We start from the raw sequence: 189,423 nt of genomic DNA, 5'->3' as shown, positions 1-189,423 counted from the left end.
TCCTCACCGGCGAATACCTCTGGCCGAAGGGTGCCGAGGCTTAGGGTGTCATTTCGCCCTCAGCCGGATTCGACCCCACAAAGGGGGCGCGGCGGTAATGCGCTGTGCCCTCGACAGCATGCAAAGATGGAACGAACAGTTGCGGAAAACGATTGTTGCTGCGGTGCAGCAGGTTGAGTTAGACCGGTGAGCATGAAGCTGAACACCGATGAAGATCGGGTCGCGCCGCCGCCCGCTCCTCCAGCGACCATGCCGGTCGTCTTCGAGGCGATCGTGAAGCAGCAGGCACTTGCCGCCACCTACAATCTTGGCTCCGTCACGCTGGCACCGCACATCGTGTACACCAAGCACGGCGAATATTATCTCGACGCCGTGACGCTCGAACGGGACGGCAAGCCGCCCAGGGAGCCCAAGGTCGGCGCGTTCAAGATCGCGGGCCTTGGCGGGATGCGCGTGACGCCGCGGCGCTTCACCCCCAGCGAATTGTTCAACCCGGCCGAGCCCCGCTACGAGGGCGTGACCCTGCTCGCCATAGACGGCTGAGACCTACGCGCCGGGCGGTGACCAGCCCGGCGGCGCAAGGTCGAAGCCGGCGAGGTCGAACCCGGGCGTGACGACGCAGCCGACGAGCGCCCAGCCCGCGTCGGCGTGCGCCGCCTGCCATGCGTGCGCGGGCACCAAGGCCTGCGGGCTGTCGCGATCGAGCCGGTGCGTGGTGACGATGCCGGCCTCCGCGATGCGGAGCGTCAGCGGATTGCCGCCGTGCCACAGCCATAGCTCCGCTGCGTCGACCCGGTGCCAGTGCGACCGCTCGTCACGATCGAGCAGGAACAGGATCGCGGTCATCGGCGATCGCCCGCCCGCCCCGGCGGGCAGCCTTACCGTCTCGCGGTAATGGCCACCTTCCGGATGCGGCGCGAGGCCGAGCTGCTCGATCAGCGCCCGCGCTTCGCTCATCGGCAGCGGATCTGCTGGCTGTTCTGATCGACCGCGCGGCCGGCGAGAGCGCCAAGCGCGCCGCCGAGCAGGGTGCCAACAGTGCGGCTGCGCCCGCCGTCGATCACATTGCCGAGAATGCCGCCAGCGGCGCCGCCGACGATGAGGCCGGTGGTGCCATCCGGTCGGCGGCAGTAATAGCGGCCGTCCGAGCCGGAATAGACGCGGTCCGTCGGCGCCAGCGCACGTTCCTGATATTGCGAGCCCGAGCGATAATAGCGGGCGGGATCATAGTCGCCCTCGTCGCGCCACTCGCCATCATCATTGTAGCGCACCGGCGGGGGCGCCGTGCGGCCATCGTCCCAGCGTGGATCGCGCGAGCCGGCGCCGGGAATCCGCTGCAGCGACTGATAGCGGTCGAACTCGCTGCGGAAGGTGTCCAGCTCGCGGGCGAAGCGTTCCTGCGCGGCACGGAAGCGGGCGGTGTCGGCCGCCGACTGCGCAGCGGCGGGCGTGCCGACGGCGAGGCAGGCGGCGGTTCCGGCGGTGGCAAGGGCGATGCCGAAGCGACGAATAGACATGGGACTATCCTCTCGATGCCCAACAGTGGGCGTGGCTGCGATACGGTTTCGCCGACGTATCGTTCCTGAACGGTAGCATCGGCCCGCCGCGGCCAGGCGAGGACTTGCGTTGTTGTTGTCCCTGCCGACCCCTAGATGCCGGAGATGACCATTACCTACCGCGATGCGGACGAGGCCGATCTTCCGGCGATCGTCGCGCTGCTTGCCGACGACGTGCTTGGCGCCGCGCGAGAGGATCCGTCGCTGCCGCTGAACGCGCGCTATCTCGATACCTTCCGCGCGATGCAGGCGACTCCCTATCAACGATTGGTCGTGGCCGACGAGGATGGCCGCATCATCGGCACGATGCAGTTGCTGGTGATCCCGGGCCTGTCGGCGAAGGGCAGCTGGCACGGGCAGATCGAGGCGGTGCGGATCGCGTCTGACCTGCGGGGGCGGGGCGCCGGCGAAGCTTTCGTCCGCTGGGCGGTGGAGCAGTGCCGCGCGGCCGGGTGTGCTACGGTGCAGTTGCTGTCGCATGGCTTGCGGACGGCGGCGCATCGCTTCTGGGCACGCGCCGGGTTCGAGCAGAGCCACCTGGGATTCAAGATGACGCTGTAACGGCGGCGATCATCGTGGCTTCACGGAAGCGAGACGAAGCTGTCCATCACGCGCTTGCGGCCGGCCTTCTCGAACTCGATCTCGAGCTTGTTGCCCTCGATCTCCTCGATCGTGCCGTAGCCGAACTTCTGGTGGAAGACGCGAAGGCCGACCGACAGATCGTCCCGCCCCTTGTTGCCGAGGCTGACGGAAGGCGAGCGGCTTTCGACCACGCGGGTCGGCTCGCGCGAGAAGGTGCGGGTCTGCCACTCGCCGCCCGGCTTTGCGCCGAGCGTGCCGGCGGCGCGCTGCCATCCGGGCCCGCGCCCGGTGCCGCGGCCGACATCCGCGAAGGGATCGGCGCGTTCTGACCAATTGGCGCGCCACAGGCTTTCGCCGCCGGACATGGTCGTCTCGGTCTCGACATGGTCGGCGGGAAGTTCGTTCACGAAGCGCGACGGGATCGACGAGGTCCACTGGCCGTAGATGCGGCGGTTCGCGGCGTGGAGGATCACGGCGCGGCGGCGGGCGCGAGTGATCGCGACGTAAGCGAGGCGGCGTTCCTCCTCCAGGCTGCGCGTGCCGCCTTCGTCGAGCGCGCGCTGCGACGGGAAGATGCCCTCCTCCCAACCGGCCAGGAACACGGTGTCGAATTCCAGCCCCTTGGCGGCGTGGATCGTCATGATGGTGACCTTGGGATCCTCGCGCGTCCCTTCATTGTCCATGACGAGGCTGACGTGTTCGAGGAACGCGCCGAGGCTTTCATATTCTTCCATCGCCCGGACGAGTTCGCTGAGGTTCTCCAACCGACCGGCTGCCTCGGTCGACTTCTCCGCCTGCCACATGGCGGTGTAGCCGCTTTCGTCGAGCAGCTGGCGGGCGAGCTCGGGATGCGGCAGTTCGCGTGACATCTGCCGCCAGCGCGCGATGTCGCCGACGAGGTTCCCGAGCGCGCGGCGCGCCTGGGGCGTCAGCTCGTCGGTATCGAGGATGCGTGCGGCGGCGGCTGTGAGCGGCAGGCCCTCGGCGCGCGCGAGCTGGTGGACCTTCGCCACCGCCTTGTCGCCGAGCCCGCGCTTGGGCGTGTTGACGATCCGTTCGAACGCAAGGTCGTCGGCGGGCTGGTTGACGACGCGCAGATAGGCCAGCGCGTCACGGATTTCCTGCCGCTCGTAGAAGCGGAAGCCGCCTACGATGCGATAAGGCAGGCCAATGGCGATGAAGCGGTCTTCGAACTCGCGCGTCTGATGCTGCGCGCGCACGAGGATCGCGATATCGTCGAGGCTCTTGCCGTTGCGCTGACAGGCCTCGATCTCCTCGCCGACGCGGCGTGCCTCTTCCGGCCCGTCCCACACGCCGATCACGCGGACCTTCTCGCCGACGTCGAGCTCGGTCCACAGCGACTTGCCGAGCCGGCCGGTGTTGTTGTCGATCACGCCGCCGGCCGCGCCGAGGATATGCGGCGTCGAGCGGTAATTCTGCTCCAGCCGGATGACCTTGGCTCCGGGGAAGTCCTTTTCGAACTTCAGGATGTTCTCCACCTGCGCGCCGCGCCAGGAATAGATCGACTGATCGTCGTCACCGACGCAGCAGATGTTGCGCCGCTCCTGTGCCAGCAGCCTGAGCCAGAGATACTGGACCGAGTTGGTGTCCTGATATTCGTCCACCATGATGTAGCGGAAGCGCTGCTGGTATTGCTCCAGCACCTCCCGGTTCGTCTTCAGGATGGTGAGGACGTGGAGCAGCAGGTCGCCGAAGTCGCACGCGTTCACCGCGCGCAGACGGGCCTGATATTGCTCGTAAAGCTCGCCGCCGCGGCCGTTCGCGTAGCGCTCGCTTTCGCCGGCGTCGATATCACGGGCGGTGAGCCCCTTGTTCTTCCATTCGTCGATCAGCCCGGCGAGGCTGCGCGCGGGGAAGCGCTTCTCGTCGATGTCGGCGGCGGCGATCAGCTGCTTCAGCAGGCGAAGCTGATCGTCGGTATCAAGGATGGTGAAGTTGCTTTGCAGCCCGACCAGTTCGGCATGGCGGCGCAGCATCTTGGCGCCGATCGCGTGGAAGGTGCCGAGCCACGGCATGCCTTCCACCGCGTCGCCGACGAGGCGGCCAACGCGCTCGCGCATCTCGCGCGCGGCCTTGTTGGTGAAGGTGACGGAGAGGATCTCGCTCGGATAGGCCTTTCGCGTCCATAGCAGGTGGGCGAGTCGCGCCGTTAGCGCCGCCGTCTTGCCGGTGCCGGCGCCGGCGAGGACCAGCACCGGGCCATCGGTGGTGAGCACCGCCTCGCGCTGCGGCGGATTGAGGCCGCGCAGGTATGGCGGATCGGCGAGCTGGGTATCGGCGGAGAGATCAGTCACCCGGGACAGGTAGTCAGGCTTGCGCGACGACGCAATCCGTGAGAACAAAGCGGCAACGAAAAGCTGGGAGGATAGCATGGCGATCACGGGCAAGTGTCACTGCGGCGCGATCAGCTGGTCCGCGGAAGGCGCGCCTGAGCATCATGCGCTGTGCCATTGCGATGATTGCCGGCGCTGGTCCGGCGCGCCGATGGTGGGCTGGATCGCGTTCAAGGCCGATCAGGTGACGATCGAGGGTTCGCCCGTCAGCTATCAGTCGTCGGAGCACGGCAGCCGCGAGTTTTGCGGCACGTGCGGCACCGGCCTGTTTTATCGCAATCCAGCCTTCCTGCCGGGGATCATCGACATCCATTCCGGCACGCTCGATGACCCTGAAAGCCAGCCGCCGGGCGCGCAGATCATGATCAAGGATCGCCTGTCGTGGACCAGGGGAATGACGGACCTGCCGGAATTCACGACCTATCCCGGCATGGACTAACGCCCGACGGACGTGTGGCGTCGCTCGCCGCCGGGTGCTGGCCGGAAGCGCCGGGGGCGGGTAAGGGGCAGGGATGATGTACGCGCTTCTTCTCGCCGCATTGCCGATCCAGGCGGAGCCGGCGCAGCCGCCGATCACCGTTACGGGCAAGGCGACGCTCGACAATGCATCGGTGCTGCGCGCGGCGCGGGCGCTGAAGCCGGGCGAATATCTCTGGGCGCCGCAGACGGCACCCGAGGGGCCGATGCTGATGGTGGTGAGCCTGGAGACGCAGCGCGCGGTGGTCTACCGCAACGGCGTGCCGATCGGGATCACGACGATCTCGAGCGGCAAGCGCGGGCATGAGACGCCCGTCGGCATCTTCACCGTGCTCCAGAAGAAGAAGGAGCATTATTCAAACCTCTACAATAGCGCGCCGATGCCTTTCATGCAGCGGCTGACCTGGGACGGGATCGCGCTTCACGCCGGCAAGCTGCCCGGCCATGCCGCGTCGCACGGTTGCATCCGCTTGCCCGACGCCTTCGCCAAGCTGCTCTACGACCAGACGCGGCTGGGCATGACGGTGGTAGTGACGAAGCAGGCGGCGCTGCCCTCGATCGCGGCGGCCGCGGACCTGATCGGCGCGGCCAAGAGCGGCCTGCCAGCGCCGCGCCTGGCGAGCGCCTTCTGGGAGCCGGAGCGTTCGCCGACGGGATCGGTATCGTTCGTGGTCAGCACCGCCGACCGCGCCTTGACGGTGATCCGCGGCGGACGGATCATCGGGCGGGTGCCCGTGTCGGTCGCTCGCCCGGTGACCCATGCGTATCTCTACAGCTACCGCGGCGGAACGGGGGATCCCGCGACCCAATGGTCCCGCATCGCGCTGCCCGGGCAATCGGTGGACGAGGATCTGGCGGCCGGCGACGTGACCTTGCCGGACGCCTATCGTGGCCGTGTCGAAGCGGTGCTGGCGCCGGGGGCGACGGTGGTCGTGACGCCGGACAGCCTGAGCACCACGGCGACCAACCTGCAGGACTTCGTCACCGGCAACTGACCGGCCCGCGATTGCCGTCGTAGCCTCGCCAGTTGACCTCCCCGCGTCGCAAGCGGAGAGGGGAAGAATGACCGCGACCGCCAGCAGCAATTCCTCCGCCCGCGTCCTCACCGCAAGTTTCGTCGGCACGACGGTCGAGTTCTACGATTTCTACATCTACGCGACGGCGGCGAGCCTGGTGTTCGGGGAGATCTTCTTCCCTTCCGCCGAGCCCGGCATGCAGCAGATGGCGAGTTTCGCGACGCTGGCGGTAGCGTTCTTTGCTCGGCCGGTCGGCGCGGCCTTCTTCGGCCATTTCGGCGACCGCATCGGGCGCAAGTCGACGTTGGTCGCAAGCCTCCTCACCATGGGGCTGTCCACCACGTTGATCGCGTTCCTGCCGACTTATGCTTCGGCCGGTTGGTGGGCGCCCTTCATCCTTTGCCTGCTGCGCTTCGGCCAGGGCTTTGGCCTCGGCGGTGAATGGGGCGGCGCGGCGCTGCTGGCGGTGGAAAATGCGCCGCCGGGTTGGCGCGCGCGCTTTGGCTGCGCCCCGCAGATGGGCGCGCCCGCCGGGTTCATCGCGGCGAACGGCCTGTTCCTGCTGCTCGGCGTATGGCTGACGCCGGAGCAGTTCCGCGATTGGGGCTGGCGCATCCCGTTCCTGGTCAGCGCGCTGCTCGTCGCGCTTGGCCTTTGGATCCGCCTGAAGCTGACCGAGACGCCGGAATTCGCCGCCGCGCTGGAGGAAGCGCCGCCGCCCGCGGTGCCCTTCGCCGAACTGATGCGGCACCATGGCGGTGCGACTCTCGCTGGAACGATCGGGGCGATCGCCTGCTTCGCGCTCTACTATATCGCGACGGCGTTCACGCTCGGCTATGGCACCAAGACGCTTGGCTATCCGATGCAGTCGATGTTGCTGGTCCAGCTTGGCGCGATCCTGTTCATGGCGGTCGGCATCTACGCCTCGGCATGGCTGGCGGATCGCCGCTTCGATGAGCGGCGCGTGCTGGCCGGCGGGTGCGTGGGCGTGGTGATCGCCGGCTTCCTGCTTGGGCCGATGCTGGGCTCCGGCTCGCTGCTGCAGGTGTTCCTCTACCTCTCGCTCGCGCTGCTGCTGATGGGGTTCGTCTACGGCCCGCTTGGCGCGTGGCTGCCGGGACTGTTCCCGCCGCGCGTGCGCTACACTGGCGCATCGATGGCGTTCAACGTCGCGGGCGTGCTGGGCGGCGGCCTGACCCCTTTGGTGGGCCAGGCGCTGGCGGGCAGCTACGGGCTTGGCGCCGTCGGCCTCTACGGCAGCGCGGCCGCAGCGCTCAGCTTCATCGCCCTGCTTGCGGTGCGCGGCACGCCGCGCGCCCATGCGGTGGTGCTGGAACCCTAAGCGACCGCGCGAAGGATCGTCAGCTTCGCCTTGCCATGGACGCGCACCGTGTCCGCTGCGAAGCCGGCGACGTTCACATCCTCGGTCCGCCCGGTTTCGATGCTGATCCAGGTGCCCGGCGACGTCCAGCCGAGCCGCGAGAGCTTGTCCAGCGCCACCGCGCCAGCGCCGCTGGCATAAGGCGGGTCCATCATGATGAGGTCGAGCGGCGCACGTGCGGGGCCGAGCGACATGACGCTGCCGGCGCGGATCTCCGCCCCGGTCGCGCCGAGCGCAGCGACGTTGGCGCGCAGCGCATCGAGCGCGGCGCGATCTTGCTCCACGAACAGGCATGTCCCCGCGCCGCGAGACAGCGCCTCCAGCCCGAGTGCGCCGGAGCCGGCGAACAGATCGGCGACGGCGAGCCCCTCCATGGTGCCGACGCGACTGGTGAGCATCGAGAACAGCGCCTCACGCGTACGGTCCGCGGTCGGCCGGGTCGCGTCTCCCTTCGGGGCGGCAAGCGGGCGGCCGCGCCATTGCCCGGCGATGATCCGCATCAGCGATCACCCCGCGGGCGCGGCGGCCGGGGCTTGCCTGGCCGGGGGGGACGGGGGCCGCCCGGCCGCGAGGCGCCGGTGCCGCCTTGGCGTGGGCCGCCGCTACGGGGCGAACGAGGCACGCCGCCGACGGACGGGCGCGACGAATCTGCGCGACCCGGGCGTGATTGGACGCCATCAGTCCGCCCTGACGAGGCGGAGCCGGGCTTTCCTTGCCTTGGCCTGGGCGCGCGGGGCGCGCTGGGGACCGGTTCATTGTCGCTGTGCGATTCGCGGAAGGACCGGGCGCGGTTGGTTCGTCCGCCAGCACCGCGCACGGCGACCGAGCCGTCGGCGCGCCGGCGCGGTTCGTTCTTGGGGCCGCCTTGCCGCGGAGGGCGGGCCGGGCGCGCGGGCTTCGCGCGCGCTGCGTTCTGGTCGGCGACAGGCGCCCGGATCATCTCGGCGGACGGCTCCACGACGGAGACCGCGCGGCGTCTCGCGGGCTGGGGCAACTCGCGGCGAGCCGGATCGGCGCGGAAGCTTTCCACGTCGTGGCGGCGCACTTCGCCGATCTGGCCGGGTGCCAGGTCGCCCAAAACGAATGGGCCGTAGCGCGTGCGGATCAGCCGGCTGACCTGCAGGCCGAGATGTTCCAGCACACGGCGGACTTCGCGGTTCTTGCCTTCCTTGAGGATCATCTCGATCCACACATTGGTGCCGGTGCGACGCTCGATATTGGCGTCGATCGGGCCGTAGCGGACGCCCTCGATCTCCACGCCTTCGATCAGCTCCTCGAGCTGCGGCTGGCTGATCCGGCCGTACGCGCGGGCACGGTAGGCGCGCTCGACGCCGGTAGCCGGGAGTTCGAGCTGACGCTTCAGGCCACCGTCGGTCGTCATCAGCAGCACCCCCTCGGTATTAAGGTCGAGCCGGCCGACCGGCATCAGCCGCGGGAGGCCCTTGGGCAGGCGATCATAGATGGTGGGGCGGCCGGCGGGGTCACGCTCGGTCGTCAGCACGCCAGTCGGCTTGTGGAACAGGAACAGGCGCGCGGGCTCCGGCGCGGCGACGGGGTTGCCGTCGACCGTCACGCCATCGAGCGAGGCGAGCAGCGTCGCGGGCGTCTCGACCGGTGCGCCGTTCAGCGCCACGCGGCCCTCGGCGATCATCCGCTCAATCTCCCGGCGCGAGGCGACGCCGGCGCGGGCGAGCAGCTTGGCGATACGATGGAGCGGGCGGGACGACGGCGAACCGTCGGCAGGAGATGTCGGCATGGCGCGCTGATACAACCGTTGTGTGCGCTGCGCGAAAATATTTGCGACCCGGCGCGCACTGCCGCGTTATCATCGTGTGGTCCGGTGCGAGTAGGTGCGGGAATAGTGATGATTTTCGGGCGGAAGAAACGGTCCATCGTCCGATTGCTCGTCGTCGAGGACGAGCCGCTGGTTGCGTTCGACACCGAGCACCTGCTGACCGATCGCGATTATGAGATCGTCGCAACCGTCGATCGGGTGGTGGATGCGCTGGCGGTGATCGAAACCGGCGTCGACATTCACCTCGTGCTGGTCGACGTGGCGCTCGCCGACGGGACGGGCATCGACGTGGCGCGGGCCGCGTCCGAACGCGACATCCCCGTCATGTTCGTGACGGGCAATTGCCCGGGCGATGCCGAAGCCTATGCGACGGGCTGCCTCGCCAAGCCTTATACGCAGCGCGCGTTGCTGTCGGCGATCAACGCGGTGGAGGCGGCAATCGAGGGACGTCGGCCGGGCCGACTGCCGAGCGGCTTCCGCCTCTTCGCCAACAAGGCCGTACCTGCGCCTGCACCCGTGAAGCGGGCGGGCGGAGCGGAGGAGCAGGGCGCAACCTTCGACGCGTGAGGCCGCGCGCCCGGGCGGGCTGGCGCGTCGCCGGACGCAGGGCCCGCGACGCGCAGAGACGAGGCGTCAGTCGGTTGGCTGAACCGGAGACGGATCGGTGCCGGGCGAGCTTGGCGCGGGCTGATCGATGTCCGGGCCGGGCGGGTTGATCTCGGGCGGCGGTGCGCTCGGTTCGGGCGCCTGGCTCGGCTGCGGGGGGACTTCGGCGGGGGGTACGGTAGCCATTTGTTGCTTTCCTCTCGCGCCACCAACGATTGGCGGCTGCGGCGGTTGCTCGCGCCGCTTGCCGTGCGCTCGCGCGCGGTATAGAGGCCCCGCGATCGGCGGTGCCTAGATGCGGGCGTGGCGGAACTGGTAGACGCGCTGGATTTAGGTTCCAGTATCGCAAGATGTGGGGGTTCGAGTCCCTTCGCCCGCACCAGTCATCCGCGGCGTTGCCGCGGGCAGGCACCATCCACGAAATTTCAGTTGAAGGCACGAAGATGCAGACTGTCGAGACGTTGAACGAGGGCCTGAAGCGCGCCTACACGCTGACCATTCCGGCGAAGGACATCGATGCGCGGGTTGATGCAGAGCTGAAGCGCGTTGCGCCGCAGGTTCGCATGCCCGGCTTCCGCCCCGGGAAGGTGCCGGCCAACCTCGTGCGCAAGATGCACGGCCCGGCGCTTCATCAGGACGCGCTCAACAGCTCGATCCAGGAAGGCATTCAGGCGCTGATCGCCGAGCAGCAGCTGCGCCCCGCGATCCAGCCGTCGGTCGAGCTCGTCGAAGGCTATGAGCCGGGCAAGGATGCCGAGCTGAAGGTCGAGCTGGAAGTGCTGCCGCAGGTGCCGGCGCCGGCGATTGACGGCCTGAAGCTCGAGAAGCTGACCGTTCCGGCCGACGACGCCGTGATCGACGAGCAGCTGCAGAAGTTCGCCGACCAGACGAAGCGCTGGGACGACACCGAGGAAGGCTATGTCGCCAAGATGGGCGACCTCGTCACAGTCGATTTCGTCGGCAAGACGATGGACGGCGTTGCCTTCGAGGGCGGCACCGGCAGCGACATGGCGGTCGAGCTGGGCGCTGGCCGCCTGATCCCGGGCTTCGAGGATCAGGTCGTCGGCGTGAAGGCCGGTGACGAGCGCCAGATCAAGGTGACCTTCCCCGAGGACTATCAGGCGAAGGAACTCGCCGGCCAGGACGCGACGTTCGACCTCGTCGTGAAATCGGTGAAGACCGCCGGCGAGGCAACTGTTGACGAAGAGCTGGCGAAGAACCTGGGCCTCGAGAGCCTGGAGCAGCTGCGCGGCCTGATCCGTGGGCAGATCGAGAGCGAGCTCGGCAACCTCACCCGCACGCACATGAAGCGCAAGCTGCTCGACCAGCTCGCTGCCGGCCACGATTTCGAAGTGCCGCCGTCGATGGTCGAGGCCGAGTTCCAGCAGATCTGGGCGCAGCTCGAGCATGAGGCGACCCATGAGCCCGATCCGAAGGCGGCGATGGAAGAGATGGAGAAGGAGCGCGACGATTATCGCAAGATCGCCGAGCGCCGCGTCCGTCTTGGCCTGCTGCTGAGCGAGATCGGCCAGGCAAATGGCGTCGAGGTGACGCAGCAGGAAATGAACCGCCTGATCGCCCAGGCTGCGCAGCAGTATCGCGGCGAGGACCAGCAGCGTTTCATCCAGTACATCCAGCAGGAGCCGATGGCGGCTGCCCAGCTGCGCGCGCCGCTCTACGAGGACAAGGTCGTCGACTTCCTGTTCGAGAAGGCCGAGGTCACCGAGCGCGAGACGACCCGCGAGGAGCTGGAAGCCGCGATCGAGAGCGAGGACGGTTTCGCGACCGGCACGCATCACCATGATCACGACAATCACAAGCCGAAGCAGAAGAAGGCTGCGTCCAAGAAGAAGGCTGCCGAACCGGTGACCGACGAGCCAGCTGCTGACGAGGCTGCTGCACCCGCCGAGGACGAAGCGGCTGCGAAGCCGGCGAAGAAGCCGGGCGCCAAGAAGAAGGCGGCTGACGCCGAGGCCGGCGAAGAGGCTGCTCCGGCCAAGAAGCCGGCGGCGAAGAAGGCTAAGGCCGCGGCAGGCGACGAGGCTGCGGCCGACGCACCGGCAGCCGAAGCCAAGCCCAAGAAGGCGACCAAGAAGGCTGCACCGAAGGCCGAAGGCTAATATCACGACGTACCGCTGCATCGTCCGGGCCCTTGCGGGCCACGGGCGATGCGGGCGGTTTCTTTGACGCCAGGCGTCACGCCGGCTTGCCCGGCATCCACCCTTTCGCAAGAACCTTGGGATTATGAGACCGCCGGCCGGTGAGCCCTGCCCGGGTGGCCATGGTGGCGATGGGATGTGAACGTGGCTGAACCAGTGATCGCCGTGCTGCTGCCGTGCTATAACGAGGAAGCGGCGATCGCGCAGACGATCGCGGGCTTTCGCGCCGCACTGCCCGACGCCACGATCTATGTTTACGACAACAATTCGCAGGACCGCACCGTCGAGGTGGCGCGAGCGGCCGGCGCCGTCGTGCGCACCGAGCGGACCCAGGGAAAGGGCGCCGTCGTGCGCCGGATGTTCGCCGACGTGGATGCTGACGTTTATGTCATGGCGGACGGCGACTCGACCTATGACGCCGCCTCCGCGCCGCTGCTCGTGCGCCGCATGCTGGACGAGCAGCTCGACATGGTCGTGGGCTGCCGGGTGGGGGAGGCAGCGGCCGCCTATCGCCGCGGGCATCGCTTGGGCAATGCATTGCTCACCGGCATGCTCGCTCAACTCTTCGGGCGCAGCTTCAGCGATATTCTAAGCGGATACCGGGTGTTCTCGCGACGCTTCGTCAAGAGCTTCCCGGTGCTGTCGGTCGGGTTCGAGATCGAGACCGAGATTTCGGTTCACGCGCTCGAGTTGAAAATGCCGGTGGCGGAGATCGAGACGCCGTATTTCGCTCGGCCGGAAGGATCGGTGTCGAAGCTCAGCACGTATCGCGACGGCTGGCGTATCCTGGGCACGATCGCGACGCTGTACCGGATCGAGCGGCCCTTGTGGTTCTTCGGTGCCTTTGGTGCCGTCCTTCTGGCGCTGGCCGTGCTGCTCGCGATCCCGCTTGCGATCACCTACGTGCATACCGGCCTCGTGCCGCGCTTCCCCACCGCGATCCTCGTTACCGGGCTCACGATCCTGGCGGCGCTGTGCGGCTTTGCCGGACTGATCCTTGATACGGTGGTCCGCGGGCGACGCGAAGTGCGCCGCCTGGCGTATCTCGCGCACCGCGCGCCTGGATCTGCCTGAAACCACTGGTCAGGTTGAATTATTCAGCCTAGCGTTCGTGGATGACGAACGCTTTATCGTGCCGCGTAGCGGCGCTTGTGCTCGCAGGCACCCTCTGGTCGACTGCGGGAGCAGCGCAGAGCGATAACTCGTCTCGCAGAATACGAGTCGGGATCGGCCCGCAATTGGTGCCGCGCTATCCCGGATCTGACGATTACAATGTTCGTCCGTTCTTCGACCTGGCCCGCGCGGACGCCAATGCTGACTTTGACTTCGAGGCGGCGGACGAAAGCTTCGGTTTCCCGGTCTTCCGTTCGAACGGTTTTGAAGCCGGTCCTGCAATCGGATTCGAAGGGAAGCGCCGCGGGCGTGATGTGCCGGGCGTGCCGCGCGTGGGGTTCACCTTCGAGCCCGGTGCCTTTGTTCAATACAGTTTCGCCGCACCGGTACGGGCGCGGCTGGAGGTGCGGCAGGGCGTTGGCGGCCACAAGGGGCTGATCAGCTTCGCGAGCGTTGATTACGTCGCCCGCGACGGAGACGATTGGCTGTTCGCGATCGGCCCGCGGCTCACCATCACGAACGGTCGCTACCAGCGCGCCTATTTCGGCGTTCCGCCGGAGGCGGTCGCCCCGTCGGGGCTGCCCGCCTTCCGCCCCTCGGGCGGGGTGCAGGCGGTCGGCGCCAATGCGGGCTTCCTCAAGCAGTTGACGCCGCGCTGGGGCATTTACACCTATGCCAAGTATGACCGCCTGATCGACGATGCGGCGCGTTCTCCGGTGGTGCGGCGCTACGGATCGCGCGACCAGTTCGCCGGTGGCCTGGCGCTGACCTACACCTTCTTCGGCCGGCGCAATTGACGCGCGACACTGGCAGGGCGGGGGCTTGAAGTCCCCGGTCGCGCGCGCGACATAGGTGTTCTTCAGGGCATAAGAGAGAGTTTTCATGCACAATCCGTTCGAGACCGGCGACTTCGCAGGCGCCCTGGCGCGCGCCGGCGTCGGCATGCAGCAGACGCAGGCCGGCCTCGTTCCCATCGTGATCGAGCAGTCGAACCGCGGCGAGCGTTCGTTCGACATCTTCAGCCGCCTGCTGCGCGAGCGCATCGTCTTCGTGACGGGCGGCGTGGAGGACGGCATGGCGAGCCTGATCACCGCCCAACTGCTGTTCCTGGAATCGGAGAATCCGAAGAAGGACATCTTCATGTACATCAACTCGCCGGGCGGCGTCGTCACGGCGGGCATGGCGATCCATGACACGATGCAGTACATTCGGCCGCGCGTCGGCACGGTGTGCATCGGTCAGGCCGCCTCGATGGGCAGCTTCCTCCTGGCTTCGGGTGAACCCGGCATGCGGGTGGCGCTGACCAACGCGCGGATCATGATCCACCAGCCCTCGGGCGGTGCGCAGGGCATGGCCAGCGACATCGAGATCCAGGCGCGTGAAATTCTGCGCATCCGTAGCCGGATGAACGAGTTGTACGCCAAGTACACCGGTCAGCCGCTCGAGGTGATCGAGAATGCAATGGATCGCGACAAGTTTATGAGCAGTGATGAGGCGAAGGAATTCGGCCTGATCGACGAGGTGTTCGACAAGCGGCCTGCTCCGGCCGACGACGTGGCTGCGGCGGCCTGACGCGCGTTAGCCCTTTTCCGGCATTGCCGGATTGTGACCGGCCGGGTTACCATGCTCGGCCGAAAAGGATGTGATTGAATGACCAAGCTCAGCGGCGGTGACTCGAAGAGCACGCTCTATTGCTCGTTCTGCGGCAAGTCGCAGCACGAGGTTCGCAAGCTCATCGCAGGACCGACCGTGTTCATCTGCGATGAATGCGTGGAGCTGTGCAACGATATCATCCGCGAAGAAACCAAGTCCGCGCTCGTCTCGAAGAAGGACGGCGGCGTGCCCACGCCGCAGGAGATCTGCGACGTTCTGGACGATTATGTCATCGGGCAGAAGCAGGCCAAGCGCGTGCTCTCCGTCGCGGTGCACAACCACTACAAGCGGCTGAACCACGGCGCCAAGGGCGCGGACGTGGAACTGGCGAAGTCGAACATCCTGCTCGTCGGCCCCACCGGCTGCGGCAAGACGCTGCTGGCGCAGACGCTGGCGCGCATCCTCGACGTGCCGTTCACCATGGCCGACGCGACGACGCTGACCGAGGCGGGCTATGTCGGCGAGGATGTCGAGAACATCATCCTGAAGCTGCTGCAGGCGTCGGATTATAACGTCGAGCGGGCGCAGCGCGGCATCGTCTACATCGACGAGATCGACAAGATCAGCCGCAAGGCCGAGAATCCCTCGATCACGCGCGACGTGTCGGGCGAGGGCGTGCAGCAGGCGCTGCTGAAGCTCATGGAAGGCACCACTGCCTCGGTGCCGCCGCAGGGCGGCCGCAAGCATCCGCAGCAGGAATTCCTGCAGGTCGATACGACGAACATCCTGTTCATCTGCGGCGGTGCCTTCTCGGGGCTCGAGAAGATCATCGGCGATCGCCTGCAGGGCAAGTCGATCGGCTTTGGCGCTTATGTCGCTTCGCCCGAGGAGAAGCGCACCGGCGAGGTGCTGCGCCAGACCGAGCCTGAGGATCTGCTGAAGTTCGGCCTGATCCCTGAGTTCGTCGGTCGTCTGCCGGTGATTGCGACGCTCGAGGATCTCGACGTCACGGCGCTGGTGAAGATCCTGAGCGAGCCGAAGAACGCGCTGGTCAAGCAGTACCAGAAGCTGTTCGAGATGGAGGAAGTGAAGCTTGGCTTCACTGACGACGCATTGGTCACGATCGCGAAGAAGGCGATCGAGCGGAAGACCGGCGCGCGCGGCCTCCGTTCGATCCTCGAGGCGATCCTGCTCGATACGATGTTCGAGCTGCCCGGGATGGATTCGGTCGACGAAGTGATGATCGACAAGGACGTCGTGGAGGGCCGCAAGGAGCCGATCCGCGTCTACACCGAAAAGAAAAAGGCCGGCAGCGACGCGGCGTGAGCGTCGTGATGCAGCGGTAACAGACGAAGGGCGCCGAGCGATCGGCGCCCTTTTCGTTTCCGGTCAGGCACGTCAGGCTGGCAACGAAGCGAGGAGGGGGTGATGATCGGTCGAGTGGGAAGGCCCGTCAGGCCACGCGGTTCTGGTCGATGACCGGGATGCGCATCGACGGAGGCGCGGACCGCGGCCGGGTTTCGACCATGCTCGCCCGCGCCTTCGCCGAAGATCCGGCGATGAGCTGGATCTTTCCCGACCCCGTCGAGCGCGCGCGGCGCCTGCCGCGCCTGTTCGCGCTGCTGTTCGACGAGGATGCTGCCGGCATGCGGATCGTCACAGGCGGCGCCGAGGCGGCGACCTTGTGGCGGGGGCCCGGAAGGGCGAATACCAGTACCGCAACGATGTTGCGGCAGGCGTGGCCATTGTGGCGCGCGCTCGGAGCGAACATTCAGCGCGCGCTGAAGGTGTCGAACGCCATCGCGGCGCACATGCCCGCCGGCGACTTCTGGTACCTCCACATCGCCGGCTGCGATCCGGCTGCGCAGGGGAAGGGCCTGGGCGGCGCAGTGGTGCGGGCCGGCCTGACGCGCGCGGCGGGGCGGCTTCCCGCCTATCTCGAGACCGCGACCGAGCGGAACCTCGGTTTCTACCGCTCGCTCGGCTTCGAGATCACCGACGAATGGGTGGTGCCTGGGGGCGGGCCGCGCTTCTGGTCGATGCTCCGCCCGCCCGACTGATCACGCAGGGCGCGGCGTCGCGAGCGCCCGCTTCATCCAGCGATCGAACAAGTCAGGCCAGCGGGAACCGGGCAGTTCCGGCGGCAGATAGGCGGGCCCGAACCCGTGGCCGCCCTCCTGGAAGAAATGGGCTTCCACGGGAACGCGGGCGGCCTGGCAGGCCTGCATCATCGACAGCGGCTGCGCCAGCGGCACCAGCGGATCATCGAGCGCGTGGGCGATGAACACGGGCGGGCTGTCGCGGCGGACGCGGCGCGCGGTGTCGAAGCGGCCGGCGGCTTCCTTGCCAATGCGCATCACGTCGCCGGCAATAACCGGATAGACCAGCCCGGCGAACGCCGGCCGGGCAGAGCCATCGTCCGCGGCGTCGACCTTGGCGTAAACGGGATCGTCGTGCGCGACGATCAGGCTGGCGGCGAGGAGGCCGCCGGCCGAAAAGCCGACGATGCCGAGCTTCGCCGGATCGAAGCCGTCGGTGGAGGCGCGTGCGCGCACCAGCCGCATCGCGCGCTGCGCATCCTGCAAGGGCACGTCCTGCGGATCGGCCCAGCCTTCGCCGGGGAGCCGATAGCCGAGGACATAGACGGTCACGCCAAGTGGATTGAAGGTCCGCGCGACGTTGATGCCTTCGTTCTCGACCGAGATGAAGCGATAACCGCCACCGGGGATGGCGAGCAGCGCGCGGCCGTCCGGCTGCGACGCGCGATAGATGCCGACGACCGGATCAGCCACCCCGCGCAGGTGTAGCTCGCGGCGTGGGGGAGCGCCGTTCATCGCGAAATCGGGGCGCGGGAGCACCCGCGGCGCACCGGGCGCGCGGCCCGGCCATAGTCTGAAGTGGTCGGCGGGCGGCCAGGAAGTGACGGCGCCTGCTTGTCCCGGCTGCTGGCTTGGGGCCTGGGCACGGGCCAGTCCCGACATCATCGCGGCGCCAAGCGCGCCCCCAAGAACCATCCGACGATCGATCTGCACCACACCTCTCTCTCTTGCGACGGAGGGTGTGGCGCAAACCTGTCGTCAGGCCAAGCCGATCAGGCGAACAGCTTCGCCCAGCCGCGCTTCGCGCGATCCTTCCAGTGACCGCGGTGATAGGCGTCGGACGCCAGCAGCGGCATTACCGACCCGGCCTCGGCGAACACCATCTGCTCGATGCCGGTGTTCACCTTGCCCCACGACGCGGCTTCCTGCAGCGTCGAGGACGAGCAGGCGCCGTCGCGCACGTCGGCGACGGTGATCTGAACGGCGTACTTGTGAACCTCGACGTCCTCGTGACCAAGGATTTCGGCGCAGACGACGGTGTCCTGGATGAAGTTCTTCGGCACGCCGCCACCGATCATGAGCAGGCCCGTGGTGCCCGCCTTGATCTTGATCTCGGTCAGTTCGCGGAAGTCCGCGACCGCGTCGATCATCATGTACGGCTTGCCTTCCTTGGCGCGGTCGACCTGATGCTTGACGAGGCCGAAGCCGGCCGACGAGTCGACGAACGCCGGGCAGAAGATCGGCACGTCATGCTCATAGGCGAGCTTGACGAGGCTGTTCTCCTTCTTGCCGTGCTCGACGAGATACTTGCCCATCTCGCGGATGAAGGCGCGCGAGGAATAGGCCTTGGGTTCCAGCTCGTTCGCGATCTTGTTGATCGTAAAGTCGCAGTCCTGCAGCTGCTCCTCGTCGATGTAGGTGTCGTAGATGCGGTCGATGTACAGCGAGCGCAGCGTATCATCGTCGGGGATCTCAAGCGCCTGATAGTGCTTGTGGCCAAGGCCCTCGAAGAAATCCATGTCGACGATGGTGGCGCCGGTGGCGACGATCACGTCGACCATGTTGTTGCGCACCAGATCGGCATAGAGATCCATGCAGCCGCCGGCGCTGGTCGATCCGGCGATCACCAGGCACACGGTGCAATCCTTGTCCGCCAGCATCTCGTTGTAGATCTTCGTCGCGCGGCCGAGGTCGCGGCTGGTGAAGCTCATGTCGCTCATCGCGTCGACGATCGGGCGCGCGTCGAACGACTTGATGTCGATGTGCTTGACCTGCTTCGACAGCAGTTCCGCCTTGCGGGTGTCGTTGATCGGCGCGTTTGCCGCCGCGGTCTTCGTGAGGGTGTCAGTCATGGGTTGCTTCTCGCATGATGGCACACGTCGTTCGGAGGGGACGCGTTAACCCGTAAGAACGACGGCGCCCCTGCGAGCGCCGCCGTCTATTTCAATGTAAGCAGTCGGTTACAGCTTTACGACGTTGGACGCGGCCTCGCGTTCCAATGCAACGTAGAGCGACACCATCGGCTCGTCTTCGACGATCACCGTCTCGTCCGATCCGAAGCCGTTGAACGCGGTGCGCATCGCCGAGCCATAAGCGCCGAGCATGCCGATCTCGATATAATCCCCGGCGGTGATGTCCGCCGGCAGCAGGAACGGGCCTGCCATGTGATCGAGATCGTCGCAGGTTGGTCCGTAGAACGAGAAGGGATGATCGCGCACGGTCGACTGCGGCTCGCGCAGCAGCGTGACCGGGAAGCGCCAGCCGATGTGCGCCGCGTCGAACAGCGCGCCGTACGCGCCGTCGTTGATGTACAGCTCGTTGCCGCGGCGCTTTTCGACGCGCACGACGACGCTGCTGTACTCAGCGCACAACGCACGGCCCGGCTCTGCCCACAGTTCAGCCGAATAGCTGATCGGCAGGCTCTCGAATGCGCGGTGGATCGTCTCGAAATAGAGCTCCAGCGGCGGCGGCGCCATGTCCGGGTAGGACGACGGGAAGCCGCCGCCGACGTCGATCACGTCAACCGTGACGGCGGCATCGACGATCGCGGCCCGTACGCGCTCCATTGCCTCTGCATAAGCTTCCGGCGTCATTGCCTGGCTGCCGACGTGGAAGCAGATGCCGAGCGCATCGGCTGCCTGGCGGGCGGCGAACAGCAGCGGCTTCGCATCCTGCGCCGGCACGCCGAACTTCGACGCGAGGCTGAGCTTCGAATGCTCCGACGACACGCGCAGGCGGACGCACAGCGTGAGGTCAGCCGCGTTGCGCGTGGCGCGCATGATCTTGTCGAGCTCTTCGAGCGAATCGAGGCTGAACACGCGGACGCCGTGCGTGAAATACGCCTCCGCGATCGCTTCCTCGGCCTTCACCGGGTGCATGAAGCACAAGGTGGCTTCCGGCAGCGTGCGCGCGACCAGCCGCACCTCGGCGATCGAGGCGACGTCGAAATGCGTGATCCCGTTGTCCCAGAGGATCTGGATGAGCTCGGGCGACGGATTCGCCTTCACGGCATACATCGACCGGCCCGGGAACTTCTCCACGAAGAACCGGGCGGCGCGTGCCGCGGCGTGCGGACGCACGAGCGTCACCGGCTGAACTGGCTTGGCCTGTGCGATGTCGAGGGCGCTCGAAACAGAGTTGCGAGCAACGGTCGAGAGGGGCGCTAGCCCCAGCGCGCAATGATCCTGATGCAATTCAAGGGACCTCCAATGCCAGGAGGCAAGCCCCCGGTCTTCAGTTGCGAAACACTGCCTTGCGGTGGAAGTCCCATGGGGCAGCGGAGGCGCGAATTAGGGTCGGTGACCCCGCATGTAAAGAGTTTTCGAGGGAGGTTAATTGCGGCAAGGACGAACCGTGACGATCGTGCGACAACCCACCCGCGCCGGCGTGCGCGACGCGGCGGCGAAGATCGCTGCCGTTCTCCCGCCCACTCCCTTGTTTGTCCATGAAATCAACGGGGTGACCGTTGCCTTCAAGGCGGAGTCGCTGCAGCCGATTGGCGCGTTCAAGATCCGCGGCGCGTGGCATCGGCTGACCGCGCTGGACGAGGCGGCGCGTCGTCGCGGCGTCGTTGCCTTCTCCAGCGGCAATCACGCGCAGGGAATCGCCTGGGCGGCCAAGAGACTCGGCATGCCGGCGACGATCGTCATGCCGGCCGACGCACCGCGCGCGAAGGTGGAAGGCACGCTGGCGCTGGGCGCCGAGATCGTGAGCTATGACCGGGCAAGCGAATCGCGCGAGCAGATTGCGGCGCGGCTGGCCGAAGCGCGGGGCGCCACTCTAGTGCCGAGCTTCGACGATCCCTGGATCATCGAAGGGCAGGGATCTGCGGGGATCGAGGCGGCGGTCCAGATGACGGCGATGGGCCTTGGCGCGCCAGCGCACGTCGTGATCCCGTGCGGTGGCGGGGGTCTTGCGGCGGGAACGGCGCTGGCCCTGCCGGATGCCGCGGTCACGGTTGCGGAGCCCGAGGGCTGGGATGACATGCGCCGCAGCCTGGAGGCTAGCTGGATCCTGCCGGTGGGCGATTCGCCGCCACCGACCGCCTGCGACGCACTGATGACAAAGATTGTCTCGCCGCTGACCTTCGATGTCCTCTCGCGGCGTGATGCGACGGGCGTGGCGGTGAGCGAAGCGGAGACCGCCGCGGCACAGCGCTGGGCGGCGTATCGGCTTCGCCTGGTGGTGGAGCCGGGCGGAGCGGTGGCGCTTGCGGCTGTGCTGTCAGGCAAGGTCACGCCGCGCGCAGGGACGCTGGTGATTTTGTCGGGCGGCAACGTCGATGTTGAAGCTTATGCGCGCGTTATTGGAGGGAATGCAGGATGAACGCGGCGGCAACTGGCCTCGCAAGCGCCGCCCCGGCGATCGGAATGGTGGCGGCATTCGCCTGCGCGATCGGCGGCGGCTGGATGATCGCGAGCCGGCGTGATCCGAAGAAGGGGTGGCTGTTGATCATCATGGCAACAGTGCTGGTCGGCAACGTTGCGATCTGGACGATCTGATCTAAGCCTTGCTCCAACCGAAGCATCCCGCCGGAACGCCCGAGCCGCTGACGAGCAGCGCACCGCGGCGATAGAAGGCGGCACGGTTCGCCGGTGGAACGTCTAGCACGGCCACGCCCATGCCGGGTTCCGCCCACACCACCCGCGCATCGCTCTCGATCACCGCGTTCAGTGAGGCAGCGGGGTGTTGCCAGGGGGCGAAAACGACCACGGCAAATGGCTGACCGGGCGGCGGGCGGAGCGACCATCCCGCCAAGCCGGTCGCCAGGCCGCCGACCATCAGCAGTGCCACCGATGTGCCGCGCGGCTTGCCGAGGGCGGGTGGCCGGCGCAGCAGCAGCCAGCCGAGGATCACCGGAAGCACGCCGAACCCGACTGCCCAGCCGAGGTCCCAGGCCAGCGGGTTGGGGCTGTCGAGCCTGATGCGATGGATGCCGAGCAGCCAGTGTGAAAGAACGGCATCGAGAAGATGCCAGAGGCCGAAGCCGATCAGCAAGCCGCCCGCCAGCGCGCCGCTCTGCGCCGCGGGCTCCCGTCGGTTCCGCCACAGGCCCCAAACTCCGACTGCGGCGATGACATACATCAAGGCATGGAAATAGCCGTCCCACAGCACCTGCGCGCGGAGCGAGGTGACGCCGGGCACGAGGCTCAGCAGATGGTGCCATTGCAGGATCTGGTGAAGGAGGATCCCGTCGAAGAAGCCGCCCAGCGCAACGCCGAGCACGATCGACCATCGGGTCCACACGTTTCGGATCATGGCCTGCTCCTCCTCCGCGCGATGAACGCGGGGGAGAAGCGAGGGGTCCGAACGGCGGGCGGCTTGATACCGCCGGCAGTAACGTCAGCGGATCGGCGAGTTCGGATCGAGCCGCATGTCGAGGTAATTGTCGACCGACTTCATCAGGTCGTCCATTTCGTGCTCGAAGAAATGGTTCGCCTTCGGGATCACGTCATGATGAATCGTGATGTGCTTCTGCGTGCGCAGCTTGTCGACCAGCTTCTGCGTCGCCGGCGGCGTCGCCACTTCATCCTCCGCACCCTGGATGATGATGCCCGACGAGGGGCAGGGCGCAAGGAAGGTGAAGTCGTAGAGGTTGGCGGGCGGCGCAATCGAGATGAAGCCGCGGATCTCGGGGCGGCGCATCAGCAACTGCATGCCGATCCACGCGCCGAAGCTGAAGCCGGCGACCCAGGTGGTCGACGCCTCGGGGTGGAAGCTCTGCACCCAGTCCAGCGCGCTCGCCGCGTCCGACAGCTCGCCGACGCCATTGTCGAAAGTGCCCTGGCTCTTGCCGACGCCGCGGAAGTTGAAGCGCAGCGTGGCGAAGCCGCGGCGCTGGAACGTCTTGTAGAGCGCCTGAACGATGTGGTTGTTCATCGTGCCCCCGGCGGCCGGGTGCGGATGAAGGATCATCGCCACCGGTGCGCGTGGCTTCGGTGCGGGGGCAAAACGCCCTTCGAGGCGGCCCTCGGGGCCAGGAAAGATGACTTCGGGCATCGATACTCTTGTTTGTCAAAGCGACGCCGGGTGTGGCGCCGTGGTTGCTGCGCTATATAGGAGCGCGCATCAATTATGGAACGAGTTTTGCCTGAGCGCCTGTATCTTGATCATGCCGCGACCACGCCGATGACCGAAGCCGCGCGTGCGGCGATGGTGCAGGGCCTTGCGATTTGGGCGAATCCTTCCTCTCCGCACGCCGAGGGGCGCGCTGCCAAGGCCGCGCTGGAGGAGGCGCGGGTCGCTGTCGCCCGCGCTTATGGCTGGGGTGGCGAGGTGCTGTTCACCAGCGGCGCAAGCGAATCGCTTGGTCTTGCGCTCGGAAGAGCGATCGCCGGGCGGCGCATCGTATCCGCCGTGGAGCATGATGCGGTGATGCGTGCGGCGGGCGAGGGCGCGCAGATGGTGCCGGTCGGCGCCGACGGAGTGATCTCGCTCGTTGCTCTAGAGGAAATGCTGGCCGCCGCCGCGGAAAGCCGCGCGATCGTTTGCGTGCAATGGTGCAACAGCGAGACCGGGGTTCGCCAGCCGATCGCGGAGATCGCTGCTTTGACGAAGGCGGCCGGCGCGCTGCTGCTGATCGACGCGGCGCAGATGCCGGCGTCGAGCGAACTTGCCGACCACGCTGACTTCATCGCCATTTCGGGGCACAAGCGCGGCGGGCCGCCGGGGATCGGCGCGCTATTGGTGCGCGACCTCGCGACGCTGGTGCCCAGTGGCGGGCAGGAACGAGGCTATCGCGCGGGAACGGAAAACCTTCCCGCCGTGCTGGCCTTTGCTGCCGCACTCGCCGAGGCGGAGCCGGATCACGCGCCGCTTCGCGCACGGCTGGACGATGCGATCGTGCGCTCCGGCGGGATCGTTATCGCCGGGGACGCGCCGCGCCATGCCGCGATCGGCAGCTATCGACTGCCCGGTCTTGCCGCGAACGCCCAGCTCATCCGGCTCGATCTTGCGGGCATCGCCGTTTCGGCCGGAAGCGCGTGTGCGAGCGGCAGCCTCAAGCCAAGCCATGTGCTGCGCGCCATGGGCTGGAGCGAGGAGGCGACACGCGAAGTGATCCGCGTCAGCTTCGGCCGGCCTACCACGGAGGCAGATGTCGACCGCTTCATTCACGCATGGCGCGGCATGACCCGCAACGCACGGAACCTCGCCGCATGACCTATCTTGATTATCAGGCGACGACGCCGCTCGCGCCGGAAGCCTTCGACGCGATGGTGCCGTGGCTGCGCGACCAGTTCGCCAATCCCCATTCGCCGAGCCGCATCGGGCGCGCCGCCAAGGCCGCCGTGGAAGTCGCGCGGAACCAGATCGCGGAATTGCTGCCGCCGGGCGGCCGCGTGGTGTTCACCAGCGGCGCGACCGAAGCGTTGAACTGGGCAATCAAGGGAAGCGGCGGCTCCATCGTCACCATCGCGAGCGAACACGCAGCGGTGCTCGATACGGCGCGGGGCGAGGTGGCGAGCGGCCGGGAAGTGACCGTGCTGCCGGTTCGTCCTGACGGACGGATCGATCTGTGGGTGGCGCGGCGCGTGTTGAAGCAAGGCGCGGGGCTGTTCGCCGCCATGCTGGTGAACAACGAGATCGGGGTGATGCAGCCGGTCAGCGATCTCACGCGCATGGCGCGGGAGCGCGGCATTCTGGTCTTGTGCGACGCGGTGCAGGGCTATGGCCGGGTCGCCATCCCGGAAGAATGCGACCTCATTGCCTTGTCCGCCCACAAGATCCACGGGCCGAAGGGGATCGGTGCCTTGTGGGTGCGCGACGGGGTGTCACTCGATCCGCTGCTTCACGGGGGTGATCAGGAAGGTGGACGTTCGGGGACGCTCAGCCCGGCGCTGTGCGTTGGCTTCGGCGTCGCCGCCCGGCTGATGGCGGAGCGGCACGAGGCGGACGCAGCGCATGTTGAGCGGCTGTGGCAGATCGCGACCGAGCGGCTCACCGGCTGGACACTGAATGGCGCGGCCGAGGAGCGCTATCGCGGCAATCTCAACGTCCGCCGGCGCGGGCTCGACGTCAACCGGCTGATGAGCGACTGCCGCGACATCGCCTTTTCCGCCGGGTCCGCCTGCGCCAGCGGGTCTGGACGGCCGAGCCACGTGCTGAGGGCGATTGGGCTTTCGGATGCCGAGGCGCGCAGCTCGATCCGGCTTGGCTTCGGCCGCTATACCACGGAACAGGAGTTGCAGGGCGCGCTCGATCAGTTGGTGGCGGCTGCCGATTCGCAGCGGGTTGCAGCGTGAAGGTTCGCTTCGTTGCCGCCGATGGCGAAACGGTGGAGGCGGAGGCAAGCGCCGGAGAGCGGCTGCTCGACGTCGGCCAGCGCGTCGGCATGCCGCTGGAGGGGACGTGCGAAGGCGATCTCGCCTGTGCCACATGCCACGTGATCGTTGCTCCGGAAGATTTCGAGCGCCTCACGCCCGCCGCCGAGGAGGAAGAGGACATGCTCGATCTCGCTTATGGCGCCACGCGGACCAGCCGATTGTCGTGCCAGATCGTGCTCGATGATGCGCTGGACGGGCTCACGGTGCGTATTCCCGGCTGAGCGCGCTTGATCAGTTGGCACGCCTTCGCCATATGGCGCGCGGGAGTCGGGCGGACGTGGTCGTCGCCAACCTGGTCAGATCCTGACGGAAGCAGCCACAACGATTTCGCCTCGGGTCGTTCCGGCTCCCACCTTCCCGCCATCATGGGTCGCGGGGCCTCCCAGCATCAACGCCATTCTGCAGCCCCATGTCCTACGGCGAGGACGTGCGATGAACCCGCGAATGTGCGGAAGCGTAAATCTACCACCTGACTCGTCGGGGCCGAGCGCCTATGGCGAACAAGTGCGCGACACCCTCAACTTCCTCAACATTCGCGGCTGCTGATGACCGACACGCTCCTTGGCCTTGACGAACCGGCGCAGCCCCGCCGCGGCGGCGAGGCATATCGCGTTCTCGCCCGCAAATATCGGCCGCAGACCTTCCAGGCCCTGATCGGGCAGGAGGCGATGGTCCGCACGCTCGAGAATGCGATTAAGCGCGACCGGATCGCCCATGCCTTCCTGCTCACCGGGGTGCGCGGGGTGGGCAAGACGTCGACGGCGCGGCTGATCGCCAAGGCACTGAACTGCATCGGGCCGGACGGGCAGGGTGGCCCGACGATCGATCCATGCGGTGTATGCGAACCCTGCCGCGCGATCGCAGAGGGCCGTCATATCGACGTGATCGAGATGGACGCGGCGAGCCACACTGGCATCGACGACATCCGCGAGATCATCGAGGCGTCGCGCTACGCGGCAGTCTCTGCGCGGTACAAGGTCTATATCATCGACGAAGTTCACATGCTGTCGAAGGCGGCCTTCAATGGGCTGCTGAAGACGCTGGAGGAGCCGCCAGGGCATGTGAAGTTCCTGTTCGCGACGACCGAGGTGAACAAGGTGCCGGTGACGGTGTTGTCACGGTGCCAGCGCTTCGATCTTCGCCGCATTCCGGCGGAAAAGCTTGCGGAGCATTTCGCCGCCGTCACCGCGCAGGAGGGCGTTTCGGCCGAGGCGGAAGCGCTGGCGCTGATTGCGCGCGCCGCCGAAGGCTCAGCGCGTGACGGCCTGTCGATCCTCGACCAGGCGATCGCCCATGCCGATCTGGAGGGTAGCGGGGTCACAGCGGCCGCCGTGCGTGAGATGCTCGGCCTGTCCGATCGCGGCGCCATCCGCGATCTGCTGGGGCTTCTCTTGTCCGGCGACGGCCCGGAATCGCTCGCCGCGCTGCGCCGGCAGTATGATTATGGTGTTGATCCGCTGGGCGTGTTCGGTGCGTTGCTGGAGGCGATCCATGGCGTGACGCTCGCCAAGGTCGGCACGGCAGAGGACCCCGCACAGCCCGCCGAGGAGCGCGAGGCGTATCGCACCTGGGCGCAGAGCCTGTCCTTTCCGTTGCTTCACCGACTGTGGCAGCTGCTGCTGAAGGGCCATGAGGAAGTGTCGCGCGCGGCGCTGCCGATCGAGACGGCCGAGATGGCGCTTCTGCGCATCATCCACGCGCGAAGCCTGCCCGATCCGGGCGAACTGGCGCGCCAGATCACCGGCGGCGAGCCCGCCGCGAGTGGGGCCGCCAACGCATCGGGCGCCGCCCCGCCTGCGATGACGCCGGCACCCGTTGCGACGGCGCGTGCGCACGCTGAACAGGCTCCTCCTGCATTGCCGGCGACTTTCGCTGATCTCGTCGCAGCGCTGGAGGAGAACGGCCACCATCTGCTGGCGGTGCGGTTAGGCCATGGTGCCCGTATCGTCAGCTATGAGCCGCCCGAGATCGTGTTCAGCGGCTCACGACCCATCGCTGCGGATACGCTCGCGGAGACGGCGACGGCGCTCCGCAGCATCACCGGCACGGCGTGGAAACTCTCGATGCTTGATGCGCCGGGGGAACCGACGCTGAAGGAAGCCGCTGATGCTGCTGCGGAAGAGGAACGCCAGAAGGTGCTCGCGTCGCCGCTGGTAAAGGCCGCGATGGAGGCCTTTCCCGATGCCGAATTGATCGACTGGCCCAAGAAGAGGAACCACGCGTGAAGGATATCAATGAACTGCTCGCTGCTGCGCAAAGCGCTGCGGAGAACGTGCAGAAGCAGATGGACGAGGCCCAGGCCACGCTCGACAAGATCGAGGTGGAGGGCGTCTCCGGCGGCGGCCTCGTGAAGATCAAGGCGACCGCCAAGGGCCGGATTCTGACGGTCGCGATCGATGATTCGCTGATCGTTCTGTCCGAAAAGCAGATGCTCGAGGATCTCGTCGCGGCGGCGTTCAACGATGCGCGGGCGAAGGCGGATGCCGCATCGTCTCAGGAAATGGCGAAGATGACGAGCGGCCTGCCGCTGCCGCCGGGTTTCAAGTTGCCGTTCTGATCTGTGCTCGGCGCGATCAGTTGAGGCACGCGTCCAGCTTTTCGCGCCGCACCACGGCCACTTGGCGAGCGATCCGGTCGCCATGGCGGCGGACGAAGCCGCGCGGCGCGATCGCCGCCCGCTTCTTCGGGAGAGGCAGCACGGCCGCAATCCGCCCCGCCTCGGTCGGCGTCAGCCGCTTGGCGGAGTGGTTGAAGTACCGAATCGCGCCGGCCTCGGCGCCATAGGTGCCGATGCCCGTCTCGGCGACGTTGAGGTACACCTCCATGATGCGGCGCTTGCCCCATAGCGTTTCGATCAGCAGCGTGAACCACGCTTCCACTGCCTTGCGCAGATAACCACCGCCCTGGAACAGGAAGACGTTCTTGGCGGTCTGCTGGCTGATCGTGGAACCGCCGCGGATCCGCCCGCCTTTCGCGTTACGATAGGCCGCGCCGGCGATCGCCTCCAAATCGAAGCCGTTATGACTGCAGAAGCGCGCGTCCTCGCCCGCGATCGCCGCACGCGCCATGTTCGGATCGATCTCGCTGAGCGGCCGCCATTCCTTGGTCACCGATCGGCCATTGAGCAGATCCCCGGCCATGGTGAGCGTGAACGGCGGCGGCACGAAGCGCAGGATGATCACCCAGAGAACCGACAGCGCGATGCACCAGACACCCGTCTTGACGACCAGGTGAATTATACGTGCCGTTATTGTCCGCTTCGGCCGGTTGGCGGACAGCCTATTGGTCGTGTTCGCCGCCACTCTTCGATCTCACAGGCTAACGGTTGAAGGCGGCTGTGCATGATTGCTTCGGACCACGCTCGGTCCTGACTGGGCCGGCACGAGCTCGCCTGCCTGCTTCTTGGTCAGACAAGCGAGGCGCCTTGCTTCCATCCGGATGCTGCCGCGAGCTGTATCCTCGGAAGCCAGCCACTCTTCGCGCTGGGATCTTGCCAACCGCTTGGTTTCCGCCCGCATTCCATGCTCCGCCGCGCGCAGGACAGCCATTGAGTTCTCGTTCTCTTCGGCCATGCTTCCCCTCGTCGGCAGCTGGCGAACCTATAGATGGCGCCGGCGGCGTTCAAGATTGCGCAACCTGCTTCAGGTGCGGCGCAAGGCGGGCCCACCCTCTCTAAGCCCTGTTGAAGTTCCCTTGATTTCGCCGTGCGGTGTCGGTTGGCGCCGATGTAGGTCGATCGCCCCAATCTTCCTGCGTCAGACAGATTCGCAGGCTGGTTGCGTGATGATATTGACGCCAAAGATTGCAGCGCCAAGCCGCGACGCAGATGCAGCAACGTGGCATTGTACGAGCGGACAGCGCCGCACTTGACCCGCGTGCCACAGCTCAGGAAGGCTGCGCTACCGATTGAGAGGAAGGGGCCGAACGGGGATTAAGCGCCTGGCGCTTCGTCTAGGACGAAGCTGCCAGTTCCGGAGCATTGCTGAGAGCTATCCCAGCTAACCCGCTGATATAATGGTGGACGCACTAGGGCTCGAACCTAGGACCCGCTGATTAAGAGTTACCGCCTAGGCGTTCCTCTGGTGTCGTCCGGTCTCATCTGTCGTCACGAAACTCGCGGAAGTCCTAGGCTCCAGTGTCACTAGCCATCATCCCGCGTCGCCGCTAGTCACTTCGCCGTGCTTACTCGGTGATTACACGGGACGGATGATGGCTACAGGCAAGATCACGAAGACGTCCGTCGATGCAGCGGGCACAGGGTTCCTTTGGGACAGCGAGGTTGCCGGCTTCGGGTTGCGAGTAACCGCCGCTGGCGCCCGCAGTTACGTCTTTCAGTACCGGATGGGAGGCCGGGAGGTTAGGGCTCAGCGAGTCACCATCGGTCCGCACGGCTCGTGGACTCCCGATAAGGCACGTACCGAGGCCAAGCGGCTCAGGGTGCTGGTGGATCAGGGGGTCAATCCCGCGGAGCAGGACCGCGAGCGGCGCCGGCAGGCGGTGGACCTAGCGTTCGACGTGTACGCGGCGCTGTTTGTCAAAAGCGCGCTAAAAAACGATTGGAAGGATTGGGCCGCAGGCGAGCGGCTTTTGATGAGCGAAGCCGTGCCGGTGCTTCGCGCGAAGCCGCTCCTGACCATCAAGCGGAGCGACATCGCGGCAGTGCTCGACCGGCTGGCCGATCGGCCAGCCAGCGCGCGGTTGGCACACGCTACCATGCGCAAGATGTTCAAGTGGGCAGAGGGCCGGGGTGACATCGAGCGCTCACCTATGGACGGGATGAAGGCGCCTGCCACGGTTGCCGCACGGGATCGCGTGTTGAGCGACCGCGAATTGGCGCTTGTCTGGAAGGCAGCGAACGACCTAGCCTATCCTTTCGGTCCCCTTTTCCGCCTGTTGATCCTCACGGGGCAGCGCCGCGAGGAGGTCGCGGGGCTGGAGTGGCAAGAACTGGATCGCGCCACTGCGACGTGGGACCTGCCGGCGCGGCGCGCGAAGAACGGGCAAGCCCATATTGTTCCCTTATCGAGGGCCGCACTGGGGCTCCTAGACGAGCTCGCCGCCGCTGTGATCGAGCCGAGAGACGGCGAGCCGATCCAGTGGCCGCGCCGGAGGCTAGTGTTTACCACCACGGGCAAGACCGCAGTGTCGGGCTACTCCAAGGCCAAGGCGCGGTTGGACGCAACCATTGCCGCGATGGAGGCGAGGGCCGCCGCCGACGAGTCGCGTGAGCCCGAGACCGTACCGGCGTGGCGTACCCACGATTTGCGTAGAACGGTCGCAACCGGCCTACAGCGGCTTGGGGTGCGCTTCGAAGTCACCGAGGCGGTGCTAAACCATGTAAGCGGTTCGAAGTCGGGGATCGCCGGCGTCTATCAGCGGCACGACTGGAAGGAAGAGAAACGAGAGGCGCTTGCCGCGTGGGCGGCTCATGTTGCTGACTTGCAACAGGGCAAGAGCTAAAATCACCGATTTCCTCGTTCCTCGACTAACCAGAGAGAATATCGTTTAATCCCAGGGTCTTGGATGTCACCTCGGCTCACTTGGGTTCAATTCAACCTACCCCAAATTTGCTACAAATAGGCTGCCGTCATCGAAGGAGACGGCATAATGAGTAACCTGCACACTGACGTGACAGCCGGCCCAATGCTCGGCCTGTCCCCCGCGACTCTTCGGAACATGAGGGTCAAGGGCGACGGCCCCCCTTTCGTTAAAATGGGCCGGGCAGTCCGCTATCGCGAGGAAGACTTGCGGGATTGGGTGGCTGCCCGCGTTGTCGGTAGCACTTCGCAGCGGGTGCCGGCGTAATGGCGCCGAACCCCGCGACGCATCCGATCCTTTCCCGCCACTATGATCGGATCGGGCCCCCAAACGAAAGACGCCGCCCCTGCGAGGGTGCGGCGTCCGAGAGCTTGCTGGCCGGCGAAGTCTCTTCGGTTTCCTACATCAACCCAGCCCTAACGACAACATCTCAAGACAACGTGGCGTCCCTTGATAGCCGCTGGTTCCGAGGGGTGTGCGAGGCGTTCCCGAGCGTCGCGGACAAGATCTTCAATCGAGGGCCTGCGAATGAAGTGGTCGTCTCGAATGCCTGGGGCCTCGGGGTCAACGTCGACACATGGCATGTGTCACTGCGGTGGAAAGAACCCGGCTTTATCATTGACGCGGCGGTAAGCCCGATTGTGCGTGCGATCGGTGTTTTTACCTACATCCTATCGTTCGACAGTCGCTCGCAAGCGATGCGTTTCGGTGAGGAGCTGGCAAAGGAGCTCGGGTTCGAGCTTCTCGACTGGACGGAAGATGCTTCCGTGTACGGTCCGGATGGCGGGAGGAGCGCATGAGCGCTCTCGCTACGGCACCCGACCGGATTCGGCGTTACGCCCCGACGGTCGATACCTTCCTCCCCTGTCTGGGTGAGGAGGAGAAGCGGCTCCGCTGCGGCATTCTTTACATGCGTGACAAGGCGACGGCGGCATCGCGTCACGCCCGTCGGGAGCCCGAGCTGATCCTGAGCACCATAACCACAATAGCGACTGAGCACGCTTTCGCCGCGATGCCGATCGAGCACATCAGGGAGCTTCACGCTGGTCTGGTACGACTGATGATGGTCGCGATAGCGCTTGAGACACGGGGACCCGGGAGTTCTCTTGATGAACCCGAATAGAGACCCGTGGGCGCATCTGGAGGTTGGGATCCCGGCTAGCCGGGACGACTTCTCGAGCTGGGATGGTGCTGCTGACGACCCCCAAAACGCAGAGGTGACGGGAGAGGCCGAACCTCCGCGTGGGACAGAGGCGCGAGAAATCTTTCCCGTCGCTGACCTGAAGGCGTGGGCGGGCTTCACCTCCACTCCCAAGGTGTTCGCGATGGCCGGTTTCGTGCCGTCACGCGAGGTAACGCTGCTGACCGGTGCGGGCGGCGCGAACAAGTCCACATTCGGACAACAGCTCGCCACCTGCGCGGCGGCGGGCCTCCCGATGCTGGGCATCGACGTGCAGGCTGGGCCGACGCTGTACATCACCGCGGAGGACGACGACGATCGCCTCCACTGGACGCAGGAGCATATCTGCCGCGCGTTGCGGGTGCCGATGGCCAGCCTCGCCGGTAAGCTGCATCTGACGAGCCTGCGCGGGCGTCTCGGCAATGAACTGGCGACCTTCGACAACGAAGGCAGGATCCGCCCCGCGCCATCATTCGCCGCGCTCAAGAACACGATCGCCGCGACGGGCGCCGGCTTGGTCGTTCTCGACAACGTGGCACACCTTTTCACCGGTAACGAGAACGATCGCGGGCAGGTCACGGCATTCGTGAATCTCCTGTATTCGCTCTGCGTGGAGCAGGGCGCGACCGTCATATTGATCGGCCACCCGAACAAGTCTGGTGACAGCTATTCGGGCTCCACGGCCTGGCTTAACGCCGTGCGGTCACAAATCGTGCTGGAGAAGCCGGAAGGCGCGGCCGATCCCGATGTGAGGGAGATCAAGCTCGGTAAGGCGAACTATGCCCGTATGGGCGACGTGCTGACCTTCCGCTGGCATGACTTTGCGCTGATCCGAGAAGACGAGTTGCCCGAGGATAAGCGGGCGGAACTGTCGGCTGTAATTGCTTCTAGCGGCGACAACGCGGCATTCCTCGCCTGCCTCGACGCGCGGACCAAAGACGGATTGGTCGTCTCCCCGAACGCTTCCCCGAACTTTGCCCCCACTCAGTTCGAGGCCATGCCGGCGGCCAAGGGGATCGGCAAAGTTCGGCTGAAGAAGGCGATGGAGCGCCTACTCGTCACCGGCGAAATTGAGGTTTTCGACTTCGAAAGGAAGGGCAAGGGCGTGTGCATCAAGGCCCTGCGCCGAACGTCCGCAGGCGCTCCCCGAACGCTCGTCCGAACGCTTCCCGAACGCGTTCCCGAACACTTCCCGAACGACCCCGAACCCCTCACCCCGAACACCCCCCCGAACATACTACCCTACTACGTAGGGGAAGGCGCCGGCCATCAGGCCACCGCGCCTTCCCCTGACCTAACCCGCGGCGGTTTCCACGAAGCCGGAGAATACTCGACCGGCTGGGGAGGTGATGATGTCGTGGATATGGACGATGGAGACGACGATGACCGGTGACAACGCAATCGCCACGACAGCCCCCGCGTCGACCGTGGCCGCGAAAACCCCTAAGCGGAAGTTGTTGAAGGTGCGGGGCCTCAGTGAGGGCGCCCAGACGGTGTACGAAGAGCACGTAGAGGTTTCGCTAAACCGCCAGCTCGGGACGATCCTACCTCGCTATCCCGGCGACACTGAGGAGAAAGTCATTGCGGAAGTGGACGCGGCGATCAGCACGCAGGCGCTCATGGCTCCACGTGACGCATTCGAACAGCAGATCATTCTCCAGATGCTCGCGCTGCATAACGCCTCGTTAGACCGGCTCGGAATCGCGCTTGCGCCCGGCCAAAGACCAGATGCCGTCGAACGTTGCTTGAACCTCGCCAACAAATGCTCCCGCACGTACGCTGCTCTGCTCGAGACGCTAAACCGCCATCGCGGCAAGGGGCAACAAAGAGTCACCGTAGAGCACGTGCAGGTGCATGCCGGTGGACAGGCGATCGTCGGTGCGGTGAACCGGGGGGAGGAGGGGGCGTGAACGGAAAAGGGCGTATCAACCCCATGAAACGCGCCTGTGGGGCCCGTAACCGCTCCGATGGACCGTGCGCCCTTAGCCCGATGGCGAATGGCCGGTGCCGCTTCCACGGTGGGAAGTCGACAGGCGCACCGAAGGGCAATCGGAATGCATGGAAGCACGGCATGCATTCGGCAGAGGCCATCCAGGAGCGGCGCAGGCTCCGCGCTCTTCTACGAGACGCGCGCCTGCTCCGCGACCTGCAACAGTTCTAACCGGTCCTGGCCTTGCGCCCGACCGTGATCACTTAGGCTTGTGGCAGTGGTAATCACCGGTGGAATGGTTCGTGTGGCAGCCGTTAGCGTCAGTCCCGCCGCTGTGCTGGGGCGCCTTGGGAGTCTTCGATGGCGCCTTGACCTTCGGCCCTGTGGCCGGCGTCATGTTCGGCTCCGTCGTGCCTGGCTTAGGTTCGTGCGCAACCGCAGGAACGGCGAAGATCAGCAGCGAGGCACAAGCGGCAGCGCGAAGAGTAATCATAGACAATCCCCCTAAGTATTCCGCGACACTGTCACGTCTGAAGTGACGAGTCGAATCCACAACTGCGACCACGCGCCTTCGATTCAAACAATGTCGTGCCCTGGTTACCGTCGATCGACGGCACAAGGGAGACGCGGCGATGAAACGCCTGACGGAAGCCAATTATCTATCTCGGCGGGTGAAGCTGACCGAGCAGCTAACCGAGGCGCAGAACGCGTTCACTGACCAGTCGGTGAGGCGCGAGCTCGGCGAAGGCACCGACGACGCGGTGCGTGAGGCAAAGGCCGAGGTCATCGGCTTCGAAGATCGCCTGGTGGCGCTGGACGCAGCATGGGAGCGGTCCCGTCAGATGATCGCCGCCGAAGCCCAGGCGGCGGAGACAGCGGGCGCGGCAGAGGCGCATGCAGCGATTCTAGGCCTTCTCGACCAGCGGACGGCAGCAGCCGTAGCGATGGAGGACGCGGCTCGAGAGCTCGCCCGGCTATACCGCGAGTACATGGCGGCCGGCAGCGGCATCATCGCTCACGCGCTCGAGAAGCGCAGCCGGTTCGACCAGCAGCAGCTTGCCAATCTCCGCGACCTAATCGCGGGGGACTTCAACGACGTTCGCAACCCGCTGGGACGCATCCTCAACGCGGGGGGATTGGACTTCACCGGCATCGCTGTTCGTGGTTTCCAAACCGACAGCATCCTCCAGCGCAGCGTTCGCGCCTTCGCGGAATGGCAGAACACCCGTGTCGCCGGCCACGTCGCCGTGCTCGTCGAGGAGGCCGCCTGATGCCCGCCCACACTGCAATGGTCCGCGTCTATCACAACGGCGCTCTCTTCAATCCTGGTCAGGAGGTCGATTACGTCGGTCCGCTCGACTGGAAATATCGACCGACGGATCCGGCCAAGCGCCAGCGGTGGGACGCGGAATACGCGGACCCCGATCGTGTTGCGGAGACCGTACACCAGCAGCGCGCCGCTGGCCTGACCGATGTCCCGCACGTGCCCCGCCGGGAGAACTGATGTGTGCGATCCCGGCACCCTTCTGATCGCTGCCACCGCGACAGCCGCGATAGGGGCAGGCGTCAGCGCCGCCCAGAACGCCGCCATGTCCAATTATCAGGCTAAGGTCGCCGACCGAAACGCTGGGCTGGCGAACGGGCAGGCCCGCGATGCGCAGGAGCGCACGCGGACGCAGGCGCTGAGGGTCGGCCGGCAGGTGGGCCAGATGAAGGGCCAGCAGCGCGCCGCTATGGCAGCGAACGGGATCGACCTCGGCATGGGCTCGGCACTCCAGGTGCAGCAAGACGCTGCCATGATCGGCGCCGAAGATATCGCGCAGGTTTATCGGCAGGGCGACGAGGAGGTTCGAGGCTTCACGCTCAACGCGGCGAATTACCGCGCTCAGGCGAAGGGAGCACGCCAAGCCGCAGCCGGTGCAATCGTCGGTGGCGCATTTGACGTGGGCACGACGATGCTCGGCGGCGCCACACAGTATTCCGACTACAAAGCCCGGTTGAAGTTGAAGGCAGGCAACTAGTGCCCCGCGTTCGCGTCACCACCGAAAACTCGATGCCCCTCGCGCGGGCCAGCGATGCAAAGGTTATTGCCGCGGATAATCGCGGCGGCGTCGCCGGCGGGATAGCGGCCGGCTTGGGTGCTCTGTCCGGCCAGTTGCAGCGCACTGCGCAGGTGCTGGCATCGGTCCAGGAGCAGCAAGCGGAGACCCGCGCGAAGGAGGCAGACATCGCCTTTTCCGCCAGCGGGGAGGAGATTCTCTACGCGCCCGGCACAGGCATTCGGTCGCTTTCAGGCAAGGCGGCAGTGGATGCCTACGAACCGGCGCTTGAGGCTTTGCGGTCCCGCCGGGCCGAGATCGCCCGCGGCCTAGGAACTGATGCGCTCGCTGCGAAGATGTTCGACCGCGTGGCAGAAGCGCGAATTGCGGCGTACCGGTCGGCGATTGATCAGCATGTCGCGGTTGAGGACAATCGCTGGCGCAATGACGTATCGGACGCACGCACCGCGTCCAGTGCCTCAGCCGCGATCAGGGCAGGCGATGACGTCGAGTTGTCCGACGCCGCGATCGCCACCGGCCAGCAGGAAATAGCCGAACGGGCGGTACGCACAGGCATGACCGAGAGTGTTCCGCAGCAACAGGCGGAATATGGATCGCGCACGCGTCTCGGGATCGTGCAGCGCCTAGCCGAAGACAGCGCCGCTCGGGCCGAGAGCTACCTCGAGAAGTACCGAAACACGTTGCAGGGCACCGACCTCGTAAACGCCGAGCGCATGGTCCGCATCAGCCGTGACCGCGAACAAGCCGAGGAACGTAGCGCAGCGGCAGCAGCACGCGCTCAGCAGGCGCATGACCGGACTGTGCAGCGCGAGCAGCTAGCAACCGTCAAAGTCCAGTTGGACAGCGGTGCCGGCACCTCGGCAGACTGGCAGCAACTAGCGGCCGGTTACGAGGCGCTTGGCGACACGTCCGCAGCGGCAGAGGCTCGGCAGAAGGGCCGCGAAATCCGCGCGGCGGAGACCCATCGTGGGGCCAATCTACCTACGCTGGACGCCCGCATCGGTCAGCTTCAGGCGAAAACAGCCCTTTCAGTGGATCAGGCATCAGAGCTGCGCGGGCTATCCGCCCTTCGCGAGCAGACCGCAGCGCGACTCAATCAGCCGGGCGGTGCACTGGCGCAGCTTCAGTACGCGACCGGCCAGACCGTCACTCCTCTTCGACCCGCTGACCCGAAAACTTACCAGGCACGCGCGGCTCAGGCGGTCGCGGCGGCGGCAAGCTATGGCAGGCGCGTCGTCGAGCCCCTGACGCAGGCGGAAGCGCAGCCGCTCAAAGATCAGGTGTCGGGTGACTCCGCGGAGCGGCTCGCAGCCTTGCAGACGATCGCCAAGTTCGGTGATCCGCGCGCGATCGACGGTGCCGCCCGGCAGATCGCGGGTAAGGATGACGGCGCCTTCCGCATTGCAGCCACGCTGTCGGTGCTTCCGGGCGATGTCGGATATCAGGCAGCGCGCGACATCCTCCGCGGACCAGAGGCGTTGAAGACCAACGGTGGCGTCTTCATGCCACAGCAAGCCAAGCTCCTGTTCTCTACTTACGCCGCGCCCGCCCTCCGCGGTCTGCCGCCTGACTACGCCAGTGACGTGATGGACGCGGCGAAGAACCTCTACGCCGCTCGCATGACCACGGCGGGCCGGACCCAATGGGATGATCAGGCTTGGCGCGATTCCGTCGACACGGCGCTCGGCGCGTATCGTAAGGATGGCGTGAAGCTCGGCGGCATCGCCGACTTCCGGGGAACGCCTGTGTCGCTTCCCCCCGGCTGGTCAGGCGATGGCCTGTTCCGGCGTCTGGCCCGAGCCACTGGCAAGGAAATGAGCGCGGCGACGATCGGCCGTGCGCCCGTTTGGCCCGACGGAAGCGCCGTCTATTCCGGCCAGCTGCGCGAGTTGGCGCCCGTGCGCCTCGGTGGCACGCGATACGGCTTCATAACCCGCAACGCCCGACTGCTCGGTTCCCAGGGCGGCGGCGTGTTCACGCTCGACGTTGCGAAGGTGCCTTGGCGATGACGGACGCGCGGTCGTACGATCCCACGGACTTCTACCATAACGACCTGTCGGCGCTGCCGACCGCAGATCGTGAGAGCCTGCCGCAGCCGACGCTATCGGAGCTATGGCGTGCGGGGGTGAGCCTGGCCACCGACGATCGTTCCAACGGCGAGCGCGACCGTGTGTCGGAGGCATATCGCCCAATTCTGGAGGTGCTGAACGAAGGGCGGCCGCGCCGCCTCTGGGCCTCGGATGCGGATGACCGCCACGCCTATGCCAACCCCGGTCAGTGGGCGCCAGCAGCGGAGATCGGCAGTCACGAGCGGGAGAAGGAAGAGGCGCTGATCTGGCGCGAGATCGCCCGACGCCGGCAGGCCGACCCGAAGTTTCTGCCTGACGTGCCAGGCACGCTCGACGAGTTCCACGCCAAGATCGTGCAGGGTGCGCAGGCCCGCCGCGCAGCGGCCCGCGACACCCTCGACCGCAACACCAGCACGGTCGGTTCTGTCGTGTCGTTCGCGGGCGGCGCACTCAAGAGCTTGGACGATCCTTTGACTGTGGCAACGCTGCCGATCGGCGGTGCTGGGAAGACGGTGGCGCAGCGCATCCTAATCGAAGGACTCGTCAATGCGGGCGCCGAAGCGGTCCAGCAGCCCATGCTGGCGCGTCGCCGCAGCGACCTAGGGGAGGAGCTGACAGCCGGGGAAGCCGTGACCAACGTCACCGCGGCCGGTGTCGTAGGAAGCGTGTTGCAGGGCGGCGTGATCGAGCCGGCCGGCGCGCTGCTCAATCGCTTCCGGCGCCGGGTCGGTTCGCGCGCCACGCCCGCCGAGATCAGCGCCGCGCATGTGATTGAACGGGAAGACGAAGTCGCGGCCACGTCCCCGTTTCAGCCCGGCGCCGATGGCGAAGAGCATGTGGCACGCCTCGAAAGGGCAAGGAGTGTCATCAACGGCGACCCGGTGGCCGGAGCCGCGCGCCCCATTGTGGCGGACCCGAATGCCCGCAGGAACTTCAAGGCGCATGTCCGCGGTGCGGAGAGTAGCGGTAACGACGCCGCCCGCCCGATCGATCCCAGCACGGGAAAGCTACTGTCGAGCGCGCTCGGCCGGTATCAGTTCACCGAGGGCACCTGGCTCAGCTATTACCGGCGACGGTTCGGGTCGACCGAAAGCCGAGACGCGATCCTGGCCAAGCGCACGGATGGCGCGGTTCAAGATCAGCTGATGGACGATCTTACGGCGGACAACGCTGCCGCCCTCGCGCGGATCGGCGCACCGGAGACGGCCGGCAACCTCTACCTAATGCACTTCCTAGGCGCAGACGGGGGGCGAAAGGTTCTTCGCGCCAGCCCAGACACGCCGATCGCGCAGGTGGTCGATGGAGCCGCGATCGCTGCGAACCGGCGCGTTCTTCACGGCAAGACTGTCGGCGACGTGATCGACTGGGCGCACCAGCGCATGAACGAGGCGCGGCCAACCACGCCGCAGCTTCGCCGCGAGCTGTTCCGAGACGAGGCCGAATGGTCGCTCGCGCAAGCGGAAGTGGTCGCCGAAGACGCCGCGCTCTCCCGTGTTCGCGCGGAGGACGAGGCACAGGACGCGAGACGGTTTGATACCCAGCGACCCAACACAAGCGTGGTTCAGCGTGCCGAGATCGACACGGTGCAGCAACCACGTTTCGAGAGTGTCGTGGGCGCGTTGCCGAGCCAAGGCGTGGCGCCGGCCTTCCTTGGCAAAGACGGCAAAGTCTACGTCGGCAGCGCGATGGGTAACCACTTCACCGCTGCCAGCGAGAAGCTGCGCGCGGTCGGCATCGAGGGCACCGGCTTCGCGGATAATCAAGGACGGTTCTACAATCGGCAGGACGCCTTGGCTTATGTCAACGCCAATGGCGAGAACATCCGCCCGAGCGACAACATGCCCGGCGAGCTGGACGCACTCGACTATCGCGAACAGTCGAAGTTCGCCGCCCTGCCGCCCCAGGAGGAATTTCGCGCCAGCAGAATACTGGAGCAGAATGAGCCAGTATTAGAGCGCGGCCGGAACCCGGCTCCCTCCAACGGGGGAAGTCCAAAGCCGTCAGCTCCCAAAGACCTATATCGCTTCCTCGCTGAGCATGGCGGGTTGCGAGATGACGAGGGCCACGATCTCGCAGGCGGGCGCGGTCTGCGCACCTTCGTTCCCGGCCGTGGCTCGCTAATCCGTCGCGGGGGTATGTCGCTCGACCGCGCGCGCGAACTGGCGGCGGAAGCGGGCTATTTTCACGACACAGCGCCCTCCAATGCGACCAGCCGCACGACCGTTGCCGACTTCCTTGACCTCCTCGATGAGGCACAGGCTCGCCCGCGTTACCCGCTCGGCAGCTTGGAGGAGGTCGCCCGGCGCGAGTTTGAACAGGCGTGGAAGGACGAGCAGGCGATGCGCGCCGCGTTCGATGATGCCCCGGCGCTCGCCGGCTATGACGATCCTTTCGCCGGCACGGGTCCGCGGTCGCTGGTGGAAAGCCTCGAACACGATCTGCGGATGGACGTTGCGGCCGACCCGAATCTGACAGTCCGACTATCGGAAGACACGGGCGAACAACTCGTCAGCGATGTGCTTGAGGATCTTGACGCGGATGCCGCGGCTCTATCAGCAGCCCGCCGCTGTATGACGCCCCAGGCGCGCGCTGCGTGACCCGGCGTCGCTCGATCGCGTGGATAGCAACGCGGCTGCCAACCCAGAGCATGACCGATGCGCCAAGGGCGGCGGCGCCCAACTGTGCGCCGAGCATCCAGAACACCAGCGGGATGCCGAAGATCAGCGCGACAGCAAAGTGCTCGGGCGTCCGCAGCGCGATCACGAGACAGGCCCACACGAAGGCAATGCCGAGCAGGAACGGCGCCGCTGCCATCATCACACCCCAGTTCGCCGCGGCTTTGCCGCCGACGAGCACGGCGATGATCAGGCAGGCCGGCACCCAGAGTAGGCCCATGACGCCCAGCAAGCCCGCATCCACTCGCTTGTTCTTCAGCATGTCGAACCCCTGTCCGTCCGCGGACACCATCGCACAAGGAACAAACGGTGTCCCTAGGTAACTGCATCCCGGACATGGTCGAGCGTGGCGAGATCGACCCGCAGCGTGCCAAGCGCATGAAGGACCTGTTCGACCGGCTGGAAGAGCACTTCGGTCGCACGATGGGGCCCGATGCGGCGGCGGCGGAGGCGAGCGAGGAAACCCTTCGGCAGATGGCCGCAGCGGCCGATTTGAAGAAGCGGCAAACGCTGTTGCAGGCAGCGGCGCAGAAGCGAGCACGGGCCGATCTCGAGAAGTACCGCGGCGGATCGCTCTATGCCGGCGTGCGCGCGATGATGGATAGCGACGTGCGTGCGCCATACGAGAACGTGGTGCGTCGCGCTGATCGGTTGGAATTCCAGTCTCAGGCGCGCATTTCTGATTTCATCCAGCGCCATCGCCGTAACTTTCTCGGCAAGCCACGCGATCGCGGCGGCATCGAGGATGTGGTGCGCGAGCTTCATGGGCAGGGCACGGGCAACCCACGCGCCAAGGTATTCGCCGATGCCATTACCGAGACATTCGAAACGTTGCGCCAGCGCTTCAACGCTGCGGGCGGTAACATCGGCAAGCTGCGGGGGTGGGGCCTCACCCACCGTCACGACGCTCTGAAGGTCCGCAGTGTGCCGTACGATCAGTGGCGGGGCGAGCTGCGGGAGTTGCTCGACATATCCGCCATGCGCGATCCGGATACAGGCGGGACAATGACGCCGCAGCGTCTGGAGGAGGTCATTCGCGGCGCCTATCAGTCGATCCGTTCCGGCGGATTGATTGGCGACACGCCCGATCCGTTCATCAAGGCCGGCAAGCTGGCGAACGCCCGCGCTTACCCTCGCGTCTTCGTGTTCAAGGACGGCGACGCATGGTTGCGCTACGACGCGAAGTACGGCGCCGGCAATGTGTTCACGGCAATGATGGCCCACATCCGCGGTATGTCCGAGGACATCGCAGCGATGGAGCGGTTCGGCCCCAACCCCGACGCGACGGTCAAATGGATGCTCGACTCTGTCGACCGGATCGAAGCTCAGTCCGAGAAGGCCACCCCTGGTGCTGTGACGGGCACGTCAGGCGGGCGCCTTCAGGCTGAACAGCTCTGGCGTTACATCAAAGGGGAGACCTATGCGCCCGTACTAGCGGAGGGCATTCTTGAGCGGGTGAGCTTCTATGGTCTGCGCGGCATCCGGGGCACGCGCGACCTTCTCACTGCTGCTCTACTTGGCTCGTCGCCGCTGTCGGCCATCTCCGACTTCAATACCCAGATCCTCGCCCGCAAGTTCAACGGGCTGCCTCAGATGAAGGTGCTCGGCAGCTATCTTCGGCAGCTCAACCCAGCGAGCGCGGCCGATCGGAAGCTCGCCATTCGCCTGGAGCTCGGCATGCGTGACGCCAGCCGCTCCCTCCTGGGGCTATCGCGATATGTCGGCGAGACCCATGGGCCGTCCTTCACCTCGGTGATCGCGGACGACGTGCTGCGCCTCTCGGGGCTCAATAAGTTCACCGAGGCAGGGCAGCGGGCCTTCGGGCTCGATTTTCTTGGCACACTGGCTGACCATCGGGCGCGGGTATTCTCCGACCTGCCCGCGGGTCTGCGCGAGGGGATGACGCGGTATGGACTGACCGAGGCGCATTGGAACGCTATCCGCGCCGCGGAGCCTGAGCGCATGCGCGGAGCAGAGTGGGTGAGCCCGAGAAACATTGCCGATCGCGAGGCCGCTGATCGTCTTATGGACCTTGTGCTCGGCGAAACCGCCGGCGCCGTGCAGGAGAACAGTGCGAGCGCGACTTCGGCTATCCTAGCCGGGACACGCCCCGGGACGCTCGCTGGCGAGTTTCTGCGCAACAGCTTCCAGTTCAAGGGCTTCGCGGTCGCGCTGATGATGCAGCAAGCCAAGCGGATGGCGGAGCTGGGGCCATATCGTGGGGGCGCGTACGCCGCGCAGTTCTTCGTTGGAATGACGGTGTTTGGTGCCGCGTCGATCCAGCTGCGCGAGATTGCGAAGGGGCGCGATCCGCGTCCTATGGACGACGAGGGTTTCTGGATCGATGCCATGCTCCAGGGCGGCGGTCTGGGTATCTTCGGCGACTTGATCGGCTCGGTGACGGGCGATCGCGTCGACAGCATCGCCGGGTTCATGCTCGGCCCGTTTTACGGCTTGGTGAAAGATACCAAGGGCGCGGTTCAGAAGTCGATGGACCACGAGAGCAAGGGCGGCGTCGAGATTCAAGGCGAGCCCGGAGGCGCCGCAATACCGATGATCAAGCGATACCTCCCAGGCGGCAACCTCTGGTACCTTCGCGCGGCGTTCGAACGCGAGGTGTTGGATCGCCTTTCTGAAGAATACGACCCCGATTACATTCGGCAGCGTCAGCGCGTCATGCAGTGGGCGCGCGATAATGGCCAGGGCATGTGGTGGGAGCCGGGGCAGCGCAAGCCGCAGAGGGCGCCTGACTTCGGCAACGTGGTGGAAAGCGCGCCGCCCCGGTAAACAAGCTAGTAGTTGGAATTATCGAAGGTTCTCACGGGCGCCCGCGCCTTCGGAGTGTTGGCTCCTCGTTGGTGAGCTTTGGACGAATACGGGCCGATCGCGAACTCACATTCCACCCAGGCTTCGCCCCTCCCGACGGGGGCCTTGCCCGCTTCGTGGGCGTTCGAGCCATCATCAGGATAAGTGCAGGCCCACCATACACGTCTGACGATAAAATCCTCCGACCCGACATAATCCGGCTTCTGTTGCCCACTGGCAGTGCGAACAACCGAAATGTAATCTCCCTCACGAGGCAGCGCAGGAAGATCCATAGGGAGAGTATAGTCAGTTTCGCCGCCGCCAGGCGGGACGAATGAGAGATTTACTCGAACCATGCGAAGTCGTTCCCCTTAAGACGAAAAGCCATGTTAACGAGCAGGCCTTGGTGCCTGTATTCGACCGGTGCCTTGCGCGCTACAGTTCAGCGCGATGAAAAGCTGGAGGCTGTCCTTCCGTAAAGGGTAAGCCGAAAGCATATCATTCTGCAGCGTTCGGCACCTAGCCAGGTCGTGCGGGGAAGCCGCGCTTCGTCGTTCCGCGCTATCATAGATGTGCCATCCTTGAGCCACCACAAACAGTCCAGCTCCACCAAGCAGCGCCCAAAGCTGCGTTCGGTACCAACATCGCGTGCGGTCACGTGCTGTCCGGTCCAGTGTTGTTGCGTTGGAACGCTTTGGATGATCGCTCGGCATACTGAGAAGGGCTGCATTCACGCTCATAGCGCTCTGCTGCCAGTGGGCCCAATTGATCCCCGCCATGAAAGATAGTCCCCACGCGACGCCCGCCAGAGCGGCGGGAATCAGCGCGTACGTTGGTTTCCAATCCGCAATTTCGTGGACACCGAATGCGATCGCTGCCGCTGCAAAACCGAGCAACAGGGTGCTCAAACGGCGCGTCTCTTGGTTCACTTGGGCAATAAGGTCATGAGCAGTCGACATTGCGTTCCCCCCGGGAGGAGGGTGGCACAATGGACAGTCGCGCGGAAGCTATCCCCTGGCGGAGGACGGCTTGCGCTCGATTCTGGAAAGGTGCATCTGGACCGTGGGTGTCAGAGCCCGGACCAGTGATAGGTGGCGTGACCCGTTGGCGCGGGTCTGACCATCGAACCGGAGCCCTTGGCGGGGCTTCGACTGAGCGTGGATTGGCGTCCACAGCTCACCGACCTTCTATGTCGGGAGCGGGGCGCCATACAAGACCCTTTCGAGGGGAAATCGCTCCACCTGTCTCACTGGCAGGCTCTGACTCTCCCGGCGCCAGGTCCGTGACCTGGAATGGCTGTCAGAGGCCAAACCAGTGAGAAGAAACTATGCATCGATTTACGAGCAATCCGCCGAGCAGGCAGGTAAAGCCGTACACCGCGTACGCTGCGAGTATTCGGGAGGACCACCGTAGGACGCGAATGCGACGCCGCACTGACGCAACCCCTGGGGACGAGCGGTATCAGCTTCCCACTTCCCTAATCATCGCTGGGTTAAATCGCTACTTCGATCGGCCTGGCGCCGCGCGGAGCCGGCTCGGCCGGATGTTGGCAAATGATCCGGCGCTGGTGAGTGACATTCTTGCGGGTCGGGAGTTGTCGCCACGACTCCGTGCGCGGGTCGGTCGCTTTCTCGTGGAGGAGGGCTGTAATGCTTGAGCCTCGCTCCACCAGATACCGAACCGGGCGGGCGCGCGCCCTCTCGCCTCTAGCAGTCACCTGCCTCACGCATAACGTCTCCCCCGAGATGCTGGAGCAGATAGCCCGGGTAATGCGCGACACGGCGACCGAATTGCGCCAGCGCGGTGCCACGGAGGTGGGGCATGCTTGATCTTCGCATCATCGCAGGGACGACGGCGCTGCCGATCTATGACCTGCCGGCCGCATTGGGTCGCGAACAGGCAGCCAAGGAGATCGGCGACCAGATTGACGCGCTGATGGCCTTCTACGACGACCTAGCGGGCGATCCCGATCTCGAAGACGGCGGTGATCTTGAGCCGGACGGATCCGAGCTTGGCGATCAGTCGTGGCCTGAGGGAACCGTCGGAGGCTTCCGCATCTCGATGCAGTATGGCCAGTTCTACGAAGACGCCGAGGATAGTGACCCCCGCGAAGAAGACGATCATTCGGGAGAGGGCTACCCCTGCGAAGACAGCTTCGAACCGATCTCGGTTGAAAGCGACAGAGGCCCTGGGTGCCCGTTGAGTGATCCCGGTGGCGGCGATCCAGAGGGCGCCTTCTAACCCCTTTCCCCGCTCGCTTCTCGCGGGCGGGGCCTTCACCAGACTGTCGCACCCATCTCCTCGAGCCATGTCGAAGACCGCTCATCTACGAGGAGGTCGATTGGCAGGAGGTCGTCTGTTCCCGGAAGCGCCAGATGAAGCGAGACGGTCCGGCGGTCGCTACCAAACGAACTCGTGACGCGGCCGCGGGCCTTTCTTGCCACAGAAACGAGATCGGCCAGTGATGCCCTGCCTTCTTGAATCGCCAAACACACTTCGCTTATCGCGTCATCCGCCATGTCTCTGGCGAGACCGCCGCCCACGGCTTTGGCCACGGCCGCGTACAATGGGTTGGACCACGGCGTGATTGCCGCCCCGACATCTTTTCTTCTTTCTTTTGGCCGCGCCTTCCGCCGCGTGGTGCCACGAGCTAGGTTCGGCGGCAGAAACAGGGCGGTTCGCCATTCCCATGCCTGCGCGCGGTTGATGCCCAACTCGAGAGCGATCTGATGATCGTCTTTTCCGAATAGATACAGTTCGAACGCTCGCTTTCTCCGATCCGGCTTAAGGCGGGAGTACGTTCGTCCGCTAGGCCATCTCGGCACACGTCGTCGGGCCGTGCCTGGGCGCCGCAGGTTGGGACACTCCCGCAGCATCTCGCTTCGCCAACGCTCAAGCGACTTTGTCGAGATCTCAAGTTCGCGCGCGATTGTGATTGCGCCTACCCCACGCCGCAACAAGGCTAAGCAAGCGCCTTTAAGTTCGGGCGACCAGTTAGCCCAAAGGCGCGAGCCGTCAGGGCGGTGTCCGCTCGTTGTGTTTGGAGGTAGATTGCGGCGGGCTCGCCAGCGTTGGATCGGCTTGGGGGTACAGCCCTCTAGCGCTGCGATCTCGCTGTCCATTAGCCCTTGATCGTAGAGGGCGAGCCGGCGCTCGTGCTCTTCCGCTGTGAGGTGGGCCATAATCGAGCCTCCTTGATCCGGATAAACCGGAACCGGAGGTTCTGTTGTCAGCGACCCACGCGAAAGGCGAATGGTGCGAAGCGACCGAACGTAGAGGCGAACCCCTTTTTCTCGTGCTTACCCGGTGCTTACACGGCCAACTTTCCGAGGCCCTTTTCAGGAACCTCGGAACGCCGAAATCTTCAATGATCTGAATATGGTGGACGCACTTGGGCTCGAACCAAGGACCCGCTGATTAAGAGTCAGCTGCTCTACCAACTGAGCTATGCGTCCGTGATCGTGGTGGGCGGCTGCCCCGATCGGGAGGCGGTCAATTAGCATCGATCGCGGGACGCGCAAGTGCTTTTTATCGTCACCACCCCTGTTCGCCGCGATTATTTCGATCGATCGACATCAGGATGCCCAGGCACAGGAAAACCGTCATCTGCGCGGACCCGCCAAAGCTGACGAGCGGGAGGGGGATGCCGACGACGGGCGCCAGGCCCATCACCATCATGAGGTTGATCGCGACGTAGAAGAAGATCGTGGTAGCCAGGCCAGCGGCCGTCAGCTTCGCAAAGCGGCTGCGCGCGCGCATGCCGACATCCACGCCCCAGCGGATCACCAGCAAATAGGCGCCGATAATGAAGAGGCCGCCGAGCAGGCCCCATTCCTCCGCCATGGTGGCGAAGACGAAGTCGGTATGGCCCTCGGGCAGGTAATCGAGATGGCTCTGCGTGCCGTTGAGGAAGCCTTTGCCGGTGATCCCGCCTGACCCGATCGCGATCTTCGACTGGCTGATGTGGTATCCGGTGCCGAGTGGATCGCTTTCCGGATCCATGAAGATCAGCACGCGGTTGCGCTGATAATCGTGGAGGAGAAAGTTCACCGCCAACGGCGCGGCGATCGCGAGTGCAAGTGCGCCGCCGACGAACAGCCGCAGCGGAACGCCGGCGAGGAACATCACGGTCAAGCCCCCGGCCGTGATCATGAGTGCGGTTCCGAGATCAGGCTGGAGCATCACCAGGCCCGCCGGAAGCCCGATCAGGAGCGCAGCGGGCCAGATCGCCCCGAAGCGCCGGGTCTCGTTGGGAGGCAGCATTTCATAGAAGCGCGCGCAGGCCAGAACGATCGCAGGCTTCATCAACTCGGATGGTTGAAGGCGTATAAAGCCAAGGTCGAGCCAGCGCTGGCTTCCGCCGCGCACCGCGCCAAGCAGTTCAACCAAGAACAGGAGGACGACGATGACGACATAGCCGGGGAGGGCTGCTTGGCGCCAGACATCCTCTCGAACCCGGGATATGATGATCGCGCCGAACAGGAAAATCGCGAAGCGGATGCCCTGAGACATCGCCCACGGGCGCATGCTCCCTCCCGCTGCGGAATAAAGCACGACCAGTCCAAAAGTGGCGATCGCGATTACCAGCAGCAGCATCCGCCACGGCAGGCGTGCGAGGGGGGCAGGGACGATCGAGGGGCCGTTCATTGCTGATCAGACGGTTCCGTGGTTCCGATGCTCGCGGGCCCCACGCCATTGGCGATATCGCCGACAGTCGCCTCCTGGCTCGCCGATGATGCGTCGGTCGCTTGCCGCACCGCGGGCGCGGCGGTCGGCGCGGGAGCATTGGTTTCGGTCGCCACTGCCTGAGCCGGGGCCGGGGCATTGGTAGCGGCGCGATAGGCGGCTTCCTGGGCTGCCATACGCGTCCGGATATCACCGCCCCAGGTGGGTTCGACTTCCTCGAGCGCCTTCATCGCCCGTGGCTTATCGAAAAGGTACGTCATGATATCCCGGCCGATCATCGGTGTGTCGAGGTTCCGGACCGTATGGCCGTTATGCTCAAGGACGACCGCCGCGGCATAGCGAGGCTTGTCGGCTGGGGCGAAGCAGATGAACAATGCGTGGTCGCGAAGCTTGAACGGCAATTGCGCGTTGCTCAGCACACCGCGCCGCCGCTCTGCCAACGTAATGCGGCGCACCTGCGCCGTACCGGTTTTTGCAGCGAGTTCGACGCCAGGCACGTGCATCCGAGATGCACCGCCCGTGCCGCCGCCGTTCACCACCTTCCACATCGATTCGCGGACAATCTCGAGGTTCTCCGGGCGGAACGGCAGCGGCGCAGCATCGGCATGGACACGGTCGGCAAGGAGGCTCGGCTGCAGCATTCGACCGGCACCGATCCGCATGGACATCACGGCAAGTTGGAGCGGATTGGCCAGAACATAGCCTTGACCGATCGACGCGTTGAGCGAATCGGCGACGGTCCATTTCGTCTTATATTTCCGCTGCTTCCACTCGCTATCTGGCACCGTCCCGTAGCGTTGCGTGGAGAACGGAAGATCGAATTTTTGCCCCAAACCCAACGCACGGGCCACGGGAGCAACGCGGTCGTATCCGAGACGACGGATCATCTCGTAAAAGTAGATGTCGCAACTTTGCGCCACCGCAGTGCGCAGATCCATTGGGCCGTGGCCCCGGCGCTTGTGGCAGTGGAACACCCCCGTGCCGACACGCATCGCCCCGCTGCAGAACACACGGTCGTTGGGATCGATGCCGGCTTCGAGCAACGCGAGGCCGTTCATCGGCTTAACGGTGGAGCCAGGGGGATAGAGACCCTGAGTTACCTTGTTCATCAGGGGCACGTGATCATCCGCGGACAGCATCTTCCATTCGAGATGACTGATCCCGTCGGAGAAGCTGTTCGGATCGTAGGCCGGCATGGAGGCCATGCAGAGCATCTCGCCGGTGAGGCAGTCGAACACGACCGCCGAACCGGAGTTGGTGCCGAGCCGCCGGGCGGCATATTCCTGAAGCCCGGAATCGATCGTCAGCCGCTGCGTCTTGCCGGGCACGTCAGGCCGGGTCGCGAGTTCGGCGACCAGCTTACCGCGTGCGGTGACCTCGATCCGCTTGGCACCTGGCTTGCCTCGCAAGACTGGTTCCAAGGTCTTCTCAAGACCATCCTTGCCGATCTTGAATCCAGGTGTGAGGAGTAGCGGGTCCCGCGTCTTCTTGAATTGCTCGGCATTCGCACTGCCCACATAGCCGGTGAGGTGCGCCACGGCGGCGCCGGCCGGATAGTTTCGCGCGAACCCACGGGTGGGAGCGACGCCGGGAAGCTCAGGCTGGCGCACTTGTACGGCAGCGAATTGCTCCCAGCTGACATTCTCGGCGACCTTTACCGGTTGGAAGCCAGCCGCCGTTTTGAGGTCGGCACGAATTCGCAAAAGATCCTCGTCGTTTAGCGACAGGAGCTGCTTTAGTGCTGTAAGTGTCCTCTCCACGTCGCGCACGCGATCGGGAATGAGATCGACTCGGAAATCCGTACGGTTGTCGGCGATCGGATGACCATTGCGATCAACCAGCCAGCCGCGACGCGGCGGGATCAGCGTCATGTTGACGCGGTTGCTTTCGCTCAGCAGCTGGTAGCGCTCGTTCTCCGCCACTGAAAGCCACGCCATGCGGCCGGCCAGCATGCCGCCAACGCCAAGCTGCGCCGCGCCCAGAAGCCAGGCGCGTCGCGAAAAGGTATAGCCTTGCTGCGCCTCGGTAGCGATGCGGGGAGGTCGGCTCATTGCGCGATGCGCCGGCGGTCTACCCAGGCAATGACACGGGCGGCGAAGGGAAAGAGGAGGATCGTCACGGCGATCTGGGGCAGTAGCACAAAATCAACGTGCGCTCCGAGGGGGGATGCCAGTAAGCGGCCGCCGACGAGGCAGAAGGTGATCGCCACCGCTGCGATCAGCCAGTCCTGCGCGAAGGCGCGGAAGATCGTCCGCTGGTCGAACAGATCAATCATGAAAAAGACGAGCGTCCACAACAGCATGGCGCTGCCGAGCGGCTGACCGCTGAGGCAATCGTCGAACAGGCCGAGCAGCGCCGGGCTCCAGCGGCGCAACGCCAGCGGCGCGAGGAGGCGCCAGGCAAGGAGCATGAGGAGGCCAAACGGGGGCATCACCGGGAAGGTGGCGGCGATGGGGAAGATCGTAACGAGGGAGCCCGCCATTACCGTCAGCCATGGCAAAGCACGCGCGCGCGCCGGTGGAAGCGGCGTCTGAAAGGGCTTGGGCGGCGGGATCATGGTTGCCCGGCGGTCACCGACGGTTCGCCGACGGCCTTGGGTGGTGTGGGAATGGGGCCGGGTGGCACGATGAAGGGCGCGCTGACGAGCGCAAAGTCAAAGGTGTCGGGGTGGCCAAAGGGACGCGCCGGCGCGTTGTCGCTTCCCCGGCCGGTAACCTGGGCAACAAGGACGCCCGGCATGAAGATGCCCCCGGTGCCCGACGTGACGAAGCGATCGCCCGGACGCAGATTCGCGTTCGCCGTTCCGACCGAGCGGATTTCGAGCATGCCGTCGCCGCGCCCCGCCGCAAGCGCAGGGAGGCCGTCACCAATGCGACGAACGGGGATGACGCTTTCGGGATCTGTAGCCAGCAGCACACGGGCGCTGTTTGGGCCCGTCTCCACGACACGCCCGATCAGGCCGTCCGGCCCGCGGACCGGCATACCTGGGCGAACGCCATGCCAGCGGCCAGCGTTGAGGAGGCCGAAACGGCGCGTACTCGATGCGCTGGAACTGACGATCCGTGCGGTAGCGACCAAGGCGGGAGTCGAGTCGCGCAGTTGGAGAACGGCGCGCAGCCGACGGTTGTCACGCACGATGATGCGCGCCTGAACCAAGGCATCGTGCGTGCGCGCGACCTCCGCACGAAGCGCCTCATTTTCGCCGTGGACGCGAAAATAGGTGGAGATCGTCTCCGGCACGGCAGCCACGCCGCGCAGCACTGCCGACAGCGACGAGGAGACGGGCACCGTCACCGTGCTGGCGGTGGAGCGGAGCGCCGCAAAGGCGGGCGGATTGAATTGCGACAGGATGAGCAATACCGCGCCCACCAGCGCTCCCGCGATGGCGAGGATATAGCTCAAGAAGAGCGAATATTGCGCCCGTCGCGAAAAACCCGGGCGCCGGTCCCGCGTCGGCGCCATTCGCTAATCCTCTCTCAGATCAGCTGCTTTGCAGCACGCCCCGGTACATCGGATCCTCGAGCGCCCGGCCGGTGCCAAGCGCCACGCAGGTGAGCGGATCTTCCGCCACGGTCACCGGCAGGCCGGTCTCGTCCCGAAGCACCTCGTCGAGCCCCTGAAGCAGCGCGCCGCCGCCGGTGAGGACGATGCCCTGGTCGACAATATCCGCGGCAAGTTCCGGCGCGGTGTTCTCGAGCGCGACCCGCACACCTTCGACGATGGTCGCGACAGGCTCGCTGAGCGCCTCGGCGATCTGACCCTGGTTGATTTGGATCTCCTTGGGCACGCCGTTGACCAGATCGCGACCCTTGATGTGGATCGTGGCGCCGACGCCATCGAGCGGCGGCTTGGCGATGCCAACTTCCTGCTTGATGCGTTCCGCGGTCGATTCACCGATCAGCAGATTATGGTTTCGGCGGACGTAGCTGACGATCGCCTCGTCCATCTTGTCGCCCCCGACGCGGACCGACGTGGTATAAGCGAGGCCGCGCAGCGAGAGGACCGCGACTTCCGTGGTGCCGCCGCCAATATCGACGACCATGCTGCCGATCGGCTCGGTCACCGGCATGTCCGCGCCGATCGCCGCCGCCATCGGCTCCTCGATGAGCCAGACCTGGCTGGCGCCCGCGTTTGACGCGGCATCGCGGATCGCGCGGCGTTCAACCTTGGTCGATCCCGACGGAACGCAAATCACGATCTCAGGCCAACGCATGAACTTCCGCTGCCCGTGGACCTTGTAGATGAAGCTTTTGATCATCTGTTCGGCGACGTCGATGTCGGCGATCACGCCGTCGCGCAGCGGGCGGATCGCTTCGATGTTGCCGGGCGTCTTGCCCATCATCAGCTTCGCATCTTCGCCGACGGCCTTAACCTTACGGATACCGTTGATCGTCTCTACGGCCACGACGGAGGGCTCGTTGAGCACGATTCCGCGACCGCGCAAGTAGACGACGGTGTTCGCGGTGCCGAGGTCAATCGCCATGTCATGCGACATGAACTTGAAGAAACGCGAGAAGGCCATGTTCAGCTAGATTCCGTCCCCGAGTCGCGCAGTGCGACTTGCGCCAAATCATCCCACGGCCATGGCCGCAAGTCGCTTCTTGGGCGCTGATTGCTGCTATCACGGGGTCGCGGGATGGCGTCGATTGGGCTAGGGGCTGGCTTGTGTCAATACGCCGCCTGCCAGAACATCTCGTCAATCGCATCGCTGCCGGTGAAGTGGTGGAAAGACCAGCCAGCGCGTTGAAGGAATTGGTGGAGAATTCCATCGACGCCGGCGCGACCCGGATCGCGGTGCGCCTTGGCAATGGCGGGACGACCCGGATCGAAGTGACGGATGACGGCTGCGGAATGGCGCCCGCTGACATGGCGCTGGCGCTGGAGCGGCACGCGACATCGAAGCTGCCGAGCGATGACATCGACCAGGTTGCGACCATGGGCTTTCGGGGTGAGGCACTGCCGTCAATCGCAAGCGTGGCACGGCTGACGCTGGAGAGTCGTGTCCGCGGCGCCGATGGATGGGCACGCGCGATCGACAATGGCGTGCTGGCAAGCGAGGGGCCGGCCGCGCTGCCGCCGGGCACGCGCGTGCTGGTGGAAGGGTTGTTCGAGCGCGTCCCGGCGCGGCGCAAGTTCCTGCGTTCGAGTCGCAGCGAGTATGCCGCCTGCCTGGATGTGGTGCGGCGGCTGGCGATGGCGCGCCCCGATATCGTCTTCACGGTCGAGCATGACGGGCGGCGGGTGCTGGCGGCGTTGCAGGCGGAAGACCGGCCGGGGCGAGTCGCGGCGCTGACCGACCGCGCACTGAAGGACAACTCCGTCGCGATAGACATGGAGCGGGATGGACTGGTGCTCGGCGGAGTCGCTGGGCTGCCGACATTCCATCGCGGCGTCGCCGACCACCAATATCTGTTCGTCAATTCAAGGCCGGTGAAGGATCGGCTGCTGATCGGCGCAATCCGCGGCGCCTATGCCGAGATGATGCCGCGCGATCGCCATGCCGTGGTGGCGCTGTTCCTGGATGTGCCACCGGATCAGGTCGATGTGAACGTCCACCCGGCGAAGACGGAGGTGCGGTTTCGCGACCCTGCGATGGTGCGGGGGTTGATCGTTTCGGGCCTCCGGCGCGCCTTGGACGCGGCAGGGCATCGGGTCGTACACCGGGCTCCCGAGGATGCGCTGGCGATGTTTCGTGCCGAACCAGGCTATCACCCCCCTGTATCGGAGGAGCGAGCGCCCTGGGGTTCCACAGGGGGCGAGGACGTACCGGGGCGCGCCTCGAACGATGCGGGACTGGCGGCTCCTTACTTGGGGCGGGTGGGTGAATCACGCACGGCGTTTCTCGCGCCGCCGCCGCAGGCGCGCGCAGAGGCGGCATGGGCGCCGCCGCCCGAGGCCATCGATCATCCGCTGGGCGTCGCGCGGGGCCAGGTGGCGAAGACCTATATCGTCGCGGAAGCCGGAGATGGACTGGTCATCGTGGACCAACATGCGGCGCACGAGCGACTGGTGCTGGAGCGGATGCGCGCCGCGCTCGCGGGCGGGCGAGTCGCATCGCAGGCGCTCCTGATCCCCGACGTGGTCGAGCTGGACGAGCCGGCCTGCGACCGGCTGGAGGCAAGAATAGAGGAATTGAGCGAACTCGGCCTCGAGATTGAGCGGTTCGGCCCGCGCGCGATCCTGGTACGCGCGATGCCCGCCCTGCTTGGCCGGGGTGACCCGACCGGTCTTGTCACCGATCTTGCCGACGAGCTCGCCGCCTTCGACGAGGCGTTGTCGCTCCGCGAGCGGCTGGACGCGGTGGCAGGAACGATGGCGTGCCATGGATCGGTTCGGGCCGGCCGTGTGTTGTCCGTGCAGGAGATGAATGCCCTGCTGCGCGAGATGGAGGCGACGCCGCATTCGGGGCAGTGCAATCATGGCCGCCCGACGTGGGTGAAGCTGGCGCTTTCCGATGTCGAGAAGCTGTTCGGCCGTCGATGACGCCCGATCAGGGGCGGATGGTTCGTCGATCATTCGACGCAGGGTGTTGGCACGACAGAGCGTGCGCGGCTAATGACGAACCGTTCAAAGTAGCAACGGTTCGTTCACAAACGGGAAACTTTTACCGGCTGCACGCATTGCTATATCGACAGCTTCCAAGGCGCATATTCCCATGAAACAGATTGTACCGATCGTTCTGGCCCTGATCCCGCTTGCCGCCGTGGTAGGCGCATACGTCACGGTGCCCTGAGGCACGCGCGACCACAGCCATTACGGAAGATTAGCGGCCCGCGGGGATATACTGCGGGCCGCTTTTTTTGGGTTCGGGGATGGCCCGCCATCTCTTAGGTAAAGAAAAAGCCCGCCCGGATGATCCGGGCGGGCTTTGTCCTTACCGATACGGTCGCGGGGATCAGCCCTGCGCCGGCTCGTCCTGAACCTCGGCAGTCGCGCCGGGCTCTGCGTTCGGGTCGTACGCCTCGGTGAAGCCGCCCTGATCGCGACCTTCCTCGAAGACCTGGGCCATGACGTCGACGCCCGATGCCTGCATCTCGGCCTCTTCCGGCGAGCGTGCGACATTGACCTTAACCGTCACGGACACTTCCGGGTGAAGCGAGACCTTCACCTCGTACACGCCGATCGCCTTGATCGGACGATCGAGCACGATCGCCGACTTCGCGACCTTGTGGCCAGCCTCGTTCAGCGCATCGACCAGATCGCGAACTGCGACCGAGCCGTAGAGCTGGCCAGTGTTGGAGGCCTGGCGGATGATCGTGACCGACGCGTCCTTGAAGGTCTTTGCCTCGACCTCGGCGTCCGCACGACGGGTCGCGTTCTCGGACTCGATGCGCGCGCGGTTGGCCTCGAACACCTTGCGGTTGGCTTCGTTGGCACGAAGCGCCTTCTTGTTCGGCAGGAGGTAGTTGCGGGCGAAGCCGTCCTTCACCTTCACCACGTCGCCGATGCCGCCGAGCTTCTCGACGCGCTCAAGCAGAATGACGTCCATCTGCTCTTCTCCTTACTTAACGACGTAGGGCAGCAGGCCCAGGTGACGGGCGCGCTTGATCGCCTGGGCGAGCTCGCGCTGCTTCTTGGCGCTCACCGAAGTGATGCGCGACGGGACGATCTTGCCACGCTCGGACACGAAGCCCTGCAGCAGACGCACGTCCTTATAGTCGATCCGGGGAGCGTCCTTCGCCGAGAAGGGGCAGCTCTTGCGACGACGGAAGAAGGGGCGAGCCATTATGCGTTCTCCTCTTCACGACGGCGGCCGCGCTCGCGGTCCCGCTCCTGCTTGCGCATCATCACCGACGGGCCCTGCTCATGCGCGTCAACCTTGACGGTCATGTAGCGGATCACGTCTTCGCTGATCGAATGCTGGCGCTCGATTTCCGCGACCGTATCGCCCGGTGCGTCGATCTCGAGCATCACGTAATGCGCCTTGCGGTTCTTCGCGATGCGATAGGCCATGGAGCGCAGGCCCCAGGTCTCGGTCTTCACGACCTTGCCGTCATGATCGGTAACAATCTTTGCGACGGCTTCTGCCATCGCGTCCACTTGCGCCTGTGCCAAGTCCTGGCGCGCAAGGAACACGTGCTCGTAGAGAGCCATGTGCTTTCCTTCGTTGGCCGATCGCTGACATGGCCCCATGCCATGCCCCTCCGGCTGTCGTCCCAAACAGCGAAGGGCGGGAAGCGTCGCTCCCCGCCCGTGCTGTCGGCTCCTGTAACGAGAGCCGCGTGAAAATCAAGTCTCGCTGCCGTTGCTTACCGGAACGCGTTCGGCACCACCGTCAGCACCCGGCCGTTCGATCCCAGCAGGACGGCATCCCATCCCGAACGGACCCACTGCTGACCGCGCGCCGGGGCGTAGAGCCGCTTGCCGCGATACTGGCGATAGTCAACGACGCGGTAGTTGCGGGCGTAGCGCCGCTCGAAACGATCACCCTTCCGCCACGAGCGATAATTGGGCTGATTGCGGACAACCGTGGTCTTCTGGACTACCGTGCCGTTCGGGCGATGCTTCACCGTCGTGATCTGCCGCTCCTGATGCCGCGTCTGCGCCTGCGCGTTCGCGGCGATCATCGGGGTGGCAACCAGCGAGGCTGCGACAGTCGCCTTGATCAGCTTCTTGAACATCTGACGTCTCCTTTTCACTCTGTACTAGCGGCGCCTTAACCGCGGCGTCGGAAACCTATCTGGGCGCTGGATGTATCCGCGGCGTGCCGCAGAAGCCGTCATTTCGTCGCGAATTGTCGCAAGGAGGCGGGAAGGCTGAACGTTGGTTCAGCAAAGGCAATAGTTTCTACACGCCTGACCTTTATTTGCGGGCACGATGACGACGATCGACCAGACCAGCCTGTCACCGACGAGGACCGGCAGCGTGCGCGCTGCGGGGACGAGGCTGCCCGAGGCCGGGTGGCTGGCGATCGTCGGGTCCGTGATGATCGCCGCGCTGTACCTGGGTTGGGTCGGCTTCATGGCATCTGATGATTCGCTTTATCACGCCGGCGCGGTGCGATGGTTGATCGACCCGCCGTTCGCGGGAAGCGACCATTGGTCGACTCGCTTTCCGCTGACGCTGACGTTTGCCGGGGTTCTGGCGGTCGTGGGACAGAATTACGTCGCCTTCGGCGTAACGGCAGTGCTGTTCTATGTCGTGCTCGTCGCAGTGATCGGCTGGTTTGCGGCCAGCATCGCCGGCGCGCGATCGGGGTGGATCGCTGCTCTGATCACGGCGACGCTTCCGGTGGTGGTGAGCCACGCGACGACGGTGAGCGTTGATTTGACCGAGGCGGCGGCACTGGTGGCGGGCGCTCTCGTCGTCGGCCGTGCGACCGACGATCGCGCGGGGTGGATCCGCGCCGGAGCAGGCGGAGCGCTGTTTGGCGTTGCGATCCTCTGCCGCGAGACGAGTGTACTGGCGTTGGCGGCGGTCGGACCGCTGTTCATGATTGGGCGGCCGGTGCCGAGGCGCGTGTTGATCGCGTGCGGAATTGGCGCGGCGGCGGTGCTGCTTGGCGAAGCCTTGTTCCAATATGTGCTGACCGGCGATCCACTTCGCCGCTACACTATCGCGTTCAATCACGACGAGCATATCGACCGGGCTGCCAATCGCGAAGGCAACTTCCTGTTGTGGGCGCCGATCGACCCACTGCTGGTGTTGCTGATCAACGATGACTTCGGCTTACTGTTCTGGCTTGCGGGCTTTGCGGTGGCTGCAGGGGCCTGGCGGATGGTCCCCGTCGAACGCCGAACGCCGATGATCCTGCTGGCCAGCATGGCTGCGGCGAGCTTCTTGCTCGTTTCGGTGCTGTACACGAAACTGGTGCTGAACCCGCGTTACTTCATGCTGGCCGCGCTTACCGCAGTGATTGTGCTGGCGGTGTGGCTGGGTCGGCTGGACTGGCGGGTGCGCACGGCGCTGCTGGCGGTGACGGTCGGCACCAATCTGTTGCTGATGAGCGTGGGCAATGCCCATCCGCATTGGTCGATGGAGGCGCTTGTGCTGGCTGCGGAGGCGCATCCCGCGGAGGTCATCCGAGCCGAAGCGAGCGACGTGAGGCGCGCCGAACTGCCGATGGCGCTTGCCGGACGGAGCAACATCGCGCCGCTGCCTGCACGTGGAAGTGCGCTCGTCCTTGCGCCGGCAGACGCAGCGCCAGCCGGCGAGATTATTGCGCGCTATCCTTCGCCGCCGACTCGGCTGGGCGGCATCCTTCGCGGCGCGGGGCTCGAGCCGCTCGTGCCGTCACCGATTGAACGGCGGATGTTCAGCCCGAGCCCGGCAATGGTGCTGGTCCGCACACCGCCGCGCTGAGCGGCAGCTTGACCGGTCGGCCCTTGGCCAATTACCGCGCGCCTCTTCGATTTGGGAGACACCGATGCGTGCGTTCATCTTTCCGGGGCAGGGGAGCCAGGCCGTCGGCATGGGGCAGGCGCTTGCTGCCGCAAGCCCCGTGGCGCGCGAGGTGTTTCAGGAGGTCGATGACGCCCTGGGCCAGAACCTGTTTCGTTTGATGGCGGAGGGGCCCTCCGAGGAACTGACGCTGACGGAGAACGCGCAGCCTGCGATCATGGCCAATGCGGTCGCGACCCTCCGTGTGCTGGAAAAGGAAGGCGGGGTCCGGCTGGCGGACAAGGCCGACTTCGTCGCTGGGCACAGCCTGGGCGAATATAGTGCCTTGTGTGCGGCGGGCGCGATCGACCTGTCGACGACGGCGCGGCTGTTGAAGCTGCGTGGCCAGGCGATGCAAGCGGCGGTGCCGGTAGGGGAAGGCGCGATGGCAGCGCTGCTTGGCGCCGATCTCGCCAAGGCCGAAGCGATCGCCGCCGCCGCTGCCGAGGGCGAGGTGTGCACCGTCGCCAACGACAATGATCCGACGCAAGTGGTGATCTCGGGTGCCGCGGCCGCGATCGACCGTGCGATCGCCATTGCCAAGGACCATGGTGCCAAGCGCGGCATCAAGCTGCCGGTGTCCGCGCCATTCCACTGCCCGCTGATGCAGCCTGCGGCCGACGCGATGGCAAAGGCTCTGGAAGACGCGCGGATCGATGCGCCGCTGGTGCCGGTCTACGCCAACGTGATAGCGGCGCCGGCGAGCGACCCGGCGACCATCCGCCGGCTGCTGGTGGAGCAGGTGACCGGGATGGTGCGCTGGCGCGAATCGGTACTGGCGATGACCGAGGCGGGCGTCACCCATTATGTCGAGTTCGGCGGCAAGGTTCTGGGGCCGATGGTGAAGCGGATCTCTCCTGACGCGGAAGCGATCAGCGTGATCTCGATGGAAGATATCGAGGCATTGTTGAAGGCGCTGTAATTCAGTGATGAGCGGGCGCCGTCGGCGGTCTCGCTTTCCATCTGAACGCGCGCCCAAGCATCGGTAACACGTGCGCGCTTGGCTTCTCGCCCGCTATAGGCGACCAACAAGCCACAGTCGCCTCAGACGCTTACGATCCACGGAGATTTAGAATGTTCGACCTCACAGGCATGACGGCGCTGGTGACCGGCGCTTCCGGCGGGATCGGCTCCGCCATCGCGAAGGGGCTTGCCGCGCAGGGCGCACGCATCGCCGTATCGGGATCGAACGAGGCGAAGCTGGCAGCTTTCCGCGATGAACTGGGCGGCGAACACGTGGCGGTGCCGGCAAATCTCTCGGATTCGGCATCGGTCGATGCGCTGGTGCCGGCCGCTGTCAACGCGTTGGGCGGGCGGCTGGATATCCTGGTCAACAATGCCGGCATCACGCGCGACAACCTGGCGATGCGGATGAAGGACGATGAATGGTCCGACGTGATCCGCGTCAACCTGGAAGCGGCGTTCCGGCTGATCCGTGCCGCTGCCAAGCCGATGATGAAGCAGCGGTTCGGCCGCGTCGTCTCGATCACGTCCGTCGTGGGGCAGACCGGCAACCCCGGCCAGGCGAATTACGCCGCGTCCAAGGCTGGCCTGGTCGGCATGTCCAAGGCGCTGGCCCAGGAACTGGCGAGCCGCAATATCACCGTCAATTGCGTGGCACCTGGCTTCATCCGGTCCGCCATGACGGACGTGTTGCCGGAGGCGCAGAAGGCAGCGCTTCTGACGAAGATCCCGGCCGGCGATCTTGGCACTGGCGAAGACATCGCGGCTGCGGTAGCGTATCTCGCATCGCGGGAAGCGGGCTATGTTACGGGCCAGACGCTGCACGTAAACGGCGGCATGGCAATGGTCTAAGCCTGCGTCAGCGGGACAACACACCGGGGTTGTCACGAACCGAACCGCGTTCTACCTGCGTTCAGGAAATACCAACCCCCCGATCGAAAGAGGGAATGATTATGAGCGAGACCGCCGACCGCGTGAAGAAGATCGTCGTCGAGCATCTCGGCGTCGAAGCCGACAAGGTGACCGAAGATGCCAGCTTCATCGACGATCTGGGCGCGGACAGCCTCGACATCGTCGAGCTGGTGATGGCGTTCGAAGAGGAATTCGGCGTCGAGATCCCTGACGATGCCGCAGAGAAGATCAGCACCGTGCGCGACGCGATCACGTACATCGACGAGCACAAGGGCTGATTGACCGGGAGCGTTCGACGGCGACAGCCGTGAGTGGCGCTCCGGACCGGATTTGAACGGCTCCCCGTCCCGGGCTAGAGGGCGGGGAGCCGTTTCGTTTCGGTGATTGCTTGTTTTTCCTAGATGTTCATGGAGTAGCGCAATGCGCCGCGTCGTCGTTACCGGTCTTGGCCTCGTCACCCCGCTGGGCGCCGACGTTGAGACTGCCTGGGCCAATATCATCGCTGCCAAGTCGGGCGCCGGGCCGATCACGCGGTTCGACGCCTCCGATCAGAAATGCCGTATCGCCTGCGAGGTGAAGCCGGCCGACCATGAATATGGCTTCGATCCCGGCAAGCGCGTGGACCACAAGATCCAGCGCCAGGTGGATCCGTTTATCGTCTATGGCATCGACGCTGCCGGCCAGGCGCTCGAGGACGCGGGCCTGACCGACATGAGCGAGGAAGAGCGGTTCCGCGCGGGCTGCTCGATCGGCGCCGGCATTGGCGGCCTTCCGGGCATCGAGAGCGAGTCGATTGTCCTCCACCAGAAGGGCCCGGGACGTGTCAGTCCGCACTTCGTGCACGGGCGCCTGATCAACCTGATCTCCGGGCAGGTCAGCATCAAATACGGCCTGATGGGCCCGAACCACGCGGTGGTAACTGCCTGCTCGACCGGTGCTCATTCGATCGGTGATGCGGCGCGCATGATCGCGATGGACGATGCGGACGTGATGCTCGCCGGCGGCGCCGAGGGCGCGATCTGCCCGCTCGGCATCGCCGGCTTCGCCCAGGCCCGCGCACTCAGCACCAACTTCAATGATGCGCCGGAAAAGGCGAGCCGCCCGTACGACAAGGATCGTGACGGCTTTGTCATGGGCGAAGGCGCGGGCGTCGTGGTGCTCGAGGAATATGAGCGCGCCAAGGCCCGCGGCGCGAAGATCTACGCCGAAGTCATCGGCTATGGTCTCTCGGGGGACGCTTATCACGTGACGGCGCCGCATCCCGAGGGCTCGGGCGCCTATCGGTCGATGGAGATGGCACTGCGCAAGTCCGGGCTGGCGCTGACCGACATCGACTACATCAACGCTCACGGCACTTCGACGCCGCTTGGCGACGAGCTGGAGCTTGGCGCGGTGCGGCGGCTGTTCGGTGATGCGATCGGGGATCTTTCGATGTCCTCGACAAAGTCCGCGATCGGCCATTTGCTCGGCGGCGCGGGCGCGGTGGAGAGCATCTTCTGCATCCTGGCGCTGCGTGACCAGATCGTGCCGCCGACGCTCAACCTCGACAATCCGAGCGAGAATTGCATCGGCGTCGACCTGGTGCCTCATGTCGCCAAGAAGCGGCAGGTGCGCGCTGTGCTGAACAACAGCTTCGGGTTTGGCGGCACGAATGCATCGCTGGTGATGAAGGCGATCTGATCTTTATCCGGCGCCGGCATTACGCCGGGGTCCAGTAGCGGCCGGCCCGAACCTGGATCCCGGCCCTTGCCAAGGTACGGGAATGCGCAAGGCCGGTTGTTTCGGACTGTTCATCGGGTTGGCGCTGATCGCCAGCATATTCTGGGTCGCGCGCGACTGGTCTGGCGCCGGGCCCGCAAGCAAGCCGCTGGCAGTGGTGGTGCCCGAAGGCGCAAGCCTCGCGCGCGCAGCCGCCGAGCTTGAAAAGCAGGGTGCGATCCGATCGGCGTGGCGCTTCCGCGGCTATGCTCGTGTGTTCGGCACGGGCAAGCCGATCAAGGCCGGTGAGTATGCGATTCCGGCGGGAGCCAGTGCGTCTGACATTCTGGGCCTGTTGGAAGCGGGCAAGGTTCGCCAGCGGCTCGTGCCGGTGCCGGAAGGTTATCCTTCGATCCTGGTGCACGAGGCGCTGATGGGCGCCGAAGGGCTTACCGGGGAGGTGCCGGTTCCCGCGGAGGGATCAGTGCTGCCGGACAGCTATGCCTATCAGCTTGGCGATACCCGGGCCGCGGTGGTGGCGCGGATGCAGAGGGCGATGAACGACTATCTCGCCGCCGCGTGGAAGAAACGGAAGCCCGGCATCGCTGTGGCGACGCCACGGGAGGCGGTGATCCTTGCCTCGATCGTCGAGAAGGAAACCGGCAAGCCATCGGAGCGGCGGATGGTCGCCGCGGTCTACACCAACCGGCTGAAGCGGGGCATGCCGCTGCAGGCGGATCCGACCGTCATCTACCCGATCACCAAGGGAAGACCGCTGGGACGGCGCATCCTTCGTTCCGAGCTTCAAGCGAAGAACGGCTATAACACCTATGCCAGCGCCGGCCTTCCAGTTGGGCCGATCGCGAACCCCGGCCGTGCCTCGATCGACGCCGTGCTTAATCCTGAAACCAGCTCGGCGCTCTATTTCGTCGCTGATGGAACAGGCGGGCACGTGTTCGCGGATACACTGGACCAGCACAATGCCAACGTGCGCAAATGGTACGCCATCCGGCGCGCGCGCGGCGAGATGTGATCGGGGGCTGTTCATCGCCGGCCGGGGCAGCGTAGAACCCGAAATGACGATGACTGGATCGCCGCTCCTTTGACCACGCCTGTGCTGATCGCTGTCGGGGCGGTGTTGCTGTTGCTGATCGCAGCAGCCGGAGCGGCCTTGTACCACGGTCTGCGCGCGCAGGCCGTGGCAGGACGCGAAAGCATTGCGCGCCGCGAACTCGAGGCGCTGCTCGCCGCGGCACCGATGCAGGCGGTGCGGGTGCGCGGCAACGGCCGGGTCGAGATGCCGCCCAGGGTCGCGGACCTGTTGGGCTACGCACAACCGATCACTGAGGTGGACGGTTTTACCGGTGTGACGGGCGGGCTTGAGCCGGCCGACGCGCGTGGCCTGATTGCCGATATCGCGACATCGCAGCGGTCCGGGCGGCCGTTCAAGCGGCAGGTGCGGCCCCGGGACGCCAAGCGGATCCTGACCTTGCGAGGCGAGCGAGCGGCAGGGGGGAAGAGCAGCGGCGACCTGATTCTATGGGTCCATGACGCAAGCGAAGCGCAGGCTCAGGTCGAGCGGCTCGCCGCCGAGGAAGAGCGCGTTCGGGCGGCGTTCGATGCGCTGACCGGCCTGATCGAAGCCGCGCCATTGCCCATGTGGTATCGCGGACCTGACCTGCGCCTGGCGATGGTGAACACCGCCTACGTTCGCGCGGTTGAAGGCAGCGACGCCGCCGACGTGGTGGCGCGCGGGCTGGAACTGATCGAAGGCTCCGGACAGGGCGGTCCGCTTGCCGGGGCAACGGCGGCGCGCGATTCGGGGCGGCCGGAGATGCGCGTGCTCCCGGCGACGATCGGCGGCGCACGGCGGGCGATGCAGTTGCACGACGTGCCGCTGATCGGGGGCGGCGTTGCGGGCTTTGCGATCGACGTCGAGGAGCTGGAGGAAGCGCAGGCGCGCGAGCAACGCTTCGCCGAGGCGCAGCGCGCGATGCTCGACCGGCTTTCCGCAGGGGTCGCGCAGTTCGGCAGTGATCGTGCGCTGGTGTTCTGCAACCAGCCGTTCCGCCGCATGTTCGCGATGCGCAGCGAATGGCTGTCAGACCAGCCCGAGTTTGACCGCGTGCTGGAGAGAATGCGCGAGGCGAACCGCCTGCCCGAAGTTCGCGATTTCCCCGGCTGGAAGGAGGAGCGACGCGAATGGTTCGTGCGCACCGACTTGTCGACCGAGGAGACATGGCATTTGCCGGGCGGCGTCCACATCCGCGTGGTGCCCCAGCTGCTGCCCGACGGCGGCCTGCTGCTGATTTTCGAGGATCGTACGGAGCAGGTGCAACTCGCCTCCGCGCGCGACACGTTGCTTCGCGTCCGCACAGCGACCTTCGACAATTTGTTCGAGGCGCTGGGTGTGTTCGCCGCGGATGGCCGTCTGCAGCTGTGGAACAACCGCTTTCGCGCCTTGTGGGAGCTGGAGGAGGAGCTGCTGAGCGCCCACCCCCGCGTCGACGTCGTGGCGGAGAAGATTGCCCTCAAGCTGCGCAAGCCGGAACGCGCGAAGCTGATGACCGATCTGGTCCGCTCAGCCACGACGGATCGTCAGCAGCGGGGCGGTCGCGTGGCACTGGCCGATGGGCGGCATTTCGAGTTCGCCGCGGTGCCGCTGCCGGACGGAAATGCGCTGTTCACGATGCTGGACATCACCGACAGCCGCCGCGCGGAGCAGGCGCTGCGTGATCGCGCCGAAGCACTGGAAGCGGCGGACAAGGTGAAGACCGCATTCGTCGCCAACATGAGCTACGAACTGCGCACGCCGCTTACTTCGATCAGCGGCTTCGCGGAGATGCTGCAGGCTGGCTACGCCGGCAAGCTGACCAAGCAGGCGGATTCCTATGTTGCCGCAATCCTCGATTCGGTGAGCCGGCTGGGCGTGCTGATCGACGACGTTCTGGATCTGACGCAGAGCGAATCGGAAGCGCCGATGCAGCGCGATGACATTGATCTTGCGGATGTTGCTCGCACCGCAGCCGACCAGATGAAGCCGCTGGCGGGCGAGCGGGCGATCGAGATGGTAGTGGAGGTATCGCCGAGCGTCGGGCGAGTGATCGGTGATGCGAAACGTCTTGGCGAGGTGGTGAAGCATCTGATGCGGCATGCGCTGAGCGCCACCGACGAGGGCGGCAGGGTCCTGCTTCATGCCGAGGGAGACGAAGAGCGCGCCCGCATCGTCGTGTCAGATGACGGCGCCGGGATGGACGAGGAGGCCGCCGCGCGCGCCTTCGATCGGTTTGCGCAGGCATCACCCACCGGGCGCGGCGATCGACCGATTGACCTTGGCCTGCCGCTTGCCCGCCAGTTCGTGGAGGCGCACGGCGGGACGATCTCGCTTGTGAGCGAGCTTGGGGTCGGTTCGTTGATAACCGTTGAGCTGCCGCGGCGATGAAGGGGAGCATGCGGCTTGCGGATCTTGCGCAAACCGAGGCAGTGGGCGCGAAGCTCGCTGCCGTGCTGCGCGCGGGCGACGTCATCACCCTTGAGGGGCCGCTTGGTGCCGGCAAGACCAGCATTGCGCGCGGCTTGTTGGCGGCATTGGGGCTGATCGGCGAGGCGCCAAGCCCGAGCTTCGCCATCGTTCAGCCCTACGCGCCGCCGGAGGTGGCCCTGCCGGTCGTTCATGTAGATCTCTACCGGATCGATGACGCGGATGAACTGGAAGAACTGGGCCTGGACGAGGCATTGTATGACTCGGCGCTGCTGGTGGAGTGGCCGGACCGTGCGGGGTCGGAAGCCTGGCCTGACGCACTTCGACTGACGCTGGCGATCGAACCGGATGGCGCGCGGCGCTTGACTTGGGACGCGCCGGCGGCATGGGAGCGGCGATGGCCGTTGACATGACTCCGCCCGCCGGCGCGCGTGATTTTCTGAGGGCGTGCGGATGGGGCGAAGCTGAAATCCTTCCGCTTGCCGGGGACGCTTCCTTCCGTCGTTACTTCCGTGTTGTCGATGCGGGACGCAGCGCGATCCTGATGGACGCGCCGCCGCCGCACGAAGATCCGCGGCCGTTCCTCGCAGTCGCGCGCTGGCTGACCGACCGTGGTTTCGCGGCACCCAAGATCAACGCCTATGACGAGCGCCAAGGATTGGTGCTGATCGAGGATTTCGGCGATTCGCGGATGCGCGAGGCGATCGACGAAGATCCTGACGCAGCCGTGAGTCTCTACGCCGAGGCTGTCGATGTGTTGGTCGCTTTGCGCGCGCATCCAGCGGGCGATTGGCGACCCTATGACCGCGCGGAGTTGCAGCGTGAGGCGGCACTGCTGGTAGAATGGTATTGCCCGGCCATCGGGCTTGAGGTGGATGTAGCCGGCTATACCGCCGCGTGGGACAAGGTGCTCGGCCACGCGGAGTATGATCGCGCCGTCACCGTGTTGCGTGACTATCATGCCGAAAATCTAATGCTGGTGGGCCAGCAGCGCTCGCTTGGCTTGCTCGATTTCCAGGATGCGCTCGCCGGTCACGCAGCCTATGATCTCGTATCGCTGCTTCAGGATGCACGGCGTGACGTCGATCCCTCAATCGAGGACGCGATGATTACGCGGTACCGCGCTGCAACCGGTGATGGAGAAGCGTTCATGAACGCCTATCATGTGCTTGGCGCGCAGCGGAACGCCAAGATCATCGGCATCTTTACCCGGCTGTGGCAGCGCGACGGCAAGCCGCGTTATCCAGCCCTTTGCCCGCGTGTCTGGGCCTATTTGGAGCGTGACTTGAGCTTCCCTGTGCTCGGCCCGGTTGCGGCATGGTTCGACGCGAACATCCCGCCGGAACTCCGCGGTGACCCGCTGGTGCTGGCCGAACGATGAGCGCGCCGCGTTCGATCCGCCCGGCATTGCCGGGTAAGATGCCGACCACTGCGATGGTGATGGCAGCCGGGCTGGGGAAGCGGATGCGCCCGCTCACCGCGACGCGGCCGAAGCCGTTGATACCTGTGGCGGGCAAATCGCTGCTCGATCATACATTCGATCATCTGCGTGCGGCCGGCGTGAAGCGCGCGGTCGTCAACGTTCATTATCTGGCCGATACGCTGGAGGGCCATCTCGGCTCGATCCACGGGATCGACATCGCCGTGTCGGACGAGCGGGGCGAATTGCTGGAGACCGGCGGTGGGCTGATGAAGGCCAAGCCGCTGCTTGGCGACGAACCGATCTTCGTCGTTAACAGCGACAATTACTGGCTGGACGGCCCGGTGGACGCGCTGTCGCTGCTGGCGGCGCGTTGGGACCCGGAGAAGATGGACGCGCTGCTGCTGCTGCTGCCGTTGGCACGCGCGCATTGCCACGGCGGGCAGGGGGATTTTCATCTCGACGCAGACGGCCGGATCACCAGCCGTCGCAAGCCGGGGCGCGTGGCGCCGTTCGTCTATATCGGCGTCCAGATCCTCAACCCCAAGATCCTGGTGGATGCGCCCGAGGGGCCGTTCTCGACCATGGTGTTCTGGGAGCGCGCGATTGCGGCCGGCCGAGCTTATGGCGTGGTGCACGAAGGCTTGTGGGTAGACGTGGGAACGCCGGCGGCGGTGAAGCGCGCGGAGGCACTCCGCAGCCATGTCTGAGCCGCGCGGTCCGCGGCTCTACACCATCCCGGCGCACCGCGCGTTCGCCGACGCGCTCGTCGCCGGGCTGATCCGCCGGTTTGGCGACGGGCCGCTGGGACTTGCGCGGGGGCTCGTGCTGCTGCCGAACAACCGCGCGAAGCTTGCCGTGACCAACGCCTTTGTTCGGGCGCGCGGCGGGGCGCTGGTGCTGCCACGACTGGTCGCGATCGGCGCGGACGACCTGGGCGAGGCGATCGGGGCCGCGCTTGATCCGGTGGATGCGTCCGATCCGCCGCCGCCTGCGATAGCGCCGCTTGCCCGGCGCATGATCCTGGCGCGGCTGGTGCAGGAGGCGAAGCCTTCGCTGGAGGCTGCCGAGGCGGTCCGCCTGGCCGGGGAACTCGCGCGGACGCTCGATCAGTTGATCGTCGAGGATGTCGACCCGGCGCGGCTGTCCGAGCTCGACCTTGGCGAACTGACCGAGCATTGGCGCGCAGCACTGGCGTTGTTCAGCGCGGTGAACGCACGCTGGCCGGGCGAGCTGGCGCGGCTAGGTCTGATCGATTCGGCGGCGCGGCGGGCGATCCTGCTGCGACGCGTGGCCGACCGCTGGGCGCACTCACCGCCAGCGGGCTTCGTCTGCGCCGCTGGCATCACCGACGCAGCGCCATCCGTAGCAGCGATGCTCGCGCGCGTCGCTGCGCTGCCACGTGGCCTGGTGGTTCTTGCAGGCGTTGATCGCGCGATGCCGGACGAGGAATGGGACGCGCTAGGGCCGCATCCGGCCGATCCGGTTACGGGGCGAGTTCCCCGTTCAATTGAGGTGCATCCGCAGTTCCACTTGAAGCAGCTGTTGATCCGCATGAGGGCCACGCGCGATGATGTGCGCTCCTGGCCTGATGGCAGCGATCACGATGCTTCGGCCGCGCGTGGGCGTGCGATCGCGACGGCGCTTGCCCCCGCCCAATTCACTGCGCGCTGGACCGAGCTGCGCCCGCAGCAGCGACAACTCGCTGGCGTTCGCGTCGCAGAGTTGGCGACGCCGGCAGAGGAAGCGCAGGCGATTGCTCTCGCCTTCCGGCAGGCGCTGGAGGTTCCGGATCGAACCGCCGCGCTCGTCACCCCTGATCGAGCGCTTGCGCGTCGAGTGTCTGCGCATTGCGCCCGCTGGGGCATTGAGGTGGACGATACGGCCGGACGGCCGCTGTCGATCACGCCGCCCGGAACCCTCCTGACCGCGATCGTTGAAGCGACTACTGAAGGGTTTGCACCACTTCCGCTGCTTACGCTGTTGAAGCACCCGTTGGTGCGCGCTGGCGACGAGCGGGCGCGCTGGCTGGAAGCAGTGCGCCGTCTGGACCGTGAATTGCGCGGGCCGCGACCGGCCCCGGGGCTCGATGGCATCGAAGAGAAGCTGGGCGAGAAGGCGGGAAGCTGGTGGCGCCAGATGCGCGATCTGCTCGATCCGCTGGCAGCTGTTTTTGGCGATCCCAATAGGCCGCTGCGTGACCTGGTGGCGGCGCTGCGCGAGGCTGCCGGCGCACTGGCCGGTGAGGATGCGTGGCGCGGGCCGGCTGGACGCGCCGCTGCGGACCTGCTGAGTGACCTGGAAGCGGAGGCACCGGCTGGTCCGGAGAACGTTGCGCCGAAGGATTTGGCGCCGATGCTTCGTCTGTTGATGGACGAGGTGGCGGTGCGGCCGCCGCAGGGCGGCCATCCTCGCCTGGCGATCTACGGCCTGATCGAAGCCCGGCTGCAATCGGCGGACTTGATGATCCTGGGCGGCCTGAACGAAGGGACATGGCCGGCGAGCCCGGCGCCGGACCCATGGCTGGCGCCGCGGATCCGCAGCGCGCTTGGTCTGCCGGGGTTGGAGCGCGCGATCGGCGTCGCCGCCCATGATTTCGGCCAGGGGCTCGGCGCGCCGGAGGTGCTCATAACCCGCTCGCGCCGTGATGCCCGATCACCGGCGATCCCCTCGCGACTTTGGCTGCGTCTGGCGGCGATGGCGGGCGATGAGTTCGACCGGGCGCGTGACGATGAGCTGATCCAGTGGGTCCGCTTGCTCGACGATGGCGGAACGCCGCTGCCGGCGCGCAAGCCCGCGCCCAAGCCATCGGCCGCGCTGCGGCCACGCGAAATCTCGGTCACACAAGTCGATCGTCTGAAGGCGGACCCGTTTGCTTTTTATGCACAGCAGATCCTGCGGCTGCGTGCGCTTGATCCTGTGGATGCGGACCCGAGCGCCGCGTGGCGCGGCACCGAGGTGCACCGCATCCTTGAGGAATGGGCGCGGCAGGATCGCTGTGCGGTGGAAAAGCTTCAACCGCGCGCGTTGGCGATGCTCCGCGATCCGACCACGCATCCGTTGCTGCGTGCGTTGTGGCAGCCAAGGCTGCTTGCCGCGGTGGAGTGGATCGCCGAGCGCATGGCCGCCGAAGTCGCAGAAGGGCGCGAGGTGCTGGCCGCAGAAGGGAAAGGGGCGGCGGAGATTGCCGGCGTCACGCTCAGCGGCCGGTTTGATCGGATCGACCGTATGCCGGATGGCACACTGGGGATCATCGATTACAAGACGGGAAAGGCGCCGTCAGCGGCCGCCGTTCGGGCCGGGTTTGCGATGCAGCTGGGGCTTCTGGGTGCGATTGCCGAGGCGGGGGGCTTCGCCGGCATTTCCGGTACTGCCGGCGCGTTCGAATATTGGTCGCTGGCGAAATACCGCGAGGCGTTCGGCAGCATCTCCACACCGGTCGATCCAGCGGGGAAGAACGACCGTATTCCGACTGCCGACTTCGTGAACGAAGCGCGGCGGGTGTTCGCCGAGGCGGCAGCCAAATGGCTGACGGGGAACGAGGGATTCACTGCCAAGCTGCACCCGGAATTCGCGCCCTATGCGGAGTACGACCAGCTGATGCGCCGAGACGAATGGTATGGCCGTGAGAGCTGAGGTGACCGTGAGGGAGGCTCGCGCATGACGAGCACACTTCGGCCGCTACCCCCGCTGCGCGGCGAACAGCGGCGCGCCAGCGCGCCGGACGCGCACGTGTGGCTTTCCGCGTCGGCGGGGACTGGCAAGACGCAGGTTCTGTCGGCGCGCGTCTTTCGCCTGCTGTTGCGCGGCGTGGATCCAGCAGCGATCCTCTGCCTGACCTTCACCAAGGCCGGCGCTGCAGAGATGGCCGCGCGCGTGAGCCAGCGGCTTGCGGCCTGGGTGCGAATGAAGCCATCGGCGCTGTTTGCTGACCTCCAGGCGCTCGGTGAGCCCGCCGATCCGGTGCAGCAGGATCGCGCGCGCACGCTGTTCGCGAAGGTTCTGGATGCTCCGGGCGGCGGCCTCCGTATCCAGACGATCCACGGCTTCTGCCAAGGGCTCCTGGCCGCTTTCCCTGCCGAGGCGGACCTGATCCCGGGATTTCGCCCGATCGAAGCGCGCGAGGAAGCGGTGCTGGCGCGCAGCACCCTCGCGGACATGCTGGTGTCGGCTGAACGCGAAGGGCGCGACGGACCAACGAACGCGATCGGGCGGCTCAGCGTGCGGCTGGGCGAACAGGGCGCGGAGCGCTTCCTCAATGACTGTGCCCGTGCGGGGCGTGCACTGGATGCCTTGCCGAGCGGCATCCAACCGTGGCTGCGTCGCGCGCTGGGGCTGCCACCCGGCGACATCGAGGCGGTGATCGCAGAGGGTTGCCAATCGATCGACTGCGCGATGCTCGAGCGAATCGTGGCGGCAAACCGCAGCTGGGGAACGGCGACAGGGAGCAAACACGCCGACGCGATCACCAGCTGGCTCGCGATGGGAATAGAAGAGCAGGTGGCTGGCCTGTCCGGGCTCAGGAGCGTGTTTCACACCGGCAAGGGCGAAGCGCGCAAGGCATCCGCGAAACTGGTCGCAGCAGATCCCGATTATGAGGAGATCGCGGCGGCGCTGGGCGACCATTGCGCGGAACTGCTTAGCCTGCGCGAGCGGGCGGCATATGCTGATCTGCTGGCCGAGGGGCTGACTGTAGGGCGGGAATATGCCCGCGCCTATCATGAGGCGAAGCGGCGCGGCGGGGTGGTCGACTTCGATGATCTGATCGCTGCGACGGTAAATCTGCTCGAGACCCCGGGGATCGGTGAGTGGGTCCGTTTCAAGCTCGATCAGACGACCGAGCATGTGCTGATCGACGAGGCGCAGGATACCAACGTCGCCCAGTGGCGGATCGTTCGTGCACTGGTGGACGAATATTTCGTCGGTCGCGGCGTTTACGCGCCCTCAGTGCGAACGCTGTTCACGGTCGGTGATCACAAGCAGGCAATTTTTGGTTTCCAGGGGACCGACCCGGTCAATTTCCGGGCTGCGGAACAGTTCTTCGCCCGGAAGGCCGAAGAAGTGCGCGGCGACGAGCGAATGCCCGACGATGAGCGCGGACTGCCTTTCGAGCAACTGTCGCTGGTGTCCTCGTTTCGATCCACGCGGCCTGTCTTGCAGTTTGTGGATGCGGCGATCGAGGCATTGCGCCCCGACGCGCTGGGGCTCGAGGGCGAGACGCCGGCACATGCCAGCGAAGTTCCCGGTCCGGGCTTCGTCGAGCTGTGGCCGCCGATTGTCTCGGGCGAGGCAGAAGACGACGGACCGGAGGAGTGGCTGGACGACGCGGTGCGTCGCAATGCCGGGCGGATCGCCAAGCAAGTGAAGCAATGGCTCGACGATGGCGTCATGCTGGAGAGCAAGGGACGCCCGATCCGGCCAGAGGACATCATGATCCTGGTGAAGCGGCGCGGCGAGATCGCGCAGCTGCTGGTTGCCCGGCTCTATGCCGAGGGCGTGCCGGTCGCCGGCATCGACCGCTTGCGGCTGAATGCGCCGCTGGCGGTGCAGGATATGCTCGCGGCGATCCGATTCGTGCTGCAGCCGGACGACGACTTGAGCCTTGCGAACCTGCTCGTCTCGCCGCTGATCGGCTGGACGCAGGAAGAGCTTCTGGCGCGGGGAGTGCCGCGTAAGGGCAGCCTGTGGCGGCATCTGTCGGACGCGCATCGCGATCTGCTGGTGCCACTCGATGCGATGCTGGCACGGGCGGATTTCACGACGCCATACCGGTTCCTGGAAGAGTTGTTGTCTGGCACGCTCGACGGTCGACGCAAGCTGCTGGCGCGGCTTGGCGAGGAAGCGCGCGATCCGATCGAGGAACTGCTGAGCGCGGCGCTCGACTTCGAAACCACGGCGACCCCATCGCTCCAGCGTTTCCTCGACTGGTTCGATCGCGGCGACGTGGAAGTGAAACGTGAGCCGGAGGGAGCACATCAGGCTGTCCGCGTGATGACCGCCCATGGCGCCAAGGGCCTGCAGGCGCCGGTGGTGATCCTGGCGGACGCGACGAGCGATCCGGACGCGACGCGAAGCAGTACGCTGATGTGGACGCCGGAGGAGCTTACCGAGCCGATCCCGGTATTTGCACCGCGCGCGGCCGAACGCGCCGGCCCGATCGAACAGGTAGTTGCGGCTGTCACCGCGCGCGAGAAGCAGGAGCATTGGCGGCTGTTTTATGTAGCCGCGACGCGCGCCGAGGAGAGGCTGGTCATCGCAGGCTCGCTCGGGCCGCGGTATCGCAACGGGGTCCCCGAGGCGAGCTGGCATGGAGCCGCGGCGCGAGCGATGGACGCACTAGGTGTCGCAGATGAGGGCAAGCGCGTGTTTTGCGGTGATCCGGCGCCTCAAGCTGTCGCCGCGGCGCCGGTACGGCCTACGTTCGTGGACGGCAGAGGGACGCTGCCTGATTGGGCTCGCAAGCAAGCACCGCCCGAAGCACGGCCGCCACGGCCGCTCGCCCCATCCTCGATGGGCGAGGATCTGGTGGCTGATCCTCCGCCGACGCCCGCGATGCGCGCCGCCGCTGAACGCGGTCGATTGATCCACAGTCTGTTCGAACGCTTGCCAGCTGTCGCGCCGGACCAGCGCGCAGCAGCGGCTGACCGGTGGCTCGCCACGGTCGGCCAGGTGCATGACAGCGAGGAGCGATCCGCGCTGATCGACACAGTCTGCGGCATCCTCTCAAATCCGCGATTTGCGGCATTGTTCGGTGCCGGTTCACTCGGCGAAGCACCAATCAGCGCGATCGTTGCTGGCGGCCAAGTGGTTGCGGGCACGGTGGATCGGCTGCTGGTGACGGATGAGCGGGTACAGATCGTCGATTTCAAGACGAGCCGCCAGCCGGCGACGAGCCTTGCCGACGTGCCGTCTTATCACCTGCGACAGATGGGGGCATATGTGGCGGCGCTTGAGGTGATATTCCCGGATCGGCCAGTCGAGGCGGCCCTCCTCTACACCGCCGGGCCGACGTTGGTGCCGATCCCGACGGAGATACTGGCGACGCAAAAGCCGCGCTTCGCGACGATGGAGCAAAGCTTGCCGGATGGCCGTTGAGCCGCGCAGTGCCCGCACCTAGATTGGCGGACGAAGGAGTTTCAAACGATGGCCACCAAGAAGATCACGGACGACAGCTTCCACACCGACGTCATCCAGTCCGACAAGCCGGTGCTGGTCGATTTCTGGGCGGAGTGGTGCGGCCCGTGCAAGATGATCGGGCCGAGCCTGGAAGAGATTTCCGAAGAGCTTGGCGAGCAGGTGACGATCGCCAAGATCAATATCGACGAGAATCCCGATGCGCCGGGCCGCTATGGTGTGCGCGGCATTCCGACGATGATCCTGTTCAAGGGCGGCAATCCGGCGGCTACCAAGGTTGGTGCGGAACCGAAGAATCGTATCAAGGCTTGGCTAGAGGGCGAGCTGGCCTGATTATCGTGTTCCAGGAAACGGCGGCCTGACCAATTAGGTCAGTGGAATCGTGACCCGGTCAAACCCGGGTCGCGATTTCAGCCGCTGGTACCATGCCTGCACATTTGGCAGGTCCGGTCGCGACATTTCGAGCGTGAACCACGTGTGGGCGTAAACGCCCATGGGTATATCGCCGACGCCGAAGCGTTCGCCGGACAGCCATGGCTCGCGCGCCAGATGTCGATCGAGGATCGTCATCTTTGCCGCACAACGCTCTTCGGCGCGGGTTATGGCAGCGGCATCACGCTGATCCAGCGTGCGGCGTATCAGATTCACGAAAGTGTCTCGCTGCGCCTCCGCATAGTCGATTTGCCAGTCCATCCATCGGTCGGTTTTGGCGCGGGTAGCAGGGTCGGTGGGCCACCAGCGTTCGCCGCCATGTCGTGCGGCGAGATAACGCAGGATCGCATTCGACTCCCACAGGACGAAGCCATCATCTTCGATCGTCGGGATAAGCCCGTTCGGGTTCAAGGCGAGATAGGCCTCGTCCATACCGAAGGCGCCGCCCACATCGTGGCGGATGTGTGGAATGCCGAGTTCAGCCGCGAACCACGCGACCTTCTTCACATTGTGCGAGTTGAGGCGCCCCCAGATCGTCAGCATCTCAGCTGCGGTAGTCTGCGTTGATCGAGATGTACCCGTGCGTCAGGTCACAGGTCCACACCGTCGCGCGCCCCTCGCCCAAGCCCAGATCGACGCCGATCTCCACCTCCTGACCCTTCAGATGAGCGGCGACGGGCGCCTCGTCGTAGCCTTCGACCGCGAGGCCATCGCGGGCCACTTGGGTCGCGCCGAAGCGGATCGAAAGCCGGTCACGCTCCGCCGGCTCGCCCGCTTTACCGACGGCCATCACGACGCGGCCCCAATTGGCGTCCTCGCCGGCAATGGCGGTTTTGACCAAGGGCGAGTTGGCGATCGACATGGCGATCCGATGCGCCGAGCGGTCACTTTCAGCGCCCTCAACGGTGATTTCGATAAGCTTCGAAGCGCCTTCCCCGTCTCGGACGACAAGCTGGGCGAGTTGATGGCACAGATCGTTGAGTGCTGCGCGAAAGGCGTCAGCACCCGGATCCTCGTCATCCGTCAGCTGTGGATTGCCGGCCGCGCCGGTCGCGAAGGCCAGCACGGTGTCGCTGGTCGAGGTATCCCCGTCGACCGTGATGCACGAAAAGGTGCGTTCGTTCGCTGCCGAGAGCGCGGCCTGGAGATAGGGGGCCGCGATCGCGGCATCGGTGAAGATGAAACCGAGCATGGTCGCCATGTCGGGCGCAATCATGCCGGAGCCCTTGATGACGCCAACCAGTGTCACCTTACGGCCGGCGATGATGGCGCTGGCGACGGCGCCTTTTGGATACGTGTCGGTGGTGCCGATTGCCTCGGCGACTTGGCGCCAGTCGGAGGGTTCAGCGGTGAACGCCGAGTCGAGGCCTGCCTCTGCTTTTTCGATCGGCAGCGGCACCCCGATCACGCCAGTTGAGGCGATGAACACATCGGAAGGCTGGCAATTCAGGTGCGCGGCTGCACGGGCCGCGATCGCTTCGACCGCCGCGCGGCCGCGGTTGCCAGTGAAAGCATTGGAGTTGCCGGCGTTCACTACCAGAGCCCGGGCCTCGCCAAGCACCAGCGCCTTGCGGCACCATTCCACCTCGGGTGAAGGGCATTTCGACTGCGTCAGGACGCCGGCCACGGCGGTGCCGGGATCAAGCGTCACGAACGTGAGGTCGCAACGATCCCATGTCTTGTATCGCGCTCGTGCGACACGCGGCGTAGCACCTGCGATGGCAGGTAGTTCCGGAAAGGGCAGGGCGAGAGGGGACGTGGCATGTGACATGGTCCCGCCATGATGCCGCGCGCGAAAAAAGTCACGAACAGCGTGATTGACCGATCGACGGGCGGCCGGCACGTTTGCCCGGCGAAGGGGCGCTTCATCTGTCGTTTGGGTGATTGTGTTGCCGCGGCTCTGCGGCCCTGATCCGCTATGACCCCGCAGTCGGACCGGCAGGGTTATTTCATCGTCGCACTTTGCGCTGTGCTAGGTTTGGCAATCATCATTCTTCCGGTGAGCCTTGCGGAGCGGATAACTGCTGAATGGTCGGCCGCTACCGGGTCTCCAAGCCGCTCGGAGCCGGCGCCAGCGATCGATCAATCAGCGAGCGCCGGCGCATGTTCTCCCGCTGCACAGTGGATCACCGCCGATGATTATCCCTTTGAAGCAATCGTTCAGGAACATGAAGGTACAACCACGATCAGCTGGATCGTGGGCGATAACGGGCGCGTTGAATCGTGCCGCGTAACGCAATCGAGCGGACATGATTCGCTGGACCAGGCTGGCTGCCGTGCGTTGATGGCGCGCGGTTGCTGGGATCTCGACGCGCTTCCCGAGAAGCGGGAGAATACGCGGCGGATCGTTTGGCGGTTGCCGAAGTGACGGTGTCGATCCCGCCTGGCGACGCTTTTGGGTTGGCCGCACCGGCGTGCCTCCCTATGTCCGGGCCGTAATGAATCTCTTGCTCCTCCTTTCCGCCCTGCTTTCGGCGCTGTCCGGCGTCGGTGCGAGCGTGCGGTCCCAGGATCGGGCGCAGGCGGTTGCTGAGGGATCTGTTGCTTGCGCGGCGGAAGCACGCGCGCCGCTTATACTGAGCCAGCGACCGCAAGCCGCGCTGCCGAGCCTGGTCCGGACCGCACGAGCCGGAGATGCGCAAGCTTTCGTCCTGGCCGCCGCCGAGCCCTTGTTCGCCACTCGGCGGCGGGAATAGGCGTCTGCGCCGACGCGACCGTCGGACCTTCACGCCACCATCTTCCGCGCGCCCGTAGGGGCTGCCGCGCCGCACTGATTATCAGGAATCCAGCCCATGTTCGGCAATCTCGCCAAGTCGCTCTTCGGCTCGTCCAACGATCGCTACGTCCGTTCGCTCAATCCGATTCTCGCCAAAATCGCGTCGTTTGAGCCGACGCTGCAGGCGATGGACGACGCGACGCTCTCGCATCAGACCGTGTTGTTCCGCGAACGGCTGGCTAACGGCGAGAAGCTCGATAGCCTGTTGCCGGAAGCGTTCGCGACGGTTCGCGAAGCTGCGCGGCGCGTCCTCGGCCAGCGGCATTATGATGTGCAGATGGTTGGCGGTATCGTGCTCCACCGCGGCGAAATTGCCGAGATGCGCACGGGTGAAGGCAAGACGCTGGTGGCAACGCTCGCCACCTACCTGAACGCGCTGCCGGGCGACGGCGTCCACGTCATCACCGTTAACGATTATCTTGCCGCACGTGACGCTGAGTGGATGGGTCGGGTCTACCGCTTCCTTGGGCTCACCGTCGGCGTAATCGTGCCGAATCTGACCGACGATCAGCGCCGCGAGGCCTACGCCGCCGACATCACGTACGGCACGAACAACGAGTTCGGCTTCGACTATTTGCGCGACAACATGAAGTATGAGCGCTCGTCGATGGTGCAGCGCCCGTTCGCGATGGCGATCGTCGACGAAGTCGATTCGGTGCTGATCGACGAAGCGCGTACGCCGCTGATCATCTCCGGCCCCACCGACGACAAGAGCGACCTGTACATCAAGGTCGATGCGGTCGTGAAGCAGATCACGTCGGAAGACTATGAGAAGGACGAGAAGCAGAAGACGATCGTCCTGACCGAAGAGGGCACGGAGCGGGTCGAGCGGCTGCTGGAAGCCGCGGGGCTGCTGGAAGGCGCTAATCTCTACGATTTCGAGAACACCCAGGTGGTGCACCACCTCAATCAGTCGTTGCGCGCCAACGTGATGTTCAAGCGCGACACGGATTACATTGTCAAGGACGGCAAGGTCATCATCATCGACGAGTTCACTGGTCGAATGATGGACGGCCGGCGCTGGTCGGACGGCCTGCACCAGGCGGTGGAAGCCAAGGAAGGCGTGCAGATCGAGCCTGAGAACCAGACCATGGCCTCGATCACCTTCCAAAACTATTTCCGCATGTATCCGAAGCTTGCCGGCATGACCGGTACGGCCGCGACCGAAGCGGCCGAGTTCTACGACATCTACAAGATGAACGTCGTCACGATCCCCACGAACAATCCGATCCGTCGTGTCGACGAGGAGGACGAGTTCTACAAGGATACGCACGACAAGTTCCGCGCCATCGCGAAACGGATCCGTGAGCATGCGGAGAAGGGCCAGCCGGTTCTGGTTGGCACCGTATCGATCGAAAAGTCCGAGATGCTGAGCGACTTCCTGCGGCAGGAAGGCGTCGACCATTCAGTGCTGAATGCGCGCTTCCATGAGCAGGAAGCACGAATCGTGGCGCAGGCGGGCCGCCTGGGTGCGGTGACGATCGCCACCAACATGGCCGGCCGCGGCACCGACATTCAGCTGGGCGGCAATCTCGAGTTCCGTGTTGAGGATGAGCTCGCCGGCATGCCGGAGGGCCCAGAGCGCGATGCGGCGATCGAGCAGATCAAGGCCGAAATCGCGGCCGAAAAGGAGCGCGTGCTGGAAGCCGGCGGCCTGTTCGTGCTCGGTACCGAGCGGCACGAAAGCCGGCGGATCGACAACCAGCTGCGCGGTCGTTCTGGTCGGCAGGGCGATCCGGGCCTCAGCCGCTTCTACCTCAGCCTTGACGACGATCTGCTGCGCATCTTTGGCCCGGACACGCTGTTCGCGAAGATGATGCGCAACAATATCGAAGATGGCGAGGCGATCGGCAGCAAGTGGCTGACGAAGGCGATCGAGACCGCGCAGAAGAAGGTCGAGGCGCGCAACTACGACATTCGCAAGCAGGTCGTCGAATATGACGACGTGATGAACGATCAGCGCAAGGTGATCTACGAGCAGCGCGCCGACATCATGGACGCCGAGACCGTCGGCGACGTGGTGGAGGACATGCGCGCGGAGACGGTGAACGCGATCGTCGGCGAGGCATGCCCGGTCGGCTCTTATCCGGAGCAATGGGATATCGAAGGCATGAAGGCCCGGCTCGCCGATGTGCTGAACGTGCATCCGCCGATCGACGAATGGCTGAAGGAAGATGCGATCGACCCCGAACTGGTCACGGAACGGGTGCAGGCCGAAGCCGACGCGCTGATCGCAGGGAAGGCGGCAGACCTCGAACCCGCAACGTGGACGTCAATCGAGAAGTCGATCCTGCTCCAGAACCTGGATCATCACTGGAAGGAGCATCTCGCGACTCTGGATGCGCTGCGCCAAGTTGTCCACCTGCGCGCCTACGCACAGAAGACGCCGATCAACGAGTATAAACAGGAGGCGTTTGCGCTGTTCCAGCGGATGCTGGACAGCATCCGCGAGGACGTAACGAAGACGATCGCGCACGCCGAGTTCCGCCTGCAGCCGATGCCGGAACTACCTGAGCTGCCGGACTTCATCACGACCCATTTCGACCCGTTCTCCGGGGAAGACAATTCGAACGATATCGATGCCGGCACGCTTGGCCTGATCCAGACGCAGCTGCCGCCGATGCAGGTCGCGCCGCGGACGGAGGCCGAGCTCGGCGAGGATCCGGAAAGCTGGAAGGGCGTGGTCAGCCGCAATTCACCGTGCCCGTGCGGCTCGGGGCGCAAGTACAAGCACTGCCACGGCGCCGTGTAAGGCTGGGGGGCGTTGCCGGCACGTTCAGATGTCGGCAGCGTTTCTCTCAGGACATAAAAAAAAGCCCCGCCGGAGACGGCGGGGCTTTCTCGTGACTAGGATCCGAGATCAGCGGCGCTGCTGGCCCGGCAGGACAATGGTTGGCCCGAGCCGCTCGACGACGTCACGGGCGTTGAATGCGCGGACCTCGTTGGCCGGCGGGGTTCCCTTGCGCATCACGATCTCGGCAGAGGCTTCGTAGCGATCGACGGTACGCACGTCGAAGTCGCGGAAACCGCCACCCCAGCCGCCCCAACCACCCCAGCCGCCCCACGGGCGACCATAATAGCGCCACGACGGGCCCCAATACCCACCGAAGCCGCCGTATCCCCAGCCGGGACCGAACCCGGTACCCGTGGTAGAGGTGCGAGCCTGACGATCAGTCTCGCGGTCGACCATGACGAAATAGTCATAGCCGTGCTGAAGCGTGAGCTCTGCAGCGCGATATAGCAGGTAGCGCTCCACAGTGTCGCGATCAGTGACCGAATTGCCAGCGAAGGTGACGAGGAAGCGGTTCGTTTCCACCTGACGCTCACTGAAACCGGTGCGATTGAAACCAGATCCTGTGGCCGGGCGATAAGGGGTCTCCGTCGCGCAGGCACTGACCAGCAAGGCGCCGGAAGCAGCCGCCGCCATCAACAGCCCGCGACCGGAACGGAATAATGTCATGGTGTCGTCTCCGAGCCCGCCAGGACGGCGGAACCTGTCAGCTCTAGATTACGTTACCGGAACGTACGATGAACCGGTTGGCTCCAATCAAGAACATTTCATCGTGTTTCTAGTGACTTGTCTCTTTCGTTCATGAGAGCCAGATAGGTCGTCAGGACGCCTTCGTTGATCGTGTCCCACCGATAGCCTGCGGCCTTGCGACTGCCCATTATACCCATGGTTCGTCGCGCGTCGTGATCGAGCACGAGCTTTTCGATTGCATCCGCATAACCCGAGATGTTGCGCGGCTCGACGAGCACACCCGTTACGCCATCGTCGACGAGCCCCACGGCCCCGGTGGCGCGGGCAGCAACCACGGGAACGCCGGCGGCCATTGCTTCCAGCGTGACGTTGCCGAATGTCTCCGTCACGCTGGGATTGAAGAACAAATCCATCGACGCGACGGCGCGACCGAGTTCGTCACCCGATTGGAACCCGGCGAAGGCGGCGTTGGGGACTTGCTCCGCGAACCATTGCCGTGCCGGGCCAGCGCCAATCACGAGCACGCGGTGCGGAACGCCGCGGCGGCGCAATTCTGCGACGACGTCGGCGAAGACGTCGAGTCCCTTCTCCTTCACCAAGCGGCCCAGGAAGCCGATCGCGACCTCGTCTTCGCCAATGCCGAGCGTTCGACGCCAACCAAGATCACGCCGTTTCGGGGAGAAGCGTTCGTGATTGACGCCGCGGGACCACACCGTCGTCGGCGTTTGAACGCCCCAGCCGTGGAGGATTTCGGCCAGCAGGGTGCCAGGTACCAGCACGCGATCGACCCGATTGTAGAACCGGGTAAGGAGGCGCTCGGCCAGTGGCTCCAGGAAGCCCAAGCCGTAATAGCGCGGGTACGTCTCAAATCGCGTGTGAAGCGAGGCGATCCGCGCGATGCCGTGTCGACGTGCGTAGCTGACCGCGCGATGGCCCAGAAAATCCGGTGCCGAAACGTGGATCAGGTTGGGCCGGAATGTCGCAAGGTCCTGGCGAACTTTCGCGGGAAGGCCACGGGCCGCGCGGTACTCGCCGCGTCCGCCGGGCAGGGGAATCGCCGGAACGTCGACGAGATCACCGGTGGCCGGGAATGCCGGGTTGGCGACGGTGGGCGAATAGACGCGAGCGGTGACGCCGCGGCGAAGAAGATGCCCGACGAGCAGGTTCAATGCCTGATTCGCACCATCACGTACGTAATTGTAATTGCCGCTGAAGAGCGCGACACGGAGGTCAGACGGCTGCATGATGGGGGCGCGTAGCTTCCTATTGCGGCGAAGCCTAGGCCAAGCGACCGATCAGCGAATAGTTCCGATCTCGCTTAAGCGGGGAACGCGACGGATGCGCGGCTCCCGGTTGAGTTCAGCCTCCGCGCGGATGGTTTGGCGTAGCTCGTCGCGCTTCTCGTGGATCGAGGCAATGACCGGCCCCATCGGAACGCCTAGATCGACCAGCACCGCCTCTGACAGCTGAAGCGAGCTTTCCAATGTCTCCGGCACAGCATCCGTCACCCCTGCACGATACAGTTCGGCAGCATGGCCGGGGTCCCGCGCACGGGCGATGATCGGCAGGTCGGGGGCGACGTTGCGCACCCGGCGCGCAAGGCGGACGGTGAGGACGGGATCGTCCATCGTCAGGATGAGAGCGCGCGCCTGGGGGAGGTTGAGGCGGTCTACGAGCTCTTGCCGAACAACATCCCCGAACACCACGGGGTGACCGGCGAGGCGCCCCGCCTTTACGGCATCGATGTCCGCCTCGACCGCGATGTAAGGGATGTCGTGAGTTCTGAGCATCTCGGCAATCAACTGGCCGACACGGCCGAAACCGATGATAACCGCGCGGCCACCATCTTCCTGTTCGGCCACGACCGGTTCGCCCCCTTCCTCGATACGCTTTGAAATAGCGTGCCCCGCCTTCGCCAACAGCGGGGTCATCGTCAGACCGATTGCCGTCACGGTCTGCCAAAAGGCTGCGGTGGAGGGCAGGATCAGCTGCGCCTGCGCAGCGGTAGCGAGCACAATGAGGGTCGTTTCCGAAGGGCTTCCCATCAGGAGTCCGGTTTCGGTCGCGACGCCGACACGCGCACCGGCCACCCTCAGCAGCAAGAATGTGACCAGCGTCTTCACCGTGACTACGCCAGCAACCGCCAGCAGGAGCGTTGACCAATTCTCTGCAATGGCACTTAGATCAAGGCTCATGCCAACGGTGATCAGGAAGACGCCAAGCGCAAGGCCCTTGAAGGGCGCCGTCATCACTTCAACCTCGGTGTGGTATTCCGTTTCCGCGATGAGCAGCCCTGCGAGAAGCGCACCGACGATCGGTGATAAGCCGGCCGCTGTGGTCGCTACGCTGGCCACGATGACGACCAGCAGCGATGCAGCGAGAAACAGTTCGGGGCTTTTTGTACGCGCCGCCTGAGCGAACAGACGAGGCAGAACGAGGCGGCCACCCAGGTACATGGCGACGACCGTCACACCCCCTCGGAGCGCGACCAGCCCGATCCCGCTCCACCCGCCATCCCCGGCCGTGGGCGCGAGGGCCCCGAGCGCAAAGATGATAGGAACGAGGGCAAGATCCTCGAACAGCAGCATCGCGAAGGCACTGCGTCCGACCGGACTTGCGGTTCCTACGAGTGGCAGGACCAGTGCGGTCGACGACAGCGCCAGAGCAAGGCCGAGACCGGCTGCTCCCGACCATCCCTGGCCGAGGTAATGAAGCGCGATCGCGATGATCAGGGCGGAGCCGAACAACTCGGCGCTGCCAGTGCCGAATACGAGCCGTCGCATCGACCATAAGCGCCGGAACGAAAGCTCGAGCCCGATCGAGAAGAGCAACAGGATGATGCCGAACTCGGCGAACGGCTCGATCGAATCGGGATCGGTAATCGTGACGTAGAATAGCCAGGGGGCGATATCGACGTGCGCGCCGAGGCCGGATGGTCCTACGAGCACTCCCACAAGAATGAACCCGATGATCGGGCTGACTTTGAATCTCGCGAACGCCGGGATCACCATGCCCGCTGCGCCCAGGATCACCAGGGCGTCGGAGAAACCTTCATTATCCAGTCGCAATGCCATGGACGCACACTAAGCAGGGTGATGTGCGTTTGTCGTGCCTAACCGTCAGTTCATTCTAATCGGTGCTGCTAACGGGCGTGGGCGGGGGGCGGCGACGGTGCCGCGTAAGAAAAGACGCGGTGTCGTTGTGTGGATGAAGATTGCGTAGGGGGATCGAGGCCGGGCGAGCGTGCCTGCGCCCGCCCGGTTCGGTTCGCTCAGATCAGGCCCAAGTGGCCATCTTGTTTTCGAGGTTCTGGCGGACTGCCTCGAAGAACTGCTCGGTGGTCATCCACTTCTGGTCTGGGCCGATCAGGATCGCGAGATCCTTGGTCATGTCCCCGTTCTCGACCGTCTCGATGCAGACCTGCTCGAGCGTTTCGGCGAAGCGCGTAACGTCCGGCGTGTTGTCGAACTTGCCCCGATACTTGAGACCGCCGGTCCAGGCGAAGATCGACGCGATCGGGTTGGTCGAGGTCGCCTTGCCCTGCTGGTGCTGGCGATAGTGGCGGGTGACAGTGCCGTGCGCCGCTTCGGCCTCGATCGTCTTGCCGTCCGGCGTCATCAGCACCGAGGTCATCAGGCCGAGCGAGCCGAAGCCCTGCGCCACCTGATCCGACTGGACGTCGCCGTCATAGTTCTTGCAGGCCCAGACGAACTCGCCGCTCCACTTCAGTGCCGATGCGACCATGTCGTCGATCAGGCGATGCTCGTAGACGATGCCCGCTTCCTTGAACTTCGTCGCGAACTCGGCTTCGAACACCTCGGCGAACAGGTCCTTGAAGCGTCCGTCATAGGCCTTGAGGATCGTGTTCTTGGTCGAGAGATACAGCGGCCAGCCGCGGCCAAGGCTGTAGTTCATCGACGCGCGCGCGAAATCGCGGATCGACTGGTCGAGGTTGTACATGCCCATGGCGACGCCCGCTTCCGGGAAGTCGTACACGTCCTTCTCGATGACGGTGCCGTCCTCACCCTCGAACTTCATGGTCAGCTTGCCCTTGCCGGGCACCTTGAAGTCGGTCGCGCGATATTGGTCGCCGAATGCGTGGCGGCCGACGACGATCGGGTGGGTCCAGCCCGGGATCAGGCGGGGGACGTTCTTGATCACGATCGGTTCGCGGAAGATCACGCCGCCGAGGATGTTGCGGATCGTGCCGTTGGGCGACTTCCACATCTGCTTGAGGCCGAATTCCTCGACGCGCGCCTCGTCCGGCGTGATCGTCGCGCACTTTACGGCGACGCCATACTTCTGGGTTGCGTGCGCACTGTCGATGGTGATCTGGTCGTTGGTCTCGTCGCGCTTCTGGATACCCAGGTCGTAATAATCGAGCTCGATATCGAGGTAGGGCTTGATCAGGCGCTCACGGATCCATTCCCAGATGATCCGCGTCATCTCGTCGCCGTCGATCTCCACGACGGGCGTTTTCACCTTGATCTTGGCCATGTTCCGTTTCCTTTGAGGGGAGGGTTTGGCGCGGTCGATACGGGGAAGGGGGCGGGGGATCAACCATCGTTCCCGCTGCGTTGTGCGGGGCGGATACCGCCGCTACACGAGGCCGCATGCCATCATTAGAAAAGCCCGAAACGCAGGGCCTGCCCGTCACCACCACCGTCAAGTGGCGTTTCCCGGCTGTTCATCCGGAGGGCCAGAAGTTCGTCGCAATCGCGTTCGGCATCACCTTGCTGATGACGATCGTCCACAACGTGTTCTTCTGGCCGCTGCTGTTCGTCACGATCTGGGTCGCGGCGTTCTTCCGCGATCCGATCCGCACCACGCCGCGGGGCGAGGACCTGATCATCTCGCCGGCCGACGGGCTGGTGACGATGATCGCGGAGGTTCCGGTGCCGCGGGAACTGGTTGCGGAGCTGGGCGAAACGCATCGCACCCGCGTGTCGGTATTCATGAGCGTCTTCGACGTTCACATCAATCGCGCGCCGATTGCCGGTACGATCCGGCAGATCGTCTACATCTCGGGCAAGTTCCTGAACGCGGATCTCGACAAGGCGTCGGAAGACAATGAACGCCAGCATTTCGTCGTCGAGGGGCATGACGGGGTGAAGGTCGGCTTCACCCAGATCGCCGGCCTGGTAGCAAGGCGGATCATGGGCTTCGTGAAGGTCGGCGACATGGTGGCGTCCGGGCAGCGCGTGGGTTTGATCCGCTTCGGCAGCCGCGTCGACGTCTATCTGCCGGCCGGCTATGCACCGCAGGTGGCACTCGGCCAGCGTGCGATCGCGGGCGAAACCGTCCTCGCGCGCGCCGGCGCTCAACCGGCGACGGGAGTGTCGCAGTGAGGCAGCCGACGCGCACGCGTCGCGGATTGCCGCTGCGCGCGGTGGCGCCCAATGCGGTAACGGCGCTCGCGCTTTGCTCGGGGCTCAGCGGGATCCAGTTCGCGGTCAAGGCGCGGATGATGGAGAACGATCTTGCCCTGTTCCAGGGGGCGGACCTGACTGCGCTGATGGACCGGGTGTCGACGCACTGGCAGCTGGCAGTTGCATTTGTGCTCATCGCGGGGCTGCTTGACGGAATCGACGGTCGGATCGCGCGGCTGCTCCACGGCGAAAGCCGCTTCGGAGCGGAGCTGGATTCGCTGGCCGACGCCATCTCGTTCGGTGTGGCGCCGGCACTGATCCTCTACCTCTGGTCGCTTTCCAGCCTGCCGCGCTTTGGCTGGATGGCGTCGCTGATGCTGGCCGTCTTCTGTGCGCTTCGGCTCGCCCGCTTCAACGCCAATATCGACGCGGACGAACAACCGCATAAATCCGCCGGATTTCTCACCGGCGTGCCAGCCCCCGCAGGTGCTGGGCTCGCCTTCCTTCCGCTTTTCCTGTGGTTCTGGACGGAAGAGCCGGTCTTCCGGTCGCCCTATGTCGTTGCGCCCTGGACGGCGCTGGTCGCCGTGCTGCTGGTATCAAGCCTTGCCACCTGGTCTTGGTCGTCGCTTCGCCTGCGCCGGAACATCCGTTTCGAGGCGCTGGCGGTGGTAGTGATCGTGGGAGCGGCGGCTGTCTCCGCGCCGTGGCATACGACCAGTGCTCTGAGTATCGCTTATCTGCTGGCGATCCCGTTCAGCATCGCAAGCTACGCCCGGGTCAAGCGGCTGCGCGCGTCCGGATCGTCGCAGCCGATCGCGGCTGCGCCGCCCACCGCCTGACAGCGATCCGCCGCTCTGCCAGCACCAACTGCGCGAGCGGCGCACGCTGCGACTGGGGCCGACCGAGCAGCGCGGCCATGATCCGATCAGCACGGGGCGCGACCGTCGCTGCGATGGCAAAGATCGAGACGCCCAACGTCCCAGCGAAAACGCCTAAGCTAATCAACGTCATCATCGTTCGCCTCCTCACCATCGCGAACCATCACCCGCAAACCGATGAAAACATTCATGGTTCCACCGGTGCCCGGTGTGCAGCCTGAGCAACCGTGTTCGGTACTCCTGCTACACGAGTTCGCGCTTTGTTCCGGACCTAGTTCCACATCCGTTCCGGGTGGTCAAGAGCTTGCGTTCAGTTTCGCCTTCCGCTAAGCGCGCGGCCTCAACTCCGCATGGGAAGCTATCTCACCGGTGCGCTGCCTTTCAGGCTCGCGTCATCCGCTTCCCAGAGGCTTAACCGGAAGGAAGATATACCATGGCGGCACCTGTCGTCTCGATGCAGCAGCTTATCGAAACCGGCGCGCACTTCGGTCACCAGACTCACCGCTGGAATCCGAAGATGAAGCCGTATCTGTTCGGCGAGCGCAACGGCGTCCACATCATCGACCTCTCGCAGACCGTGCCGCTGTTCGCGCGTGCGCTTGAGTTCATCAGCTCGACCGTCGCCTCCGGCGGCAAGGTGCTGTTCGTGGGCACCAAGCGCCAGGCGCAGGAGCCTGTTGCCGATGCGGCCCGCCGCGCGGGCCAGCATTTCGTGAACCATCGTTGGCTGGGCGGTATGCTCACCAACTGGAAGACGATCTCGAACTCGATCAAGCGGCTGAAGTCGCTTGAGGAGCAGCTGTCGGGTGACACCCACGGCCTCACCAAGAAGGAAGTCCTCCAGCTCACCCGCGAACGCGACAAGCTCGAGATGAGCCTGGGCGGTATTCGCGACATGGGCGGCATTCCGGATATCATGTTCGTGATCGACGCCAACAAGGAAGAGCTGGCGATCAAGGAAGCGAACACGCTGGGTATCCCGGTCGTCGCGATCCTCGATTCGAACGTGTCGCCGGACGGCATCGCGTTCCCGGTTCCGGCCAATGACGACGCGAGCCGCGCGATCCGCCTGTACTGCGAAGCGGTGGCGATCGCGGCGACCCGCGGCAATGCGGAGCAGCAGCGCCGTGGCGGTGCCGATCTCGGCGCGATGGCAGAGCCGCCGGCTGAAGAGGCGCTCGGCAGCGACCCGGTGGTGGCTGCTGCCGGCACCGAGGAATCGCAGCAGGTTGACGCCTAAGCGGTCGCCTCGACGAGCTTCATCTCCCGTTCGAGCTGAGCCCGTCGAGGCGCTGTCTTTCTACCGCAATATTGCGGGCAGAAAATGGGCGTCTCGGCGGGCTCGGCGCTGGCGGGCCAATTTGATCTGAAGGAAATGACAATGGCCGATATCACGGCAGCGATGGTCAAGGAGCTGCGCGAAAAGAGCGGCGCCGGCATGATGGATTGCAAGAAAGCGCTGAACGAGACCGGCGGCGACATGGACGCGGCGATGGATTGGCTGCGCACCAAGGGGCTCGCGGCGGCAGCCAAGAAGTCAAGCCGCACCGCGGCCGAGGGCCTCGTCGGCATCGCGACCAGCGGCAACAAGGGTGCTGCGGTTGAGGTGAACTCGGAGACGGACTTCGTCGCGAAGAACGACCAGTTCCAGCAGTTCGTGCGCGAAGTAACCGCGATCGCGCTGGCGACCGGCAGCGACGTGGAAGCGCTGAAGAGCCAGCCGATGCCGACCGGCAAGACGGTCGAGGAAGTACTGACCAACAACGTCGCGACCATCGGTGAAAACCAGTCGCTGCGCCGTGCGAAGACGCTCGAAGTGTCGAAGGGTGCGGTGGTCGGCTATGTCCACAACCAGCAGTCGCCGGGCCTCGGCAAGATCGGCGTCCTCGTCGCTCTTGAGAGCGAGGCACCGGATGAAGTGCTGCAGAGCCTGGGCAAGCAGCTGGCGATGCACGTCGCCGCAGCCTTCCCGAAGGCGCTGAACGAAGAAGACCTCGATGAGGCGGAGATCGAGCGCGAACGCGCGATTGCCGCTGAGAAGGCCGGCGAGAGCGGCAAGCCCGCGGACATCGTCGCCAAGATGGTCGAAGGCACCATTGCGAAGTACCGCAAGGAGCACGCGCTCGTCAGCCAGCTGTTCGTGATGGACGGCAAGACCAAGATCAGCGACGTCGTCGCCAAGGCTGGCAAGGAAGCCGGCAAGCCGATCGTGCTCAAGGACTATGTCCGCTTCCAGCTGGGCGAGGGCATTGAGAAGGAGGCGTCGGACTTCGCTGCCGAAGTCGCTGCTGCCTCGGGCGTGCCGCAGAACAAGCAGGCGGAACCCGCCGCCTGAGCAAGTAAGAAATGACGCTGCCCTGGTTATGATCAGGGCAGCGCATCCTTTTCGTCGGTGCCGGCAAGGGGCTCGCCGAATTGGCCGACCGACTTCTGATCATTGCGGCGCGCGTCGCGCGAACGAGTCGCGTTGATCCTGTCCAGCTTGGCCTGGAGGTAAGCACGGCTTTCCGGGCGGAGCGTGCCGCCATCCGCCGCCTGCTGGCGCAGCGCCTCCTCGCGAAGGCTGTTGGGCCGGTAGACGTAGATCTGCTGAAGTTCGATGCGGTTATAGATTTTTACGCTCGAGGACCGGCTGGCTGTAAACCGTCTGGGCCGCGGCTGGAATTGCGACGCCAAGACCTAGCATGATTGCGATCGAGACACCCTTCTTCATCGCCGTCCTCCTTTATGTTTCTCCAATCAACGTACCGCAGAACAGGCGGGCCGAACTGACCGCTTGATAGTGGGCGGAACGCCGCCGGCCTGGCCATGGGTCGGGGCGTCCCGCCTCCCTTAGTCGTTGCCACGACGCTCGACGCTGAAAGCGTCGACCGACATCAGATCATTTCGACGCGCGTCGCGCTCTCGGGTCGCGTTGATCTTGTCGAGCTTGACCTGGAGATAGGCGCGGCTTGCTGGGCTGAGCGTGCCGCCGTCATGAGCCTGCCGGTCCAGCGCTTCGGCGCGCAGGCTGTTGAGTCGGTGGAAGTAGATCTGCTGCAGCTCGAGTCGGTCGTACGATTTGATCGCGTTGCCCGGCTGTGAATAGACAGTCTGCGCCAGCGTGGGAGCAACTGCACCGAGTCCCAGCAGGACTGCGATCGGGATCGCCTTTTTCATCGTCGCTCTCCCCTATCCTGCGCGAACTCTATCATCGCTTGTCGATGCTGGTCACCACATCATTGCTACATCATGAACAACGTCACGAACTGGCGTAGGTTCAATCGTGCACCAACCCGATGTACCCGGTTGCGGGGATAACGTGCCCCGCCTAAGGTCCGCGCCGCCTACCGCCATCGATCGAGAAGCATGACCAGCCGCCGCTACAACCGTATCCTCCTGAAACTCTCGGGCGAAGTGCTCATGGGCGAGGGGGGGCTGGCGATCGACCCGGCCGTCACTGCCCGTGTCGCCGAGGAGATCGCGGACGTGAAGGCGCAGGGCTACGAGCTTTGTGTCGTCGTGGGTGGCGGCAACATCTTCCGCGGGCTGGCCGCGGCGGCCAAGGGTTTCGACCGTGGTACTGCCGACTACATGGGCATGCTGGCGACCGTGATGAATGCGCTGGCGGTACAGAATGCGCTGGAGCAGATCGGCGTCGATACCCGGGTTCAGTCTGCCATTCCGATGCAGTCCGTTTGCGAGCCGTTCATCCGGCGCCGCGCCGTGCGCCACCTGGAGAAGAATCGGGTCGTGATCTTCGCGGCTGGTGTGGGTTCGCCCTTCTTCACGACCGATAGCGGCGCCGCGCTGCGGGCGGCCGAGATGAACTGCGATGCGTTGTTCAAGGGCACCAGCGTCGATGGCATCTATGATGCGGATCCAAAGAAGGTGCCAGACGCAAAGCGTTACGAGACAATATCCTACGACACGGTGCTGTCGAAGAATCTGAAGGTGATGGATGCGAGCGCGGTGGCGCTGTGCCGCGATTCGAACATCCCGATCGTCGTGTTCAACATCCGGGAGCATGGCAATTTCGCTGCCGTGCTGGCGGGGACGGGCGTGTCGACGATTGTCCAGGAACGAGCAGGAGACTGAAACATGGCCGCTTACGACAAGGCCGATCTTGAGCGCCGCATGGCCGGCGCGGTCGAATCGCTGAAGAGCGATCTTGCAGGTCTGCGGACCGGGCGCGCCTCCACCGCGCTGCTCGATCCGGTGACGGTGGAAGTTTATGGCTCGCACATGCCACTGAACCAGGTGGCGACCGTGTCGGTGCCGGAGCCTCGGATGCTGTCCGTGCAGGTCTGGGACAAGAGCAACGTCGGTCCGGTCGAGAAAGCGATCCGTTCGGCAGGACTTGGTCTCAATCCGATCAACGATGGTCAGACGCTGCGCCTGCCGATCCCGGAATTGACAGAGGAGCGTCGCAAGGAACTCGCGAAGCTTGCCGGATCCTATTCGGAGCGCGCGAAGATCGCGGTGCGCAACGTTCGCCGTGACGGCATGGACAACCTCAAGACCGACGAGAAGAAGGGTCTTTTCGGCGAGGACGAGCGCAAGCGCCACGAGGCCGAAGTGCAGAAGCTGACCGACGCGACGATCGCCGAGATCGACCTGGCAGCGGCGGCCAAGGAGAAGGAAATCCTCGGAAAGTGACCGGCGGGCGGCGACTGCTGTTCTACTCGTGCCGATTGCATGAGCGGAGTGCCGGACCTGTTCGGGTGGCGGCATGAGCACGGCGCACGCCCTGGCGAGCGGCAGCGCCACGCTGCCGCGGCACGTCGCGATCATTATGGACGGCAATGGGCGGTGGGCGAAGAAGCGCCTGCTGCCGCGAGCGGCGGGCCATAAGGCTGGCGTCGAGGCTGTGCGGCGGGTGACTCGCCATGCGCGCGCCATCGGCATCGAGGCGCTGACCATTTATGCCTTTTCCTCTGAAAACTGGCGTCGGCCAGAGGAGGAGATCGGGGACCTGATGGGGCTGCTGCGGCTGTTCATCCGCAGCGACTTGGCCGAGTTGGTGCGTGAGAACGTGCGGCTGAAGATCCTGGGCGACTATCGCCGCTTCCCGAATGACGTGGTGGCGCTGATCGACGATGCTGTTGCGCGCTGCGCGGGCAATGATGGCCCGATCCTGGCAATTGCCCTGAATTACGGTGCGCAGGCGGAACTGGCGCGCGCGGCGCGCCGCCTCGCCGAGCGGTTGCCACCGGAACAGATCGATGAGGCAGCGATCGAGGCAGAGCTCGAGACGCGGGATATGCCACCGCTCGACCTGTTGATCCGCACGTCGGGCGAGCATCGCCTGTCGAATTTCCTGTTGTGGCAAGCGGCTTATGCCGAGTTGCTGTTTGTGGATACGCTGTGGCCGGATTTCGGCGCGGCGGACCTTGACGCAGCGGTGGCGAACTTCGGTGGGCGGCAACGGCGGTTCGGGGGCTTGTGACGGCGCCTGATGCCCCGACGCCGGGCGCGAAGGTCCGCACGCCGTCCAATTTGCGCCTTCGGATGATCGCCAGCGTCGCGATGATCACGGTCGCAAGTGGCGCATTATGGTTCGGCGGTGTCGCCTTTTGGTTGCTCGCGGTCGTAATTGCGCTGTTCATGATGGCTGAATGGTCGGATTTGCAGAAGGTGAGCGCACGCGAGAAGCGTCTTGCGCAATATGCACTGTCCGTGCCGCTGGCCGTGATGGCGCCAGCATCGCTCGTCCTCGAGGTGCATGACTTCTTCTCGCTGGGGCTTCTCGCGGGAGCGGGGTTCTTCGTCAGTGCCGTGACGCGCAAGCCGTCGCTTGGCCTCGGCGTGCTGTATTGCGGGTTGCCGGTACTGGCGCTGACGTTCCTGCGGCGGCAGGATGAGGGTCTGATCTGGGCCTTCTGGGCGCTGTCGCTGGTATGGGCGACGGATATCGGCGCATTCTTTGCCGGGCGGTCGATCGGCGGACCGAAGCTGGCGCCGCGCCTGTCGCCCAACAAGACCTGGGCCGGGCTGATCGGGGGCGTTGCTGCGGCCAGCGCGCTCGCACTTGTGCTTCATGTCCGCTATGGACTGCCTTGGCGTATGACGTTGGCGACGCCGCTGCTGGCCGTGCTGGCGCAAGGAGGCGACTTGTATGAAAGCTGGCTCAAGCGGCGGGCAGGCGTGAAGGACTCGGGCAACATCCTGCCGGGACATGGCGGCGTGCTCGATCGGCTTGATGGCGTCGTTCCGGTTGCGCCGGTTGCCGCGCTGCTTGTGGTTGCGCCGTACCTCTACCGATGAAAAGCGTCACCATTCTTGGCGCGACCGGCTCGATCGGTACGTCCACGCTCGACCTTCTCGAACGATCGCCGGAGGAATTCCGCGTCGTCGCGCTGACGGCGAATTGCGACGTGGCGCGCCTTGCAGCTGCCGCGATCCGCACGCGTGCCCAGCGCGCCGTGGTCGCGGACGAAGGCTACTTGCCGGCGCTGCGTGAAGCGCTGGCGGGGACGGGGATTGAGGCTTCTGGCGGTGAGCAGGCGGTGTGCGAGGCGGCAGCGATGCCGGCCGACGTCACCGTTGCCGCGATCGTCGGCTGTGCCGGTCTCAAGCCGGCCATGGTTGCGGTGGAGCAGGGCGGCACGCTGGCGCTGGCCAACAAGGAAGCGCTGGTCTCGGCCGGCGACGTGATGAAAGCTGCGGTTGCCCGCCATGCGGCGACGCTGCTGCCGGTGGACAGCGAGCATAGCGCGATTTTTCAGTGCTTGGACGCCAGGCTTGCCGAGCGGGTCAGCCGGATCATCCTGACCGCGAGCGGCGGTCCGTTCCGCGACAGCAGCCTCGCCGAGATGCGGGGCATCACGCCGGCGCAGGCCATGGCGCACCCCAATTGGTCGATGGGGGCCAAGATCTCCGTCGATTCGGCGACGATGATGAACAAGGGCCTTGAACTGATCGAGGCATTCCACTTGTTCCCGGTAACGGCGGACCAGATCGAGATCGTGGTGCATCGCCAGTCGGTGGTCCACTCGATGGTGGAATATGTCGACGGCTCGGTCATCGCGCAGCTCGGAACGCCGGACATGCGGACGCCTATCGCGGGCGCGTTGGCATGGCCTGACCGAATGGCGACTCCCGGTGAGCGTCTGGACCTGGTGAAGGTCGGTCGGTTGGACTTCGAAGCGCCCGATCAAGAGCGCTTTCCGGCGCTTCGCCTCGCGCGCGAGGCGCTGAAGGCAGGTGGCGGGCACCCGGCTATCCTCAATGCCGCGAACGAAGTGGCGGTGGCAGCTTTCCTAGGCGGCCGAACCTGTTACCTCGAAATTGCCGCAATCGTCGGCGATATTCTGGACCGCTATGACCCACCGGCTCCCGAAACGCTCGATGCCGTGCTGGACATCGATCGTGAAGCGCGGGCGTTGGCGGAAGAGCGTGTGAAGGAACGCGTCGCTTGATCCAAACTCCCGGCCTGCTGCTTACGCTGCTCGCCTTCGTCCTGGTAATCGGACCGCTCGTGTTCGTGCACGAGCTTGGCCATTATCTCGCCGGACGGATGTTCGGCGTGAAAGCGGACGTGTTTTCGATCGGCTTCGGCCGCGAAGTCGCGGGCTGGACGGACAAGCGCGGCACGCGCTGGAAGATCGGCTGGATGCCCCTGGGCGGTTACGTGCGCTTCGCTGGCGACATGAACGCGGTGAGCCAGCCATCGGCCGAATGGCTGTCGTTGCCGCCCGAGGAGCGCAACAAGACCTTCCAGTCGAAATCGGTGTGGCAGCGCGCGGTCATCGTCGCCGCTGGCCCGATCGTGAACTTCGTTCTCGCGATCCTGATCCTCGCGGGCTTCGCCTTCGCTTATGGCGACACGCGCACGCCGCCGGTGGTGGGCATGGTAGTCGAAGGTAGCGCCGCAGCGCAGGCCGGGCTGCAGGCGGGTGACCGCATCACGCGGCTGGGCGATCGCGAGATCGAGATCTTCGAGGACATGCTGGCCTATACCCGGATCCATCCGGGCGAGCGCGCCGAAGTGAGTTTGGTGCGCGGCGGCCAGTCAATGACGGTGCCGGTGACGATCGGGATCGACGAGCAGGTCGACCGGTTCGGCAATCGCTACCGTGTTGGCATGTTGGGCATCGCGCGCGTGGAACGCGTGACGGAACCCGTGAGCCTGCTGGAAGCGCCTGTCGTGGCGGTGAAGCGGACCGGCGACATTCTGTCGATGATGGTGGAGACGATCGGGCAGATCATCACGGGCCGTCGTTCCGTAAAGGAACTGGGCGGGCCCCTGTCGATCGCCAAGGTCTCCGGCGAACAGATCACTCTGGGCGTGGACGCCTTCGTGTTCCTGATCGCGCTGGTTTCCATCAATCTGGGGTTCATCAACTTGCTGCCAGTTCCGATGCTGGATGGCGGGCACTTGCTTTTCTATGCGATTGAGGCAGTGCGACGCCGGCCCGTCGGCCCGGAGGCGCAGGAATGGGCGTTCCGCGGCGGATTGGCCGCGATCCTGGCGTTGATGCTGCTCGTGACCTTCAATGATCTTGGGAATTTCGGCCTTTGGCGCAGCCTCGCAAGCTTGATCGGTTGACGATTCAAGGGCAGGGCGCGCGAAGGGGCTTGTTTGGGCTTACCGGGGTGGCTTTGGTGACTGTTTTGAACACTTCGTTTGTCCGTCCGCGCTCGGTCGCCTTGCTGCTTGGCTGCACGATGCTGGCCGGTGTGCCGGTGACCGCCGCTGCGCAGGAGGCGGCTGCGGCCCAGCCGGCTGCTACCGTGACTCCGACCGCGCAAGCGACTGCGCCTGCCGCCGCGACTCCGGAAAACCGCGTGATCCGCAGCCTGCGCGTCGAGGGATCGCAGCGCGTCGAGCCGGAGACCGCGCTCAGCTACACCAAGCTGCGTGTCGGCCAGCCCTATTCGAACGAGACGCTCGATCAGGCGATCAAGGACCTCTACGCGAGCGACCTGTTCGCCGACGTGACCGTCGCCGGCGCAGAGACCGGCGACATCATCCTTCGGGTGCGTGAGAACCCGATCATCAACCGCGTGATTCTGGAGGGCAACAAGCGCCTGAAGGACGACAAGATCACGAAGGAGATCAAGCTCAAGCCGCGGCAGGTGTTCACCCGCTCCGCGGTGCGGCAGGACGTCGCCCGGATCATCGAACTGTATCGCCGCCAGGGCCGGTTCGGCGCCAGCGTCGACCCGAAGATGGTCGCGCTCGACCAGAACCGCGTCGACGTGGTGTTCGAGATCAGCGAAGGGCCCAAGTCCAAGGTCCGCCAGATCAACATCATCGGCAACGAGGTGTTCGACGACGACAAGCTGCGCGAGCAGATGGCAACCAAGCAGGCGCGTCTCTTCCGCCTGCTTTCGTCGAACACGACCTATGACCAGGATCGCCTGGCGTATGACCAGCAGAAGCTGCGGCAGTTCTACCTGACCGAAGGCTATGCCGATTTCCGCGTGACGAGCGCGGTGGCCGAGCTAACCCCGGACAAGAAGGACTTCATCATCACCTACGTGGTGGAGGAAGGCCCGCGCTACAAGTTTGGCGACGTTACCGTCGACAGCGACATCCGCGACTTCGACGACAAGGCGCTGGCCAAGACGCTCGCCGTCAAGAAGGGCGACTGGTACAACGCCAAGCTGGTTGAAGACACGGTCGACAGCCTGAGCCAGACGGCCGGCCTGTTCGGCTATGCCTTCACCGAGGTGAGCCCCGAGTTCCAGCGCGACAAGGACGCGCTGACGATGTCGATCAACTTCCACATCGGCGAGGCCAAGCGGACGTACGTCGAGCGGATCGAGGTGACCGGCAACACCCAGACGCAGGACAAGGTGATCCGCCGCGAGATTCGTCTTGCCGAGGGCGATGCGTTCAACAGCTTCCAGGTGAAGCGCTCGCAGGATCGCATCAACAGCCTGGGCTATTTCCAGGACAAGTTCGAGATCAAGCAGACGCCGGGTTCGACCCCCGATCGCGTCATCCTGGGCGCGAACGTCGAAGAGAAGGCGACGGGCGAACTGCAGCTGTCCGCGGGCTTCTCCAGCCTCGAGCGGTTCATCGTCCAGTTCAATATCACGCAGCGGAATTTCCGCGGCAAGGGCCAGGAACTGCGGCTCGGCGTGAACTATTCGAGCTATTCCAAGTCGATCGAGGCGGGCTTCACCGAGCCGTATCTGTTCGACAAGAACATCGCCGTTGGCGTCGACGTGTTCCGTCGCGACTTCAACGCGTTCAACTTCGTCGGCAACGATCGCCAGACGACGTACAGCCAGGTGTCGACCGGGTTCCAGATCCGCGCCGGCGTGCCGCTGACGGAATATTGGACGCTGTCGGGCCGCTATGGCCTTTCGTACGATGAAGTCGGGCTCGATCGGAACCAGTTCTTCCGCGACGGCAAGTGCGATTATCTGCTCGCAGGCCGCTATCTCTGTGACGCTCTGGGCAATCGCGTAACCTCGTCGGTCGGCTATTCGCTGATCTATGACAGCCTCAACAGCCGCTTGCGGCCGACCCGCGGGCAGCGCTTCAGCCTGAGCCAGGACTTCGCTGGTCTGGGCGGGGACGTGAAGTATATTCGCAGCCGGGCGGACGGCGCCAAATACTGGGGTATCGGCGGCGGCTTCGTCCTGTCGGTGCAGGCCGAGGGTGGCTACATCCATGCGCTGGAAGACAGCCCGGGGCCGGGCATCGATCCGGTGCGAATTACCGACCGCTTCTACCTCGGCGAGCCGCAGTTCCGCGGCTTCGACATTCGCGGCGTCGGCCCGCGTGTGCAGCGTATTCCGTACACCACAGATGCGAACGGTAAGCAGATCCTCGTCACCGATCGCAATCGCATCGTCGACGACGCCTTGGGCGGCAAGGCTTATTACCTGGGCCGGCTCGAGCTGGAGATTCCGCTCGGCTCCGGCGCGCGGGAGCTTGGCCTGCGGCCGTCGGTCTATGTCCAGGCGGGCAGCTTGTTCAACATCACGCGCCCGCTGCCGACGGCGGACTTCCCGACAACCGTGGACGCGCAGGGCAATACGGTCGTACTGCCCTTGCCGCAGACCAATACGGCCGGGCAGCCGCTGTATTATTATGTCGGCGCGACGGGGGCACTCACGACGACGACCTGCGCGGCCGGCCTTCCCGACGCGAGCGGCGGATGTAACGGCATCATCCCGAACACGCCGCAGATCCGCTCGGAGCCGTTCCTCGAGCGATTCCTCGGCGATTCGCCCAAGCCGCGGCTCTCGATCGGCTTCGGCGTGAACTGGACTTCGCCGTTCGGACCTCTCCGTATCGATGTGGCCAAGGCACTGATCCAGCAGCCGGGCGACGACGACAAGCTTATTACCTTCAACGTAGGGACTCAGTTCTGATGACCAAGTTCAAGACCATGCTGATCGCGGCGGCACTCGCCGCGCCGGCGACCATGATTGCCGGCAATGCGACCGCACAAGTTTCGGGAATCGCCGTGGCGAACCCGGAGCAGGCGATCGCCAATTCCAAGGCGTGGACGGCCGCGCGTGCACAGATCCAGACCACGTACAAGGCGCAGATCGACCAGGCGACCGCCCGTCGCACGGCGATCGAGGCAGAGCTTCGCCCGCTGATCACCGCTGCGCAGACCGCGTCGCAGGCACCGGGCGCTACGGAGGCATCGCTGCGTCCGCAGCTGCAGGCGATCCAGACCAAGCAGCAGGCAGCACAGCAGGAGCTCTCGCGCCTGACCCAGCCGGCGCAGCGCGCGGAGGCATATGCGATCGAGCAGATCAGCGCCAAGCTGTCGGACGCGGTTCAGGCAGCGGTTCGTGCACGCAACGTGACGCTGCTGCTTCGTCCGGATGCGGCGATCTACGCCCAGCCGGCGGCTGACATCACCCCGGCGATCACCACCGAGCTCGACCGTCTTGTTCCCAGCGTCAGCATTACTCCGCCGGCGAACTGGCAGCCGGGTGGCCAGGGCCAGCAGGCTGCTGCTGCGGCGCCTGCGGCGCAGCCGGCCGCGACGCCGTCCAACCAGCGCAAGCAGCCGCAGGGCCGCTGATCCGCGATGAGCGAGACGCCGACTGCCGCCAACATCCTCGGCCCGTTTGATGTGACGCGGGTGATGGCGGCGCTGCCGCACCGTTACCCGATGCTGCTCGTCGACCGAGTGGAGCGGCTGGTGCCCGATGAATCGATCACCGCCATCAAGGCTGTGACGATCAACGAGCAGTTCTTCCAGGGACATTTCCCTGGACGCCCGATCATGCCGGGCGTGCTGATCGTCGAAGCGCTGGCGCAGGCCGCCGGCGTTCTGGCGGTCGAAAGCCTCGGCCTCGCTGGCACCGGCAAGCTCGTCTATTTCATGTCGATCGACGGCGTGAAATTTCGGAAGCCGGTAGAGCCGGGCGTGCTGCTGACGCTGGAGGTCTCCTTCGTCCAGAAGCGTGCGCGGGTCTGCAAGTTTGCCGGCAAGGCGATGATCGACGGGGAACTCGCTGCGGAATGCGAGTTCACCGCCATGATTGCGGATCCGCCGAGCGCGTGATTGCCTTGACGGCGCCGAGGCATGCGGGGCGTCGAGCAAGATGACGAACGAAGGGTGAGGCGAGCGCCAGTTGATGGATAGCCTCACCCTCTTCGGCCTCGTCGCGGTCAGCCTGATGCTGATCTGCTATGCGATGGAAGACCGCTCCCCTTCGTGGGTGCTGGGTTTTGCGCTGTCCTGTATGCTGGGCTCCGCCTACGGATTTTTGCAGGGCGCCTGGCCGTTCGGCGTCGTAGAAGCGATCTGGTCGCTGGTGGCGCTCAATCGCTGGCGCAAGCTTCGCTGATCGTTGCCTCGCGGCAGATGCTCTGCTACGCGCGCCGCTTCCTTTCAGGCTGGTCGGAACCAGCCATTTCGGAGACTAGACGTGAAGACCGATATCCACCCCGACTACCACATGATCAAGGTGCAGATGACCGACGGCACCGTGTACGAAACTCGCTCCACCTGGGGCAAGGAAGGCGACACGATGACGCTCGAGATCGATCCGCTGGCGCACCCGGCATGGACCGGCGGCAAGGGCCAGATGCTCGATGCGGGCGGCCAGGTTGCACGCTTCAACAAGCGTTTCGGCGGTGGTCTCACGCTCCGCAAGTAATTGAAGGTTAACCATCGCGAACGTAGCATTCAGCATGTTCGCGGCGGAATTCGAACCTGCAGAGACAAACGGCCGGCGCCGCAGCCCGCGTGCGCCGGTTTCGTTTGACGCCAGCATTGGCCGGACCCTGTGCAAGGTGGTGGACATCTCGCTCCACAGCGTGCGCATCCAAAGCTATTCTGCGCTCCGCAAAGGCTCCACGATCTGGCTGACGCTGCCCGAAATCGGGCCCGTTGCTGCCGACGTGATGTGGGCTGACGATTATACCGCCGGCTGCAAGTTCCAGCGGCCGCTGAGCCAGACGTCGTTAGATCAGCTAGCCGAGCGCTAAGCCGCATCCTACATAGGCCGAATGGCGGTTTACGTCGACACGGCCTTCATTCCCTTCCGTGGGCATTTGATGTGCCACATGATCGCGGATACGTTCGATGAACTGCATGGCATGGCGGACGCGGTCGGCATGCAGCGGCGCTGGTTCCAGCCGCGCAGTTTTCCCCATTACGATGTGCCGCAAGATCGCCGCGTCCTAGCGCTACGTCTCGGTGCCACGGAAGTGAATCGGCGCGAGATCGTGATGGTGATGCGCCGCCTGCGGGCCGATCCGGACTTCGTCGCGGCATTGAGCCGAGAGAGGGCGCGGCACGCGGCGCTGATCGGCTGACGGTACCCGTCCCCGATCTAGTACGTTTGGCAGCGATGGACCTACAGATCATCGTCAACGAAATCGCCCGAGAAATTGAAGAAGATGCAGCGCAGCTGGAAGCTGCGGCAGATGCAAAGAGAGAGGGGCTCACACCTGGCCAGTTCGGTATGGCCGTTGCGATCGCCGAGGATGTGTTCACCGCCGGCGCCGCCGATGTCGCCTTTCCGATCCAGAGCATTTCCAAGGTGCTCGCGCTGGAACTTGCCCTGTGTAGCCGCGGCGATCGCATCTTCGAGCGGGTAGGCCGCGAGCCGTCTGGTGATCCGTTCAATTCTGTCATCGATCTTGAGCGCACTAAAGGCATTCCGCGCAACCCCTTCATCAACGCCGGCGCATTGGTCGTCGTGGACATGCTGGTCACCGACTGCGGCGGATCAGATACGGTCATCAACTTCGTGCGCGAGCAGATCGGCGAGCATCCGCTTAGCCTCAATGATGACGTGATGAACGAAGGCGGCGATCTTAATCGCGCCATGTTGAGCTTCATGAAGCATCACGGGAACGTCGAAGCGCCGATTGACGAGATCATGGAAGCCTATGCCAAGCAGTGCGCCATTTCGGTCGATTGCACAGGCTTGGCCTTGGCCGGACGCTTTCTCACCCGCACTCGCTTAAGCGAAACCGATGAGGCCGAGGCGGAGCGGGCGCGGCGCATGCGCAAGGTACTCGCGCTGATGATGACTTGCGGGCATTATGACGGGTCCGGCGACTTTGCGGTGCGCGTGGGCCTGCCGGCGAAAAGCGGGGTCGGGGGCGGGATCCTTGCCATCGCCTCGGAGCATGCGTCGATCGCGGTTTGGTCTCCGAACCTCGATCAGAACGGAAACTCGATCCTGGGAGTTCACGCGCTCGAAAAGCTCGGGGCGAAGACCGGATGGTCGGTGTTCGGGCCGCCGCTGAGATCTCGATCTTGAACAATATAACGCTGAACCCCCTCCGGGGGCGACCTAGAGCCGTTTCTGAGGCGCTGAATGGGCCACTGCCTCGGCGGTTTGGCCCAGAGGATTTCAGTGAGATTATTGATGGTTAATAAATCTGCAAGTACAAGATATTAATGTTTCGTTAAGGACTAAACTCCACCTCCGCCTCTGAGCAATTCACTTCAGGATGAGGATGGTATCAATGAACCTGCATGATCACCACTTCATCGATCCGCAGCCGGCGCCGCCGGTAGCTGATGATAAGCCTGATCGGCGAGGTGGAAGCCGACATGTCACCGTCTTCTTCATCGCCCGGATGACATGCGGGGGCAATCAGGGTTTCGGCCGCGTGCTGAATATCTCTGACGGTGGCATGATGATCTCTGCACGCCTGCCGTTGAGGCTAGGCGACGAAGTCACGGTCGATCTGTCCGAGAACTGTACGCTAACGGGCAATGTCGTGTGGCGGGATTCGGACTGGGCGGGGTTGAAGCTGATCACCCCCATCGACAGCCTCGCGCTTTTGAACCGCTTGAACGAGGAGCGACGGCATTCGCGTCGGCGATCGCTGCGCCTTCCGGTGGACAAGCCAGCGGTTGCAATGAGCGAGTTCGGCATCCAGGTCGTACGGCTTCGAGACCTTTCCCAACGCGGCGCGAAAGTGGTTCACGATGGCCGCTTCTATCCGGGTCTGTCGGTCAAGATCCAGGTGACGCCGGGGCATGATCGGCGGGGGTTCGTGCGCTGGTCTTCGGACGGGATTGCGGGACTGGAGTTCCTCGAAGTGCTGAGCGTTGACGATCTGTCGTCGGCGAAGGCGATCAACGAAGCTTGAGAGCGCCGTCGACATCCGGCCGCAGCTAGCTGAGGTTGATCGGCCTCATAATACCATCCACGACCATCTTGGTCTCAGCGGCCGACTTCTTGGCGTGTTCGTGCGGGCATCAGGTGATGCGCGTCATCCTCTGATGGCTTCGCGCCGATCTCCTCCGCGGTGAAGCGCTGGCCAATCGCCTGGCCGACATCCGCGATGGCCGACTCCAAATTGAGGTACGTGCCGTCGAAGTCGCCCGCCTGTTCCAGCCGACGTAGATCGGCAATCGTCACCCAGCCGTCGCCATATTCGATGAGTCCCTGGGCAGCCATGGACCTGAGCGTGCGATTGATGTGGACTGAGGTGAGACCGAGAATATCGCCCAGCTGCTCCTGCGTGAAGGGCATGGGAAAGCGCGATCGGTCTCCAAGTCCCTTGGTCGCTTGGCGAAGCCCAAGTTCACACAGCAGGTGAGCCGTGCGGGTAAGCGCATCCCGCCGGCCCAGGTTGACGATCCACTCCTGCGAAATCGCTCCTTCCGCAACTTGATCGAGCGCCAGCGCCTCAAGGATGGACGGAGATCCTTTCAGCAGAGCGATCATTGCCGGCAGCGGGATTTCCGCCACTTTCGTTGCTGTCAACGCCTGGATGTTCTCCTTCGCCTTCTCTGGTGGCAGGCGCGGAAAATTCAGCAGATCGCCAGGAAGGTGCACCGCAACGATCTGGCGGCCGCCTGATCTGACGATTTTGTGCCGTTGAACATAACCGCCGAGCAGCACGAGAACCGATGCGTGCCGTTCACCTTGCCGAACCAGATAGGAACCTGCCTGCACCGCGCGCTCCGCACACGGGAGGCCTGCAATCAGTTCGCCGTCTGCCACACTCAGTCCGTAAAGCGTGCGCAGCTTGGCAGCGAGCGGCGCGAGTGCCCGCACCGGATGAACTTGGCTCATTCTGGAATTCCTGACGATAGCCAACGATCTGCCTGTCGTTTCGGGTCCCAAATAAAATCGAACTGTGCAATTTGTTCACCGCTCGGCGGCGACCGCCGTGGTACATCGCTATGGCCTCGTTTATCGGTTGGGATAACAAGAGGCTATGGTCCTCGTCTCCCTGCTGTACGTCAGCCGCAGTTTTATCGACTTTCCCCGCGACGAATGGAAGGTCGTGGATATCGTGCGGGTAGCCCGGGAGCGAAATCGGCTGCTGAGCGTAACGGGCGCGCTGATGTTCACCGAGACGCACTTCGCGCAGGTGCTGGAAGGACCGGCCACGGCAGTGGACGAGCTGATGGCGAGTATCAGGCGCGACGATCGTCATGGCGATGTGACGGTGATCGAGACCGAGGCGATGAGCCGGCGCCGGTTCGGTAACTGGTCGATGGCCTATTGGGGACCGGCGGGTCTCGTGGAGGGACAGTTGGAGCCGGTGCTCGCCGTCGCTGCGGGACGCGGATCAGTCTTCGCATCGCGAGACCTGATCGCGCTGATGATGCAGCTCGCTGAGAATGGCGAGTGACGGCACGCAAGCGCTGTCGAGCGGAGCATTGCACGACCGCGCTTGAGGTGGCGGAAGCGGTGGGATTCGAACCCACGGACGGCTTGCACCGTCGCTGGTTTTCAAGACCAGTGCCTTAAACCACTCGGCCACACTTCCACGTTTCGTATCGCCCTGTGGCGTGCTGCGGCGATGCGTGCAAGCCTGTCGATGATTGGCGGTTCCGCCATGCGGCGGGCTGTGTCACACAGGCGAGGTGAAGCGCTTTCATTCCATCTTTCATCGTCTTCGTCTCGGCATCGCCATCGGCCTGGCGTTCACCGCTGCAGGATCGGCCCATGCGCAGGACGAAGCTGGGTTCCAGGCCTACCTGCGTGAATTGCGTGCGCAGGCGCTGCGCGAGGGCGTGCGGCCGGCAACGGTAGACGCGGTGCTGCCGACGCTGACGTTCAGCCAGCGTGTTGTCGATCTCGATCGCCAGCAGCCGGGCAATCCAGGATCAACGGCGTCGCCGCCGTTCGCGCCATACAAGGCGCGGCATGTCGATGCGGCAAGGATCAGCCGGGGGCGCACCGCTTACGCAGCTAATCGTGCAAGACTGGCGCGCGTGGAGGCCGAGACCGGCGTTCCCGAATCGATCATGGTGGCGATCTGGGGGCACGAGACCAACTACGGCGGCTATAAGGGCAACTTCGACTTGCTGCGCAGCCTGGCGACGCTCGCTTATGAGGGACGCCGCCGCAGCCTGTTCGCCGGCGAGTTCATCGCGACACTGAAGATCCTGGAGCGTGGGATCCCGCGCTCGACCTTGGTTGGCAGCTGGGCGGGCGCAACGGGTAATCCGCAGTTTCTGCCGTCGATCTACCTGCGCCTCGCCCGTGACGGCGACGGCGACGGGAAGGCAGACATCTGGAACAGCGAGGCTGACACGCTGGCCTCGATCGGGAATTACTTCGTCAACGCCGGCTGGCGTCCAGGTGAACCTTGGGGGATCGCGGTGACCGTTCCCGCGGGTTTCGATCGCAGCAGCCAGCGCAATCGTCTGGTCTCGCCCCGCTGCCCGCGTGTGTTCGAGCGGCACAGCACATGGCGGACCATGGCCGAGTGGCGGGCGTTGGGGATCGTGCCCCAAGGTAGCCGCTGGCCGGGCGACAACGTGCTTGCGACGCTGATGGAGCCGGACGGGCCGGGCGCAACCGCGTATTTGCTGACCGGCAATTACCGGGTGATCCTCGATTACAACTGCTCGAACTTCTATGCGCTGTCGGTGGGATTGCTGGCCGATGCGGTCGAGCGCTAGCGCGCTTAGCCTTGTGGCGCTGCTGCTCGCTGGCTGTAGCGGCGGCAGCGAGGTTCCGAGGCCTCCCATCACCTCCGCTCCTGCCGAGCGGGGCTACGCCGTTCCGTTGCCGCCCGAAGCAGGGGCGCGGGAGGGGCCGTCGGGTACGTCAGGCATGGGCGCGGCGCGCTATGATCAGGTGGGTTACGCCAGCTGGTACGGCGAGGAGCTGGAAGGTGCGTCGACGGCAAGCGGCGCGCCGTTTGTTCCCGATGCCATCACGGCGGCACACCGGACGCTACCCTTGGGTTCGCACGCGGAATTGACGGCGCTGGATAGCGGCCGCACGATCCTGGTGCTCATCAACGATCGCGGGCCAAGCCGTGCCGACCGCGAGATTGATCTGTCCCGGGGGGCAGCGGCGCTCCTGGGGATGAATGGCCAACCGATGGCGCCGGTTCGAGTGCGCGGCGTGAATGCGAGCGCGGCCGATGCCGCGGCGCTGGCGAGTAGCCGGCCAGCTGCCTCGCGGCTTTCCGCGCCTCCGGCACTGCTGGCCGCCCTGCGTATTCAGTTACCGCGATCGACGATGCGAGAGACGGCATCTCCTACGCTGCGGCGGGCAGCCGCAACGCCGCGGCCACCGGTTGCGGCTGCGGCATCGCCGAAGAGCGGCGCCTACCTCGTCCAAGTCGCGGCGTTTTCTAGCGAAGATCGGGCACGTGCGCTGGCCGCAAGGTTCGACGGCAGAGTGGAGAGCAACGGCGGCTTGCACCGTGTACGCCTTGGCCCGTTTTCCGACGCGTCATCGGCGCAACGCGCGCGTGACGAGGCCGCGCGGCGCGGCTATGGCGACGCAACGATCATCGTCCAGCCCTGAACCTTCCTTCCGGAGCCCCGAGTAGAGCGTCCATGACCAAAATCCTGTCCTTCCTCGCGCTTCCGGCGATCGCCGTGTCGGTCGCTTACCCGTCGGCTGCCTCGGCGCCGCAGTTCCAGACGACGGCTCCGGTCGCGTTCATGGAGGATCTCTCCTCCGGCGCGGTGTTGTACGCCAAGGATGCAGATCGTCGCATGCCGCCCGCTTCGATGGCGAAGATGATGACGGCTTATGTCGCATTCGACATGATCAAGCGCGGCGAGCTGAAGCTGAACCAGGAGTTCGAGGTTCGTCCCGAGACGTGGAAGCGCTGGCACGGGCCGGCAGCGGGATCGACCATGTTCCTGTCGCCGGGCGAGCGGGTGTCGGTCGAGAACCTGCTTAACGGGATTGTGACGCTGTCGGGCAACGATGCCTGCGTGGTGCTGGCGGAAGGCATTTCGGGGACGGAGGAAGCCTTCGTTCAGCGGATGAACGAGGCGGCGCGCAAGCTCGGCCTGACCAACAGCCACTTCGGCACGTCGAACGGATGGCCTGACAACGGCGTCACCTATGTCACCGCGCGGGATCTGGCGAAGCTGGCGGCCGCGACGATCGAAGAGCATCCCAAGCTCTACAAGCAATTCTACTCGCGCCGCGAATTCACCTGGGGCAAGACGCTGGGCTCGGGTTCGGCGATCACCCAGGCGAACCGCGATCCGCTGCTTGGTCGTGTGGCGGGTGCGGACGGGCTGAAGACCGGTCACACAGAAGAGGCCGGCTATGGCTTCACCGGGTCGGCAGAGCAGAATGGCCGCCGGATCGTAATGGTGCTGGCAGGCCTCACCAGCTTCAACCAGCGCATTTCCGAATCCGTCCGCTTCATGGACTGGGGCTTCCGGGCCTGGCAGGCGAAGCCGATCGTGAAGCAGGGCCGCAAGGTGAGCGATGCCGACGTGCAGCTTGGCGATTCGTCCACCGTCGGGCTGGTTGCGCCGCGCGACCTGAAAGTCGCCCTCCCGTCGGGCGCGGTGCCGGCGATGACCGCGAAGGTCGTGTACGAAGGCCCGATCAAGGCGCCGATCAAGGCCGGCGCGCATATCGCAAACCTCGTTGTCACCTCGCCGGGCCTGCCCGAGCAGACGCTGCCGCTGGTCGCCGACAAGGACGTGGCGGAAGCAGGCTTCTTCGGTCGCGCCTGGGCGGGGCTGACCGGGCTGTTCGGATGACCGGACGTTTCCTCTCGCTCGAGGGGGGCGAGGGGGCCGGCAAGTCGACGCAGGTCCGCGCACTCGCGGCCGCACTGGAAGCGCGTGGCATCCCGGCGCACGTTACGCGGGAGCCCGGCGGCAGCGAGGGCGCTGAGGCGATCCGCGGCCTACTGATGCAGGGCGACGTTGCGCGCTGGAGCCCGCGGACCGAGACACTGCTGTTCGCAGCCGCGCGTGCCGACCATGTCGAGAAGGTGATCCGGCCAGCCGTCGAGGCAGGTACCTGGGTGATCACCGACCGGTTCGTCGATTCCACTCGCGCTTACCAAGGTCTTGCTGGTGGGATCGACGACACGGCGATTATGGCTCTGCACGCATTCGGCACGAACGGACTTCTGCCGGACCGCACCTTCGTTCTCGAATTGCCAGTCGAAGAGGGCGCACGCCGGGCGGCATTGCGAGATGGCGGGCTGGCGGATCGCTTCGCGTTGCGTGGGCCTGATTTCCACGCAGACGTGGCGCGCGCCTTCCGGTCGCTGGCGGCGGGCGAGCCGGAGCGGTTCCGGATCGTGGATGCGGCGAAGCCTGCGGCAGACGTAACGGCGGATCTGCTGGCCGGACTGGCCGATCTGCTGCCATGACGCGCCTGCGCGGCAATGGCGCCGCCCACGCCGCGTTCGAAGCGGCCGTAAGCGGCGGACATCTGCACCATGCATGGCTGTTCGCAGGGCCGCCCGGGATCGGCAAGGCAACCTACGCACGCGACGCGGCGGCGTCGCTGCTTGCCCGAGCTGCTGGAGACGCGACAGGAGATCGGACCCGTGCGCTGATCGAGGCGGGATCGCATCCCGACTACCGCGTTCTCGAACGACTGCCGAAGGATGGGAAGCCGGACGGCGACCTCGCGCGGAGCATCACGATCGCGCAGGTGCGGACGCTCCAGCCGATGTTCGCCACGACGCCCTCTCTGGGGCCGCGGCGCGTCGTCTTGATCGACGCAGTCGACGACCTGGAGCGCGCGGGCGCCAATGCGCTGCTCAAGAACCTGGAGGAGCCGCCGGAAGGGACGGTCTTCCTACTGATCAGCCATGCGCCGGGACGGCTGCTGCCGACGATCCGTTCGCGATGCCGCTTGCTGCGATTCGAGCCGCTGAACGGTGAGGAAATGCTTGCCGCACTTGGCGATCTGATCCCGGACGCCAGCGATGAGGAGCGCGAGGCGCTGGTGCGCTCGGGCGGCGGTTCGCCCGGGCGCGCGCTACGGTTTGCCGGGCTGGAACTCGGCAGGCTCGATGCGGCGCTGGGCTTGATCGCACGAGACGGCGACCGGACAAATCAGGAGCGGGTGCGGCTGATGCGCGCCCTGTCCCCCAAGGCTGCGCAGGCGCGCTACGAGGCTTTCCTTGATCGCGTGCCAACCTTCGTCGCGGAGCAGGCGCCGTTTCGTGCCGGCGAGGCACTCCGCACCGCGCTGGATGCTTATGAAGAGAGCCGGGCTCTGGCAGCGAGCGCACGCGCCTTGTCGCTAGATCCGGCAAGCACGGTGTTTGAACTGGCGGGGGTGGTCGCGCGGCTCGCGCGCGAGTAGAGGCTCAAGGCTATGGCCGAGCCGTTCTATATCACCACCGCAATCTCCTATCCCAATGGCAAGCCGCACATCGGCCACGCCTATGAAGCGATCGCCGCCGACGCGATTGCCCGCTTTCAGCGTCAGGCTGGGCGTGATGTCCGCTTCCAGACTGGGACTGACGAACATGGCCTGAAGATGGTGCAGACTGCGCGCGATCAAGGCGTTGCGGTGGCGGACCTCGCAGCGGAAATGTCGTCTTTATTCCGCGGCATGTGCGACGAGCTTAACATCTCCTACGATCGCTTCATCCGTACGACTGACCCTGATCATTATGCCGCCAGCCAGGCGATCTGGAAGGCGATGGAGGCAGCCGGCGACCTGTACCTCGATCGCTACGAGGGATGGTATTCGGTTCGCGACGAAGCCTTCTATGATGAGAAGGAACTGGTCGACGGGGAAGGGGGGCAGAAGCTGTCCCCTCAGGGCACGCCAGTGACGTGGACCGCGGAAGAGACATGGTTCTTTCGCCTTTCGAAGTACCAGCAGCCGCTGCTTGATCTGTATGCCGCAAACCCGGACTTCATTCGCCCGGAATCGCGGCGAAACGAGATCATGCGCTTCGTGGAAGGGGGGCTTTCGGACCTGTCCGTGTCTCGCACCAGCTTCGACTGGGGGGTGCCGGTTCCGGGTAGCCCCGGGCACGTGATGTACGTGTGGGTCGACGCGCTGACCAATTATCTGACTGGCGCGGGCTATCCCGATGGCGAACAGAAATACTGGCCAGCCGATCTGCACCTCATCGGCAAGGACATCGTGCGCTTCCACGCCGTCTATTGGCCGGCCTTCCTGATGTCGGCTGGTATTGCCCTGCCCAAGTCCGTCTTCGGCCACGGCTTCCTGCTCCATCGCGGGGAGAAGATGTCGAAGAGCCTCGGGAATGTCGTCGATCCGGGTGATCTGGCCCGGGCATTTGGTGTCGACGCGCTGCGCTATTTTCTGCTGCGCGAAGTGAGTTTCGGGCAGGACGGCAGCTACTCGGCCGAAGCGATCGTCACGCGGGTGAATGCTGAGCTTGCCAATTCGTTCGGCAATCTGGCGCAGCGCACGCTGTCGTTCATCGCCAAGAATCTTGGCACCTTGCCGGATGCTGGCCGGGCGGATGGGGCGGACGCGCTGTTGATCGAGGAAGTGATCGTCGCAGCGGCGGGCCTCAAGACTGCGTTCGACGACCTGATGCTGAGCCAAGGCATCGAGGCGTGGTTGCGCGGGGTGTTTGCTTGCAACCAATATATCGATGCGCAGGCGCCCTGGACGCTGCGCAAGACTGATCCAGAGCGGATGAATGCGGTGCTGCGGACGCTGGTGCGCGCGATCCGCATCCTTGCAATCGCAATCCTGCCGGTAGTGCCGAACGGCGCCGGCGCGATCCTCGACCAGCTTGGCGTTGCGCCGGACGAGCGGGATCACGCGGCTGTCGACGACGATGGATGGTATGAGCGGCGGGCTGCGAGCGGCGGAACGCTAGCGCCACCTACGCCCGCCTTCCCGCGGCTCGAGCCTCCGGTGGAGGCGGCCTGATGCTTGCCGACAGCCACTGTCACCTAAACTACAAAGGCCTGGCGGAAGAACAGCAGGCGGTGCTTGAACGGGCACGTGCCCGCGGGGTGACCGCAATGCTGAATATAGCCACTCGCGAGAGCGAGTGGGACGACGTTCTCGCGACGGCGGAGCGTGAACCGGACGTGTGGGCGACGGTCGGCATCCACCCTCACGAGGCGGACGAGCATCCGCATGTCGATACCGCGAAGCTCGTCGAACGGGCGGCGCACCCCCGCATTGTCGGAATCGGCGAGAGCGGCCTCGACTATTATTACGATCATTCGGACCGCGAGCGACAGCAGGCGAGCTTCCGCGCGCATATCGCCGCCGCGCGTGAGGCGAAGGTGCCGATCATCGTGCATACACGGAATGCGGAAGAGGATACGGCCGCGATCCTTCGGGACGAGCTGGGGAAGGGGGCCTTCGCGGGGGTCATCCACTGCTTCACCGGAAGCGGGGCCTTTGCGGATATCGCGCTTGACCTCGGCTTCTACATTTCGATTTCCGGCATCGTCACCTTCAAGAGCGCGAAGGAGCTGCAGGAAACCGCTGCTCGGCTGCCGCTCGACCGGCTGCTGATCGAGACAGATGCGCCGTTTCTGGCGCCGGTGCCGCATCGCGGGAAGACCGGCGAACCAGCGTTCGTTGCGGATACCGCTGCCTTTCTCGCCGACCTGCGCGGCGACGATCGCGTGACATTGCAGGAGGTCACTGCCCGAAACTTCCACGATCTCTTCTCCAAGACGCTTGCATGAAGGTGCGCATCCTCGGTTGCGGCACCTCATCGGGCGTGCCGCGGATCGGGAATGACTGGGGCGATTGCGATCCCACGGAGCCACGCAATCGTAGAACGCGCGTCTCGATCCTCGTGGAGCATGAAGGCACGCGGATCCTGGTCGACACAGGCCCCGACATGCGCGCGCAGTTGCTCGCCGCCAATGTCGGCGTGCTCGACGCCGTCATCTGGACCCATGAGCATGCGGATCACGTCTTCGGCATCGATGATCTGCGGCAGGTGTACCATCTGCTTGGACGCCCGGTGGCCGGTTACGCGAGGCCGGCCACGCGGGCGCGGCTCGAGAGCATGTTTGGGTACGTTTTCGAGGGGCGCCACGGCTACCCGTCGACGGTGCACATGAATGACTTGCCCGATGCGCTGCAGGTTGGACCGATAAAGGTGCGCGTTGTCGACCAGCCACATGGTGCAATCACCTCTGCCGGATTGCGCTTCGAAGCTGGCGGAAAGTCGATTGGATATGCCACTGATATCAGTGGCATGACGGTGGAGATGAAGGCGCTGTATTACGGCCTGGACGTGTGGATCGTCGATGCGCTTCGGCGGCGACCGCATCCGACGCACCCCGATCTGGCACAGGCGCTGGGCTGGTTGGCGGAACTGGCGCCCGGTCGTGCGGCTTTGACCCATATGGACCAGTCGATGGATTATCGCACGTTACGGGCCGAACTGCCGCTGGGCGTGGAGCCGGGCTATGACGGGCTCGAGTTTGAACTGTGAGCGGCGCGCAGGCAGCACTGCTGGCGCTGATGCTTTTGCTGCCGCTCTCGGCGCTGATTGCCCGCCGGCCGCCACTTGGCTCGACGTTGAAGATGATCCTCGCTTGGGCGGCCATTTTTGCGCTGGCGATGATTGTCGCGAGCCAATTTGATCGGTGAGGCAGCAGCTCTGGTGTTGCAGACAAGATACCGGTGGAGAGATGCTCGCTCACAAGAACCGCGGGCGCTTAACATAATGTATATTATCGGTCTAATGGCGAGGACGGTTCGGCTTAGCCGAGGTCCCTCTTAGGCATGAAAACCGACAGCGCTCATTGTCCGAGCGTAGTGACGTAGCTTTATGCGTTTGATGATCCCGGCCCAGGTGGATCATATTGGGGACGGCTCCTCCGACGAGACAACGCGCAAATGTGCTTCACCGCTCAGCATACGTGGCGAAGGCTGCCGTGACGTAGCGCCAGGTGTGACGTTTATCGCGTTGTTCGGCAGCCCTTGGCGGCAGCATGCTGGCGATCTTGAAGGTAGTCCGCCTTGTGCTGCTATTACGCCGAGCGTCATCGGCTCTAGTGGCAGACACGTACCAACCTGCCGGGCAGTGAAGCGCATCCATCGGCCGTCGCGCGAGCCATTCTGAGCGATGCCACCCCGAGACTAGAGGCGTCTGCCCTCCGTGCAAATAAAGTTCTTGCAAATAGTAGCGGCGGCGATCCCCGATACCTACATGGCGGCTGTTGTTAAGACGGCTAGTAACATGAGTACCGAAACGAACACCATTAATCTCGCTGCCGAGCTCACGATTGCGTGGCTTGCAAATCCGAACACACGCGTTGACGCCGATGCTGTCCCGGAGTTTCTCGCTTCAATCCACAACACGGTCGGCAAGCTGGAAACCGCCCCTGCTGCCCACGATCGCTCGGTGGAGCAAGGCTTTGAGCGTGCGGTTAGCCCACGCAAGTCGCTTGCTGATCCGAACTTCATCATCAGCATGATCGATGGTCGGCCGTACAAGTCTCTGAAGCGCCACCTCAGTGCAAGAGGGCTTACGCCAGCGCAGTATCGCGAACGCTACGGGCTGAAACCGGACTATCCGATGGTTGCCCCCGCTTACAGCCAGGCGCGCAGTGAAGCTGCGAAGAAGCTTGGTCTGGGTCGCCAACCGGTAAAGCGGGGCAGCAAGCCCGCCGAGCAGGACCGCCACACGCCCAAGACGCGGAACCGCAAAAGCGTGACCGAGGCGAAGAGCGCTGCCCAGGCTCATCTCGCCGGCTAAAAGCGACTTCGGATGGCGCGCAGGTGACTGTGCGCCATCCTTTTATCTGCCAGACCTCTTCAAGCCGTCGGTTGCGAGCGTCAGCGCTTTAATGGGCAACGGCTTCCGCTGAGCGCTCGGCTTTGCCTTTGGCAGCAATCCATCTTCCAGTCTGCTCCGGCCGGAAGGTCGGTTCATTCATTGCCTGCGTGACCGGAATAACGCACGGAGTAGCGGCTGATCAGCCTCCCCCTTCTCCAGATGGTTTGAACCGATGACCGATGTTTCCGGATCTCCGATCTTGCGGCTCCGCGCCATTATGGCCCGGCTGAGGAACCCGGATGGCGGCTGCGAATGGGATCTCGTGCAGACCTTCGAAACGATCGCTCCTTACACAATCGAGGAGGCCTATGAGGTTGCCGACGCATGCGCGCGCCGAAATCTTGGCGAACTCAAGGACGAACTCGGCGATCTGTTGCTGCAGGTCGTGTTTCACAGCCGGATGGCGGAGGAGGTCGGCGCCTTCGATTTCGACGAGGTCGCCACGGCGATCGCCGACAAGATGGAACGCCGCCACCCGCATATCTTCGGCGATGCTGCAGAGGGCGGCCATCACCTTTGGGAGGTGGTGAAGGCGCAGGAGCGCGCGGCAAAGGCGGACGCCAGCGCGCTCGCCGGCGTGGCGCTTGGACTGCCCGCGTTGATGCGCGCCGAGAAGTTGCAGAAGCGCGCCGCGCGGGTCGGGTTTGACTGGCCCGATGTGGAGGGGCCGCGGCAGAAGATCGACGAAGAACTTGCTGAAGTCGCGGAGGCGCTACCGGAAGATCAAGCGGAAGAGGTTGGCGATCTGCTGTTCGCCGTCGTCAACTGGGCGCGCCACCTCGGCGTGGATCCAGAAGTCGCGTTACGCACGGCGAATGGCAAATTCGAACGCCGGTTCCGATCGATGGAGGCAAAGGCCGGTGGAACGCTGGGTGGCCTGAACCTTGATCAGCAGGAACAGCTTTGGGAGGCGGTCAAGGGTGACGAACGCGGACAGACTTGAGCCGGCGCGCTTGTCGGGCCGCCCTTAGCGGTTCCGCTCGTCGAAACGCGCATAATCGGCCGGTGACATTCGCACCTCGTATACCGACTTGTCGTCCTCGACATATTGGTCGAGCACCTCGCCGTGCTGATGAAGCCAGGCGGCACTAGCGCCATCGGCGGCGTCAAGCGTGATCGTATAGCGCTGATGCCCTTGGGTGAGGCGATCCGACAGCGCGCGGGTGAGCGCGTCGATCCCTTCCCCGGTCAAGGCGGATACCGCCACAACATCGTCGCGCCGGGCCGCTTCGCCGCACATTTCTCCGCGGGCTGCGTCCTCTAGAAGGTCAACCTTGTTCCACACTTCGATCCGCGGTGTCCCTTCAGGGACTCCGATCTCGTCCAGCACCGCCTCGACATCGGCGCGCTGGGCGAGCGTATCCGGGTGCGCGACGTCACGCACGTGAACGAGGAGATCGGCAGACACCACCTCCTCCAGCGTCGCCTTGAACGCCGCGACCAACTGTGTCGGCAGTTCCGAGACGAAGCCGACCGTGTCCGACAGGATCGCCTTGTCGATGCCGGGTAGACTGATCTGTCGGAGGGTGGGATCGAGCGTGGCGAAGAGCAGGTTTTCGGCCATCACGTCGGCACCGGTCAGCCGGTTGAACAGCGTTGATTTGCCGGCGTTCGTATAGCCGACGAGGGCGATCACCGGCCAGGGCGCGCGTTGGCGCCGCTCACGATGCAGGCCGCGCGTGCGTGTGACCTGATCGAGTTCACGGCGAAGGCGCGCCATACGGTCGCGGATCAGGCGGCGGTCGGCCTCGATCTGTGTTTCGCCTGGGCCGCCGAGGAAGCCGAAGCCGCCGCGCTGACGCTCAAGGTGAGTCCAACTGCGCACGAGGCGGCCGGCCTGATAATCGAGGTGCGCCAGCTCAACCTGGAGCCGGCCCTCCGCGGTGGCGGCCCGCTCGCCGAAGATTTCCAAGATCAGGCCCGTGCGATCGATAACCTTGGCCTCGAGCGCTGTTTCCAAATTGCGCTGCTGGATCGGGGATAGCGCGGCGTCGAACACGAAGAGAGACGCCTCTTCCTGTCGACCTAGGACGGCAAGCTGTTCGACTTGGCCCGATCCGATGAGCGTCGCGGCGCGCGGCGATCGCACGCGCACCGCTTGCCGCTCGACGACGTCGACGCCGATCGCTGCTGCAAGCCCGGCGGTTTCCTCGAGACGCGCGTCAGCATCCCGTGAGGAACCGCCGAGGTCCGGGAACACGACAACCGCGCGGGCGCCACGGGCGAACTCCTCGCGATCACGCTCAAAGCCCTTGCTCAATCTTCGTCCGAGCCTGCCGTTTCCTCGGCGAGGTTGAGTGCCCGCGCCGGCTGGATGGTAGAAACGGCATGCTTGTAGACGAGCTGCGACGTGCCATCACGCTGCAGCAGCATGCAGAACAGATCGAAAGCGGCGATATGGCCTTGCAGCATTACGCCGTTGACGAGGAACATCGTCACGGGATCTTCCGACTTGCGCACCGCATTGAGGAAGATCTCCTGCAGAAGCGGCTGCTTGCGCCCCCCCTCGCCCAGTTGTTCGACGATCGCGGCCACGTCCACCTGCGCGCCTGGCATGATGGTGGAAATTGCGTGCTTGTAGATCAGCTGGCTCTGCCCGTCGCGCCGAAGCAGGACGGAGAAATTGTCGAACCAGGTGACGATCCCCTGAAGCTTGACGCCCTTCACGAGGAAGAGAGTGACCGGCGTTTTCGATTTGCGGAGTGCGTTGAGGAAGAGGTCCTGAAGCGAGCTTTGCTTGTCGGCCATACGTTGATGCCCTTCGTTCTTGGCGAGGTTTGCCCCGCGATGCGCCGGTGCCCGGCGTCGGGTTGCGGCCCTGTCGGCACGCTTCACGCAATGTAGGGACCGCGCACCCGCGGGTCCAGCCGCTCAATCGTCGCGAGTGTCGGTAATGCCAAGGAGCTTCAGCTTTCGATGCAGGGCAGATCGCTCCATGCCGATGAACGTCGCCGTACGGGAGATGTTGCCAGAGAAGCGACGGATCTGGACCTTCAGATACTCGCGTTCAAAGCTCTCCCGTGCCTCGCGCAGCGGCGCACCCATGATCGCATTGGTGCTGCCGCCGCCCGGCTGTTCGCCGAGCACCTCGACCGGCAGAAGGTCGATGTCGATCCGCCCAATACGGTCGCCCGGCGCGAGGATGATTGTCCGCTCAACCACGTTACGCAGCTGTCGGACGTTGCCCGGCCAATCGTAGGACTGAAGCGCGACCATCGCATCGGTGGCAACCTCGGGCGTTGGCACACGGCGTTCGGCTGCATAATGGGCGACGAAATGCTCCACCAGCGGCGGAATGTCCTCACGGCGCTCGGACAATGAGGGGATAAGCACCGGGACGACATTGAGACGGTAATAGAGATCCTCGCGGAAGCGGCCCTCCGCAATTTCCTGCGTCAAGTCTCGCGCGGTCGCGGAGACGACGCGCACATCGACCTTGACGATCCGGACGCCTCCCACACGGGTGAAGCTTTGATCCGTCAGCACGCGTAGGATGCGCCCCTGGGTCGTGATCGGCATGTCGGCGATCTCGTCCAGGAACAGCGTGCCGCCATGGGCTTGCTCGAGGAGACCGGGCCGAACGAGGTCGCCGCTCTCCTCGACGCCGAACAATTCCTCCTCGACACGTTCCGGCGTCATATTCGCGGCGCTGACGACCGTGAACGGCCCGTTGCTGCGCTGGCTCCAGCCGTGGAGCAGTCGAGCCGCGACCTCCTTGCCAACACCGGCCGGCCCAACGATCATCACGCGGCTGCCGGTCGCGGCGACGCGCTTCAGGGTCGCGCGGACGGCGTTGATCGCGCTGGAGTTGCCGGTCAGGTCGGTCTCGCGGCCAGCGGAAGCCCGCAGGCTTGCAACCTCTCGCCGGAGCCGCTCCGTCTCGGTAGCACGATCGACCATCAGCAGCAGGCGTTCTGCCTGGAACGGCTTTTCGATGAAGTCGGCCGCACCCTGCCGGATCGCAGCCACCGCGGTGTCGAGATTGCCGTGGCCCGAAATCACCAGCACCGGGATGGAAGGATCGCGGCGCTTGATCTCGGCGAGCAACTCCAGGCCATCGAGTCGAGAACCCTGAAGCCACACATCCAGCAGCACCAGGCTGGGGCGGCGTTCGGCGATCGCCGCCAGCGCCGTATCGCTGTCTGCGGCGGTGCGCGTTTCATATCCTTCGTCTTCCAGCACGCCGGAAACGAGTTCGCGGATGTCGAGTTCGTCATCGACGACGAGGATATCTAACGCCATGTCTAAGCCGTCCGGTTGCGGGTGAGAGCTGCAATCCCCCCGCCATCATTGTTGGTTTGATTATCGTCCTGCCCGTCGAGCTCGGCGAGCATGGCCGCGTCGAAAGAGATCGTCACCAGCGTCCCACCCTCGGGACGGTCGGCGAACGATATGGTTCCGAAATGTTCTTCCACGATCTTCTTGACGATGGCGAGGCCGAGCCCGGTACCCCGAGCGCGTGTCGTCATATAGGGTTCGACGATCCTGTCGCGTTCGACCGGCAGGCCGACGCCGTCATCAGCTACGGTGATCGTCACTCGGCCGGGTTCTTCGGAGATGGTCATCACCACCGAACCTTCGCCGCGCCCTGCCGCCTCGATTGCCTCGACCGCGTTCTTCACGATGTTGGTGAGCGCCTGCCCGATCTGGCGACGGTCGCACACCAGCGAGGGTCCAGGTTCGTCGTGCACGAGCTCGAACTGGATGCCCGAATGCGCAACCTCGTGCAGGAACATCGTCTGACGGGCGACGTCGACCAGCAATTCTTCGCGGAAGACGGGCTTAGGCATGCGCGCGAATGACGAGAACTCATCCACCATGCGGCGAAGATCGCCGACTTGGCGCACGATCGTTTCGGTCAGACGTCCGAAGGTTGTATCCCCCTCCTCCACCTTGCTGCCGTAGCGGCGCTGAAGACGTTCCGCGGCGAGCTGGATCGGCGTGAGCGGGTTCTTGATCTCGTGGGCGATGCGACGCGCGACATCGGCCCAGGCGGCGCGGCGCTGGTCGAGCAGTTGCTGCGTGATGTCGTCGAAGGTCAGGATCGGTCCGGCACCAGCGCGAGCGATGCGGACGGCGAGGGTCTTTGCTTCGCCGGCAGCGGTGATCTGAACGATCGCCTCGCGCGCCGCGCCATCGAGAAGCGCGTCCAGTTCGGGAGCGATCATCGCGAGAGGCTTGCCGATCGGCGAGTCCGATACGCCCAGCAGCGTCTCCGCCGAGCTGTTTATCAGGCGGATCGTGCGATCCGGCGCGATCGAGACGACGCCGGCGGAGACACCGGACATCACGGCCTCGATCAACGCGCGCCGGCTTTCGAGCTGCGCGTTGGCGCTGACGAGGGCATTGTTCTGCTGCTCCAGCCGCTCGGTCATGCGGTTGAAGGCGTTGGCGAGTGTTCCAACCTCATCGCGTGATTTGGTTTCCGGCACACGAGCCGAAAGATCGCCGCCTTCCACCCTGCGCGCGGCGTCAACCAGCCCGCCGACAGGGCGCACCAGCCGGTCCGCCACGGCCAAGGCGATCCAAACTGCGACTCCCACCATCAGTAGGGACAGGAGCAGGAGCGCCGCGTTGAACTGGATCTGCAGCGTGCGAGCGCGCACCAGCAGCGCCCGGTAATTCGCAAGCGCCGCCTCCGCGCGCCGCGTCTGCGTCGTCATCTCCTTGGGATCGGTGACGCGTGCGGCGTAAAGGAAGGTGCGGACCATGCCGGGAACGCGCGTGACCGTCTGGATACGGTCCCCGGTGACGGTAACCACGCTGCGCTGCCCACCCTTGACCAGGCGACCAACGGCGTCGGCCGACACCTGCCGGGCGAGGTCGAGATCGTAGGGGTTCACGAACGCCAGCGTCTGCAACTCGCCGCGAGGCGAGACCTGGAACAGCAAGGCTTCGGAAAGGCTGCGGAAGTAGGTCTGCTGGAACAGGAACGCGCCGAAGCGCGGATCGTCGATCGGGCGCTCTTCGAGCTCACGGGAAATGTCGGTCGCCATGGTGACCGTCGCTTCTTCCCAGCGCTGCAGGATCTGATTGTACGAGGTTCGCGTCAGCGTGGTTGCGTTCTCGAACACGGCACGGGCGCGATCCGAGTACCAGAACTGGACGCCGTACTGGAACAGGAGCGACGCCGCGATGGTGACCAGCACCATCGGCACCGCAGCCAGCATCGAGAATAACGCCACGAGGCGGACGTGAAGCCGCCCCTCGCCCCCCACCAGCGAATTGGCGGCGCGGCGCCGTGCAATCCGCCGGCCCAGCAGCATCATCAATGCTACGCCCGGCACCAGATTGGCGACGAGCAGCAGTGCGACGACGCCCGGTGAAATCAGCCCTTCGGCCCGGCCGCTGCTGGTGACAATGAAATAGGAGCCGACCGCGACGACAATCGCCAGCGTCAGGACGGCGACCTCCACCAATGGCGTGACGGTGAGGCGGCGCGCCGACATCGGGAGAACGGTGGCAGGTGCCGAGCCGGCAGTCATCGCAGCAACGATACAACAAAGGTGTTGCAACGAAAACACATATTAACGGCGCTCACCGCAACTCCCGCTCGGACGGCCGCGACGACGGATCAATCCCGAGCGTATCCAGGCGTTTGCGGAGAGTATTCCGATTGAGCCCAATGGCCCGTGCGGCGCGCAGCTGATTGCCGCCATGGCGTGCCAGCATCGCCTCGATCAGCGGACGCTCTACTTCGGCGAGGAGACGATCGTAGAGCGTGCCGTCGTCGAGGGCGGCTGGCTCAAGCCTGGCAAGTCGTTCCACATAACCGCGTACCGCCGCGTCGATCGCGATGTCCGCCGGTGGGGCGGCGGGAGCGCCGCCGTCGCCCAGCATGAGCGCGACCTCCCCCGCGGAGATGCGATCATCGCGCGACAACGCCGCCAGCCGGCGCATGAGATTCTCAAGCTGGCGCACGTTGCCGGGCCAGTCATAGTGTTCCAGTACCTGGACTGTCTCGTCGTCGAGCGTCTTGCGCGGCAGGCCGGCCTCAGCGGCCCGATCGAGGAAATGTCGCGCAAGCATCGCGATATCGCCGCGGCGTTCACGCAGCGCCGGGAGCAGGATCGGCACGACATTCAGGCGGTAATAGAGATCCTCGCGAAACTGGCCGTTGGCGACGGTTTGCAACAGGTCGCGATTGGTCGCAGCGACGATGCGCACGTCCGCACGGATGCTGCGAGCGCCGCCGACCGTGGTGAACTCACCCGACTGGAGGACGCGGAGCAGCCGGGTCTGGGCCTCGATCGGCATGTCGCCGATCTCGTCGAGGAAAAGCGTCCCGCCTGCCGCCTGCTCGAAGCGGCCGGCGGTGCGCTGGGCCGCCCCGGTGAAGGCTCCTCGCTCATGGCCGAACAGTTCCGCCTCGATCAGTTCGCGCGGTATAGCGGCCATGTTGATCGCGACGAACGGGCCGGCGCGGCGCTGGCCGAGATCATGGATCGCGCGCGCCACCAGTTCCTTACCGGTCCCCGACTCGCCTGAAACCAGTACGGTGAGGTCGTTCGACAGCACGCGGGCGATGACGCGGTACACCTCCTGCATCGCTGGCGATCGCCCGATCAGCGGAAGGTTCTGATCCTCGTCCTCAGTGGTTGTTGGTGCCGCCTTCCCGCGCCGTTTCAACGCGGCGGCGACAGTGCGTGTCAGCGTTTCGAGATCGAACGGCTTGGGGAGGTAATCATAGGCACCTGCCTCGTTTGCTCGCACCGCGGTGGTGAGCGTATTGCGCGCCGAAAGCACGATGACCGGAAGGTCCGGCGCCTCCAACGCGAAGCGTGTCGCGATATCGATCCCGTCCCCGTCTGGCAGTACGACATCCGTTAGCAGCACGTCGGGCAGGCCGTTGCGAATCTCCCGATCGAGCTCGGCAACGCTCGCAGCGGTGCGCACCTGATGGCCGGCACGGCGCAACGCATGAGCGACGACGGTCCGGATCGCTTCGTCGTCGTCAACGAGGAGGATGTTGCCCGCCATCACGATGCACGAGGGAGGAGAATGCGGAACACCGTTTCGTTCGGTGTTCCCTCGCGAGAATATTGAACGATCCCACCCATGTCGCGGACGAGCTTATCAACCAGTGCGAGGCCGAGCCCCTTCCCTTCGGGACGACTTGAGACAAAAGGATCGAACAGATGGTCGGCGATGTCTTCCGGCGCGCCAGGTCCGGTGTCCATCACGCAGATCTCGATCGGCAGCGGCAGACGTGGACGGCCGCCACTCTGCGCAACGGACATCCCGTGGCGGTAAGACGTGGTCAGCGTGATGCGTCGCTCACCGCGTGTACCGAGCGCAATGGCAGCGTTCTTCATCAGGTTGAGCAGCACCTGCAGCAGCGCGTCACGGTTGGCGAGCGCGCGGGGTAAGGAGGGATCGAACCTTTCCTCAATCGTGATCCCGCGCGCGAAGCCGGCGAGTGCGGCGTCCCGAACGTGGGCGAGCAGCGGGTATATGTTGAGCGGTTCGACGGCGAGCGGGCGCGTGTCGGTGAAATCCTCCATTCGATCGATCAGCGCGGTGATACGGTCGACCTCGTCGATCACGAGCTTCGTCATCGACTGCGCGTCAACGCCATCGGCGATTAGCTGGGCAGCGCCGCGGATACTGGAGAGCGGGTTCTTGATCTCGTGCGCAAGCATCGCCGCCGCGCCGACGGCCGACCGCGCGGCGGCTGCCCTGTCGGCCGAGACGCCGAGCCGGCGCGAACTGGCGGCATTGTGGAGGGTGATGATCCGCCAACTGGGGTGATCAGGAAGCTCGACGGCGGCGAGATCGACTCGGATGCGCAGCCCACGAGAAGTTTCGAGCGCGAGGTCAAAGGCGGTGAACGCCCTTCCCTCACGCACGCTCGCCTCATCGGGCAGCGGGAGGATATCGCCCAGCGCTCGGCCACGCATCGCCCGTTCCGAGAGGTTCAGCAGAAGCTCGCATTCGGCGTTCGCGTGGGCAACACGGCCGTCGGAATCGACGACCATTACGGCCACGGGAAGCGCGGCGAACAGTTCGACGGGCTCGGGTGCCCGGCGCGTCAGCATCGGGCCGGAGCGGGCATCAGGCAGCGGCACGGGTGCGGTAAGGCGCGTAGAATTCCGCGAGCATCGAAAGCACGCGCTTGGCGTCCGGTTCCTGGTTCACCGCGTTGCGGAATTCGGCCGATCCATGGATGCCTTTGGTGTACCAGCCGATGTGCTTGCGGGCCATATTGACGCCCGTAAGCGTCCCATAATGGTCGAGCATCGCGTGATAATGTTCGACGATGGCATGATATTGTTCATCAAGGGTCGGATCTGGTCGGGGGGTGCGGCCCGAAAGAGCGTCCATGACCTGCGCCAGCAGCCACGGGCGACCATAAGCGCCGCGGCCGATCATTACGCCATCCGCGCCCGACTGATCCAGGGCCTCTTCAGCATCGGCCACCGAGCAGATGTCGCCATTGACGATGACGGGGAGCGAGATCGCGTCCTTCACTTGGCGCACGAAGGCCCAGTCCGCGGAGCCCTTGTACATCTGGTTGCGGGTACGCCCGTGGACGGTGATCATCTTCGCACCGAGATCCTCGGCGATGCGCGCGAGTTCCGGGGCGTTCAGGCTGTCGTGGCACCAGCCCATCCGCATCTTGACCGTGACGGGCGCCTTCACGGCCTTCACCACCGCGTCGATGATCGCGCCGGCGTTCTTGAGATCGCGCATCAGGGCGGAGCCGGCGTCGCCGCTCGTCACCTTGCGCACGGGGCAGCCCATGTTGATGTCGATGATCGCAGCGCCCTTGTCCTCGGCGAGCTTCGCGGCTTCGGCCATCTCGTAGGGCGTACAGCCGACGAGCTGCATCGAGACCGGTTCTTCGGATAGATGCCAGGCGGCCTTCTGGATCGACTGGCGCGTTTCGCGAATCGCGGCCTGGCTGGCGATCATCTCCGTCACGTTTAGGCCAGAGCCATAGCGGCGCACGAGCGTGCGGAACGGCTGGTCCGTGACGCCCGTCATCGGCGCCAGGACGACGGGTTCGTCGATACGGACCGGACCGATCTGAATGGGGGCGAGCGTGCGCATCAACGTGTCTGCCTGAAAAACGGGCAGGTAAGCGATGCCGGCGTGGCTGGCAAGGTGCGCCACGTCTCGCTAGGGGCGCGGGCATGACAACCGTCGCGATCATCGTCGCGGCCGGAAAGGGGGAACGCACCGGCAGTTCGGTGCCCAAGCAGTTCGCCCCCCTCGCTGGCCGCCCCATGCTCTGCTGGAGCCACGCCGCGCTTGCCGCCCACCCCGCGATCGACCGGGTGGTCGTGGTGATCGGCGAAGGACAGGACGCTCTGCTCGCTGAAGCGCTGCCGGGGGTGATCGGGGTATGCGGCGGCGCGACGCGGCGCGAATCGGTAGCGAGAGGGCTGGCGGCGATCGCGGGCGCCGATCGCGTGCTGATCCATGACGCGGCGCGCCCCTTCGTGACCGCGGCAGTGATTGACCGCCTGCTCGCGGCGCTCGACAGCCATGAAGGCGCCATTCCGACGCTGCCGGTCGCCGATACGCTGGTGGCGGCCGATGGCGCGAACGTGCCGCGCGCCGGCCTCGCGCGCGTGCAGACGCCGCAGGCGTTCCGCTTCGAGTCGATCGTGAAGGCCCACGCGGACTGGCAGGGCGACGAGCCGACCGATGACGCCCAGATGGTGCGGACGCTTGGCGGATCGATCGCGCTGGTGCAGGGCGACGCCATGCTTGAGAAGGTGACCTTCGCGGAAGACTTCGCCGCCGCACAGGCGCGAATCGGCTGGGACACGCGCACCGCGACCGGCTTCGACGTCCATCGCCTGGAGGATGGCGAGGAATTGTGGTTGGGCGGGGTGAAGATCCCGCATCATCAGGGACTGAGCGGGCATAGCGACGCCGACGTAGCGCTTCACGCGCTGACCGATGCGCTGCTCGGCACGATCGCAGCCGGCGACATCGGCCAGCATTTTCCGCCCAGCGACCCGCAGTGGCGCGGCGCCGAATCGGGGCAGTTCCTGCAGCACGCCGCCTCGCTGATCGCAGCGCGCGGCGGAGAAATCAGCTTCATCGACGTGACGATCATCTGCGAAGCACCCAAGATCGGACCGCATCGCGGCGCCATCCAGGCGCGCATCGCGGAACTTCTCGGCCTTTCGACCGATCGCGTCTCTGTGAAAGCAACCACGACAGAACGGCTGGGCTTCACCGGCCGTGGAGAGGGCATTGCCGCGCAGGCCGCAGCGACCGTGCGCGTGCCGGGGGTATCGCTGTGAAGCGCTGGCTTGCCGCACTGCTGCTGAGCGCGATGCCCACGACGGCTCTCGCGCAGACGCCGTGCCTGACAACGGCAGAGGCCGAGTCGATCACGTCGGTCGCGCTGCCGGATATCATCCGCGAGACGGGCCGCGTGTGCACCGCCCTTCCCGCTTCCAGCCTGGTGCGCCGCGCGTCGGGCGCTTTCCTCGCCCGTTACGAGGCTGAGGCGGATCGCGCATGGCCCGCCGCGCGTGCGGCGATCGCGAAGCTGAGCGATCCGCAGATCGCGATGCTGCTGCTTCAATCCGACTATGCCCGCCCGCTGATCACCTCGCTAATGGCGCCGCAGGTCGTCGGCCGTATCCAGCCGTCAGACTGCGGGACGATCGACCGGATCGTGACGCTTCTCGAGCCGCTGCCGGCGCGCAATGTCGCGGGGATCGTGGTGGCGAGCGTGCAGCACCTGAAGGCCGAGAAGGCGCGCGGCAATGCCGTGGTCGCGGGCGTGCCGGACCTTCCCGTTTGCACGGCGGCGCGGCGATGAGCGACAGCCTGCTTCCCCAGGAACTGATCGATGCCGCCCGCAAGGTGGTGGACGCCAATCGTGCTGCAGGGCGCCGGGTGGCGGTGGCGGAAAGCTGCACCGGGGGGCTGGTTGCGGCCGCGATCACCGAGATCGCCGGATCGTCCGACGTGCTCGAAGCGTCGATCGTCAGCTATTCCAACGAAGCCAAGCACGATCTGCTGAAGGTTTCCAACGATGTGCTCGAGACGTTCGGTGCGGTATCGATCGCGACGGCCTGGAGCATGGCCCAGGGTGCACTGGAGGTGAGCCACGCCGACGTCGCCGTCGCCATCACCGGTATCGCCGGGCCGGGAGGCGGCAGCGAGAAGAAGCCGGTTGGAACCGTGGTTTTCGCGCGCGCCGAGAAGGGCGGCGACCCGGCGGACGTGGTGGCCGATCGCAAGGCGTTCGGCGACCTTGGCCGCGCCGGGATCAGGCTTCAGGCAGCGCTGTGCGCGCTGGAGCTGCTGATGCCGCCGGAACCTTCCCCCGAAGGCGAGGCGTAAAGCACCCGTGCGCGTTCCTCGAACGCGCCGATCATCTTGCGCAGCGCCATGGTGAAGACTTGGCCGGCCAGCATCTCGAACATCCGGTTCTTGAACGCGAAGTCGACCGAGAAATCGACCAGGCAGCCATCGCCATCGGGGCGGAAGCGCCAGTCGTTGTGAAGATACTTCAACGGGCCTTCGACATATTCGACGTTGATCGAATGCGGCCGATCCTTGCGCACGCGCGACGTGAACGTCTCGCGCAGACCCTTGAACCCGACGATCATGTCGGCGAGCGTTTCTTCCGGCGTATCCTTGCGCACGCGCATCGCGATGACCCAGGGCAGGAATTCCTGATAGGCCTTCACGTCGGCGACCAGATCGAACATCTGCTCCGCCGAATAGGGCATGCGCCGCGTTTCGCTATGCTTTGGCAAGCTGCGCCTCGCGAGCGGCCTTCATGCGGGCGAAATCATCGCCAGCGTGATAGCTCGAGCGGGTGAGCGGTGAGGCTGCGACCAGCAGGAAGCCCTTGGCGCGCGCGATAGCGGCATAGGCATCGAACGCCTTGGGCGCGACGAAATCCATGACCTTCGCGTGGCGCGGGGTCGGCTGGAGATACTGGCCCATGGTGAGGAAATCGATGTCCGCCGAGCGCATGTCGTCCATCACCTGATGAACCTCAAGCCGCTCCTCGCCGAGACCGAGCATCACACCCGACTTGGTGAAGATCGACGGATCGTGCCGCTTCACACTCTCCAGAAGGCGGAGCGAGGCATAGTAACGCGCGCCCGGGCGGATCGTGGGATAGAGCCGGGGAACGGTTTCGAGATTGTGATTGTAGACGTCCGGCCGCGCCTCGACGATCGATTCGACCGCGGCCTGCGCCTTGTTGCGGAAATCGGGCGTCAGGATCTCGATCGTGGTGGACGGGGTGTTGCGGCGCAGCGCCTGGATCACCTTCACGAACTGCGACGCGCCGCCATCGGGCAGATCGTCACGATCGACCGAGGTGATGACGATATGTTCGAGGCCAAGCTCGGCCGCGGCCACCGCGACATGCTCCGGCTCCAGCGGATCGACCGCGCGCGGCATGCCCGTCTTCACGTTGCAGAAGGCGCAGGCCCGGGTGCAGGTGTCACCCAGGATCATCACCGTCGCATGCTTCTTCGTCCAGCATTCGCCGATGTTGGGACAAGCGGCTTCCTCGCAGACGGTGGCGAGGTTAAGTCGGCGCATCAGCTGCTTCGTCTCCGCGAAACCGACCGAGGTCGGCGCCTTGACGCGGATCCAATCAGGCTTGCGGCTGCGTTCTGGCCGGGCGAGCGGAGTCATCTCGTTCATTACGGCGCGAGATAGCGACTGCCCTCCCGCGAAACAACGCGATAAAGGAGCTCCGATGACCGTCTTCTCTGATCTCGTCGCCGGCTACGGCCGATTCCGTGAACATGGCTGGGCCGAAGAGCGCGAGCGCTGGGCCGAACTCGCCGAAGGGCAATCGCCCAAGGTGATGGTGATCGCCTGTTCGGACAGCCGCACCGATCCGGCGACCGTGTTCGATACGTCACCGGGCGAGATATTCGTCGTGCGCAACGTCGCCAATCTGGTGCCGCCGTTCGAGCTGGGTGGCGGGCGGCACGGCGTGTCCGCGGCGCTGGAGTTCGCGGTTTCGCAGCTGAAGGTATCCGAAGTGGTGGTGATGGGTCACGGCATGTGCGGCGGCGTCCATGCCTCGCTGACCCATCGGTTCGATCATGCGCCGCCGGGCGAAGGCGGCTTCATCGCGCACTGGATCGATCTGCTGGACGAGGCGCGCGACCGGGTGGTGGCGGATCACGGCACGGGCGACGAAGGCGTGCGCGCCCTTGAGCTTGAGACGGTGCGGGTCAGCATCGCGAACCTGCGCACCTTCCCCTGCGTGCAGCAGGCCGAGGCGGCCGGCACGCTGAAGCTGCACGGCGCCTGGTTCTCGATCAAGGAAGGCGTGTTGTGGGTGATGGGCGAGGACGGCGTGTTCGCGCCCGCAGCCTGAAGGCGGGTCCCCGCGGCGGCGGGATCAGGATGGGATCACCGCGTCCCACCGCCGCCTGCGGAGCACGAGCCAATAGTAGGCCGCGGCGATCGCGATCTGCACGATCGTGGCGATGATCGCTGGCCGCCCCTCGTCGAGATCGAACCATGTCGCCCAGGTGATCATCACCAGCGCGATGAGCGTGACGATCGGTGCGAGCGGATAAAGCGGCATCCGGTAGCGCGCGTGCGCGGTCTTGCCGCTGCGACGGCCGACGATGGCGGCGATCGCGATGCCGGCGTAGATGGCGATCAGCCCTGCCCCGCTCCACACCTCCAGCAGGCGGAGCGGCAGGAAGCACAGCAGCATGCCGACGCCGCCGACGAACAAGGTGCCGAGCCACGGGCTCTGCCAGCGCGGGTGGATCGCGAGCATCCAGCGATCGAACGGCCCGCCCCATGACCCGTCACGCGCCGTGCTGTAGAAGAAGCGGGCGCAGGCGAGCACCCAGGCGATGATCGCGTTGACGATCGCGAGCGCGACGCCGAACGCGATAAGCTGCCCGGCGCGCTCCCCGCCGACGCGGGTGGCGAGTTCGCCGAACGGGTTGGGCGACGCGAGCAGCGACGGCAGATCGACCGCCCCGGCCAGCGCGGCGACGAGCGGCACGCCTTCCAGCAGCAGCGTCCAGACCAGGGCCCATATGATCGAACGGGCGATCCGGTTCGGTGCCTCGTGCATCTCCTCGCCGAAATACACCGCGGCGCCATAGCCGTTGAAGGCGAAGATCGCGATCGAGGCGGCGACACCGATCGAGGTGAGCGAGGCGGGCACCAGCGCCCCGCCCTGCTCAACGACGGGCGCGGTGAGAAACGTCAACGGGTTATGGCGGATATCTACCAGGCCGTAGGCGGTGACGAGCGCATTCACCTTGATGTTGAGCAGGCCGATCAAGGTGCACGCGCCGACCACGACGATCGCAGTCGGCACTTGCGGCAGGGAGGGGATGACGCCGGCCAGCACCTCGCGGATGCCGAGCCCAGCGACCGGAAGAAAGATGAGGTTGTTGAAGACGTTGATGCCGAGCATCACGAAGCCCGCCATCGGCCCCAACGTCTGCGCCACCATGACATATTCCCCGCCCGCGACTGGCCAGGCGGAGGAGAGCTCGGCGTAGATGTAGGCGGTAGCGACGCCGAGGCTGCGCGTGAGCGGCGTCGGCGACGCCAGTTGCATCTGATCCTCGAGCATCGCGACCCCTTACCCCGGCGGGCCTGATGACATGGTTAATCAGCGCTCGCCAGCGGGTGTTTCAGTCGCTTCGAGCGGCGGCGGGTCAGACGACGGGGATTGCGCCGCAGATGGTGGTGAGGAGCTTCGTCAGGCGCGCTTCGACGCCGCGGTCCTCGGCGTGGTTGGCGACGAGCGCCGGGAGCATCTCCGGCGATTCGGTGCCCGCAAGCGCAAGGGCGGTCTGGGTGGACACGATCTCCGCCGCCTTGGCCTTGCGCAGCGCGCCGATCAGCGCGCAGTCGAGGATGTCGCCGGGCTGGTGGCTTTGCGCATCGCGATCCGCATCGTCGAGGATGCCGCCCATCCAGAGGTTCGGCGGGCCGCCCGAGAGATCGGCCACGCCATCCAGCCGCACGGCATGGCGCCGCGCATTGGCCCGGTCCCGCTCGATCACATCGCGCAGGTTCGGATCGGCGGCCACGTCCGCAAGGGGCAGCAGCCGGTCGATCAGCAACTGCTTGCCGGCGCGAAGATCCTGAAGCGCGACGTGAAGCAAGGCGGCGCGCGATGCTGTAAGCGACATAGGTCGTTTAGCGCATGCGACGCCGCCGAGTTCCAGCGAAAGATCAGCCCGCGTCTGGGGCGACCGCCTTCGTCACGTCCTTGGGCTGCTCCGCCGTCACGCGAATATTGAGCTCGCGCAGTTGCTTGGCGGTGGCGAAGTTGGGCGCGCCCATCATCAGATCCTCCGCCTTCTGCGTCATCGGGAAGACGATGACTTCGCGGATGTTCGGCTCGTCGGCGAGCAGCATGACGATACGGTCGATGCCGGGCGCGGAGCCGCCGTGCGGGGGCGCGCCATATTTGAACGCGTTGATCATGCCCGCAAAGTTTGTGTCGACATCGGCCTGCGAATAGCCGGCAATCTCGAACGCCTTATACATGATCTCCGGACGATGATTCCGGATCGCGCCCGACGACAGCTCGATGCCGTTGCAGACGATGTCATACTGATAGGCGAGGATGTCGAGCGGATCCTTGGTCTCCAGCGCCTCCAGCTCGCCCTGCGGCATCGAGAAGGGATTGTGGCTGAAGTCGATCTTCTTCGCTTCCTCGTCATACTCGAACATCGGGAAGTCGACGATCCAGCAGAATTCGAAGCGGCTCTTGTCGATGAGGTCGAGCTGCTCGGCGACGCGGGTGCGCGCGAGGCCGGCGAGCTTCGCTGCCTGCGCTTCCTTGCCGGCGGCGAAGAACAGGCCGTCGTCCGGGCCGAGGCCAAGTGCGTCGGCGAGCGCGTTCATCTTCTCTTCGCCGTGGTTCTTGGCGATCGGGCCACCCCATTCGCCGCCCTTGCGCGTGGCATAGCCAAGGCCCGGGAAGCCTTCGCCCTGTGCCCAGCTGTTCATATCGTCGAAGAACTTGCGGCTCTTGTCGGCCGTGTTCGGCGCGGGAATGGCGCGTACCACGTCCCCAGCGTCAACGATCGAGGCGAAGCGGCCGAAGCCTGAGCCGACGAAGTGGCTCGACACGTCAGAGATGATGAGCGGATTGCGCAGATCGGGCTTGTCGTTGCCGTATTTCAGCATCGATTCGCGGTACGGGATGCGCTTGAACGGCAGCGGGCTGACGGTTCGGCCCTTGCCCTGCCAATTGGCGAATTCCTCGAACACGCCGTGCAGCACCGGCTCGATCGCGGCGAAGACATCGTCCTGCGTGACGTAGCTCATCTCGAAATCGAGCTGATAGAATTCGCCCGGGCTACGATCGGCGCGCGCGTCCTCGTCGCGGAAGCAGGGCGCGATCTGGAAGTAGCGATCGAAGCCGGCGACCATCAGCAGCTGCTTGAACATCTGCGGTGCCTGCGGCAGCGCGTAGAACTTGCCCGGATGGACGCGGCTGGGGACGAGATAGTCGCGCGCGCCCTCCGGCGACGATGCGGTCAGGATCGGCGTCTGGAATTCGGTGAAGCCCTGATCGACCATCCGGCCGCGGATCGAGGAAATCACCTTCGAGCGCAGCATGATGTTGGCGTGCAGCTTCTCGCGACGCAGATCGAGGAAGCGATAGCGCAGGCGGATATCCTCGGGATATTCCTGCTCGCCGGCCACCGGCATCGGCAGCTCCTGCGCGTGGCTCTGCACCGTTGCCGCGCGGGCGAATACCTCGATCTCGCCAGTGGCGAGGTTCGGGTTCACCGTCCCCTCGGCGCGCGCCTTCACCACGCCGTCAATCGTGACGACCGACTCGACACGCAGCGCCTCCAGCGTCGGCAGCGCCGGCGAGTCGCTGTCGGCGACGATCTGGGTGATGCCGTAATGATCGCGAAGGTCGACGAAGAGCACACCGCCATGGTCACGCTTGCGGTGAACCCACCCCGAAAGGCGAACGTCTTGGCCGACATTGTCGGCATCAAGCTGGGCGCAGGTGTGCGTACGATAGGCGTGCATGGCCGCGGTCTCTAATTACCATTGGAAAGGCCGCGCCCCTCCCCTTCCATCCCCTCTTTGTCAACCCGCGCGCGTGGAGCTATGGGGCGCCGCTTATGCATGTTCACCCCCTCATCACCGATAGCGCGACGCTCGCCAATCTCTGCGCCCGCCTGGCCGACGCTCCATTTGTCTGCGTCGACACGGAATTCATGCGCGAGAACACCTACTGGCCCGAGCTCTGCCTGATCCAGATCGCCGATACCGAAGAAGCCGCAGCGATCGATCCGATGGCCCCGGGATTGGACCTGCAGCCGCTGCTCGACCTGCTCGTCAACAATGACGAGGTGCTGAAGGTCTTCCATGCCGGCGGGCAGGATCTTGAGATCATCTACAATCTGACGGGCAAGACGCCGCACCCGCTGTTCGACACGCAGGTGGCGGCCATGGCGCTCGGCCAGGGGGAACAGATCGGCTATTCGAACCTGGTCGACAGCTGGCTTGGCATCACCATCGACAAGGGCGCGCGCTTCACCGACTGGTCGCGCCGGCCGCTGGACCAGCGGCAGGTGGATTATGCGATCGGTGACGTGACGCACCTGTCCAAGATCTTCCCGCGGATGCTGGAGCGGTTGAAGAAGACGGGCCGCGGCGCCTGGCTGGACCAGGAAATGGAGCGACTGGGCGATCCGTCCAACTATGCCAACGATCCCGACCTCGCGTGGAAGCGCGTGCGCATTTCGGGGCGGCGGGCGGACGTGCTCGGCCGGCTGAAGGCGATCGCCCGATGGCGCGAGCTCGAAGCCCGGTCGAAGGACCTTCCGCGCGGCCGCATCGTGAAGGACGAGACGATCGCGGAGCTGGCCGGTCATCCGCCGCGCAAGCAGGCCGATCTGGTGAAGGTGCGCGGGCTTTCAGCCACCTGGGGATCGAACGACATCGGCAAAAGGCTGATGGCGGCGATCGAGGGCGCCGAGCCGCTGCCGGCCGACGAGATGCCGCCGCGCGAGGACCGGAAGCCCGGCCTGGGCAAGGACGGCGCGCTCGTCGCCGACCTGCTGAAGCTGCTGCTGAAGATCCGTGCGCGCGACATCGACGTTGCCTCCCGCCTGCTGGCCCGCAGCGAGGAACTGGAGGCGCTGGCCGCGGGGCAGCGGGAACATCTCGCAATCCTGACCGGTTGGCGGTTCGACCAGTTCGGGCGCGACGCGCTGGATCTGGTGGAGGGACGGCTTGGCTTCGCGGTGGTCGACGGCAAGCTGAAGATGACGCGCACGGGAGCGGCAGAATGAAGACGGTCGGTATTGCCTTGATGATGGCCTCGGCGACCAGTGCCGTTGCCGCCTGCGCGACCATCGATGCGAAGCCGGCGGCGAGCACGCCGGCAGCAGGCTGCGACGCGGCAGCAGTGCAGGACCTGATCGGCAAACCGCTGGAAGCGAGCCGTGCGGACGCCATGCGGCGCGCCGGGGCAGCGACGGTGCGCGCCTATGTCAGCGGATCACCGGTGACGATGGACTATCGCCATGACCGGCTGAACATCGAGACCGACGAGGCCGGCACAATCGTGAAGCTTTCCTGCGGCTGATCCGCCCGGCGGCGGCCGGTCAGGCGGGCTGAACGTCCCGCGTCACCGTCGGCAGCCCCATAGCGTTGCTGAGCGCACGAAGGCGCTTTTCAACCGACTCGCCGCCGAGCGCGCGATCAGCCCCGCGCCACTGAAACTCGATCACGCCGCCACGCACGCCGATGCCGGTGCGCTCAAGCGGGCCAGCGAGCCCGCCTGACAGGCGCTGCGCAAGGCGGATGGCGAGGCCCCAGGCCGTGGCGCGGGCGAGCTCCCCGGGGCTCGCAAGCGCGGTGATCACGCGATTGTACGGCGGATTGCCGCCAAGGCTGGCGGCGAGCGCGGCAGCCACCATCGCGCGGCCGCGTGCGTCGATTCCCACCCAATTGCCGTGAAGCGCGGTCTCGATGCCGAGCTCGACGCGAAACTCCGGGTTGGCGCGCCAGCTGGTGTCGGCGAGCAGGCACGCCACCTGCCGCAAGCGGCGGTCGCGCGGCGCATCATCTTCGAACAAGGGCGCGATCCAGCGATCGATCAGGTCGCCGTGTTCAGGGAAGCGACCGAGCCGTCGGCCCTCGTCCCGCGCGGCGACGATCAGGGGATCAAGCCGCGCCTGCGCCGGCGTCAGGCGCTGGTGGAGTAGGCCCTCACGCAAGCCGAACGCGGAAACAATCGTGTGGCTGGATCCCAGAACTGGCAGCACGGCGGCGAGAACGTCCGTCGCTGCGGAGAGCGTTGCAGCGCGGCCGCCCGAGAGGTTCGGCACCGCCTTCAGCCATGCCCGGTCAACGGCGGCAAGCTTGCGGCGGAGCAACTGGATGCGATCCGCCGACATGCGATATTCATGCAGGATCGGCAGCGGATAGCGGCGGTCATGGATGTCCACTCGGGCCAGCGAGCGCCAGGAGCCACCTACGAGGTAGAGCGGTCGGCCGGTCCCCGCCCCCTGCCAGCCGGCCTCTGCCAGGATCCTTGCCACGCGGCGGTCGAAGCCCGGCTTGGCGCGAAGCTCCGCGAGACGGAGCACGCCGAGCGGAAAGGACGAATGAGCGCGGATTGCCCCGCCTGACACGCGGACGAGTTCAAGACTGCCGCCGCCGAGATCGCCGACGACGCCGTCAGCATCCGGAATGGCGGAAAGAACGCCGTGGCCAGCGGCGTGCGCCTCCTCTTCACCGGAGAGCAATTCGACCGCGAGCCCAAGATCGTTGGCGCGCGCGATGAGCGCGTCGCCGTTGGACGCATCCCGCACCGCCGCGGTGGCGACGGTGCGGACGGTGTCACATGCCATTTCTCGCGCCAGCGCCGCGAAGCGGGCAAGGGCAGCGGTAGCTAACGCCAGCGAAGGCTCGTCGATGGCGCCGGTCTGCGCGAGGCTGCGCCCGAGGCCGGCCAGGACCTTTTCGTTGAACAGGATCGCCGGAAGCCGGACCGGCCCCTGATAGACGACCAGGCGGATCGAATTGGACCCGATGTCGATGATGGCGGTGCGCGTGCCGTCCACCGATCAACCCTGACGCAGCGACAGGGTGGGCACCTCGCCGCCTTCGGCCAGCGCGGCACCGCGACCGGACAGCGACGGGTTGGTCATGAAATATCGATGCAGATTGAATGGCTTGTCGCCGGGAGCTGTGCGCGTGTAGCTGCCATCGGCGTGAAGCTCCCAGCTTTGTTCATTGTCGATGAGGTTCGCGACCATGACCTGATCGAGCACCTGATCGTGGACCGTCTGGTTATCGATCGGCAGCATATATTCGACCCGGCGATCGAAGTTGCGCGGCATCCAGTCGGCGGATGAAATGTACACGTGCGCGCCATCGTTGGGCAGCCGCGCGCCATTGCCGAAGACCGAGATGCGGCTGTGCTCCAGGAAGCGGCCGACGATCGATTTGACGCGGATATTGTCCGATAGTCCCGGAAGGCGAGGACGAAGGCAGCAGATGCCGCGGACGATAAGCTCGATCTGGACCCCCGCGCTGCTTGCTTCGTAGAGCTTGTCGATAATCGCCGGGTCGACGAGGCTGTTCATCTTCGCCCAGATGACCGCCGGCCGACCGGCCTGTGCGTGCGCGATCTCGGCGTCGATCTCTTCCAGCAGCCGCGTGCGTAGCGACCGGGGGGAGAGAACGACCCGTTCCATGTCCTCCGGCTCGACATAGCCAGTGATGTAGTTGAACATCCGCGCCGCATCACGCCCGATCGCAGGATTGGCGGTGAAAAAGCTAAGATCGGTATAAATCTTGGCGGTGACCGGGTGATAATTGCCGGTGCCGAAGTGGCAGTAGGTGCGGAACTGGCCTGCCTCGCGGCGGACGACCATGGACACCTTGGCGTGCGTCTTCCAGTCGATGAAGCCGTAGACGACCTGCACCCCTGCCCGCTCCAGCGCCGAGGCCCAGAGAAGGTTCTGTTCCTCGTCGAAGCGCGCCTTCAGCTCGACCACGGCGGTCACCGACTTGCCCGCCTCGGCGGCCTGGATCAGCGCGTTGATGACAGCGGACTGCTTGCCGGCGCGATACAGCGTCTGCTTGATCGCAACGACATCGGGATCGTTGGCGGCCTGCTTCAGGAAGGCGAGAACGACGTCGAACGTCTCGTACGGGTGATGGACGATGATGTCCTTGGCTCGAATCGCAGCGAAGCAATCGCCGCTAAACTCCCGGATACGTTCGGGAAAACGCGGGACGAAGGGAACGAACTTCAAGTCCGGCCGGTCTTCCTCGACGATCTGCTCGAGATCGCCGATCCCGAGGAACGAGCCGGATTCGCTGACGAGCGCGCTTTCGCCCAGTTCCTCCCGGAGCACCGTGGAGAGCGATTCCGGCATGCCGGTCTCAAGCTCCAGCCGGATCACGCGGCCGCGGCGGCGGCGCTTGATCGCATTGGCGAAGTAGCGGACGAGATCCTCCGCCTCCTCCTCAAGCTCGATGTCGCTATCTCGCAGGACGCGGAACTCGGCCGCGCCCTCGACGCGGTAGCCGGGGAAGAGCATCGGCGAGAAACGCTTGATGATCGATTCGACCGCGACATAGCGCGCCTCGTCTCCCGGAATGCGGATGAAGCGCTGCATCCCGCTTGGCACCATGACGAGCTCACGAATCGGCTCCTCGTCCGAGATGCGGACGAGGTCGAACATCACGGCCAGCCCCTTGTTGGGGAGGAACGGGAACGGGTGCGCGGGATCGAGTGCCTGCGGCGTCAGGACGGGGAAAAGCTGCTCGCGGAAATGGGTCTGCAGCCAGGCGATCTCCTCCGGCGACAGTGCAGCGTCGATCTTGCTGGAGCCGAGCACATGGATGCCGGCATCGGCCAGCGCATGGCGGATGTCGCGCCAGACATTTTCCTGGCTTGCGAGCAGGTCGTCGGCCTCGGTAGTGATCGGTGCGAGCTGCTGGGATGGTGTCAGGCCATCGGCAGAACGCGCCTCAACCTCCTGCAGTTGCTGGCCTTTCAAGCCGGCAACACGCACCATGAAGAACTCGTCCAGGTTGGAGCCGGAGATGGACAGGAAGCGCAGTCGCTCGAGCAGCGGATGGGCAGGATTGCACGCTTCCTCCAGCACGCGGCGATTGAACGCGAGCCACGACAGCTCGCGGTTGAAATAGCGGTCGGTCGAGCGTTCCTCGAACGGATCGTCATCAGCATCCAGGCGGACCTGGCGGACGGATCGGGTCATTGTGCCTCCGGCGGTTGCGGGATCAACGCCGCAGCCGCCAGCGTGGTCCGTGCCAGAGGGATGGTGAGCCGTTTTCTGCTCTCCATCGCCTCCTGATCGAGCGCATCCACGGTTCTTATGACAGCCAGATGACTCCGTTCGATCCGGGCCACCAGCCATTCGATGAGGTCCGGCCGCGCGTCGAGGCCGCGCTGCGCGAACTTACGCTCGAGAAGCGCGTGCATCAGCGCGTCGTCCGGGGCGCCGATCTCAGCAACCGGCGTAGCCCCCAGTCGGGAGCGAAGATCCGGGAGCGTGATAGACCAATCGGGCGGCGCCCGATCGGCGACGATCAGCAGCGGACGACGATCGGCCTGGGCGCGGTTCCAGGCGTGAAACAGCTCCTCCTCGTCCCGCGCCTGACCATCGTCGATGATCGCGCCGCCGCTCTTCGCCGCAAAGATGCGCGCGAGCAGGCTGCGGCCGGACTTTCGCGGACCGACGAGAAGCGCCGTGCGCACCGGCCACGTTGCCCAGTGATCGAGCACCTGTGCGGCGCGGGCGTTGGACGGCGTGACCAGAAACTCGTCGTCGCGCGGATCAGCCGGCCAGGCCAGCGGAAGCGCGATCTGGCTCATTCCTGCCCCATCATCCGCCGGTGACGTTGTCGGTCGTGATGTCCGGCGGCAACAGGCGCGGCGCGCGGCGGATGCGTAGCGTGGTGCCCGATCCGAACACCTGCCAGCCACGCGCCTCGAGCGCGGCCTTGAACGCCTCCGGAGTGCCGACATAGGCCACCGCCATCACCGAAATGCCGCCAAGTGCGAGACTGCTGGTGTTGGCGGCCGTCACGCCCGGAACACCGCGCAGCGCCGATTCGGTGGCGGTGACAGCGCCCACGGCGGGCGTATCGAACTGGACTGAGATCCCGACCGTGGCGCGGATCGGCTCGTCAGTGACGATCGTCTCGCCGCCCTCGTCATCCTCCGCCGGCTCTTCGGTGGGCGGGACGTAGGAAAGGCCGGGATCGCTCTTCAGATAGCCGGCGCGCAGCGCAGATTGATATGCCTCGTCGAGCCGCTTCACCCCGGCATCGAGAAGCGCCGGAATACCGGCGACGCTGCCGACGCGAAGGGTGAACTGGCTGAGCAAGCGGTTGTCAGGGCCCTGACGGGCCTGGAAGACAGCGATGACCGGGCCACCCGGCCATTGCCGGTAAAGCTTTACGGTCGGCATCAGCACGTCCGACCCGCCATATTGATCGAGTACGGCACGCCACCAACCGCGACCGGGACGCTGCGCCTGGCCGAGGTTCAGCAACAGCGGATCCGGGCCGGTGCCCGTCGGGCGGATATAATCGATGGCCGAGCCGCCGGTGCGATACCGCGCCCAGGCTTCCTGCCAGAGCGTGCGCTGTTCGAAGCCGGTCGCGACGCCGCCCGACCATACAATGGGGATCACCACCATCGGCGGCGAACGCATCACATAGTTGGAGATGCCCAGCATCGCCCCGGCGCGATTACGGTCAAACAGGACGCCGAGCTTTGCGACATAGCGCTTCGGGCCGATCTGCTCATTCTCGACGACGATCCCGGACACGACCGAATCGAGCGTCGAATCCGGGACGAGGCCGCCGCCCGCGCCCAGCCGGCGCGACAGCTGCACCCAGGCCTTGCGCTGGGCGAGGCGCCAGCCGCCGAGGCGGGCGGCATCCGCATCCTTGGCGGCGACATCGACCTGGATCCCGGAGACTTCATAGTCGCTGGAACTGTCGATCGGTGCGACTCCGCGGCCGCCACCCTCGATCTGGGCAAGACCGACGCCGGTACCGAGCACGAGGGCAACGGCAGCGGGAACAAGGAACAGTGGCTTGAGGCGCATGGTCGAGCGCCTTTTGGCGAAGCAGGCGTGGAAATCCAAGCGCGTTGTGGCTAGGCGCTGCCAGCATGAGCGAGAGCGGGTACACATATGAACAGGCCGGGGTGTCAATCGCGGCGGGCAATGCACTGGTGCGCGCGATCGCGCCGCTGGCACGCGCGACGCGGCGGCCGGGCGCGGATGCGGACCTTGGCGGCTTCGGCGGCTTCTTCGATCTGAAGGCTGCCGGCTTCACTGACCCGCTGCTGGTGGCGGCGAATGACGGCGTCGGCACCAAGCTGAAGCTGGCGATCGAGCACAATCGCCACGACGGCGTCGGGATCGACCTGGTCGCGATGTGCGTGAACGACCTGATCGTTCAGGGCGCGGAGCCGCTGTTCTTCCTTGATTATTATGCTTCCGGGAAGCTTGACGCGGCCGTGGCCGAGCGGGTGATCGCCTCGATCGCGGAAGGCTGCCGAATCGCCGGCTGCGCGCTGATTGGCGGCGAGACCGCGGAAATGCCGGGCATGTATGCGGCGGGCGATTACGATCTCGCCGGCTTCTGCGTCGGTGCGGTGGAGCGCGACCGAGTGCTGACCGGCGCAGGCATCGCCGCCGGCGACGTGGTTCTCGGCCTCGCCTCCTCCGGCGTTCATTCGAACGGCTTCTCGCTGGTTCGCCGGCTCGCCGCCGACAAGGGCTGGAAGCTCGACCGCCCGGCACTGTTCGACCCCGAGGTGCTGCTGATCGAGGCGCTGATGGCTCCCACCCGGATCTACGTGAAGAGCCTGTTGCCTCTCGTCACCGCCGGGCGGGTCAAGGGCCTGGCCCACATCACCGGCGGCGGATTGCTGGAGAATATCCCGCGGGTGCTGCCGGCCGGCGCGCATGCGGTGATTGACGCCGATACCTGGAGGCAGCCGCGCCTGATGGCGTTCCTGCAGGCACAGGGGGCAATCGAACCGGAAGAAATGGCCCGCACGTTCAACTGCGGGATCGGCATGGCCGTGGTCGTCGCAGCGGATGCGGCTGACGGGGTGATGGCCGACCTGACGGCGGCCGGCGAAGAGGTGTTCCGCATCGGCAGGATCGAGGAAGGCCAGCGCGGCTGCACCGTCACCGGTTCGACCGAGACATGGAGCGCGCGCGAGGCGTGGACGGCGACGTACAACGCATGACCGCGAAGGTCGGCATCCTCATTTCGGGCCGCGGATCGAACATGCAAGCGCTGGTGGAAGGGGCCGGCGCCGCCTACGAGGTGGTCATCGTGGCCTCCGACAAGCCACAGGCGGCGGGGCTCGCCTGGGCAAGCGAGCGCGGGATTACGACGTTCGCGCTATCGCCGAAGGAGCTTGGCAAGGCGGCTTACGAAGATGCGCTGGACGCCGCGCTTCGCGCCGCCGGCGCCGAATATCTGGCGCTTGCAGGCTATATGCGGCTGCTTTCGGAATCCTTCGTCGCGCGCTGGCGTGGGCGGATCGTCAATATCCATCCGTCCCTGCTGCCCAAGTACAAGGGGCTCGACACCCATGCGCGTGCGATCGAGGCGGGCGATTTGGTGGCAGGCTGCTCCGTCCATCTGGTGACGGAGGAACTCGACGGTGGCGACGTGCTTGGCCAGGCCGAGGTGCCGATCCTGCCGGGCGATACGCCGGACGCCTTGGCCGCCCGCGTACTGGAGGAGGAGCATCGCCTTTATCCGCGCGTTCTGGCACAATGGCTGGAGCGATGACGAACGAGGCGGAGCAGCAACTGGCGCGGATCCGGGAGATCGCGCTGGAATTGCCGGAGACGGTGGAGCGGCTGTCACACGGACAGCCCGGCTTCCTGATCGAGAACGGCAAGTTCTTCGCCTATTTCTGGCATGATCATCACGGGGATGGCGAGACGGCGGTGCTGGTGAAGACCAGTGGCCTCGAAGAACAGGCGATGCTGATCGAGGCGGACCCCAATTGCTATTTCAAGCCGGCATACCTTGGGCCATCGGGCTGGGTGGCGATGCGCCTCGACCGACCGGACACTGACTGGGACCGCGTCAGCGACCGGATCGCGACGAGCTGGGAACTCGTCGCGCCGCGCCGGCTGCTGGAGATGGGCGGGCGATGAGCGAGACGGCGGATCAGGCTGCAACCCGGCGGCGGTGGATTTCGCTTGCCGAGATCGTCGCGGTGTCGGGCGTTATCATCGGCGCGCTTACGCTTTGGATGAACTGGTCAGAACGGCGCAGCGAGGCGCAGGAGAAGGTCGTAGCGGCGCAGGCGGCCTTGGCCGCCGAGGCGCGATTGGCGCTTCATGCCGAACTGGCGAACGGCGGCAAAGAGGTTCGCCTGACCGATCCGGCGCATGACCTGCTTGAGACCACGATCCGCTTCCCGACCACGCTCGCCATCAGGGAGCAGCGACCGGCGACGCCGCGGATCGAGCGGGACTGGTTTGCCGACGCGGTACTGAAGGCCACCGATGGTGGCGCCGACAAGCGCGAGGGACGGCTGCCGGTGCTCGTCTCCACCCGCTACCGGGTCGTCGACAGAACCAGAGAGGGGCAGGCGATCGTCGATGTCGTGTGGCGGACCAATGGCCGGCTGATCGGCGGGCGCACATTGTCGATCGAGTCAGCGCAGGTGCGCGAGCCGGGTGGCAGCGTGAAGCGCATCGACGCGCTGTGGAAGGCTGCGCTCGGCGGCTAAAGCGCCCGGGCGTAGATCACGTCGTCATACCAGCCGCTGCCGACGTTGAACCGGCGCGTGCCGGCCAGCGTGAACCCTTCGCGTTCGTAGAAAGCGCGGGCGAGGTAATTGGTGCCCAGCACGCCGAGCAGCAGGCGCTTGCCGCCCAAGGCCGCCGCGTCCTCGATCGCCTGCGCCATCAGACGGTGGCCAAGGCCGGTGCCGCGCGTGATCGACAGCGCGTAGATGCGGCGCAGTTCCACGTCGCCGGGTTGCGGCGGCAGTGGAAGATCAGGCGTAGTGATGACGGAATAGCCGACCGGCGCGTCGCCGTCCAGGTGCGTCGCGAGCGACACGACGCTGGCAGGATCCCCTGCCCAGCCGGTGAACTTTTCCACCGAACTGTTGCGCGTGCAATGCGCGACGATGTCCTCGCCCGGGAGGATCCCGGCGAAGGTTTCGAGGAAGCTGGCGGCCGCGACCATCGACACCGCTGGCGCATCCGCTGCAGTGGCGCGGCGCAGCCGCCAGTTTCCGGTCATCGGATCAGCCGACGATTTCTTCGGGCTTGAAGAAGTACGCGATCTCGATCGCGGCATTCTCTTCGGAGTCCGAACCGTGGACCGAATTTGCCTCGATCGACTCGGCCAGTTCCTTGCGGATCGTGCCCGGCGCGGCGTTCTCGGGGTTCGTCGCGCCCATGATGTCACGGTTGCGCTGAACGGCGTTCTCGCCCTCGAGCACCTGAACCACGACCGGGCCCGAGATCATGAACGAGACGAGATCGTTGAAGAACGGGCGCTCCTTGTGGACCGCGTAGAAGCCCTCGGCCTGCTCCTTGGTCATCTGGATGCGCTTGGAAGCGACGACGCGCAGGCCGGCCTCCTCCAGCATCTTGGTGACAGCGCCCGTCAGGTTGCGACGGGTCGCATCGGGCTTGATGATCGAAAAGGTACGGGTGGCGGCCATGATGGTCGCTTGCTCCTGTGTATGAGAATGTCGGAAACTGCGGCGCGCGTTAGCGGGGGGATGGCCCGAGCGCAACCATTGCGCGGCGGAGCGTCAGGCCGCCTGTTCCCACTTCCCCGCCTCGTTCTGTTTCCAGTAGCGGCGCTCAACCTCCGCATGGGCAGCGAGGCTCTTCCACGCGGCGCGCGCGGCATCGATCCGGTCCTCGTCGAAGAAGTGGAAGACGCGGGTGAAGCTTAGCGCCTCGTCGCGCCATGTGCCGTCCACCAGCGCGATGTGCTTCGCGCCGTTGGCCGCGGTCACCTCCGGCGCGATGAGGATCGGCTGCGCGGCGTCGTCGCCGGTGCCTGCCCGCGCATGCGGCAGGAAGCTTTCCGGCGTGTATTCCCAGAGCAGCCGATCGAGCGAGGACTGCTGGTTTTCGTCTGACGAAACGATCACCAGCCGCTCGCCACCCGCCAGCACGCGCTCGGCGATGCGCGGGAGCGCCCGCTCGAGCGGCATGCTGGTCAGGTGGTAGAAGTCGACCTGCATCAGCCCTCGAAATTGCTGGCAATGAAGGTGTCGAGGATGCGCACGCCGTAGCCGGTCGCGCCCTTGCCCCAGGTGGGTCCGTCCTTGTCCGACCAGACCATGCCGGCGATGTCGAGGTGCGCCCACTTCACGCCATCCTCGACGAAGCGCTGGATGAACTGCGCCGCGGTGATCGAGCCGCCGCCGCGCGGGCCGACGTTCTTCATATCCGCGATCGGGCTGTCGATCAGCTTGTCGTAGCCGCTGGAGAGCGGGAAGCGCCACAGCAGGTCGCCGCTCGTCTTGCTTGCAGCGAGCAGTTGATCGGCAAGCGCATCGTCATTGGCGAAGAGACCGCCCATCTCGTTGCCGAGGCTGACGATCATCGCGCCGGTGAGCGTCGCGAGATCGACGATCGTCTTCACCTTGTGCGTCCGCTGCACCCAGGTGACGCAATCACACAGGACGAGGCGCCCTTCCGCGTCGGTGTTGATCACCTCGATCGTCTGGCCGGACATGGAGGTAACGACGTCACCCGGGCGCTGCGCATTGCCGTCGGGCATGTTCTCGACGAGGCCCATGACGCCGATGACGTTCGCTTTTGCCTTGCGCAGCGCGAGCGCCTTCATCGTGCCGGCAACGGCGCCAGCGCCGCCCATGTCCCACTTCATGTCTTCCATGCCGCCGGCGGGCTTGATCGAGATGCCGCCGGTGTCGAACGTCACCCCCTTGCCGACGAGCGCCACGGCAGGATCGCCCTCGCCTGCCCCGTTCCAGCGCAGCGCGAGGATGCGCGCTTCACGCCGCGAGCCCTGCGAAACGCCAAGCAGTGCACCCATGCCAAGTTCCTGCATCGCCGCTTCATCGACGACGGTGATCTCGAGGCCCAGACCTTCGACGTCCTTCGTCACCCGTTCGACGAAGCTGTCCGGGTAGAGGATGTTGGCCGGCAGCGTCACAAGCGTCTTGGTGAGTTCCAGCCCCTTGGTCACCGCGTCTCGGGCCGTCCACGCGGCATCGATGCCCTCAGGCGCGCCGACGATGGTGATGTCGGTCAGCGTCGGCTTCGCATCGGCGGGGAGCTTCGTGCGGTACACGTCGTAGCGCCATGCGCGCTGCGACGCCCCCGCGGCGAGACGCGCCGCCGCCTCGGCAGTGGCGCGGGTGCCGGAGAGATCAACGGTGACGGCCGTGACGCCGGAGGTGAGCAGCCGCGCGGTGAGTGCGCCGCCCGCCCACTCGTAACCGGCATCGTCACCGCTGCCGACGCCCAGCAGGAGCACCCGACCAGACGGCACGTAAGCCTCGGCCACGCTGCCCGCCTCGCCCTTGAACCGCTGTCCGGAGGCCGCCGCGACGACCAGCGCGAGCGCGGCATCGTCGAGGCCCGGGACGGCGATCTTCTCGGCGCCGTCCTTCGTTACGGGATAGGCGATGATCGATGAAGCCTCGGATCGCGAGGAGGCGAAGGTAACGTTCATGACAGATCCTTTTGTATCGAAGTGCATCTAGGGATTTGCATCGCCGGTGGCAAAGCGTTGCAGCCGCTCGCCTGCGATGCGATAGGGCCAACACCGCCGCGCCATTCCGGCAGCGGAACGGGGGCTTCAGTTTTGCGGGTAAGTGGGTGACGCGTCTCGACCTTCTGGCCAGTTGCTCGCGACCGCTGGCCCTGTGCGCCGCGCTCGCGATCGCGGGAACGGCGAGCGCGCAGGATCTCCAGAACCGCCCCGTCGATCCGCCGCCGTTCGAAGCGGAAGCGGCGCCGGCCAACGATGAGCAGGTCAATTTCAGCGCCGGAACGCTGGAATATGACTACGAGGCCGACATCGTCACGGCCACCAACGACGTCAGGATGCTGCGCGGGGGCGAGCGATTGCGCGCCGATCGTGTGGTGTGGAACCGCAAGACCGGCCAGGTGCTCGCGACCGGCAATATCGCGGTCACCAATCCCCAGGGCGACACAGCCTATGGCGATTCGATCGAGCTGACCGATTCGCTGAAGGACGGCATGGTCGCCAACATGCTGGTGGTGCTGCAGCGTGGCGGCCGGCTGGCGGCAGAAAAAGGAACCCGACAGGAAGACGGCACCATATCGCTCGATCGCGCTGCCTATACCGGCTGCTCAGTGATTGATTCCGAAGGCTGCCCGAAGGAGCCGACCTGGAAAGTGACGGCGGTGCGCGTGATGTATCGCCCGGATCGCGAGCGCGTTTACTACACGGGCGCGCAGATCCACCTGTTCGGCCTGCCCTCCATCCCGTTGCCAAAATTCTCGCATCCGGTGGGCGAGGCGAATGCCAGCGGCCTGCTCGCCCCGATCATCAGCTATGACCGCGTGAACGGCGTGGAGCTGGCGACGCCCTATTTCTTCCGCCTGGCGCCGAACCGCAGCGCGACCATCACGCCGCACTTCTACACGAACGTGCTGCCGATGATCGAGGCGAACTACCAGCAACTGAGCGAGATCGGGGCGTTCAGTATCACGGGCTATGGCACCGTCAGCCGGCGAAGCGACGATCTGGCAAGCGGCTTCACCTCGTCCACCGAACGGGCATTCCGTGGCTATCTGAACGGCGTCGGGCGTTTCCAGCTGGATCCGAACTGGAGCCTGTCAGGATCGATGCGGCTGGTGACGGACCGCACCTTCCTGCGTCGCTACGATATCTGGGGTGGTGACCGCCTGCGGACGACCTTCGCGCTCGAGCGGGTCGATCAGAACAGCTATTTCTCGCTGGCGGGCTGGGCCGTGCAGACGCTTCGCGTCGGCGAGCGCCAAGGCCTGCAGCCGGTGGCGCTTCCCGAAATCGATTACCGCCACCGGTTCAGGGAAGACGTGCTGGGCGGCACCGTGCAGCTGCAGCTCAACACGCTGGCGCTGGGGCGGAAGGCCGGCCAGGACACGCAGCGGGCGTTCGCGGGCGTTCGGTGGGACCTGCGTCGCCTGACCAACTGGGGCCAGGAGATCACCTTCACCGCTTATGGCCGCGCAGACGCGTATCACACCGATCACGCGCAGCTGAGCGACATCGCCGCCTATCGCGGCATCGAGGGCTTCCAGGGTCGGGCCGTCGGGGCGCTGGCGGTGGACGTGCGGTGGCCGCTGATCGGGGCGTTCGGCAAAGGCACGCAGCAGCTGACGCCTCGCCTGCAGATCGTCGCCTCGCCTAAGATCAAGAATCTGGAAGTGCCGAATGAAGATTCGCGCGCCATCGATCTTGAGGAATCCAACCTGTTCGCGCTGAACCGCTTCCCGGGCTACGACCGTTGGGAAGACTCGACCCGCGCCACTTATGGCCTTGAGTGGCGGGTCGACCTGCCGGGCTTTAGCGCCGACGCAGTCGTGGGGCAGAGCTATCGCCTGGATGACCGGCCGACGATCCTTCCGCCCGGCACGGGGCTGAGCGATCGCTTCTCGGACATCGTGGGGCGGACCACTATCCGCTTCCGCGATCTGGTGTCCTTCACCCACCGCTATCGTCTCGACAAGAGTGGCTTGTCCGTTCGGCGCAACGAGATCGACGCGACGATCGGCTCCACCAGCACCTATGCGCTGATCGGCTATCTGCGCCTCGACCGAGATATTGCGGAACTGGAGGACCTTCAGGACCGCGAGGAGATCCGGGTTGCCGGCCGCGTGCAGTTTGCCCGCTTCTGGTCCGCCTTCGGGTCTGCGCTGGTTGACCTAACCGACCGCAGCGATGACGTGTTCTCGCTGTCCGACGGCTTCGATCCGATCCGGCACCGGCTGGGCGTCCAATATGAGGACGACTGCCTCACACTCGGCGTGACGTGGCGTCGCGACTATCGCACGACGGGTGACGCGCGCCGCGGCAACAGCTTCCTCTTGACGCTGGCGTTCAAGAACCTCGGCCGCTAAGCCATCGTTCAGCTGAATTCGCGCAATGCCGCGGTAGCGAAACGGCGCGCAATATAGGGTTCCTTATCAAGTGACGACGATGGGCAAGAAGGCGGCGCGGTTCGGCCGCCTCGCGGGGATCACGTTGGCGCTGGCAGCGGCCGGGGCAGCATTTGGCCAGCAGGTCGAACAGGATCAGTCGTTGCCGGACAATACGGGGCTCAACATCCCGCAGAACCTGCAGATCTTCGGGAAGGTCGACCCGAACGTCCGCAAGGCGACCGCGATCGTCAACGATAATGTCATCACCGGCACTGATGTCGACCAGCGCGTGGGGCTGATCAAGGCCGCCAACAACGCCAAGCTGACCGACGAGGAAGCCGATCGCCTGAAGCTGCAGGTGCTGCGCCAGCTGATCGACGAGGTGCTGCAGATCCAGCAGGCCAAGACGGCCGATGTGACGATCAGCCAGCAGGAGCTGTCACAGAGCTTCGAGCGTATCGCGAAGAATTTCGGTCGCACGCCGGACGAGTTTCGCAAGTTCCTGATTTCCGAGGGCTCCTCGGAGCGGTCCATTCTGCGGCAGATCGAGGCGGAGCTCGCCTGGCAACGCTATCTGCGCCGTCGCGTCGAGCCGTTCGTCAACGTCGGCGAGGAAGAGGTGAAGGCGATCCTGGATCGTCTGGAGGCAGCCAAGGGCACCGAGGAGTTCCACCTCAACGAAATCTACCTGTCGGCGACGCCGGACCAGACCGAGCAGGTCTACGCCAATGCGCGCCAGCTGATCGGCGAGATTCAGAAGGGCCAGGCGCCGTTCGGCTATTTCGCGCGCAACTTCTCCGAAGCGTCGACGCGCGGCGTGAACGGCGACCTCGGCTGGGTGCGCGCGGCGCAGCTGCCGCCGGAGCTGGCAACGGCAGCGGCGCAGATGCAGGTCGGGCAGGTGATCGGCCCGATCCAGGTGCCGGGCGGTTTCTCGATCCTGTATCTCGTGGACAAGCGGCAGGTGCTGATGGCGAATGCGCGTGACGCGAAGCTCAGCCTGAAGCAGATGACGATCAAGTTCCCGCCGGGCACCACCCAGGCCCAGGCATCGAAGCGTACTGCCGATTTCGCCAAGACGGTCTCGACGCTGCAGGGCTGCGGGACGGTGGAAAAGGTTGCGGCGAACATCAACGCCGAGGTGGTGCAGAACGACGCGATCCGCGTGCGCGATCTGCCCGCCCCGCTACAGGAGATCATGCTCCAGCTGCAGGTCGGCCAGGCCACCCCGCCGTTCGGTAACCCGAGCGAGGGCGTGCGAACCCTGGTGCTGTGTGGGCGCGACGACGTGAGTGGTGGCCAGCTGCCGGGCGCGGAGCAGATCCAGAACCAGCTGGAGCAGCAGCGGGTGAACCTGCGCGCGCAGCAGGCGTTGCGTGATTTGCGGCGTGACGCCGTGGTGGAGTATCGCTGAGATCATTGTGACTGCACCTTTGGCCGTCTCGATCGGCGATCCCGCGGGGATCGGCCCTGAGATCATCGCAAAGGCTTGGGCCGCGCGTGACGCGGCAGAACTGCCGCCCTTCTTCGCCGTGGGTGATGCGCGGGCGATCGAGCGCGTGTGGAACGGGCCGATCGCGAAGATCGACGATCTGGACTCAGCTTCGAACGCCTTTCGCGATGCCTTGCCGGTGCTGACTATTGAGGATGCGGGCGAGATTACGCCTGGCTATCCCGATGTCGAGGGTGCGCGCTGTGCCCTCCAGTCGCTCGAATTGGCGGCGGGCTTGGCGCGATCAGGCGCGGCGCGCGCGCTGGTGACTGGGCCGGTATCGAAGGCGCAATTGTACGAGATCGGTTTCACCCATCCGGGACAGACCGAATTCGTCGCGGAGCGCTGCGGCGTGGCGCCAGAGAACGCGGTGATGATGCTGGCAGGGCCGACGCTGCGCGTTGTTCCGATGACGACGCACGTTCCGCTAGCCCAGGTATCCTCGCTGCTGTCGATTGAGCTGATCGTTGCCAAGGCACAGGTGACGGCGCGCGGGCTGAAGCGCAACTTCGGCATCACGAAGCCGCGGCTCGCCTTTGCTGGCTTCAACCCCCACGCGGGCGAATCAGGAGCGATCGGGCGCGAGGAGATCGAGATCATCGAGCCGGCGATCGCGCAATTGCGTGAAGAAGGGATCGATGCGGTCGGGCCGTTCGCGGCCGACACCCTGTTCCACGCGCGGGCGCGCGCGAACTACGATGCAGTCATGTGCTGCTATCACGATCAGGCGCTGGTGCCGCTGAAGACGCTTCACTTTGACGAAGGCGTGAACATCACGCTGGGCCTGCCGATCGTGCGTACTTCGCCGGATCATGGCACGGCGTTCAACCTCGCCGGCGAGAACCGGGCGGAGCCGGGCGCGATGATAGCAGCAATACGAATGGCCGGGGAAGCGGCGTCGCAGCGCGCGGCCTGCGCCATATCGTGACCGAGCTTCCGCCGCTGCGCGAGGTGATCGCGCGGCATGGATTGAGCGCTTCCAAGGCGCTTGGCCAGAACTTCCTGTTCGACGCTCAATTGCTGGCGCGGATCGCCCGGATACCAGGGGATCTGACGGACGCCGAAGTGCTGGAAATCGGCCCCGGCCCCGGGGGCCTGACGCGAGCTTTGCTAGGCGCGGGCGCGCGGGTGACGGCGATCGAGCGGGATCGGCGTTGCATCCCGGCTCTCGAAGAACTGGGCGAGGCCTTTCCCGGGCAGCTCAAGGTGATCGAGGGCGATGCGCTGACGATCGACCCGCGGACGTTGTTCGACGGCAAGCCGCACATTGCGGCGAACCTGCCATACAATATCGGCACGGCGCTGCTGGTCGGTTGGCTGTCGGCGTCCTGGCTGCCGTGGTGGCAATCGCTGACGCTGATGTTCCAGCGCGAAGTCGCCGAGCGGATCGTGGCTGCGCCAGGAAGCGACGCCTATGGCCGGCTGGCCGTGCTGTCGCAGTGGCGCAGCACGGCGCGGATCGCGATGCCAGTGCATCGATCCGCGTTCACGCCGCCGCCCAAGGTGATGTCCGCCGTCGTTCACATCGAACCGACCGCCGAGCCCGAAGGCGTGAAGCTTGGCAAGCTGGAGGCCCTGACCGCGGCGGCGTTCGGCCAGCGGCGCAAGATGCTGCGCCAGAGCCTGCGCAGCGTTCCCGGTGCGCTCGACGCGCTGGAAGCGCAAGGGATCGATCCGACGCGACGGGCGGAGACGGTGAGCGTCGCCGAGTTCGTGGCGCTGGCCCGGCGCCTCAGCGCCTGAGCCGGGCCCGAGCGGTTACTCCTTCGCGGTCGTCGGCTTTGCCGGGACGACTTGCGCCGTCGTGACCGGCGGGCCTTTGGCGATGACGGCAGCAAGCTCATTCGCCTGCGGGCACGCCGTCTTGCACAGCGCCTTGACGCGGGCGAGGTTCTCCTTCGCCCGCGTGACGGCGCCCTTAGCGACCAGCGCCTCCCCCTGCCCCTTCAGCGCGTTGATGTCGTTTGGCTCGAGCACCAGAGCCTCGCGATAGAGCCGGATCGCCTTGCCCGGCAGGCCGCGGGCTTCTGCCACTTCGGCGAGGACGATGAACGCCTGGCGATTGCGCGGATCGACCGCCACGGCAGTTTCGAGAAGGTCAGTCGCGCCGTCGAGATCGCCGGATGCCTTGGCGGCCTTGCCCTGTTGCAGCAGCGCCAGCGACTTTGCGTCGATCTGATCGTCCGGGCGCTGACCGTGCAGCGAGGTCGAGATCGAGACCATCGTGAGAGCGGCGGCCACGGCGACGGAGGTATAGCGCATCAAGGGCTCCAGGTTCGGCACGACCCGGTCCGATTAGCATGGGGCCAGAAGGCGCGCGACGAAAAAACCATCGGTTCCATCATGTTCCGGGGTGAGCCGAAGGCCATGGCCGCGGGAGCGACCGAAGGGGAGTTGCACCGGCTCAGCGCGCCAGCCTGCGTGACGGGACAGGAAAGCGTCGATCTGCGCGGCGCCTTCATCGTCAAGCAGCGAGCAGACGACGTAGACCAATGCGCCGCCAGACCGAACGAGCGGCGCTGCGACATCGAGAACCTGCGCCTGCATCGCGGCATAGCGGGCAAGCCGCGCCGCAGTGAGGCGCCAGCGCGCTTCGGGATTTCGCCGCCAGGTGCCGGTGCCGGAGCAGGGCGCGTCGACGAACACCAGGTCGGCTGCGGCCGCGAGATCGGACAGAGCAGCGGCTTCCTTGCCGGGATCAAGCAGCCTCGTCTCCACGATCGTAAGGCCTGCACGCTCCGCCCGCGGTGCAAGTCGCGACAGGCGCGCGCGATCGATATCGCAGGCGATGATCCGGCCCTGCCCCGCCATCTGATCACCCAGCGCCAGCGTCTTGCCGCCGGCACCCGCGCACAGATCGACCACCGTCATCCCGGCTGACGCTTGGGCCGCAAGCGAGACTGCTTGGCTGCCGGCGTCCTGCACTTCTAGCTGACCCGCGAAGGCAGTAACATCAGTGCCGGCGGGCAAGCGTAATGCGTGTTCCAGCCCGTCGACAGCTTCGGCGCCCGGGATGGATGACGCGATCAATTTCGGATCCACGTCTCGCCGTACGCGAATGTCCAGCGGGGCGCGGTCCACCAGCGCGGGCCACTCGCCCTCTGGCACACCGGAGGCGTTCAGCCGCTCGGCCAGCCAGCCAGGGACGATGCCGGCGGACGCTGCGGCTTCCTCCGGGGCGATCGGCGCCGGGCCGTGGGCGGAGCCGTCGAAGGTTCTGGCCAGCTCGGGATCGCGCGAGGCGAGCAGCAGCACGCCCGCGCGACCGCTGGGTGGCACCTCCCCGCAGGCGCGGATCGCGGCGTAGACGAGTTCGCGAACGGCGCGGCGATCCTTCGACCCGGCGTAGCGGCGGGTGGAGAAATAGCGCGTGATCAGCGTGTCCGCAGCGGCGCCGCCCTGGCGGGCAGAGTCGATGATCGCGTCCAGCAGCTCAATGGCCGCCTCGGTCCGTGCGGCCGGGGTCATCGACCGTCAGCGCGTCGGATAGTTCGGTGCCTCACGCGTGATCGTCACGTCATGGACGTGGCTCTCCTTGAGGCCCGCGCCGGTGATGCGGACGAAATCGGCGCGTTCCTGGAGATCCCCGATGGTTGCCGAGCCGGTGTAGCCCATCGCCGCCTTGATGCCGCCAACGAGCTGGTGGATCACCTCGCGCGCCGGGCCCTTGTAGGGCACCTGGCCCTCGATACCTTCTGGCACCAGCTTCAGCTGATCCTTGATATCCCCCTGGAAATAGCGATCGGCCGAGCCGCGGCCCATCGCGCCGACACTTCCCATCCCACGGTAAGACTTATAGGCCCGGCCCTGATACAGGAAGGTCTCGCCCGGCGCTTCTTCCGTACCCGCCAGGAGCGACCCCACCATGCAGGTGGCCGCGCCAGCGGCGAGTGCCTTCGCGAGATCGCCGGAAGTGCGAAGGCCGCCGTCAGCAATCACCGGCACGCCGCTTTCGCGCGCGGCTTCGGCGCAGTCCATGACGGCGGTTAGCTGCGGGACGCCGACCCCCGCAACGACACGCGTGGTGCAGATCGAGCCCGGCCCGATGCCGACCTTGATGCCATCGGCGCCGGCATCGATCAGCGCGCGGGTGGCCGCTCCGGTCGCCACATTGCCGGCGATGACCTGCACCGAATTCGACAGCTTCTTCACACGCTCGACGGCGCGGGCCACGTCGCGGTTATGGCCATGAGCGGTATCGATCACAACGATGTCACATTCCGCGTCAACCAACGCCTCGGTCCGCTCAAACCCCTTGTCACCCACAGTGGTGGCGGCAGCGACGCGCAGGCGGCCGGCGGCATCCTTGGTCGCGTCGGGATAGGTGACGGCCTTCTCGATGTCCTTGACCGTGATGAGGCCGACACAGCGATACTCGTCATCAACGACAATCAGCTTCTCGATCCGGCGCTGGTGAAGGAGGCGGCGCGCCTCTTCCTGGCCAACGCCGATGCGGACCGTAGCGAGATTGTCGCGAGTCATCAGCTCGGCGACGGGCTGCCGCGGGTTTTCGGCGAAGCGCACGTCGCGGTTGGTGAGGATGCCGACGAGCTTCCCGTTCGTCTCCACCACCGGAATGCCGCTGATCCGATGCTGCGCCATCAGCGCCTGCGCCTCCGCCAGCGTGGAGTGCGGCGTGATGGTGATCGGATTGACGACCATACCGCTCTCGAACCGCTTCACCTGCCGCACCGCGGCGACCTGCTCGTCGACCGTAAGATTGCGGTGAAGCACGCCCATGCCACCCAGCTGCGCCATGACGATCGCCATGTCGGCTTCCGTGACGGTATCCATGGCCGAGGACAGGATCGGGATGTTGAGCGCGATATCGCGGGTCACCCGCGTCCGCGTGTCGGCGCCACTTGGCAGCACCTCGGAAGCGGCGGGGACGAGCAGAACGTCGTCGAAGGTGAGGCCGAGGCGAATATCCATGAGGTGCCGTGTCCGTGTCGCGCAGGAAGTGGCGCGCCATGTAACCGCAGCGACGGCAATCCGCTAGGCCCCCCTGCTCCTGCCTGCTACGCTTCCGCATACGCAGAGAGCCATCACATCCGGAGAGGACTTCTTCCATGGCGCTGACCGCCGCCACGCTAATCCTGGCCCTGGTGCTTTTCTATCTGATGGCGAGCATCAAGATCGTGCGCCAGGGCTACCAATATACCATCGAGCATTTCGGCCGCTACACGACCACGGCGTCGCCCGGTTTCAACTTCTATCCTGCCTTCTTCTACCGTGTCGGCCGGCGGGTGAACATGATGGAGCAGGTGATCGACATCCCCGGTCAGGAGATCATCACCAAGGACAATGCGATGATCTCCACCGACGGGGTGGTGTTCTTCCAGGTGCTGGACGCGGCGAAAGCGGCGTATGAAGTATCGGACATGCACGTCGCGCTGCTTCAGTTGACGACGACGAATCTGCGGACGGTCATGGGATCGATGGATCTCGATGAAACACTGTCGAAGCGCGACGAGATCAATGCGCGGCTGCTGAGCGTCGTCGATCACGCCACGACCCCGTGGGGGGTGAAAATCACCCGCGTCGAGATCAAGGACATCCGCCCGCCGGCCGACATCGTCAATGCGATGGGGCGTCAGATGAAGGCGGAACGTGAGAAGCGAGCGAACATCCTTGAAGCGGAAGGCATGCGGGCGTCCGAGATCCTGCGCGCCGAGGGCCAGAAGCAGGCGCGGATCCTGGAGGCCGAGGGGCGGCGCGAGTCGGCCTTCCGTGACGCCGAGGCGCGCGAGCGCGGGGCGGAAGCGGAGGCGAAGGCAACCCAGGTGGTGTCCGATGCGATCCAGGCCGGCGGCACGCAGAGCCTCAACTATTTCATCGCGCAGAAATACGTCGAAGCGGTGGGCAAGTTCGCGACCAGCCCCAATTCCAAGACCATCCTGTTCCCGGTCGAGGCAACCCAATTGATCGGTACGCTAGGCGGTATCGGTGAACTGGCAAAAAGCGCGCTTGGCGATGCGGCGGCGGGGGCGAGTGCGCCTGGCGCGACGCCGCAGGTTCCGCGCGTGCGGGAGCCGAGGCCGCAATGACGCCGCTGCTCTGGCTATCGGTTGCCGTGGTGCTGGGCATCGCGGAATTGCTGGTGCCGGGTGTGTTCCTGATCTTCCTCGCCATCGCCGCGGCAGTGGTCGGTGTCGCGCTGTTGGCGCTGCCCGACCTCCCGCTGGTCGCCCAACTTGGCGCCTTCGCCGTCTGGAGCGTAGTGACAGTGCTGATCGGGCGGCGCTGGTATGTGGATTATCCGGTGGAGACGAGCGACCCGCTACTGAACGACCGCGCGGCCCGGATGGCCGGCGAGATCGTCACCGTCTCGGTTCCGATCGTCGCCGGCTCCGGCAGGGTGCGCGTGGGCGATAGCGAGTGGCCAGCGTCCGGACCGGATGCGGAAGCCGGAACGCGAATGCGGGTGGCGAAGGTAACTGGCGGGATTGTGTCGGTGGAGCCGCTGTAGCGGGGCCGGGCGTAGCCTTACAGTTCCGCGGCTTCAGCCGGTTCACTCCTCGTGGTTGCGTCCTCAGCGATGATACGGCGGCGCGGCAAAGCCTCCGGCATCTCGTCGCGGATGAAGGCAAGCATCTTTTCGCGCATGTCGCAGCGAAGGTCGAACGCGGTGGGCGCGTCCTTGGCGGTGGCGAGGACGCGAACCTCGATTGCATCCGGCTTCGTATCCGTGACCTGAAGCGCGAAGCCGCGACCATCCCAATGTGGGCTGGCACGTACGACCTCTTCGTATTTCGCCCGCAGACGAGCGACGTCAGTGGTGGGATCCAGCCAGAAGAAGGCACTGCCAAGCAACTGACTGGTGTTTCGCGTCCAGTTCTGAAACGGCATCTCGAGGAACCGTGAGACGGGAACGATCAGCCGCCGCTCATCCCATAGAGCGACGACAACATAGGTGAGGCGGATCTCCTCCACCCGACCCCACTCGCCCTCGATGATCAGCACGTCGTCGATCCGCACTGGCTCGGTGAAGGCAAGCTGCACGCCTGCGATGAGGTTCTTGAGCGCTGGCTGTGCGGCCGCACCGACCGCGAGACCCGCAAGGCCGGCCGACGCCATCAGCGTGATGCCGATGCTGCGAATGCTGGGAATGGAGAGCAGCATCAGCGCGATCGTCAGCACGCCGATACCGATAACTACGATCCGCCCCAGGATCGCGGCCCGGGTCCGGCGCCGACGGGCACGCAGATTATCCGCAACTGAGATGTCGTAGTGAATCTCGACCGCCCGAACATACACACGGACGATGGTGATCAGCAGCCAGCCGATCAGTCCGGGCACGATCAGGCCGGCGGCGAGTTGCCACAGCTCGTTGCCCCACTTGGGAAGCTCCAGAAAACGTCGTGCGGCGGCCAGTGCGATGGCGACCGCGATCCAGCGCAGCGGACGCCGCGACAAAGCCAGAGCGGCATCGTCCATCGAGTCGGGCGTACGCACGGCAATACGTGTCGCGATCGCATGCATGACCGCGTGGAACAGGAGCGCGACCATGATGGCCGCTGCGACGATTGCCAGGTTCGTAATCGCCGCCGGCACTTCCCAGCGGCTCACCTCGCTCCAGTCAAAGTTCATGAGCGCTCAAAGACGGGAGCCGGCGCGCTGGTTCCGCGCGCCGGCCACCGGATCAGGCAGGCTGAGCCACCTTGGGTGCCGAGTCGCGCACGCCCTGGTCGACGTGATCGGCGAACTGCGCGAAATTGTCGTTGAACAGGTCGACGAGCTTCGCGGCCGTCGCGTCATAGGCCGCCTTGTCGGCCCAGGTTTCGCGTGGATCGAGGATCGATGCGTCAACGCCCGGCACTGACACGGGAACCCGGAAGCCGAAGTTCGGATCCGTGCGGAACTCGACGTCGTTAAGGCTGCCATCCAGCGCGGCGTTCAGCAGGCCGCGCGTCGCCTTGATCGGCATGCGATGGCCGACGCCGTACTTGCCGCCCGTCCAGCCGGTGTTGACCAGCCAGCAATCGACGCCACCCTTGGCGATCCGCTCCTTGAGGAGATTGCCGTAGACCGACGGGTGGCGCGGCATGAAAGGCGCGCCGAAGCAGGTGGAGAAGGTCGCGTCCGGCTCCGTCACGCCAATCTCGGTGCCGGCAACGCGCGCCGTATAGCCGGACAGGAAGTGGTACATCGCCTGGTCAGGAGTCAGCTTGGCGATCGGCGGCAGGACGCCATAAGCATCGGCGGTGAGGAAGATGATATTCTTCGGGACGCCGCCCATATTCTCCTTCGACGAATTCGGGATGAAGTCGATCGGATAGGCACCGCGGCTGTTCTCCGCGAGGCTCGCGTCATCGAGGTCGAGCGTGCGGGTCACCTGGTCCATGACCACGTTCTCCAGCACCGTGCCGAAGCGCTTGGTGGTCGCGAAAATCTCTGGCTCGGCATCGGGCGAGAGACGGATCATCTTGGCGTAGCAGCCGCCTTCGAAGTTGAAGACTGCCGTGTCGGACCAGCCGTGCTCGTCGTCACCGATGAGGGTGCGGCTGGCGTCGGCCGACAGCGTGGTCTTGCCAGTGCCCGACAGGCCGAAGAACACGGCGGTGGAGCCGTCCGCGCCCATGTTGGCCGAGCAGTGCATCGGCATCACGCCGGTCGGCGGAAGGAGATAGTTGAGGAGGCCGAAGACCGACTTCTTCATCTCGCCCGCGTACTTCGTGCCGCCGATCAGAATCAGCTTCTCGGTGAAGTTGACCGCGATCACCGTCTCGCTGCGGCAGCCGTGGCGCGCCGGATCGGCACGGAAGCTCGGCAGATCGATGATCGTGTAGTCAGCGACGAAATTCTTGAGCTCGCTTTCTTGCGGGCGAACCAGCATCGTGCGGATGAAGAGATTGTGCCACGCGAGCTCGTTGATCACGCGAACCCGGACGCGGTGGCCGGGCTGCGAGCCGCCGAACAGATCCTGGACGAACAGATCTTCCTTCTCGCGCAGGCAGGTGAGGAAATCTTCCTTCAGCGCGGCGAAATGCGCCGGCTCCATTGCCTTGTTCGACTTGCCCCACCAGACGGTGTTTTCCGTCTCGGCATCCTTGACGATGAACTTGTCCTGCGCGGAGCGACCGGTGTGCGGGCCGGTTTCCACGACCAGCGGACCATCCGCCGACAGCTTCCCCTCGCCTCGCGCCACGGCCGCCTCAACCAGGCGCGCGGTGACGAGATTCCAGTGGAGCGTCGCGCGGGTCTCGATCCCCTGCGTCTCGAGGCCTGCGTCGGGAATTCGATCGCTCACTTATTTTCCCCTAACTTTTGTGGTTCTCTACTCTCGCACGAATGCGACTTGACGGATCGCATATCGGCGGGGTGCCACCTCGTCAAACAACCACGGCATTGAGCGCGTCCCGGCTTTCGACTACCCCCGCCCCATGACGGCAACGATCGCGCTCGTCGACGACGACCGCAACATCCTGACCTCCGTGTCCATCGCGCTGCAGGCCGAAGGGTTTCTGACACGCGTCTATTCGGATGGCGAGACGGCCCTGAAGGCGCTGACCGAAAACCCGCCCGATCTGGCGATATTCGACATCAAGATGCCGCGAATGGACGGGCTGGAACTGCTGCGCCGGCTGCGGGAGCGCAGCCGAATCCCCGTAATCTTCCTGACCAGCAAGGATGATGAACTGGACGAAGCGCTGGGCCTGGCGATGGGGGCGGACGATTATATCGCCAAGCCATTCAGCCAGCGGCTGCTGATTGCGCGGATACGGGCGATCCTGCGGCGCACGGAGCTGAATCATGCCGCTGACCCGGGACAGTCAGAAGCCAATCCGCCGCTCGAGCGTGGTCGGCTGACCATGGACCCGGCCCGTCACCGCGTGACGTGGAAGGGCGCGGCCGTCACGCTGACGGTGACGGAATTCCTGATCCTGGAGACTCTGGCGCAGCGCCCAGGCATCGTGAAGACGCGAAACCAGTTGATGGACGCCGCCTACCAGGACGACATCTATGTCGATGATCGAACGATCGACTCCCACATCAAGCGGGTGAGGCGCAAGTTCCGGGAGGTCGATCCGGAGTTCGACTCAATCGAAACCCTGTATGGCGCCGGATATCGCTTCTCCGAGGAGTGAGGGCTCCGACCTCACGCTTCGCTGGTCGGGCCGGGTCTCACTCACCCGGCGCATCCTTGCGGTCAACATCTTTGCATTACTGCTGCTGGCCGGCGGCTTTTTCTATCTCGATTCGTACCGCACCCGCATCCTGGACAATCGCGCCGCTCAGGCGATGCGCGAGGCGCGGCTGATCGCGGAAGCACTGCAAGCCGTTCCCCCCGACGCGCGCGACGCGCTGATCCTCCGGATGGCCCGCGACAGCGGGACCCGCGTGAGGCTCTATGACCCGAACGGCGGACTGATCAGCGACAGCAGAGCGCTGGGTGAGCGCAACTTCGTGCTGCGCGATCCGGACAAGGACGGGCTGGACCAGAAAGCGGCACGGTTCCTGGATGCGGTGATAGACACGGTCGTCGGCGCCGCACGCCCCCCGCTGTACCGCGAGCGACGCAACGGGTTGATCTGGCCCGACATCAACGAAGTTCGTGCCGGCGGCACGTCGAGTACGATCTGGCGCGCGCCGGATCGCACCCCGGTGATCACCGCTGCTGCACCCCTGGAACGGTTCGGGCCGGTCGTGCTGACGACCGTGAACGCGCGGGACATCACGCAGACGGTGCGCGTCGAGCGGTTTCGGCTGAGCGTCGTGCTACTGGTCGTTGCAGTCGTATCAGTCCTTCTGTCGTTGTTCCTGGCGCGCACGATCGTACGGCCGCTGCGTCGCCTCGCCCGCGCGGCGGTTCGCGTTCGGCTGGGTCGGGCGCGCGAGGTGGTGGTGCCGCGCCTTCCTGAGCGAGGCGACGAGATCGGGATGCTAGCCCGGGCACTGTCAGACATGAGCCTGGCGCTGCGGGCGCGGATCGATGCGACCGAAGCCTTTGCCGCAGATGTGACTCACGAGTTGAAAAACCCCCTCGCCTCGCTCCGCTCCGCGGTGGACGGGCTCGGCAGTGTAAGCGATCCGGTCTTGCAGGATCGGCTACTCGCCATCGTGCGGGACGACGTTGTCCGGCTCGATCGCTTGATCAGCGACATCTCGGAAGCCTCCCGGCTCGACGCGCAACTGAGCCGCGCGAAGTTCGAGCCGGTGGATATAGGCCAGATGCTGGAAGGCCTGCTTCGCCAACGCGAGGAGCGCGGTGTGGAACGCGGCGTGCGGCTCCGCTTCGACCGCGACGAGCAGCTTCCCATGATCGTGCCGGGGGAAGGAGCGCGGCTGGAGCGGGTGTTCGAGAATCTGCTCGATAACGCCATCTCCTTCTCTCCCGACGGCGGCCTGATTTCGGTGGCGGCGATCCGGCGCGGCAGCATGCTTGAGCTTCGCTTCGAGGATGAAGGCCCGGGCGTGCCGCCCGAGGCACGCGAGGCGGTGTTCCGGCGCTTTCACTCGATCCGCCCGACGGACGAGCGGTTCGGCCAGCATTCCGGACTGGGGCTGGCGATTGCGCGGACGATCGTCGAAGGGCATCAGGGCACGATCGACGTCGAGTCGCGCGAGGATCGGCTGAGTGGTGCCCGCTTCGTGGTACGATTGCCGCTCAGCGATCGAGGTTAAGTAAGGCCGGAGTTGAGGCGTTGGATGGGCGCGAGACGATTCATGCCTCGACCGTGGCGATCGAGGGCCGCGCGGTGATGATCGTTGGGCCTTCGGGTGCAGGCAAGTCCGACCTCGCGTTGCGCCTGATCGATCGCGGCGCGACGCTGGTGGCGGATGATTATACCAATTTGTCTCGAGACGGTGACACATTGGTGGCCTCGGCGCCGGCAACCATCGCCGGACGGATCGAAGTGCGCGGGTTGGGCATTGTCGAGACGCGCCATGTTGATGATGTGCCGGTGGCGCTCACCGTGGACCTTGGCACAGACGTGCCGCGGATGCCGGAGCCATCCACCATGACCATCGCAGGCATCGCCATTCGCCGGGTTGCGCTCAACCCACGTCCTGCTTCCGCGCCGCTGCTCGTCGAATTAGCGCTTAGGTACGCTTTGCCATGAATCGGCTTCCGGATATCCTCCTTGTCACCGGCCTTTCTGGTGCAGGCAAATCCACGGTGTTGAAGACGCTGGAGGACCTCGGCTGGGAGGTGGTCGACAATCTCCCCTTGTCTTTGCTCGATCGCTTACTGCGTGCCGAACCAGTGCCCCGCGAGGGGCCAGTCCGGCCACTTGCAATCGGCAGTGGCGCAACGACGCGCGATTTCGTGCCAAGTGCGATCATCGAGCAGGTCGAGCGTGTCCGTGCCGCGGGAAAGCAGGAGATCAGCGCGCTGTTCCTCGATTGCGCGCCTGACGAGTTGGCACGTCGCTATGACGAGACTCGGCGACGCCACCCGCTCGCGCTGGACCGACCGGCGCGTGAAGGGATCGAGCAGGAACGTGTGCTCCTCGAACCACTGCGCCGCTGGGCCCCACGCTTGATCGATACCAGCCGCTACAACGCTTCGGAGCTCGCACAGCGGATCCGCGCCGATTACGCACGCCCGGGCGTTGGGGAGCCGACGATCTCCGTCTGCTCGTTCGGTTTCGCGCGCGGGCTGCCGCCTGACGCCGATCTCGTCTTCGATATGCGATTCCTGCGCAATCCGCATTGGGACCCAGAGCTTCGGCCAGGCACCGGTCTCGACGATGACGTTGCGGCCTACGTGGCGGATGACCCTGCTTACGAGGAGGTGATCGGCAAGATTGAGGACCTGCTGCTGTCCGTCCTGCCCCGGTATCGGGCGGCAGGAAAATCATATATAAACATCGCTTTCGGCTGTACCGGCGGGAGACATCGGTCAGTGCATGTTGCCGAACGGGTCGCGGCACGGTTGCGCGCGGCGGGATTTTCGCCCACCGTCGTACATCGTGATCTCGCGGCAGTGCCGCACGATGCGCTCGAGGGACGGCCTGACGGGCAATGAGTGAATTGACGACGCAAATGATCGGGCTGGTGCTCGTGACGCATGGCCGTTTGGCCGACGAATTCGTGACCGCGATGGAGCATGTCGTTGGCCCGCAGCAGCAGGTGCGCACGGTCGCGATCGGGCCGGACGACGACATGGAGGCGCGCCGCGCCGACATTCGCGCGGCGATCGCCGAGGTGGATGCCGGCCGCGGCGTGATCGTGCTGACCGATCTGTTCGGGGGCACGCCATCGAACCTCGCCATCTCGCTGATGGAGCGCGGACGGGTGGAGGTGATCGCTGGTATCAACCTGCCGATGCTCATCCGGCTAGAGTCCGCACGCCGCAAGCTGGGCGTCGCTGCCGCCGTTGCTGCCGCGCGCGAGGCAGGGCGGAAATATATTTCCGTCGCATCCGAGGTGCTTGGCGTGGGCGAGGCTGCTGCGTGACGGTATCGCGCAAGGTGCTGATCGCGAATAGGCGCGGTCTTCATGCGCGTGCCAGCGCCAAGTTCGTGACTCTGGCCACCCAGCAGCCGATCCCGGTGCAGGTGTCCAAAGGCGGATCCGCGGTTACGGGCACATCGATCATGGGGCTGATGATGCTCGGCGCCGCGAAGGGTGACACGATCACCATCAGTGCGCAGGGCGACGGTGCTGACGCGGTGGTGGCGACGATGTGCGAGCTCGTCGAGGCCAAGTTCGGCGAAGATTGAGGGCCCATGCCCCGTACGATTACCGCCTTTTCCAATCCGCTCGTGAAGCGCGTCCAAGCGCTGCGAGACAAGCGACACCGCCGTGAAGAAGGCCTGTTCCTCGCGGAGGGGCTGCGTATCCTGACAGAAGCGCGCGAAACCGGTCGCGTGCCGCAGTTCCTGTTCTTCGCGGCAGCGAGCGCGCGTCACCCCCTGGTGCAGGCGCTGATCGAGGCCGTAGAAGCGCGTGGCGGAGAGGCTATCGAGACCAGCGAGGCGATCCTCTCCAAGCTGTCCGGCAAGGACAATCCGCAAGCGGTGGTCGGTGCATTCGAGACGTTCGACACATCGCTGGAGGCGCTGGACCGCTCGACGAGCCCGATCTGGCTGGTGGCGGAACGGCTGCGCGATCCGGGTAACCTCGGCACGATTCTGCGAACCGGTGATGCCGTTGGTGCGGGCGGCCTCATCCTGATCGGCGACAGCGTCGACCCTTTCTCCACCGAGGCGGTTCGCGCGAGCATGGGCGCGCTGTTCACCGTGCCGCTGGTGCGCACGACGTGGGACATGTTTCTGCCGTGGCTGCGGGGCGGGCCCGGCCAGCTTGTCGGCCTGAGCCTTCGCACCGACAATCATTACCGCAGTGCGCCCTATGTCGCGCCGACCTTCCTCCTCACCGGCAACGAGGCACAGGGCCTGCCGCGGGAGCTGGAGGATGCCTGCGACCTGCTGGTGAAGATGCCGATGCTGGGCAAGGCGGACAGCCTTAACGCTGCCGTCGCAACCGCAGTGATGGCCTATGAAGTGCTGGCCCATCACCGGCCCACCGAGGGATGCTGAGATGACCGATCCTGCCGACCTGCCCTATCGCCCGTGCGTTGGCGTGATGCTGCTCAATCGAACCGGTCAGGTGTTCGTCGGGCAGCGGCTCGATACGACGCTTGAGGCCTGGCAGATGCCGCAGGGCGGGATCGATCCGGGCGAAGAGCCGCTGACTACTGCCATTCGTGAACTGGGCGAAGAGACCGGAATTACGCCCGACGACGTCGAACTGATCGCCGAGGCGCCTGGACAATTCCGCTACGATCTGCCGCCCGAACTGATCGGCAAGGTTTGGAAGGGGCGATATCGTGGCCAGATCCAGCGCTGGTTCCTGTTTCGCTTCACGGGCACCGATGCCGATATCCGCATCGCGACCGCGCATCCGGAATTTCGTGCGTGGCGCTGGGCCGATCCCAAGGATCTTCCAGCGTTGATCGTGCCGTTCAAGCGCGCTCTCTATCGCGAGGTCCTCGCCGCATTTTCGGCTCATCTTGGCTGAGCCACGCCCCGCCCCCATGTGCTTCATCGGCGCGGCCGGATTACATAACTGACAGACGTGCCACTGGCTTTGCTCTTTCTTGCTCCTTTCGTGCCGGCAGAAGAGGCGATGGTAGCCCCTGCCGAGCCTGCGGACATCCCCGCCCCGATCCGCGCCATGCTGGAAGCGGCGATCGCGTCCGGCAACGAAGGCGAGGTGACAACGATCGTCAAATACGCGCGCACTGCTGACCCGGCGAGCGGCGATGCCGTGCTTCGCATCGCGAACGACTGGCGCAGCGCCCGCGCGCGTGAGCGGCAGACGCGGATCCAGCGGGCCGGGCTTCTCGATCTGTGGAGCGGGCGTGCGGAGGTGGGCGGCTTCATCAACACCGGCAATTCCGAAACGGCCGGGGTGATCGGCATCCTCGATCTGACGCGTGAAGGGCTGGACTGGCGCCACAAGCTGCGCGCGCAGGGCGACTATCAGCGCAGCCTTGGCGTCACGACGCGCGAGCAGTATCTCTTCGCTTACGAGCCCAACTGGAAGATCGATGCGCGTCGTTACGTCTACGGCGCGGCGCAGTTCGAGAGCGATCGCTTCCTGGGCTACAACCAGCGCTATTCGGCGTCGGCGGGTGCCGGATACAGCCCCATCAAGACATCAGCGGTGTCGCTGAATTTGGAGCTTGGGCCGGCCTTCCGGCATACGGAATTCACTGACGACACTGTCGAAAGCAGCCTCGCGGCGCGTGGCAACCTCGACCTCGACCTGAAACTGTCGCCTGGGCTGACGTTCACGCAGGATGCGTCTGCCTATCTGCAGCGGTACAATTCCACCGTCAGCAGTTCGACTGCGCTGGCGGCACGGCTGATCGGGCCGCTGTCGGCACGGGTGAGCTATACCGTGCAATATGAAAGCATGCCGCCGCTTGGCCGGGTGTCGACTGACACCACCAGCCGCGCCTCGCTCGTCTACACGTTCTGAACGCGTGGCGCTGCGCCTCAGCGCAGCGCGCCGGCCAGCAGCTTGTGCAGCTTGGAATGAAGCCCGTCATTTGCGGCGAGGAACTCGTTGCGCTCGAGCGCACGGTCACCGCCGCGGAAATCGGTGACGAAACCGCCCGCTTCCTTCACCAGCAGCATGCCGGCAGCGACATCCCAGATCTTTAGATCCGATTCCCAGTAACCGTCGAACCGGCCCGCGGCGACCCACGCGAGATCCAGCGCAGCGGAGCCGAGGCGCCGGATACCGGCAACCTGCGGCGCGATCGAGCCGAAGATGCGGGTCCACTGCGCGAAGTCGCCATGGCCCATGAATGGAATGCCGGTGGCAATCAGCGACTCGGTCAGCTCGCGGCGCGAGGACACGCGCAGACGCTGGTCCTGCAGCCAGGCGCCGCGGCCCTTCTCGGCCCAGAAGCTCTCGTCGGTGAGCGGCTGATAGATCAGCGCGGTCGTGATCTCGCGCTTGCCGCTGGGCATCGGCTCCTCGACGGCGATCGACATCGCGAAGTGCGGGATGCCGTGGAGGAAGTTCGACGTGCCATCGAGCGGATCGATGATGAAGCGCGGCTTGGACGGATCGCCGGCGACTTCGCCGCGCTCCTCCATGATGAAGCCCCAGTCCGGCCGTGCCTTGGACAGTTCCTCGTAGAGCGTCTGTTCGGCGCGGCGATCGGCCATCGACACGAAATCGGCCGGACCCTTGCGGCTGACCTGGAGGTGCTGGACCTCGTTGAAGTCGCGGCGCAGGCGCGGCGCTGCCTTGCGGGCGGCGCGCTCGATGACGGTGAAGAGGCCGGAATGGGCTGGCATTTTCTTGAAACCTTATCCCCTTCGGATCGCCAAAGGGGTTGGGTGGAAGGGCGACGAAACGGTTCGCCTGGATCGGGCACCCGCCGGAGCACTGGCCCTCCCCTGCCCCTCCAGCAGGAGGAACGAGCTTAGTCCGCGCGGCGGACGTACGTCTGTTCGTAAACGTCGACAACGATGCGGGTTCCGCTGCCGATGTGCGGCGGCACCATGACGCGCACGCCATTGTCGAGGATCGCGGGCTTATAGCTGGACGAGGCGGTCTGCCCCTTCACCACGGCATCGGCCTCAACGATCGTCGCCTCGATCGTATCGGGCAGCTGAACGCTGATCGCTTCCTCGTCATAGAGCTCCATGACGACGTCCATCCCATCCTGCAGGAACGCGGCGGCATCGCCCAGAAGATCGCGCGGCAGCGTAACCTGATCGTAGGTTTCCTTGTCCATGAACACGAGGTTCTCGCCCTCGGCGAACAGGAACTGGAAGTCCTTGGTGTCGAGGCGGACGCGCTCCACCGTCTCGGCCGAGCGGAAGCGGACATTGTTCTTGCGACCATCGCGCAGGTTCTTGAGTTCGACCTGCATATAGGCGCCGCCCTTGCCGGGCTGGGTGTGCTGGATCTTCACCGCACGCCAGATACCACCTTCATATTCGATGATGTTGCCGGGACGGATGTCCACGCCGCTGATCTTCATATTTGTACCTGCTGGAAAGAGCGTTGGGCGCGTCTAACGATCATGGCCCTTCCCGGCAAGCAGTGGGTAAGGGTTCACCGGCTGGCCTTCGTGCCACTGATCGCCAGGCGCCATGCGGCTGACCCCGAAGTGAAGGTGCGTGTTGCCCGCGCCTGCGTTGCCGGTGTCACCGACAAAGCCCAGCAGCGTGCCTGGCCTAACGATCAGCCCTTCATGCATCCCGGGCGCGTAGCCGGCGAGGTGCGCATAATAATAGCTCCAGCGACGGTCGGGGGAGCGGACGTAGAGCGTCGTGCCGCCGGCGTCACTCTGGAACAGCTTCTCCACCTGGCCGGCCGCCGCGGCGCGGACAGGCGTGCCGGCCGGGGACATGATGTCGATCGCCTCGTGCGTCCGGCTACCGCCTGCGCGGCTGTCTCCCCAGGTGTCGCTCAGCCGATCGGCAGAGACGCCAGCGACCGGGATCGCCAGAGCGCCGGTCGTTGCCGGCGGCTCGATCACCGTTTCGGCCGCTGGGGCGACGGTGCGCGGGCGGGAGGGGCCGAAGGACAGCATCGAGGCGAAGGCGATCGCCGCCAGGACGATAAGCGCGAGGATCGATCCGCCGAGCCTCGTCATCTCACGCCTGGAAGATCACCGGCGTGCCGGACTTCACCATCAGCGCGACTCGCGCGGCATCCCAGTTGGTGAGGCGCACGCAGCCATTGCTTTCGGTGCGGCCGATCTTCTCCGGATCCGGCGTGCCGTGGATCCCGTAATGCTCCCGGCTGAGATCGATCCAGACTACACCGACCGGATTGTTCGGGCCGGGCGGGATGATCTGCGGCTTCTTGTCGTTACTGACCTTCTTCAGGATCTTGGGGTTCATCTTCCAATCGGGATTGGGAGAGACGTGGAGCACCTTCCAGTTGCCGAGCGGCAGCGGATCGCTGGAGGACCCGATCGTGGCGCTGTACTGGCCGATAAGCTGGCCGCCATCGTTATAGACGCGCAGCACCTTGTCCGACTTGTCGACGACGATCTTCGCGGCCTGCGGCACGGCTGCATCCACGTTGAGCTGAGCGAGCGTCTGGCGCCATGTGGGCGTCGCATCGGACGGATAGTCGCGCGAGGTGGGCAGCGCGTTCGGGAGCACGATCTTCTGCCCGGGCGCGAGACGGATACCGGCCGGGTTCAGCTCCTGGATGACGGCCGGCGTGGTGTGGAACATCTCGGCCAGCTTCTCCATCGGGCTGGTGTAGGCCATTCCATCGAGCTTCGCCTGATCGGCGTAGTCCTTGGGGATCGACTGGATGAACGGGCCCTGGAGGACGCGCTGGTCGAGCGTCATCGTCACCGTCGGACGGGCAGCACGGTACGGATAGAGCGCCCGGAGCGTCGCCGCATCGGCCTTGCCGGTGATCGGCAGACCGCGGGACTGCTGGAAGCCCTTCAGCGCGTTGACCAGCGAGATGCCGCCCCGGCCGTCGAGCACGCCGGGGCCGAACCCGAGCTTGTCGAGGATCACCTGAACATGAAGCGTCGAGCGATCGAGGGGCGGCTTGGTTGCCGTTGCTGCCGCCGCTGGCCGGGCCTGCTGGGCACTGACCCCGGCCGCGGCACCGGCGAGACCGAGGGAGAGGATGGCGGCGGCGGCAATTGGCTTCATCGTTGATCCTCACTGATACGCTGCGCCAGACAACGGCTTGATCGGCCGGTTGTTTCCACAGCGTATCGAGGGATCTTCAGCGAAGGACCTCCTGGAAGGCGCGGACGGCTGCTGCTTCATCGCCGCCCCACACGGCATGGCTGACGGCGAGGAAATCCGCGCCAGCGGCGACCAACGGGGGCGCGTTCGCCGGCGTGATCCCGCCGATGGCAACGCAAGGCAGCTCGAACACGGTGGACCACCAGGAAAGGATCACTGGTTCGGGGTGATGCTTCACCTCCTTCGTGGTGGTCGGATAGAAGCTGCCGAAGGCGACATAATCGGCGCCCGCCTCACCCGCCTCCATCGCGAGGTGCCGGCTGTCGTGACAGGTGACACCGATCTGCACCTCCGGACCGAGCACGGCGCGCGCCTCGCGCGGATCGCCATCCTCCTGGCCGAGGTGCACGCCATCCGCACCGAGCCGCTTGGCCAGCGAGATGCTGTCGTTGACGATGAACGCCACCTCCCGGTCGGCGCAGATGCGCTGCAGCGGCTCCGCAAGCGCGGCCGCCTCATGCTGGTTCACGTCCTTCACCCGGAACTGGAAAGCGGCGACCGGGCCGGCGTCGAGCGCGCGCGCCAGTCGATCGGGGAACGTGCCCGACACGTCGACCGGCGAGATCAGGTAGAGCTGACACGGCGGCCGGTTCAGGTCGCGCGTGAAAGCGGCAGCGAATTCAGGGTCGAGAGGCCCGAGAGGATCGTCGATCATGCGCATTGCGGTAGCGACAGGAACCGGCGCGTGGAAGCGCCCACATGCAGCGCGAATGTTGAGGAAGTTGAGGCTCTGGCGCGTTTTTGGCGACCTGCGAATGTTGAGGAAGTTGAGGCGCTGGCGCTTTTTTTTGCGCCCTGTGAATGTTGAGGAGGCCGAGGCGCTGGCCCAGCCCCCGAGGTGGTGCCGGCAAGGAGGTTCAGGGAAGGCCATGGCGCGATTGTGCCAGCCGTGGCAGATGTAGGACAGCGCTTCCGGCAGCGCGGCAGCTCCGCGGGACAAACGGTTGCAACCGAACGGCTTTGTCGTTCGTCCTGTCCTGAGTAGCTTGGTTGCGGAGGAGCATGTTGATGACCGCAAGACTGCTCCTGCTGATGGGGCCAGCCATGGTGCTGGCGGCATGCAGCACCCCGAACGTGCCAATGGCCGCCACCGCGCCGCAACCGCGGAGCATCGGCACTCCTCCGCCGCGCAGTGCCGCAACCGGCCTTTCCGCGATGATGGCCGCGGCAGCGACCGCGACCAACCCCTATGTCGGCGGCGCGAAGATGATGGGCACGCGCACGATCGCGGATAATTGCGCGGCGGCACCCAATCTTCGCCAGCTGGCGCGCGCCCTTAATGCAGGGGGCGGCCGTGCTGCGCTGTCGTCGGCGGGGCCGATCACGGTGTTCGCGCCGTCCGACGAAGCGTTCGGCCGACTCGCGCCCGGAGCGGTCGACCAGCTGCTGGCGCCGGCCAATCGCGCGGCCCTGGCAAAGGTGCTGAACTATCACGTCGTGCCCGGCGCGATCACGCTCGCCGACCTGCGCGCGCGGATCGATGCGGGTGGCGGACGGACGCAGCTGACGACGCTGGATGGCGAACCTCTGCTGGCCGCGCGTGACGGGGACGCCATCGCGCTGACCGACGTCAATGGCAACAAGAGCTATGTCGAGACGCCCGATGTCCAGCAGGTCAACGGCGTGATCCATGTGGTGAACGGGTTGCTGGTGCCGCGGCTGGGCTGAATGCCCGCCGATTGGTGAGTAGCAGCGCTAGGCTTTCTGATCCCAGCGGCTGGCGGCCGCATCGTCGGTGGTACGTGGCTCGACCCAGCGGCGCTCGCTCCCTACCGTTTCCCGCTTCCAGAACGGCGCGTCGGTCTTCAGTCGGTCGATGAGATACGCGCAAGCGTCTAGCGCGGCGCCGCGGTGATCGGCGCAGGCAGCGACGAACACGATGCGTTCGCCCGGCTGCATCGGCCCGACCCGGTGGACGATCGTTGCGGCATGAAGCGACCAGCGCGCGATCGCCTCCTCCGCCAGCTTTCCGAGCGCGGCCTCGGTGGCGCCGGGATAATGTTCGAGATGAAGCTCGCTGACGCCATCGTCGGCGCGGACCAGGCCGGTGAACGTGGCGACTGCCCCGCCCTGCTCCGCCGACACCATCTCCGCCGCGACGTCAATCGGATCGGACGAGACGAGGACGCGGATCATCCGCCCGTCACCGGCGGGAAGATCGCGATCTCGCGTGCGCCGGCGATCGGCGTGTCGAGCGGGACGAAGGACTGGTCGATTGCGGCACGCAGGCGGGCAGGATCGGCGAACGCCTCGGCATGGCCACTGCTTCGGCCGGCGAGCCAATCGACCAGATCAGCGACGGTGGTGACGCCGTCAGGCGGCGAAACCTCCTCCTCCGCGGTACCGACCCGTTCGCGGACCCAGGCGAAATAGACCAGCCGCATGGTCAATCCATGTGCTTCAGGCCGACGCGCAGATAATCCCAGCCAGTGATGACGGTGAGCCCGGCCGCCCCCCACAGGCAGGCGAGGCCGACGACGCGGATCCACTCGACCGCGGGCAAGGCGCCGGCGAGGATCAGCGCGCCGAACGCGACGAGCTGAAGCGTCGTCTTCCACTTGGCGAGGCGCGAGACGGGAAGCGACACCTGCAGCCCGGCAAGGAATTCGCGCAGGCCCGAGACGGCGATCTCGCGCAGCAGGATGATGAGCGCGGCGATGATGTGAACGCCGTTGATGACGGCGATATCGTCGTGCCGCGTTCCGACCAGCATCAGGATCACCGCGGCGACCATGATCTTGTCCGCGATGGGATCGAGGAACACCCCGAGCTTGGACACCGTGCCCTGCGCGCGGGCGAGATAGCCGTCGAAATAATCAGTGATGCCCATCAGGCAGTAGAGCGCGAACGCAATGCCGAAGCCGAATTCCCACCGCGGCCACCACAGGAAGGCGACCAGCGCCGGGACCGCGACGATCCGGGACAGCGACAGCAGGTTCGGAAGGGTCAGCACGACAGATGACTTAGCCCGCCGGGCGGCGCGCGCAACCCCGGCGGCGCGATGCCCGCGGGGTTGGCATCGCATACGGGCACAAGCTATGTGCGCCGCAACTCTGCCACTGTCGGGCGATTTTCCGTTATGATCAACGCCCTCGGGCTTCTGAAGCGACGGCGTTTCCTGCCGCTTTTTACCACCCAGTTCCTCGGCGCATTCAACGACAATCTGTTCAAGACGGCCATGGTGCTGTTCGCGACCTATGAGATCTTCGCGGACCCGCAGCAGGAGAGCTTCTTCAATGCGCTGGCCGCGGCACTGTTCATCCTGCCCTTCTTTTTGCTGTCGGCACTTGCCGGGCAGCTGGCGGATTCGAACGACAAGGCCAAGATCATCCGCATCGTGAAGATCGCGGAGTTCGCGATCATGGCGCTTGGCTGCGGCGGGCTGCTGCTCGCCCGAGCGGGACAAGTGACGCTGCCTGTCGTCATGATGCTGGGCGCGGTCGTCGGCCTTGGTATCCACTCCACCTTCTTCGGCCCGATCAAATACGCCATCCTGCCGCAGCATCTGGAAGAGGAGGACGTGCTTGGCGGCACCGGCCTGGTGGAAGCCGGCACCTATCTGTCGATCCTGCTCGGCACGATCATGGCGGGGTTCATCTATCACTCGATCCCGCTCGTCACCGGCGTGCTCTTCACCGTCGCGGTGCTCGGCTACATTACGGCGCGGATGGTGCCTCCGGCCCCGCCGCTCGGGCCGCCGCTGAAGCTTGACCTCAACCCCTTCCGCGCCTCGTGGAAGCTGATCAGCGCGACCATGCATATCCCGCGGCTGTTCCTGGCGATCTGCGCGATCAGCTTCTTCTGGACGATCGGATCGGTGCTGGTGGTGATCTTCCCGCCGCTGGTGAAGAACGTGCTGACCGCCGATGCGAGCGTCGCGAGCCTGGTGCTGGGCATCTTCTCGATCGGCGTCGCGATCGGATCGGTTGTCATCAACCTGATGCTGCGCGGGCATATCTCGGCGCGCTATTCGCCCGCCTCGGTGATCGCGATGGGCGTGGCGGTGGTCGGCTTCTGGTTCGTCGTGACCGGCTGGGAGGCGGCGCCAGCGGGGACGCTGTACGACATCCCGGCCTTTGTCACGCATCCCGGCGCGCCGCTGGTGCTCCTGGCGCTGCTGTTCGTGGCGATCTTCGGCGGGATGTTCGTGGTGCCGCTGTACGCGTTCCTGACCACCACGGTGACCAAGGACCAGACGGCGCGCACCGTGGCGGCGAACAATGTGGTGAACGCCGGCGCGATGACGATCGGGTCGGTTTCGGTTGCGGCGATCACCGCGCTTGGCGCGACCCCGACCCAGCTACTGCTGGTGGTCGCGGGCATGTGCCTCGTCTCGGCGTGGATCGCACAGCGGCTTCACCGCGCGTGCGATTGAGCGGGGCTTACATGGCCCCGGTCACATGATGAGCGTGTAGAAGCAGACGAAAAAGGCGGTGAAGCTGAGGACGAAGAGCTTGAGATCCTGATCGTCCTCGCGCGCCTGGCGCTTTGCGGGCGCGGGCGGCGGCAGGGAGCGACGCAGGGGATGACGGGCGGCTTCGTTCGTGGTCACGAGCGTTCGGTTCATGGTGACCGCGTTAACGATTTGTTTACCAATTCGCCCAGTGGCTTTGTGCCAGCGGCTGTCCGACGATGGTACAGCCGGCGCGGTCGACCGGAGCAATAGGGAGAGAAGAATGCCGCTATACGAGTTCCGCGGGCAGCGCCCGACCTGCCACGAGAGCGCCTGGGTGGCGCCGAGCGCCGATATCGTGGGCGACGTGCGGCTGGCGGAGGATACGAGCGTCTGGTTCGGGGCGGTGATCCGCGGCGACAACACGACGATCCCGATCGGCGAGCGCAGCAACGTGCAGGAAGGCGCGATGCTTCACTCGGACCCCGGCTCACCGCTTTCGGTGGGCGAGGATTGCACGATCGGCCATCACGCCATCCTGCACGGCTGCACCATCGGCAACCGGGTGTTGATCGGCATGGGCGCGACCGTGCTGAACAATGCGGTGATCCCGGACGATTGCATCGTCGGCGCCAACGCGCTGGTCACCGAGGGGAAGACCTTTCCCGCCGGCAGCCTGATCGTCGGCAGCCCGGCGCGCGCGGTGCGGGAGCTGGACGAGCGCGCGATCGCCGGGCTGAAGGTGTCAGCGGCGCATTATGTGGAGAATGCGCGCGCCGCCGCGGCCGGGCTGAAGCGGATCGATTGAGCCGCGACGGCGCAGGCGCGTTCAGCGCGCGCTGAGCAGGATGCCGGACGCGGACTGCGAATCCGCAAGCAGGGCGGTGCGCTGCGTTGCGGCGGCGGCCACCGTTTCGACGACGCAGTCCCGGATCAGGCGACGCTGATGGGGTTCGTACGGCATCGGCGCTGCGCACACTTCCCTGGCGGCGCGGTGAAGCCGCCGGTCGAGCCGCGCCAGGCCGTCCTGCGTGCCGAGCGCCAGATCCGCTGTGGAAACCACCCGTTGGAACGGCGCCGCATCAGCCGATTGAGCGTAAGCAGAAGGCGCAGCGAGATACCCCGCGGCAACCGCCGCGAGCGGAAGCAGGATCTTCATGTCGGACACTCCGTCTGGTCGGAAGAACAGCTAGCAGCTGCCCATGACCCCAATATAACGACGCGTTTCGGCGGCAACGAACACTGTTCCTGGCAGGCCGTTCTGCGATAATGCAGAACGAATGGAAGATTGGGACGACCTCCGGCACTTCCTGGCCGTGGCGCAGACCGGCAGTACGCTGGCTGCCGCGCGCACGTTACGCGTCAGCCAGACGACCTGTGCCCGTCGGGTCGCGGCGCTCGAGGCGCGCCTTGGCCTGCGCCTGTTCGAGCGGCGGCAGGCGGGATATCTGCTGACCCCCGACGGCGACGCACTGCTGGAGAGCGCAAAGCGAGCGGCGGATGCGGTGGAGGCGTTTGCCAAGGAGGCGGAAGCGCGGGCGCGGGCGAACCGCAGCGTCGTCCGCCTCACGGCATCCGAGATATTCGCGGTCACGGTGCTGTCTCCAGTCCTGCGCGAGTTCCATGATGCGCATCCCGATATCCGGATCGAACTTGATACCTCCGACCAAGTGCGGGACCTCGCGGCTGGTGCCGCGGACATCGCGGTGCGAATCGCGGAGACGCCGAGCGGCGCCGGGCTGGTCGGTCGCCGCATCGCGGACGACGAATGGGGGATCTACTGCAGCCGCGGGTTCGCCGAGGCGAATGGCGTACCCCGATCGATCCGCGAGATGCACGGCCGCCCGATCATCGGCGGCGGCGAGGAAGGCGTATGGCGTGCATACGGCGAGTATCTGCGCCGGACCGGCCTGGTCGATTCGATGGTGATGCAGCACAATACGTCCCTGGGGCTGCTCGCGGCGGTGCGCGCCGGAATGGGGTTCTCCGCCCTCCCACGCCTCGTCGCCGATCGCGAGCCGGACCTGTTCTTCTGCTTCCCCACGCCAAGGGCGCCGCGCGGCATGTGGCTGTTGATCCACGAGCGGCTGCGCCACGAGCCGCGGATACGCACAGTTGCCGACTTCCTCTACGACCGGCTGTTCACGCTGACGCACCCTGCTGGACAGGCCGTTTCTGCGCCGACATAATAAAACTTATGTCAGTTCCTGCGATCCTTTCCCGCCTGCGCCTGCCGATCATCGGCTCGCCGCTGTTCATCATTTCCGGGCCCGATCTGGTGATCGCCCAGTGCAAGGCGGGGATCGTCGGATCCTTTCCGGCGCTCAATGCGCGCCCGCAGGGGCTGCTCGACGAGTGGCTGCACCGGATCACGGAGGAGTTGGCCGCACACAACCGCGACAACCCCGACCGGCCCGCCGCACCGTTCGCGGTGAACCAGATCGTCCACAAGTCGAACGATCGCCTCGAGGCCGATCTTGCCACGTGCGAGAAGTGGCAGGTGCCCATCACGATCACCTCGCTCGGCGCCCGCGAAGAGCTGAACCAGGCGGTGCACAATTGGGGCGGCATCACGCTGCATGACGTGATCGACGACCGCTTCGCCCGCAAGGCCGTGGAAAAGGGTGCGGACGGCCTCATCCCCGTTGCCGCCGGCGCGGGCGGCCATGCGGGCCGCCTCTCGCCGTTCGCGCTGGTGAGCGAGATCCGCCAGTGGTTCGATGGCCCGGTCGCACTGTCCGGTTCGATCGCGACCGGTGACGCGGTGCTGGCGGCGCAGGCGATGGGCGCCGACTTCGCCTATATCGGCTCGCCGTTCATCGCGACCGTCGAGGCGAATGCCGACGAGGGCTACAAGAACGGCATCGTCGAGGGCCGCGCGTCCGATATCGTCTATTCGAACCTCTTCACCGGGGTGCACGGCAACTACCTGCGCGGCTCGATCGAGCGTGCGGGGCTGGACCCGGACAATCTGCCCGAAGGCGATTACAAGACGATGAACTTCGGCCAGAATTCGAACGGCGAGCCGGCCAAGGCCAAGGCGTGGCGCGACATCTGGGGTTCGGGCCAGGGCATCGGCGCGGTCCAGAAAGTGGAAACCGTCGCCGAGCGGATCGACCGGATGGAGAAGGAATATCTGGCGGCGAAGGCGCGCCTCGCGCTGGTTGCGGCCTGACCTTCCCCGTCAGGGGCCGGCGATTGGCGCCGGCCCACACTGCTGGGGCAGCCTTTTAGAAGAAGAACAGTTGTACCCCGGACCATGTCCCGGGTAACCGGTTCTGACAAACGCCGGTGATGCCGGCGATCTCGTCAGGCCTCTTCGCCGCCCTCGCCCTCAGCGGGCCGATGGAAATAGGCTTCGACCGGGCCGGTCAGCTTTATCGTCAGCGGGCGGCCGTGGCGGTCCACCTTCTTGCCCAGTGCGACGCGGATCCAGCCTTCCGAGATCGAATATTCCTCGACGTCGGTGCGCTCGGCACCCTTGAAGCGGATGCCGATGCCGCGCTCCAGCACGGACTGGTCGAAATGCGGGCTGGACGGGTCGATCGAGAGACGGTCTGGCGGAGTATCGGTCATGGCCGGCGCGCCTAACCGATCACCGCGCGCAGCCCAAGAAAAAAGCGGCGCGGAGACCCAAGTCCCCGCGCTGCCCCTGCGTGACACGCAATATGATCAGCGGCAGACGCGCACCGGCACCCGGCCACCGTAATACGGATCCCAGCGCCACTGGCGGAAGCACCGCGGGCGATAGTTGTAGCGATAGTCATTGTAATAATAGCGCGGACGGGGACCCCAACCGCCGCGATAATAGCCGTCATAGCCGTCGTAATACGGGCCACGGTTGTTCTGCGACGCGATGGCCGCGCCCAGGCCAAGGCCGATCACGCCGCCGATGATGGCGCCGGTTGCGGCATCGTTGCCCCGATCATAATGACGGTGCCAGCGCTGCGCATCGGCAGGCGCTGCCGCTACCAGAGCACTCGCCGCCATTGCAGCACCGAGGCCCGCCTTCTTGAAAAATCCACTCATCTCGAACCTCCTCAAACTAAACGCTCGGTCCGCCTCGAAGATGATAACGCGCGAGCCTGCGAGCGTGTTTCGGTGATATGCGCGAGTCGGGCTGAACCCGTTCGGAATGTGGCGTTCACAAGAGGTTTAGGAAGATTTTGATGAGGTATTGGTTGTTGCGTTCAGAGCCTGATGTTTACGGCTGGGATCATCTGGTGCGGGATGGCGAGACCGAGTGGGACGGCGTTCGCAACTATACCGCGCGCAACTTCCTGAAGGAAATGGAGCCTGGCGATCAGGCGATCTTTTATCATTCGAACAAAGAAAAGGCTGCGGTCGGAACGATGGAAATCGTCCGCGCTTGGCGGCCCGATGGCGAAAAGGGCGACTGGGCATCGGTGGCGGTGAAGCCGCTGCAGAAGCTGCCCGCGCCGGTGCCGCTGGCGACGATGAAGAGCGATCCCCGCCTCGCCTCGCTTGAGGTGCTTCGCCAGAGCCGCCTCTCCGTGACGCCGGTGCGCGACGAGGAATGGAAGGTGCTGATGGAACTGGGCGGGCTCGGCTGAGCCCCGCCCTGCCCCTCCTGTCTCAGAATTCGCGGATCGCGCGGAGCCCGGCGGTCGGGCGCGCGCGCCGCTCGCGCAGCTTCTCGACGCCGATCGAGAATTGCACGTTGGCGGCATGGGAAATCCGCCGGTGGACCTGGGGGCTCAGCTTCACGCTGCGTTCCGCGCCGCCAGCGACGTTGAGTTCCGCCCCGACGATCGTTCCGGGTTTCGCATCGTAGAACAATGCGTGGTTCAGCAGCAGGGCGTTGCTGCCGTGCCCTCCGCCCGGCCGAATGTCGTCAAGCCCGATCATGTTCATCGTGCTCCAGCGATCGTTGAAGCGGTGCCCGGCCATGTAGAGCAGCGTGTTGGTGTAGCGGCCGCTCTCGCGGTGATAGATGCCGAGATACTGCAAGCCGTGCGCGCTGCGGCCATCCGCCGAGGCGCCCAGCGTCGATTGCAGGCCAAGCTTGTATGCGGCGAGGTGACGTCCATCAAACGGCAGTTCGAACTCGATCGCATGGCCATCGGCATAGGCATATTCGATTTCGGGAGCCCATTCCGTCTTCGACGCGCGGAAGGGAGAGCCGGTCTGTGCCAGCACGTTGACTTCAAGCTCGCCGCGCTTCGCTCCCAATGGGCGAACCATGTCGAAGATCATCGGCTCGGCGATCGAGGGATAGGTTTCCGCATGAGCGGAGCCGGCGATCAGCGCGAACGGCAACAGGGCGCGAAGCATGCGCATGAAGTCTCCCGATGTTCATGGTCGAACCGGGTTACCGAGGGGGCAAGCCCCACTCCAGTTTCAAAGCGTTGCGGCCGGCCCACGCCGTAACGCTACGGCGCGGCGGGCTTGCGACGATTGGATCGCCGCTTCCAGCACCGCCATGACTTCCAGTGCCTGCCGAGCCGGGACGGGGTTCTCCCCCTCCCCGCGGGTGGCGGCGACGAGGCCGCGGTATAAGCCGCGCTGATCACCGCTGATGGCGGGAAGCGGGCGGCTTCCCTCCGCAGCGTGAATGATGATCGGGTCAGCGTCCTCGCCCCAGCCGGGCGCACCGGGAAGAACGCCGGCCAGCAGTTGACCCTCCTGCGGGTCGCCAAGTTGCTTGACGAGGCTGCCGCCGGTGCCGTGGACGGTGAACCGCGCACTGCCGCCCGCGACGAGCATGCTGGCGTGAAGGATCACGCGCTTGTCGGGGTAGATGAGGACAACGTGCGCCCAATCGTCCGCCTGACCGCCGGGGCGTAACGTGGCGATGTTCGCCTCCACCGCCTGTGGCAGGTCGAACAGCTGGAGTGCCTGGTCGATGAGATGCGGCCCGAGATCGTACCAGATGCCGCCGCCAGGCACCGCGCGCTCACGCCAGCGATCTCGCACCATGGGGCGGAAGCGATCGAAATGGCTTTCGAAGTGGACCACCTGACCGATGGCGCCGCGCTCGATCGTCGCCTTCACCGACAGGAAGTCGCTGTCCCAGCGGCGGTTATGGAATACGGTCAGCAGACGGTCGGCACGCGTCGCGGCATCGACCACCTCGCGGGCCTCGTCGAGCGACAAAGCAAAGGGCTTTTCGACGACGACATGCTTGCCGGCGGCAAGCGCCTGAAGCGCGAGCGGAGCGTGACTGTCATTGGGGCTGGCGACGATGACGACCTCAATATCGTCGCGCGCGATCAGGGCGTCCGCGGTGTCGAGCACCGCCACATCACCAAGCGCCGCCCGAACGTCATCGGGGCGGGAGGATGCGACCGCAGCGAGGGTGATGCCGTCGGTCGCGGCGATCAGCGGGGCGTGAAAAACGCGCCCCGCGTAACCAAAGCCGATCAGGCCGGCCCGGATGGGTGCGGCGCTGATCGGCATTGTCATCAGGCCGCTTCAGCCGAACGCTTCTGGCGCTTGCGCTCGTGCGGATCGAGGAAGCGCTTGCGCAGGCGGATCGTCTTCGGCGTCACCTCGACCATCTCGTCGTCGTCGATGTAGGCGATCGCCTGTTCCAGCGTCATCTTCTTCGGCGGGGTGAGGCGGATCGCATCGTCCTTTCCGCCCGAAGCACGGAAGTTCGTCAGCTGCTTCGCCTTCATCGGATTGACCTCAAGGTCATCCGTCTTGGCGTTCTCGCCGATGATCATGCCCTCGTAGAGCGCCTCGCCGTGGCCCACGAACAGGATGCCGCGATCCTCGAGCGGGCCGAGTGCATAAGCCTGGGCCTCGCCCGCGCCGTTCGAGATGAGGACGCCGTTCTTCCGGCCCTCGATCGGGCCCTTGTAGGGGCCATACTTCTCGAACAGGCGGTTCATGATGCCGGTGCCGCGCGTGTCCGACAGGAACTCGCCGTGGTAGCCGATCATGCCACGCGACGGCGCGGAGAAGGTGATGCGCGTCTTGCCGCCGCCCGACGGGCGCATGTCGGTCAGCTCTGCCTTGCGCAGGTTCATCTTTTCAACGACCGTGCCCGAGTACTCCTCGTCGACGTCGATGATGACGGTCTCGTACGGTTCGGTGCGCTTGCCGTTCTCGTCCTCACGATACAGCACGCGCGGGCGGCTGATGCCGAGCTCGAAGCCCTCGCGGCGCATCGTCTCGATCAGAACGCCCAGCTGAAGCTCGCCGCGGCCGGCGACTTCGAAGCTGTCACGGTCGGCCGATTCGGTCACCTTGATGGCGACGTTCGATTCGGCTTCGCGGAACAGACGGTCGCGGATCATGCGGCTCGTCACCTTGCTGCCTTCGCGGCCAGCCATCGGCGAATCGTTCACGGCGAAGCGCATCGACAGCGTGGGCGGATCGATCGGCTGTGCCTGGATCGGCTCGGTGACCGTGATGTCAGCAATCGTGTTCGACACGGTCGCGACGGTGAGACCTGCGAGACTGATGATGTCGCCGGCGCGTGCCTCTTCGGTCGGCACGCGTTCCAGGCCCTGGAAGGTCATGATCTTCGACGCGCGGCCGGTTTCGATCACCTTGCCATCCATGTCGAGCGCGTGGATCGGCTGGTTGACCTTCACCGTGCCCGAGGTGACCCGGCCGGTGAGCACGCGGCCAAGGAAGTTGTCACGATCGAGCAGCGTCACCAGGAAGGTGAACGGCGCATCGACGTCGAGCGCCGGCGGCGGCACGTGATCGACGATCTTCTGGAACAGCGGGGTCAGCGTACCTTCGCGGCGCGACGGATCCTCGCTGGCATAGCCGTTACGGCCCGACGCATAGAGCACCGGGAAATCGAGCTGCTCGTCGGTCGCGTCGAGGCTGACGAAGAGGTCGAACACCTCGTCCAGCACTTCCTGGATGCGCTCGTCCGGACGGTCGACCTTGTTGACGACCACGATCGGACGAAGGCCAAGGGCGAGTGCCTTGCCAGTCACGAACTTCGTCTGCGGCATCGCGCCTTCCGACGAATCGACCAGCAGGATCACGCCGTCGACCATCGAGAGGATACGCTCCACCTCACCGCCGAAGTCGGCGTGGCCGGGCGTGTCGACGATGTTGATGCGCACGCCTTCCCACTCGATCGACGTCGGCTTGGCGAGAATGGTGATCCCGCGCTCCTTCTCGAGATCGTTCGAATCCATCGCGCGCTCTTCGATGCGCTGATTTTCTCGGAAGGTGCCGGATTGGCGGAAAAGCTGGTCAACGAGAGTGGTTTTGCCATGATCGACGTGCGCGATGATGGCGATATTGCGCAACTGCATCGGAATTCCTGGAATGGCCGCGGCCCTCGCGGCGTTCGGGCGCCGTTAGCCTATTTGCTGCGCTGCGGCTAGAGCCGGCGAATAAACCAGGCAGAAGAACCTGTCTTCCGCCCGGGATATCCCGTGATCAGGCCGTCATTCAGAAGCGGCCATACAGCTCGATGCCATAAAAGCGCGGCTCACCGGCAATATAGGTGGGCGTGCCGAACGTACCGCCAGTATTGCCGGCATCGATCAGGTAGCGTTCGTTGGCGAGGTTCCGAGCGAAGCCGCCGATGCGATAGCGACCGTCAGCAAACTCGATGCCGGCGCGCAAGTTGACGAGCGCATAGCCATCCTGGCTGATCCCCTCCCGGTTCGGCAATTCGAAGAAGACCTTGCTCTGATAGCTGATCGATGGCGTTGCATAGACGCTGATGCCGTCACGCAGCGGCAGGCGGAGGGTCGCGCCGCCCGCGGCGATGATCTCCGGCTGGAGGCGGAAGCGGTTGCCGGCGAAGGCGTTGGTGCCACCACCGGGCAGCGGCTTGTCGCTGATCCCACCGTCGATGTATCCGAAGCTGCCGAAGACGCTGAGGAAGCTGGTCAGACGCCAGGTGCCTTCGAGCTCAACGCCGAGGTTGTTCGCGGTGCCGGCGCTTTGCGTCGTGACGCGGCCGGTGGGGTCGGTGACGCTGACCTGGAAATCGTCATAGGTCTGGTAGAAGACCGACAGCGTGCCCGAGAGCGTGCGGCTGCCCGTCTTGATGCCGGCTTCGTAGTTCCAGACGGTTTCCTCCGGCACGATCTGAAGCGCGGGAATCGCGCCGGCCGGGCCGGCGGCGGAGCCGAGTTGCACCACCGGCGAGCGGCGGCCCTTGCTGACTGTGGCGAAGACGTTGAGGTCGTCGGTCACACGGTACAGCGCGTTCACGCGGGGGAGCACCGCGGCGAAGCTGCGCTCCGCTTGGAACTTCGCGCCGCCGGTGCCGACCGTGCCGAGCAGGCTGGTGCGCACGCCGAGCGGGGCTAGCAGCACCGAATTGGGCTGGATCGCACTGTAGCCGGATTGGCGGTCCTCGATCAGCACGCGCGCGCCGGCCGTCACCTCAAGCGCGTCGGTCGGAATCCAGGTGGCGTCGGCGAACACCGAATAGGTGTCGTTGTTGCCGTAATTGGTGAATTCCGACGCATAGGGCACCACCGTCGCGGCGCCGCGCGACAGGATCTGCGTGGCGCGCGCGGCGAGAACCGTACCGTTGGGCGCGATGCAATTGGTACCCGTCGGCAGGCCGGCGGCGTTAAGCGCGGCGCGCACCTCCGCATAAGGTGCGGCGATCGAACAGGCGATGTACGTCCCCTCCTCGGTCGAGAAGGGCACGCGCTGATAGCCGTTTTCAAAAAACGCGTTCCAGCCGAACGAGGCGCGGTAGCGCTCGCCGGTGAAGTTGAAGCGTCCTTCGTGGCTCCATTGGTCACCCTTCGCATCTTCCGCGAATTCGAGGTACCAGGCCGGGCCGCCATCGGCGTCGAACGTCTCCAGCGCGTTGAAGCGGCGATAGCCGTTGACGGTGGTGAAGGTGACGCCGGGCGCGACATCGACGTTCACGGTCAGGTTCGCGTCATAGACGTCGCGGTCGAGGCCGAGCTTGCGCTTGCCGAGCACCTCCTGGCTGAACGGTGATCCGGAAAGCTCTGCGTAGCCGAAGTCGCCGGTCTGCCCGCCGGTGGGCGCGAACACGCGGCTCTTGAAGGCCGTCCCGAGATTGCGCTGCCCGTCATAGGTGAGGACGAGATCGGCGGTGACCGCGTCGGACGGCGTCCAGCGAAGCGAGCCGCGGATGCCGCGCTGATCCTGGCCGTTCAGATCGTCCTGATCGACCCTGCCCTGGTTCTGGTTCGGCACATCCGGATCGCCGGCGATGTTGCGGACATAGCCGTCGCGATATTTGTAGGCGAAGGCCAGGCGCGCGGCGAGCGTATCGTTGCCGGCATTGAGAAAGCCCGACACCTGCGTGCGGTCATAATTGCCGTAGCTCGCCAACAATTCACCCGAGAAGCCGGGCTGCGGCTTGGCCGACACGATGCTGACCGCGCCGATCGCGGCGGCGGTGCCGAACAGCGTCGCCTGCGGGCCCTTCACCACTTCCAGCCGCTCGAGATCGAACAGGTCCTGGTACGCCCCGCGCGAACGGCTGATGTCGACGCCGTTGTAATAAAGCGTGACCCGCGCGCCCTGCTGCGAGGAGCCGGAATCCGACGTGATGCCCCGGATCACGAAGCCGGGGTTGTTGGCGCTCTGCTCCTGCACGCGCAGGCCGGGGACGAACAGCGCCACTTCGGACAGCGAATTGACGCCGATCTCGCGCATCCGCTCCTGCGTGACCGCGGTGACGGCGAGCGGCACGTCCTCGATCCTCTGCTCCACCTTCTGCGCGGTGACGACGATCTCCGCATCATCCGCCGGCACCTGCGTCTGGGCGAGCGCGGCCGTGGAAGAGCAGGCGAGCAGCGTCGCAACGACGCCGCCCGAGAAGGCGCGGTTCATGATATTCCCCCGAATGTTCTGGCTGTGGTGAGCGGCCGCTACGTCCGGCAGGTGGCACCTTCGTTACCGTTCCGTGCCAATCCCGCGACAGGGAGCGAAACCGCCCGGCCTTTGCGCGCGTTTACTGAGCGTCTTATATCACTGATACACTTGAACGAGGCACCGTCTGCCGCCATCGTGGTGGTGACGCTGGAGGATATTTATGGCGACGACCCCCGAGACGATCACCGCTACCGAGCCGGCGCTGAAGCTGACGCCGCCCGATCCGGTGCCCCCGGTGGCCGCGGAGAAGGCCGCTGGCCTGGTGCCGGTCGACGATAGCGTGAAATCCAAGCTGGAAGAACGCGCGGATTACGCCGTGCAGCAGCTGATGGAGCGCGACGCGAACAGCCCCGAATTCGGCAAGGTGGTGGACGCGATCACCAACATGGGCGCGAAGGAAATCCGCGACGCCGCGGGACAGTCCAACCGCTTCCTCGATCGCCCGGTGCGCGCGATGGATCAGGAGACTGGCGTGGGCAAGGATCTCGCCCAGCTGCGCCGCGTGGTGGAGGATCTCGATCCCGGCAAGCGCGGCAATTTGACAGCGCCGCAGAAGCTGTTCGGCCTGATCCCGTTCGGCAACAAGGCGCGCAATTACTTCGACAGCTACAAATCCAGCCAGACGCACATCGCCTCGATCCTGAAGAGCCTCGCTTCCGGCAAGGACGAGCTGCTGATGGACAACGCCTCGATCGATACCGAGCGGGCCAACCTGTGGACCGCGATGGGCAAGCTTGAACAGATGATCCAGATGTCCCGGATGCTGGACCAGAAGCTGGAGGACAAGGCGAACGAGCTCGATGCGACGGACCCCGCCAAGGCCAAGGCGATCCGCGAGAGCGCGCTGTTCTACGCCCGCCAGCGCACGCAGGATCTGCTGACGCAGATGGCGGTGACGGTGCAGGGTTATCTGGCGCTCGATCTGGTCAAGAAGAACAATGTCGAGCTGATCAAGGGCGTCGATCGCGCATCCACCACCACGGTCGCCGCGCTGCGCACCGCGGTGACGGTGGCGCAGGCAATGACCAACCAGAAGCTGGTGCTGGAGCAGATCACGCAGCTTAACACTACGACCGCGAACATCATCGATTCGACCGGCAAGCTGCTGCGCGACAATACCGCGCGCATTCATGAACAGGCCGCCTCCTCGGCGATCCCGCTCGAGACGCTGCAGCGCGCGTTCCAGAATATCTACGAGACGATGGACGCGATCGACACGTTCAAGCTGAAGGCGCTCGATTCGATGAAGTCGACCGTTGATACGCTGTCGAACGAGGTCGAGAAGTCGCGCGGTTACATCGCCCGGGCAGAAGGCGCGGCGCAGAACCGGCTCGGCTCCTCGCCGGAGACGTTCAAGCTGGAGGCGCTGTGACCTCGTACGAGACCAATGACGCGATCGCCGGCGCGCGCCAGGCGCTCGATCGCGTGCGCCTGCAGTCGTTCGAAGGCATGTCGAGCGCGGTACAGCGGCGCCCGCGGCGCGGCGGACGAAGCGTCGCCAAGCGTGCAGCCGCGATCGGTGCGGCCAATGCCGCGATCCTGATCGCGGCGGCAGTGATCGGGCTGGCCGTGGTGCCGCTGGGCATCTTCGGCGCGCTGGCGGTGCTGATGGTGATGACGGCCGTCACGCTCGCGATCGCGTTCGCACCCGGGCCGCGCCCGGTGACGGTGGAGAAGCTGGCGCGCAGTGACATCAAGGCGCTGCCGACGCAGACGACGCGCTGGCTCGACGCACAGCGCCCCGCCCTGCCCGCTCCGGCCGTGCAGGTGGCGGATCGGATCGGCCTGCGCCTCGATACGCTGGGCAAGCAGCTGCAGACGGTGGGTGACGACACGCCGGCAGCCGCCGACATCCGCCGGCTGGTGGGTGAGCAGCTGCCCGATTTCGTGCGCGATTATCAGCGCGTGCCGCTGGAACTGCGCGGGACCGAGCGCAACGGCAAGACGCCCGATCGCCAGCTGGTCGAGGGGCTGGAGCTGATCGAGCGCGAGATTGGGCAGATGACCGAGGAACTGGCACGGGGCGACCTCGACTCTCTGGAAACCCGCGGCCGCTTCCTCGAGATGAAGTATCGCGACGGTGATCCGGCCTGATCAAGGGGCTGCTAAGCCAAGATCATTAAACGACGCGACATCGTCATATGAATAAGGTAGCGGATGCGGCATGAACGACCGCGTCCGCATCTTCGAAGGCATCCACAACTTCCGCGACTATGGCGGTTACGCCGGGCGCGAGGGGCGGCTGAAATCAGGCGTTTTGTGGCGTTCCGGGCAGCATGGCGGCGCCACGCCGAACGATCTGGCGAAGGTGTCGGAGCTGCGCATCGCGACGGTGGTTGACCTGCGCGGCGACAGCGAACGGCAGATGATGCCATGCCTGCGCCACGACGATTTCGACGGTCTGGTGCTGTTCGCACCGGGCGAGACGGCAGGATCGGAACTCGCGCCGCACGAGGAAGCCGGGCGTGGCATCACGACGGCGGACGAAGCACGGGCGGCGATGACCCGGCTGTATGTGAACATGCCGTTCCGCGACGTGCTGGTGCGCTCACTGACGCTGTATTTCGAGGCGCTGGCGACGCGCGACGGGGCGAGCCTGCTGCACTGCCTCGCGGGGAAGGACCGGACGGGCCTCGCCGCCGCGCTGCTCCACCGGCTGCTCGGCGTTCACGAAGACGATGTGATGGCGGATTACCTGCTGACCAATGCGGCAGGTGACCAGAAGCGGCGCATCGCCGCGGCCGGTGATTCGATCCGCGAACGCTATGGCGCGCAGATCACCGACGAAGCGATCGAGACGTTGATGGGCGTGGATCCCATGTATCTCGAGGCGGCGACCCGCTCGATCAACGAACGCTTCGGCGGTACCGAGCGCTATGCCGAGGAAGTGCTGGGGGTGAACGCGGCACGGCGCGAGGCACTGCGCGACCGGCTGATCGCCTGACCGCGTGATCGTCTGACCGGCTGCCTCAGCCGGTCGCCATGCCCCAGAGCATCCAGCCGTTCAGCGCGACGATCACGGCAGCGATGAACCACGCGATCACAAGCAGCCAGCGCGGGGCGGCCATGTCGCCCATCACCCCGCGGCTGCCGGTGAAGGCGACGAGCGGCAGCACGGCGAAGGGCAGCTGAAGGCTCAGCACCACTTGGCTCAGCACCAGCAACTGCGTGGCGCCAGAATCGCCGGCGATGGCGACGCCGATCACCGCCGGGATGATCGCCAGCCCACGGGTGATGAGGCGGCGCAGCCACATCGGGAGGCGCAGATCGAGGAAGCCCTCCATCACGATCTGCCCAGCAAGCGTACCCGTGACAGTGGAATTCTGGCCGCTGGCAAGCAGCGCGATCGCGAATACGGCGCTTGCCGCCCCGACGCCCAGCATCGGCGCGAGCAGTTGATGCGCTTCCTCGATCTCGGCCACCTCGGTGCGGCCGGCGACATGGAAGGTCGCAGCGGCGAGGACGAGGATGGCCGCATTGATGAAGAAGGCCAAGCCGAGGCTCACCGTCGAATCGATCGTCGCCATCTTCAGCGCGTCGCGCTTCTTCTCCTGTCCGGCGCCGACGGCCCGCGTCTGCACGATCGCGGAGTGGAGGTAGAGGTTATGCGGCATCACCGTCGCGCCGAGAATGCCGATCGCGATGTAGAGCATCAGCGGGTTGCTGACGATCTCGGTCGACGGGATGAGGCCAGCGGCTGCGGCGCCCCAATCAGGGCCGGCCCAGGCAAGCTCTAGCGCGAAGCAGCCAGCGATGACGATGAGCAGCGCCGCGACGAAGGCTTCCAGGCGGCGGAAGCCGTAGCGCTGCAGCGCGAGGATCAGGAACACGTCCACGGCGGTGACGCAGACGCCGGCGACAAGTGGCAGCCCGAACAGGAGCTTCAACGCGATGGCCGTGCCCAGCACCTCGGCAAGGTCGCAGGCGATGATCGCGATCTCGCACAGCACCCACAGCACCAGCGAAACAGGCCGCGAGTAATGCCGGCGACACGCCTGGGCGAGATCGATCCCGGCCCCGATGCCCAGCCGCGCCGACAGTGCCTGAAGCACGATCGCCATCAGGTTCGACAGCAGGATGACGCTGAGCAGCGTATAGCCGAAGGCCGAGCCGCCGGCGATGTCAGTCGCCCAGTTGCCCGGATCCATATAGCCGACCGCAACCAGCCAGCCGGGGCCGGCAAACGCGAAAAGCCGGCGCCAGAACCCTGCCCCTTCCGGAACGCGGATCGACGAATGGACTTCCGGCAGCGATCGCATCAGCTCTGCGGCAGGCGGCGGTGTCATCCGCGCTGCAATGCGTGAGCAATTTGCGGGTTTCAACCGTTCAGTCGCGCAAGAATGGCGGCGTTGCGCGCGAGCAGCGCCGGATCCCGCTGCGACGTCGCCGTCAGGATCGCGCCGTTGAGCGCCGTGTCGATCGGCGATGGCGTGCGCCGTTCCGGCAACGCCGCGATGAAGGCTGACACCGCGTGGCGCGCGATCGCGCCGTTGGCGATCATCTGCTCGACGATCTCCTCCACCTCGACCGGTGCTTCATCTTCGCGCCAGCAATCGTAATCAGTGACCATGCCGATGAGCGCGTACGGCAGCTCCGCCTCGCGGGCGAGCCGCGCCTCGGGCATCGCCGTCATGCCGATGACGTCGCAACCCCATTGGCGGTACATTTCGCTTTCGGCCCGGGTGGAGAATTGCGGACCTTCCATGGCGAGATAGGTGGTCCCCTCCGTCACCTGCGCCCCCGCCGCCTGAACCGCTGCCGCAGCGAAGGCGGACAATCGCTCACAAACCGGATCGGCCATCGACACGTGAGCGACAAGACCTGTGCCGAAGAAGCTCTGCGGGCGGTGCACCGTCCGGTCGACGAACTGGTCGACGAGGGCGAAGCGCCCCGGCGCCAATTCCTCCCGCAGCGAGCCGACCGACGAGATGGCCAGGAGATCGGTGCAGCCGGCGCGCTTCAACGCATCGATGTTGGCGCGTGCGGGGATCTCCCCCGGTGCAATGCGGTGGCCGCGACCGTGCCGCGGCAGAAACCGCAACTGAACATCCGCTATGCGCCCGAAGAGGATTTCGTCCGACGGCTCGCCCCATGGCGTTTCCACGCGGCGCCATTCGGCATCTTCAAGATCATCGATGGCATAAAGGCCGGAGCCGCCAATGATACCGATCGTCCATTGCCCGTTCATCGCTTTCCTCCGATACTCCAACACATGACGATCATTCACGCTGCCGCCGCCTTAATCGCTTTGTCTCTTGCCGGGACCGCGCATGCCGCACAACCAATCGCGGGGCGTTGGCTGACGGAAGATGGCAGCGCGATCGTGCAGGTGGGCCCGTGCGGCGGGGCGACGTGCGGCCGAATCGCGACGGTGGTGAAGGCCAAGCCGAATGCGCCGACGACCGACGTCAACAACCCCAACGCCGCGCTCCGTAATCGCCCGATCGTGGGCATGCCGATCCTGTCGGACTTCAAGGACGCGGGCAATGATTGGCGCGGGCGCATCTATGACCCGCGTAACGGCAAGAGCTACAAGTCGATCGTCAGCCGCGGCGAGGACGGCACGTTGCGCGTGAAGGGCTGCATCTCGTTCCTGTGCCAGACGCAGGTCTGGCGCCCGGCGCGCTGAGCGACACCCGCGCCGAGCTACAGCGGCGAGGCGGCCGACCCGGTGTTGTAATGGTGCCAGGCGAAGATCGCCGCCGCGCCGCGATGCGGCCGCCACGGCTCCGCCAGTTCCCGGATCAGCTTCTCGCTCGGACGGCTGTAGTGGCCGAGGATGCGGCCGATCTCGATCTGAACCGCGAGATCTCCCGCCGGCCAGATATCGGGCCGGCCCTCAGCGAACAGAAGATAGATCTCGGCTGACCAGCGACCAATCCCCTTCACGCGGACGAGCTGCGCGATGGCGGCCTCGTCATCCTCCGGCAGGCGATCGAAATCGAGACGGCCGGAGCTGACCTCTTCCGCAAGGCTGCGCGCGTAAGCCGCCTTCTGGCGCGAGAGGCCGGCGGCACGCAGCGTCTCGTCGGCCGCCGCTGCGATCAGCGCGGGATCCCCTGCCCCGCCGACGGCCTCGTCCAGCTTTCGCCACATCGCATCCGCCGCCTTCACGCTCACCTGCTGGCCGAGGATGGTGCGTAGCAGGGTGGCATAGCCACGCTCGCGGATGCGGGGCGGCGGATAGCCGACGCGGGCCACCGCCGCGGCGAAGGCGGGCTCTATTTCACCCAGCGAATCGACCGCCGCGTGCAGATCACGCTCGTTCAGCCCCATTGCGAGGCGCGCCGAAGGAAGGCATGGGTCGCACAAACTTGCGGGGAGAACATGATGCCGAAGCTTATCGTCACGCTGCGCGACGGGGAAGAACGCGAAATCGACGGCGCGGCGGGGCTGTCTGTCATGGAAGTCATCCGGGATGCCGGGATCGACGAGATCCTGGCGCTGTGTGGCGGCTGCTGCAGCTGCGCGACCTGCCATATCCATGTCGACCCGGAATTTGCGGCCAAACTGCCGCCGATCACCGAGGACGAGAACGACCTGCTCGATTCGTCCAGCAGCCGCGACGAATATTCGCGCCTGTCGTGCCAGGTGCCGTTCGACGCCAGCCTCGATGGGCTGAAGGTGCGGATCGCCGAAGAGGATTGATCAGACACCCGGCGCCCGCCGCAACCAAGGTTGCGCGGGCGCCTGCCCCTCCGCGCGGCAGAGGGGCGCCGACCGGTCAACGCGTGGTGATCGCGTAGAGCGCGATCGCCGCGGCGTTGGACACGTTCAGGCTCTCGACCTTCGGACTGATCGGCAGCTTCGCCAGCTGATCGCAATGCGCCTCCGTGTTCTGGCGCATGCCTTCGCCCTCGGCGCCCAAGACGATCGCGATCCGC

Annotated in this window: 195 protein-coding genes, 3 tRNA genes and 1 other RNA gene (1 of these 199 only partly in view); 118 read left to right on the top strand and 81 right to left on the bottom strand. The window is 65.5% G+C overall.

What is annotated here, in order from left to right:
• Window positions 1-192 precede the first annotated feature (192 nt).
• Window positions 193-543 (top strand): hypothetical protein, encoded by a 351-nt coding sequence (locus ACH0CP_RS12930; RefSeq protein ID WP_294443449.1) that lies wholly within the window; start codon window positions 193-195, stop codon window positions 541-543.
• A 3-nt stretch (window positions 544-546) separates the two neighbouring features.
• Here ACH0CP_RS12930 and ACH0CP_RS12925 read toward each other — a convergent pair whose 3' ends face one another.
• Together ACH0CP_RS12925 and ACH0CP_RS12920 are read right to left on the bottom strand one after the other, a co-directional pair.
• Complete coding sequence (locus ACH0CP_RS12925; protein ID WP_294443450.1) at window positions 547-957, bottom strand: cupin domain-containing protein; 411 nt, start codon at window positions 955-957, stop codon at window positions 547-549.
• Window positions 954-1,517 (bottom strand): glycine zipper 2TM domain-containing protein, encoded by a 564-nt coding sequence (locus tag ACH0CP_RS12920; RefSeq protein WP_294443451.1) that lies wholly within the window; start codon window positions 1,515-1,517, stop codon window positions 954-956. The genes ACH0CP_RS12925 and ACH0CP_RS12920 overlap by 4 nt, the downstream gene beginning before the upstream one ends.
• Before the next feature lie 144 nt (window positions 1,518-1,661).
• On the opposite strand from ACH0CP_RS12920, the gene ACH0CP_RS12915 reads away from it, so the two are divergent.
• Window positions 1,662-2,117, top strand: coding sequence for a GNAT family N-acetyltransferase (locus ACH0CP_RS12915; RefSeq protein ID WP_294443452.1), 456 nt, complete (start codon window positions 1,662-1,664; stop codon window positions 2,115-2,117).
• A 20-nt stretch (window positions 2,118-2,137) separates the two neighbouring features.
• Here the strand turns inward: ACH0CP_RS12915 and ACH0CP_RS12910 are convergent, their stop codons facing one another.
• Window positions 2,138-4,453, bottom strand: coding sequence for an ATP-dependent helicase (locus tag ACH0CP_RS12910; protein WP_294443453.1), 2,316 nt, complete (start codon window positions 4,451-4,453; stop codon window positions 2,138-2,140).
• 76 nt (window positions 4,454-4,529) lie between these two features.
• Between ACH0CP_RS12910 and ACH0CP_RS12905 the strand changes: the two genes are divergently transcribed.
• The 3 genes from ACH0CP_RS12905 to ACH0CP_RS12895 all read left to right on the top strand — a co-directional run bounded on the left by ACH0CP_RS12905 (window position 4,530) and on the right by ACH0CP_RS12895 (window position 7,327).
• Window positions 4,530-4,931, top strand: coding sequence for a GFA family protein (locus ACH0CP_RS12905; RefSeq protein WP_294443454.1), 402 nt, complete (start codon window positions 4,530-4,532; stop codon window positions 4,929-4,931).
• A 76-nt stretch (window positions 4,932-5,007) separates the two neighbouring features.
• Window positions 5,008-5,964 carry a L,D-transpeptidase family protein gene (locus ACH0CP_RS12900; protein WP_294443455.1) on the top strand — a complete coding sequence of 319 codons (957 nt, stop codon included), beginning with the start codon at window positions 5,008-5,010 and terminating at the stop codon, window positions 5,962-5,964.
• Window positions 5,965-6,031: 67 nt separating this feature from the next.
• Window positions 6,032-7,327, top strand: coding sequence for an MFS transporter (locus ACH0CP_RS12895; RefSeq protein ID WP_294443456.1), 1,296 nt, complete (start codon window positions 6,032-6,034; stop codon window positions 7,325-7,327).
• Here ACH0CP_RS12895 and rsmD read toward each other — a convergent pair.
• Window positions 7,324-7,866, bottom strand: a complete 543-nt coding sequence (gene rsmD, locus ACH0CP_RS12890; protein WP_406875601.1) for a 16S rRNA (guanine(966)-N(2))-methyltransferase RsmD — start codon at window positions 7,864-7,866, stop codon at window positions 7,324-7,326. The two genes, ACH0CP_RS12895 and rsmD, sit on opposite strands and share 4 nt — an antisense overlap.
• The gene (locus tag ACH0CP_RS12885) at window positions 7,866-9,122 is read right to left on the bottom strand and encodes a pseudouridine synthase (RefSeq protein WP_365928264.1); all 1,257 of its coding nucleotides are present in this window, start codon (window positions 9,120-9,122) and stop codon (window positions 7,866-7,868) included. The genes rsmD and ACH0CP_RS12885 overlap by 1 nt, the downstream gene beginning before the upstream one ends.
• 108 nt (window positions 9,123-9,230) lie before the next feature.
• Here ACH0CP_RS12885 and ACH0CP_RS12880 point away from each other — a divergent pair, with 108 nt between their 5' ends.
• Window positions 9,231-9,728 carry a response regulator gene (locus ACH0CP_RS12880; RefSeq protein ID WP_294443458.1) on the top strand — a complete coding sequence of 166 codons (498 nt, stop codon included), beginning with the start codon at window positions 9,231-9,233 and terminating at the stop codon, window positions 9,726-9,728.
• Window positions 9,729-9,794: 66 nt separating this feature from the next.
• Here the strand turns inward: ACH0CP_RS12880 and ACH0CP_RS12875 are convergent, their stop codons facing one another.
• Window positions 9,795-9,953, bottom strand: a complete 159-nt coding sequence (locus ACH0CP_RS12875) for a hypothetical protein (protein WP_294443459.1) — start codon at window positions 9,951-9,953, stop codon at window positions 9,795-9,797.
• A 111-nt stretch (window positions 9,954-10,064) separates the two neighbouring features.
• On the opposite strand from ACH0CP_RS12875, the gene ACH0CP_RS12870 reads away from it, so the two are divergent.
• The 7 genes from ACH0CP_RS12870 to ACH0CP_RS12840 all read left to right on the top strand — a co-directional run bounded on the left by ACH0CP_RS12870 (window position 10,065) and on the right by ACH0CP_RS12840 (window position 16,692).
• A tRNA-Leu gene (locus ACH0CP_RS12870) sits at window positions 10,065-10,149 on the top strand.
• 61 nt (window positions 10,150-10,210) lie between these two features.
• On the top strand, window positions 10,211-11,887 hold the full coding sequence (tig, locus tag ACH0CP_RS12865) for a trigger factor (RefSeq protein ID WP_294443460.1): 1,677 nt from the start codon (window positions 10,211-10,213) through the stop codon (window positions 11,885-11,887).
• A 183-nt stretch (window positions 11,888-12,070) separates the two neighbouring features.
• Window positions 12,071-13,000 (top strand): glycosyltransferase family 2 protein, encoded by a 930-nt coding sequence (locus ACH0CP_RS12860; protein ID WP_294443461.1) that lies wholly within the window; start codon window positions 12,071-12,073, stop codon window positions 12,998-13,000.
• Between the two features lie 41 nt (window positions 13,001-13,041).
• Window positions 13,042-13,836, top strand: a complete 795-nt coding sequence (locus ACH0CP_RS12855; RefSeq protein WP_294443462.1) for a MipA/OmpV family protein — start codon at window positions 13,042-13,044, stop codon at window positions 13,834-13,836.
• Between the two features lie 85 nt (window positions 13,837-13,921).
• Window positions 13,922-14,611 carry an ATP-dependent Clp protease proteolytic subunit gene (locus tag ACH0CP_RS12850; protein WP_294443463.1) on the top strand — a complete coding sequence of 230 codons (690 nt, stop codon included), beginning with the start codon at window positions 13,922-13,924 and terminating at the stop codon, window positions 14,609-14,611.
• A gap of 78 nt (window positions 14,612-14,689) precedes the next feature.
• Window positions 14,690-15,958, top strand: a complete 1,269-nt coding sequence (clpX, locus tag ACH0CP_RS12845; RefSeq protein WP_294443464.1) for an ATP-dependent Clp protease ATP-binding subunit ClpX — start codon at window positions 14,690-14,692, stop codon at window positions 15,956-15,958.
• 158 nt (window positions 15,959-16,116) lie between these two features.
• Window positions 16,117-16,692, top strand: coding sequence for a GNAT family N-acetyltransferase (locus ACH0CP_RS12840; RefSeq protein WP_406889311.1), 576 nt, complete (start codon window positions 16,117-16,119; stop codon window positions 16,690-16,692).
• On the opposite strand, the gene ACH0CP_RS12835 is transcribed toward ACH0CP_RS12840, so the two are convergent.
• The 3 genes from ACH0CP_RS12835 to ACH0CP_RS12825 form a co-directional block, all read right to left on the bottom strand.
• A complete protein-coding gene (locus tag ACH0CP_RS12835; RefSeq protein ID WP_294443466.1) occupies window positions 16,693-17,664 on the bottom strand; it encodes an alpha/beta hydrolase in 972 nt (323 codons plus the stop codon). It abuts the gene before it with no gap.
• 59 nt (window positions 17,665-17,723) lie between these two features.
• Window positions 17,724-18,803: a 1,9-bis(guanidino)-5-aza-nonane synthase gene (locus ACH0CP_RS12830; protein ID WP_231022206.1), complete on the bottom strand. Its 1,080-nt coding sequence runs from the start codon at window positions 18,801-18,803 to the stop codon at window positions 17,724-17,726.
• A gap of 108 nt (window positions 18,804-18,911) precedes the next feature.
• Window positions 18,912-20,144 carry a type III PLP-dependent enzyme gene (locus ACH0CP_RS12825; protein ID WP_294445138.1) on the bottom strand — a complete coding sequence of 411 codons (1,233 nt, stop codon included), beginning with the start codon at window positions 20,142-20,144 and terminating at the stop codon, window positions 18,912-18,914.
• A gap of 160 nt (window positions 20,145-20,304) precedes the next feature.
• Between ACH0CP_RS12825 and ACH0CP_RS12820 the strand changes: the two genes are divergently transcribed.
• Together ACH0CP_RS12820 and ACH0CP_RS12815 are read left to right on the top strand one after the other, a co-directional pair.
• Entirely contained in the window at window positions 20,305-21,276 is a 972-nt protein-coding gene (locus tag ACH0CP_RS12820) for a threonine/serine dehydratase (RefSeq protein ID WP_294445137.1), read from the top strand.
• On the top strand, window positions 21,273-21,452 hold the full coding sequence (locus tag ACH0CP_RS12815) for a hypothetical protein (RefSeq protein ID WP_294445136.1): 180 nt from the start codon (window positions 21,273-21,275) through the stop codon (window positions 21,450-21,452). Before ACH0CP_RS12820 ends, ACH0CP_RS12815 begins: the two co-directional genes overlap by 4 nt.
• A gap of 1 nt (window position 21,453) precedes the next feature.
• On the opposite strand, the gene ACH0CP_RS12810 is transcribed toward ACH0CP_RS12815, so the two are convergent.
• Together ACH0CP_RS12810 and ACH0CP_RS12805 are read right to left on the bottom strand one after the other, a co-directional pair.
• The gene (locus tag ACH0CP_RS12810) at window positions 21,454-22,209 is read right to left on the bottom strand and encodes a DUF2243 domain-containing protein (RefSeq protein ID WP_294445135.1); all 756 of its coding nucleotides are present in this window, start codon (window positions 22,207-22,209) and stop codon (window positions 21,454-21,456) included.
• An 84-nt stretch (window positions 22,210-22,293) separates the two neighbouring features.
• A complete protein-coding gene (locus ACH0CP_RS12805; RefSeq protein ID WP_294445134.1) occupies window positions 22,294-22,950 on the bottom strand; it encodes an alpha/beta hydrolase in 657 nt (218 codons plus the stop codon).
• 75 nt (window positions 22,951-23,025) lie between these two features.
• On the opposite strand from ACH0CP_RS12805, the gene ACH0CP_RS12800 reads away from it, so the two are divergent.
• From ACH0CP_RS12800 to ACH0CP_RS12775, 6 genes are all read left to right on the top strand, one after another.
• Entirely contained in the window at window positions 23,026-24,111 is a 1,086-nt protein-coding gene (locus tag ACH0CP_RS12800) for a cysteine desulfurase family protein (protein ID WP_406875596.1), read from the top strand.
• Window positions 24,108-25,193, top strand: a complete 1,086-nt coding sequence (locus tag ACH0CP_RS12795) for a cysteine desulfurase family protein (RefSeq protein WP_294444669.1) — start codon at window positions 24,108-24,110, stop codon at window positions 25,191-25,193. Before ACH0CP_RS12800 ends, ACH0CP_RS12795 begins: the two co-directional genes overlap by 4 nt.
• Window positions 25,190-25,495, top strand: a complete 306-nt coding sequence (locus ACH0CP_RS12790; RefSeq protein WP_294444670.1) for a 2Fe-2S iron-sulfur cluster-binding protein — start codon at window positions 25,190-25,192, stop codon at window positions 25,493-25,495. Before ACH0CP_RS12795 ends, ACH0CP_RS12790 begins: the two co-directional genes overlap by 4 nt.
• A 38-nt stretch (window positions 25,496-25,533) precedes the next feature.
• Window positions 25,534-25,631, top strand: an RNA gene (ffs, locus tag ACH0CP_RS12785) — signal recognition particle sRNA small type.
• Between the two features lie 188 nt (window positions 25,632-25,819).
• Window positions 25,820-27,499: a DNA polymerase III subunit gamma/tau gene (locus ACH0CP_RS12780; protein WP_294444671.1), complete on the top strand. Its 1,680-nt coding sequence runs from the start codon at window positions 25,820-25,822 to the stop codon at window positions 27,497-27,499.
• Window positions 27,496-27,831 (top strand): YbaB/EbfC family nucleoid-associated protein, encoded by a 336-nt coding sequence (locus ACH0CP_RS12775; RefSeq protein WP_294444672.1) that lies wholly within the window; start codon window positions 27,496-27,498, stop codon window positions 27,829-27,831. The genes ACH0CP_RS12780 and ACH0CP_RS12775 overlap by 4 nt, the downstream gene beginning before the upstream one ends.
• A 16-nt stretch (window positions 27,832-27,847) precedes the next feature.
• Here ACH0CP_RS12775 and mtgA read toward each other — a convergent pair whose 3' ends face one another.
• Together mtgA and ACH0CP_RS12765 are read right to left on the bottom strand one after the other, a co-directional pair.
• Window positions 27,848-28,510, bottom strand: coding sequence for a monofunctional biosynthetic peptidoglycan transglycosylase (gene mtgA, locus ACH0CP_RS12770; RefSeq protein ID WP_406875677.1), 663 nt, complete (start codon window positions 28,508-28,510; stop codon window positions 27,848-27,850).
• 75 nt (window positions 28,511-28,585) lie between these two features.
• Window positions 28,586-28,846 carry a hypothetical protein gene (locus tag ACH0CP_RS12765; RefSeq protein ID WP_294444673.1) on the bottom strand — a complete coding sequence of 87 codons (261 nt, stop codon included), beginning with the start codon at window positions 28,844-28,846 and terminating at the stop codon, window positions 28,586-28,588.
• Between the two features lie 637 nt (window positions 28,847-29,483).
• Here ACH0CP_RS12765 and ACH0CP_RS12760 point away from each other — a divergent pair.
• From ACH0CP_RS12760 to ACH0CP_RS12730, 7 genes are all read left to right on the top strand, one after another.
• Window positions 29,484-30,734, top strand: a complete 1,251-nt coding sequence (locus tag ACH0CP_RS12760) for a tyrosine-type recombinase/integrase (protein ID WP_406889314.1) — start codon at window positions 29,484-29,486, stop codon at window positions 30,732-30,734.
• A gap of 147 nt (window positions 30,735-30,881) precedes the next feature.
• Complete coding sequence (locus ACH0CP_RS12755) at window positions 30,882-31,079, top strand: helix-turn-helix transcriptional regulator (protein ID WP_406893917.1); 198 nt, start codon at window positions 30,882-30,884, stop codon at window positions 31,077-31,079.
• Window positions 31,079-31,612, top strand: coding sequence for a hypothetical protein (locus ACH0CP_RS12750; RefSeq protein ID WP_406889317.1), 534 nt, complete (start codon window positions 31,079-31,081; stop codon window positions 31,610-31,612). The genes ACH0CP_RS12755 and ACH0CP_RS12750 overlap by 1 nt, the downstream gene beginning before the upstream one ends.
• A complete protein-coding gene (locus ACH0CP_RS12745) occupies window positions 31,609-31,935 on the top strand; it encodes a hypothetical protein (RefSeq protein ID WP_406889319.1) in 327 nt (108 codons plus the stop codon). The genes ACH0CP_RS12750 and ACH0CP_RS12745 overlap by 4 nt, the downstream gene beginning before the upstream one ends.
• A gap of 202 nt (window positions 31,936-32,137) precedes the next feature.
• The gene (locus ACH0CP_RS12740) at window positions 32,138-33,385 is read left to right on the top strand and encodes an AAA family ATPase (RefSeq protein WP_406889321.1); all 1,248 of its coding nucleotides are present in this window, start codon (window positions 32,138-32,140) and stop codon (window positions 33,383-33,385) included.
• Window positions 33,375-33,902 (top strand): hypothetical protein, encoded by a 528-nt coding sequence (locus ACH0CP_RS12735; protein ID WP_406889323.1) that lies wholly within the window; start codon window positions 33,375-33,377, stop codon window positions 33,900-33,902. Before ACH0CP_RS12740 ends, ACH0CP_RS12735 begins: the two co-directional genes overlap by 11 nt.
• A 23-nt stretch (window positions 33,903-33,925) precedes the next feature.
• The gene (locus ACH0CP_RS12730; RefSeq protein WP_406889599.1) at window positions 33,926-34,153 is read left to right on the top strand and encodes an HGGxSTG domain-containing protein; all 228 of its coding nucleotides are present in this window, start codon (window positions 33,926-33,928) and stop codon (window positions 34,151-34,153) included.
• A 28-nt stretch (window positions 34,154-34,181) separates the two neighbouring features.
• Here ACH0CP_RS12730 and ACH0CP_RS12725 read toward each other — a convergent pair whose 3' ends face one another.
• Entirely contained in the window at window positions 34,182-34,319 is a 138-nt protein-coding gene (locus ACH0CP_RS12725) for a YHYH domain-containing protein (RefSeq protein ID WP_406893918.1), read from the bottom strand.
• 235 nt (window positions 34,320-34,554) lie between these two features.
• On the opposite strand from ACH0CP_RS12725, the gene ACH0CP_RS12720 reads away from it, so the two are divergent.
• From ACH0CP_RS12720 to ACH0CP_RS12700, 5 genes are read left to right on the top strand one after another with little or no spacing between them, the layout of a single operon-like run.
• Window positions 34,555-35,193, top strand: coding sequence for a hypothetical protein (locus ACH0CP_RS12720; protein ID WP_406889325.1), 639 nt, complete (start codon window positions 34,555-34,557; stop codon window positions 35,191-35,193).
• Window positions 35,193-35,426 carry a hypothetical protein gene (locus ACH0CP_RS12715; RefSeq protein WP_406889326.1) on the top strand — a complete coding sequence of 78 codons (234 nt, stop codon included), beginning with the start codon at window positions 35,193-35,195 and terminating at the stop codon, window positions 35,424-35,426. The genes ACH0CP_RS12720 and ACH0CP_RS12715 overlap by 1 nt, the downstream gene beginning before the upstream one ends.
• Before the next feature lies 1 nt (window position 35,427).
• On the top strand, window positions 35,428-35,943 hold the full coding sequence (locus tag ACH0CP_RS12710) for a hypothetical protein (protein ID WP_406889328.1): 516 nt from the start codon (window positions 35,428-35,430) through the stop codon (window positions 35,941-35,943).
• Window positions 35,943-37,991, top strand: coding sequence for a hypothetical protein (locus ACH0CP_RS12705; protein ID WP_406889330.1), 2,049 nt, complete (start codon window positions 35,943-35,945; stop codon window positions 37,989-37,991). Before ACH0CP_RS12710 ends, ACH0CP_RS12705 begins: the two co-directional genes overlap by 1 nt.
• Entirely contained in the window at window positions 37,988-40,648 is a 2,661-nt protein-coding gene (locus ACH0CP_RS12700; protein ID WP_406889332.1) for a hypothetical protein, read from the top strand. The genes ACH0CP_RS12705 and ACH0CP_RS12700 overlap by 4 nt, the downstream gene beginning before the upstream one ends.
• Here ACH0CP_RS12700 and ACH0CP_RS12695 read toward each other — a convergent pair.
• Complete coding sequence (locus ACH0CP_RS12695; protein WP_406889333.1) at window positions 40,560-40,988, bottom strand: hypothetical protein; 429 nt, start codon at window positions 40,986-40,988, stop codon at window positions 40,560-40,562. The two genes, ACH0CP_RS12700 and ACH0CP_RS12695, sit on opposite strands and share 89 nt — an antisense overlap.
• 74 nt (window positions 40,989-41,062) lie before the next feature.
• Here ACH0CP_RS12695 and ACH0CP_RS12690 point away from each other — a divergent pair, with 74 nt between their 5' ends.
• On the top strand, window positions 41,063-43,513 hold the full coding sequence (locus ACH0CP_RS12690) for a hypothetical protein (protein WP_406889335.1): 2,451 nt from the start codon (window positions 41,063-41,065) through the stop codon (window positions 43,511-43,513).
• A gap of 1,839 nt (window positions 43,514-45,352) precedes the next feature.
• The gene (locus ACH0CP_RS12685; RefSeq protein ID WP_406889337.1) at window positions 45,353-45,772 is read left to right on the top strand and encodes a hypothetical protein; all 420 of its coding nucleotides are present in this window, start codon (window positions 45,353-45,355) and stop codon (window positions 45,770-45,772) included.
• Window positions 45,773-45,807: 35 nt separating this feature from the next.
• On the opposite strand, the gene ACH0CP_RS12680 is transcribed toward ACH0CP_RS12685, so the two are convergent.
• From ACH0CP_RS12680 to ACH0CP_RS12650, 7 genes are all read right to left on the bottom strand, one after another.
• On the bottom strand, window positions 45,808-46,245 hold the full coding sequence (locus ACH0CP_RS12680; protein WP_406889339.1) for a hypothetical protein: 438 nt from the start codon (window positions 46,243-46,245) through the stop codon (window positions 45,808-45,810).
• Between the two features lie 665 nt (window positions 46,246-46,910).
• Window positions 46,911-46,986, bottom strand: a tRNA-Lys gene (locus ACH0CP_RS12675).
• 79 nt (window positions 46,987-47,065) lie between these two features.
• On the bottom strand, window positions 47,066-48,178 hold the full coding sequence (gene rodA, locus ACH0CP_RS12670) for a rod shape-determining protein RodA (RefSeq protein ID WP_294444675.1): 1,113 nt from the start codon (window positions 48,176-48,178) through the stop codon (window positions 47,066-47,068).
• Window positions 48,175-50,268: a penicillin-binding protein 2 gene (gene mrdA, locus ACH0CP_RS12665; RefSeq protein WP_294444676.1), complete on the bottom strand. Its 2,094-nt coding sequence runs from the start codon at window positions 50,266-50,268 to the stop codon at window positions 48,175-48,177. The genes rodA and mrdA overlap by 4 nt, the downstream gene beginning before the upstream one ends.
• On the bottom strand, window positions 50,265-50,699 hold the full coding sequence (gene mreD, locus ACH0CP_RS12660; protein ID WP_294444677.1) for a rod shape-determining protein MreD: 435 nt from the start codon (window positions 50,697-50,699) through the stop codon (window positions 50,265-50,267). The genes mrdA and mreD overlap by 4 nt, the downstream gene beginning before the upstream one ends.
• 71 nt (window positions 50,700-50,770) lie before the next feature.
• The gene (mreC, locus tag ACH0CP_RS12655) at window positions 50,771-51,679 is read right to left on the bottom strand and encodes a rod shape-determining protein MreC (RefSeq protein WP_294444678.1); all 909 of its coding nucleotides are present in this window, start codon (window positions 51,677-51,679) and stop codon (window positions 50,771-50,773) included.
• Window positions 51,680-51,698: 19 nt separating this feature from the next.
• The gene (locus ACH0CP_RS12650) at window positions 51,699-52,739 is read right to left on the bottom strand and encodes a rod shape-determining protein (protein ID WP_294444679.1); all 1,041 of its coding nucleotides are present in this window, start codon (window positions 52,737-52,739) and stop codon (window positions 51,699-51,701) included.
• A gap of 143 nt (window positions 52,740-52,882) precedes the next feature.
• Between ACH0CP_RS12650 and mutL the strand changes: the two genes are divergently transcribed.
• Window positions 52,883-54,700, top strand: coding sequence for a DNA mismatch repair endonuclease MutL (gene mutL, locus ACH0CP_RS12645; RefSeq protein WP_406889341.1), 1,818 nt, complete (start codon window positions 52,883-52,885; stop codon window positions 54,698-54,700).
• Between the two features lie 412 nt (window positions 54,701-55,112).
• Here the strand turns inward: mutL and rplI are convergent, their stop codons facing one another.
• From rplI to ACH0CP_RS12625, 4 genes are all read right to left on the bottom strand, one after another.
• Entirely contained in the window at window positions 55,113-55,706 is a 594-nt protein-coding gene (gene rplI / locus ACH0CP_RS12640) for a 50S ribosomal protein L9 (protein ID WP_294444681.1), read from the bottom strand.
• A 12-nt stretch (window positions 55,707-55,718) separates the two neighbouring features.
• A complete protein-coding gene (gene rpsR / locus ACH0CP_RS12635; protein ID WP_007403456.1) occupies window positions 55,719-55,943 on the bottom strand; it encodes a 30S ribosomal protein S18 in 225 nt (74 codons plus the stop codon).
• Window positions 55,943-56,311 carry a 30S ribosomal protein S6 gene (rpsF, locus tag ACH0CP_RS12630; protein WP_294444683.1) on the bottom strand — a complete coding sequence of 123 codons (369 nt, stop codon included), beginning with the start codon at window positions 56,309-56,311 and terminating at the stop codon, window positions 55,943-55,945. The genes rpsR and rpsF overlap by 1 nt, the downstream gene beginning before the upstream one ends.
• Before the next feature lie 155 nt (window positions 56,312-56,466).
• Window positions 56,467-56,838, bottom strand: coding sequence for an RcnB family protein (locus ACH0CP_RS12625; RefSeq protein ID WP_294444684.1), 372 nt, complete (start codon window positions 56,836-56,838; stop codon window positions 56,467-56,469).
• Between the two features lie 196 nt (window positions 56,839-57,034).
• Here ACH0CP_RS12625 and ACH0CP_RS12620 point away from each other — a divergent pair, with 196 nt between their 5' ends.
• From ACH0CP_RS12620 to trxA, 13 genes are all read left to right on the top strand, one after another.
• The gene (locus tag ACH0CP_RS12620) at window positions 57,035-58,519 is read left to right on the top strand and encodes a glycosyltransferase family 39 protein (protein ID WP_294443048.1); all 1,485 of its coding nucleotides are present in this window, start codon (window positions 57,035-57,037) and stop codon (window positions 58,517-58,519) included.
• A 64-nt stretch (window positions 58,520-58,583) separates the two neighbouring features.
• Window positions 58,584-59,519: an ACP S-malonyltransferase gene (fabD, locus tag ACH0CP_RS12615; protein ID WP_294443049.1), complete on the top strand. Its 936-nt coding sequence runs from the start codon at window positions 58,584-58,586 to the stop codon at window positions 59,517-59,519.
• Window positions 59,520-59,671: 152 nt separating this feature from the next.
• Window positions 59,672-60,412, top strand: a complete 741-nt coding sequence (gene fabG, locus ACH0CP_RS12610) for a 3-oxoacyl-[acyl-carrier-protein] reductase (RefSeq protein ID WP_294443050.1) — start codon at window positions 59,672-59,674, stop codon at window positions 60,410-60,412.
• A gap of 101 nt (window positions 60,413-60,513) precedes the next feature.
• Complete coding sequence (locus ACH0CP_RS12605) at window positions 60,514-60,750, top strand: acyl carrier protein (protein WP_294443051.1); 237 nt, start codon at window positions 60,514-60,516, stop codon at window positions 60,748-60,750.
• Window positions 60,751-60,892: 142 nt separating this feature from the next.
• Complete coding sequence (fabF, locus tag ACH0CP_RS12600) at window positions 60,893-62,152, top strand: beta-ketoacyl-ACP synthase II (RefSeq protein WP_294443052.1); 1,260 nt, start codon at window positions 60,893-60,895, stop codon at window positions 62,150-62,152.
• A gap of 82 nt (window positions 62,153-62,234) precedes the next feature.
• Window positions 62,235-63,203, top strand: a complete 969-nt coding sequence (gene mltG / locus ACH0CP_RS12595) for an endolytic transglycosylase MltG (RefSeq protein ID WP_294443053.1) — start codon at window positions 62,235-62,237, stop codon at window positions 63,201-63,203.
• A 69-nt stretch (window positions 63,204-63,272) separates the two neighbouring features.
• The gene (locus tag ACH0CP_RS12590) at window positions 63,273-65,612 is read left to right on the top strand and encodes a PAS domain-containing sensor histidine kinase (protein WP_294443054.1); all 2,340 of its coding nucleotides are present in this window, start codon (window positions 63,273-63,275) and stop codon (window positions 65,610-65,612) included.
• A gap of 8 nt (window positions 65,613-65,620) precedes the next feature.
• A complete protein-coding gene (tsaE, locus tag ACH0CP_RS12585) occupies window positions 65,621-66,064 on the top strand; it encodes a tRNA (adenosine(37)-N6)-threonylcarbamoyltransferase complex ATPase subunit type 1 TsaE (protein WP_294443055.1) in 444 nt (147 codons plus the stop codon).
• Complete coding sequence (locus ACH0CP_RS12580) at window positions 66,061-67,032, top strand: aminoglycoside phosphotransferase family protein (protein WP_406875676.1); 972 nt, start codon at window positions 66,061-66,063, stop codon at window positions 67,030-67,032. Before tsaE ends, ACH0CP_RS12580 begins: the two co-directional genes overlap by 4 nt.
• Window positions 67,029-67,781, top strand: a complete 753-nt coding sequence (locus ACH0CP_RS12575) for a nucleotidyltransferase family protein (RefSeq protein WP_294443057.1) — start codon at window positions 67,029-67,031, stop codon at window positions 67,779-67,781. Before ACH0CP_RS12580 ends, ACH0CP_RS12575 begins: the two co-directional genes overlap by 4 nt.
• Window positions 67,774-70,707, top strand: a complete 2,934-nt coding sequence (gene addB, locus ACH0CP_RS12570) for a double-strand break repair protein AddB (protein WP_294443058.1) — start codon at window positions 67,774-67,776, stop codon at window positions 70,705-70,707. The genes ACH0CP_RS12575 and addB overlap by 8 nt, the downstream gene beginning before the upstream one ends.
• A 24-nt stretch (window positions 70,708-70,731) precedes the next feature.
• Window positions 70,732-74,166: a double-strand break repair helicase AddA gene (gene addA / locus ACH0CP_RS12565; RefSeq protein WP_294443059.1), complete on the top strand. Its 3,435-nt coding sequence runs from the start codon at window positions 70,732-70,734 to the stop codon at window positions 74,164-74,166.
• 48 nt (window positions 74,167-74,214) lie between these two features.
• On the top strand, window positions 74,215-74,538 hold the full coding sequence (gene trxA, locus ACH0CP_RS12560; protein WP_294443060.1) for a thioredoxin TrxA: 324 nt from the start codon (window positions 74,215-74,217) through the stop codon (window positions 74,536-74,538).
• A 33-nt stretch (window positions 74,539-74,571) separates the two neighbouring features.
• On the opposite strand, the gene ACH0CP_RS12555 is transcribed toward trxA, so the two are convergent.
• Both ACH0CP_RS12555 and argJ read right to left on the bottom strand, forming a co-directional pair.
• A complete protein-coding gene (locus ACH0CP_RS12555) occupies window positions 74,572-75,180 on the bottom strand; it encodes a glutathione S-transferase family protein (protein WP_294443061.1) in 609 nt (202 codons plus the stop codon).
• A gap of 1 nt (window position 75,181) precedes the next feature.
• On the bottom strand, window positions 75,182-76,408 hold the full coding sequence (gene argJ / locus ACH0CP_RS12550) for a bifunctional glutamate N-acetyltransferase/amino-acid acetyltransferase ArgJ (protein ID WP_294443062.1): 1,227 nt from the start codon (window positions 76,406-76,408) through the stop codon (window positions 75,182-75,184).
• Between the two features lie 147 nt (window positions 76,409-76,555).
• On the opposite strand from argJ, the gene ACH0CP_RS12545 reads away from it, so the two are divergent.
• Window positions 76,556-77,005: a TonB family protein gene (locus ACH0CP_RS12545; protein ID WP_294443063.1), complete on the top strand. Its 450-nt coding sequence runs from the start codon at window positions 76,556-76,558 to the stop codon at window positions 77,003-77,005.
• Window positions 77,006-77,429: 424 nt separating this feature from the next.
• Entirely contained in the window at window positions 77,430-80,165 is a 2,736-nt protein-coding gene (gene secA / locus ACH0CP_RS12540; RefSeq protein WP_294443064.1) for a preprotein translocase subunit SecA, read from the top strand.
• Between the two features lie 108 nt (window positions 80,166-80,273).
• On the opposite strand, the gene ACH0CP_RS12535 is transcribed toward secA, so the two are convergent.
• From ACH0CP_RS12535 to ACH0CP_RS12520, 4 genes are all read right to left on the bottom strand, one after another.
• The gene (locus tag ACH0CP_RS12535; protein WP_406889343.1) at window positions 80,274-80,873 is read right to left on the bottom strand and encodes a CC0125/CC1285 family lipoprotein; all 600 of its coding nucleotides are present in this window, start codon (window positions 80,871-80,873) and stop codon (window positions 80,274-80,276) included.
• Window positions 80,874-80,971: 98 nt separating this feature from the next.
• Window positions 80,972-82,138 carry a glycosyltransferase family 1 protein gene (locus tag ACH0CP_RS12530; RefSeq protein ID WP_294443068.1) on the bottom strand — a complete coding sequence of 389 codons (1,167 nt, stop codon included), beginning with the start codon at window positions 82,136-82,138 and terminating at the stop codon, window positions 80,972-80,974.
• Between the two features lie 51 nt (window positions 82,139-82,189).
• Window positions 82,190-83,968 (bottom strand): cation:proton antiporter, encoded by a 1,779-nt coding sequence (locus ACH0CP_RS12525; protein WP_294443070.1) that lies wholly within the window; start codon window positions 83,966-83,968, stop codon window positions 82,190-82,192.
• A gap of 202 nt (window positions 83,969-84,170) precedes the next feature.
• Entirely contained in the window at window positions 84,171-85,391 is a 1,221-nt protein-coding gene (locus ACH0CP_RS12520) for an NADP-dependent isocitrate dehydrogenase (RefSeq protein WP_294443071.1), read from the bottom strand.
• A gap of 116 nt (window positions 85,392-85,507) precedes the next feature.
• On the opposite strand from ACH0CP_RS12520, the gene ACH0CP_RS12515 reads away from it, so the two are divergent.
• From ACH0CP_RS12515 to tsf, 4 genes are all read left to right on the top strand, one after another.
• Complete coding sequence (locus ACH0CP_RS12515; RefSeq protein WP_294443073.1) at window positions 85,508-86,242, top strand: phosphatidylserine decarboxylase; 735 nt, start codon at window positions 85,508-85,510, stop codon at window positions 86,240-86,242.
• Window positions 86,239-87,105, top strand: a complete 867-nt coding sequence (locus ACH0CP_RS12510; protein ID WP_294443074.1) for a phosphatidylcholine/phosphatidylserine synthase — start codon at window positions 86,239-86,241, stop codon at window positions 87,103-87,105. Before ACH0CP_RS12515 ends, ACH0CP_RS12510 begins: the two co-directional genes overlap by 4 nt.
• A 472-nt stretch (window positions 87,106-87,577) precedes the next feature.
• A complete protein-coding gene (gene rpsB, locus ACH0CP_RS12505; RefSeq protein ID WP_294443075.1) occupies window positions 87,578-88,384 on the top strand; it encodes a 30S ribosomal protein S2 in 807 nt (268 codons plus the stop codon).
• A gap of 141 nt (window positions 88,385-88,525) precedes the next feature.
• Complete coding sequence (gene tsf / locus ACH0CP_RS12500; protein ID WP_294443076.1) at window positions 88,526-89,479, top strand: translation elongation factor Ts; 954 nt, start codon at window positions 88,526-88,528, stop codon at window positions 89,477-89,479.
• A gap of 32 nt (window positions 89,480-89,511) precedes the next feature.
• Here the strand turns inward: tsf and ACH0CP_RS12495 are convergent, their stop codons facing one another.
• Both ACH0CP_RS12495 and ACH0CP_RS12490 read right to left on the bottom strand, forming a co-directional pair.
• Window positions 89,512-89,820: a hypothetical protein gene (locus tag ACH0CP_RS12495; RefSeq protein WP_294443077.1), complete on the bottom strand. Its 309-nt coding sequence runs from the start codon at window positions 89,818-89,820 to the stop codon at window positions 89,512-89,514.
• A gap of 156 nt (window positions 89,821-89,976) precedes the next feature.
• Complete coding sequence (locus ACH0CP_RS12490) at window positions 89,977-90,303, bottom strand: hypothetical protein (RefSeq protein WP_294443078.1); 327 nt, start codon at window positions 90,301-90,303, stop codon at window positions 89,977-89,979.
• Window positions 90,304-90,492: 189 nt separating this feature from the next.
• Between ACH0CP_RS12490 and pyrH the strand changes: the two genes are divergently transcribed.
• The 15 genes from pyrH (at window position 90,493) to ACH0CP_RS12415 (ending at window position 102,670) form a co-directional block, all read left to right on the top strand.
• Window positions 90,493-91,221, top strand: coding sequence for a UMP kinase (gene pyrH / locus ACH0CP_RS12485; protein WP_294443079.1), 729 nt, complete (start codon window positions 90,493-90,495; stop codon window positions 91,219-91,221).
• A gap of 3 nt (window positions 91,222-91,224) precedes the next feature.
• Window positions 91,225-91,782, top strand: coding sequence for a ribosome recycling factor (gene frr / locus ACH0CP_RS12480; RefSeq protein WP_294443080.1), 558 nt, complete (start codon window positions 91,225-91,227; stop codon window positions 91,780-91,782).
• Window positions 91,783-91,855: 73 nt separating this feature from the next.
• A complete protein-coding gene (uppS, locus tag ACH0CP_RS12475; protein ID WP_294443081.1) occupies window positions 91,856-92,572 on the top strand; it encodes a polyprenyl diphosphate synthase in 717 nt (238 codons plus the stop codon).
• A gap of 62 nt (window positions 92,573-92,634) precedes the next feature.
• Window positions 92,635-93,390, top strand: coding sequence for a phosphatidate cytidylyltransferase (locus ACH0CP_RS12470; RefSeq protein ID WP_294443082.1), 756 nt, complete (start codon window positions 92,635-92,637; stop codon window positions 93,388-93,390).
• Complete coding sequence (locus ACH0CP_RS12465) at window positions 93,387-94,544, top strand: 1-deoxy-D-xylulose-5-phosphate reductoisomerase (protein ID WP_294443083.1); 1,158 nt, start codon at window positions 93,387-93,389, stop codon at window positions 94,542-94,544. Before ACH0CP_RS12470 ends, ACH0CP_RS12465 begins: the two co-directional genes overlap by 4 nt.
• Window positions 94,541-95,674, top strand: a complete 1,134-nt coding sequence (gene rseP / locus ACH0CP_RS12460) for an RIP metalloprotease RseP (protein ID WP_294443084.1) — start codon at window positions 94,541-94,543, stop codon at window positions 95,672-95,674. Before ACH0CP_RS12465 ends, rseP begins: the two co-directional genes overlap by 4 nt.
• 119 nt (window positions 95,675-95,793) lie before the next feature.
• The gene (gene bamA, locus ACH0CP_RS12455; RefSeq protein ID WP_294443103.1) at window positions 95,794-98,460 is read left to right on the top strand and encodes an outer membrane protein assembly factor BamA; all 2,667 of its coding nucleotides are present in this window, start codon (window positions 95,794-95,796) and stop codon (window positions 98,458-98,460) included.
• Window positions 98,460-99,128 (top strand): OmpH family outer membrane protein, encoded by a 669-nt coding sequence (locus tag ACH0CP_RS12450; protein ID WP_294443085.1) that lies wholly within the window; start codon window positions 98,460-98,462, stop codon window positions 99,126-99,128. The genes bamA and ACH0CP_RS12450 overlap by 1 nt, the downstream gene beginning before the upstream one ends.
• Before the next feature lie 6 nt (window positions 99,129-99,134).
• Window positions 99,135-99,614 (top strand): 3-hydroxyacyl-ACP dehydratase FabZ, encoded by a 480-nt coding sequence (gene fabZ, locus ACH0CP_RS12445; RefSeq protein WP_294443086.1) that lies wholly within the window; start codon window positions 99,135-99,137, stop codon window positions 99,612-99,614.
• Window positions 99,615-99,687: 73 nt separating this feature from the next.
• Entirely contained in the window at window positions 99,688-99,900 is a 213-nt protein-coding gene (locus ACH0CP_RS12440) for a hypothetical protein (protein WP_294443087.1), read from the top strand.
• 81 nt (window positions 99,901-99,981) lie between these two features.
• Window positions 99,982-100,212: a 50S ribosomal protein L31 gene (rpmE, locus tag ACH0CP_RS12435; RefSeq protein ID WP_294443089.1), complete on the top strand. Its 231-nt coding sequence runs from the start codon at window positions 99,982-99,984 to the stop codon at window positions 100,210-100,212.
• Window positions 100,213-100,246: 34 nt separating this feature from the next.
• The gene (locus ACH0CP_RS12430; protein ID WP_294443090.1) at window positions 100,247-100,543 is read left to right on the top strand and encodes a PilZ domain-containing protein; all 297 of its coding nucleotides are present in this window, start codon (window positions 100,247-100,249) and stop codon (window positions 100,541-100,543) included.
• Between the two features lie 21 nt (window positions 100,544-100,564).
• Window positions 100,565-100,873: a DUF4031 domain-containing protein gene (locus ACH0CP_RS12425; RefSeq protein WP_294443091.1), complete on the top strand. Its 309-nt coding sequence runs from the start codon at window positions 100,565-100,567 to the stop codon at window positions 100,871-100,873.
• Window positions 100,874-100,908: 35 nt separating this feature from the next.
• On the top strand, window positions 100,909-101,829 hold the full coding sequence (gene glsA, locus ACH0CP_RS12420; RefSeq protein WP_294443092.1) for a glutaminase A: 921 nt from the start codon (window positions 100,909-100,911) through the stop codon (window positions 101,827-101,829).
• A gap of 208 nt (window positions 101,830-102,037) precedes the next feature.
• The gene (locus ACH0CP_RS12415; protein WP_406875591.1) at window positions 102,038-102,670 is read left to right on the top strand and encodes a PilZ domain-containing protein; all 633 of its coding nucleotides are present in this window, start codon (window positions 102,038-102,040) and stop codon (window positions 102,668-102,670) included.
• Window positions 102,671-102,744: 74 nt separating this feature from the next.
• Here ACH0CP_RS12415 and ACH0CP_RS12410 read toward each other — a convergent pair whose 3' ends face one another.
• Window positions 102,745-103,602 (bottom strand): Crp/Fnr family transcriptional regulator, encoded by an 858-nt coding sequence (locus ACH0CP_RS12410; RefSeq protein ID WP_294443093.1) that lies wholly within the window; start codon window positions 103,600-103,602, stop codon window positions 102,745-102,747.
• A 145-nt stretch (window positions 103,603-103,747) separates the two neighbouring features.
• On the opposite strand from ACH0CP_RS12410, the gene ACH0CP_RS12405 reads away from it, so the two are divergent.
• Entirely contained in the window at window positions 103,748-104,167 is a 420-nt protein-coding gene (locus ACH0CP_RS12405; RefSeq protein WP_294443094.1) for a BLUF domain-containing protein, read from the top strand.
• Window positions 104,168-104,215: 48 nt separating this feature from the next.
• On the opposite strand, the gene ACH0CP_RS12400 is transcribed toward ACH0CP_RS12405, so the two are convergent.
• Window positions 104,216-104,305: transfer RNA gene (locus ACH0CP_RS12400), tRNA-Ser, on the bottom strand.
• Between the two features lie 97 nt (window positions 104,306-104,402).
• Between ACH0CP_RS12400 and ACH0CP_RS12395 the strand changes: the two genes are divergently transcribed.
• The 11 genes from ACH0CP_RS12395 (at window position 104,403) to mazG (ending at window position 114,473) form a co-directional block, all read left to right on the top strand.
• A complete protein-coding gene (locus ACH0CP_RS12395) occupies window positions 104,403-105,446 on the top strand; it encodes a lytic transglycosylase domain-containing protein (protein ID WP_406875590.1) in 1,044 nt (347 codons plus the stop codon).
• Window positions 105,430-106,305, top strand: coding sequence for a septal ring lytic transglycosylase RlpA family protein (locus tag ACH0CP_RS12390; protein ID WP_294443095.1), 876 nt, complete (start codon window positions 105,430-105,432; stop codon window positions 106,303-106,305). Before ACH0CP_RS12395 ends, ACH0CP_RS12390 begins: the two co-directional genes overlap by 17 nt.
• A gap of 32 nt (window positions 106,306-106,337) precedes the next feature.
• Entirely contained in the window at window positions 106,338-107,513 is a 1,176-nt protein-coding gene (locus ACH0CP_RS12385; RefSeq protein WP_294443096.1) for a D-alanyl-D-alanine carboxypeptidase family protein, read from the top strand.
• A complete protein-coding gene (gene tmk / locus ACH0CP_RS12380; protein ID WP_294443097.1) occupies window positions 107,510-108,136 on the top strand; it encodes a dTMP kinase in 627 nt (208 codons plus the stop codon). Before ACH0CP_RS12385 ends, tmk begins: the two co-directional genes overlap by 4 nt.
• Window positions 108,133-109,083 carry a DNA polymerase III subunit gene (locus ACH0CP_RS12375; protein WP_294443098.1) on the top strand — a complete coding sequence of 317 codons (951 nt, stop codon included), beginning with the start codon at window positions 108,133-108,135 and terminating at the stop codon, window positions 109,081-109,083. The genes tmk and ACH0CP_RS12375 overlap by 4 nt, the downstream gene beginning before the upstream one ends.
• 12 nt (window positions 109,084-109,095) lie before the next feature.
• Complete coding sequence (gene metG / locus ACH0CP_RS12370; RefSeq protein ID WP_294443099.1) at window positions 109,096-110,643, top strand: methionine--tRNA ligase; 1,548 nt, start codon at window positions 109,096-109,098, stop codon at window positions 110,641-110,643.
• Window positions 110,643-111,419 (top strand): TatD family hydrolase, encoded by a 777-nt coding sequence (locus tag ACH0CP_RS12365; protein ID WP_294443100.1) that lies wholly within the window; start codon window positions 110,643-110,645, stop codon window positions 111,417-111,419. The genes metG and ACH0CP_RS12365 overlap by 1 nt, the downstream gene beginning before the upstream one ends.
• On the top strand, window positions 111,416-112,180 hold the full coding sequence (locus ACH0CP_RS12360; RefSeq protein ID WP_294443101.1) for an MBL fold metallo-hydrolase: 765 nt from the start codon (window positions 111,416-111,418) through the stop codon (window positions 112,178-112,180). The genes ACH0CP_RS12365 and ACH0CP_RS12360 overlap by 4 nt, the downstream gene beginning before the upstream one ends.
• The gene (locus ACH0CP_RS12355) at window positions 112,177-112,338 is read left to right on the top strand and encodes a hypothetical protein (protein WP_294443102.1); all 162 of its coding nucleotides are present in this window, start codon (window positions 112,177-112,179) and stop codon (window positions 112,336-112,338) included. The genes ACH0CP_RS12360 and ACH0CP_RS12355 overlap by 4 nt, the downstream gene beginning before the upstream one ends.
• A 592-nt stretch (window positions 112,339-112,930) precedes the next feature.
• Window positions 112,931-113,449: a MucR family transcriptional regulator gene (locus ACH0CP_RS12350; RefSeq protein WP_406889244.1), complete on the top strand. Its 519-nt coding sequence runs from the start codon at window positions 112,931-112,933 to the stop codon at window positions 113,447-113,449.
• Between the two features lie 253 nt (window positions 113,450-113,702).
• Window positions 113,703-114,473, top strand: a complete 771-nt coding sequence (gene mazG / locus ACH0CP_RS12345; RefSeq protein ID WP_406889242.1) for a nucleoside triphosphate pyrophosphohydrolase — start codon at window positions 113,703-113,705, stop codon at window positions 114,471-114,473.
• A gap of 24 nt (window positions 114,474-114,497) precedes the next feature.
• Here mazG and hflX read toward each other — a convergent pair whose 3' ends face one another.
• Genes hflX through dusB form a run of 7 tightly spaced genes read right to left on the bottom strand, consistent with a single transcriptional unit; the run spans window position 114,498 to window position 123,583 of the window.
• On the bottom strand, window positions 114,498-115,790 hold the full coding sequence (gene hflX / locus ACH0CP_RS12340; RefSeq protein ID WP_406889239.1) for a GTPase HflX: 1,293 nt from the start codon (window positions 115,788-115,790) through the stop codon (window positions 114,498-114,500).
• Window positions 115,787-116,365, bottom strand: a complete 579-nt coding sequence (gene hfq / locus ACH0CP_RS12335; protein ID WP_406889236.1) for an RNA chaperone Hfq — start codon at window positions 116,363-116,365, stop codon at window positions 115,787-115,789. The genes hflX and hfq overlap by 4 nt, the downstream gene beginning before the upstream one ends.
• Before the next feature lie 36 nt (window positions 116,366-116,401).
• Window positions 116,402-117,772, bottom strand: coding sequence for a sigma-54 dependent transcriptional regulator (locus ACH0CP_RS12330; RefSeq protein ID WP_294441512.1), 1,371 nt, complete (start codon window positions 117,770-117,772; stop codon window positions 116,402-116,404).
• Window positions 117,773-117,774: 2 nt separating this feature from the next.
• Window positions 117,775-120,015 carry an ATP-binding protein gene (locus tag ACH0CP_RS12325; protein ID WP_406889234.1) on the bottom strand — a complete coding sequence of 747 codons (2,241 nt, stop codon included), beginning with the start codon at window positions 120,013-120,015 and terminating at the stop codon, window positions 117,775-117,777.
• A gap of 52 nt (window positions 120,016-120,067) precedes the next feature.
• Window positions 120,068-121,510 carry a nitrogen regulation protein NR(I) gene (gene ntrC, locus ACH0CP_RS12320; RefSeq protein ID WP_406889232.1) on the bottom strand — a complete coding sequence of 481 codons (1,443 nt, stop codon included), beginning with the start codon at window positions 121,508-121,510 and terminating at the stop codon, window positions 120,068-120,070.
• The gene (locus ACH0CP_RS12315; protein ID WP_406889304.1) at window positions 121,510-122,568 is read right to left on the bottom strand and encodes a nitrogen regulation protein NR(II); all 1,059 of its coding nucleotides are present in this window, start codon (window positions 122,566-122,568) and stop codon (window positions 121,510-121,512) included. The genes ntrC and ACH0CP_RS12315 overlap by 1 nt, the downstream gene beginning before the upstream one ends.
• A 16-nt stretch (window positions 122,569-122,584) precedes the next feature.
• Window positions 122,585-123,583 carry a tRNA dihydrouridine synthase DusB gene (dusB, locus tag ACH0CP_RS12310; protein ID WP_406889302.1) on the bottom strand — a complete coding sequence of 333 codons (999 nt, stop codon included), beginning with the start codon at window positions 123,581-123,583 and terminating at the stop codon, window positions 122,585-122,587.
• Window positions 123,584-123,666: 83 nt separating this feature from the next.
• Here dusB and ACH0CP_RS12305 point away from each other — a divergent pair, with 83 nt between their 5' ends.
• Genes ACH0CP_RS12305 through ACH0CP_RS12295 form a run of 3 tightly spaced genes read left to right on the top strand, consistent with a single transcriptional unit; the run spans window position 123,667 to window position 125,845 of the window.
• Window positions 123,667-124,791: a bifunctional 2-C-methyl-D-erythritol 4-phosphate cytidylyltransferase/2-C-methyl-D-erythritol 2,4-cyclodiphosphate synthase gene (locus tag ACH0CP_RS12305; protein WP_406889230.1), complete on the top strand. Its 1,125-nt coding sequence runs from the start codon at window positions 123,667-123,669 to the stop codon at window positions 124,789-124,791.
• Window positions 124,788-125,318 (top strand): hypothetical protein, encoded by a 531-nt coding sequence (locus ACH0CP_RS12300; protein WP_406889228.1) that lies wholly within the window; start codon window positions 124,788-124,790, stop codon window positions 125,316-125,318. The genes ACH0CP_RS12305 and ACH0CP_RS12300 overlap by 4 nt, the downstream gene beginning before the upstream one ends.
• Complete coding sequence (locus tag ACH0CP_RS12295) at window positions 125,315-125,845, top strand: CinA family protein (RefSeq protein WP_294441519.1); 531 nt, start codon at window positions 125,315-125,317, stop codon at window positions 125,843-125,845. Before ACH0CP_RS12300 ends, ACH0CP_RS12295 begins: the two co-directional genes overlap by 4 nt.
• Here ACH0CP_RS12295 and ACH0CP_RS12290 read toward each other — a convergent pair.
• Together ACH0CP_RS12290 and lipA are read right to left on the bottom strand one after the other, a co-directional pair.
• Complete coding sequence (locus tag ACH0CP_RS12290; RefSeq protein ID WP_294441520.1) at window positions 125,779-126,264, bottom strand: type II toxin-antitoxin system RatA family toxin; 486 nt, start codon at window positions 126,262-126,264, stop codon at window positions 125,779-125,781. The genes ACH0CP_RS12295 and ACH0CP_RS12290 overlap by 67 nt on opposite strands.
• Window positions 126,251-127,171, bottom strand: a complete 921-nt coding sequence (gene lipA, locus ACH0CP_RS12285) for a lipoyl synthase (RefSeq protein ID WP_294441521.1) — start codon at window positions 127,169-127,171, stop codon at window positions 126,251-126,253. Before lipA ends, ACH0CP_RS12290 begins: the two co-directional genes overlap by 14 nt.
• 55 nt (window positions 127,172-127,226) lie before the next feature.
• Between lipA and ACH0CP_RS12280 the strand changes: the two genes are divergently transcribed.
• On the top strand, window positions 127,227-127,859 hold the full coding sequence (locus tag ACH0CP_RS12280; RefSeq protein WP_406889226.1) for a carbonic anhydrase: 633 nt from the start codon (window positions 127,227-127,229) through the stop codon (window positions 127,857-127,859).
• 24 nt (window positions 127,860-127,883) lie between these two features.
• On the opposite strand, the gene ACH0CP_RS12275 is transcribed toward ACH0CP_RS12280, so the two are convergent.
• The 3 genes from ACH0CP_RS12275 to aspS all read right to left on the bottom strand — a co-directional run bounded on the left by ACH0CP_RS12275 (window position 127,884) and on the right by aspS (window position 131,521).
• Complete coding sequence (locus ACH0CP_RS12275; protein WP_406889224.1) at window positions 127,884-129,089, bottom strand: APC family permease; 1,206 nt, start codon at window positions 129,087-129,089, stop codon at window positions 127,884-127,886.
• Between the two features lie 85 nt (window positions 129,090-129,174).
• Window positions 129,175-129,654 (bottom strand): DUF892 family protein, encoded by a 480-nt coding sequence (locus ACH0CP_RS12270; RefSeq protein WP_406889222.1) that lies wholly within the window; start codon window positions 129,652-129,654, stop codon window positions 129,175-129,177.
• 43 nt (window positions 129,655-129,697) lie between these two features.
• Complete coding sequence (gene aspS / locus ACH0CP_RS12265; RefSeq protein ID WP_406889220.1) at window positions 129,698-131,521, bottom strand: aspartate--tRNA ligase; 1,824 nt, start codon at window positions 131,519-131,521, stop codon at window positions 129,698-129,700.
• A gap of 95 nt (window positions 131,522-131,616) precedes the next feature.
• On the opposite strand from aspS, the gene rnd reads away from it, so the two are divergent.
• Both rnd and ACH0CP_RS12255 read left to right on the top strand, forming a co-directional pair.
• Entirely contained in the window at window positions 131,617-132,792 is a 1,176-nt protein-coding gene (gene rnd / locus ACH0CP_RS12260; protein WP_406889218.1) for a ribonuclease D, read from the top strand.
• A complete protein-coding gene (locus tag ACH0CP_RS12255) occupies window positions 132,789-133,088 on the top strand; it encodes an I78 family peptidase inhibitor (RefSeq protein ID WP_294441527.1) in 300 nt (99 codons plus the stop codon). Before rnd ends, ACH0CP_RS12255 begins: the two co-directional genes overlap by 4 nt.
• 19 nt (window positions 133,089-133,107) lie before the next feature.
• On the opposite strand, the gene ACH0CP_RS12250 is transcribed toward ACH0CP_RS12255, so the two are convergent.
• The 4 genes from ACH0CP_RS12250 to ACH0CP_RS12235 are packed head-to-tail and all read right to left on the bottom strand — an operon-like array spanning window position 133,108 to window position 138,603.
• Window positions 133,108-134,571, bottom strand: coding sequence for a Ppx/GppA family phosphatase (locus tag ACH0CP_RS12250; protein WP_406889217.1), 1,464 nt, complete (start codon window positions 134,569-134,571; stop codon window positions 133,108-133,110).
• Between the two features lie 3 nt (window positions 134,572-134,574).
• Window positions 134,575-136,743, bottom strand: coding sequence for an RNA degradosome polyphosphate kinase (locus ACH0CP_RS12245; protein WP_294441529.1), 2,169 nt, complete (start codon window positions 136,741-136,743; stop codon window positions 134,575-134,577).
• Complete coding sequence (locus tag ACH0CP_RS12240; RefSeq protein ID WP_406875756.1) at window positions 136,740-137,360, bottom strand: HdaA/DnaA family protein; 621 nt, start codon at window positions 137,358-137,360, stop codon at window positions 136,740-136,742. The genes ACH0CP_RS12245 and ACH0CP_RS12240 overlap by 4 nt, the downstream gene beginning before the upstream one ends.
• A 10-nt stretch (window positions 137,361-137,370) precedes the next feature.
• The gene (locus ACH0CP_RS12235) at window positions 137,371-138,603 is read right to left on the bottom strand and encodes a heavy-metal-associated domain-containing protein (RefSeq protein WP_406889214.1); all 1,233 of its coding nucleotides are present in this window, start codon (window positions 138,601-138,603) and stop codon (window positions 137,371-137,373) included.
• 65 nt (window positions 138,604-138,668) lie between these two features.
• Between ACH0CP_RS12235 and purM the strand changes: the two genes are divergently transcribed.
• Genes purM through ACH0CP_RS12215 form a run of 4 tightly spaced genes read left to right on the top strand, consistent with a single transcriptional unit; the run spans window position 138,669 to window position 141,269 of the window.
• Window positions 138,669-139,760 carry a phosphoribosylformylglycinamidine cyclo-ligase gene (gene purM / locus ACH0CP_RS12230; RefSeq protein ID WP_406889212.1) on the top strand — a complete coding sequence of 364 codons (1,092 nt, stop codon included), beginning with the start codon at window positions 138,669-138,671 and terminating at the stop codon, window positions 139,758-139,760.
• Window positions 139,757-140,314: a phosphoribosylglycinamide formyltransferase gene (gene purN, locus ACH0CP_RS12225; RefSeq protein ID WP_294441535.1), complete on the top strand. Its 558-nt coding sequence runs from the start codon at window positions 139,757-139,759 to the stop codon at window positions 140,312-140,314. The genes purM and purN overlap by 4 nt, the downstream gene beginning before the upstream one ends.
• A complete protein-coding gene (locus ACH0CP_RS12220; RefSeq protein ID WP_294441536.1) occupies window positions 140,311-140,688 on the top strand; it encodes an MmcQ/YjbR family DNA-binding protein in 378 nt (125 codons plus the stop codon). The genes purN and ACH0CP_RS12220 overlap by 4 nt, the downstream gene beginning before the upstream one ends.
• Window positions 140,685-141,269 carry a hypothetical protein gene (locus tag ACH0CP_RS12215; RefSeq protein WP_406889210.1) on the top strand — a complete coding sequence of 195 codons (585 nt, stop codon included), beginning with the start codon at window positions 140,685-140,687 and terminating at the stop codon, window positions 141,267-141,269. The genes ACH0CP_RS12220 and ACH0CP_RS12215 overlap by 4 nt, the downstream gene beginning before the upstream one ends.
• On the opposite strand, the gene ACH0CP_RS12210 is transcribed toward ACH0CP_RS12215, so the two are convergent.
• The 4 genes from ACH0CP_RS12210 to ACH0CP_RS12195 form a co-directional block, all read right to left on the bottom strand.
• Window positions 141,266-141,790: an N-acetyltransferase family protein gene (locus ACH0CP_RS12210; RefSeq protein ID WP_406889208.1), complete on the bottom strand. Its 525-nt coding sequence runs from the start codon at window positions 141,788-141,790 to the stop codon at window positions 141,266-141,268. The two genes, ACH0CP_RS12215 and ACH0CP_RS12210, sit on opposite strands and share 4 nt — an antisense overlap.
• A gap of 4 nt (window positions 141,791-141,794) precedes the next feature.
• Window positions 141,795-142,217, bottom strand: a complete 423-nt coding sequence (gene ndk / locus ACH0CP_RS12205) for a nucleoside-diphosphate kinase (RefSeq protein WP_294441539.1) — start codon at window positions 142,215-142,217, stop codon at window positions 141,795-141,797.
• Between the two features lie 93 nt (window positions 142,218-142,310).
• Window positions 142,311-142,751, bottom strand: coding sequence for a DNA polymerase III subunit chi (locus tag ACH0CP_RS12200; RefSeq protein WP_406889206.1), 441 nt, complete (start codon window positions 142,749-142,751; stop codon window positions 142,311-142,313).
• Window positions 142,751-144,211, bottom strand: a complete 1,461-nt coding sequence (locus tag ACH0CP_RS12195) for a leucyl aminopeptidase (protein ID WP_406889204.1) — start codon at window positions 144,209-144,211, stop codon at window positions 142,751-142,753. Before ACH0CP_RS12195 ends, ACH0CP_RS12200 begins: the two co-directional genes overlap by 1 nt.
• Before the next feature lie 146 nt (window positions 144,212-144,357).
• Here ACH0CP_RS12195 and ACH0CP_RS12190 point away from each other — a divergent pair, with 146 nt between their 5' ends.
• From ACH0CP_RS12190 to rsmA, 4 genes are all read left to right on the top strand, one after another.
• The gene (locus ACH0CP_RS12190; RefSeq protein ID WP_406889202.1) at window positions 144,358-146,610 is read left to right on the top strand and encodes an LPS-assembly protein LptD; all 2,253 of its coding nucleotides are present in this window, start codon (window positions 144,358-144,360) and stop codon (window positions 146,608-146,610) included.
• A gap of 79 nt (window positions 146,611-146,689) precedes the next feature.
• Entirely contained in the window at window positions 146,690-148,045 is a 1,356-nt protein-coding gene (locus ACH0CP_RS12185) for a peptidylprolyl isomerase (protein ID WP_406889300.1), read from the top strand.
• Between the two features lie 7 nt (window positions 148,046-148,052).
• Window positions 148,053-149,051 (top strand): 4-hydroxythreonine-4-phosphate dehydrogenase PdxA, encoded by a 999-nt coding sequence (gene pdxA / locus ACH0CP_RS12180; RefSeq protein ID WP_406889200.1) that lies wholly within the window; start codon window positions 148,053-148,055, stop codon window positions 149,049-149,051.
• The gene (gene rsmA / locus ACH0CP_RS12175) at window positions 149,048-149,866 is read left to right on the top strand and encodes a 16S rRNA (adenine(1518)-N(6)/adenine(1519)-N(6))-dimethyltransferase RsmA (protein ID WP_406889198.1); all 819 of its coding nucleotides are present in this window, start codon (window positions 149,048-149,050) and stop codon (window positions 149,864-149,866) included. Before pdxA ends, rsmA begins: the two co-directional genes overlap by 4 nt.
• A 15-nt stretch (window positions 149,867-149,881) precedes the next feature.
• Here rsmA and ACH0CP_RS12170 read toward each other — a convergent pair whose 3' ends face one another.
• From ACH0CP_RS12170 to guaB, 3 genes are read right to left on the bottom strand one after another with little or no spacing between them, the layout of a single operon-like run.
• On the bottom strand, window positions 149,882-150,385 hold the full coding sequence (locus tag ACH0CP_RS12170) for a tetratricopeptide repeat protein (RefSeq protein WP_294441544.1): 504 nt from the start codon (window positions 150,383-150,385) through the stop codon (window positions 149,882-149,884).
• A 33-nt stretch (window positions 150,386-150,418) separates the two neighbouring features.
• Window positions 150,419-151,591, bottom strand: a complete 1,173-nt coding sequence (locus ACH0CP_RS12165; protein ID WP_406889196.1) for an RsmB/NOP family class I SAM-dependent RNA methyltransferase — start codon at window positions 151,589-151,591, stop codon at window positions 150,419-150,421.
• A 6-nt stretch (window positions 151,592-151,597) separates the two neighbouring features.
• Window positions 151,598-153,055 carry an IMP dehydrogenase gene (gene guaB / locus ACH0CP_RS12160; RefSeq protein ID WP_294441546.1) on the bottom strand — a complete coding sequence of 486 codons (1,458 nt, stop codon included), beginning with the start codon at window positions 153,053-153,055 and terminating at the stop codon, window positions 151,598-151,600.
• 137 nt (window positions 153,056-153,192) lie between these two features.
• Between guaB and ACH0CP_RS12155 the strand changes: the two genes are divergently transcribed.
• Window positions 153,193-154,170, top strand: coding sequence for an SPFH domain-containing protein (locus ACH0CP_RS12155; protein ID WP_406889194.1), 978 nt, complete (start codon window positions 153,193-153,195; stop codon window positions 154,168-154,170).
• Window positions 154,167-154,592, top strand: a complete 426-nt coding sequence (locus ACH0CP_RS12150; RefSeq protein WP_406889192.1) for an NfeD family protein — start codon at window positions 154,167-154,169, stop codon at window positions 154,590-154,592. Before ACH0CP_RS12155 ends, ACH0CP_RS12150 begins: the two co-directional genes overlap by 4 nt.
• 17 nt (window positions 154,593-154,609) lie before the next feature.
• Here ACH0CP_RS12150 and ACH0CP_RS12145 read toward each other — a convergent pair whose 3' ends face one another.
• A complete protein-coding gene (locus ACH0CP_RS12145) occupies window positions 154,610-155,713 on the bottom strand; it encodes a mechanosensitive ion channel family protein (protein WP_406889189.1) in 1,104 nt (367 codons plus the stop codon).
• Between the two features lie 52 nt (window positions 155,714-155,765).
• Window positions 155,766-157,373 carry a phosphoenolpyruvate carboxykinase gene (locus ACH0CP_RS12140; RefSeq protein ID WP_406889187.1) on the bottom strand — a complete coding sequence of 536 codons (1,608 nt, stop codon included), beginning with the start codon at window positions 157,371-157,373 and terminating at the stop codon, window positions 155,766-155,768.
• Between the two features lie 133 nt (window positions 157,374-157,506).
• Here ACH0CP_RS12140 and ACH0CP_RS12135 point away from each other — a divergent pair, with 133 nt between their 5' ends.
• From ACH0CP_RS12135 to ACH0CP_RS12095, 9 genes are all read left to right on the top strand, one after another.
• Window positions 157,507-158,211, top strand: coding sequence for a response regulator transcription factor (locus ACH0CP_RS12135; RefSeq protein WP_294441555.1), 705 nt, complete (start codon window positions 157,507-157,509; stop codon window positions 158,209-158,211).
• The gene (locus ACH0CP_RS12130) at window positions 158,180-159,748 is read left to right on the top strand and encodes a stimulus-sensing domain-containing protein (protein ID WP_294441556.1); all 1,569 of its coding nucleotides are present in this window, start codon (window positions 158,180-158,182) and stop codon (window positions 159,746-159,748) included. The genes ACH0CP_RS12135 and ACH0CP_RS12130 overlap by 32 nt, the downstream gene beginning before the upstream one ends.
• Window positions 159,749-159,768: 20 nt before the next feature.
• A complete protein-coding gene (locus tag ACH0CP_RS12125; protein WP_294441557.1) occupies window positions 159,769-160,188 on the top strand; it encodes an HPr kinase/phosphorylase in 420 nt (139 codons plus the stop codon).
• The gene (gene rapZ, locus ACH0CP_RS12120) at window positions 160,185-161,096 is read left to right on the top strand and encodes an RNase adapter RapZ (protein WP_406889185.1); all 912 of its coding nucleotides are present in this window, start codon (window positions 160,185-160,187) and stop codon (window positions 161,094-161,096) included. The genes ACH0CP_RS12125 and rapZ overlap by 4 nt, the downstream gene beginning before the upstream one ends.
• Window positions 161,097-161,113: 17 nt before the next feature.
• On the top strand, window positions 161,114-161,527 hold the full coding sequence (locus ACH0CP_RS12115; RefSeq protein ID WP_294441632.1) for a PTS sugar transporter subunit IIA: 414 nt from the start codon (window positions 161,114-161,116) through the stop codon (window positions 161,525-161,527).
• Window positions 161,524-161,793, top strand: a complete 270-nt coding sequence (locus ACH0CP_RS12110) for an HPr family phosphocarrier protein (protein WP_406889183.1) — start codon at window positions 161,524-161,526, stop codon at window positions 161,791-161,793. Before ACH0CP_RS12115 ends, ACH0CP_RS12110 begins: the two co-directional genes overlap by 4 nt.
• Window positions 161,794-161,799: 6 nt before the next feature.
• Window positions 161,800-162,612 carry an RNA methyltransferase gene (locus ACH0CP_RS12105; RefSeq protein WP_294441561.1) on the top strand — a complete coding sequence of 271 codons (813 nt, stop codon included), beginning with the start codon at window positions 161,800-161,802 and terminating at the stop codon, window positions 162,610-162,612.
• A 1-nt stretch (window position 162,613) separates the two neighbouring features.
• Window positions 162,614-163,093: an RNA pyrophosphohydrolase gene (locus ACH0CP_RS12100; protein WP_406889181.1), complete on the top strand. Its 480-nt coding sequence runs from the start codon at window positions 162,614-162,616 to the stop codon at window positions 163,091-163,093.
• Between the two features lie 108 nt (window positions 163,094-163,201).
• The gene (locus tag ACH0CP_RS12095; protein ID WP_406889179.1) at window positions 163,202-164,059 is read left to right on the top strand and encodes a YdiY family protein; all 858 of its coding nucleotides are present in this window, start codon (window positions 163,202-163,204) and stop codon (window positions 164,057-164,059) included.
• Window positions 164,060-164,076: 17 nt separating this feature from the next.
• On the opposite strand, the gene ACH0CP_RS12090 is transcribed toward ACH0CP_RS12095, so the two are convergent.
• The 5 genes from ACH0CP_RS12090 to thiE form a co-directional block, all read right to left on the bottom strand.
• On the bottom strand, window positions 164,077-164,889 hold the full coding sequence (locus ACH0CP_RS12090) for an inositol monophosphatase family protein (protein WP_294441565.1): 813 nt from the start codon (window positions 164,887-164,889) through the stop codon (window positions 164,077-164,079).
• Window positions 164,890-165,017: 128 nt separating this feature from the next.
• Entirely contained in the window at window positions 165,018-165,581 is a 564-nt protein-coding gene (efp, locus tag ACH0CP_RS12085; RefSeq protein WP_294441566.1) for an elongation factor P, read from the bottom strand.
• A 33-nt stretch (window positions 165,582-165,614) separates the two neighbouring features.
• Window positions 165,615-166,199, bottom strand: a complete 585-nt coding sequence (locus tag ACH0CP_RS12080; protein WP_406889177.1) for a M23 family metallopeptidase — start codon at window positions 166,197-166,199, stop codon at window positions 165,615-165,617.
• A gap of 1 nt (window position 166,200) precedes the next feature.
• Entirely contained in the window at window positions 166,201-167,229 is a 1,029-nt protein-coding gene (locus ACH0CP_RS12075) for a L,D-transpeptidase (protein WP_406889174.1), read from the bottom strand.
• Window positions 167,230-167,305: 76 nt separating this feature from the next.
• On the bottom strand, window positions 167,306-167,989 hold the full coding sequence (gene thiE / locus ACH0CP_RS12070; protein ID WP_406889172.1) for a thiamine phosphate synthase: 684 nt from the start codon (window positions 167,987-167,989) through the stop codon (window positions 167,306-167,308).
• Between the two features lie 347 nt (window positions 167,990-168,336).
• On the opposite strand from thiE, the gene ACH0CP_RS12065 reads away from it, so the two are divergent.
• Complete coding sequence (locus ACH0CP_RS12065) at window positions 168,337-168,996, top strand: fasciclin domain-containing protein (protein ID WP_406889170.1); 660 nt, start codon at window positions 168,337-168,339, stop codon at window positions 168,994-168,996.
• Window positions 168,997-169,023: 27 nt separating this feature from the next.
• Here ACH0CP_RS12065 and ACH0CP_RS12060 read toward each other — a convergent pair whose 3' ends face one another.
• Genes ACH0CP_RS12060 through pgsA form a run of 3 tightly spaced genes read right to left on the bottom strand, consistent with a single transcriptional unit; the run spans window position 169,024 to window position 170,281 of the window.
• Window positions 169,024-169,464 carry a molybdenum cofactor biosynthesis protein MoaE gene (locus ACH0CP_RS12060; RefSeq protein WP_406889168.1) on the bottom strand — a complete coding sequence of 147 codons (441 nt, stop codon included), beginning with the start codon at window positions 169,462-169,464 and terminating at the stop codon, window positions 169,024-169,026.
• On the bottom strand, window positions 169,461-169,712 hold the full coding sequence (gene moaD / locus ACH0CP_RS12055) for a molybdopterin converting factor subunit 1 (RefSeq protein ID WP_294441572.1): 252 nt from the start codon (window positions 169,710-169,712) through the stop codon (window positions 169,461-169,463). The genes ACH0CP_RS12060 and moaD overlap by 4 nt, the downstream gene beginning before the upstream one ends.
• Window positions 169,713-169,714: 2 nt before the next feature.
• On the bottom strand, window positions 169,715-170,281 hold the full coding sequence (gene pgsA / locus ACH0CP_RS12050) for a CDP-diacylglycerol--glycerol-3-phosphate 3-phosphatidyltransferase (protein ID WP_294441574.1): 567 nt from the start codon (window positions 170,279-170,281) through the stop codon (window positions 169,715-169,717).
• Window positions 170,282-170,407: 126 nt separating this feature from the next.
• Here pgsA and ACH0CP_RS12045 point away from each other — a divergent pair, with 126 nt between their 5' ends.
• Window positions 170,408-171,703 carry an MFS transporter gene (locus ACH0CP_RS12045; RefSeq protein ID WP_294441575.1) on the top strand — a complete coding sequence of 432 codons (1,296 nt, stop codon included), beginning with the start codon at window positions 170,408-170,410 and terminating at the stop codon, window positions 171,701-171,703.
• 21 nt (window positions 171,704-171,724) lie between these two features.
• Here the strand turns inward: ACH0CP_RS12045 and ACH0CP_RS12040 are convergent, their stop codons facing one another.
• Window positions 171,725-171,895 (bottom strand): hypothetical protein, encoded by a 171-nt coding sequence (locus ACH0CP_RS12040; RefSeq protein WP_294441576.1) that lies wholly within the window; start codon window positions 171,893-171,895, stop codon window positions 171,725-171,727.
• A 109-nt stretch (window positions 171,896-172,004) separates the two neighbouring features.
• On the opposite strand from ACH0CP_RS12040, the gene ACH0CP_RS12035 reads away from it, so the two are divergent.
• Window positions 172,005-172,529 (top strand): gamma carbonic anhydrase family protein, encoded by a 525-nt coding sequence (locus tag ACH0CP_RS12035; protein WP_294441577.1) that lies wholly within the window; start codon window positions 172,005-172,007, stop codon window positions 172,527-172,529.
• 21 nt (window positions 172,530-172,550) lie between these two features.
• Here ACH0CP_RS12035 and ACH0CP_RS12030 read toward each other — a convergent pair whose 3' ends face one another.
• Window positions 172,551-172,880: a UrcA family protein gene (locus ACH0CP_RS12030; protein ID WP_406889165.1), complete on the bottom strand. Its 330-nt coding sequence runs from the start codon at window positions 172,878-172,880 to the stop codon at window positions 172,551-172,553.
• Window positions 172,881-173,001: 121 nt separating this feature from the next.
• On the opposite strand from ACH0CP_RS12030, the gene ACH0CP_RS12025 reads away from it, so the two are divergent.
• Together ACH0CP_RS12025 and ACH0CP_RS12020 are read left to right on the top strand one after the other, a co-directional pair.
• Window positions 173,002-173,910, top strand: a complete 909-nt coding sequence (locus tag ACH0CP_RS12025; RefSeq protein WP_406889163.1) for a LysR family transcriptional regulator — start codon at window positions 173,002-173,004, stop codon at window positions 173,908-173,910.
• Between the two features lie 8 nt (window positions 173,911-173,918).
• Window positions 173,919-174,896, top strand: coding sequence for a nitronate monooxygenase family protein (locus ACH0CP_RS12020; protein WP_294441580.1), 978 nt, complete (start codon window positions 173,919-173,921; stop codon window positions 174,894-174,896).
• A gap of 134 nt (window positions 174,897-175,030) precedes the next feature.
• Here ACH0CP_RS12020 and ACH0CP_RS12015 read toward each other — a convergent pair whose 3' ends face one another.
• On the bottom strand, window positions 175,031-175,297 hold the full coding sequence (locus tag ACH0CP_RS12015) for a DUF3297 family protein (protein ID WP_294441581.1): 267 nt from the start codon (window positions 175,295-175,297) through the stop codon (window positions 175,031-175,033).
• 96 nt (window positions 175,298-175,393) lie between these two features.
• A complete protein-coding gene (locus ACH0CP_RS12010; protein ID WP_406889161.1) occupies window positions 175,394-175,750 on the bottom strand; it encodes a hypothetical protein in 357 nt (118 codons plus the stop codon).
• A gap of 140 nt (window positions 175,751-175,890) precedes the next feature.
• Here ACH0CP_RS12010 and ACH0CP_RS12005 point away from each other — a divergent pair, with 140 nt between their 5' ends.
• Window positions 175,891-176,295, top strand: coding sequence for an EVE domain-containing protein (locus ACH0CP_RS12005; protein ID WP_294441584.1), 405 nt, complete (start codon window positions 175,891-175,893; stop codon window positions 176,293-176,295).
• Window positions 176,296-176,317: 22 nt separating this feature from the next.
• Here the strand turns inward: ACH0CP_RS12005 and ACH0CP_RS12000 are convergent, their stop codons facing one another.
• From ACH0CP_RS12000 to ACH0CP_RS11985, 4 genes are all read right to left on the bottom strand, one after another.
• Window positions 176,318-177,022: a hypothetical protein gene (locus ACH0CP_RS12000; RefSeq protein ID WP_406889159.1), complete on the bottom strand. Its 705-nt coding sequence runs from the start codon at window positions 177,020-177,022 to the stop codon at window positions 176,318-176,320.
• A gap of 60 nt (window positions 177,023-177,082) precedes the next feature.
• Window positions 177,083-178,147, bottom strand: coding sequence for an oxidoreductase (locus tag ACH0CP_RS11995; protein ID WP_406889157.1), 1,065 nt, complete (start codon window positions 178,145-178,147; stop codon window positions 177,083-177,085).
• The gene (typA, locus tag ACH0CP_RS11990; protein ID WP_406889155.1) at window positions 178,147-179,970 is read right to left on the bottom strand and encodes a translational GTPase TypA; all 1,824 of its coding nucleotides are present in this window, start codon (window positions 179,968-179,970) and stop codon (window positions 178,147-178,149) included. Before typA ends, ACH0CP_RS11995 begins: the two co-directional genes overlap by 1 nt.
• Window positions 179,971-180,109: 139 nt before the next feature.
• Window positions 180,110-182,497, bottom strand: a complete 2,388-nt coding sequence (locus ACH0CP_RS11985; RefSeq protein ID WP_406889152.1) for a TonB-dependent receptor — start codon at window positions 182,495-182,497, stop codon at window positions 180,110-180,112.
• 202 nt (window positions 182,498-182,699) lie between these two features.
• On the opposite strand from ACH0CP_RS11985, the gene ACH0CP_RS11980 reads away from it, so the two are divergent.
• The 3 genes from ACH0CP_RS11980 (at window position 182,700) to ACH0CP_RS11970 (ending at window position 185,483) form a co-directional block, all read left to right on the top strand.
• Window positions 182,700-183,911 carry a toxic anion resistance protein gene (locus tag ACH0CP_RS11980; protein ID WP_294441590.1) on the top strand — a complete coding sequence of 404 codons (1,212 nt, stop codon included), beginning with the start codon at window positions 182,700-182,702 and terminating at the stop codon, window positions 183,909-183,911.
• A complete protein-coding gene (locus tag ACH0CP_RS11975; RefSeq protein WP_294441591.1) occupies window positions 183,908-184,633 on the top strand; it encodes a hypothetical protein in 726 nt (241 codons plus the stop codon). The genes ACH0CP_RS11980 and ACH0CP_RS11975 overlap by 4 nt, the downstream gene beginning before the upstream one ends.
• Window positions 184,634-184,703: 70 nt before the next feature.
• The gene (locus tag ACH0CP_RS11970; RefSeq protein WP_406889150.1) at window positions 184,704-185,483 is read left to right on the top strand and encodes a tyrosine-protein phosphatase; all 780 of its coding nucleotides are present in this window, start codon (window positions 184,704-184,706) and stop codon (window positions 185,481-185,483) included.
• A 25-nt stretch (window positions 185,484-185,508) separates the two neighbouring features.
• Here the strand turns inward: ACH0CP_RS11970 and ACH0CP_RS11965 are convergent, their stop codons facing one another.
• Together ACH0CP_RS11965 and mtnP are read right to left on the bottom strand one after the other, a co-directional pair.
• A complete protein-coding gene (locus ACH0CP_RS11965) occupies window positions 185,509-186,825 on the bottom strand; it encodes an Nramp family divalent metal transporter (RefSeq protein ID WP_294441593.1) in 1,317 nt (438 codons plus the stop codon).
• A 32-nt stretch (window positions 186,826-186,857) separates the two neighbouring features.
• On the bottom strand, window positions 186,858-187,727 hold the full coding sequence (gene mtnP, locus ACH0CP_RS11960) for an S-methyl-5'-thioadenosine phosphorylase (RefSeq protein ID WP_406889148.1): 870 nt from the start codon (window positions 187,725-187,727) through the stop codon (window positions 186,858-186,860).
• Between the two features lie 24 nt (window positions 187,728-187,751).
• On the opposite strand from mtnP, the gene ACH0CP_RS11955 reads away from it, so the two are divergent.
• Window positions 187,752-188,168 (top strand): DUF2147 domain-containing protein, encoded by a 417-nt coding sequence (locus tag ACH0CP_RS11955; RefSeq protein WP_406889145.1) that lies wholly within the window; start codon window positions 187,752-187,754, stop codon window positions 188,166-188,168.
• Between the two features lie 17 nt (window positions 188,169-188,185).
• Here the strand turns inward: ACH0CP_RS11955 and ACH0CP_RS11950 are convergent, their stop codons facing one another.
• The gene (locus ACH0CP_RS11950) at window positions 188,186-188,815 is read right to left on the bottom strand and encodes a DNA-3-methyladenine glycosylase family protein (protein ID WP_406889142.1); all 630 of its coding nucleotides are present in this window, start codon (window positions 188,813-188,815) and stop codon (window positions 188,186-188,188) included.
• A gap of 54 nt (window positions 188,816-188,869) precedes the next feature.
• On the opposite strand from ACH0CP_RS11950, the gene ACH0CP_RS11945 reads away from it, so the two are divergent.
• Window positions 188,870-189,187: a 2Fe-2S iron-sulfur cluster-binding protein gene (locus ACH0CP_RS11945; protein WP_294441597.1), complete on the top strand. Its 318-nt coding sequence runs from the start codon at window positions 188,870-188,872 to the stop codon at window positions 189,185-189,187.
• 76 nt (window positions 189,188-189,263) lie between these two features.
• Here the strand turns inward: ACH0CP_RS11945 and rlmB are convergent, their stop codons facing one another.
• Window positions 189,264-189,423 carry the end of a 23S rRNA (guanosine(2251)-2'-O)-methyltransferase RlmB gene (rlmB, locus tag ACH0CP_RS11940; protein WP_406889140.1) on the bottom strand. Its footprint extends 584 nt past the window's final position, so 160 of the gene's 744 nt are visible here — the last part of the coding sequence; its start codon lies beyond the right edge, outside the window — the gene reads right to left on this strand; it ends in the stop codon at window positions 189,264-189,266.

It is taken from the genome of Sphingomonas sp. 179-I 2A4 NHS (assembly GCF_045369135.1).
Classification (GTDB): Bacteria; Pseudomonadota; Alphaproteobacteria; order Sphingomonadales; family Sphingomonadaceae; genus Sphingomonas.
The sequence above is the reverse complement of the archived record's forward strand: the minus strand, read 5'-3'. Positions and strand labels throughout refer to the sequence as shown.

Excerpts from the sequence above, each read along its gene's own strand:
- ACH0CP_RS12920 (WP_294443451.1), bottom strand. The coding sequence starts at position 1,517 with ATGTCTATTCGTCGCTTCGGCATCGCCCTTGCCACCGCCGGAACCGCC.
- ACH0CP_RS12930 (WP_294443449.1), top strand. The coding sequence starts at position 193 with ATGAAGCTGAACACCGATGAAGATCGGGTCGCGCCGCCGCCCGCTCCT.
- ACH0CP_RS12210 (WP_406889208.1), bottom strand. The coding sequence starts at position 141,790 with ATGACCGGAAACTGGCGGCTGCGCCGCGCCACTGCAGCGGATGCGCCA.
- rplI (WP_294444681.1), bottom strand. The coding sequence starts at position 55,706 with ATGGACGTCATTCTGCTTGAGCGCGTCGAGAAGCTCGGCGGCATCGGC.
- ntrC (WP_406889232.1), bottom strand. The coding sequence starts at position 121,510 with ATGGCGGGCAACATCCTCCTCGTTGACGACGACGAAGCGATCCGGACC.
- ACH0CP_RS11965 (WP_294441593.1), bottom strand. The coding sequence starts at position 186,825 with ATGACACCGCCGCCTGCCGCAGAGCTGATGCGATCGCTGCCGGAAGTC.
- mazG (WP_406889242.1), top strand. The coding sequence starts at position 113,703 with ATGACCGATGTTTCCGGATCTCCGATCTTGCGGCTCCGCGCCATTATG.
- ACH0CP_RS12520 (WP_294443071.1), bottom strand. The coding sequence starts at position 85,391 with ATGGCCAAGATCAAGGTGAAAACGCCCGTCGTGGAGATCGACGGCGAC.
- ACH0CP_RS12315 (WP_406889304.1), bottom strand. The coding sequence starts at position 122,568 with ATGCTGACGCGCCGGGCACCCGAGCCCGTCGAACTGTTCGCCGCGCTT.
- ACH0CP_RS12325 (WP_406889234.1), bottom strand. The coding sequence starts at position 120,015 with ATGACTGCCGGCTCGGCACCTGCCACCGTTCTCCCGATGTCGGCGCGC.
- ACH0CP_RS12830 (WP_231022206.1), bottom strand. The coding sequence starts at position 18,803 with ATGACTGACACCCTCACGAAGACCGCGGCGGCAAACGCGCCGATCAAC.
- ACH0CP_RS12700 (WP_406889332.1), top strand. The coding sequence starts at position 37,988 with ATGACGGACGCGCGGTCGTACGATCCCACGGACTTCTACCATAACGAC.
- ACH0CP_RS12020 (WP_294441580.1), top strand. The coding sequence starts at position 173,919 with ATGTCAGTTCCTGCGATCCTTTCCCGCCTGCGCCTGCCGATCATCGGC.
- tig (WP_294443460.1), top strand. The coding sequence starts at position 10,211 with ATGCAGACTGTCGAGACGTTGAACGAGGGCCTGAAGCGCGCCTACACG.
- ACH0CP_RS12005 (WP_294441584.1), top strand. The coding sequence starts at position 175,891 with ATGAGGTATTGGTTGTTGCGTTCAGAGCCTGATGTTTACGGCTGGGAT.
- ACH0CP_RS12115 (WP_294441632.1), top strand. The coding sequence starts at position 161,114 with ATGATCGGGCTGGTGCTCGTGACGCATGGCCGTTTGGCCGACGAATTC.
- ACH0CP_RS12270 (WP_406889222.1), bottom strand. The coding sequence starts at position 129,654 with ATGTCGCTTACAGCATCGCGCGCCGCCTTGCTTCACGTCGCGCTTCAG.
- ACH0CP_RS12065 (WP_406889170.1), top strand. The coding sequence starts at position 168,337 with ATGACCGCAAGACTGCTCCTGCTGATGGGGCCAGCCATGGTGCTGGCG.
- ACH0CP_RS12095 (WP_406889179.1), top strand. The coding sequence starts at position 163,202 with ATGGTAGCCCCTGCCGAGCCTGCGGACATCCCCGCCCCGATCCGCGCC.
- ACH0CP_RS12800 (WP_406875596.1), top strand. The coding sequence starts at position 23,026 with ATGGAACGAGTTTTGCCTGAGCGCCTGTATCTTGATCATGCCGCGACC.
- fabG (WP_294443050.1), top strand. The coding sequence starts at position 59,672 with ATGTTCGACCTCACAGGCATGACGGCGCTGGTGACCGGCGCTTCCGGC.
- ACH0CP_RS12855 (WP_294443462.1), top strand. The coding sequence starts at position 13,042 with ATGACGAACGCTTTATCGTGCCGCGTAGCGGCGCTTGTGCTCGCAGGC.
- ACH0CP_RS12905 (WP_294443454.1), top strand. The coding sequence starts at position 4,530 with ATGGCGATCACGGGCAAGTGTCACTGCGGCGCGATCAGCTGGTCCGCG.
- ACH0CP_RS12900 (WP_294443455.1), top strand. The coding sequence starts at position 5,008 with ATGTACGCGCTTCTTCTCGCCGCATTGCCGATCCAGGCGGAGCCGGCG.
- ndk (WP_294441539.1), bottom strand. The coding sequence starts at position 142,217 with ATGGCCGCCACCCGTACCTTTTCGATCATCAAGCCCGATGCGACCCGT.
- ACH0CP_RS12535 (WP_406889343.1), bottom strand. The coding sequence starts at position 80,873 with ATGACATTATTCCGTTCCGGTCGCGGGCTGTTGATGGCGGCGGCTGCT.
- ACH0CP_RS12130 (WP_294441556.1), top strand. The coding sequence starts at position 158,180 with ATGGCGCCGGATATCGCTTCTCCGAGGAGTGAGGGCTCCGACCTCACG.
- ACH0CP_RS12880 (WP_294443458.1), top strand. The coding sequence starts at position 9,231 with ATGATTTTCGGGCGGAAGAAACGGTCCATCGTCCGATTGCTCGTCGTC.
- aspS (WP_406889220.1), bottom strand. The coding sequence starts at position 131,521 with ATGCACGCCTATCGTACGCACACCTGCGCCCAGCTTGATGCCGACAAT.
- ACH0CP_RS11955 (WP_406889145.1), top strand. The coding sequence starts at position 187,752 with ATGACGATCATTCACGCTGCCGCCGCCTTAATCGCTTTGTCTCTTGCC.
- ACH0CP_RS12405 (WP_294443094.1), top strand. The coding sequence starts at position 103,748 with ATGGTCCTCGTCTCCCTGCTGTACGTCAGCCGCAGTTTTATCGACTTT.
- ACH0CP_RS12105 (WP_294441561.1), top strand. The coding sequence starts at position 161,800 with ATGCCCCGTACGATTACCGCCTTTTCCAATCCGCTCGTGAAGCGCGTC.
- ACH0CP_RS12135 (WP_294441555.1), top strand. The coding sequence starts at position 157,507 with ATGACGGCAACGATCGCGCTCGTCGACGACGACCGCAACATCCTGACC.
- rsmD (WP_406875601.1), bottom strand. The coding sequence starts at position 7,866 with ATGCGGATCATCGCCGGGCAATGGCGCGGCCGCCCGCTTGCCGCCCCG.
- moaD (WP_294441572.1), bottom strand. The coding sequence starts at position 169,712 with ATGCGGCTGGTCTATTTCGCCTGGGTCCGCGAACGGGTCGGTACCGCG.
- ACH0CP_RS12350 (WP_406889244.1), top strand. The coding sequence starts at position 112,931 with ATGAGTACCGAAACGAACACCATTAATCTCGCTGCCGAGCTCACGATT.
- ACH0CP_RS12440 (WP_294443087.1), top strand. The coding sequence starts at position 99,688 with ATGGATAGCCTCACCCTCTTCGGCCTCGTCGCGGTCAGCCTGATGCTG.
- purN (WP_294441535.1), top strand. The coding sequence starts at position 139,757 with ATGACCGCGAAGGTCGGCATCCTCATTTCGGGCCGCGGATCGAACATG.
- mltG (WP_294443053.1), top strand. The coding sequence starts at position 62,235 with ATGCGCAAGGCCGGTTGTTTCGGACTGTTCATCGGGTTGGCGCTGATC.
- ACH0CP_RS12685 (WP_406889337.1), top strand. The coding sequence starts at position 45,353 with ATGCTTGATCTTCGCATCATCGCAGGGACGACGGCGCTGCCGATCTAT.
- ACH0CP_RS12045 (WP_294441575.1), top strand. The coding sequence starts at position 170,408 with ATGATCAACGCCCTCGGGCTTCTGAAGCGACGGCGTTTCCTGCCGCTT.
- bamA (WP_294443103.1), top strand. The coding sequence starts at position 95,794 with ATGCTGGCCGGTGTGCCGGTGACCGCCGCTGCGCAGGAGGCGGCTGCG.
- fabD (WP_294443049.1), top strand. The coding sequence starts at position 58,584 with ATGCGTGCGTTCATCTTTCCGGGGCAGGGGAGCCAGGCCGTCGGCATG.
- ACH0CP_RS12150 (WP_406889192.1), top strand. The coding sequence starts at position 154,167 with ATGACGCCGCTGCTCTGGCTATCGGTTGCCGTGGTGCTGGGCATCGCG.
- ACH0CP_RS12815 (WP_294445136.1), top strand. The coding sequence starts at position 21,273 with ATGAACGCGGCGGCAACTGGCCTCGCAAGCGCCGCCCCGGCGATCGGA.
- lipA (WP_294441521.1), bottom strand. The coding sequence starts at position 127,171 with ATGAACGAGATGACTCCGCTCGCCCGGCCAGAACGCAGCCGCAAGCCT.
- ACH0CP_RS12235 (WP_406889214.1), bottom strand. The coding sequence starts at position 138,603 with ATGCGCCTCAAGCCACTGTTCCTTGTTCCCGCTGCCGTTGCCCTCGTG.
- efp (WP_294441566.1), bottom strand. The coding sequence starts at position 165,581 with ATGAAGATCAGCGGCGTGGACATCCGTCCCGGCAACATCATCGAATAT.
- ACH0CP_RS12015 (WP_294441581.1), bottom strand. The coding sequence starts at position 175,297 with ATGACCGATACTCCGCCAGACCGTCTCTCGATCGACCCGTCCAGCCCG.
- rpsR (WP_007403456.1), bottom strand. The coding sequence starts at position 55,943 with ATGGCTCGCCCCTTCTTCCGTCGTCGCAAGAGCTGCCCCTTCTCGGCG.
- ACH0CP_RS12580 (WP_406875676.1), top strand. The coding sequence starts at position 66,061 with ATGACTCCGCCCGCCGGCGCGCGTGATTTTCTGAGGGCGTGCGGATGG.
- ACH0CP_RS12695 (WP_406889333.1), bottom strand. The coding sequence starts at position 40,988 with ATGCTGAAGAACAAGCGAGTGGATGCGGGCTTGCTGGGCGTCATGGGC.
- ACH0CP_RS12730 (WP_406889599.1), top strand. The coding sequence starts at position 33,926 with ATGAAACGCGCCTGTGGGGCCCGTAACCGCTCCGATGGACCGTGCGCC.
- ACH0CP_RS12805 (WP_294445134.1), bottom strand. The coding sequence starts at position 22,950 with ATGCCCGAAGTCATCTTTCCTGGCCCCGAGGGCCGCCTCGAAGGGCGT.
- ACH0CP_RS12760 (WP_406889314.1), top strand. The coding sequence starts at position 29,484 with ATGGCTACAGGCAAGATCACGAAGACGTCCGTCGATGCAGCGGGCACA.
- ACH0CP_RS12390 (WP_294443095.1), top strand. The coding sequence starts at position 105,430 with ATGCGGTCGAGCGCTAGCGCGCTTAGCCTTGTGGCGCTGCTGCTCGCT.
- ACH0CP_RS12090 (WP_294441565.1), bottom strand. The coding sequence starts at position 164,889 with ATGCCAGCCCATTCCGGCCTCTTCACCGTCATCGAGCGCGCCGCCCGC.
- ACH0CP_RS12515 (WP_294443073.1), top strand. The coding sequence starts at position 85,508 with ATGCCATCATTAGAAAAGCCCGAAACGCAGGGCCTGCCCGTCACCACC.
- ACH0CP_RS12025 (WP_406889163.1), top strand. The coding sequence starts at position 173,002 with ATGGAAGATTGGGACGACCTCCGGCACTTCCTGGCCGTGGCGCAGACC.
- ACH0CP_RS12145 (WP_406889189.1), bottom strand. The coding sequence starts at position 155,713 with ATGAACTTTGACTGGAGCGAGGTGAGCCGCTGGGAAGTGCCGGCGGCG.
- ACH0CP_RS12875 (WP_294443459.1), bottom strand. The coding sequence starts at position 9,953 with ATGGCTACCGTACCCCCCGCCGAAGTCCCCCCGCAGCCGAGCCAGGCG.
- fabF (WP_294443052.1), top strand. The coding sequence starts at position 60,893 with ATGCGCCGCGTCGTCGTTACCGGTCTTGGCCTCGTCACCCCGCTGGGC.
- ACH0CP_RS12000 (WP_406889159.1), bottom strand. The coding sequence starts at position 177,022 with ATGCGCATGCTTCGCGCCCTGTTGCCGTTCGCGCTGATCGCCGGCTCC.
- ACH0CP_RS12850 (WP_294443463.1), top strand. The coding sequence starts at position 13,922 with ATGCACAATCCGTTCGAGACCGGCGACTTCGCAGGCGCCCTGGCGCGC.
- rpsF (WP_294444683.1), bottom strand. The coding sequence starts at position 56,311 with ATGGCTCTCTACGAGCACGTGTTCCTTGCGCGCCAGGACTTGGCACAG.
- ACH0CP_RS12620 (WP_294443048.1), top strand. The coding sequence starts at position 57,035 with ATGACGACGATCGACCAGACCAGCCTGTCACCGACGAGGACCGGCAGC.
- ACH0CP_RS12100 (WP_406889181.1), top strand. The coding sequence starts at position 162,614 with ATGACCGATCCTGCCGACCTGCCCTATCGCCCGTGCGTTGGCGTGATG.
- ACH0CP_RS12545 (WP_294443063.1), top strand. The coding sequence starts at position 76,556 with ATGACCCCGCAGTCGGACCGGCAGGGTTATTTCATCGTCGCACTTTGC.
- secA (WP_294443064.1), top strand. The coding sequence starts at position 77,430 with ATGTTCGGCAATCTCGCCAAGTCGCTCTTCGGCTCGTCCAACGATCGC.
- ACH0CP_RS12035 (WP_294441577.1), top strand. The coding sequence starts at position 172,005 with ATGCCGCTATACGAGTTCCGCGGGCAGCGCCCGACCTGCCACGAGAGC.
- ACH0CP_RS12750 (WP_406889317.1), top strand. The coding sequence starts at position 31,079 with ATGGCGCCGAACCCCGCGACGCATCCGATCCTTTCCCGCCACTATGAT.
- mreD (WP_294444677.1), bottom strand. The coding sequence starts at position 50,699 with ATGGCGGGCTCCCTCGTTACGATCTTCCCCATCGCCGCCACCTTCCCG.
- fabZ (WP_294443086.1), top strand. The coding sequence starts at position 99,135 with ATGAGCGAGACGCCGACTGCCGCCAACATCCTCGGCCCGTTTGATGTG.
- thiE (WP_406889172.1), bottom strand. The coding sequence starts at position 167,989 with ATGCGCATGATCGACGATCCTCTCGGGCCTCTCGACCCTGAATTCGCT.
- ACH0CP_RS12425 (WP_294443091.1), top strand. The coding sequence starts at position 100,565 with ATGGCGGTTTACGTCGACACGGCCTTCATTCCCTTCCGTGGGCATTTG.
- ACH0CP_RS12360 (WP_294443101.1), top strand. The coding sequence starts at position 111,416 with ATGAAGGTGCGCATCCTCGGTTGCGGCACCTCATCGGGCGTGCCGCGG.
- ACH0CP_RS12915 (WP_294443452.1), top strand. The coding sequence starts at position 1,662 with ATGACCATTACCTACCGCGATGCGGACGAGGCCGATCTTCCGGCGATC.
- ACH0CP_RS12245 (WP_294441529.1), bottom strand. The coding sequence starts at position 136,743 with ATGACCCGATCCGTCCGCCAGGTCCGCCTGGATGCTGATGACGATCCG.
- mreC (WP_294444678.1), bottom strand. The coding sequence starts at position 51,679 with ATGGCGCCGACGCGGGACCGGCGCCCGGGTTTTTCGCGACGGGCGCAA.
- ACH0CP_RS12295 (WP_294441519.1), top strand. The coding sequence starts at position 125,315 with ATGAGCGACAGCCTGCTTCCCCAGGAACTGATCGATGCCGCCCGCAAG.
- ACH0CP_RS12690 (WP_406889335.1), top strand. The coding sequence starts at position 41,063 with ATGGTCGAGCGTGGCGAGATCGACCCGCAGCGTGCCAAGCGCATGAAG.
- glsA (WP_294443092.1), top strand. The coding sequence starts at position 100,909 with ATGGACCTACAGATCATCGTCAACGAAATCGCCCGAGAAATTGAAGAA.
- ACH0CP_RS12530 (WP_294443068.1), bottom strand. The coding sequence starts at position 82,138 with ATGCAGCCGTCTGACCTCCGTGTCGCGCTCTTCAGCGGCAATTACAAT.
- ACH0CP_RS11970 (WP_406889150.1), top strand. The coding sequence starts at position 184,704 with ATGAACGACCGCGTCCGCATCTTCGAAGGCATCCACAACTTCCGCGAC.
- ACH0CP_RS12765 (WP_294444673.1), bottom strand. The coding sequence starts at position 28,846 with ATGGCCGAAGAGAACGAGAACTCAATGGCTGTCCTGCGCGCGGCGGAG.
- argJ (WP_294443062.1), bottom strand. The coding sequence starts at position 76,408 with ATGTCACATGCCACGTCCCCTCTCGCCCTGCCCTTTCCGGAACTACCT.
- ACH0CP_RS11945 (WP_294441597.1), top strand. The coding sequence starts at position 188,870 with ATGCCGAAGCTTATCGTCACGCTGCGCGACGGGGAAGAACGCGAAATC.
- ACH0CP_RS11995 (WP_406889157.1), bottom strand. The coding sequence starts at position 178,147 with ATGACAATGCCGATCAGCGCCGCACCCATCCGGGCCGGCCTGATCGGC.
- ACH0CP_RS12165 (WP_406889196.1), bottom strand. The coding sequence starts at position 151,591 with ATGACCCCGGCCGCACGGACCGAGGCGGCCATTGAGCTGCTGGACGCG.
- ACH0CP_RS12745 (WP_406889319.1), top strand. The coding sequence starts at position 31,609 with ATGAGCGCTCTCGCTACGGCACCCGACCGGATTCGGCGTTACGCCCCG.
- rapZ (WP_406889185.1), top strand. The coding sequence starts at position 160,185 with ATGAATCGGCTTCCGGATATCCTCCTTGTCACCGGCCTTTCTGGTGCA.
- addA (WP_294443059.1), top strand. The coding sequence starts at position 70,732 with ATGACGAGCACACTTCGGCCGCTACCCCCGCTGCGCGGCGAACAGCGG.
- ACH0CP_RS12415 (WP_406875591.1), top strand. The coding sequence starts at position 102,038 with ATGAACCTGCATGATCACCACTTCATCGATCCGCAGCCGGCGCCGCCG.
- rnd (WP_406889218.1), top strand. The coding sequence starts at position 131,617 with ATGCATGTTCACCCCCTCATCACCGATAGCGCGACGCTCGCCAATCTC.
- frr (WP_294443080.1), top strand. The coding sequence starts at position 91,225 with ATGGCCGCTTACGACAAGGCCGATCTTGAGCGCCGCATGGCCGGCGCG.
- ACH0CP_RS12200 (WP_406889206.1), bottom strand. The coding sequence starts at position 142,751 with ATGCAGGTCGACTTCTACCACCTGACCAGCATGCCGCTCGAGCGGGCG.
- ACH0CP_RS12220 (WP_294441536.1), top strand. The coding sequence starts at position 140,311 with ATGACGAACGAGGCGGAGCAGCAACTGGCGCGGATCCGGGAGATCGCG.
- ACH0CP_RS12740 (WP_406889321.1), top strand. The coding sequence starts at position 32,138 with ATGGCCGGTTTCGTGCCGTCACGCGAGGTAACGCTGCTGACCGGTGCG.
- ACH0CP_RS12725 (WP_406893918.1), bottom strand. The coding sequence starts at position 34,319 with ATGACGCCGGCCACAGGGCCGAAGGTCAAGGCGCCATCGAAGACTCCC.
- ACH0CP_RS12795 (WP_294444669.1), top strand. The coding sequence starts at position 24,108 with ATGACCTATCTTGATTATCAGGCGACGACGCCGCTCGCGCCGGAAGCC.
- mrdA (WP_294444676.1), bottom strand. The coding sequence starts at position 50,268 with ATGAGCCGACCTCCCCGCATCGCTACCGAGGCGCAGCAAGGCTATACC.
- clpX (WP_294443464.1), top strand. The coding sequence starts at position 14,690 with ATGACCAAGCTCAGCGGCGGTGACTCGAAGAGCACGCTCTATTGCTCG.
- ACH0CP_RS12755 (WP_406893917.1), top strand. The coding sequence starts at position 30,882 with ATGAGTAACCTGCACACTGACGTGACAGCCGGCCCAATGCTCGGCCTG.
- ACH0CP_RS12810 (WP_294445135.1), bottom strand. The coding sequence starts at position 22,209 with ATGATCCGAAACGTGTGGACCCGATGGTCGATCGTGCTCGGCGTTGCG.
- ACH0CP_RS12625 (WP_294444684.1), bottom strand. The coding sequence starts at position 56,838 with ATGTTCAAGAAGCTGATCAAGGCGACTGTCGCAGCCTCGCTGGTTGCC.
- ACH0CP_RS12885 (WP_365928264.1), bottom strand. The coding sequence starts at position 9,122 with ATGCCGACATCTCCTGCCGACGGTTCGCCGTCGTCCCGCCCGCTCCAT.
- guaB (WP_294441546.1), bottom strand. The coding sequence starts at position 153,055 with ATGGATATTCGCCTCGGCCTCACCTTCGACGACGTTCTGCTCGTCCCC.
- ACH0CP_RS12010 (WP_406889161.1), bottom strand. The coding sequence starts at position 175,750 with ATGAGTGGATTTTTCAAGAAGGCGGGCCTCGGTGCTGCAATGGCGGCG.
- purM (WP_406889212.1), top strand. The coding sequence starts at position 138,669 with ATGAGCGAGAGCGGGTACACATATGAACAGGCCGGGGTGTCAATCGCG.
- ACH0CP_RS12450 (WP_294443085.1), top strand. The coding sequence starts at position 98,460 with ATGACCAAGTTCAAGACCATGCTGATCGCGGCGGCACTCGCCGCGCCG.
- tsf (WP_294443076.1), top strand. The coding sequence starts at position 88,526 with ATGGCCGATATCACGGCAGCGATGGTCAAGGAGCTGCGCGAAAAGAGC.
- ACH0CP_RS12840 (WP_406889311.1), top strand. The coding sequence starts at position 16,117 with ATGCGCATCGACGGAGGCGCGGACCGCGGCCGGGTTTCGACCATGCTC.
- ACH0CP_RS12375 (WP_294443098.1), top strand. The coding sequence starts at position 108,133 with ATGACGCGCCTGCGCGGCAATGGCGCCGCCCACGCCGCGTTCGAAGCG.
- ACH0CP_RS12780 (WP_294444671.1), top strand. The coding sequence starts at position 25,820 with ATGACCGACACGCTCCTTGGCCTTGACGAACCGGCGCAGCCCCGCCGC.
- trxA (WP_294443060.1), top strand. The coding sequence starts at position 74,215 with ATGGCCACCAAGAAGATCACGGACGACAGCTTCCACACCGACGTCATC.
- ACH0CP_RS12215 (WP_406889210.1), top strand. The coding sequence starts at position 140,685 with ATGAGCGAGACGGCGGATCAGGCTGCAACCCGGCGGCGGTGGATTTCG.
- ACH0CP_RS12060 (WP_406889168.1), bottom strand. The coding sequence starts at position 169,464 with ATGATCCGCGTCCTCGTCTCGTCCGATCCGATTGACGTCGCGGCGGAG.
- uppS (WP_294443081.1), top strand. The coding sequence starts at position 91,856 with ATGAGCACGGCGCACGCCCTGGCGAGCGGCAGCGCCACGCTGCCGCGG.
- mtnP (WP_406889148.1), bottom strand. The coding sequence starts at position 187,727 with ATGAACGGGCAATGGACGATCGGTATCATTGGCGGCTCCGGCCTTTAT.
- ACH0CP_RS12155 (WP_406889194.1), top strand. The coding sequence starts at position 153,193 with ATGGCGCTGACCGCCGCCACGCTAATCCTGGCCCTGGTGCTTTTCTAT.
- ACH0CP_RS11950 (WP_406889142.1), bottom strand. The coding sequence starts at position 188,815 with ATGGGGCTGAACGAGCGTGATCTGCACGCGGCGGTCGATTCGCTGGGT.
- ACH0CP_RS12240 (WP_406875756.1), bottom strand. The coding sequence starts at position 137,360 with ATGAGCCAGATCGCGCTTCCGCTGGCCTGGCCGGCTGATCCGCGCGAC.
- addB (WP_294443058.1), top strand. The coding sequence starts at position 67,774 with ATGTCTGAGCCGCGCGGTCCGCGGCTCTACACCATCCCGGCGCACCGC.
- ACH0CP_RS12720 (WP_406889325.1), top strand. The coding sequence starts at position 34,555 with ATGAAACGCCTGACGGAAGCCAATTATCTATCTCGGCGGGTGAAGCTG.
- ACH0CP_RS12195 (WP_406889204.1), bottom strand. The coding sequence starts at position 144,211 with ATGAACGTTACCTTCGCCTCCTCGCGATCCGAGGCTTCATCGATCATC.
- ACH0CP_RS11980 (WP_294441590.1), top strand. The coding sequence starts at position 182,700 with ATGGCGACGACCCCCGAGACGATCACCGCTACCGAGCCGGCGCTGAAG.
- ACH0CP_RS12030 (WP_406889165.1), bottom strand. The coding sequence starts at position 172,880 with ATGAAGATCCTGCTTCCGCTCGCGGCGGTTGCCGCGGGGTATCTCGCT.
- ACH0CP_RS12280 (WP_406889226.1), top strand. The coding sequence starts at position 127,227 with ATGACCGTCTTCTCTGATCTCGTCGCCGGCTACGGCCGATTCCGTGAA.
- ACH0CP_RS12080 (WP_406889177.1), bottom strand. The coding sequence starts at position 166,199 with ATGACGAGGCTCGGCGGATCGATCCTCGCGCTTATCGTCCTGGCGGCG.
- ACH0CP_RS12330 (WP_294441512.1), bottom strand. The coding sequence starts at position 117,772 with ATGGCGTTAGATATCCTCGTCGTCGATGACGAACTCGACATCCGCGAA.
- ACH0CP_RS12185 (WP_406889300.1), top strand. The coding sequence starts at position 146,690 with ATGGGCAAGAAGGCGGCGCGGTTCGGCCGCCTCGCGGGGATCACGTTG.
- tsaE (WP_294443055.1), top strand. The coding sequence starts at position 65,621 with ATGCGGCTTGCGGATCTTGCGCAAACCGAGGCAGTGGGCGCGAAGCTC.
- ACH0CP_RS12430 (WP_294443090.1), top strand. The coding sequence starts at position 100,247 with ATGTTCGCGGCGGAATTCGAACCTGCAGAGACAAACGGCCGGCGCCGC.
- ACH0CP_RS12490 (WP_294443078.1), bottom strand. The coding sequence starts at position 90,303 with ATGAAAAAGGCGATCCCGATCGCAGTCCTGCTGGGACTCGGTGCAGTT.
- dusB (WP_406889302.1), bottom strand. The coding sequence starts at position 123,583 with ATGCGCACGCTCGCCCCCATTCAGATCGGTCCGGTCCGTATCGACGAA.
- ACH0CP_RS12365 (WP_294443100.1), top strand. The coding sequence starts at position 110,643 with ATGCTTGCCGACAGCCACTGTCACCTAAACTACAAAGGCCTGGCGGAA.
- ACH0CP_RS11985 (WP_406889152.1), bottom strand. The coding sequence starts at position 182,497 with ATGAACCGCGCCTTCTCGGGCGGCGTCGTTGCGACGCTGCTCGCCTGC.
- rodA (WP_294444675.1), bottom strand. The coding sequence starts at position 48,178 with ATGAACGGCCCCTCGATCGTCCCTGCCCCCCTCGCACGCCTGCCGTGG.
- ACH0CP_RS12715 (WP_406889326.1), top strand. The coding sequence starts at position 35,193 with ATGCCCGCCCACACTGCAATGGTCCGCGTCTATCACAACGGCGCTCTC.
- ACH0CP_RS12305 (WP_406889230.1), top strand. The coding sequence starts at position 123,667 with ATGACAACCGTCGCGATCATCGTCGCGGCCGGAAAGGGGGAACGCACC.
- ACH0CP_RS12895 (WP_294443456.1), top strand. The coding sequence starts at position 6,032 with ATGACCGCGACCGCCAGCAGCAATTCCTCCGCCCGCGTCCTCACCGCA.
- ACH0CP_RS12525 (WP_294443070.1), bottom strand. The coding sequence starts at position 83,968 with ATGGCATTGCGACTGGATAATGAAGGTTTCTCCGACGCCCTGGTGATC.
- ACH0CP_RS12275 (WP_406889224.1), bottom strand. The coding sequence starts at position 129,089 with ATGCTCGAGGATCAGATGCAACTGGCGTCGCCGACGCCGCTCACGCGC.
- ACH0CP_RS12650 (WP_294444679.1), bottom strand. The coding sequence starts at position 52,739 with ATGGCCTTCTCGCGTTTCTTCAAGTTCATGTCGCATGACATGGCGATT.
- ACH0CP_RS12385 (WP_294443096.1), top strand. The coding sequence starts at position 106,338 with ATGACCAAAATCCTGTCCTTCCTCGCGCTTCCGGCGATCGCCGTGTCG.
- tmk (WP_294443097.1), top strand. The coding sequence starts at position 107,510 with ATGACCGGACGTTTCCTCTCGCTCGAGGGGGGCGAGGGGGCCGGCAAG.
- pyrH (WP_294443079.1), top strand. The coding sequence starts at position 90,493 with ATGACCAGCCGCCGCTACAACCGTATCCTCCTGAAACTCTCGGGCGAA.
- ACH0CP_RS12605 (WP_294443051.1), top strand. The coding sequence starts at position 60,514 with ATGAGCGAGACCGCCGACCGCGTGAAGAAGATCGTCGTCGAGCATCTC.
- ACH0CP_RS12470 (WP_294443082.1), top strand. The coding sequence starts at position 92,635 with ATGATCGCCAGCGTCGCGATGATCACGGTCGCAAGTGGCGCATTATGG.
- ACH0CP_RS12075 (WP_406889174.1), bottom strand. The coding sequence starts at position 167,229 with ATGAAGCCAATTGCCGCCGCCGCCATCCTCTCCCTCGGTCTCGCCGGT.
- rpsB (WP_294443075.1), top strand. The coding sequence starts at position 87,578 with ATGGCGGCACCTGTCGTCTCGATGCAGCAGCTTATCGAAACCGGCGCG.
- ACH0CP_RS12735 (WP_406889323.1), top strand. The coding sequence starts at position 33,375 with ATGACCGGTGACAACGCAATCGCCACGACAGCCCCCGCGTCGACCGTG.
- ACH0CP_RS12575 (WP_294443057.1), top strand. The coding sequence starts at position 67,029 with ATGAGCGCGCCGCGTTCGATCCGCCCGGCATTGCCGGGTAAGATGCCG.
- metG (WP_294443099.1), top strand. The coding sequence starts at position 109,096 with ATGGCCGAGCCGTTCTATATCACCACCGCAATCTCCTATCCCAATGGC.
- ACH0CP_RS12925 (WP_294443450.1), bottom strand. The coding sequence starts at position 957 with ATGAGCGAAGCGCGGGCGCTGATCGAGCAGCTCGGCCTCGCGCCGCAT.
- ACH0CP_RS12465 (WP_294443083.1), top strand. The coding sequence starts at position 93,387 with ATGAAAAGCGTCACCATTCTTGGCGCGACCGGCTCGATCGGTACGTCC.
- ACH0CP_RS12170 (WP_294441544.1), bottom strand. The coding sequence starts at position 150,385 with ATGCGCTATACCTCCGTCGCCGTGGCCGCCGCTCTCACGATGGTCTCG.
- ACH0CP_RS12555 (WP_294443061.1), bottom strand. The coding sequence starts at position 75,180 with ATGCTGACGATCTGGGGGCGCCTCAACTCGCACAATGTGAAGAAGGTC.
- ACH0CP_RS12255 (WP_294441527.1), top strand. The coding sequence starts at position 132,789 with ATGAAGACGGTCGGTATTGCCTTGATGATGGCCTCGGCGACCAGTGCC.
- ACH0CP_RS12410 (WP_294443093.1), bottom strand. The coding sequence starts at position 103,602 with ATGAGCCAAGTTCATCCGGTGCGGGCACTCGCGCCGCTCGCTGCCAAG.
- typA (WP_406889155.1), bottom strand. The coding sequence starts at position 179,970 with ATGCAGTTGCGCAATATCGCCATCATCGCGCACGTCGATCATGGCAAA.
- ACH0CP_RS12040 (WP_294441576.1), bottom strand. The coding sequence starts at position 171,895 with ATGAACCGAACGCTCGTGACCACGAACGAAGCCGCCCGTCATCCCCTG.